This is a genomic window from Streptomyces sp. NPDC053560 (genome assembly GCF_044544605.1).
Classification (GTDB): domain Bacteria; phylum Actinomycetota; class Actinomycetes; order Streptomycetales; family Streptomycetaceae; genus Streptomyces.
The window spans coordinates 1-223,455 of the sequence record NZ_JBITXI010000005.1 but is presented as its reverse complement, the minus strand read 5'-3'; the positions used below and the strand labels follow the sequence as shown (position 1 = coordinate 223,455).

The 223,455-nt window shown below is 71.9% G+C and carries 227 protein-coding genes, 3 tRNA genes and 1 riboswitch (1 of these 231 only partly in view); of the genes, 176 read left to right on the top strand and 54 right to left on the bottom strand.

The genetic code is table 11. From position 1 onward, the window contains the following. Together ACIGQF_RS13615 and ACIGQF_RS13610 are read right to left on the bottom strand one after the other, a co-directional pair. A protein-coding gene (locus tag ACIGQF_RS13615; protein WP_399710136.1) for an MFS transporter crosses the window boundary here: on the bottom strand, positions 1–1,211 show its 5' portion. The gene continues 10 nt to the left of window position 1, outside the view; 1,211 of the gene's 1,221 nt are visible here — the first part of the coding sequence; the start codon lies at positions 1,209–1,211; the stop codon falls past the left edge of the window. A gap of 438 nt (positions 1,212–1,649) precedes the next feature. Then, positions 1,650–3,155, bottom strand: coding sequence for a potassium/proton antiporter (locus tag ACIGQF_RS13610; protein WP_399710134.1), 1,506 nt, complete (start codon positions 3,153–3,155; stop codon positions 1,650–1,652). A gap of 197 nt (positions 3,156–3,352) precedes the next feature. Between ACIGQF_RS13610 and ACIGQF_RS13605 the strand changes: the two genes are divergently transcribed. Beyond that, positions 3,353–6,061, top strand: coding sequence for a penicillin acylase family protein (locus ACIGQF_RS13605; protein WP_399709311.1), 2,709 nt, complete (start codon positions 3,353–3,355; stop codon positions 6,059–6,061). Between the two features lie 109 nt (positions 6,062–6,170). Here the strand turns inward: ACIGQF_RS13605 and ACIGQF_RS13600 are convergent, their stop codons facing one another. Further along, the gene (locus ACIGQF_RS13600; protein ID WP_361558627.1) at positions 6,171–6,803 is read right to left on the bottom strand and encodes a 5-formyltetrahydrofolate cyclo-ligase; all 633 of its coding nucleotides are present in this window, start codon (positions 6,801–6,803) and stop codon (positions 6,171–6,173) included. A gap of 56 nt (positions 6,804–6,859) precedes the next feature. Between ACIGQF_RS13600 and galU the strand changes: the two genes are divergently transcribed. The 7 genes from galU (at position 6,860) to ACIGQF_RS13565 (ending at position 12,308) form a co-directional block, all read left to right on the top strand. After that, positions 6,860–7,762 (top strand): UTP--glucose-1-phosphate uridylyltransferase GalU, encoded by a 903-nt coding sequence (galU, locus tag ACIGQF_RS13595; RefSeq protein WP_399709307.1) that lies wholly within the window; start codon positions 6,860–6,862, stop codon positions 7,760–7,762. 4 nt (positions 7,763–7,766) lie between these two features. Further along, entirely contained in the window at positions 7,767–9,089 is a 1,323-nt protein-coding gene (glp, locus tag ACIGQF_RS13590) for a gephyrin-like molybdotransferase Glp (protein ID WP_399709304.1), read from the top strand. 114 nt (positions 9,090–9,203) lie between these two features. Beyond that, a complete protein-coding gene (gene moaC / locus ACIGQF_RS13585; protein ID WP_399709301.1) occupies positions 9,204–9,716 on the top strand; it encodes a cyclic pyranopterin monophosphate synthase MoaC in 513 nt (170 codons plus the stop codon). A gap of 44 nt (positions 9,717–9,760) precedes the next feature. Continuing rightward, on the top strand, positions 9,761–10,243 hold the full coding sequence (locus ACIGQF_RS13580) for a molybdenum cofactor biosynthesis protein B (RefSeq protein WP_399710132.1): 483 nt from the start codon (positions 9,761–9,763) through the stop codon (positions 10,241–10,243). Then, positions 10,240–10,872 carry a GNAT family protein gene (locus tag ACIGQF_RS13575; RefSeq protein WP_361558848.1) on the top strand — a complete coding sequence of 211 codons (633 nt, stop codon included), beginning with the start codon at positions 10,240–10,242 and terminating at the stop codon, positions 10,870–10,872. The genes ACIGQF_RS13580 and ACIGQF_RS13575 overlap by 4 nt, the downstream gene beginning before the upstream one ends. 151 nt (positions 10,873–11,023) lie before the next feature. Next, positions 11,024–12,160: a gephyrin-like molybdotransferase receptor GlpR gene (gene glpR / locus ACIGQF_RS13570; protein ID WP_399709298.1), complete on the top strand. Its 1,137-nt coding sequence runs from the start codon at positions 11,024–11,026 to the stop codon at positions 12,158–12,160. A gap of 75 nt (positions 12,161–12,235) precedes the next feature. Further along, positions 12,236–12,308: transfer RNA gene (locus ACIGQF_RS13565), tRNA-Ala, on the top strand. A gap of 261 nt (positions 12,309–12,569) precedes the next feature. On the opposite strand, the gene ACIGQF_RS13560 is transcribed toward ACIGQF_RS13565, so the two are convergent. The 3 genes from ACIGQF_RS13560 to ACIGQF_RS13550 form a co-directional block, all read right to left on the bottom strand. Next, complete coding sequence (locus ACIGQF_RS13560) at positions 12,570–13,463, bottom strand: DUF2637 domain-containing protein (RefSeq protein ID WP_399709295.1); 894 nt, start codon at positions 13,461–13,463, stop codon at positions 12,570–12,572. Positions 13,464–13,547: 84 nt separating this feature from the next. Further along, the gene (locus ACIGQF_RS13555; RefSeq protein WP_399709293.1) at positions 13,548–13,757 is read right to left on the bottom strand and encodes a hypothetical protein; all 210 of its coding nucleotides are present in this window, start codon (positions 13,755–13,757) and stop codon (positions 13,548–13,550) included. Between the two features lie 567 nt (positions 13,758–14,324). After that, on the bottom strand, positions 14,325–14,840 hold the full coding sequence (locus ACIGQF_RS13550; protein WP_361558651.1) for a M23 family metallopeptidase: 516 nt from the start codon (positions 14,838–14,840) through the stop codon (positions 14,325–14,327). Positions 14,841–15,050: 210 nt separating this feature from the next. Between ACIGQF_RS13550 and ACIGQF_RS13545 the strand changes: the two genes are divergently transcribed. Then, a complete protein-coding gene (locus tag ACIGQF_RS13545; RefSeq protein ID WP_399709289.1) occupies positions 15,051–18,104 on the top strand; it encodes an alpha-mannosidase in 3,054 nt (1,017 codons plus the stop codon). On the opposite strand, the gene ACIGQF_RS13540 is transcribed toward ACIGQF_RS13545, so the two are convergent. After that, a complete protein-coding gene (locus ACIGQF_RS13540) occupies positions 18,101–18,565 on the bottom strand; it encodes a hypothetical protein (RefSeq protein WP_399709286.1) in 465 nt (154 codons plus the stop codon). The two genes, ACIGQF_RS13545 and ACIGQF_RS13540, sit on opposite strands and share 4 nt — an antisense overlap. Before the next feature lie 131 nt (positions 18,566–18,696). Here ACIGQF_RS13540 and ACIGQF_RS13535 point away from each other — a divergent pair, with 131 nt between their 5' ends. Next, positions 18,697–19,557, top strand: coding sequence for a helix-turn-helix domain-containing protein (locus tag ACIGQF_RS13535; protein ID WP_399709284.1), 861 nt, complete (start codon positions 18,697–18,699; stop codon positions 19,555–19,557). On the opposite strand, the gene ACIGQF_RS13530 is transcribed toward ACIGQF_RS13535, so the two are convergent. The 6 genes from ACIGQF_RS13530 to ACIGQF_RS13505 all read right to left on the bottom strand — a co-directional run bounded on the left by ACIGQF_RS13530 (position 19,554) and on the right by ACIGQF_RS13505 (position 24,674). After that, complete coding sequence (locus ACIGQF_RS13530; protein ID WP_399709281.1) at positions 19,554–20,837, bottom strand: glycosyltransferase; 1,284 nt, start codon at positions 20,835–20,837, stop codon at positions 19,554–19,556. The genes ACIGQF_RS13535 and ACIGQF_RS13530 overlap by 4 nt on opposite strands. Continuing rightward, positions 20,837–21,646, bottom strand: coding sequence for a MerR family transcriptional regulator (locus ACIGQF_RS13525; protein WP_399709278.1), 810 nt, complete (start codon positions 21,644–21,646; stop codon positions 20,837–20,839). Before ACIGQF_RS13525 ends, ACIGQF_RS13530 begins: the two co-directional genes overlap by 1 nt. An 86-nt stretch (positions 21,647–21,732) precedes the next feature. Continuing rightward, a complete protein-coding gene (locus ACIGQF_RS13520; protein ID WP_399709275.1) occupies positions 21,733–22,119 on the bottom strand; it encodes a GntR family transcriptional regulator in 387 nt (128 codons plus the stop codon). Between the two features lie 37 nt (positions 22,120–22,156). Then, positions 22,157–23,137: an ABC transporter permease gene (locus ACIGQF_RS13515; protein ID WP_399709272.1), complete on the bottom strand. Its 981-nt coding sequence runs from the start codon at positions 23,135–23,137 to the stop codon at positions 22,157–22,159. Continuing rightward, entirely contained in the window at positions 23,134–24,090 is a 957-nt protein-coding gene (locus ACIGQF_RS13510; protein ID WP_399709269.1) for an ABC transporter ATP-binding protein, read from the bottom strand. Before ACIGQF_RS13510 ends, ACIGQF_RS13515 begins: the two co-directional genes overlap by 4 nt. 107 nt (positions 24,091–24,197) lie before the next feature. After that, positions 24,198–24,674 carry a GNAT family N-acetyltransferase gene (locus ACIGQF_RS13505; RefSeq protein WP_399709266.1) on the bottom strand — a complete coding sequence of 159 codons (477 nt, stop codon included), beginning with the start codon at positions 24,672–24,674 and terminating at the stop codon, positions 24,198–24,200. Between the two features lie 67 nt (positions 24,675–24,741). Between ACIGQF_RS13505 and ACIGQF_RS13500 the strand changes: the two genes are divergently transcribed. Both ACIGQF_RS13500 and ACIGQF_RS13495 read left to right on the top strand, forming a co-directional pair. Next, positions 24,742–25,539 (top strand): exodeoxyribonuclease III, encoded by a 798-nt coding sequence (locus ACIGQF_RS13500; protein ID WP_399709263.1) that lies wholly within the window; start codon positions 24,742–24,744, stop codon positions 25,537–25,539. 210 nt (positions 25,540–25,749) lie between these two features. Beyond that, a complete protein-coding gene (locus ACIGQF_RS13495; protein ID WP_399709258.1) occupies positions 25,750–26,694 on the top strand; it encodes a hypothetical protein in 945 nt (314 codons plus the stop codon). A 55-nt stretch (positions 26,695–26,749) separates the two neighbouring features. Here the strand turns inward: ACIGQF_RS13495 and ACIGQF_RS13490 are convergent, their stop codons facing one another. Next, a complete protein-coding gene (locus tag ACIGQF_RS13490) occupies positions 26,750–27,505 on the bottom strand; it encodes a MerR family transcriptional regulator (protein ID WP_399710130.1) in 756 nt (251 codons plus the stop codon). 219 nt (positions 27,506–27,724) lie between these two features. On the opposite strand from ACIGQF_RS13490, the gene ACIGQF_RS13485 reads away from it, so the two are divergent. The 4 genes from ACIGQF_RS13485 (at position 27,725) to ACIGQF_RS13470 (ending at position 31,375) form a co-directional block, all read left to right on the top strand. Continuing rightward, positions 27,725–29,248, top strand: coding sequence for a flavin-containing monooxygenase (locus ACIGQF_RS13485; protein WP_399709255.1), 1,524 nt, complete (start codon positions 27,725–27,727; stop codon positions 29,246–29,248). After that, positions 29,245–30,237: an alpha/beta fold hydrolase gene (locus ACIGQF_RS13480; protein ID WP_399709252.1), complete on the top strand. Its 993-nt coding sequence runs from the start codon at positions 29,245–29,247 to the stop codon at positions 30,235–30,237. Before ACIGQF_RS13485 ends, ACIGQF_RS13480 begins: the two co-directional genes overlap by 4 nt. Next, the gene (locus ACIGQF_RS13475; RefSeq protein WP_399709250.1) at positions 30,234–31,115 is read left to right on the top strand and encodes an SDR family oxidoreductase; all 882 of its coding nucleotides are present in this window, start codon (positions 30,234–30,236) and stop codon (positions 31,113–31,115) included. Before ACIGQF_RS13480 ends, ACIGQF_RS13475 begins: the two co-directional genes overlap by 4 nt. Before the next feature lie 74 nt (positions 31,116–31,189). Further along, positions 31,190–31,375 (top strand): hypothetical protein, encoded by a 186-nt coding sequence (locus ACIGQF_RS13470; RefSeq protein ID WP_399709246.1) that lies wholly within the window; start codon positions 31,190–31,192, stop codon positions 31,373–31,375. 66 nt (positions 31,376–31,441) lie between these two features. Here ACIGQF_RS13470 and ACIGQF_RS13465 read toward each other — a convergent pair whose 3' ends face one another. After that, positions 31,442–34,714, bottom strand: coding sequence for a S41 family peptidase (locus ACIGQF_RS13465; protein WP_399710128.1), 3,273 nt, complete (start codon positions 34,712–34,714; stop codon positions 31,442–31,444). 503 nt (positions 34,715–35,217) lie between these two features. On the opposite strand from ACIGQF_RS13465, the gene ACIGQF_RS13460 reads away from it, so the two are divergent. The 4 genes from ACIGQF_RS13460 (at position 35,218) to ACIGQF_RS13445 (ending at position 39,307) form a co-directional block, all read left to right on the top strand. Continuing rightward, positions 35,218–36,396 (top strand): energy-coupling factor ABC transporter permease, encoded by a 1,179-nt coding sequence (locus tag ACIGQF_RS13460; RefSeq protein ID WP_399709243.1) that lies wholly within the window; start codon positions 35,218–35,220, stop codon positions 36,394–36,396. A gap of 1 nt (position 36,397) precedes the next feature. Continuing rightward, positions 36,398–37,198, top strand: a complete 801-nt coding sequence (gene cbiQ, locus ACIGQF_RS13455) for a cobalt ECF transporter T component CbiQ (RefSeq protein ID WP_399709240.1) — start codon at positions 36,398–36,400, stop codon at positions 37,196–37,198. Beyond that, the gene (locus tag ACIGQF_RS13450) at positions 37,195–37,971 is read left to right on the top strand and encodes an energy-coupling factor ABC transporter ATP-binding protein (protein WP_399709237.1); all 777 of its coding nucleotides are present in this window, start codon (positions 37,195–37,197) and stop codon (positions 37,969–37,971) included. Before cbiQ ends, ACIGQF_RS13450 begins: the two co-directional genes overlap by 4 nt. Before the next feature lie 121 nt (positions 37,972–38,092). Continuing rightward, the gene (locus tag ACIGQF_RS13445) at positions 38,093–39,307 is read left to right on the top strand and encodes a serine hydrolase domain-containing protein (RefSeq protein ID WP_399709234.1); all 1,215 of its coding nucleotides are present in this window, start codon (positions 38,093–38,095) and stop codon (positions 39,305–39,307) included. Positions 39,308–39,383: 76 nt separating this feature from the next. On the opposite strand, the gene ACIGQF_RS13440 is transcribed toward ACIGQF_RS13445, so the two are convergent. From ACIGQF_RS13440 to ACIGQF_RS13420, 5 genes are all read right to left on the bottom strand, one after another. After that, complete coding sequence (locus ACIGQF_RS13440) at positions 39,384–40,235, bottom strand: EamA family transporter (RefSeq protein ID WP_399709231.1); 852 nt, start codon at positions 40,233–40,235, stop codon at positions 39,384–39,386. Next, positions 40,232–40,747 (bottom strand): YbaK/EbsC family protein, encoded by a 516-nt coding sequence (locus ACIGQF_RS13435; protein WP_399709228.1) that lies wholly within the window; start codon positions 40,745–40,747, stop codon positions 40,232–40,234. The genes ACIGQF_RS13440 and ACIGQF_RS13435 overlap by 4 nt, the downstream gene beginning before the upstream one ends. Before the next feature lie 136 nt (positions 40,748–40,883). After that, positions 40,884–42,542: a penicillin-binding transpeptidase domain-containing protein gene (locus ACIGQF_RS13430; RefSeq protein ID WP_399709225.1), complete on the bottom strand. Its 1,659-nt coding sequence runs from the start codon at positions 42,540–42,542 to the stop codon at positions 40,884–40,886. A 315-nt stretch (positions 42,543–42,857) separates the two neighbouring features. Continuing rightward, positions 42,858–43,883 carry a hypothetical protein gene (locus ACIGQF_RS13425; RefSeq protein ID WP_399709222.1) on the bottom strand — a complete coding sequence of 342 codons (1,026 nt, stop codon included), beginning with the start codon at positions 43,881–43,883 and terminating at the stop codon, positions 42,858–42,860. A 609-nt stretch (positions 43,884–44,492) separates the two neighbouring features. Further along, entirely contained in the window at positions 44,493–46,250 is a 1,758-nt protein-coding gene (locus ACIGQF_RS13420; RefSeq protein ID WP_399709219.1) for a dolichyl-phosphate-mannose--protein mannosyltransferase, read from the bottom strand. Between the two features lie 85 nt (positions 46,251–46,335). On the opposite strand from ACIGQF_RS13420, the gene rsmI reads away from it, so the two are divergent. The 6 genes from rsmI to ACIGQF_RS13390 all read left to right on the top strand — a co-directional run bounded on the left by rsmI (position 46,336) and on the right by ACIGQF_RS13390 (position 52,200). After that, a complete protein-coding gene (gene rsmI / locus ACIGQF_RS13415) occupies positions 46,336–47,205 on the top strand; it encodes a 16S rRNA (cytidine(1402)-2'-O)-methyltransferase (RefSeq protein WP_399709216.1) in 870 nt (289 codons plus the stop codon). A 174-nt stretch (positions 47,206–47,379) separates the two neighbouring features. Then, positions 47,380–47,808 (top strand): hypothetical protein, encoded by a 429-nt coding sequence (locus ACIGQF_RS13410; protein WP_399709213.1) that lies wholly within the window; start codon positions 47,380–47,382, stop codon positions 47,806–47,808. A gap of 46 nt (positions 47,809–47,854) precedes the next feature. Further along, positions 47,855–48,724, top strand: coding sequence for a TatD family hydrolase (locus ACIGQF_RS13405; RefSeq protein ID WP_399709210.1), 870 nt, complete (start codon positions 47,855–47,857; stop codon positions 48,722–48,724). 103 nt (positions 48,725–48,827) lie between these two features. Further along, a complete protein-coding gene (locus ACIGQF_RS13400) occupies positions 48,828–50,393 on the top strand; it encodes a ubiquitin-like domain-containing protein (protein ID WP_399709207.1) in 1,566 nt (521 codons plus the stop codon). Continuing rightward, the gene (gene rsmA / locus ACIGQF_RS13395) at positions 50,390–51,271 is read left to right on the top strand and encodes a 16S rRNA (adenine(1518)-N(6)/adenine(1519)-N(6))-dimethyltransferase RsmA (RefSeq protein WP_361558731.1); all 882 of its coding nucleotides are present in this window, start codon (positions 50,390–50,392) and stop codon (positions 51,269–51,271) included. The genes ACIGQF_RS13400 and rsmA overlap by 4 nt, the downstream gene beginning before the upstream one ends. Further along, complete coding sequence (locus tag ACIGQF_RS13390; protein ID WP_399709203.1) at positions 51,268–52,200, top strand: 4-(cytidine 5'-diphospho)-2-C-methyl-D-erythritol kinase; 933 nt, start codon at positions 51,268–51,270, stop codon at positions 52,198–52,200. The genes rsmA and ACIGQF_RS13390 overlap by 4 nt, the downstream gene beginning before the upstream one ends. Positions 52,201–52,233: 33 nt before the next feature. Here the strand turns inward: ACIGQF_RS13390 and ACIGQF_RS13385 are convergent, their stop codons facing one another. Continuing rightward, positions 52,234–52,965, bottom strand: coding sequence for an alpha/beta hydrolase (locus tag ACIGQF_RS13385; RefSeq protein WP_399709202.1), 732 nt, complete (start codon positions 52,963–52,965; stop codon positions 52,234–52,236). Positions 52,966–53,135: 170 nt separating this feature from the next. Here ACIGQF_RS13385 and ACIGQF_RS13380 point away from each other — a divergent pair, with 170 nt between their 5' ends. The 3 genes from ACIGQF_RS13380 (at position 53,136) to ACIGQF_RS13370 (ending at position 58,091) form a co-directional block, all read left to right on the top strand. Then, positions 53,136–54,932, top strand: a complete 1,797-nt coding sequence (locus ACIGQF_RS13380) for an ABC-F family ATP-binding cassette domain-containing protein (RefSeq protein WP_399709199.1) — start codon at positions 53,136–53,138, stop codon at positions 54,930–54,932. Positions 54,933–55,187: 255 nt separating this feature from the next. Continuing rightward, positions 55,188–57,059, top strand: a complete 1,872-nt coding sequence (locus ACIGQF_RS13375) for a PQQ-binding-like beta-propeller repeat protein (RefSeq protein WP_399709196.1) — start codon at positions 55,188–55,190, stop codon at positions 57,057–57,059. A gap of 324 nt (positions 57,060–57,383) precedes the next feature. After that, complete coding sequence (locus ACIGQF_RS13370) at positions 57,384–58,091, top strand: response regulator transcription factor (protein WP_346098096.1); 708 nt, start codon at positions 57,384–57,386, stop codon at positions 58,089–58,091. A 12-nt stretch (positions 58,092–58,103) separates the two neighbouring features. Here ACIGQF_RS13370 and ACIGQF_RS13365 read toward each other — a convergent pair whose 3' ends face one another. Next, positions 58,104–58,415 (bottom strand): hypothetical protein, encoded by a 312-nt coding sequence (locus ACIGQF_RS13365; RefSeq protein WP_399709192.1) that lies wholly within the window; start codon positions 58,413–58,415, stop codon positions 58,104–58,106. Positions 58,416–58,435: 20 nt separating this feature from the next. Then, positions 58,436–60,106, bottom strand: a complete 1,671-nt coding sequence (locus ACIGQF_RS13360; RefSeq protein WP_399709189.1) for a sodium:solute symporter family protein — start codon at positions 60,104–60,106, stop codon at positions 58,436–58,438. Between the two features lie 266 nt (positions 60,107–60,372). Between ACIGQF_RS13360 and galT the strand changes: the two genes are divergently transcribed. The 4 genes from galT to ACIGQF_RS13340 all read left to right on the top strand — a co-directional run bounded on the left by galT (position 60,373) and on the right by ACIGQF_RS13340 (position 64,805). Then, a complete protein-coding gene (galT, locus tag ACIGQF_RS13355; RefSeq protein ID WP_399709186.1) occupies positions 60,373–61,419 on the top strand; it encodes a galactose-1-phosphate uridylyltransferase in 1,047 nt (348 codons plus the stop codon). Next, a complete protein-coding gene (gene galE / locus ACIGQF_RS13350; RefSeq protein ID WP_399709183.1) occupies positions 61,416–62,381 on the top strand; it encodes a UDP-glucose 4-epimerase GalE in 966 nt (321 codons plus the stop codon). The genes galT and galE overlap by 4 nt, the downstream gene beginning before the upstream one ends. 21 nt (positions 62,382–62,402) lie before the next feature. Continuing rightward, entirely contained in the window at positions 62,403–63,575 is a 1,173-nt protein-coding gene (galK, locus tag ACIGQF_RS13345; protein WP_399709180.1) for a galactokinase, read from the top strand. Positions 63,576–63,998: 423 nt separating this feature from the next. Continuing rightward, positions 63,999–64,805 carry a response regulator transcription factor gene (locus ACIGQF_RS13340; RefSeq protein ID WP_361558762.1) on the top strand — a complete coding sequence of 269 codons (807 nt, stop codon included), beginning with the start codon at positions 63,999–64,001 and terminating at the stop codon, positions 64,803–64,805. 129 nt (positions 64,806–64,934) lie between these two features. Here ACIGQF_RS13340 and ACIGQF_RS13335 read toward each other — a convergent pair whose 3' ends face one another. From ACIGQF_RS13335 to tamR, 3 genes are all read right to left on the bottom strand, one after another. After that, positions 64,935–66,944, bottom strand: a complete 2,010-nt coding sequence (locus ACIGQF_RS13335; RefSeq protein WP_399709175.1) for a beta-galactosidase — start codon at positions 66,942–66,944, stop codon at positions 64,935–64,937. Positions 66,945–67,030: 86 nt separating this feature from the next. Continuing rightward, complete coding sequence (locus ACIGQF_RS13330) at positions 67,031–67,813, bottom strand: SDR family NAD(P)-dependent oxidoreductase (protein WP_399709172.1); 783 nt, start codon at positions 67,811–67,813, stop codon at positions 67,031–67,033. Between the two features lie 138 nt (positions 67,814–67,951). Next, a complete protein-coding gene (tamR, locus tag ACIGQF_RS13325) occupies positions 67,952–68,449 on the bottom strand; it encodes a MarR family transcriptional regulator TamR (RefSeq protein WP_351597033.1) in 498 nt (165 codons plus the stop codon). Between the two features lie 131 nt (positions 68,450–68,580). Here tamR and ACIGQF_RS13320 point away from each other — a divergent pair, with 131 nt between their 5' ends. Further along, positions 68,581–69,405, top strand: a complete 825-nt coding sequence (locus ACIGQF_RS13320; protein WP_399709168.1) for a trans-aconitate 2-methyltransferase — start codon at positions 68,581–68,583, stop codon at positions 69,403–69,405. A 3-nt stretch (positions 69,406–69,408) separates the two neighbouring features. Beyond that, complete coding sequence (locus ACIGQF_RS13315) at positions 69,409–69,771, top strand: VOC family protein (RefSeq protein WP_399709165.1); 363 nt, start codon at positions 69,409–69,411, stop codon at positions 69,769–69,771. Between the two features lie 70 nt (positions 69,772–69,841). Here ACIGQF_RS13315 and ACIGQF_RS13310 read toward each other — a convergent pair whose 3' ends face one another. Then, the gene (locus ACIGQF_RS13310; RefSeq protein WP_399709162.1) at positions 69,842–70,528 is read right to left on the bottom strand and encodes a TetR family transcriptional regulator; all 687 of its coding nucleotides are present in this window, start codon (positions 70,526–70,528) and stop codon (positions 69,842–69,844) included. A gap of 22 nt (positions 70,529–70,550) precedes the next feature. Next, positions 70,551–71,543 (bottom strand): acyl-CoA desaturase, encoded by a 993-nt coding sequence (locus ACIGQF_RS13305; protein WP_399709160.1) that lies wholly within the window; start codon positions 71,541–71,543, stop codon positions 70,551–70,553. 343 nt (positions 71,544–71,886) lie between these two features. Here ACIGQF_RS13305 and ppc point away from each other — a divergent pair, with 343 nt between their 5' ends. Then, positions 71,887–74,574 (top strand): phosphoenolpyruvate carboxylase, encoded by a 2,688-nt coding sequence (gene ppc, locus ACIGQF_RS13300; protein ID WP_399710126.1) that lies wholly within the window; start codon positions 71,887–71,889, stop codon positions 74,572–74,574. A gap of 63 nt (positions 74,575–74,637) precedes the next feature. Here the strand turns inward: ppc and ACIGQF_RS13295 are convergent, their stop codons facing one another. From ACIGQF_RS13295 to ACIGQF_RS13265, 7 genes are all read right to left on the bottom strand, one after another. Continuing rightward, positions 74,638–75,159, bottom strand: coding sequence for a hypothetical protein (locus ACIGQF_RS13295; RefSeq protein WP_399709157.1), 522 nt, complete (start codon positions 75,157–75,159; stop codon positions 74,638–74,640). Between the two features lie 81 nt (positions 75,160–75,240). Continuing rightward, positions 75,241–75,834, bottom strand: a complete 594-nt coding sequence (gene pth, locus ACIGQF_RS13290) for an aminoacyl-tRNA hydrolase (protein ID WP_399709154.1) — start codon at positions 75,832–75,834, stop codon at positions 75,241–75,243. Between the two features lie 117 nt (positions 75,835–75,951). Beyond that, a complete protein-coding gene (locus tag ACIGQF_RS13285; RefSeq protein WP_399709150.1) occupies positions 75,952–76,545 on the bottom strand; it encodes a 50S ribosomal protein L25/general stress protein Ctc in 594 nt (197 codons plus the stop codon). A gap of 214 nt (positions 76,546–76,759) precedes the next feature. Beyond that, positions 76,760–77,734, bottom strand: a complete 975-nt coding sequence (locus ACIGQF_RS13280; RefSeq protein WP_361567829.1) for a ribose-phosphate diphosphokinase — start codon at positions 77,732–77,734, stop codon at positions 76,760–76,762. A 106-nt stretch (positions 77,735–77,840) separates the two neighbouring features. Continuing rightward, positions 77,841–79,322, bottom strand: coding sequence for a bifunctional UDP-N-acetylglucosamine diphosphorylase/glucosamine-1-phosphate N-acetyltransferase GlmU (gene glmU, locus ACIGQF_RS13275; RefSeq protein WP_399709147.1), 1,482 nt, complete (start codon positions 79,320–79,322; stop codon positions 77,841–77,843). Between the two features lie 170 nt (positions 79,323–79,492). Next, a tRNA-Gln gene (locus ACIGQF_RS13270) sits at positions 79,493–79,564 on the bottom strand. A 12-nt stretch (positions 79,565–79,576) separates the two neighbouring features. Continuing rightward, the gene (locus ACIGQF_RS13265; RefSeq protein WP_399709144.1) at positions 79,577–80,443 is read right to left on the bottom strand and encodes a hypothetical protein; all 867 of its coding nucleotides are present in this window, start codon (positions 80,441–80,443) and stop codon (positions 79,577–79,579) included. Positions 80,444–80,600: 157 nt separating this feature from the next. On the opposite strand from ACIGQF_RS13265, the gene ACIGQF_RS13260 reads away from it, so the two are divergent. Further along, positions 80,601–82,052, top strand: a complete 1,452-nt coding sequence (locus ACIGQF_RS13260) for a sensor histidine kinase (RefSeq protein ID WP_399709142.1) — start codon at positions 80,601–80,603, stop codon at positions 82,050–82,052. An 86-nt stretch (positions 82,053–82,138) separates the two neighbouring features. Here ACIGQF_RS13260 and ACIGQF_RS13255 read toward each other — a convergent pair whose 3' ends face one another. Together ACIGQF_RS13255 and ACIGQF_RS13250 are read right to left on the bottom strand one after the other, a co-directional pair. After that, a complete protein-coding gene (locus ACIGQF_RS13255; RefSeq protein ID WP_399709139.1) occupies positions 82,139–82,660 on the bottom strand; it encodes an SUKH-3 domain-containing protein in 522 nt (173 codons plus the stop codon). Positions 82,661–82,668: 8 nt separating this feature from the next. Continuing rightward, positions 82,669–83,232, bottom strand: coding sequence for a YwqJ-related putative deaminase (locus tag ACIGQF_RS13250; RefSeq protein WP_399709136.1), 564 nt, complete (start codon positions 83,230–83,232; stop codon positions 82,669–82,671). A gap of 294 nt (positions 83,233–83,526) precedes the next feature. Between ACIGQF_RS13250 and ACIGQF_RS13245 the strand changes: the two genes are divergently transcribed. From ACIGQF_RS13245 to ACIGQF_RS13230, 4 genes are all read left to right on the top strand, one after another. Beyond that, positions 83,527–84,537 carry an SMI1/KNR4 family protein gene (locus ACIGQF_RS13245; RefSeq protein WP_399709133.1) on the top strand — a complete coding sequence of 337 codons (1,011 nt, stop codon included), beginning with the start codon at positions 83,527–83,529 and terminating at the stop codon, positions 84,535–84,537. Between the two features lie 6 nt (positions 84,538–84,543). Continuing rightward, positions 84,544–87,483 carry an SUKH-4 family immunity protein gene (locus ACIGQF_RS13240; RefSeq protein WP_399709130.1) on the top strand — a complete coding sequence of 980 codons (2,940 nt, stop codon included), beginning with the start codon at positions 84,544–84,546 and terminating at the stop codon, positions 87,481–87,483. Between the two features lie 209 nt (positions 87,484–87,692). Then, positions 87,693–88,628, top strand: coding sequence for an LCP family protein (locus ACIGQF_RS13235; protein ID WP_399710124.1), 936 nt, complete (start codon positions 87,693–87,695; stop codon positions 88,626–88,628). Positions 88,629–88,802: 174 nt separating this feature from the next. Next, positions 88,803–90,080, top strand: coding sequence for a cellulose-binding protein (locus ACIGQF_RS13230; protein ID WP_399709127.1), 1,278 nt, complete (start codon positions 88,803–88,805; stop codon positions 90,078–90,080). Between the two features lie 28 nt (positions 90,081–90,108). On the opposite strand, the gene ACIGQF_RS13225 is transcribed toward ACIGQF_RS13230, so the two are convergent. Next, entirely contained in the window at positions 90,109–91,707 is a 1,599-nt protein-coding gene (locus ACIGQF_RS13225; RefSeq protein ID WP_399710122.1) for an MFS transporter, read from the bottom strand. Positions 91,708–92,262: 555 nt separating this feature from the next. Between ACIGQF_RS13225 and mfd the strand changes: the two genes are divergently transcribed. After that, a complete protein-coding gene (mfd, locus tag ACIGQF_RS13220) occupies positions 92,263–95,799 on the top strand; it encodes a transcription-repair coupling factor (RefSeq protein WP_399709124.1) in 3,537 nt (1,178 codons plus the stop codon). Between the two features lie 84 nt (positions 95,800–95,883). Here the strand turns inward: mfd and ACIGQF_RS13215 are convergent, their stop codons facing one another. Further along, positions 95,884–97,350 carry a DUF2079 domain-containing protein gene (locus ACIGQF_RS13215; RefSeq protein ID WP_399709120.1) on the bottom strand — a complete coding sequence of 489 codons (1,467 nt, stop codon included), beginning with the start codon at positions 97,348–97,350 and terminating at the stop codon, positions 95,884–95,886. A gap of 187 nt (positions 97,351–97,537) precedes the next feature. On the opposite strand from ACIGQF_RS13215, the gene ACIGQF_RS13210 reads away from it, so the two are divergent. Beyond that, the gene (locus ACIGQF_RS13210; RefSeq protein ID WP_399709118.1) at positions 97,538–98,293 is read left to right on the top strand and encodes an HNH endonuclease family protein; all 756 of its coding nucleotides are present in this window, start codon (positions 97,538–97,540) and stop codon (positions 98,291–98,293) included. 217 nt (positions 98,294–98,510) lie between these two features. Here the strand turns inward: ACIGQF_RS13210 and ACIGQF_RS13205 are convergent, their stop codons facing one another. Continuing rightward, positions 98,511–99,332 carry a DUF4190 domain-containing protein gene (locus ACIGQF_RS13205; protein WP_399709114.1) on the bottom strand — a complete coding sequence of 274 codons (822 nt, stop codon included), beginning with the start codon at positions 99,330–99,332 and terminating at the stop codon, positions 98,511–98,513. Between the two features lie 270 nt (positions 99,333–99,602). Between ACIGQF_RS13205 and ACIGQF_RS13200 the strand changes: the two genes are divergently transcribed. The 14 genes from ACIGQF_RS13200 to ACIGQF_RS13135 all read left to right on the top strand — a co-directional run bounded on the left by ACIGQF_RS13200 (position 99,603) and on the right by ACIGQF_RS13135 (position 117,365). Continuing rightward, positions 99,603–101,813, top strand: a complete 2,211-nt coding sequence (locus tag ACIGQF_RS13200) for an N-6 DNA methylase (RefSeq protein WP_399709111.1) — start codon at positions 99,603–99,605, stop codon at positions 101,811–101,813. A 176-nt stretch (positions 101,814–101,989) separates the two neighbouring features. Then, positions 101,990–102,697: a hypothetical protein gene (locus tag ACIGQF_RS13195; protein WP_399709107.1), complete on the top strand. Its 708-nt coding sequence runs from the start codon at positions 101,990–101,992 to the stop codon at positions 102,695–102,697. Beyond that, the gene (locus ACIGQF_RS13190) at positions 102,694–104,520 is read left to right on the top strand and encodes a protein kinase (protein ID WP_399709103.1); all 1,827 of its coding nucleotides are present in this window, start codon (positions 102,694–102,696) and stop codon (positions 104,518–104,520) included. The genes ACIGQF_RS13195 and ACIGQF_RS13190 overlap by 4 nt, the downstream gene beginning before the upstream one ends. 242 nt (positions 104,521–104,762) lie before the next feature. Next, positions 104,763–105,392 (top strand): SurA N-terminal domain-containing protein, encoded by a 630-nt coding sequence (locus ACIGQF_RS13185; RefSeq protein WP_399709100.1) that lies wholly within the window; start codon positions 104,763–104,765, stop codon positions 105,390–105,392. A 62-nt stretch (positions 105,393–105,454) separates the two neighbouring features. Next, complete coding sequence (locus ACIGQF_RS13180) at positions 105,455–106,417, top strand: nucleoside triphosphate pyrophosphohydrolase (RefSeq protein ID WP_399709097.1); 963 nt, start codon at positions 105,455–105,457, stop codon at positions 106,415–106,417. Positions 106,418–106,463: 46 nt separating this feature from the next. Then, complete coding sequence (locus ACIGQF_RS13175; protein WP_399709094.1) at positions 106,464–107,810, top strand: cytochrome P450; 1,347 nt, start codon at positions 106,464–106,466, stop codon at positions 107,808–107,810. 168 nt (positions 107,811–107,978) lie between these two features. Beyond that, complete coding sequence (locus tag ACIGQF_RS13170) at positions 107,979–108,959, top strand: transglycosylase family protein (protein ID WP_399709091.1); 981 nt, start codon at positions 107,979–107,981, stop codon at positions 108,957–108,959. Between the two features lie 234 nt (positions 108,960–109,193). Next, positions 109,194–109,407: riboswitch (cyclic di-AMP (ydaO/yuaA leader) on the top strand. 4 nt (positions 109,408–109,411) lie between these two features. Next, positions 109,412–110,089: a transglycosylase family protein gene (locus ACIGQF_RS13165; RefSeq protein ID WP_399709087.1), complete on the top strand. Its 678-nt coding sequence runs from the start codon at positions 109,412–109,414 to the stop codon at positions 110,087–110,089. A gap of 361 nt (positions 110,090–110,450) precedes the next feature. Next, positions 110,451–111,740 carry a phosphopyruvate hydratase gene (eno, locus tag ACIGQF_RS13160; protein WP_399709084.1) on the top strand — a complete coding sequence of 430 codons (1,290 nt, stop codon included), beginning with the start codon at positions 110,451–110,453 and terminating at the stop codon, positions 111,738–111,740. 150 nt (positions 111,741–111,890) lie between these two features. Beyond that, positions 111,891–112,361, top strand: coding sequence for a septum formation initiator family protein (locus ACIGQF_RS13155; protein ID WP_399709080.1), 471 nt, complete (start codon positions 111,891–111,893; stop codon positions 112,359–112,361). A gap of 43 nt (positions 112,362–112,404) precedes the next feature. Then, the gene (locus ACIGQF_RS13150; RefSeq protein ID WP_399709077.1) at positions 112,405–112,956 is read left to right on the top strand and encodes a DUF501 domain-containing protein; all 552 of its coding nucleotides are present in this window, start codon (positions 112,405–112,407) and stop codon (positions 112,954–112,956) included. Next, on the top strand, positions 112,953–113,906 hold the full coding sequence (locus ACIGQF_RS13145; protein WP_399709074.1) for an exopolyphosphatase: 954 nt from the start codon (positions 112,953–112,955) through the stop codon (positions 113,904–113,906). The genes ACIGQF_RS13150 and ACIGQF_RS13145 overlap by 4 nt, the downstream gene beginning before the upstream one ends. A 467-nt stretch (positions 113,907–114,373) precedes the next feature. After that, the gene (locus ACIGQF_RS13140) at positions 114,374–115,771 is read left to right on the top strand and encodes an NAD(P)/FAD-dependent oxidoreductase (protein WP_399709071.1); all 1,398 of its coding nucleotides are present in this window, start codon (positions 114,374–114,376) and stop codon (positions 115,769–115,771) included. A 280-nt stretch (positions 115,772–116,051) separates the two neighbouring features. Next, positions 116,052–117,365 carry a class I SAM-dependent methyltransferase gene (locus tag ACIGQF_RS13135; RefSeq protein ID WP_399709067.1) on the top strand — a complete coding sequence of 438 codons (1,314 nt, stop codon included), beginning with the start codon at positions 116,052–116,054 and terminating at the stop codon, positions 117,363–117,365. A gap of 72 nt (positions 117,366–117,437) precedes the next feature. On the opposite strand, the gene ACIGQF_RS13130 is transcribed toward ACIGQF_RS13135, so the two are convergent. Continuing rightward, positions 117,438–119,975 carry an ABC transporter permease gene (locus ACIGQF_RS13130; RefSeq protein ID WP_399709064.1) on the bottom strand — a complete coding sequence of 846 codons (2,538 nt, stop codon included), beginning with the start codon at positions 119,973–119,975 and terminating at the stop codon, positions 117,438–117,440. Positions 119,976–120,041: 66 nt separating this feature from the next. After that, a complete protein-coding gene (locus ACIGQF_RS13125) occupies positions 120,042–120,824 on the bottom strand; it encodes an ABC transporter ATP-binding protein (RefSeq protein ID WP_399709061.1) in 783 nt (260 codons plus the stop codon). A gap of 428 nt (positions 120,825–121,252) precedes the next feature. Here ACIGQF_RS13125 and ACIGQF_RS13120 point away from each other — a divergent pair. Further along, positions 121,253–121,337 (top strand) — tRNA-Leu (locus tag ACIGQF_RS13120). A 101-nt stretch (positions 121,338–121,438) separates the two neighbouring features. Next, positions 121,439–123,223, top strand: a complete 1,785-nt coding sequence (locus ACIGQF_RS13115; protein WP_399709058.1) for a tyrosine-type recombinase/integrase — start codon at positions 121,439–121,441, stop codon at positions 123,221–123,223. A 6-nt stretch (positions 123,224–123,229) separates the two neighbouring features. Here the strand turns inward: ACIGQF_RS13115 and ACIGQF_RS13110 are convergent, their stop codons facing one another. Beyond that, positions 123,230–123,811, bottom strand: a complete 582-nt coding sequence (locus tag ACIGQF_RS13110; protein ID WP_399709055.1) for a hypothetical protein — start codon at positions 123,809–123,811, stop codon at positions 123,230–123,232. A 7-nt stretch (positions 123,812–123,818) separates the two neighbouring features. Continuing rightward, entirely contained in the window at positions 123,819–124,301 is a 483-nt protein-coding gene (locus ACIGQF_RS13105) for a helix-turn-helix domain-containing protein (protein WP_399710120.1), read from the bottom strand. Between the two features lie 251 nt (positions 124,302–124,552). Here ACIGQF_RS13105 and ACIGQF_RS13100 point away from each other — a divergent pair, with 251 nt between their 5' ends. The 31 genes from ACIGQF_RS13100 to ACIGQF_RS12950 all read left to right on the top strand — a co-directional run bounded on the left by ACIGQF_RS13100 (position 124,553) and on the right by ACIGQF_RS12950 (position 139,343). Next, positions 124,553–124,825 carry a helix-turn-helix domain-containing protein gene (locus ACIGQF_RS13100; protein ID WP_399709053.1) on the top strand — a complete coding sequence of 91 codons (273 nt, stop codon included), beginning with the start codon at positions 124,553–124,555 and terminating at the stop codon, positions 124,823–124,825. Next, complete coding sequence (locus tag ACIGQF_RS13095; RefSeq protein ID WP_399709050.1) at positions 124,822–125,148, top strand: hypothetical protein; 327 nt, start codon at positions 124,822–124,824, stop codon at positions 125,146–125,148. The genes ACIGQF_RS13100 and ACIGQF_RS13095 overlap by 4 nt, the downstream gene beginning before the upstream one ends. Before the next feature lie 88 nt (positions 125,149–125,236). After that, complete coding sequence (locus ACIGQF_RS13090) at positions 125,237–125,383, top strand: hypothetical protein (protein WP_399709047.1); 147 nt, start codon at positions 125,237–125,239, stop codon at positions 125,381–125,383. Further along, positions 125,380–126,261, top strand: coding sequence for a hypothetical protein (locus ACIGQF_RS13085; RefSeq protein ID WP_399709044.1), 882 nt, complete (start codon positions 125,380–125,382; stop codon positions 126,259–126,261). The genes ACIGQF_RS13090 and ACIGQF_RS13085 overlap by 4 nt, the downstream gene beginning before the upstream one ends. Continuing rightward, entirely contained in the window at positions 126,254–126,493 is a 240-nt protein-coding gene (locus ACIGQF_RS13080; protein ID WP_399709041.1) for a hypothetical protein, read from the top strand. The genes ACIGQF_RS13085 and ACIGQF_RS13080 overlap by 8 nt, the downstream gene beginning before the upstream one ends. Further along, positions 126,490–127,533, top strand: coding sequence for a YqaJ viral recombinase family protein (locus ACIGQF_RS13075; RefSeq protein ID WP_399709038.1), 1,044 nt, complete (start codon positions 126,490–126,492; stop codon positions 127,531–127,533). Before ACIGQF_RS13080 ends, ACIGQF_RS13075 begins: the two co-directional genes overlap by 4 nt. 4 nt (positions 127,534–127,537) lie before the next feature. After that, on the top strand, positions 127,538–128,530 hold the full coding sequence (locus ACIGQF_RS13070) for a recombinase RecT (RefSeq protein WP_399709035.1): 993 nt from the start codon (positions 127,538–127,540) through the stop codon (positions 128,528–128,530). Between the two features lie 121 nt (positions 128,531–128,651). Next, positions 128,652–129,515, top strand: coding sequence for a hypothetical protein (locus tag ACIGQF_RS13065; RefSeq protein ID WP_399709032.1), 864 nt, complete (start codon positions 128,652–128,654; stop codon positions 129,513–129,515). Continuing rightward, entirely contained in the window at positions 129,512–129,733 is a 222-nt protein-coding gene (locus tag ACIGQF_RS13060; RefSeq protein WP_399709029.1) for a hypothetical protein, read from the top strand. Before ACIGQF_RS13065 ends, ACIGQF_RS13060 begins: the two co-directional genes overlap by 4 nt. A gap of 8 nt (positions 129,734–129,741) precedes the next feature. Continuing rightward, positions 129,742–130,245, top strand: coding sequence for a RusA family crossover junction endodeoxyribonuclease (locus tag ACIGQF_RS13055; protein WP_399709026.1), 504 nt, complete (start codon positions 129,742–129,744; stop codon positions 130,243–130,245). After that, a complete protein-coding gene (locus ACIGQF_RS13050; protein WP_399709023.1) occupies positions 130,242–130,589 on the top strand; it encodes a hypothetical protein in 348 nt (115 codons plus the stop codon). Before ACIGQF_RS13055 ends, ACIGQF_RS13050 begins: the two co-directional genes overlap by 4 nt. Further along, positions 130,589–130,810 carry a helix-turn-helix domain-containing protein gene (locus tag ACIGQF_RS13045; protein ID WP_399709020.1) on the top strand — a complete coding sequence of 74 codons (222 nt, stop codon included), beginning with the start codon at positions 130,589–130,591 and terminating at the stop codon, positions 130,808–130,810. The genes ACIGQF_RS13050 and ACIGQF_RS13045 overlap by 1 nt, the downstream gene beginning before the upstream one ends. 299 nt (positions 130,811–131,109) lie before the next feature. After that, complete coding sequence (locus ACIGQF_RS13040) at positions 131,110–131,448, top strand: WhiB family transcriptional regulator (protein WP_399709017.1); 339 nt, start codon at positions 131,110–131,112, stop codon at positions 131,446–131,448. A 34-nt stretch (positions 131,449–131,482) separates the two neighbouring features. Beyond that, positions 131,483–131,650 carry a hypothetical protein gene (locus ACIGQF_RS13035; RefSeq protein ID WP_399709014.1) on the top strand — a complete coding sequence of 56 codons (168 nt, stop codon included), beginning with the start codon at positions 131,483–131,485 and terminating at the stop codon, positions 131,648–131,650. Between the two features lie 19 nt (positions 131,651–131,669). Then, a complete protein-coding gene (locus tag ACIGQF_RS13030; RefSeq protein WP_399709012.1) occupies positions 131,670–132,113 on the top strand; it encodes a hypothetical protein in 444 nt (147 codons plus the stop codon). Next, positions 132,100–132,381: a helix-turn-helix domain-containing protein gene (locus tag ACIGQF_RS13025; protein WP_399709009.1), complete on the top strand. Its 282-nt coding sequence runs from the start codon at positions 132,100–132,102 to the stop codon at positions 132,379–132,381. Before ACIGQF_RS13030 ends, ACIGQF_RS13025 begins: the two co-directional genes overlap by 14 nt. After that, positions 132,378–132,704, top strand: a complete 327-nt coding sequence (locus ACIGQF_RS13020; RefSeq protein WP_399709006.1) for a hypothetical protein — start codon at positions 132,378–132,380, stop codon at positions 132,702–132,704. The genes ACIGQF_RS13025 and ACIGQF_RS13020 overlap by 4 nt, the downstream gene beginning before the upstream one ends. Before the next feature lie 72 nt (positions 132,705–132,776). Beyond that, positions 132,777–133,082 (top strand): hypothetical protein, encoded by a 306-nt coding sequence (locus tag ACIGQF_RS13015; RefSeq protein ID WP_399709003.1) that lies wholly within the window; start codon positions 132,777–132,779, stop codon positions 133,080–133,082. Between the two features lie 63 nt (positions 133,083–133,145). Then, entirely contained in the window at positions 133,146–134,201 is a 1,056-nt protein-coding gene (locus tag ACIGQF_RS13010; protein ID WP_399709000.1) for a hypothetical protein, read from the top strand. 11 nt (positions 134,202–134,212) lie between these two features. Continuing rightward, positions 134,213–134,638, top strand: coding sequence for a hypothetical protein (locus tag ACIGQF_RS13005; RefSeq protein WP_399708997.1), 426 nt, complete (start codon positions 134,213–134,215; stop codon positions 134,636–134,638). A 217-nt stretch (positions 134,639–134,855) separates the two neighbouring features. Beyond that, positions 134,856–135,167, top strand: coding sequence for a hypothetical protein (locus tag ACIGQF_RS13000; RefSeq protein WP_399708994.1), 312 nt, complete (start codon positions 134,856–134,858; stop codon positions 135,165–135,167). Positions 135,168–135,172: 5 nt separating this feature from the next. Then, complete coding sequence (locus ACIGQF_RS12995; protein WP_399708991.1) at positions 135,173–135,538, top strand: hypothetical protein; 366 nt, start codon at positions 135,173–135,175, stop codon at positions 135,536–135,538. Then, positions 135,535–135,702 (top strand): hypothetical protein, encoded by a 168-nt coding sequence (locus ACIGQF_RS12990; protein WP_399708988.1) that lies wholly within the window; start codon positions 135,535–135,537, stop codon positions 135,700–135,702. Before ACIGQF_RS12995 ends, ACIGQF_RS12990 begins: the two co-directional genes overlap by 4 nt. Then, entirely contained in the window at positions 135,699–136,049 is a 351-nt protein-coding gene (locus tag ACIGQF_RS12985) for a hypothetical protein (protein WP_399708985.1), read from the top strand. The genes ACIGQF_RS12990 and ACIGQF_RS12985 overlap by 4 nt, the downstream gene beginning before the upstream one ends. A 10-nt stretch (positions 136,050–136,059) precedes the next feature. After that, a complete protein-coding gene (locus tag ACIGQF_RS12980; RefSeq protein ID WP_399708982.1) occupies positions 136,060–136,683 on the top strand; it encodes a hypothetical protein in 624 nt (207 codons plus the stop codon). After that, complete coding sequence (locus ACIGQF_RS12975; protein ID WP_399708979.1) at positions 136,680–137,036, top strand: hypothetical protein; 357 nt, start codon at positions 136,680–136,682, stop codon at positions 137,034–137,036. The genes ACIGQF_RS12980 and ACIGQF_RS12975 overlap by 4 nt, the downstream gene beginning before the upstream one ends. Further along, complete coding sequence (locus tag ACIGQF_RS12970) at positions 137,033–137,635, top strand: hypothetical protein (RefSeq protein ID WP_399708976.1); 603 nt, start codon at positions 137,033–137,035, stop codon at positions 137,633–137,635. Before ACIGQF_RS12975 ends, ACIGQF_RS12970 begins: the two co-directional genes overlap by 4 nt. Before the next feature lie 56 nt (positions 137,636–137,691). Further along, positions 137,692–137,883, top strand: coding sequence for a hypothetical protein (locus tag ACIGQF_RS12965; protein ID WP_399708973.1), 192 nt, complete (start codon positions 137,692–137,694; stop codon positions 137,881–137,883). Further along, positions 137,880–138,329: a hypothetical protein gene (locus tag ACIGQF_RS12960; protein WP_399708970.1), complete on the top strand. Its 450-nt coding sequence runs from the start codon at positions 137,880–137,882 to the stop codon at positions 138,327–138,329. Before ACIGQF_RS12965 ends, ACIGQF_RS12960 begins: the two co-directional genes overlap by 4 nt. Then, positions 138,319–138,918 (top strand): hypothetical protein, encoded by a 600-nt coding sequence (locus tag ACIGQF_RS12955; protein ID WP_399708967.1) that lies wholly within the window; start codon positions 138,319–138,321, stop codon positions 138,916–138,918. Before ACIGQF_RS12960 ends, ACIGQF_RS12955 begins: the two co-directional genes overlap by 11 nt. Continuing rightward, the gene (locus ACIGQF_RS12950; RefSeq protein ID WP_399708965.1) at positions 138,915–139,343 is read left to right on the top strand and encodes a hypothetical protein; all 429 of its coding nucleotides are present in this window, start codon (positions 138,915–138,917) and stop codon (positions 139,341–139,343) included. The genes ACIGQF_RS12955 and ACIGQF_RS12950 overlap by 4 nt, the downstream gene beginning before the upstream one ends. 71 nt (positions 139,344–139,414) lie before the next feature. Here ACIGQF_RS12950 and ACIGQF_RS12945 read toward each other — a convergent pair whose 3' ends face one another. Together ACIGQF_RS12945 and ACIGQF_RS12940 are read right to left on the bottom strand one after the other, a co-directional pair. After that, positions 139,415–140,140: a GntR family transcriptional regulator gene (locus ACIGQF_RS12945; protein WP_399708963.1), complete on the bottom strand. Its 726-nt coding sequence runs from the start codon at positions 140,138–140,140 to the stop codon at positions 139,415–139,417. Between the two features lie 466 nt (positions 140,141–140,606). Continuing rightward, complete coding sequence (locus tag ACIGQF_RS12940) at positions 140,607–140,918, bottom strand: hypothetical protein (protein ID WP_399708960.1); 312 nt, start codon at positions 140,916–140,918, stop codon at positions 140,607–140,609. A gap of 216 nt (positions 140,919–141,134) precedes the next feature. On the opposite strand from ACIGQF_RS12940, the gene ACIGQF_RS12935 reads away from it, so the two are divergent. The 9 genes from ACIGQF_RS12935 (at position 141,135) to ACIGQF_RS12895 (ending at position 146,244) form a co-directional block, all read left to right on the top strand. Then, positions 141,135–141,485 carry a hypothetical protein gene (locus tag ACIGQF_RS12935; RefSeq protein ID WP_399708957.1) on the top strand — a complete coding sequence of 117 codons (351 nt, stop codon included), beginning with the start codon at positions 141,135–141,137 and terminating at the stop codon, positions 141,483–141,485. Beyond that, a complete protein-coding gene (locus tag ACIGQF_RS12930) occupies positions 141,485–141,655 on the top strand; it encodes a hypothetical protein (RefSeq protein ID WP_399708954.1) in 171 nt (56 codons plus the stop codon). The genes ACIGQF_RS12935 and ACIGQF_RS12930 overlap by 1 nt, the downstream gene beginning before the upstream one ends. Further along, positions 141,652–141,801 carry a hypothetical protein gene (locus tag ACIGQF_RS12925; RefSeq protein WP_399708951.1) on the top strand — a complete coding sequence of 50 codons (150 nt, stop codon included), beginning with the start codon at positions 141,652–141,654 and terminating at the stop codon, positions 141,799–141,801. The genes ACIGQF_RS12930 and ACIGQF_RS12925 overlap by 4 nt, the downstream gene beginning before the upstream one ends. A 147-nt stretch (positions 141,802–141,948) precedes the next feature. Continuing rightward, a complete protein-coding gene (locus ACIGQF_RS12920) occupies positions 141,949–142,995 on the top strand; it encodes a hypothetical protein (RefSeq protein ID WP_399708948.1) in 1,047 nt (348 codons plus the stop codon). Continuing rightward, complete coding sequence (locus ACIGQF_RS12915) at positions 142,992–143,651, top strand: nuclease-related domain-containing protein (RefSeq protein ID WP_399708945.1); 660 nt, start codon at positions 142,992–142,994, stop codon at positions 143,649–143,651. Before ACIGQF_RS12920 ends, ACIGQF_RS12915 begins: the two co-directional genes overlap by 4 nt. A 1-nt stretch (position 143,652) precedes the next feature. Further along, positions 143,653–144,357: a hypothetical protein gene (locus ACIGQF_RS12910; RefSeq protein WP_399708942.1), complete on the top strand. Its 705-nt coding sequence runs from the start codon at positions 143,653–143,655 to the stop codon at positions 144,355–144,357. 42 nt (positions 144,358–144,399) lie between these two features. Next, positions 144,400–144,807: a hypothetical protein gene (locus tag ACIGQF_RS12905; protein ID WP_399708939.1), complete on the top strand. Its 408-nt coding sequence runs from the start codon at positions 144,400–144,402 to the stop codon at positions 144,805–144,807. Then, on the top strand, positions 144,804–145,991 hold the full coding sequence (locus ACIGQF_RS12900) for a hypothetical protein (protein ID WP_399708936.1): 1,188 nt from the start codon (positions 144,804–144,806) through the stop codon (positions 145,989–145,991). The genes ACIGQF_RS12905 and ACIGQF_RS12900 overlap by 4 nt, the downstream gene beginning before the upstream one ends. A gap of 10 nt (positions 145,992–146,001) precedes the next feature. Continuing rightward, a complete protein-coding gene (locus ACIGQF_RS12895; RefSeq protein WP_399708933.1) occupies positions 146,002–146,244 on the top strand; it encodes a hypothetical protein in 243 nt (80 codons plus the stop codon). An 83-nt stretch (positions 146,245–146,327) separates the two neighbouring features. Here ACIGQF_RS12895 and ACIGQF_RS12890 read toward each other — a convergent pair whose 3' ends face one another. After that, complete coding sequence (locus tag ACIGQF_RS12890) at positions 146,328–146,594, bottom strand: hypothetical protein (RefSeq protein ID WP_399708930.1); 267 nt, start codon at positions 146,592–146,594, stop codon at positions 146,328–146,330. 140 nt (positions 146,595–146,734) lie between these two features. On the opposite strand from ACIGQF_RS12890, the gene ACIGQF_RS12885 reads away from it, so the two are divergent. The 9 genes from ACIGQF_RS12885 (at position 146,735) to ACIGQF_RS12845 (ending at position 152,911) form a co-directional block, all read left to right on the top strand. Then, on the top strand, positions 146,735–147,637 hold the full coding sequence (locus tag ACIGQF_RS12885) for a hypothetical protein (RefSeq protein ID WP_399708927.1): 903 nt from the start codon (positions 146,735–146,737) through the stop codon (positions 147,635–147,637). Positions 147,638–147,673: 36 nt separating this feature from the next. Further along, a complete protein-coding gene (locus ACIGQF_RS12880; RefSeq protein WP_399708924.1) occupies positions 147,674–148,168 on the top strand; it encodes a hypothetical protein in 495 nt (164 codons plus the stop codon). A gap of 215 nt (positions 148,169–148,383) precedes the next feature. Further along, positions 148,384–148,731 (top strand): hypothetical protein, encoded by a 348-nt coding sequence (locus tag ACIGQF_RS12875; RefSeq protein WP_399708921.1) that lies wholly within the window; start codon positions 148,384–148,386, stop codon positions 148,729–148,731. A 22-nt stretch (positions 148,732–148,753) separates the two neighbouring features. Next, on the top strand, positions 148,754–149,404 hold the full coding sequence (locus tag ACIGQF_RS12870) for a hypothetical protein (RefSeq protein WP_399708918.1): 651 nt from the start codon (positions 148,754–148,756) through the stop codon (positions 149,402–149,404). A 34-nt stretch (positions 149,405–149,438) separates the two neighbouring features. Then, on the top strand, positions 149,439–149,783 hold the full coding sequence (locus ACIGQF_RS12865; RefSeq protein WP_399708915.1) for a hypothetical protein: 345 nt from the start codon (positions 149,439–149,441) through the stop codon (positions 149,781–149,783). Positions 149,784–149,864: 81 nt separating this feature from the next. Continuing rightward, a complete protein-coding gene (locus ACIGQF_RS12860; protein ID WP_399708912.1) occupies positions 149,865–150,563 on the top strand; it encodes a hypothetical protein in 699 nt (232 codons plus the stop codon). A 129-nt stretch (positions 150,564–150,692) separates the two neighbouring features. Then, on the top strand, positions 150,693–151,232 hold the full coding sequence (locus ACIGQF_RS12855; RefSeq protein ID WP_399708909.1) for a hypothetical protein: 540 nt from the start codon (positions 150,693–150,695) through the stop codon (positions 151,230–151,232). 32 nt (positions 151,233–151,264) lie between these two features. Continuing rightward, complete coding sequence (locus ACIGQF_RS12850; RefSeq protein WP_399708906.1) at positions 151,265–152,404, top strand: hypothetical protein; 1,140 nt, start codon at positions 151,265–151,267, stop codon at positions 152,402–152,404. Positions 152,405–152,464: 60 nt separating this feature from the next. Then, positions 152,465–152,911: a hypothetical protein gene (locus ACIGQF_RS12845; protein WP_399708903.1), complete on the top strand. Its 447-nt coding sequence runs from the start codon at positions 152,465–152,467 to the stop codon at positions 152,909–152,911. A 71-nt stretch (positions 152,912–152,982) separates the two neighbouring features. On the opposite strand, the gene ACIGQF_RS12840 is transcribed toward ACIGQF_RS12845, so the two are convergent. Then, positions 152,983–153,270: a sigma-70 family RNA polymerase sigma factor gene (locus ACIGQF_RS12840; RefSeq protein ID WP_399708900.1), complete on the bottom strand. Its 288-nt coding sequence runs from the start codon at positions 153,268–153,270 to the stop codon at positions 152,983–152,985. A 172-nt stretch (positions 153,271–153,442) separates the two neighbouring features. Here ACIGQF_RS12840 and ACIGQF_RS12835 point away from each other — a divergent pair, with 172 nt between their 5' ends. The 24 genes from ACIGQF_RS12835 to ACIGQF_RS12720 all read left to right on the top strand — a co-directional run bounded on the left by ACIGQF_RS12835 (position 153,443) and on the right by ACIGQF_RS12720 (position 174,901). Beyond that, positions 153,443–154,129 (top strand): hypothetical protein, encoded by a 687-nt coding sequence (locus ACIGQF_RS12835; RefSeq protein WP_399708897.1) that lies wholly within the window; start codon positions 153,443–153,445, stop codon positions 154,127–154,129. Positions 154,130–154,195: 66 nt separating this feature from the next. Next, entirely contained in the window at positions 154,196–154,384 is a 189-nt protein-coding gene (locus tag ACIGQF_RS12830) for a hypothetical protein (RefSeq protein ID WP_399708894.1), read from the top strand. 69 nt (positions 154,385–154,453) lie between these two features. After that, entirely contained in the window at positions 154,454–155,866 is a 1,413-nt protein-coding gene (locus ACIGQF_RS12825; protein WP_399708891.1) for a DUF3560 domain-containing protein, read from the top strand. Between the two features lie 102 nt (positions 155,867–155,968). Then, positions 155,969–156,283: a hypothetical protein gene (locus tag ACIGQF_RS12820; protein ID WP_399708888.1), complete on the top strand. Its 315-nt coding sequence runs from the start codon at positions 155,969–155,971 to the stop codon at positions 156,281–156,283. Between the two features lie 97 nt (positions 156,284–156,380). Further along, positions 156,381–157,565, top strand: coding sequence for a ParB/RepB/Spo0J family partition protein (locus ACIGQF_RS12815; protein ID WP_399708885.1), 1,185 nt, complete (start codon positions 156,381–156,383; stop codon positions 157,563–157,565). An 82-nt stretch (positions 157,566–157,647) separates the two neighbouring features. Continuing rightward, positions 157,648–158,478 (top strand): class I SAM-dependent methyltransferase, encoded by an 831-nt coding sequence (locus tag ACIGQF_RS12810; RefSeq protein ID WP_399708882.1) that lies wholly within the window; start codon positions 157,648–157,650, stop codon positions 158,476–158,478. A gap of 128 nt (positions 158,479–158,606) precedes the next feature. Further along, positions 158,607–159,059 (top strand): hypothetical protein, encoded by a 453-nt coding sequence (locus ACIGQF_RS12805; protein WP_399708879.1) that lies wholly within the window; start codon positions 158,607–158,609, stop codon positions 159,057–159,059. Positions 159,060–159,137: 78 nt separating this feature from the next. Next, positions 159,138–159,575, top strand: a complete 438-nt coding sequence (locus ACIGQF_RS12800; protein ID WP_399708876.1) for a hypothetical protein — start codon at positions 159,138–159,140, stop codon at positions 159,573–159,575. 83 nt (positions 159,576–159,658) lie between these two features. Continuing rightward, positions 159,659–160,744, top strand: a complete 1,086-nt coding sequence (locus ACIGQF_RS12795; protein WP_399708873.1) for a hypothetical protein — start codon at positions 159,659–159,661, stop codon at positions 160,742–160,744. 75 nt (positions 160,745–160,819) lie between these two features. Continuing rightward, positions 160,820–161,776 (top strand): hypothetical protein, encoded by a 957-nt coding sequence (locus tag ACIGQF_RS12790; RefSeq protein ID WP_399708870.1) that lies wholly within the window; start codon positions 160,820–160,822, stop codon positions 161,774–161,776. A 173-nt stretch (positions 161,777–161,949) separates the two neighbouring features. Beyond that, positions 161,950–163,866 (top strand): DNA cytosine methyltransferase, encoded by a 1,917-nt coding sequence (locus ACIGQF_RS12785; RefSeq protein WP_399708867.1) that lies wholly within the window; start codon positions 161,950–161,952, stop codon positions 163,864–163,866. A 109-nt stretch (positions 163,867–163,975) separates the two neighbouring features. Beyond that, a complete protein-coding gene (locus ACIGQF_RS12780) occupies positions 163,976–164,290 on the top strand; it encodes a hypothetical protein (protein ID WP_399708863.1) in 315 nt (104 codons plus the stop codon). Positions 164,291–164,430: 140 nt separating this feature from the next. Next, complete coding sequence (locus tag ACIGQF_RS12775) at positions 164,431–165,333, top strand: hypothetical protein (RefSeq protein ID WP_399708860.1); 903 nt, start codon at positions 164,431–164,433, stop codon at positions 165,331–165,333. A 20-nt stretch (positions 165,334–165,353) separates the two neighbouring features. Continuing rightward, positions 165,354–166,280, top strand: a complete 927-nt coding sequence (locus ACIGQF_RS12770; RefSeq protein ID WP_399708857.1) for a magnesium chelatase domain-containing protein — start codon at positions 165,354–165,356, stop codon at positions 166,278–166,280. Positions 166,281–166,368: 88 nt separating this feature from the next. Next, positions 166,369–167,043: a hypothetical protein gene (locus ACIGQF_RS12765; RefSeq protein ID WP_399708854.1), complete on the top strand. Its 675-nt coding sequence runs from the start codon at positions 166,369–166,371 to the stop codon at positions 167,041–167,043. A gap of 34 nt (positions 167,044–167,077) precedes the next feature. Then, positions 167,078–167,755: a hypothetical protein gene (locus ACIGQF_RS12760; RefSeq protein ID WP_399708851.1), complete on the top strand. Its 678-nt coding sequence runs from the start codon at positions 167,078–167,080 to the stop codon at positions 167,753–167,755. Positions 167,756–168,021: 266 nt separating this feature from the next. Next, positions 168,022–169,281: a helix-turn-helix domain-containing protein gene (locus ACIGQF_RS12755; protein ID WP_399708848.1), complete on the top strand. Its 1,260-nt coding sequence runs from the start codon at positions 168,022–168,024 to the stop codon at positions 169,279–169,281. A 236-nt stretch (positions 169,282–169,517) separates the two neighbouring features. Beyond that, a complete protein-coding gene (locus ACIGQF_RS12750; protein WP_399708845.1) occupies positions 169,518–170,882 on the top strand; it encodes a hypothetical protein in 1,365 nt (454 codons plus the stop codon). Then, positions 170,879–171,064 carry a hypothetical protein gene (locus tag ACIGQF_RS12745; protein ID WP_399708842.1) on the top strand — a complete coding sequence of 62 codons (186 nt, stop codon included), beginning with the start codon at positions 170,879–170,881 and terminating at the stop codon, positions 171,062–171,064. The genes ACIGQF_RS12750 and ACIGQF_RS12745 overlap by 4 nt, the downstream gene beginning before the upstream one ends. After that, positions 171,061–172,011: a ParB N-terminal domain-containing protein gene (locus ACIGQF_RS12740; protein ID WP_399708839.1), complete on the top strand. Its 951-nt coding sequence runs from the start codon at positions 171,061–171,063 to the stop codon at positions 172,009–172,011. The genes ACIGQF_RS12745 and ACIGQF_RS12740 overlap by 4 nt, the downstream gene beginning before the upstream one ends. A 161-nt stretch (positions 172,012–172,172) precedes the next feature. Further along, positions 172,173–172,634: a hypothetical protein gene (locus ACIGQF_RS12735; RefSeq protein WP_399708836.1), complete on the top strand. Its 462-nt coding sequence runs from the start codon at positions 172,173–172,175 to the stop codon at positions 172,632–172,634. Continuing rightward, a complete protein-coding gene (locus tag ACIGQF_RS12730; RefSeq protein WP_399708833.1) occupies positions 172,631–174,190 on the top strand; it encodes a hypothetical protein in 1,560 nt (519 codons plus the stop codon). Before ACIGQF_RS12735 ends, ACIGQF_RS12730 begins: the two co-directional genes overlap by 4 nt. Before the next feature lie 18 nt (positions 174,191–174,208). Beyond that, positions 174,209–174,586: a hypothetical protein gene (locus ACIGQF_RS12725; RefSeq protein ID WP_399708830.1), complete on the top strand. Its 378-nt coding sequence runs from the start codon at positions 174,209–174,211 to the stop codon at positions 174,584–174,586. A gap of 54 nt (positions 174,587–174,640) precedes the next feature. Continuing rightward, positions 174,641–174,901 (top strand): hypothetical protein, encoded by a 261-nt coding sequence (locus ACIGQF_RS12720; protein ID WP_399708827.1) that lies wholly within the window; start codon positions 174,641–174,643, stop codon positions 174,899–174,901. Positions 174,902–174,913: 12 nt separating this feature from the next. On the opposite strand, the gene ACIGQF_RS12715 is transcribed toward ACIGQF_RS12720, so the two are convergent. Beyond that, positions 174,914–175,228 (bottom strand): hypothetical protein, encoded by a 315-nt coding sequence (locus ACIGQF_RS12715; protein WP_399708824.1) that lies wholly within the window; start codon positions 175,226–175,228, stop codon positions 174,914–174,916. A gap of 176 nt (positions 175,229–175,404) precedes the next feature. On the opposite strand from ACIGQF_RS12715, the gene ACIGQF_RS12710 reads away from it, so the two are divergent. From ACIGQF_RS12710 to ACIGQF_RS12575, 28 genes are all read left to right on the top strand, one after another. Next, positions 175,405–175,743: a DUF1360 domain-containing protein gene (locus tag ACIGQF_RS12710; protein ID WP_399708821.1), complete on the top strand. Its 339-nt coding sequence runs from the start codon at positions 175,405–175,407 to the stop codon at positions 175,741–175,743. After that, the gene (locus ACIGQF_RS12705; protein ID WP_399708818.1) at positions 175,743–177,479 is read left to right on the top strand and encodes a hypothetical protein; all 1,737 of its coding nucleotides are present in this window, start codon (positions 175,743–175,745) and stop codon (positions 177,477–177,479) included. Before ACIGQF_RS12710 ends, ACIGQF_RS12705 begins: the two co-directional genes overlap by 1 nt. 225 nt (positions 177,480–177,704) lie before the next feature. Then, positions 177,705–177,914 carry a hypothetical protein gene (locus tag ACIGQF_RS12700; protein ID WP_399708816.1) on the top strand — a complete coding sequence of 70 codons (210 nt, stop codon included), beginning with the start codon at positions 177,705–177,707 and terminating at the stop codon, positions 177,912–177,914. After that, a complete protein-coding gene (locus ACIGQF_RS12695; protein WP_399708813.1) occupies positions 177,901–182,466 on the top strand; it encodes a phage minor head protein in 4,566 nt (1,521 codons plus the stop codon). The genes ACIGQF_RS12700 and ACIGQF_RS12695 overlap by 14 nt, the downstream gene beginning before the upstream one ends. Continuing rightward, positions 182,466–182,639, top strand: a complete 174-nt coding sequence (locus ACIGQF_RS12690) for a hypothetical protein (protein WP_399708810.1) — start codon at positions 182,466–182,468, stop codon at positions 182,637–182,639. The genes ACIGQF_RS12695 and ACIGQF_RS12690 overlap by 1 nt, the downstream gene beginning before the upstream one ends. Positions 182,640–182,787: 148 nt before the next feature. Beyond that, complete coding sequence (locus ACIGQF_RS12685) at positions 182,788–184,434, top strand: major capsid protein (RefSeq protein WP_399708807.1); 1,647 nt, start codon at positions 182,788–182,790, stop codon at positions 184,432–184,434. A 78-nt stretch (positions 184,435–184,512) separates the two neighbouring features. Beyond that, a complete protein-coding gene (locus ACIGQF_RS12680) occupies positions 184,513–185,355 on the top strand; it encodes a cupin (RefSeq protein ID WP_399708805.1) in 843 nt (280 codons plus the stop codon). Positions 185,356–185,377: 22 nt separating this feature from the next. Beyond that, a complete protein-coding gene (locus tag ACIGQF_RS12675; protein WP_399710118.1) occupies positions 185,378–185,869 on the top strand; it encodes a C2H2-type zinc finger protein in 492 nt (163 codons plus the stop codon). Positions 185,870–185,899: 30 nt separating this feature from the next. Then, positions 185,900–187,870: a glycosyltransferase gene (locus tag ACIGQF_RS12670; RefSeq protein WP_399708802.1), complete on the top strand. Its 1,971-nt coding sequence runs from the start codon at positions 185,900–185,902 to the stop codon at positions 187,868–187,870. Between the two features lie 107 nt (positions 187,871–187,977). After that, the gene (locus ACIGQF_RS12665) at positions 187,978–188,670 is read left to right on the top strand and encodes a hypothetical protein (protein WP_399708800.1); all 693 of its coding nucleotides are present in this window, start codon (positions 187,978–187,980) and stop codon (positions 188,668–188,670) included. 12 nt (positions 188,671–188,682) lie between these two features. Next, entirely contained in the window at positions 188,683–189,390 is a 708-nt protein-coding gene (locus ACIGQF_RS12660; RefSeq protein WP_399708797.1) for a hypothetical protein, read from the top strand. After that, a complete protein-coding gene (locus ACIGQF_RS12655) occupies positions 189,390–190,217 on the top strand; it encodes a hypothetical protein (protein WP_399708794.1) in 828 nt (275 codons plus the stop codon). The genes ACIGQF_RS12660 and ACIGQF_RS12655 overlap by 1 nt, the downstream gene beginning before the upstream one ends. Positions 190,218–190,229: 12 nt before the next feature. Continuing rightward, positions 190,230–190,820, top strand: a complete 591-nt coding sequence (locus ACIGQF_RS12650) for a hypothetical protein (protein ID WP_399708791.1) — start codon at positions 190,230–190,232, stop codon at positions 190,818–190,820. Then, positions 190,817–191,194 (top strand): hypothetical protein, encoded by a 378-nt coding sequence (locus ACIGQF_RS12645; protein ID WP_399708788.1) that lies wholly within the window; start codon positions 190,817–190,819, stop codon positions 191,192–191,194. Before ACIGQF_RS12650 ends, ACIGQF_RS12645 begins: the two co-directional genes overlap by 4 nt. Before the next feature lie 82 nt (positions 191,195–191,276). Next, positions 191,277–191,819, top strand: a complete 543-nt coding sequence (locus ACIGQF_RS12640) for a hypothetical protein (protein WP_399708785.1) — start codon at positions 191,277–191,279, stop codon at positions 191,817–191,819. A gap of 5 nt (positions 191,820–191,824) precedes the next feature. After that, complete coding sequence (locus ACIGQF_RS12635; RefSeq protein WP_399708782.1) at positions 191,825–192,037, top strand: hypothetical protein; 213 nt, start codon at positions 191,825–191,827, stop codon at positions 192,035–192,037. A 101-nt stretch (positions 192,038–192,138) separates the two neighbouring features. Then, positions 192,139–195,378, top strand: a complete 3,240-nt coding sequence (locus ACIGQF_RS12630) for a hypothetical protein (RefSeq protein WP_399708780.1) — start codon at positions 192,139–192,141, stop codon at positions 195,376–195,378. A gap of 2 nt (positions 195,379–195,380) precedes the next feature. Further along, positions 195,381–196,814, top strand: a complete 1,434-nt coding sequence (locus ACIGQF_RS12625; protein WP_399708778.1) for a hypothetical protein — start codon at positions 195,381–195,383, stop codon at positions 196,812–196,814. 71 nt (positions 196,815–196,885) lie between these two features. Further along, positions 196,886–197,956, top strand: a complete 1,071-nt coding sequence (locus ACIGQF_RS12620; RefSeq protein ID WP_399708775.1) for a hypothetical protein — start codon at positions 196,886–196,888, stop codon at positions 197,954–197,956. After that, a complete protein-coding gene (locus tag ACIGQF_RS12615) occupies positions 197,956–198,411 on the top strand; it encodes a hypothetical protein (RefSeq protein WP_399708772.1) in 456 nt (151 codons plus the stop codon). Before ACIGQF_RS12620 ends, ACIGQF_RS12615 begins: the two co-directional genes overlap by 1 nt. A gap of 70 nt (positions 198,412–198,481) precedes the next feature. Continuing rightward, positions 198,482–199,201, top strand: coding sequence for a hypothetical protein (locus ACIGQF_RS12610; RefSeq protein WP_399708769.1), 720 nt, complete (start codon positions 198,482–198,484; stop codon positions 199,199–199,201). A gap of 33 nt (positions 199,202–199,234) precedes the next feature. After that, a complete protein-coding gene (locus tag ACIGQF_RS12605; protein ID WP_399708766.1) occupies positions 199,235–201,517 on the top strand; it encodes a right-handed parallel beta-helix repeat-containing protein in 2,283 nt (760 codons plus the stop codon). 27 nt (positions 201,518–201,544) lie between these two features. Further along, positions 201,545–202,045: a hypothetical protein gene (locus ACIGQF_RS12600; protein ID WP_399708764.1), complete on the top strand. Its 501-nt coding sequence runs from the start codon at positions 201,545–201,547 to the stop codon at positions 202,043–202,045. Positions 202,046–202,074: 29 nt separating this feature from the next. Then, a complete protein-coding gene (locus ACIGQF_RS12595) occupies positions 202,075–202,344 on the top strand; it encodes a hypothetical protein (protein ID WP_399708761.1) in 270 nt (89 codons plus the stop codon). Continuing rightward, complete coding sequence (locus ACIGQF_RS12590) at positions 202,341–203,279, top strand: peptidoglycan-binding protein (RefSeq protein ID WP_399708758.1); 939 nt, start codon at positions 202,341–202,343, stop codon at positions 203,277–203,279. The genes ACIGQF_RS12595 and ACIGQF_RS12590 overlap by 4 nt, the downstream gene beginning before the upstream one ends. A 35-nt stretch (positions 203,280–203,314) precedes the next feature. Then, positions 203,315–203,575, top strand: coding sequence for a holin (locus tag ACIGQF_RS12585; RefSeq protein ID WP_399708756.1), 261 nt, complete (start codon positions 203,315–203,317; stop codon positions 203,573–203,575). Next, entirely contained in the window at positions 203,575–203,979 is a 405-nt protein-coding gene (locus ACIGQF_RS12580; protein WP_399708753.1) for a hypothetical protein, read from the top strand. Before ACIGQF_RS12585 ends, ACIGQF_RS12580 begins: the two co-directional genes overlap by 1 nt. After that, the gene (locus tag ACIGQF_RS12575; RefSeq protein WP_399708750.1) at positions 203,970–204,233 is read left to right on the top strand and encodes a hypothetical protein; all 264 of its coding nucleotides are present in this window, start codon (positions 203,970–203,972) and stop codon (positions 204,231–204,233) included. The genes ACIGQF_RS12580 and ACIGQF_RS12575 overlap by 10 nt, the downstream gene beginning before the upstream one ends. Before the next feature lie 241 nt (positions 204,234–204,474). Here the strand turns inward: ACIGQF_RS12575 and ACIGQF_RS12570 are convergent, their stop codons facing one another. The 3 genes from ACIGQF_RS12570 to ACIGQF_RS12560 are packed head-to-tail and all read right to left on the bottom strand — an operon-like array spanning position 204,475 to position 206,634. Next, positions 204,475–204,741 carry a hypothetical protein gene (locus tag ACIGQF_RS12570; RefSeq protein ID WP_399708747.1) on the bottom strand — a complete coding sequence of 89 codons (267 nt, stop codon included), beginning with the start codon at positions 204,739–204,741 and terminating at the stop codon, positions 204,475–204,477. Positions 204,742–204,800: 59 nt separating this feature from the next. After that, complete coding sequence (locus ACIGQF_RS12565) at positions 204,801–205,361, bottom strand: GNAT family N-acetyltransferase (protein ID WP_399708744.1); 561 nt, start codon at positions 205,359–205,361, stop codon at positions 204,801–204,803. Positions 205,362–205,377: 16 nt separating this feature from the next. Beyond that, complete coding sequence (locus ACIGQF_RS12560; protein ID WP_399708741.1) at positions 205,378–206,634, bottom strand: Tat pathway signal protein; 1,257 nt, start codon at positions 206,632–206,634, stop codon at positions 205,378–205,380. Between the two features lie 164 nt (positions 206,635–206,798). Here ACIGQF_RS12560 and ACIGQF_RS12555 point away from each other — a divergent pair, with 164 nt between their 5' ends. From ACIGQF_RS12555 to ACIGQF_RS12545, 3 genes are all read left to right on the top strand, one after another. Continuing rightward, on the top strand, positions 206,799–207,212 hold the full coding sequence (locus tag ACIGQF_RS12555) for an ATP-binding protein (protein WP_399708738.1): 414 nt from the start codon (positions 206,799–206,801) through the stop codon (positions 207,210–207,212). Between the two features lie 198 nt (positions 207,213–207,410). Beyond that, the gene (locus tag ACIGQF_RS12550) at positions 207,411–207,605 is read left to right on the top strand and encodes a hypothetical protein (protein WP_399708734.1); all 195 of its coding nucleotides are present in this window, start codon (positions 207,411–207,413) and stop codon (positions 207,603–207,605) included. Between the two features lie 85 nt (positions 207,606–207,690). Next, positions 207,691–208,332 carry a hypothetical protein gene (locus tag ACIGQF_RS12545; protein WP_399708732.1) on the top strand — a complete coding sequence of 214 codons (642 nt, stop codon included), beginning with the start codon at positions 207,691–207,693 and terminating at the stop codon, positions 208,330–208,332. Positions 208,333–208,354: 22 nt separating this feature from the next. On the opposite strand, the gene ACIGQF_RS12540 is transcribed toward ACIGQF_RS12545, so the two are convergent. Continuing rightward, a complete protein-coding gene (locus tag ACIGQF_RS12540) occupies positions 208,355–208,495 on the bottom strand; it encodes a hypothetical protein (RefSeq protein ID WP_399708729.1) in 141 nt (46 codons plus the stop codon). A gap of 39 nt (positions 208,496–208,534) precedes the next feature. Between ACIGQF_RS12540 and ACIGQF_RS12535 the strand changes: the two genes are divergently transcribed. From ACIGQF_RS12535 to ACIGQF_RS12500, 8 genes are all read left to right on the top strand, one after another. Next, a complete protein-coding gene (locus ACIGQF_RS12535; protein ID WP_399708726.1) occupies positions 208,535–209,653 on the top strand; it encodes a radical SAM/SPASM domain-containing protein in 1,119 nt (372 codons plus the stop codon). Next, a complete protein-coding gene (gene tmk / locus ACIGQF_RS12530; RefSeq protein ID WP_399708723.1) occupies positions 209,650–210,252 on the top strand; it encodes a dTMP kinase in 603 nt (200 codons plus the stop codon). Before ACIGQF_RS12535 ends, tmk begins: the two co-directional genes overlap by 4 nt. A 14-nt stretch (positions 210,253–210,266) precedes the next feature. After that, positions 210,267–211,088 (top strand): endonuclease/exonuclease/phosphatase family protein, encoded by an 822-nt coding sequence (locus ACIGQF_RS12525; protein WP_399708720.1) that lies wholly within the window; start codon positions 210,267–210,269, stop codon positions 211,086–211,088. 29 nt (positions 211,089–211,117) lie between these two features. Then, positions 211,118–211,468 carry a MazG-like family protein gene (locus ACIGQF_RS12520; protein WP_399708717.1) on the top strand — a complete coding sequence of 117 codons (351 nt, stop codon included), beginning with the start codon at positions 211,118–211,120 and terminating at the stop codon, positions 211,466–211,468. Between the two features lie 783 nt (positions 211,469–212,251). Then, a complete protein-coding gene (locus tag ACIGQF_RS12515) occupies positions 212,252–212,809 on the top strand; it encodes a MarR family winged helix-turn-helix transcriptional regulator (RefSeq protein WP_399708714.1) in 558 nt (185 codons plus the stop codon). Further along, the gene (locus ACIGQF_RS12510) at positions 212,806–215,406 is read left to right on the top strand and encodes an MFS transporter (RefSeq protein ID WP_399708711.1); all 2,601 of its coding nucleotides are present in this window, start codon (positions 212,806–212,808) and stop codon (positions 215,404–215,406) included. The genes ACIGQF_RS12515 and ACIGQF_RS12510 overlap by 4 nt, the downstream gene beginning before the upstream one ends. A gap of 200 nt (positions 215,407–215,606) precedes the next feature. Further along, the gene (locus ACIGQF_RS12505; RefSeq protein ID WP_399708708.1) at positions 215,607–216,227 is read left to right on the top strand and encodes a ScbR family autoregulator-binding transcription factor; all 621 of its coding nucleotides are present in this window, start codon (positions 215,607–215,609) and stop codon (positions 216,225–216,227) included. Beyond that, positions 216,224–217,165, top strand: coding sequence for an NAD-dependent epimerase/dehydratase family protein (locus ACIGQF_RS12500; RefSeq protein WP_399708705.1), 942 nt, complete (start codon positions 216,224–216,226; stop codon positions 217,163–217,165). The genes ACIGQF_RS12505 and ACIGQF_RS12500 overlap by 4 nt, the downstream gene beginning before the upstream one ends. A 64-nt stretch (positions 217,166–217,229) precedes the next feature. Here ACIGQF_RS12500 and ACIGQF_RS12495 read toward each other — a convergent pair whose 3' ends face one another. Further along, positions 217,230–218,366, bottom strand: a complete 1,137-nt coding sequence (locus ACIGQF_RS12495) for an IS701 family transposase (protein WP_399708702.1) — start codon at positions 218,364–218,366, stop codon at positions 217,230–217,232. 350 nt (positions 218,367–218,716) lie between these two features. Here ACIGQF_RS12495 and ACIGQF_RS12490 point away from each other — a divergent pair, with 350 nt between their 5' ends. The 5 genes from ACIGQF_RS12490 to ACIGQF_RS12470 form a co-directional block, all read left to right on the top strand. Continuing rightward, on the top strand, positions 218,717–219,286 hold the full coding sequence (locus ACIGQF_RS12490; RefSeq protein WP_399708699.1) for a TetR family transcriptional regulator: 570 nt from the start codon (positions 218,717–218,719) through the stop codon (positions 219,284–219,286). Positions 219,287–219,563: 277 nt separating this feature from the next. Next, positions 219,564–220,547 carry a ScbA/BarX family gamma-butyrolactone biosynthesis protein gene (locus tag ACIGQF_RS12485; protein ID WP_399708696.1) on the top strand — a complete coding sequence of 328 codons (984 nt, stop codon included), beginning with the start codon at positions 219,564–219,566 and terminating at the stop codon, positions 220,545–220,547. A gap of 371 nt (positions 220,548–220,918) precedes the next feature. Further along, positions 220,919–222,046 (top strand): sensor histidine kinase, encoded by a 1,128-nt coding sequence (locus ACIGQF_RS12480; RefSeq protein WP_399708693.1) that lies wholly within the window; start codon positions 220,919–220,921, stop codon positions 222,044–222,046. Positions 222,047–222,072: 26 nt separating this feature from the next. Continuing rightward, on the top strand, positions 222,073–222,771 hold the full coding sequence (locus ACIGQF_RS12475) for a response regulator transcription factor (RefSeq protein ID WP_399708690.1): 699 nt from the start codon (positions 222,073–222,075) through the stop codon (positions 222,769–222,771). Positions 222,772–222,976: 205 nt separating this feature from the next. Beyond that, the coding region (locus tag ACIGQF_RS12470) for a biotin carboxylase N-terminal domain-containing protein (protein ID WP_399710116.1) at positions 222,977–223,455 on the top strand (479 nt) is incomplete at its 3' end.

The window sequence follows — 223,455 nt, the reverse complement described above, 5'->3', positions numbered from 1 at the left end:
GTGACCGGCACACGGTGACCGACTCCACGTGCCGCGACCCGTCCCTTACCGGGCGGAACCAGGCGTCCGCGCAGCCCCGCGAGCACCAGAAAGGCCAGCGCCGTACCGGCCAGCGGCACGAAGAAACCGGCGCTGGGCCCGAAGCGGTCCGCGAGCTGCCCCGCGGTCGTGGCGGCCGCCGCCTGTCCCAGCGCCACGGCGCCGGTCAGCCAGGTGAACGCCTCCGTACGGGCCGAGGCCGGCACCAGCGACTCGACCAGCGTGTAGCCGGTGATCAGGGCCGGCGCGATGCACAGGCCGACCACCAGGCCGGTCGCGCCCAGCAGCGGTACCGCGGAGAGCGCCCACAGCGGAGTGGTGGCCAGCGCCAGCAGCCCGTAGGCGACCAGCAGCCGGCGGCGCGGGCCGGTCTTCCAGGCGATCGCGCCGCAGGCGATGCCCGCGGTCATGTTGCCCGCCGCGAAGATGCCGTACAGCACGCCGTTGATGCCCGGCTGCCCGATGGACTCCGTGAAGGCCGTCAGCGAGACCTGCATGCCGCCGAAGACCGAGCCGATGCCGAGGAAGACGGCGATGAGTACCCGCACGCCGGGCACGGAGAGCGCCGAGGCGCGCGTCTCGCCGGGCTGCCTCGTGCGGTGCGCGGCCGGCTGGCTGCGGTGCTGCGACGCGAAGAGCAGGCCGCCGGCCAGCGACAGGACGGCCTCGGCGATCAGGCCGGCCGCCGGGTGGACGCTCGTGCACAGGGCGGTGGCCAGCACCGGGCCCACCACGAAGGTGAACTCGTCGGTCACGGACTCGAAGGCCGCAGCGGTCGGCATCAGCGGACTGTTGCTCAGCCGCGCCGCCCATCGTGCGCGCACCATCGGCCCCACCTGAGGCGTCGAAGCGCCCGTGGGCACCGCGACGACCAACAGCGCCCACAGGGGCGCGTGCAGCAGGGCCAGGGTGATCAGGGCCGCCACGGAGACCGAGTGCACGGCGACTCCGGGGAGCAGGACGGCGCGCTGCCCGAAGCGGTCGGCGAGCTTGCCGCTCTGCGGGGCGAACAGCGCCATGGAGATACCGGTCGCGGCGGAGACCGCGCCCGCGGTGCCGAAGGAGCCGGTGGTGTGCTGGACCAGCAGGACGATGCCGATGGTGAGCATCGCGAAGGGCTGCCGGGCCAGGAAGCCGGGCAGGACGAACGCCCAGGCTCCCGGGGTGCGCAGGAGCTGTCCGTATCCGGGGCGCTTGCCCGAGGGATCCCCCGCAGGAGCACCGCCGGTGGTCGCCGGCTCGTCCTGGACGGTTGCTGCGTTCTGGACCGTGGATGCCACGGCCGGGCCTTTCCGCCGCCTGGTGACGCGCTCGTGAGGTCATCACGGGGAACGCGCCGAGAGCTGTCCTCTCGCGCTGGACCGAGTGATACCGGGTCCGCACCTGAGAGGTGGCTGCGTCACGCAGGGGACCGCGGCCGCCGAGCGGTCGCGCCAGCTCTGCATCAGGCAGAGTGGGTGTCGTGCATTGCCCTCACATACTACAGGCGAGAGAGTGCCGCAGCCTGCGATCCCATTGGTGAGATGTGTCCCACACCTGGGAACGTCCGGGCGGTGTTCAGTCCTTGAGGGCGAGGGCTTTGGCCGCCTCGGGAGGGGCGGGGCCGCCCCTCATCTCCGGGGTGCGGACGCCCCGCTCGTCCCGAGCCAGCCCGCCAGCTTGCCGCCCTGGGAGACCGCCTGGAGGCGCCGCTCGGCGGCGTCCCGAACCGGGTCGGTGGCGACGACCAGGAGCTCGTCGCCGCGCCGCAGGACGGTCGTGGGGGACGGTACGAAGCTCGTGCCGTCCCGGACCACCAGGGTGACCGCGGAGCCGGCCGGCAGCCGCAGCTCGGCGATCTCCACGCCGTGCATCCGCGACTTGGGACCGATCGCGGTCGACAGGAGATGGCCGCGCAGCCGCTCCAGGGGCGCGGACTCGATACCGAGGTCGGCGGCCTCCTCCTTGTCGCCGATCCGCAGCCGCCGGGCCAGCCAGGGCAGCGTCGGTCCCTGCACGAGGGTGTAGACGACCACGAGGACGAACACGATGTTGAAGACACGTTCACTCTCGGGGACCTTGCCGACCATCGGGATCGTCGCCAGCACGATGGGTACGGCGCCGCGCAGCCCCGCCCACGAGAGCAGCGTCTGCTCGCGCCACGCCATGTGGAAGGGCCGCAGGGTGAGCACTACGGAGAGCGGGCGGGCGACCAGCGTCAGTATCAGTCCGATGACGATCGCGGGCAGGATGTCGTCGCCCAGGTTGTGCGGCGTGACGAGCAGGCCGAGCAGGATGAACATGCCGATCTGGCCGAGCCAGCCCAGCCCCTCCGCGAAGCCCCGAGTGGCAGCGGAGTGCGGCAGCTTGGAGTTCCCGAGCACCATCGACGCCAGGTAGACCGCGAGGAAGCCGGAGCCGTGCGCGAGGGCGCCCGCGGCGTACGCGGAGACGGCGATGGCCATGACGGCGATCGGGTACAGGCCGGAGGCCGGCAGCGCCACGCGCCGCATGCCGAACGCGCCGAGCCAGCCGATCGCCAGGCCGATCGCGGCGCCGATGGCCAGCTCCAGGGCGATCTCGCCGATGAGGACGTACCAGTGCTCCACCGGGCCCGCGGTGGAGAACGCGACGACCAGGATGACCACGGGGGCGTCGTTGAAGCCCGATTCGGCCTCCAGGACGCCCGTGAGGCGGGCCGGCAGCGGCACGCTGCGCAGCACCGAGAAGACCGCAGCGGCGTCGGTGGAGGAGACCACCGCGCCGATGAGGAGCGCCTGCCGCCACTCCAGCCCGACCAGATAGTGCGCACCGGCCGCGGTGACCCCCACGCTCACCGCGACACCGAGGGTGGAGAGCAGCGCGGCCTGGGGCAGGGCCGGTCTGATCTCTTTCCACTTCGTGCCGAGACCGCCTTCGGCCAGGATCACCACAAGGGCGGCATAGCCGAGGATCTGGGTCAGTTCGGCATTGCTGAAGCGGACTCCGATGCCGTCCGCCCCTATGGCGACGCCGATCCCCAAGTAGATGAGCAGGCTGGGGAGCCCGCTGCGCGAGGAGATCCGTACGGCCGCCACGGCGATGAGCAGCACGAAGGAGCAGACCAGCAGGAGTTCGTTGAGGCGGTCGACAGTCAGGGGCCGGGTCCTTCCAGGTTGCTGTCCGGGCGGATGTGGTCCTCCCGGGATTTTACTTACTATATCTAGTTACTGACCCTAACAATTTACCATTGCTTGAACATCGGGGCCGTTGGTGGTGACTCCGCGTAGGGGTCGCCGATCCGGTGCGCCTATGGTTGCTCCAGCACTCCCACCCTGCCCCTCGAAGGACAGAGATGCCCGCCAACAAGTCCGGCCCCGCTCCGAAGAAAAAGGGGCGGCGCGCCCGCCTCGTCGTCATCTTGGTCGTGCTTCTGCTCGTGGCGGGCGTCGGCTACGGGACGTTCTGGGGCGTGAGCACCGTCCGCGCCTCCTATCCGGAGACCACCGGGTCCCTGAAGATGCCGGGTCTTTCCAGCCCGGTGGACGTCATGCGGGACGGCAACGGCATCCCGCAGATCTACGCCGACACCGATGAGGACCTCTTCCGCGCCCAGGGCTACGTCCAGGCCCAGGACCGCTTCTGGGAGATGGACGTCCGGCGCCACATGACGTCCGGCCGCCTCTCCGAGATGTTCGGCAAGAGCCAGGTGAAGACCGACTCGTTCCTGCGCACCCTCGGCTGGCACGAGACCGCGCAGAAGGAGTACGACACCAAGCTGTCGGCGAGCACGAAGAAGTACCTTGACGCCTACTCCGCAGGGGTCAACGCCTACCTGGAGGACCACGAAGGCTCGGCGCTGTCCCTCGAATACGCGGCGCTCGGCCTGCAGAACGACTACAAGCCCGGCAAGTGGAAGCCGGCCGACTCCGTGGCCTGGCTCAAGGCCATGGCCTGGGACCTGCGCGGCAACATGCAGGAAGAGATCGACCGGTCCCTGATGACGAGCCGCTTCTCGCAGAAGCAGATCGCCGAGCTCTACCCGTCGTACCCGTACGACCGCAACAAGCCGATCGTCCAGGGCGGCGCCGTCGACCCGGCGACCAAGGAGTTCGACCCCGAGGCCACCGCGAGCGGCACCCAGTCCGCGGCCGGCGCCGCCGGGGCCCTTCAGAGCCAGCTCTCCTCGCTCTCGAAGACGCTCGACGACGTACCCGCGCTGCTCGGCCCGAACGGCAACGGCATCGGGTCCAACTCCTGGGTGGTCTCCGGCAAGCACACCACCACCGGCAAGCCGCTGCTGGCCAACGACCCGCACCTGGCGCCCCAGATGCCCTCGCTCTGGTACCAGATGGGCCTGCACTGCCGATCACAGAGTCCGAACTGCAACTACAACGTCTCCGGCTTCACGTTCTCCGGCATGCCGGGCGTCGTCATCGGCCACAACCAGGACATCTCCTGGGGCATGACCAACCTCGGGGCCGACGTCTCCGACCTGTACCTGGAGAAGGTCAGCGAGAACGGCTACCTCTACGACGACCGTGAGGTGCCCTTCACGACCCGCAAGGAGACCATCAAGGTCGCCGGCGGCTCCGACCGGACGATCACCGTGCGGTCGACCAACAACGGGCCCGTGGTCTCCGACCGCGACGACGAGCTGGCCAAGGTCGGCAAGGACGCCCCCGTGGGCAACGCCGCGCCCGACCGCGGCGACGGCTACGCCATCTCCCTGAAGTGGACCGCGCTCAGTCCCGGCCGCTCCATGGACGCCGTGTTCGAGATGAACCGGGCGTCGGACTGGAACGGGTTCCGCAAGGCGGCGCGCAACTTCGAGGTGCCGTCGCAGAACCTGATCTACGCCGACACCAAGGGCAACATCGGCTACCAGGCGCCGGGCCGCATCCCCGTACGCGGCAAGGGCGACGGCTCGCTGCCCGCGCCCGGCTGGGACCCCGCCTACAAGTGGGACGGCTACATCCCGCAGTCCGCGCTGCCCTGGGAGCTCAACCCCAAGAGCGGCTACATCGTCACCGCCAACCAGGCCGTGATCGACCAGGACAAGTACCCGTACCTGCTCACCCGGGACTGGGGCTACGGGGCGCGCAGCCAGCGGATCGACGACCTGATCAAGTCGAAGATCAAGGACGGCGGCAAGATCTCCACGCACGACATGCAGACCATGCAGCTGGACAACAGCAGCGAGATCGCCGAACTGCTCACGCCGTACCTGCTGAAGCTCGACGTCAAGGACAAGTACGTCCGCGAGGCGCAGCAGCTCCTGGAGGGCTGGAACTACACCCAGGAGTCCGACTCGGCGGCGGCCGCGTACTTCAACGCGGTCTGGCGCAACACCCTCAAGCTGGCCTTCGGCGACAAGATGCCCAAGGAGCTGCGCGTCGAGGGGCAGTGCCTGACGGTCCACCCGGCGAACTCCACCGGCCCGGCCGACGACCTGCAGAAGTGGGTCCGCGAGTGCGGTGAGCGCGCCAAGGACTCAGCCCAGCCCGACGGCGGCGACCGCTGGTTCGAGGTCGTACGGAAGATCCTCGACGACCCGGACAACGACTGGTGGAAGACCGAGGACCGACCCGGCCGCCCCGGTGACAAGAACCGCGACCAGCTCCTCGCGCACGCCATGCAGGACGCGCGCTACGAGCTGACCGCGAAGCTCGGCAAGAACATCAACACCTGGAGCTGGGGCCGCCTGCACCAGCTGACGCTGAAGAACCAGACCCTCGGTACGGACGGCCCCGGCATGCTGCAGGGCCTGTTCAACCGCGGCCCCTGGAACCTCGGCGGCGGCGAGGCGGCCGTGGACGCCACCGGCTGGAACGCGGCCGGCGGCTACCAGGTCGTCTGGGTGCCCTCGATGCGGATGGTCGTCAACCTCGCCGACCTCGACAAGTCGCGGTGGATCAACCTCACCGGCGCCTCGGGGCACGCGTACAACGCCCACTACGACGACCAGACCGGCAAGTGGGTCAAGGGCGAACTGCTGCCCTGGGCCTTCTCCGAGAAGGCCGTCAAGGCAGCGGCGAAGGACACGCTGACGCTGTCCCCGTGACGTCGCCGCCGGCGCGCTGCGCCGGCCGCACGAGACCGGCCGCCGGGCCGTCCCGAGAAGATCGGGGCGGCCCGGCGGCCGTCGTTCCGGCCCTGCGCGGCCGTCGTGCTCAGGCCCCCTCGGGCGCCACCGTGAAGCGGTGCACCCCCGACGGCGTCACCGCCGCCTGCACCGGCCGGTCGTGCGCCTCGGCCGGCACCTCCGCCAGCACCTCGCCGTCGTACAGCAGCACCACCAGCGCGGGCGTGGCGCCGGCGCGTTCCAGCCGCGCCAGGACCCGGTCGTAACTGCCGCCCCCGCGGCCGAGACGCAGCCCCCGCCGGTCCACCGCGAGACCCGGCAGAAGCACCGCTTCCGCCTCCGTGACGGCCTCCGGGCCGAGTCGGGGCCCCGCCGGCTCCAGCAGTCCCCGTCCGGCCTTCACGAGCCGCTCAGGGCCCTCGTACGCCGCCCAGTCCAGGTCGTTGTCGGGCAGCAGGACCGGTAGCAGCACGCGCACGCCGGTCTCCCGCAGCCGGTCGAGCAGCGCGCGGGTGGACGGCTCCCGGCCGACGGACACGTACGCCGCGACCGTCCGGGCCTCCGCCAACTCCTCGAGCTGCAGTGCCCGCTCGGACAGAACCGATCCGGTCGCCGACACGTCATCCCTAGGAAACGAGTTCCTCACCTCGATGAGGTCTTGTCGCAACGCGCGCTTTCTAGCGTCATTCGTGGTCACTGTGCGCCCTTGCTCCACTCTCATGCGCCTTTTACCGGACCATCATGAAGCGTCACATAGCTCCGGTTATCGTGTGGCACATGACTGAATCGCGTACTCGGATCCGTAAGGCTGTCATCCCGGCGGCCGGTCTCGGCACCCGCTTCCTGCCCGCCACCAAGGCGACCCCGAAGGAAATGCTGCCGGTCGTCGACAAGCCAGCCATCCAGTACGTGGTGGAGGAAGCCGTCACCGCGGGGCTCTCCGACGTCCTGATGGTCACCGGCCGCAACAAGCGCCCGCTGGAGGACCACTTCGACCGCAACTACGAGCTCGAAGAGGCGCTGAGCCGCAAGGGCGACCAGTCGCGGCTCGCCCGCGTACAGGAGTCCAGCGACCTGGCGACGATGCACTACGTGCGCCAGGGCGACCCGCGCGGTCTGGGCCACGCGGTGCTGTGCGCCGCGCCGCACGTGGGCGACCAGCCCTTCGCCGTCCTCCTGGGCGACGACCTGATCGACCCCCGGGACCCGCTGCTGCGGCGCATGGTCGAGGTCCAGGAGGAGCACGGCGGTTCCGTCATCGCCCTCATGGAGGTCGACCCCGCCCAGATCGGCCTCTACGGATGCGCGGCCGCGACGCCCACCGGTGACGACGACGTCGTCACCGTCTCCGACCTGGTCGAGAAGCCGGACCCGGCCGACGCGCCCAGCAACCTCGCCATCATCGGCCGCTACGTGCTCGACCCCGCCGTCTTCGAGGTGCTGCGCAAGACCGAGCCGGGCCGCGGCGGAGAGATCCAGCTGACCGACGCCCTTCAGGCGCTCGCCGCCGACCCCTCGATCGGCGGCCCCGTGCACGGCGTCGTCTTCAAGGGCCGCCGCTATGACACCGGTGACCGTGGCGACTACCTGCGTGCCATTGTCAGACTGGCATGCGAACGTGAGGACCTGGGCCCGGACTTCAAGGCCTGGCTGCGCAGTTACGTCACCGAGGAGATGTAGGGCTTTGAGCGGGAGCGGCACCACCGACCGGACCAGCCACCACGACCGCGTCTGGTCGGTGGCCGACCACATGGACGACGTCCTCTCCAAGATCCGTCCGCTGGAGCCGATCGAGCTCCAGCTGCTGGACGCCCAGGGCTGCGTCCTGGTCGAGGACGTCACCGTGCCCGTCGCGCTGCCGCCCTTCGACAACAGCTCCATGGACGGCTACGCGGTACGCGTCGCCGACGTCGCGGGGGCGACCGAGGAGTTCCCCGCCGCGCTCACCGTCGTCGGTGACGTCGCGGCCGGCAGCGGCGACCTGCCCACCGTCGGACCCGGCGAGGCCGCCCGCATCATGACCGGCGCCCCGCTGCCCCCGGGGGCCGAGGCCGTCGTCCCCGTGGAGTGGACCGACGGCGGCACGGGCGGCGGCCCCGCCGCCACGATGCGCGCCCACAGCGCCGACCCCGCGGGCGCGAGCGGCGAGGTCCGGGTGCACCGCCCCGTGGAGGCGCGCGCCCACGTGCGCGCCCGGGGCAGCGACGTCACCGCGGGCGAGCCGGCGCTCGCCGCCGGCACGGTCCTCGGGCCGCCGCAGATCGCCCTGCTCGCCGCCATCGGCCGCGGCACGGTCAAGGTACGGCCGCGCCCCCGCGTCGTGGTCATGGGCACCGGCAGCGAGCTGGTCCAGCCCGGCGAGCCGCTCGGTCCCGGCCAGATCCACGATTCGAACAGCTTCGCGCTGACCGCGGCCGCCCGGGACGCCGGTGCCATCGCGTACCGGGTCGGCGCGGTCGCCGACGACGCCGAGACGCTGCGCGCCGCCATCGAGGACCAGCTCATCCGCGCCGACATCGTCGTCACCAGCGGCGGCGTCAGCGTCGGCGCCTACGACGTGGTCAAGGAGACGCTGGCGGACCTCTCCGGAGAGGAGGGCAGCGTGGAGTTCCGGAAGCTCGCCATGCAGCCGGGCAAGCCGCAGGGCTTCGGGCTCATCGGGCCCGACCGCACCCCGCTGCTCGCGCTCCCCGGCAATCCGGTCAGCTCCTACGTGTCCTTCGAACTGTTCGTGCGCCCCGCCATCCGCACCCTGATGGGCCTGCAGGACGTGCACCGCTTCACCGAGCGGGTCCGGTGCACCGAGGACATCACCTCCTCCCCGAAGGGCAAGCGGCAGTTCCTGCGCGGCCGACACGACCCGGTGTCCGGCACGGTCACCCCGGTCGGCGGCGCCAGCTCGCACCTCATCAAGGCGCTCGCGCACGCCAACTGCCTGATCGCGGTCCCCGAGGACGTCACGGAGGTGGCAGCGGGCGACGAGGTGGACGTGCTCCTGCTCGGCTAGCGCGCCGGTCCGGATCGGCCGTGTTCCCGTAGCGCCCGGCTGCCGGGGTGACGGCCGCCCCCTGCGGGTACGGTGTCGTCGCACAGGCGCGGCACGGTCCGGACCGGGAGAACGATGAGCAGCGGTCAGCAACACCTCACCCACATCGACGCGGCGGGCGCGGCCCGCATGGTCGACGTATCCGAGAAGGACGTCACGGCGCGCGTCGCCCGCGCCAGCGGACGGGTCCTCGTCGCGCCGCGCGTCGTCGAACTGCTGCGCGGTGAGGGTGTCCCGAAGGGTGACGCCCTCGCCACGGCACGCATCGCGGGCATCATGGGCGCCAAGCGCACCCCCGACCTGATCCCGCTCTGCCACCCGCTCGCCGTCTCCGGCGTGAAGGTAGACCTCGCGGTGGCCGACGACGCGGTGGAGATCCTGGCCACGGTGAAGACCACCGACCGCACCGGCGTGGAGATGGAGGCGCTGACCGCCGTCACGGTCGCCGCGCTGACGGTGATCGACATGGTCAAGGCCGTCGACAAGGGCGCCGTCATCACCGACGTACGGGTGGAGGAGAAGAGCGGCGGCAAGTCGGGCGTCTGGACGCGCGAGGGCGCGGCCGACCGTACGGAGGCGGGCGCGTGAGCGCCCACACGGACCCGGCCGGCCCGTCGCGCTCCTACCGGGCGATGGTCGTGACGGCCTCCAACCGCGCAGCCGCCGGGGTCTACGCCGACAAGGGCGGCCCGCTGATCGCCGAAGCGCTCACCGCGCTGGGCTTCGAGGTCGAGGGGCCCCGGGTGGTCCCGGACGGCGACCCCGTGGAGGACGCGCTGCGCGAGGCGGTGGCCGGCGGCCACGACGTGGTGGTCACCACCGGCGGTACCGGCATCTCGCCGACCGACGCGACACCGGAGGCCACCCGCCGGGTGCTCGACCACGAGGTCCCCGGCATCGCCGAGGCGATCCGCGCAGAGGGACTGGCCAAGGTGCCCACCGCGGCCCTCTCCCGGGGCCTGGCGGGCGTCGCGGGCCGCACCCTGATCGTGAACCTGCCCGGCTCCACCGGCGGCGTCCGGGACGGCCTCGCCGTACTGGAACGGCTCCTCGTGCACGCCGTCGAACAGCTCCGCGGGGGCGACCATCCGAGACCGGCCGGGAGCACGCACTGAACGCGCCCTGGCCGGTGGAGCTGGCGGACGGCGACACGGCCCTCCGCCCGATAAGGCTGCGCGACCAGCGGGCCTGGCGCGAGGTCAACCGGCGCAACCGCGACTGGCTGCGTCCGTGGGAGGCCACCATCCCGCCCGCGCCGCCCGGGGCGCCGCCGGTCCAGCGGCCGACCTACCGTCAGATGGTGCGGCACCTGCGCGCCGAGGCGCACGCGGGCCGCATGCTGCCGTTCGTCGTGGAGTACCGGGGCCGGCTCGCCGGACAGCTGACGGTCGCCGGGATCACATGGGGATCGATGTGTTCGGGCCATATCGGGTACTGGGTCGACGAAGGCGTCGCGGGGCGCGGCGTCATGCCCACCGCGGTCGCGCTCGCCGTCGACCACTGCTTCCGGACGGTCGGTCTGCACCGCATCGAGGTGTGCATTCGCCCCGAGAACGTGCCCAGTCGCCGGGTGGTGGAAAAGCTCGGCTTTCGCGAGGAGGGCCTGCGCCCCCGCTATCTGCACATCGACGGCGCCTGGCGCGACCACCTGGTTTTCGCGCTCACGGCCGAGGAAGTACCGGGCGGGCTGCTCGCGCGGTGGCACCGGGAGAAGCCCGGCACCTCAGGGACATCCCACAAATAAAATATGTGTTCGAATTAATCCATCAATTCGACACATTCACAGTGCGTTGATCGCAACAATCACAAAAAAAGTTCGAGATATCAGCCAGATCGTGCGACACACCGGCTCAATTGGCGGATGGCCCCGCTCAAACCCCTCTACCGTGTGAGGCGTGAGCAGCAGCGGCCTCATCTACGCAGTCATCGTCGGGGCCTGGGCCGCCTACTTGGTGCCGATGTGGCTCCGTAGGCAGGACGAGCTCAATGAGGCCCGTCCCACGGAGCGCTTCAGCACCGCCATCCGGCTCCTGTCCGGGCGGGCGGCGATGGAACGCCGGTACGCCAAGGGGCAGGAAGGGCGCTCGGCCGACGATGCGAGCGGGGAACGGGACCCGGACGGCCAGGCCGAAGAGGCCGGCGTCCGGTCCGCAAGCGCGCCCGTGGACGAGGACCGCCCGCCCGGCGGGCACCCCGCGGACGCCCGCGCCCCCGAAGAGCGCGAGGCGCCCACGACCGTCCAGCCCCAGGTGCCGGCGCAGCACCGCCCCTCGTCCGCCGAGCGCACGAAGCGGGCCCGGGTGCTCGCGCGCCGCCGCCGCACGATCACGGTGCTCTTCCTCGTCTTCACCGTCGGTGCGGTCGTCGCCGGCGTGGGCGGCATCACGTACCTGTGGGCGCCCGCCGTCCCGGCCGTCCTGCTGAGCGCGTACATCGTGTACCTCCGCGTACAGGAGCGCCGCCGGTTCGCCTTCACGATGGACCAGCGGCAGGCCGAGGTCGCCGCGCAACGGCTCCGGGAGGGCCGTGCCCGCCCTCCTCGGGCGGGGCTCCGTCCGGCCGGCGAGGAGAGCCCCGCCGCACCGGCCGCCCCCGTGCCTGAGCCGGTGGGCCCCGAGTCGGCGCCGAGCGTGAGCCGCCGCGCCCCCGCCGAGCGGCCCGAGCAGCAGCACCGCTCGACGGGCGCCGGCGACGGCGCGGGCTGGGACCCGGTCCCGGTACCGCTGCCCACGTACGTCACCGCTCCCGTGGCGCCGCGCTCCGGCGGCCCCGTCGACTTCGGCGCCGACGACGCCTGGAGCTCCGCCCGCTCAGGCATCGCGGGCGGCGCGGGACCCGCGGGTGCCGGCGCCCCGGCCGGACCGGCGCCCGGTGCCGGCGCGCCGGGTGCGGGCGGCGCCGGTGCCGATCAGCGTTCCGCCCCCGGCCGGGAGCGCCCGGCCGGCGGCCGTCGCGGCCGTACTCCGCTCTTCGACCAGTACGCCGCTCCGGCCGACGAGGGGCTGGACCGCCCCCGGGCGGCGAACGAGTGAGCCGCCATCCCTGACCAGCGCGGGAAGCGATTTCCGAGCACGGCAGGATGGATGCTAGAGTTTCACTCGTCGCAAGGGCCTGTGGCGCAGCTGGTAGCGCACCTCGTTCGCAACGAGGGGGTCAGGGGTTCGAATCCCCTCAGGTCCACCGACATCAGAGCCCCCGCCGGGAACACCGGCGGGGGCTCTGGTCGTTCTCGCTCGGGGCAATCGGCCTTGCGACGGGCAATCGGCCTTGCGACGGGTGATCGGTCTTGTGACGGGCGGTCGGCTGACGACGGAGCGGTCGTCGGCGGGGCGACGGGTGGTCCGTCCTGAGGCCGGATGCGCCGATGCGCGGGCCGGAGGGGGCCGGCCCGGCGCGGCCGGCCGGGATCTCGCGTGTGGTCGGGGTCCCGTGTGCGGTCGGTCAGGACCCCGTGCGCTGGCGGTGGTTGCCCTTGGCGTTCTGGGCGTGCCGGGCGACGACCGAGGGCGCGGGGGAGAGGTCCAGCTGGCGGACGAGCTGGTGGAAGCAGAGCAGGACCGTCACCGGCGGCAGCCCGGCCACGGTGATGCCGGCCGGCGTCGTCGGGGTGTGGGCGATGCACAGCAGCATGGCGACGGCCGCGAAGAAGATGACGACGAGCCAGGACTGCGCGGTACGACGGCGGTAGGCGCGGGCCCGCAGGATGGAGAGGGTGGCCGCGATCCAGGGGCCGTAGATGAGCAGCGGCCACAGGTCGGCGATGTGACGCGGGGCGACGCCGCCGGCCAGGGCGCGGAGCGAGGGGTAGGACGCCAGCGCGCCCAGGATGCTCACCGCGATGACGATCAGGGCGGTCAGCGTCACGGACGCCATGCTCAGCGCCCGCCGCCAGGACCAGTTGCGGGCGCACTTGCGGAGCAGCGACGTCTTGCGGTGCCGGGTGGGCGGCACGGCCGGGGTGGGCTGTGGGGCCGGCACGGGCTGCGGCGCCACCACGGGCTGTTCGGCCGTCTCCAGGAGCTGCGCGAGCTCGCCCTCCAGCTCCTCCACCACGGCGGCGTCCCAGCCGTCGGCCGTGTTGCCGAGCACCACGTCGTCCCGGAAGAGGGGCATGCCGGCGAACCCGGGAGCGAAGCCGGGGGCGGAGCCGAGTTCGTCGGCGGCCTGGCGCGGCAGCCGGTGCCGTCCGGAGCCGTCCTGGTATCCGGTGCCTTCCGGAAAGACGGGGCCGTCGCGGAAACCGGCGCCGTCGGGGAAACCGGGGCCGTCGGGGTGTCCGGGGCCGTCCGGGTAGCCGGAACCGCTCGGGTAGGGGACCTGCGGAGTGTCGTACACGTCGGCTCTCGTGGGGTTCGATGGGGACCGGGACCGGGGCGGGGCGGCCCGGACCGCAGGACGGCCGGGACCGGCGGGAGGCCCCTACCGTCTGATGCCTGGCGGGCGTTCCGCGCGGTCCCGCGGTCCCAGGGCGGACTCGATCCCGTCGAGGGCCGACAGCAGCACCTCCAGCAGGTCGCCGGTGTGCTCCAGCCGCACGCACTGCCCGGCACGCTCCAGGTGCACGTCCTGACCGGCGCCGGCCGGTCCGGCGACCGCTGAACTCAGCTGCCAGGCACCGAGTCGCCGCATTCGCGGAATGCTTGTCTCAGGCATACTCCGTCAACGAAGGAATCGGCGCGGAGAAACGTGGCATCCGGGTAATTCGAGTTTGATTTTACAGCTGTCGGGAATGCCTACCGGCTGATGTTTTTCTGCAATAGAAAGCCCTTGGGTAAATATGCTGAGCGGGCTCGTTCGGGAGTGGCGGGACCTCGCCCGCAGGCGAGGGGGCCCGACTCTGCCCGGTCCCGCCCGGCCCGTCGCCCCGGCCGGACCGCCGGCCGGCCGAGCGTCACGGCGATCACCGGGCGCGCCGGGCCGCCCCCGGAAATACCCCATTCGGCCGCCCGGCCGCGCAGATGAACGTGACATGTATTTGAGTGCAGAGGGGTGAGCGGGGCCCTGCTCGATATACCGATTTTCGGGTGGCGGCCCGAAAATGTCGGCGGCGCGCAGCACGTTGTGCGATTCGGCGCCGACGACCGGCGGCGGGGCCCTCCGACGGGGATCGGCCAATCCGGTGGTCCCGGACGGCACGCGGTCACCACCCGTCCCGGGGCCGGGGCCGGTCCGCGTCGGAGAGCGGCCCGCCCGGGCCTACTTCATGTGTACGCCGCGCCGGGAGAGGTACCGGAGCGGGTTGACGTCGTTTCCGTAGCCGCGCGCGTTGCGCACCTCGAAGTGCAGGTGCGGGCCGCTGGCCCGGCCGGTCGCACCGCTGGAGCCCAGCCGCGAACCGGCGCCCACCGAGCGGCCCGGGCGGACCGAGATCTTGGAGAGGTGGCCGTACACGATGTAGTGACCGTCGCGCATGCGAACGGTGACCGCCTTGCCGTAGGCACCGGAGCGCCGTGCCAGGACCACGGTGCCGGGCCCGACCGAGCGGACCCGGGAGCCGGTCGGTACGGCGAAGTCCACGCCCGTGTGGTGGCCGGCTGCCCAGTCGCCGCGCACGCCGTACGAGGAGGAGATGTAGTACGGCGCGGTGATCGGCCGGGCCCAGCCGCCTGCGGCCTTGGCCGCCGCGGGGCCTTGAGGGACCGTCAGCACCAGCGCGGAGGCGATCGCGGTGGGCACCGTGCCGAGCAGTGTCAGTTCCTTGAGCGCTGTCATAGGGGCGACCCCACCGTTTCCCGCGGCCCGTTGCAATGTGGAAACCCGCCGCACGGGTCAATGGCGTGGACCGATCGGTACGGCCGGACGCCGGGCGTGTCGCGGGCCCGGGAGGCGCGGGCCGTGCATAACGGGGCTCGCGCACCGGGCAGGGTGGAGGGAGGGCCGTACGCCCCGGGCCCGCCCCACGCCTCCCACCGGAGCCGCCGCATGCACGACGACCGCAGCATCGTGGAACACCGCCTCCGCCGCGTACTGGACGAACGCGTCAGGCCCGCCCTCCACAGCGCCTCCGTGCCGCTGGACGTGGGCCGCTGGGACGCGCCGGGCGAGCCGGTGCCGGTCGCGGAGGGGCTGGCGGCGCCGTACGCGCCGGCCGCGGCCGGTGACGCGTGGGGACCGGCCTGGGGCACCAGCTGGCTCCGGCTCACCGGGCGGGTGCCCGAGGAGTGGGCGGGGCGCGCGGTGGAGGCCGTACTGGACCTCGGCTTCGACCTGAACATGCCCGGCTTCCAGAGCGAGGGCCTGGTGTACCGCGCGAACGGCGAGGCGGTGAAGGCGCTCAACCCGCGCAACGCCTGGGTGCGGATCGGTGACCGGGTGGCGGGCGGCGAGGAGGTCGAGCTGTACGTCGAGGCCGCGGCCAATCCGGTGCTCAACGTTCAGCGGCCCACGTACGAAGGCGACCGGCTCACCTCCGGTGACGCCCCGCTCTACCGGCTGAACCGCCTGGACCTGGCCGTCTTCGAGCCCGTCGTCTGGGAGCTGATCCAGGACCTTGAGGTGCTGGGCGGGCTGATGGAGCAGCTTCCGGAGGACGACGCGCGCCGTCACGAGATCCTGCGCTCCCTCGAACGTGCCCTGGACACCCTCGACACCGACGACGTACCGGGCACCGCCGGGCGGGCCCGCGCCGAGCTGGCCGCCGCGCTCGACGCACCGGCCCGTGCGTCGGCGCACCGCCTCAGCGCCGTCGGGCACGCCCACATCGACTCGGCCTGGCTGTGGCCGCTGCGTGAGACCGTCCGCAAGGTCGCCCGGACCTGCGCCAACATGACGGCCCTCATGGACGACCACCCGGACTTCGTGTTCGCCATGTCCCAGGCCCAGCAGCTCGCCTGGATCAAGGAACACCGGCCCGAGGTCTTCGCCCGGGTGAAGAAGAAGATCGCGTCCGGGCAGTTCGTGCCGGTCGGCGGGATGTGGGTCGAGTCGGACACCAACATGGTCGGCGGGGAGGCCATGGCCCGGCAGTTCCTGTACGGGAAGCGGTTCTTCCTGGAGGAGTTCGGGATCGAGACCGAGGAGGTCTGGCTGCCGGACTCCTTCGGGTACACCGCCGCCATGCCCCAGCTCGTGAAGCTGGCCGGGGCCAAGTGGTTCCTCACCCAGAAGATCTCCTGGAGCCAGACCAACACCTTCCCGCACCACACGTTCTGGTGGGAGGGCATCGACGGCACCCGCGTCTTCACCCACTTCCCGCCCGTGGACACGTACAACAGCGAGCTGAGCGGTGGCGAGTTGGCGCACGCGGCGCGCAACTACCGCGAGAAGGGCCGCGGCACCCGCTCCCTCGTCCCCTTCGGGCACGGCGACGGCGGGGGCGGCGCCACCCGCGAGATGCTGGCGCGCGCCGAGCGCTTCCGTGACCTGGAGGGCGCACCCCGCGTCGAGATCGAGCGCCCCGCCGCCTTCTTCGAGAAGGCGCACGAGGAGTACGCGGAAGCGGCCCCCGTGTGGGTCGGCGAGCTGTACCTGGAGCTGCACCGCGGCACGTACACCTCGCAGGCGAAGACCAAGCAGGGCAACCGCTTCAGCGAGTCGCTGCTGCGCGAGGCGGAACTGTGGGCGGCGACCGCCGCGGTACGCGTGCCGGGGTACGCCTACCCGTACGACGCGCTGGAGCGGCTGTGGAAGACGGTGCTGCTCCACCAGTTCCACGACATCCTGCCCGGCTCGTCCATCGCCTGGGTGCACCGCGAGGCCCGGGAGACCTACGCCCGGGTCCACGCCGAGCTGCGGGACATCGCCGACGCCGCGCAGCGGGCGCTCGCGGGCTCCGGTGACGAGGAGATCGTGTTCAACGCGGCGCCGCACGCCCGGCGCGGCGTACCGGCCGGCGGCGCGGCCCGCGCGGTCACGGACCGGGACGCGCGGGTCACCGTGGCGGAGCGGCCGGGCGGCGGCTGGGTCCTCGCCAACGGTCTGCTGCGTGCCGAGATCGACGGCAGCGGGCTGCTGGTCTCCGCGTACGACCTGCGGGCCCGCCGCGAGACCCTGGCGCCCGGCCGGCCCGCGAACCTCCTCCAGCTCCACCCCGACCTGCCCAACTTCTGGGACGCCTGGGACCTCGACGCCTTCTACCGGCACCGGGTCACCGACCTGACGGACGCCGAGGAACTGCGGCTGGCCGCCGACGGGCCGGACGCGGCGACCGTCGAGGTGCGGCGCGTCTTCGGGAAGTCCACGGTCACCCAGACCCTCACCCTGCGGGCCGGCGCCGCGGTCCTGGACCTGACCGCCGATGTCGACTGGCACGAGCGGGAGAAGATCCTCAAGGCCGCCTTCCCGCTGGACGTGAAGGCCGACCGGTCCGCCGCCGAGACCCAGTTCGGCCATGTCCACCGGCCCACCCACACCAACACCTCGTGGGAGGCGGCCAAGTTCGAGATCTGCGCGCACCGCTGGATCCAGGTCGAGGAGCCCGGCTGGGGCGCGGCACTGGTCAACGACTCCACGTACGGGCACGACGTCACGCGTGACGTGCGCCGCGACGGTGGCCAGACCACCACCGTCCGGCTGTCCCTGCTGCGCGCCCCGCGCTACCCGGACCCGGAGACCGACCAGGGCCGGCACCGGCTGCGGTACGCGCTGGCGCCCGGCGCCGGGGCGCTGGACGCGGTGCGCGAGGGGCACCGGATCAACCTGCCGGAGCGCGCGGTGCGGGGCGCGCGGCCGGTCGAGCCGCTGGTGGGCGTGGACAACGACGCGGTGGTCGTGGAGGCGGTCAAGCTCGCCGAGGACCGCGGCGGCGACCTCGTCGTGCGGCTCTACGAAGCGGCCGGCGGCCGGGCCGGAGCCACGCTCACGGCTGGCTTCCCCGTCACCGCCGCGTACGCCACCGACCTGCTGGAACGGCCGCTCGCCGACACGCCCCCGTACGCCGTGGCGGACGGCGGGCGGGTGACCCTGGCACTGCGGCCGTTCCAGATCCTCACGCTGCGGCTCTCCCGGAACGGGCAGGGGGCTTCCGAGATCTCCTAGGCGGTGCGGACCCGGGCCTGCGCCGACCGGCGGATGCGGCGCAGGCCCAGGTACTCCAGGTCGGCGAAGACCGCGACGATCAGCGCGCCCGCGCCGAGGAACACCCGGCCGAAGCCGGTCAGCGGGACCAGGCCGGTGCAGGCAAGGACGGCGAACGCGACCCCGCACACGGCGTTCAGCGCGATCGCGGCGGCCACGAGGCGGGGCGGCAGCACCGGCATCCGGGCGAGCAGCCAGAAGGCCACGGCGCCGCAGACCATGCCGCACCCGGAAACCACCGCCAGCGCGCGCGGCATCCCCAGCGGGGTGGCGGTCAGCGCGCTCTCCACCAGCATCAATACCGCGAAGGCGGCCGTGCTGAGGCTGTCGGTCCGCAGCACCGTCCGCAGCAGCCAGGACGCGTCGCGGGCGGGGCTCTTCGGGGTGCCCGGAGCGGTGCGGGGCGAGGTCGAGGTGGTCATGCGGGCCTCCTTGGCCTACGGCGGTGCGTACGGGCCGTCCGTACGCACCGAACGGTGGCAAGGGGCGGGTGGGGCGGGCAATGACCTCCGAGGTCATGGACGCCGCGACCCGTCCCGCTAGGCTCACCGGCATGACCGCCCAACTCACCGACGCGGCAGGCGTGTCCGGCCGGGCCGCCGGTTCAGCGGACCGGCCGCGGGTCGGCACGATGCTGCGCGACTGGCGGCGCCGCCGCCGGCTCAGCCAGCTCGAACTTGCCCTGCTCGCCGGGAGTTCCGCCCGCCATCTGTCCTGCGTGGAGACCGGCCGGTCCCGCCCCAGCCGCGCCATGGTGCTGCGACTCGCCGACCACCTCGACGTACCGCTGCGGGAGCGCAACGGGCTGCTGCTCGCGGCCGGTTACGCGCCCGCCTACCGGGAGCGGTCGCTGGACGACGAGGGCCTGCGTTCCGTGCGCGGCGCCCTGGACATGATGCTGGCCGCCCACCGCCCGTACCCGGCCGTGGTCGTCGACCGCGGCTGGAACGTCGTCACCGGAAATCCCGCCATGGGCGTCCTCCTCGACGGCGTGCCCCCGGAGCTGCTCGCGCCCCCGGCCAACGTGGCCCGCCTGGCGCTGCACCCCGAAGGCCTCGCCGCCCGCTGCACCAACCTGCCCGAGGTGCGTGACCACTTCCTGGAGCGGCTGCACCGCCAGGCCGAGGCCACCGGCGACCCCGGACTGCGTGCGCTGTACGAGGAGGTGCGCGGCTACGCCCCCGAGGAGGCGACAGCCGCGCCCTCCGAGAGCGGCGCGGCCCCGCACACCCCGGAGGCCGTCGTCCCGCTGCGCTTCCGTACCCCGCACGGCGAACTGGCCCTGTTCAGCACCATGGCCGTCATCGGAGCCCCCAACGACGTCACCCTCTCCGAGCTGGCCATCGAACTCTTCTTCCCCCTCGACGACCACACGGCGCAGGTACTCCGCACCCTCGACGAGGCGGTCGGCTAGCCGGTCACCGGCCGCGCCGGGCCGCCCTCGGCGATCCGCTCGACCGCTCGCGCCACCCGCCCGGCGCCGTCCTCCGCGGCCATCCGGACCGCCGCCGCGCGGGCCCGCTCGCGCATCCCCGTGTCGTGTACCGCCGTCCTGATGGCGGCTGCCAGCCGGTCCACGGCGGACGGGCCGGTCAGGGAGGCGAGGGGGAGGGGTGCCGTGGCCGCGCCCAGCGCGGTCAGCCGGGCCGCCCAGAAGGGCTGGTCGGCGGTCACCGGTACAGGGACGGTGGGCACGCCCGCACGGAGGCCGGCCGCCGTGGTGCCGGCGCCGCAGTGGTGGACCACCGCTGCCGTGCCGGGGAAGAGGAGGGTGTGCGGCGCGTCGCCGATGGCCAGGATCCCGTCCGCCTGCTCGCCGGGGGCCAGCCCCGCCCAGCCCGCCTGCAGGATGCCGCGCACGCCGGCCCGGCGCAGGGCCCGCACGGTCAGCTCGCCCAGCCGCTCGCCCTCCCCGGCGGCCATGCTGCCGAAGCCGATGAAGACCGGCGGCGGTCCCGCCGCGAGAAAGTCCGCCAGGGCGGGGGACAGGCGGTCGTCCGGCGCCGCGTACGGCCACCAGTTGCCGGTCACCTCCAGGCCGGGGCGCCAGTCGCCCGGCCGGGGCACCAGCACCGGGCTGAAGCCGTGCAGCACCGGCCGGTCCGCCGCCTCCTCGCGGGCGCGCAGCGCGGAGAGTGCGGCGGGCGGCAGGCCGAGCCGGGTGCGCAGGGCGCGTACGGGGCCCGCGTACAGGCGGTCGACGACCTTCAGGGAGACCGCGCCCGCGAGGCGGTTGCCCCATCGGCCGAGCGCCCGCGCACCGCCCATGACCGGCGGGAACTCCCGGGTGGGATGGGTCGGCTGGAGGTAGGCGCCGAGGCTCGGGACGCCGGTGGCCTCGGAGAGCTGCCATCCGAGGGGGGCGGTAGTCGTGGAGAGCAGCAGCAGGTCGGCGCCGGGCGCCACGGCGTCGGCGAGGCCGCCCCCCAGCTCTTCGAGGAAGGCCGCGGCGCGGGCCATCAGGGCGTGCTGTCCGCGGGCCTTCTCAGGGCCCGCGCCCGTCGGCACGGGCGCGGCCCTCCGCGGGTCGGCGGGCAGGGCGCGGTGCTCCAGCCCGGCCGCCCGTACGGCGTCCGCGTACGCGTCGTGCGTGGCGAGCGCCACCTCGTGGCCCGCGGCCAGCAGCCGGACGCCGAGCCCGGTGTACGGGACCACGTCCCCGCGCGAACCGGCCGCCGTGATCAGGATCCGCATCACGCGTCCCCCTCGCCCACGGGAGCCGTGCCCGGCTCCGTACCGCGCCGCTCCGCGTTGGCGCGTACGGCGGTCAGCAGGTACGCGGCGAGGCCGGGCCGCTGTTCGGTGGGCGGGACGGTGAGCGCGAAGGCGCGCGGATCGGCGGCGAAGTCCTCGGCGATCCGGCAGTGCATGTCGGTGGGGCAGGGCGTGAACCAGCGGACGAGGTGCTGCCGGTGCTCCTCGGCGAGCGCCGCCGCGCGCTCTCCGTCGGCCGGTTCGCCCGCGTCGAACGCCGCGGTGAGCCGCTGCCGCCAGGCCGCCGACTCGGCCATGAGGCGCGCCCAGTCCTCCTTGGTGTGCGCGGCGGCCCGCGCCATCGAGCGCTGGTGTCCCTCGCTGTGCTGCCACTTCAGATGCGCCTCGGTGGCGTACGTGAGGTCGAACGAGACCTCACCGAAGACCGCGAACCGCTCCTCGGGGGTGAGCGCGACCCCGGTCTGCTGGACCTCCATGGCCCGCTCGGCGACCTCCGCCAGGCGTTGCAGCTTCGCCATCTGCTCGGTGAGCAGGCGGTGCCGGGCGCGCAGCCGCGCCAGCACGTTCGCCTCCGGGTCGGCGAGGACCGTCTTGATCTCCTCCAGGGAGAAGCCCAGTTCGCGGTAGAAGAGGATCTGCTGGAGCCGGGCCAGGTCGGCGTCGCCGTACTGGCGGTAGCCGGCCGGGCTGCGCTCGCTGGGCGAGAGCAGCCCGGTCCGGTCGTAGTGGTGCAGGGCGCGTACGGTCACGCCCGCGAAGCCGGAGACCTGCCCGACCGTGTAGCTCATGGAAGCCGCCTTCCGTCCCGGTGCGTCGCGCCCAGCGTGGTGCCTGACGTGACGTGAGGGTCAAGCGGTGCCCGGTACGGCAGCGCTCAACTCCGGGGGAAGCGCTCCTCCAGGACGGCGGCGAACAGCGCCTCCACGTCCTCGCGGTCCAGCTCCGCCGCGCGGGCCCGGTCCAGCCAGTCCGCCAGTTCGGCCCGGAGCGCCGCGTCGCCTTCGGACCCCGGCCGGGCGAGGGTGCGGCTCACGAAGGTGCCCAGGCCCGGACGTGGCTCCACCAGGCCCTCGCGCTCCAGCTCCCGGTACGCCTTGAGCGTGGTGTTCGGATTGACCTTCGTGGTGGCGGCGACCTGTGCTGCCGTCGGCAGCCGGTCGCCCTCCACGAGGGTGCCCAACCGCAGCGCCTGCCGGACCTGCTGGACGATCTGCTGGTACGTGGCCACGCCACTGCGCCGGTCGATGCGGAATTCGACCATGGTCAGCGCCTTTCCGCGCGGTGTGCGCCGTACGTGTTCAGAGCGGCCGCCGTCGGGTCCACTGGACGATGAACGCCACGATCAGCACGGTCGCCGACAGGAGGACAGCCGCGCCCCTCCACTGCATTATCGGCATCTGATCAAAGGTGAAGTACTCGATGATCTTGTGCACGATGCCGTTGTCGGCCATGCACGCGGCCTCGCTCTTGGCGTCGACGCAGGTGCCGAAGCCCAGCAGGCGGCCGTCGGAGGTGCCCAGCCACTGATCGTAGTTGAGCGCGGAGTCCGGGATCGCCGGGAAGTCGCCGGTCGCCGGACCGGTCCGCGTGCGGGGGGTGGTGAGGCGGACGCGGAGCCAGTCCCAGACGACCGAGGTGCCGAACGAGACGACGACCATCACCACCATCGCGGGGACCACGCGGCGGATGACCATGCCGACGGCGAAGCCGCAGGCGGTGATGAACAGGGCCATGGCGACGGGCACCGGGCCCGTGATGTCGAAGATGGTCCCGCCGAGCCAGTCGCCGTAGTTCACCAGCCGGCTCGCCGGCGACCACAGGCTGGTGAAGGCGACGGAGAGCAGAGTGGTGCAGACGAGGACGACCAGCAGGGGCAGCAGTACCGTCGCGGTGATCCAGCGGGTCCGCGGGACCGACTGCGTGGTGACCAGCCGCACGGTGCCGTGCTCCTGCTCGCCCGCGATGAGCGGGGCGGCGAGGAAGATGCCGAGGAGTGCGGGCAGGGAGGACAGCGCGTAGAGGCGGTCGAACACCGGCTTGAACGCCTCGTCGAACTTCTCGGCGTAGCGCGCGTCGTTGCCGTACCGCGAGACAAAGTCCACCACCTCGGCGCGCTGGTAGAGGCAGTACGCGCAGGCCACTACGGTGACGGCGGCCAGCAGCAGGAACGCCGTGCGGTTGCGGCGCCAGACCAGCCAGGTCAGGCCGTGCAGCGGGCCGCCGGTACCGGCCGGTGCGGCGTTGTCCGCGGTCTTCTTCGGACGGGTCAGCGTGGTCATGCCGCCTCCTGGCGGGTCTCGGGCCGGGCGGCGGTGGTGATCAGCGGCGGGGCGTCGGGCGCGCGGAGGTAGCCGAGCAGGACCTCCTCCAGGCCGGGCAGTGCGGTCTCCCACGGGCCGTCGGACACCTCGGCGCCCGGCGCGTCACCACGTACGAGAGCGGTGAACTGGCGGCCTGTGACGCGGCTCTCCACCACCGTGCAGGCCGCGGCCAGCTTCCGGGGCAGCGCGCCGTCCTCCGTCGCTCCCGTGACCACGGTGTGCGCGGGCAGCAGGTCGTCGGTGTCACCGGCCATCCGGAGCCGGCCGCCGGTCAGCACCAGCAGGAAGTCGCACATGTCCTCCAGCTCGGGGAGTACGTGGGAGGCCATGATCACGGTCGTGCCGTGCTCCGCGGCCTCGGCCATCAGCAGGCCGGACAGCTCGTGCCGGGCGAGCGGGTCGAGGTCGGCCATCGGCTCGTCGAGCAGCAGCAGCTTCGGGCGCTTGCCGAAGGCCAGCGCGAACGCGACCCGGGTGCGCTGGCCGCCGGACAGCGTGCCGATCTTCGCGGTCAGCGGGATGTCGCCCGAGCGCACGATCCGCTCGGCCGCCGCCCGGTCCCAGCCGGGATTCAGCTCGCGGCCCATCCGCAGGGTCTCGGCGACCGTGAACCGCTTGTACAGCGGCTTGTCCTGGGCCAGGAAGGCGAACCGGGTCAGCACGGCCGGGTCGGTGACCGGCACGCCGAACAGCTCCAGCGTGCCGGCGGTCGGCTGCACCAGACGGGTGGCCGCGCCGAGGAACGTGCTCTTGCCCGCGCCGTTCGGCCCGACCAGCGCGCAGATCCGGCCGGCCGGGACCCGGAAGGAGACGTCCTGCAGCGCCCATCCCCGCCGGTACTTCTTGCCCAGCCCGTGTGCCTCCACCGCCCAGCCACCGGACCCGTCGCCCCGCTCTGTCGGGTCGTGCATGCGCCGGCCCCCCTTCCTTGCTTCCACTAGTTCATTAGTGGAATGAGTATGGGAAGCGGCCCGGGCCGCTGTCAAACAAGATCTCGGGGAGGCCGGGCCGCCGCAGATCAGGGCTGCAGAGGTTTCCCCAGGTGGCGGCTGTCGTCGTAGTACCGGTAGTGCCCGAATTTCTCCACCGGGAGGTAGCCGCTGGACGCGTACAGCTCCAGCGCCTCCGGCTGCTTGATGCCCGTCTCCAGCACCATGCGGGTGCGCCCGGCCGCCCGCGCGTCGTCCTCCAGCGCGGCCAGGATGCGCCGCGCCAGCCCGCGGCCGCGCGCCTCGGCCGTCACGAACATCCGCTTGATCTCGGCGTCGCCGTCCGCGTACCCCTCGTCGCTGTCGTCCTGGGTGCGCCAGCCCCCGGTGGCCAGCGGCCGGCCGTCCTCGTATGCAAGGAGGTAGACGCCGTTCGGCGGTACGAACATCTCCGGATCGAGCGGTGTGATGTCGGGGTCGCCGTAGCGCAGCACGTATTCCTGCTGGACGAGCTCGTCGAGCTTCACGGCGTCGGGGTGGTCATAACGAACCGGACGAATCTCCATTCCGGAAATCGTACGGACGTCCGATGGGCGGGGCGAGCGTGATACCTGGGTCGGTTATCGTGCCCGGATGCTCACCGTCACCTCAGTAAACGTGAATGGCCTGCGAGCCGCCTCGAAGAAGGGCTTCGTGCCGTGGCTGGCGGAGACCCCCGCCGACGTCGTCTGCCTGCAGGAAGTGCGTGCCGAACTCGGACAGCTGCCGGCCGAGGTGCAGGCCCCGGAGGGCTGGCACGCCACGTACTGCCCGGCCGCGGCCAAGGGGCGCGCCGGTGTCGCGCTGCTGACCCGGCGGGAGCCGGACCGGGTGCGGGTGGGCTTCGGCTCGGCCGAGTTCGACACCAGCGGCCGCTACGTCGAGGCCGACCTGCCGGGCGTCACGGTCGCCAGCCTCTACCTGCCCTCCGGTGAGGTCGGCACCGAGCGGCAGGACGAGAAGGAACGCTTCATGGCGGAGTTCCTGCCGTACCTGGCGGAGCTGAAGGCCAAGGCGGCGGCGGACGGCCGCGAGGTCGTGGTCTGCGGCGACTGGAACATCGCCCACCAGGAGGCCGACCTGAAGAACTGGAAGGCCAACCAGAAGAAGGCCGGGTTCCTCCCCGAGGAGCGCGCCTGGCTCACCCGCGTCCTGGACGAGGCCGGCTACCGGGACGTCGTCCGCGCCCTCCACCCGGACGTCGCGGGCCCGTACTCCTGGTGGTCCTACCGCGGGAAGGCCTTCGACAACGACGCGGGCTGGCGCATCGACTACCAGATGGCCACCCCGGGCCTCGCGGACCGCGCCCGCAAGGCGTACGTCGAACGCGCCGCCTCCTACGACCAGCGCTGGTCCGACCACGCCCCGGTCACGGTGGTCTACGAGGTCTGAGACGGTGCGGAGCCGCCCGGGGCGAGGAGCCCCGGGCGGCTCGCGTGCGTTCACCCGCGTGTCCGAGTGCGGCACTCCAGCGCGCCGTTTCTTTCACCCACTCATGCGTGTTAGTCGGCATCTCTCCTGTTTTCATGCTTTGTTGCGTTTTGTCGACATTGATGCCGTGAGCCGGTTCCGGTCGCGGCGACCCAGGAGAGGAAACGCACCATGCCCTACAGGATCAAGGCCGTCTCCGGCGCGCTGGCCGGAGCGGCGCTGCTGCTGGCTCAGGCGGGGACCGCTTCGGCCGTCTCCGCCGAACGGCCCGCGGCCCCGGCGAAGGGAGACTTCCGCATCGCCAGTGCCGTCGACGGCCGCTGCCTCGCCCCGCGCGCGGTCAAGGGGATGCTCGACCTGTCGCTCATCACCTGCGGCAGCCAGGGCCCGACCGACGTGTTCGGCCTGAAGCCGCACGCGGACCGGTTCCAGCTGCGGAACGAGTCGAAGAAGGGCTGTCTCGGCACGAGCCCCGCGCGCAAGCTGATGTTCCCGTCCTGCTCGGCGAAGCACATGACGGACTGGACGTTCACCCGGCACGGCGACGGCTACCAGATCCGGAGAACCGGCACGGACCCCAGCCGCAGCCAGTTGCGCGCGCCCGTCCGGACGTACTGCCTCACCGAGGTCATCGACCGCGCGAAGGGTGACCGGGTCGCCCTGCAGCCCTGCTCGGACCGGAGCCGGCGGCAGATCTGGAAGCTGAAGCCGGTGCAGCAGGCGGCAGCGTCGAAGCCGAAGCCGGACCCGGTGCAGCAGCCGGCCGGCAAGCCCGAGCCCGGCAAGCCGGAGGCAGGGAAGCCGGAGCCGACGAAGCCCGAGGCCACCAAGCCGGAGACCACCAAGCCCGAGGCCACGAAGCCGCAGAGCACGAAGCCGCAGGCCGCCAAGCCGGAGGCCGCGAAGCCCCAGGCCGCGAAGCCGCAGGCGGGGCAGCACCAGGCCGCCGCCAGGCCGGAGGCGGCCAGGCCCGCGGCCGGCCAGCACCAGAGCGATCAGCACCAGGGCGGCCACGATCAGAGTGGTCAGCACCAGGGTGGCCAGCACCAGGGCGGCCACCACGAGAGCGGTCAGCACCCGGCCTCCGTGCCCGCGGGGCACCCGGCAGGCGCGTAGCCGACGGCACCATCAAGGGCTGAGCCCGTTTCCGGCGCAGGTGCCGGAGGCGGGCTCAGTCGTCGTCCGGGGACCCGCCCGCCGGGGGTGCCGGACTGTCCGACCAGGAGGCCAGCTCGGCGCCGATGGCGCGGTCCATGGCCATGGACAGCTCGGCGTCCACGATGCCCTTGGAGAGCGGGCGGAGCTTGTCGATGGTCTGCGCGAGCCGGGTCAGCTCGTCGGGGCCGAGGCCGGAACCGGACTCCACGCGGGCCAGCACGTCCTGCAGGACGTGGGTACGGATGACCTTGATGAACAGCTCGGCGAGCGCGTCGGCGTGCGCGCGCACCTGACGCCCGGCGTCCAGGACGGCGGCGAGCGGTACGCCTTCGGAGACCAGGTCCGTGGAGGCGTCCAGCAGCCGCCGGCTGATGTGCACGAACTCGTCGCCGTCGACGGCGAGGTAGCCGATGTCCAGGGACGTGGCGAGGTTGTCGGCCGTCACGTCGTCCTTGAAGTGGTCGGCCAGCTCCTCGGGGGTGAGGCGGACCGGGGTCTCCTCGGAGAACGGCGCCACCAGGGAGCTGCTGTCCAGGCCGAGCAGTTCGCCGGGGTCGCGGCCGCTCTCGAAGGCGGTGAGCAGCTGCGCGATGCCGCCGAGGTTGTGGCCGCGCTCCAGCAGCGCCGCGATCGTCCGCAGCCGGGCCAGGTGGTGTTCGTTGTACCAGGCGATCCGGCCCTCGCGGCGGGGCGGCGGGATGAGCTTGCGCTCGCGGTAGAAGCGCAGCGTACGGACCGTGATGCCGGCTTCCGCGGCCAGCTCGGACATGCGGAACTCGCGTTCCTTCGGGCCGTCCTCCGTGCCTGTGTTCGCTTCCACGGCTTCACCCTATGCCGGGTGCCCGGCGCCGCCGGCAGGTGCAACCGCCGGTAACTTCCTTTCGCTCAACCCCTACCGCTCAGTACGGAGCTGTCCTACTCTCCGACTGTGCCAGTGATTACTGGCGCGGTTCGGAGCGGTCGACGGTACGGACACAGGAGGCGCGGCATGGCCGAGCGCGAGCACGAGCACGTACGGGTGGTGGTGATCGGATCGGGATTCGGCGGCCTGGGGGCCGCCGTCCGGCTGCGCCGCCAGGGGATCACCGACTTCGTCGTCCTGGAACGCGCCGACTCGGTCGGCGGCACCTGGCGCGACAACAGCTACCCGGGATGCGCCTGCGACGTGCCCTCGCATCTGTACTCGTTCTCCTTCGCGCCCAACCCGGAGTGGCCCCGGAACTTCTCCGGACAGCCGCACATACGGGCGTACCTGGAGCGGATCACCGACACCTTCGGGCTGCGTCCGCACCTCCGCTTCAACGCGGAGGTCAAGAGCGCGCGGTGGAACACCGAGCGGCTGTACTGGGAGGTCGAGACGGCGCAGGGCACGCTCACCGCCGACATGGTGGTGTCGGCCACCGGGCCGCTCTCCGACCCGCAGATCCCCGACGTCCCCGGGCTCGGCTCCTTCGAGGGCAAGGTCTTCCACTCGGCGCGCTGGGACCACGACTACGACCTGCGCGGCAAGCGCGTCGCGATGATCGGTACGGGCGCCTCGGCGATCCAGATCGTGCCCGCGATCCAGCCGACCGTGGACCGGCTGACCGTCTTCCAGCGGACGCCCCCGTGGGTCATGCCGCGCGCCGACCGGAAGATCACGCGGGCCGAGCACTGGCTGCACACCAAGGTGCCCGCCACCCGCGCGCTCCGCCGCCAGTTGCTGTGGGGCATCCGCGAGCTCCAGGTCTCCGCGTTCACCAAGCGGCCCAAGGAACTGGGCATGGTCCAGGCGCTGGCCAAGGCGCACATGCACCGGGCGGTCAAGGACCCCGCGCTGCGCGCGAAGCTGACTCCCGACTACACCATCGGCTGCAAGCGCATCCTGCTGTCCAACAGCTACTACCCGGCGCTCGCGAAGCCCAATGTGGACGTCGTAGCCGCCGGCCTGAAGGAGGTGCGCGGCACCACCCTGGTCGCCGCCGACGGCACCGAGACCGAGGTGGACGCGATCATCTTCGGCACCGGCTTCCACGTCACCGACATGCCCATCGCCGCGCGGGTGACCGGCGCCCACGGCACGACGCTGGCCGAGGAGTGGAAGGACGGCATGGAGGCGCTGCGCGGCAGCAGCGCGGCCGGCTTCCCCAACTTCCTGACCATCATCGGGCCCAACACCGGCCTCGGGAACAGCTCGATGATCCTCATGATCGAGTCGCAGCTGAACTACATGATCGACTACCTGCGCCAGCTCGACCTGCTCGGCGACCGCATCGCCCTGGACGCCCGCCCCTCCGCGGTGCACGCCTGGTCCGCCGCCGTACAGAAGCGCATGGAGCGCACCGTCTGGAGCACCGGCGGCTGCGACAGCTGGTACCTGGACAAGAACGGCCGCAACACCACCGTCTGGCCGGGCACCACCGCCGAGTTCCGCAAGGTCACCCGCCAGGTCGACCTCGCCGAGTACGAAGTGCTGCGCGCGCCGGCGCAGCGGGACAAGTCCGCCGAGCAGACCATGGAGGCCGTCGCGTGAGCCGCCCGCCGTACGTCACCACCGGGCGCTACGCGCCGCCCGCACCCCGCCGCGAGCTGACCGTCACCTCCGCCGACGGCTCCCGGCTGCACGCCGAGGTGCACGGCCCCGAGGACGCGCCGGCCGTGGTCCTGGCCCACGGCTGGACCTGCTCCACCGCCTTCTGGGCCCCGGTCGTCCGCGAACTGGCCGCCGAGCACAAGGTCGTCGTCTACGACCAGCGCGGGCACGGCCGCAGCCCGGCGGCGGGCCCCGGCGGCTACAGCACCGACGCGCTCGCCGACGACCTCGAAGCCGTACTGGCCGCCGCGCTGGAGCCCGGCGAGAGAGCCGTACTGGCCGGGCACTCCATGGGCGGCATGACCGCGATGGCCGCGGCCCGCCGCACCGGCATGCGCGAGCGCGCCGCCGCCGTCCTGCTGTGCAGCACCGGCGCCGCCGACCTCGCGGCCGAGGCCATGGTCATCCCGCTGCGCTCGCCCGGCGCGCGCCGCTTCGCCCACCGCGCGGTCCTCGGCTCGCGCGCTCCGCTGGGTCCCGTCACGCCGCCCGCCAAGCGCGTCCTGAAGTACGCCACGATGGGCCCGGCCGCCACGCCCGAGCAGATCGAGGCGTGCGCCCGCATCGTGCACGCCTGCCCTTCCGGGGTACGCGCCCAGTGGGGAAAGGTGCTCGCGGGCCTGGAGCTGACCGGCGAGGTGGCCCGGCTGGAGGTGCCCACCGCGATCGTGGCGGGCACCGCCGACCGGCTCACCCCGATCGTCCTCGCCCGCCGGCTGGCGTCCGTACTGCCCCACTGCCTGGGCCTGACCGAGCTGCCGGGCCTGGGCCACATGACGCCCATCGAAGCGCCGGACGCGGTCGCGGACCGGATCCGCGAGCTCGTCCGGGACCACCTGACCGCGGCCGCCCCCGAGTCGGCCGCGGTCGCCCCGAAGCAGAAGACGAAGGCGCGGCGCGCCAGGGAAGCGAAGGAGAAGTCGGCATGAGCGGACGCAGGACCCTGGAGGGGCAGGTCGTCGTCGTCACCGGTGCGGCGCGCGGCGTCGGCGAGCTGCTGGCCCGCAAGCTGTCGGCGCGCGGCGCCAAGCTCGCGCTGGTCGGCCTGGAGCCGGACGAGCTGAAGAAGGTCGCGGCCTCCCTGCACGGCGAGGCGGCCCACTGGCACGCCGACGTCACCGACCACGAGGCGCTCGCCCGGATCGCGCAGGAGGTGAAGGCGCACTTCGGCAAGGTCGACGTGGTCGTGGCCAACGCGGGCGTCGCCACCGGCGGCCCGTTCGTCGACTCCGACCCGGCCGCCTGGCGGCGGGTGATCGAGGTGAACCTCATCGGCGGCGCCGTCACGGGCCGGGCCTTCCTGCCCGTCCTGATGGAGTCCCGCGGCTACTTCCTCCAGGTCGCCTCGCTCGCCGCGATCACTCCGGCGCCGATGATGACCGCGTACTGCGCGTCGAAGTCGGGCGTCGAGGCATTCGCGCACAGCCTGCGCGCCGAGGTCGGCCACAAGGGCGTCAAGGTCGGCGTCGGCTACCTGAGCTGGACCGACACCGACATGGTGCGCGGTGCCGACCAGGACGACGTGATGCGCGAGCTGCGCCAGCGGCTGCCCTGGCCGTCGAACAAGACGTACCCGCTCGGCCCGGCCGTCGACCGGATCGTGGCGGGCATCGAGCGCCGCTCCGCGCATGTCTACGGCCAGTGGTGGCTGCGCGGGATGCAGTCGATACGCGGCTACCTGCCCGGGATCATCGGCTCGGTCGGGCAGCGCGAGATGAAGCGCTTCGGTGACCGGCTGGAGGGCATGAAGATCGGGCTGGTGGGCGCGGGCGGCGCGGCGGACGAGGAGACGCGGACACGTCATTAGTGTCCGAAATGCACGCTACGTCCATTTGTGCGAGGCTGGTGGGCATTCCGACACCACCCCATTGGAGTGTGCACATGGGCCTCATAGACCAGTTCCACGCCAAGCAGCGGGAACTCGACGAGCGCGCACGCAATGCGCTCGCCGACCAGGGCGCGCAGCCGGCCGAGCGGGCAGCCGGCCAGGTGAAGAGGATGGACCGCGCCGGCGCGGAATCCCGGTCGGCGGCGAAGGGCACCCTGGGGGACGGCCGCGAGGCTTGAGGCCACGGCAGTTGCTGTGAACGTGAGGGGCGCACCCGCATCGGGTGCGCCCCTCAGTGCGTGGCGTCAGCCGCTCCGCGGCGGCAGCGCCGGCCGCCGGTTGTCGGGCACGTCGGCCAGCCCCGGCGGGTCCGTCGCCGGGTGCCGTTCCAGCAGCTCCAGCGCCGTACGGACGGCGACACCCAGCTGCGGGTTGCGGCCCTCGGCCCACTGGAGCGGCGAGCGCAGCGCCTGGATGTCCGCCTCCACGCCGTGGTTCTCCACGTCCCAGCCGTACGCGTCGAACCACGCGGCGTTCATCGGGACGGTGATGGACGTGCCGTCGCCGAGGCGGTGCCGGCCGGTCATCCCGACCACCCCGCCCCAGGTGCGCAGGCCCACCACGGGGCCGATGCCCTGCAGCTTGAAGGCCGCGATGATCATGTCGCCGTCGGAGGAGGTCATCTCGTCGGCGACCGCCACGACCGGGCCGCGCGGCGCGTTCGACACGTACGTCACCGGCTGCGCGTCCCGGGTCAGGTCCCAGCCCACGATCGTGCGGGTCAGCTTCTCGATGACCAGCTCGGAGATGTTGCCGCCCGCGTTGCCCCGTACGTCCACGATCAGCGCGGGCCGGGAGACCTCCATCCGCAGGTCGCGGTTGAACTGCGCCCAGCCGGACCCGCCCATGTCGGGGATGTGCAGATAGCCGCACCGGCCGCCGCTCAACTCACGGACCACCTCGCGGCGCTTGGCCACCCAGTCCTGGTACCGCAGCGGCCGCTCGTCGATCAGCGGCACCACGGCCACCCGGCGGGCCGGGCCGTCGCCCTCGGCGGGCGAGAAGGTCAGCTCGACGGTGGTGCCGCCGGCCGCGGACAGCAGCGGGAACGGGCCGGCCACCGGGTCGACCGGGCGGCCGTCGATGTGGGTGAGCGCCGAGCCCTCGCGGATGCCCGTACCGGCCAGCGGGGAGCGGGCCTTGGAGTCGGAGGAGTCGCCGGGCAGGATGCGCTTGAGGACCCAGCGGCCGTCCCGGCACACGAAGTTGGCGCCGAGCAGGCCGATCGCGCGCTGGTAGTGCGGCGGGCCTTCGTTGCGCCGGGCGCCGGTGACGTACGCGTGCGAGGTGCCCAGCTCGCCCAGCACCTCGCGGAGCAGGTCGGCGAACTCGTCGGGGGAGGCGACCCGTTCGACCATCGGGCGGTACTGGTCCAGGACGCCGGCCCAGTCGATGCCGCACATGCCGGGGTCCCAGAAGTAGGCGCGGACGATCCGGCCCGCCTCGTCGAACGCCTGCCGCCACTCCGCCGCCGGGTCCACGTCGTGCAGGATGCGCCGCAGGTCCAGGAAGACCGTGGAGTCGGCGTCCGGGGTCTCGATCGCGGGCACCGACCGCAGGTCGCCCTCGTCGTTGAGCACCAGGCGGGTGCCGTCGCCGCTGAGCGCGTAGGAGTCCAGCGAGCTGGTCAGCTCCGTACGCTTGGCCTTGACCAGGTCGAAGTGTTCCAGCGTCGGCTGCCCCGAGGTGTTGTCGGGGTTGGCGAAGGTCTCGCCCAGCGCCCCGGAGATCGGCCAGCGCAGCCAGACCAGCCCGCCGCCCGCCACCGGCGCGAGCGCGGAGTACTTCGAGGCGGCGACCGGGAACGGCGTCACCCGGCTGGCCAGCCCCTCGACCTCCACCAGCACCATGCCCTCGGCCGCCGTGTCCACCGGGTCCAGGCCGCCCGCCGCCGGCCGGCCCTCGGGGGAGAGCGCGAAGGGCGAGGGCGTGGCGGAGTTCAGCGGGACCAGGTACGGGCGGCAGCCCAGCGGGAAGGACAGGTCGCCGGTGTGCACGTCGTAGACCGGGTCGAAGCCGCGCCAGGACAGGAAGGCGAGGTACCGGCCGTCGCGGGTGAAGACCGGCTGCTCGTCCTCGAAGCGCCCGTTGGTGACGTCCACGACCGTGCCGTCGCCCAGCTTGGCGATCTTGATCTTCCGCAGCGACCGGCCGATGCCCGGATGCGACCAGGTCAGCCACTTCGAATCGGGCGCGAACGCCAGGTCGCGCACCGGACCGTTCTCCGAGCGCACCAGCTCGGTGACCTCGCCGTCGCCCTCCTCGGAGGCGTCCACCAGGAGCAGCCGCCCGTCGTTGGCGGCCACCGCCAGCCGCTCGCCGTCCGGGGACGAGACCAGTTCGTGCACGCGGCCGAGCCGGCCGGCGGCGAGCCGGCGCGGCTCGCCCGGCCCTGATGCCTTCGGCAGGTCGGCGATCTCGATGGCGTCCTCGCCCACCACGTCCGTGACGTACGCGATGCGGCCGGTGTCGCCCAGCATCTCCGGCAGCCGGACCCGCACGCCCGGGGTGTCGTGGATGGTGCGCGCCGGTCCGTCGCGGTGCGTGAGCCAGTACAGGCTGCCGCGCACCCCGACCGCGCTGGCCCGGCCGGTGGGGTCCACCGCGAGGGAGGTGACGTTGGCGGCCGCCGGCACCTGGTGCGTACGGCGGCCCGTGCGCGGCCCGCCGAGCCGGACCGGCAGCCTGCGCGGCACGGCCCCCGGGCTCAGGTCCTCCACCAGCCACAGCTCGCCCGCGCACTGGTAGACGATCCGCTCGCCGTCACTGGCGGCGTGCCGGGCGTAGAAGTCGGCGTGATCGGTGTGGCGGCGCAGGTCCGTGCCGTCGGGGAGGCAGGAGTAGACGTTGCCGACGCCCTCGTGGTCGGAGAGGAAGGCGATGCGGCCGCCCACGAACATCGGCGAGTCCAGATGGCCGTCGACCTCCGGGACGAGCTGCGTGCCGTGCAGCCACAGCCGACCCGTCGCGCCGCCTCTGTACCGCTTCCACGACGCGGGCTCGTGCGGCGGCGTGCCGCTGAGCAGCAGCGTCTGCCGCTCGCCCGCGAGGTCGGCGACCGCGATGTTCGACACCGGGCCCCACGGCAGCCGGCCGCCCGGACTGCCGTCCGTGGGCAGGCTGTACGCCCAGGAGTAGTACGAGAACGGCTGGCCGTGCGAGGACACCGCGAGGATGTCGCCGTCCGGCGTCCAGCCGCACACCCGGGCGTCCACGCTGCCCCAGAAGGAGAGCCGGCGGGCCGGGCCGCCCTCGGCCGGGACCACGTGCACCTCCGGGTCCAGGCTGCGCCACGTCGTGAAGGCGATCTTGCCGCCGTCGGGGGAGAAGCGCGGATGGCTCACGCGGGTGCGGTCCACCGTCAGCCGCCAGGCGCGGGGCGGCTCGGCGTCCTCGGCCACCACCGGGGCCACCCACAGGTCGTCCTCGGCCGCGAAGCACACCGTGTCCCCGTGGATATGGGGGAAGCGGAGGTAGGAACCGCCGGTGGAACCTCCGTCCGGCTTGACGGGCCGCAGGCGGCCACGGGCCGGTGCGGTGGCGGACTGCGTCTCCGAGGGCGGCTCGACGGCCTCCTGTGCGTCGCTCACCCGTCCATCGTTTCGGCCCGGACAGGCCGCGGCAACTCGACTTGCGTATCTCATCCCCAGGGATGACAGCGAGTGGAGTCCTGCCCCACGGTTCCTTCCGGTCGCACGCCGGCGCTCATACGACGGTGCGCTCCTCCGTGCACTCGCCGACGGCCGATCGCGGGCGGGGCGTCGTCGCGCCCGGCGGTCCTGGTGGCCGATGTCATACCGCGGCACCTCCGGCGTCCGGCTGACGGTTTCGGACCACCTCGGCTTAGCGGAATCTGCCGTAGTTGCCACGTTTTGCCCGCGTACGGGGGAGGCGCGCGGGAGTGCGGGGAGGGGTAGCGACCACTCCGGACGGGCAGTTCCGCGGTAAGAGCGCTCTTGCACATGATTTGCAGTACGACCACCATGAGTGGGTTACCGGCCACGAGCGGAGATTCCCAGCCATGCATGTCCCCGACGGATTCATCGACGCACCGGTCTCGGTGGCCACCGGCGTGGTCGCCGCTGCCGCCGTCGCGGTCAGTCTGCGCGGCGCCCGCCGCGAGCTGGGCGGCGACGGCCTCGGCGGCGAGCGCACCGCGCCGCTCGCGGGCCTGGTCGCCGCCTTCATCTTCGCCGTACAGATGCTGAACTTCCCCGTGGCCGCCGGCACCAGCGGCCACCTCCTCGGCGGGGCACTGGCGGCGATACTCGTCGGCCCCTTCACAGGGGTCCTCTGCGTCTCCGTCGTCCTCCTCATGCAGGGCGTCCTCTTCGCCGACGGCGGCCTCACCGCGCTCGGCGTCAACATCACCGACATGGCCATCGTCACCACGGTCGTCGCGTACGCCGTCTTCCGCGGCCTGGTGAAGGTCCTGCCGCGCAAGCGCCGCTCGATCACCGTCGCGAGCTTCGTCGCGGCCCTGCTCTCCGTCCCGGCGGCGGCCCTCGCCTTCACCCTGATCTACGCGCTCGGCGGCACCGCCGACGTCTCCACGGGCAAGGTGCTGACCGCCATGGTCGGCGTGCACGTCCTCATCGGCATCGGCGAGGCCGCCATCACCGCCCTCACCGTCGGCGCGGTCATCGCCGTACGCCCCGACCTCGTGTACGGCGCCCGCGGCCTCAGCAAGCCGCTCGAACTGAAGGTGGCCCCCGTCGCCGCCCCCGCGGCCCCGGGCGCGCCCCGCACCGAGCCCGCAGCGACCGCCCCCGCCGCGGAGCCCGCCCCCGTCGCCGCGTCCGAGGCCGCCCCCGCGGACCCGGCCGAGCCGCAGGCGGCCACGCCGGTGCCCGCGCGCCGCTCCACCAAGCGCGTCTGGCTCGCGGGCGTCGCCGCCGCCCTGGTCTGCGCCGGCGGCATCAGCTACTACGCCTCCGCCAGCCCCGACGGCCTGGAGAAGGTCGCTCAGGACCAGGGCATCGACAAGCAGGCGAAGGACCACGCCGCCAAGGACTCCCCGCTCGCCGACTACAGCGTCAAGGACATCACCGACGCCCGGCTCTCCGGTGGCCTGGCCGGCGTGATCGGCGTCGGCGCGACCCTGGCCGTCGGCAGCGGCGTCTTCTTCGTCGTACGCCGCCGCCGGGACACCGCGGACGTGGCCTCCCGTACCGACGAGCGCACGCCCGAGCAGGTCTGACATGGGCGCAGATGGGGGTACCTCCCCGCTCGAGCGAAGCCGAGAGCTTGGGGGAGCACATAAGCTCTACCGGGCCGGGCACTCGCCCGTGCACGCGCTCCCCGCGCACTGCAAGATCGCGGCGGTCTTCGCCTTCGTCCTGATCGTCGTCTCCACCCCGCGCGAGGCGGTCTGGGCCTTCGGCCTGTACGCGGTGCTCCTCGCTGCGGTCACGGTGGTGGCCCGCGTCCCGGCCGGCTTCGTCCTCAAGCGGCTGCTCATCGAGGTCCCGTTCGTGGCCTTCGCGCTCCTGATGCCCTTCGTGGCCGAGGGCCCGCGCGTGCACGCGCTCGGCATGTCGCTCAGCGAGTCCGGCCTGTGGGGCGCCTGGAACATCCTCGCCAAGGGCACCCTCGGCGTCGCCGCCTCCGTCCTCCTGGCGTCCACCACCGAGCTCCGCGCGCTCCTCCTCGGCCTCCAGCGCCTGAAGATGCCGCCGCTGCTGGTCCAGATCGCGTCGTTCATGATCCGGTACGGCGACGTGATCACCGACGAGATGCGCCGGATGCGCATCGCCCGCCTCTCGCGCGGCTTCGAAGCGCGCGGCGTCCGCCACTGGGGCGTCCTCGCCAAGTCCGCCGGCGCCCTCTTCATCCGCTCCTACGAGCGCGGCGAGCGGGTCCACCTCGCGATGGTCAGCCGCGGCTACACCGGCACCATGCCGGTCACCGGCGAGGTGACCGCCGGCCGTGCCCAGTGGACCTCCGCCGCCGTGCTCCCGCTCGCCGCACTCGCCGTCTGCCTGCTGGGATGGACGCTATGACCTCGCACCACCACACCCCCGACGCCGCCCCCTCCCTGGAGGTCTCCGGCCTCGCGTACGCCTACCCCGACGGCCACCAGGCCCTCTTCGGCGTCGACCTGACCGTGGCCCGCGGGGAGCGGGTGGCCCTGCTCGGCCCGAACGGCGCCGGCAAGACCACCCTCGTCCTCCACCTCAACGGCATCCTCGAAGCGGGCGCGGGCTCCGTCGCCGTCGCCGGCCTCCCTGTGGCCAAGCGCCACCTCGCCGAGATCCGCCGCCGCGTCGGCATCGTCTTCCAGGACCCCGACGACCAGCTGTTCATGCCCACCGTCCGCGAGGACGTGGCGTTCGGCCCGGCCGCCGCCGGGCTGCGCGGCGCGGAACTGGACGAGCGGGTCACCGAGGCGCTCGACCGCGTCGGCATGGCCGGCTTCGCCGACCGCCCGCCGCACCACCTCTCCTTCGGGCAGCGCCGCCGGGTCGCGGTCGCCACGGTCCTCGCCATGCGCCCCGAGATCCTCGTACTGGACGAGCCCTCGTCCAACCTGGACCCGGCCTCCCGCCGCGAACTCGCCGACGTGCTGCGGTCCCTGGACGTCACCGTCCTGATGGTCACGCACGACCTCCCGTACGCGCTGGAGCTGTGCCCCCGCTCGGTGGTCCTCTCCGGTGGCGTCATCGCGGCGGACGGCCGCACCCAGGACCTGCTCTGCGACGCCGACCTGATGGCCACGCACCGGCTCGAACTGCCCTTCGGTTTCGATCCCCGTTCGGTGACCGCGCCCGTGTGACGGTTCCCGTTTCCCCCTGTGACCCTCCCCACGGCCAGTGGGTTCCTGGTCATCAGCACTGATCGGCGCGTTGCACCATGGATGGGTCACAAACGCGACGGATGAGTGGGAAGCGGGAACAGTGGTGGACGTCCACGGCACGGTCGAGGCCGGCTACGAGCCGGTCCGCGATGCCTTCGCGGCGAACTTCGCGCGGCGCGGCGAGCGGGGGGCGGCCGTCGCCGCCTACCGGCACGGGCGCAAGGTCGTGGATCTGTGGGCGGGCGACCGCGACGGCACCGCCGCTCCCGAGGGTGCCGCGGACGCCGAGGGTACCGAGGGTTCCGGGACGCCCTGGGAAGAGGGCACCGCGCAGGTCGTCCGGTCCGCGACCAAGGGCGTCGCCGCCGTCGTACCGCTCCTCCTCCACCAGCGCGGCCAGCTGGACCTGGACGCGCCGGTCGGCACGTACTGGCCGGAGTACAAGGCCGCGGGCAAGGAGCGCACGCTCGTCCGCCACCTGCTCTCGCACCGGGCCGGGGTGCCCGTCCTGGACACCCCGCTCACCCCCGCCGAGGCCGTCGACGGCGTCAGCGGCCCGGCCGCGGTCGCCGCGCAGGCGCCCGCGTGGGAACCGGGCACGGACCACGGCTACCACGCCCAGACGTTCAGCTGGCTCCTCGCCGAGTTGGTGCTGCGGGTCACCGGCCGTTCGATCGGCACGTTCGTGGCCGAGGAGATAGCCGGGCCGCTCGGCCTGGACCTGTGGATCGGCCTCCCCGAAGCGGAGGCGGCACACGGCCGGGCCGGCCGGCTCGCCGAGATCGCCCCGCCGCCGGCCCCCGAGGGGGCGGGCCTGAAGGTACGGCCCAAGCGAGCCGTGGCCGAGGCGTACGAGGACCCCACGTCGCCGACCCGCCGGGCCTTCGCGGCGATCACGCCGCACGCCGACGAGAACGCCCCGGCCTTCCGGGCGGCCGAGCTGCCCGGCTCCAACGGCATCGCGACGGCCCGCTCGCTGGCCCGCCTGTACGCGGCGCTCATCGGTCCCGTCGACGGTCATCCGCGCCTCTTCGCCCCCGCGACGCTGACGCTGGCCCGCACGGAGGAGTCAGCGGGCCCGGACCGTACGCTCGTCGCCCCCTCCCGCTTCGGCCTCGGCTACATGCTGCACGGCCCCGCTGCCCCGCTGCTGGCCCCCGGCTCCTTCGGCCACCCCGGCCGCGGCGGCGCGCTCGCCTTCGCGGACCCGGAATCCGGTACGTCCTTCGGCTACATCACCAACGGCATGCAGAAGAACGTCACGGCCGACCCGCGGGCCCAGGCGCTGGTACGCGCACTCCGCACGGCCGTCTGAGAACGGCCACGGGCCCGCCCCGAAGCGGCGGTCCACCGACGCCGGCGCCGCCCCCACCGGCGTACTCGTGGCCCGGCTAGCTCGTGTGAAGCATCAGGCCGATGCCGACCACCATCAGGCCCGCCGCGGCGATGCGGGGCGCGCCGAACCGTTCCTTCAGGAAGATGGCGCCGATCGCGGCGCCGACGATGATCGAGGACTCGCGGAGCGCCGCGATGGGCGCGAGCGGTGCGCGGGTCTGGGCCCACAGCACCAGGCCGTACGCGAACACGGACAGCACACCGCCGAGCAGCCCGCGGACCGCGAACGGACGCAGCTCGGTGAAGAGCGCGCGGCGCCGCGTCGCCAGCGCGTACACCGGGATCGCGATGCCCTCCAGGAGCATCAGCCAGCCGATGTAGCCCAGCGACGTGCCGGACTCGCGGACGCCGACCCCGTCGACCGTCGTGTACGAGGCGATGGCCAGGCCCGTGGCGACGGAGGCGATGATCGCGGGCCAGTGCGGCCGCGCACCGGAGCCGCGGATGCCCCACAGCGCGACGCCGAGGAGACCGGCGGATGCCACGGCGACGCCGGTCAGCGCCCAGGCGTCGGGCAGCTCGCCGACGAAGACGGCGGCGAGGACGGTGACCACGAGGGGCGCGGTGCCGCGCGCGATCGGGTACATCTGCCCGAAGTCGCCGAGGCGGAAGGACCGCATGAGCAGCGCCTGGTAGACGACGTGCAGCAGCGCGGAGGCGAGGAGGAGCGGCCAGGAGCCGGCGGCGGGCAGCGGGGAGACCGCGGCGAGCACCACACCGCACACGGCGCCGCCGGTGCCGACGAGGGTGAAGGCGAGGAGCTGGTCCCGTATCCCGTGGGCGATCGCGTTCCAGCCGGCGTGGGTGACCGCCGCGGTCAGGACGGCGGCGACGACGAGCGGGGTCACGGGGTGTGCTCGCGGACGTCCACGACGCGGCCGCCCGCGTGCTCGATCAGCGACTCGGGGTCGAGCGGGAAGACGGTGTGCGGGGTGCCGGCCGCGGCCCAGACCGTGCCGTGCGCCAGCAGCCCCCGGTCGGCGAGGACGGTGGTGCGGGTGCGGTGCCCGAAGGGCGGTACGCCGCCGATGGCGTACCCGGTGGTCTCGCGGACGACCGCGGCGTCCGCGCGGCCCACATGGTCGGCGCCCAGCTCGGCGCGGACCTTCTCCAGGTCCACCCGCGAGGTCCCGTCCACCAGGACGAGCACCGGCACTCCTTCCCCACTGCCGGACGCGTGGGGGGACCCCCATGCCGCGAAGACGAGCGACTTGACGATCTCGGCGGGCTCGCAGCCGACGGCGGCCGCGGCCTGTGCCGCCGTGCGGGTCGCCTCGGGGAAGCGGCGTACCGCGACTTCCAGGCCCAGCTCGCGCAGCGCCTCGGCGAACAGGGGATGAGCGTCGGCTGAAGTACTCATGCCCCGCACGCTAGCGAAAGCTGTACGGGCCATGCGACCGGGAAAGGGGGCGGTCCGACATGTGGACCGCCCCCTTCCGGAGAGCCGGGTGCCGCGCGGGCGCCGCGTCGTCAGCCCTGGTTCCAGAGCCCTGGTTTCAGCCCTGGTTGAGGATGGCGCGGACGACCGGTCCTGCGTTGTCGCCGCCGTGACCGCTGGCGGGGACGACGGCGGAGGCCGCGAGGTCGCCGTTGTACGCGGTGAACCAGGCGTTCGGCTTCTTCTGGTTGTCGACCTCGGCCGACCCCGTCTTGGCGCCGATGTCACCGCTGAGGCCGGACATCGCCTTGGCGCCGGTGCCGGACGTGGCGGTCAGCTTCATCAGGTACTTCATCGCGGACGCCGTCTCCGGCTTCATGTTCCGGGAAGCCTTGGCCAGCGACCGGTCGTCGAGGTCCGGGGAGACGATGTACGGCTGGTGGAAGCTGCCGGACTGGACGGTGGCCGCGATGGAGGCGACGTTCAGCGGGTTCATGCGGACCCCGCCCTGGCCGATGAGCGAGGCGGCCATCTGCGCGTCGCTCTGCACCGGGACGTTGCCGTCGAAGCTGGGGATGCCGGTGTTCCAGGTCTGGCCGAGGCCGAAGACGTCCCGGGCCTGCTTGGTCAGGTCGTCGTCGCTGAGCTTCTTGGCCTGCGAGATGAAGGCGTTGTTGCAGGAGGCGGCGAAGCTCTGCGCGAAGGTGCCGTTCTTGATCTCGGTCTTGTTGAGGTTCTGGAACTTCCAGCCGCCGTACGTCACGTACTTCGGGCACGGATGCGTCTTGTTCGGCGAGGTCATGCCCTTGTCGATGAGCATCGACGAGGTGACGACCTTCATCGTGGAGCCCGGCGCGAGCGACCCCTGCGTGGCGACGTTGAAGCCCTTGGTGGGCGAGTTGGCGATGGCCAGGATCTCGCCGGTGCTGGGCTTGACCGCGACCGCCGAGGCCTTGCTCTTCCCGGCGACGGCCTTCTGCGCGGCGGCCTGCACCTTGGCGTCCAGCGTGGTCTTCAGCGTGCCGGGGGTGCCCTTGGAGAGGACCTTCAGGGTCTGGTCCGGCTTCTGCGTGGCCTTGTCGCTGCTCTTGGCGCGCTGGATGAAGAACTCCACGCCCGGGGTGCCGCCGGCCTTGTCGCCGTACTTGGTGCGCAGGCTGTCCAGGACGCCGGCCAGCTCCGGGTTGGTCTCCTTGGAGATCTCCTTGCCGTTGCGGTCCACGGCCTTGATGGGCGGCGCCTCGCCCGCGCCCGTACGCAGCGTGTCGCCCTCGGACAGGCCGGGGTGTACGAGCGTGGGCTGCCAGCCGACCACCGGCTTGCCGGTGGACTTGTCCCGCTCGACGGTCAGCGAGGTGTGGTAGGAGACGGCGGCCCGCTGACCCTTGTACGCGATCTGGCCGGCCACCTCGTACGGCACGGTGTCACCCTTACGAGCGCCCGGCGTGAGCGTCACCTTGGCGAAGTGGGCCTGCTCGCTGACGCCCTTGAGCGCGGTGGCGGCCGCCTCGGCGTCGTCGGTGTACTTGGCGGCCTTCGCCGCGTCGCCCGACTGCCAGGCGTCCAGGAAGCCGCTCGCGGCGGTCTTCACCTCCTGCGCGGACAGCGGCCCGGTCTTCACCGACTGCTCGCCGTCCCCCGACTTGCCGTCCGCCGACATGACTTCCTGCAGCGGGGCCTCGTCACCGGAACTTCCCATCAGGGTGTACCCGCCGACGCCTCCCGCGACGAGGGCGATCGCCCCGCCGATCAGCCCGTACCTCACCTCGCGGCGCATGACTTACGTTCCCCTCCCGAAGAAGCCTGGTCGTCCTTGGGACACGCACACAAGAACGTGCAGCGCACTCTATGGGACACGCGGTATTGGAGTGACCCTCGCGCATCTCGTTCCGGCATCGGTCCGGTGACACTCGGTCGATGCCGCGGTCACGGAAAAGTCACATCCGGCACCTCTGAATCCGCCCCACAACCGCCGCGGCCAGCACCGTCTCCACAACGCCCCCGCCGCGCGCCCCCCAAGCCCGGTAGCCCTGCGTATCCGACCGCAGGCGAATGAACTCCCTCACACGTGGCCGGACACCCGCCAGGCCTGTTAGCGTGCTCTGCCTTCCGTGACGCCGGGGTGCAGTTCGATGCGGACGGAGTCGTCGTCCTTGATCACGTACGTCGGATCGGTGTCGCGGTCGAAGCCCATCGGGATCAGGTAGTACCGGTCGTGACGTTCCACGAGGAGGCGCAGCCCCGTGTAGCGGTACCGGAAGTGCTTGCTCTCCCCGAGGTCCACGGGCGCGGCCAGCCCGGGCGGCCCGGCCATGCTCAGCAACTCGGTACTGAACACCACGACGGGCACACGCCGCGCCACCCCGGCAGCGTCGGCCTCCGCGTCCGCCTGCCCCATGCGCCCGGCCGCCAGAGCGATCAGCCACATCCCGAAGATCCCCGCGACCGCGAGCGGAATCGCCCGGTGCCGGACGGGCTTCGCCGCGCCCGGCCCCGGCGTGGCGGCCGCGGTCTGCCCCAACAGCAGGCCGCACGTCACCAACAGCGGGGCCACCCAGGTGTGCGGTTGCAGGTGACGCCAGAAGAACAGCAGGGTGATTCCGAAGGCGACGAGGACGAGATGCCCCCTCGCGAGGACGGCCCCGTGCTGCCGCATCGTGCGGAGGACGGCAGCGGGCATGCCCAATGCGGCCAGGAATTCCGGGAGTCGGGGGAGAAAGGCGACAAGCGCCAGCGTCGTCAGCACGGGCAGCGTCATCAGGCGCAGGCTCGTCACGGCCAATTCCAGCGCGTCGAATCCGACGGCGAACGTGTCGATGTGGAAGTAGCCGTAGTACGAGGCGTTGTGCATGAGCCCCGCGTAGAGCATCAGCGCGAGGAAGAGCGAACTGGCGCCCAGCGCCGTATTCGCGAACTCGATGCCGCGGCCGGCGGGGGCGGGGGCAATGGCAGCGGGAGAAGCGGTGTCGTCCGGCTCCGGCTCTGGTTCCGGCTCTGAGTCCGGCTCCGGGTCGGGAACCGGGTCCGACTCCGGGGCCGCGTCGTCGGTCATCGCGCTGTTCAGGGCCGCGTGGGCCCCGGAGCCGGTGTGGCCGTGTCCGGCGTGACCGTCGGGCACTGTGTCGCCGGTGTGGAGCCCTGCTCGCAGCGGCCCGGGGCCGGGCTGGAAGGCACGGGCGGAACGATGCCGAGGGAGGGGTTCTGGCCCTCTGGGACGGGAGGGGATTCATGCGCCGTGGAAGGGCGAACCCCCGGATCGGCCGTCTCTCCCGGCTTTCGCGTCTTTCCCGACTTTCCCGGCGTCCGGTCCGCGTTCCCCGGATCGTGGTCCGCGCCGTGGCCGGGCCGCGACACCGGTGGGATGTCCGTCTCCCCACCCCCGCGCGGCGTACCTGTCGGCGCCTCGGCGTCCCCGCCGCTCTGTGAGTGACCGGGCGGAACGGGCGGCGTCTCCACGTCTCCGCCCGGCTGACTCCCGCAGCCCGCGACACAGATCACCAATGCGGCCGCGGAGGATGTGAGCATCCTCCTGAGGGCCTTCCGTCGCGGTGCGCGCACGACATTCCCCGTCCCCTTGTCCTGCGACTGCGTCCCAGCAAGGCACGGTGATCAGAGCGCGGCAACCTCCTCCGGAGAATGCCGCACCACAAGGCCACCGCTGACGTACCCATGGCTCACGGACGTGCCCGCCCCCGGTACGACAGGTGCCCCGCACCCGGCTGGACGGTTAGACCCAGGTGTCGAACCACATCCGCCCCTGCCAGGCGCTCTTGGGGATCGGGAGGCCGGTGTACACCGGGTAGAAGTAGATGAAGTTCCAGACGATGAGCAGGACCAGGATGCCGGCGGCGACGATGCCTACTGCTCGGCGGCGTTCGCCGGTGAGGAGGATGCCGGGTTCCGTGGTGGGTTCGGTGGGGCGGCCGATGACGGCGCCGAGCGTCATGGCCAGGGCCAGGCAGAGGAACGGGACGAAGACGACGGCGTAGAAGAGGAAGATCGTGCGTTCCTGGTAGAGGAACCACGGGAGGTAGCCCGCCGCGATGCCGCAGGCGATGGCGCCGGCCCGCCAGTCGCGCTTGAACAGCCAGCGGTAGAGGACGTACAGCAGCGCGAAGCAGCCGGCCCACCACAGGAGCGGGGTGCCGAGCGCGAGGACCTCGCGGGCGCAGCCCTCGGCGGCCGTGCAGCCGTCCTGGCCGGCCTTGGGGTCCTCGTAGAAGTAGGACACCGGGCGGCCCAGGACCAGCCAGCTCCAGGGGTTGGACTGGTAGGTGTGGGTCGAGGTCAGGTGGGTGTGGAACTCGTAGACCTCGTGCTGGTAGTGCCACAGGCTGCGCAGCCAGTCGGGCAGCCAGGTCCAGCCGCCGGCGCGGCCCTCGGGGCTGGTGGCCCAGTCGCGGTAGTAGCCGCCCTTGGTGGCGATCCAGCCGGTCCAGGAGGCGAGGTAGGTGGCCGCCGCGAGAACCACGGTGGAGAGGAAGGCGGGGACGACGTCGCGGCGGAGGGCCGAGCGGTACGGGTGGCGGGCGCCGGCCGTGCGGCGGGCGCCGGCGTCCCAGAGGACCGACATCAGGGCGAAGGCGGCGAGGAAGTACAGGCCGTTCCACTTGGTGGCGGCGGAGAGGCCGAGGCAGAGGCCGGCCAGCAGCCGCCAGGGGCGCCACCCGAGGCCCAGCCGGTCGCCCACCTCCTCGTCGGGGCGGGCGAGCCCGTCCTCGCCGGTCGGCAGCGCGGCGGCGAGCCGGGCGCGGGTGCGGTCCCGGTCGACCAGGAGGCAGCCGAACGCGGCCACGACCCAGAACATGACGATCAGGTCGAGGAGCGCGGTACGGCTCATGACGAAGTGCAGGCCGTCCACGGCGAGCAGCAGGCCCGCCAGGCAGCCCAGGGCGGTGGAGCGCAGCAGGCGGCGGCCGATGCGGCAGATCATCAGCACCGAGAGGGTGCCGAGCAGGGCCGTCATGAAGCGCCAGCCGAACGGGTTCATGCCGAAGGCCCACTCGCCCAGCGCGATCAGCCACTTCCCGAGCGGCGGATGGACCACGTAGGAGTGCTCCGGGCTCAGCAGGAGGCGTGACGGGTCGCCGACCAGCGCGTCGTTGGCGCTCTTGGCCCAGGTTCCCTCGTAGCCGTACTGGAGCAGTGACCAGGCGTCCTTGGGGTAGTACGTCTCGTCGAATATCACCTTGTCCGGGCTGCCCAGGCGCCAGAAGCGCAGGATGCCGGCGAGGAGGGCGACGAGCAGGGGCAGTCCCCAGGCGGCGAGGCGGGCCGCGCGGGGGGACACCTCCGGGGTGGGGAAGGGTGCGAGCAGCCGGGTGCGTACGTCCCGCTCCGCGCGTGCGGTGTAGCCGAAGCGGCGCAGCCGCCGCAGCCAGGCGGTCGGCGCCAGGACGCCGCCGTGGGGCGCCCGCGCGGCGGCCGCCGGGGGCCGGCCGCGGTCGTCGGCGCGCCGGTCGTTGGTCGCGGTGTCACTCGTCACCGGGCCATCGTAGGGAAGCGGCCTGTGAGAGGCCCGTCTCTCCGCGCGGCGGGAAGGATGCCGGCGGGCCTGAAAGGATGGGGCCGTGACTGGAACGCTCGTACTCGCAGGGACCCCCATCGGCGACACCGAGGACGCTCCGCCGCGGCTGGCCGCCGAGCTGCTGGCCGCCGACGTGATCGCGGCCGAGGACACCCGCAGGCTGCGCCGGCTGACGACCGCGCTCGGCGTGCACACCACGGGCCGGGTGGTGTCGTACTTCGAGGGGAACGAGTCGGCGCGCACCCCGGAGCTGGCCGAGGCGCTCGAAGGCGGTGCGCGGGTGCTGCTGGTCACCGACGCGGGCATGCCCTCCGTCTCCGACCCCGGCTACCGGCTGGTGGCCGCGGCCGTCGACCGCGGCGTGAAGGTGACGGCCGTACCGGGCCCGTCGGCCGTGCTCACCGCGCTGGCGGTCTCCGGACTTCCGGTGGACCGTTTCTGCTTCGAGGGCTTCCTGCCGCGGAAGGCGGGGGAGCGGACCGGGCGGCTGAAGGAGGTCGCCGCCGAGCGCCGCACGCTCGTGTACTTCGAGGCGCCGCACCGGCTGGCCGACGCGCTCGCCGCCATGGCGGAGGTCTTCGGCGCGGACCGGCGCGGCGCCGTCTGCCGCGAGCTGACGAAGACGTACGAGGAGGTGCGCCGCGGGCCGCTCGGCGAGCTGGCGGAGTGGGCGGCCGAGGGCGTGCGCGGAGAGATCACGATCGTGGTGGAGGGTGCGCCCGAGCCGAGCCCGGGGGACGTGGGGCCGGAGGAGCTGGTGCGCCGGGTGCGGGTCCGTGAGGAGGCCGGCGAGCGGCGCAAGGAGGCCATCGCGGGGGTCGCGGCCGAGGCGGGGGTACCCAAGCGGGAGGTCTTCGACGCGGTCGTGGCGGCAAAGAACGCGGAGCGTGGTGACTCTCGCGCGGGTAAATGACGGGTCTGGAAGGTAAAGCGGAGGTCGGCCCGGCGAGGAGTTTTACCTCGGCCCGCCCAAATCTGGGCCAACAGGGAGAACCTTTGCTGCATCGCAGCTCGGAAAGGCGTCCACTGGAGGTGGGACGTTCCGTCCCGAGAGCGAGAGCTTGTCCGGCGGACAAGAGGAGCTGCGATGACTGAACCTGTGGGAACCACGAGCGGGACACGGCACACGACCCGCACCGAACCCTCCGCGCACGAGGCCTACTCCTTCGCCTGCATGAAATGCGGGCACGGCTGGGAGCAGGCCTACGACATCGAGCACCACGTGGACGTGTCCGGTGAGCCGCGCGTCGTCTACTACGCCGACGGCGAGCGGGTCCCTTCGCCGCTGACCAGGCCCACCTGCCGCCAGTGCGGCGGGCACATAGTCCGGATCATGCGGGCCGGTCAGGTTTCCATGGTCTCGGCGGCCGCCGAGCGGCTCTACGCGCCGCGCAAGCCGCAGCCCACGACCGGCCCGGCCGGCGACCCCGGCGACTCCGGGGACGGCGCGCGGGAGCGCCGCGGCCACCACTGGCACCTGTCCGACCTGCTGCACCCGTTTCAGCACCGCAGGTGAGGGCCTGAGCCGCGGCGGGGTTCCGCACCCCTCGTAGGATCGCGGCATGAGCTCCAAGGACGCACCGCCGCCGCTGCCCGAACCGCTCGGGGTCTCCGTGGCGGACTCGCACACCCACCTGGACATGCAGAACGGCACGGTCGAGGAGGCCCTCACCAAGGCCGCGGCCGTCGGCGTGACGACGGTGGTGCAGGTGGGCTGCGACGTGGCCGGCTCGCGCTGGGCCGCGGAGACCGCCGCCGCGTACGATGCGGTGCACGCGGCGGTGGCGCTGCATCCGAACGAGGCGCCGCGGATCGTGCTCGGCGACCCTGACGGCTGGTCGCGTCAGGGGGCGCGGGAGCCGGGCGGTGACGCGGCGCTGGATGAAGCGCTCGCGGAGATCGACCGGCTCGCCGCGCTGCCGCACGTCCTCGGCGTCGGCGAGACCGGCCTGGACCACTTCCGCACCGGCCCGGAGGGCATGGCCGCGCAGGAGCGTTCCTTCCGTGCGCACATCGAGATCGCCAAGCGGCACGGCAAGGCGCTGGTCATCCACGACCGCGAGGCCCACGACGACGTGCTGCGGGTGCTGCGGGAGGAGGGCGCGCCCGAGCGGACCGTCTTCCACTGCTACTCCGGCGACGCCGAGATGGCGAAGGTGTGCGCCGAGGCCGGCTACTTCATGTCCTTCGCCGGCAACGTGACCTTCAAGAACGCGCAGCCGCTGCGGGACGCGCTGGCCGTGGCCCCGCCGGAGCTGGTGCTCGTCGAGACCGACGCCCCGTTCCTGACGCCCGCGCCCTACCGCGGTCGGCCTAACGCGCCGTACCTCATTCCGGTCACGCTCCGGGCCATGGCCGAGGTGACGGGCATGGGCGAGGACGCGCTGGCCACAGCCATCGCCGCCAACACCGCCCGGGCTTTCGGGTACTGAGGCGGCGTCGGGAGCCACGTTCCGTAGTCGCGCGACTTTGGGGAGTGATCCCCCTCTCCGCTACATTCCGGCCCGTCAACCGGTCCCGGGCACGTGGAGCGTCGTGAGTCATTCGCAGCGATACGGATACGCCCCGTCGTACGAGCCGCCGCAGGCGTACCTGCCGGGGGACCACGAGACCCAGGGGTACGGGCCGTACGGGCCGCCCGACGAGGCGCAGGTGTACGACACCTACGCGGCGGTGCGCGCGGCCCGGTCGTACGACGCGTACGAGAGCCACGCACCGTACGAGGTCCACGAGCCGTGCGGGGTCCATGAGCGGTACGACGTGCACGAGCCGTACGCGGCCTACCCGGAGCCGTCGTACGCGGCCCGGTCGTACGCACCCACGACGCAGATCCAGTCGTACGCACCCACGACCCACATCCAGTCGTACGCACCCGAGCAGCCGGACCCGGTGGCGGCCGAGCCGCCGTCGTACGACCCGGGGACGGACACCGGCGACCGGGCCGGCAGCCGGACGGCGGGACGTGCCGCCGCCCGGCGCGCGGCCCGCAGGAAGCGGTTCGCCGACCGCCCCGACGGGCTGCTCAGGCTGGTCCCGCAGGCGCTGGTCGTGGCGTGCCTCGCGGGCGGCACCACCGCCTTCGTCGCGCACGACAAGGCGGTCCGGCTCAGCGTCGACGGCGACCCGCGGCGGCTGCACACCTTCGCCGGGGACGTCGGCGAGCTGCTGGCCGCCGAAGGCGTGCCGGTCGGCCCGCACGACATCGTCGCGCCCGGTGCCGACGCCCCGCTGACCAGCGGCGACGAGGTGGCGGTGCGCTACGGCCGGCCCGTCGTGCTCACCCTGGACGGCCACCGCCGCCGGGTGTGGACCACGGCCCGCACCGTCGAGGGCGCGCTGCGCCAGCTCGGCGTGCGCGCCGAGGGGGCCTACCTCTCCGCCTCGCGCTCGCGGCCCATCGCCCGGCACGGCATGGAGCTGGCCGTCCGCACCGAGCGCACGGTGACCTTCATGGCCGACGGCCGCGCCCGGTCGGTGCGGACCAACGCCGCCACGGTGCGAGCCGCGCTGGACCAGGCCGGTATCCGGCTGCGCGGCGAGGACACCGCCTCCGTGCCGCTCGACAGCTTCCCCCGCGAGGGCCAGACGATCTCGGTGCTGCGCGTGACCGGCTCCCGGGAGGTCCGGGACGAGGCGATCGACTTCCAGACGCAGCGCGTCGACGACCCCACGCTCTTCAAGGGCACCGAGTCGGTGGTCCAGCCCGGCCGGCCCGGGGTGCGCCGGGTCACGTACCAGCTGCGCACCGTCAACGGGGTCCGGCAGCGGCCGCGGCTGCTGCGCCAGGAGGTGCTGCGCCCGTCCCGCCCCGAGGTCGTGCACGTGGGCACCAAGGCCGTGCCCGCCGGTGTGGCCGGGGCCGACCACCTGAACTGGCAGGGGCTCGCCCAGTGCGAGACGGGCGGCAGGGCCGACGCGGTCGACGCCTCGGGCACGTACGGCGGGCTGTACCAGTTCGACCGGCCCACCTGGCACTCGCTCGGCGGGAGCGGCGCCCCGCAGGACGCGCCTCCCGAGGAGCAGACGTACCGGGCCAAGAAGCTGTACGTCAGCCGGGGGGCGAGCCCGTGGCCGGTGTGCGGCCGTAAGCTTCACGAGTGACCAACAGCAGCACCGATGAGCCCGGCCCGCTCCTGGGCCCCGCCGACATCCGCGAACTGGCCGCGACGCTCGGCGTGCGCCCCACCAAGCAGAAGGGCCAGAACTTCGTCATCGACGCCAACACCGTCCGCCGGATCGTGCGGACGGCCGACGTGCGCCCCGACGACGTGGTCGTCGAGGTCGGTCCGGGCCTCGGCTCGCTGACCCTGGCGCTGCTGGAGGCCGCGGACCGGGTCACGGCAGTGGAGATCGACGACGTGCTGGCGGCCGCGCTGCCCGCGACGGTCGAGGCGCGGCTGCCGGAGCGCGCCGACCGTTTCGCGCTCGTCCACTCCGACGCGATGAAGGTCACCGAGCTGCCGGGCCCGCCGCCCACCGCGCTCGTCGCCAACCTCCCGTACAACGTCGCGGTCCCCGTCCTCCTGCACATGATGGCGACCTTCCCGACCATCGAGCGCACCCTCGTGATGGTCCAGTCCGAGGTCGCCGACCGGCTGGCGGCCCGCCCCGGCAACAAGGTCTACGGCGTCCCGTCGGTCAAGGCGAACTGGTACGCCGAGGTCAAGCGGGCCGGCGCCATCGGCCGCAACGTCTTCTGGCCCGCACCCAACGTCGACTCCGGGCTGGTCTCCCTCGTCCGCCGCGACAAGCCGCTGGAGACCACCGCGAGCCGGGACCAGGTCTTCGCCGCGGTGGACGCCGCCTTCGCCCAGCGCCGCAAGACGCTGCGCTCCGCGCTCGCCGGCTGGGCGGGCTCGGCCGCCGCCGCCGAGGCCGCGCTGGTCGCGGCGGGCGTCTCGCCGCAGGCCCGCGGGGAGGCGCTGACCGTCGAAGAGTTCGCCCGCATCGCCGAGCACAAGGAAGCCGCAGCCCAGTGACCGCGTCCCGTCCCGCCACCGACTTCGATTCCGCCGCCGTGACCGTCCGTGTCCCCGCGAAGGTGAATGTCCAGCTGGCCGTCGGCGCGGCGCGTGCCGACGGCTTCCACGACCTCGCCAACGTCTTCCTCGCCGTCGGCCTGTACGACGAGGTCACCGCGGCGCCCGCCGAGACCCTCACGGTCACCTGCGAGGGGCCGGACGCGGACCAGGTCCCGCTGGACCGCACGAACCTCGCCGCGCGCGCCGCCGAGCTGCTGGCAGCCCGGCACGGCATCGAGCCCCGCGTCCACCTGCACATCGCCAAGGACATCCCGGTCGCGGGCGGCATGGCCGGCGGCAGCGCGGACGGCGCGGGCGCGCTGCTCGCCTGCGACGCCCTGTGGAGGACCGGCGCGAGCCGCGCCGAACTGCTCGACATCTGTGCCGAGCTGGGCAGCGACGTGCCGTTCAGCCTGGTCGGCGGGGCGGCGCTGGGCACGGGGCGCGGCGAGAAGCTGGCGCCGCTGGAGGTGGGCGGCGCCTTCCACTGGGTGTTCGCTGCCGCGGACGGCGGGCTGTCCACGCCCGCGGTCTACCGCGAGTTCGACCGGCTGACCGAGGGCAGCGACGTACCGGTGCCCGAGGCGTCCCCGGCCCTGCTGGAGGCGCTGCGCACGGGCGACACCGCGGCGCTGGCCAAGTCGCTCGCCAACGACCTCCAGCCCGCAGCGCTGTCGCTCTTTCCCCCGCTCGCCGCGACGCTGGAAGCCGGCACCGAGGCGGGCGCCCTGGCGGCCCTGGTCTCCGGCTCGGGCCCGACCACGGCCTTCCTCACCGCCGACCGCGCGACCGCGGAGCGGGTCGCCGAGGCGCTCCTGGCCTCCGGCACCTGCCGGTCGGCGCGCGTCGCCGACAGCCCGGCCCCGGGCGCGACGGTCATCGGCTGACCGCCGCGCCGGGAGCCGGCCGGCCGCGCGTCCTCAGCCCGCGGCGCCGACGATGATCTCGGCGGCGCGGCGGCCGGCCCGGAGCACGTCCTCGTCGGTCGCCGCGACGCAGCGGTTCACGGCCGGGTCGTACGCGGTCATGATCACCCCGGCGTGGTCCGCCGGGCACTCGTCGAGCGTGCCCGGCAGCTCCCGCGCGCGCAGCGCCTCCGCCAGGTCGCGGGAGTGCTGCGCGGGCACCACGGGGTCCGTGCTGCCGTGCACCAGGTGGACGGGGACGGCCGGGACCGCGCCCGCGGCGATCCGCTCCAGCGCGGCAGCGCCGCCGAACCGGTCCGGTATGTCGAACCGGCCCGCCACGCCGACCACCGCGGAGGGCCGCCAGCCGCCGACGGCGTCCGGGTCCAGCGCGGCACCGACCGCGGAGGTGGCGCCGGTCGACCAACCGGCCAGCACGGTCCGCTCCGGGTCCGCGCCGTGCAGGGCCGCCCGCTCGCGCACGTACGCCAGCGACTCCAGCAGGTGCGTACGGCCCCGGTCCTCGGCGTCCGGGCGCCAGTCCGGGACGAACACGACCGCGCCCAGGGCCGCGGCCGTACGGGCCAGCGGCGCCAGGACGTCCCGCTCGTCCGGGCCGATACCGTGCCACAGCAGGACGGCGGGGGGCGGCACCGCGGCCCCGGCCGGCCGGTACACGTCCAGGAGCTTGCCGCTCGGCCCGTAGGCAAGCCCGTGTTCGACGTCCACTTCGAGATCGACTGTCATGGCGCGACGCTAGCAAGGCGCAGGTCGCGGGCGGCGGGCGGTCGGGAGCCGACGAGGGCGGACCCGGACCGCCGGGTGCCGCCGTGCGCTGCCGCCACGGACGTGATGCGGGTGTGCACCGCGGGCCGGACTAGGCTGGAAGGCCGACCGATGCGAAGCGCAGGAGTGAGATGGCCGCGAACCTCGTCAATCTGGAAGCCGTCAGCAAGGCGTACGCACTGCGCTCGCTGCTCGACGGCGTTTCCCTCGGCGTCAACGAGGGAGACCGGATCGGCGTCGTCGGCCGCAACGGTGACGGCAAGACGACCCTGATCCGCATCCTCGCCCAGCTGGAGTCCCCGGACAACGGGCGCGTCACGCACGTGAACGGGCTGCGCCTGGGCGTGCTGACCCAGCACGACTCGCTCGACCCGGAGGCCACCGTCCGGCACGAGGTGATCGGCGACCTCGCCGACCACGAGTGGGCGGGCAACGCCAAGATCCGCGACGTGCTGACCGGGCTCTTCGGCGGCCTGGACCTGCCGGGCTTCCCGCAGGGCCTGGACACCGTCATCGGCCCGCTCTCCGGCGGCGAGCGGCGCCGCATCGCGCTCGCCAAGCTGCTGATCGCCGAGCAGGACCTGATCGTCCTCGACGAGCCGACCAACCACCTGGACGTCGAGGGCATCTCCTGGCTCGCGCGGCACCTCCGGGCCCGGCGCTCCGCGCTCGTCGTCGTCACCCACGACCGCTGGTTCCTGGACCAGGTCTGTACGCGCATGTGGGACGTGCAGCGCGGTGACGTGCACGAGTACGAGGGCGGCTACAGCGACTACGTGTTCGCCCGCGCCGAGCGAGAGCGGATCGCCGCCTCCGAGGAGGCCAAGCGGCAGAACCTCATGCGCAAGGAGCTGGCCTGGCTGCGGCGCGGCGCCCCGGCGCGCACGAGCAAGCCGCGCTTCCGCATCGAGGCCGCCAACGAGCTGATCGCGGACGTGCCGCCGCCGCGGGACAACGCCGAGCTGATGAAGTTCGCCAGCTCCCGGCTGGGCAAGACGGTCTTCGACCTGGAGGACGTGACCGTACAGGCCGGGCCCAAGGTGCTGCTCAAGCACCTCACCTGGCAGCTCGGTCCCGGCGACCGGGTCGGCCTGGTGGGCGTCAACGGGGCGGGCAAGACCTCACTGCTGCGGGCGCTGGCCGACGCGGCGCGCACCGAGGGCGAGGCGCAGCCCGCCGGCGGGAAGATCATCGTCGGCAAGACGGTGAAGCTGGCCTACCTCTCGCAGGAGGTCGGCGAGCTGAGTCCCGCGCTGCGGGTCCTGGAGGCCGTGCAGCAGGTACGGGAGCGGGTGGACCTCGGCAAGGGCCGGGAGATGACCGCCGGGCAGCTGTGCGAGAAGTTCGGCTTCACGAAGGAGAAGCAGTGGACGCCGGTCGGCGACCTCTCCGGCGGTGAGCGGCGCCGGCTCCAGATCCTGCGGTTGCTGATGGACGAGCCGAACGTGCTCTTCCTCGACGAGCCGACCAACGACCTCGACATCGAGACGCTCACGCAGCTGGAGGACCTGCTCGACGGCTGGCCGGGCTCGCTCGTCGTCATCAGCCACGACCGGTACTTCGTCGAGCGCACCACGGACCGGGTGTTCGCGCTGCTGGGCGACGCGACACTGCGGATGCTGCCGCGCGGCCTGGACGAGTACATCGAGCGCCGGGAGCGGATGGCGCAGGCCGCGGCCCCGGCGCCGGCGGCCGCCGCGCCCAAGCAGAAGTCCGCTGCGGTGGACCGCGCGACGCAGAAGGAGCTCCAGAAGATCGAGCGGCAGCTGGACAAGATCGGTACGAAGGAGGCGAAGCTGCACACGCAGATCGCCGAGAACGCCACCGACTTCGCCAAGGTCGCCGAACTGGACGCGCAGCTGCGGGAGCTGTCGGACGAGAAGGACGAGCTGGAGATGCGCTGGCTGGAGCTGGCGGAGGACGCGTAGCGGCCCGTGCGGCCCGGGACGGCGGCGCGCGTAACGGGTGCGTCGCGGGAGTGTCCCGGGCCGGTCTCGCCCCTTTGATGGCGGCGTACCGCACCGGTGCGGCGTCGGTGCCGAGTGGTACAAAGAACTCCCGCTCAACTGCCGTTAATTGCCGCGCCTTATGTCTGATTCACTCCATCCTGGGGGCTTTGCCGCTCGGGATTGCGGGGGAGGCCGATTCGGAGCCATGGGCCGGTGTGAAGAGGTAACGACCCCATGACCCAGCCGCCGCAGCCGCCACCACCGCCCGGTCAGCCGCCGTCCGGCGGCTTCGGCGCGCCCCAGGAACCGTCGTACGGCTACCCCCAGCAGCCCGGCCAGCAGCCGCCGAACCAGCCGCCCCAGGCTCCGCCGCAACCGCCGCAGGCCCCCGCTCAGCCGCCGCAGGCTCCTCCGCCGCCTCCGGGGCAGCCCCCGCAGGGGCCGGCCGGGGGCGCGTACGGCTACCCCCAGGCGCCGCAGGGCCCCGGTCAGCCGCCGCAGGGCCCGCCGCCCGGCCCGTACGGCGCGCAGCCCGGGTACGGTTACCCGGCCCCGGGCCAGCCCGGCCAGCCCGGTCCGTACGGCAGCGCCTACGCGCCCACCTACCCGGGCGGCCCCGTGCCCCCGCGGAGCGGCGGCGACCCGAAGCGCACCCGCATCATGATCGTCGTCGCGGCGGTGGTCGCGGTCGCGCTGATCGTGGGTGGCGGCGTGTGGTTCGCCAACAGCAAGGGCGGTGACGAGCCGGGGCCGGACGCCAAGGGCTCCAGCCAGGGCGCCGACGGCGGCGCGGAGGGCGGGGACGGCCCGGCGGCCCTCAAGGGCGGCAAGGTCGCGCTGAACCCGGAGACCAAGCCCGCGGGATCCACCGGCAAGCTGCTGTTCAACGTCCCGGTGCCCCCGCCGGAGAAGTCCGTGGTGCAGCTGAACGGCGCCTGGGCGACGGAGAAGACCTACGCCAAGGTCGGCAAGGCCGAGATCATCGGCTACGACCTGGACGCGAAGAAGCCGAAGTACAAGCTCCCCATGGACGGCATCATCTGCGGCTCCTCGCCGTACGCCACCGAGGAGGGCAAGGCCGCTGTCGTCTTCGAGGCCGGTCCGCGCAAGGGCGAGACCTCGCGGGAGCCCTGCAGCCAGCTGGCGCTGCTGGACATCGACACCGGCAAGTTCGACTGGCAGAAGACGATGCCGGGCGGCCGGCAGGCCTCCAGCATCGGCATGGGCGTCACCTTCAGCGAGGGCGCGGTCGTCGCCTCCTGGCCGGGCAACGGCGAGGTCGCGTACGACATCTCCGGCAAGGAACTGTGGCACCAGCGGGACAACGGCAACGACGCCTCGATGCAGTGCCTGGACCGGGGTATCGGCGGCGGCAAGAAGCTGGTCGCGATCGTGCGCTGCGGTGAGTACGGCTCCCAGACCACCCAGGTCCAGCAGATCGACCCGGCCACCGGCAAGCCCAAGTGGACGTACGACGCACCCAAGGGCGTGAAGAGCGCCGAGGTGGTGTCCACCAACGGCCCGGTCGTGGTCGGCATCTCCGCGGGCGAGTCCGGTATCACGGACATGGTCGTCATCGACGACTCCGGCAAGCAGCAGGCACAGATCTCCCTGCAGGACGACAAGTACAAGCCCAACTGCGGCATCACCGGCGGCGTGGAGCGGTGCGTCACCGCTACCGCGGACGACAAGTACCTCTACCTGCCGTCCAAGTCGCACGACGCGGTGGGCGGCCGCTCCTTCTCCCAGCAGAACGAGATCGTCGCCTTCGACCTGAAGACCGGCTCCGCGACCTGGAAGGTTCCCTCCGAGGTCGACCAGGAGATCGTTCCGATCCGGATGGCCGGCGACAAGCTCATCGCCTACCAGGACGGTTACAGCGACAAGGGCGGCCAGGTCGTCAGCATCGACCCGGCGGACGAGGGCAAGAAGACGGTCTTCCTCAACCTCCCGAAGGAGACCGCCGACGCGGCCCGCAGCCTGCGCCCGGGCATGACCCGCGCGGTGTACGAGCACGGCCGGCTGTTCCTGAACCAGGACATCATGTCCGGCACGAAGTACGGCCTGGGCGACGACAAGTACCTGGGCCTGGCCTTCGGCAGCTGAGCGACCCCGCAGGCCCACGGCCTGTCCCGGCGGCCCCGCCCTACGAACCGTAGGGCGGGGCCGCCGTCGTACCGGGGGTAGCGGGGGCGCCGGCGCCGGGCGGAGCGCGATCCGGCGGGTGGCCGTATCGACCTTGGACTCCTCCGGACGGAAATGATCGGCGCTGGACGGCAAGTGGCCCAGAATGGCCGGGATTTCAGCATTCCGACGGGCTTCTGCCCGGTAGGGGGCGCACGATGTCGAACAAGCGTGTAGCTTCCGGATGCAAAGGGGCCCGGCGAAGGGCCGGGGGGCTGGGATCGCCGGGGAATGGGGGGTTGCTGAATGGGCGTGCGGCTCATGGTGGTCGACGACCACCGCCTGCTCGCCGAGGCACTCGCCTCGGCACTGAAGTTGCGCGGGCACAGGGTGCTCGCGGCGGCCGCGCCGAGTGCCGGGGCGGCGGATCTGGTGGTGAGCAGAGCGCCGGAAGTGTGCCTCATGGGGACGGCAGCGCCCGCCGAGCCCGGGGTGTTCGACCCGGTGGTACGCATCAAGAAGGAGCGGCCCCAGGTGGCCGTCGTGGTGCTCGGCCCGGTGCCGAACCCGCGCGGCATCGCCGCGGCGTTCGCCGCCGGCGCCTCCGGATACGTCCGCCACGACGAGCGGATCGAGGGCGTGGAGCGGGCGATGATGAAGGCCAGGGCGGGGGAGGCGGCGATCGCCCCGGCCCTGCTCCAGCAGGCCTTCGAGGAGCTGCTGCACCCGGCTGCCCAGCCCGACGACGAGGGCGCCCGGCTGCTGCAGATGCTGACCCCGCGCGAGGTGGAGGTGCTGGTCAGGGTCGCGGAGGGCGAGGACACCCGGCTCATCGCGGCCGGCATGGGCATCGCGCCGAGCACCGCCCGTACGCACGTGCAGCGGGTGCTGATGAAGCTGGGCGTGGGCTCGCGGCTGGAGGCGGCGGCGCTGGCGGCCCGTACGGGGCTGCTGGACCGGGCCGCGGTCAGCAACGCGAACGCGGCGGGGCCGCAGCAGGCCCCGCCGCAGTGATCGCGCGTCGGGTCAGTCCGTCGTACCGCTCGCGGCGCCGTCCGTGGCGCCGGTCTCCTCGACGGCCGGTGCCTCGGCGGGACGCAGCTTCATCCACAGCAGGAAGAGCAGGCCGAGGACCAGCATGCCGAGGCCGGTCCAGAGGTTGATGTTGATGTCCTGGGCCTTCTTCAGGTCCGCGTCGGACGCGGTGAGGCCGGCGATCGTGACGATCACGCCGTAGAGGACGAAGAGTCCGCCGATGATGCGGCGTACGTCGAAGAGCCGGGCCGCCGTGGCGGACTTGCGCTCCAGCTCCTCGACCTCGTGCTGGTAGTCACTCATGGTGTGTGCTCCTGTGGGCCTCAGAAGGAGAAGGGGATGTAGCAGAGGGCGGCGAGGACGACCGCGCCCCAGCCCAGCAGGGCCGGCTTGCGGTACCAGGCGTCGTCACCCTCGGCGGGCAGCTCCTCCATGCCGGGCGACCGGGTGCCGTAGACCAGGCCGGCCAGCGACTCCGCGGACTTGGGCTTGGTCACCAGGGTGATCACGAACATCACGACCGCGCCGACGACGAACGCCACGATCGAGGAGACGAAGTTGGCGCCCTGGTCGGAGGGGATCGCGATGATGCCCTGCTTGTAGAACCAGAAGTAGTTGACCATCGCGGCCACGGTGCCGGAGAGCAGTCCCCAGAAGCCGGCGGCGGCGCTGGTGCGCTTCCAGAACATGCCGATGATGAACACCACGAACAGCGGGACGTTGAAGAACGAGAACAGCGTCTGCAGGTAGTTCATGATGTTGCTGAAGCTGGAGGCGATGAACGCCGTGCCCATGCCGATCAGCACGCCGACCGCGGTGACCACCCGGCCGGTCTTCAGGTAGTACGCGTCCTCGCGGCCCTTCTTCAGGTACGCCGCCCAGATGTCGTTGGTGAAGACCGTGTTGAACGAGGAGACGTTGGCGGCCATACCGGCCATGAACGCGGCGAGCAGACCGGTCACCGCGATGCCCAGCACGCCGTTCGGCAGCAGGTCGCGCATCAGGACCGGGATGGCGTCGTTGTACTGCAGGCCGTCCTTGGTCTTGCCCAGCGAGGGCTCCATGACCAGCGCGATCAGGCCGGGCACGACCACGACCAGCGGGATGAAGATCTTGGGGAAGGCGGCGATCAGCGGGGTGCGCTTGGCGGCGGAGAGGTTCTTCGCGGACAGCGCGCGCTGCACCTCCGCGAAGTTGGTGGTCCAGTAGCCGAAGCTCATCACGAAGCCGAGGCCGAGCACGATGGTCAGCCAGTTGGCGCCGAGCGGGTTGGACTCGCCGATGCCGGTACCGCCCCAGGCGGTGAGGAAGTCACCGCCGTGGCTGTCGGTGAGGCTGCCGGTCAGGCCGTCCCAGCCGCCGACGCGCTTGAGGCCGACGATGGTCAGCGGGATCAGCGCGGCGAGGATGACGAAGAACTGCAGGACCTCGTTGTAGATCGCGGAGGACAGGCCGCCGATGGTGATGTACGCGAGGACGAAGAAGCCGGCGACGACGATCGCCACCCACTCCGGCCAGCCCAGCAGCGCCTCCAGCACGATCGCCATCGCGTAGAGGTTCACGCCCGCGATCAGCACGGACGAGACCGCGAAGATGATCGAGGACAGCAGGTGGGAGGACGGCCCGAAGCGGTGCAGCAGGAACTCCGGCACGGAGCGGACCTTGGAGCCGTAGTAGAAGGGCATCATCACCAGGCCGAGGAAGACCATGGCGGGGATGGCGCCGATCCAGTACCAGTGCACGGTGTACGCGCCGTACTGCGCGCCGTTGGCGGCCATGCCGAGGATCTCGGTGGCGCCGAGGTTGGCGGCGACGAACGCGAGGCCGGTGACCCAGGCGGGCAGTGACCGGCCGGACAGGAAGAAGTCCAGGCTGGTCTTCACGCTGCGTTTGGCGGCGAAGCCGATGCCCAGGACGACGGCGAAGTAGATCGCCAGGATGGTGTAGTCGAGCCCGTTCGTCGGGAGGCGTAGCCCTTCGGCCAACGTGATCATGGGTGCTCCGGGGGTCTGGGGGCAGCGCCCCCAGAAACTGCCGTTGGTGCGGGGCGCCCTTGCCGTGAACGCTCAGAAAGCTACGCTCGGCTCCTCGGAAACTGAACACTTTTGTTTGTTTTGTTTGTTGGATCGTGATCGAGTCATCCGATCAAGTGACGCTGTGTGCCTGGCATGCGGCGTACGGTCGATGCGTTGACGGATCTGTTGGCTCGTGGTTCATTATGTTTGTTTGTGTTTGGTCGTCGGCTCGGCGAGGAGCATCAGTGAAGAAGACGTCCACGCGGCTCGCGGACGGCCGGGAACTCATCTACTACGACTCCCGGGACGACGCCGTGCGCGACGCCGTCGACCAGCGCCCCCTGCCGCGGGTCACCACCGCCTCCGAGATCCGCCACGACCGCCTCCTCGGCGACTCGGTGGCCGTCGCCTCGCACCGCCAGGGCCGTACCTACCACCCGCCGGCCGACGAGTGCCCGCTCTGCCCCTCGCAGGCCGGCCGGCTCTCGGAGATCCCCGCCGCCGACTACGACGTCGCCGTCTTCGAGAACCGCTTCCCCTCGCTCGCCGGCGGCACAGGGCGGTGCGAGGTCGTCTGCTTCACCTCCGACCACCACGCCTCCTTCGCCGACCTCACCGAGGAGCAGGCGGCGCTGGTCCTGGAGGCCTGGACGGACCGGACCGCCGAGCTCACCCAGCTGCCGGACGTCGAGCAGGTCTTCTGCTTCGAGAACCGCGGCGCCGAGATCGGCGTCACCCTCGGCCACCCGCACGGGCAGATCTACGCGTACCCCTTCGTGACCCCCCGCACCGAGCGGATGCTCGCCTCGGCCGAGGCGCACCGGGAGCGCACCGGCGGCCGCAACCTCTTCGACGACGTCGTCGCCGACGAACTCGCCGACGGCAGCCGCGTGGTCCTGGAGGGCGAGCACTGGGTCGCCTTCGTGCCGTACGCGGCGCACTGGCCGTACGAGGTGCACCTCTACCCCCGCCGCCGCGTCCCCGACCTGCTCGCCCTCGGCGAGGACGCGCGCACAGAGTTCCCACAGCTGTACCTGGAAGTCTTGCGACGGTTCGACCGGATCTTCGGAGCGGGGGAGCCGCCGACGCCGTACATCGCCGCGTGGCACCAGGCGCCGGTGCGCGCCCCGCACCGTGCGGACTTCGCTCTCCATCTGGAGCTCTTCACCATCCGACGCACTCCCGGCAAGCTGAAGTTTCTCGCGGGTTCCGAATCCGGCATGAATGTGTTCATCAACGATGTGCCGCCGGAAGCCGCGGCGCAGCGACTGCGAGAGGTAGCGAGCGCGTGAGCAAGAAGTACCTGGTGACCGGCGGAGCGGGATACGTCGGCAGCGTCGTGGCGGCCCACCTGCTGGAGGCCGGCCACGAGGTCGTGGTCCTGGACGATCTGTCCACCGGCCACCGCGAGGGCGTCCCCGCGGGCGCCGAGTTCATCGAGGGCCGGATCCAGGACGCCGGCAAGTGGCTGGACCGGTCCTTCGACGCCGTCCTGCACTTCGCCGCGTTCTCGCAGGTCGGCGAGTCCGTCGTGGACCCGGAGAAGTACTGGCGCAACAACGTCGGCGGCACCATGGACCTGCTCGCCGCGATGCGCGTCGCGGGCGTGCGCACCCTGGTCTTCTCCTCCACCGCCGCGACCTACGGCGAGCCCGTGAACACCCCCATCACGGAGACCGACCCCACGGCCCCCACCTCCCCGTACGGCGCCTCGAAGCTCGCCGTCGACCACATGATCAGCGGGGAGTGCGCGGCCCACGGCCTGGCCGCGGTCTCGCTGCGGTACTTCAACGTGGCCGGCGCGTACGGCGACTGCGGCGAGCGGCACGACCCCGAGTCGCACCTCATCCCGCTCGTCCTCCAGGTCGCCCAGGGCCGCCGGGAGCACATCTCCGTCTTCGGCGACGACTACCCGACGCCGGACGGCACCTGCGTCCGCGACTACATCCACGTCGCCGACCTCGCCGACGCGCACCTCCTCGCGCTGGACGCGGCGACGGCGGGCGAGCACCTGATCTGCAACCTCGGCAACGGCAACGGCTTCTCCGTGCGTGAGGTCATCGAGACCGTCCGCAAGGTCACCGGCCACCCCGTCCCCGAGGTCGTGGCCCCGCGCCGCGGCGGCGACCCGGCGGTCCTGGTCGCCTCCGCGCAGACGGCGACCGACCGGCTGGGGTGGCAGCCGCGCCGCGCCGACCTGTCGGGCATCGTCGCCGACGCCTGGGCGTTCGCCCAGAAGATCCAGCAGCCATGAGTTGAGGACGAAGGAGTCCGGGTGACAGACCAGGAGCACGGCGCAGCCCGTACCGAGGCCGCCTTCCGTGAGGTGTACGGGACCGACCCGCACGGCGTGTGGGCCGCCCCCGGGCGGGTCAACCTCATCGGTGAGCACACCGATTACAACGACGGCTTCGTGATGCCGCTGGCCCTGCCGCACACCACGACCGCCGCGGCGGCGCCCCGTACGGACGGCGTGCTGCGCCTGCACTCGGGCAACGTCCGGGGCGGCATCGTGGAGCTGCGCACGGGTGCCCTCAAGCCCGCCTCCGACGGCGGCTGGGCGGCGTACCCGGCCGGTGTCCTGTGGGCGATGCGGGAGGCCGGGCTGCCCGTCGGCGGCGGCGCCGACCTGCACTTCGACTCCGTCGTGCCCACCGGCGCAGGGCTCTCCTCCTCCGCGGCCCTGGAGGTCGCCACAGCCCTGGCGCTCAACGACCTGTACGGCCTTGACCTGGACGGACAGCAGCTCGCCCGGCTCGCGCAGCGGGCCGAGAACGCCTTCGTCGGCGTGCCCTGCGGGATCATGGACCAGACCGCCTCGGCGTGCTGCACCGAGGGCCACGCCCTCCTGCTGGACACCCGCGACCTCACCCGCCGCCAGGTGGCCTTCGACCTCGCGGCGGCCGGACTGCGTCTGCTGGTCGTCGACACCCGCGTCCAGCACGAACTGGGGGACGGGGCCTACGCCGAACGCCGCGCCGGCTGTGAGCGGGCCGCGCGCACCCTCGGCGTACGCGCCCTGCGTGATGTGGCGTACGAAGATCTCGCGCAGACGCTGGAGTCGCTGGCGGACGAGGCGGCCGTGCGGCCCCTGGTACGGCACATCGTGACCGAGAACCGGCGGGTGGAGGACGTCATGGCGCGCCTCGACGCGGGCGATCCGCACGGCATCGGCCCGCTGCTGACCGCCGGGCACGCCTCGCTCCGCGACGACTTCGCCGTCTCCTGCGCCGAGCTGGACCTCGTGGTCGACGCCGCGAACCGGGCCGGGGCGCTGGGCGCGCGGATGACCGGCGGCGGCTTCGGCGGGTCCGCGATCGTGCTGGTGGAAGAGGTGACGGCGGACGACGTCGGCAAGGCCGTCACGGAGGCGTTCGCGGCGGCCGGGTACGCGGCGCCGCGGATCTTCCCCGCCGTGCCGAGCGCGGGGGCCCGGCGGCTGGCGTGACGGACGCGGCGGCGGGGGTACGGGCGCCCGCCACCGCACACCCGTGATCCCCTGTCAGCCGGTATCCGGGACTGGCCGAGAGCCCCGCCGACATCCGCCGGTAACCGGTCGGAATGAGCCGATCACCGGGTACTGGCGCCCCGTGGTGAGCCGACTGCCCCACCCTGAACACATGGGTCGGGCAGTTTTGCCAATCGGCTTCCGTTGCCGGACCCCGTACGTACGCTGAACAGAGCACCGGTGGGGGCCGGTGCCGATCAGGGGGCGAGCTGGACCCTCCCCGCCGAACGCGGCGCGGGGAGGAGGGTACGGCGCCCGGGGTGGGACAAGCGGTGCAGCACGGCGGCGGCCGTGCCGGTGCGGCGTCCCCGCCGCGGGCGCGCGTACCCATTCCTGCCCGTTCCCCGAGACAGGGGGTCCTCAGTGCAACGCATCCGGGTCTTGGTGGTCGACGACCACCGCATCTTTGCCGAGTCCCTGGCGGCCGCCCTCGCGGCCGAACAGGACGTGGACGTGGCGGCGGCCGGGAGCGGACCGGCGGCCCTGCGCAGTCTGGAGCGAGCGGCCTCCGAGGGCCGGCGCTTCGACGTCATGCTCGTCGACGCCGACCTCGGCGCGGCCGTCGCACCGCTCGCGGCGGTCCCCATGCGGCCCCAGGTGCCGCGGGACGGCGCGTCCGACGGCGCGCCCGTGGACGGCATCTCGCTGGTCACTTCGGTCCGTACCACCCATCCGATGGTCCGTGCCGTGGTGCTCGCGGAGAAGGACGACCCGCGCAGGGCCGCGGCCGCGCTCCAGGCGGGGGCCGGCGGCTGGGTCGCCAAGGACTGCTCGCTCTCCCGCCTGCTGGCCGTGATCCGCGGCGTGCTGCGGGACGAGACACATCTCCCGCCCGCGCTCCTGACGGGCGTGCTGCGGGAGCTGACGGCGGCGCGCAAGCACCGCACCGAGAGCGAGCGGCTGGTGGAGTCGCTGACGCCGCGCGAGCGCGAGGTGCTGCGCTGCATGGTCGCGGGGCTCGGCCGCAAGGCGGTCGCGGAGCGGCTGTTCCTCTCCCCGCACACGGTCCGTACGCACATGCAGAACGTGCTGGGCAAGCTCGGCGTGCACTCCACGCTCGCGGCGGTGGCGCTGGCGCGCCGAGCCGGGGTGGGGCCGGTCGAGCTGGAGCCGCCCCCGTCGTCCCCGGCGGCGCAGCCGGTGCCGACGGCGTCGGTGTCGGTGCCGTGACGGGCCCGGGGGCCGCCGGCCGCCGCGCCCGGGCCGGTACGGCCGCCGGCGGCCGGTGCGGTGGCCCGGCCGCCGGCAGACCCTGATCGTCCCGCCGCCCGGGCCCTTGCCCCCGGGCGCGGGCGCCGCTCAGGAGCCGGCCTGCGGGCCGGGCTCCGTCAGGACGGCCACGCCGCGGGCCGGCAGGGTGAGGTGATGCACGGTCGCCGCCCGCGGCGCGGCCTGCTCCAGCGCGTCGGTCATCGGCCCCGGCAGCGGCACGTCGGCCGGCTCCTGCCCGTGGTTGAGCAGGAAGAGGTACCGCGCGCGGTCCCCGGAGCGCACGGCCGCCTGCACGCCGGTCGGCAGCCCCGGCAGGACGGGCGTGACGCCCGCCGCCTCCCGTACGTCGTCCATCAGGGAGCGCATCAGGCCCGGGTCGGGGCGGGTCGCCACGTACCAGGCGGTGCCCCGGCCGTAGGAGTGGCGGGTGATCGCGGGCCGCAGCGCCGAGTCCTCGCCGACGAAGTCGACGACGGAGCCGGCGCCTTCGAGGACGATGTCCTCGGCCCAGAGGTCGGCGCGGCCCGAGTACCGCCCGCGCAGCAGCAGCCGGGCGCCCTCGTCCAGCGGCCGGAACTCCTCCACCCACAGCCCCAGCAGCTCGCGGAGCGGCGCCGGATACCCGCCGGGGTGCACCCGGTCGTGCGCGTCGACGATGCCGGAGAAGAACGACACCAGTACGTGCCCGCCGCCGTGCACGTACGCGGTCAGCCGCTCGGCGTCCTCGGCGCGCAGCAGGTAGAGGTTGGGGACGACGACCAGGCGGTAGCCGGTCAGGTCCCGGCCGGGCGGGACGATGTCGCAGGCGACGCCCGCCTCGAACAGCGGGCGGTAGTGGGCCAGCGCCCGCTCGGGGGCCTCCAGCGCCGTGGAGGGCCGGGAGTCCAGCTCCAGGGCGCGCCGGCTGTCCCAGTCGGCGAGCAGCGCCACCTGCGCCTCGGAGCGGGTGCCCTCGATGCCCGGTACGGCGGCCAGCTCCCGCCCCAGCTCGGTGACCTCGCGGAAGACTCGGGTGTCGGTGCCGCCGTGCGGGACCATCGCGGAGTGGTACTTCTCGGCGCCGCCGAGCGACTGCCGCCACTGGAAGAACAGCACCGCGTCGGCGCCCTGCGCGACGGCCTGCCAGCTCCACAGTCGCATCGCGCCGGGCGGCTTGGGGCCGTTGCGGGGGCGCCAGTTGACGGCGCTCGGGGCCTGTTCGAGGAGCAGCCAGGGTTGGCCTTCACGGGCGGAGCGCATCAGGTCGAAGTTGTAGCCGGCGCGGATGTGGTCGTCGAGGACGTAGGGGTCCTGGTAGAAGTCCAGCGCCATGACGTCCATGTCGCGGGCCCAGGCGAACGCGTCGACGGGTTTGTGGTCCGGCATCAGGTTGGTGGTGACCGGCACGCCCGGGGCGACCCTGTCCAGCACCTCCTTCTCGGCGAGGTAGCAGGCGCGCAGCGCGTCGTCGCTGAAGCGGAGGTAGTCCAGCTGCTGCGCCGGGTTGGCGGAGGTGGGCGCGGCGCGCGGCGGCAGGACCTCCTCGAAGTCGCCGTAGCCCTGTGACCAGAAGGCGGTGGACCAGGCGTCGTTGAGCGCCTCGACGGTGCCGTACCGCTCGCGCAGCCAGCGGCGGAAGTCGCGGGCCGAGACGTCGCAGTAGCACTGCCGGGTGTGGCATCCGTACTCGTTGCCGATGTGCCACAGGGCGAGCGCGGGGTGCCCGGCGTAGCGGTGGGCGAGGCGTTCGACGAGGCGGACGGCGTGTTCGCGGTAGACCGGGCTGGAGGGGCAGTAGTGCTGGCGGGCGCCCGGCCAGCGCCGGGTGCCGTCGGCGTCCTCGGGGAGGATCTCGGGGTACCGGTGGGCGAGCCAGGGCGGTGGGGAGGCGGTCATGGTGGCCAGGCAGACCGCGATGCCGGCCTGGTCCAGGCCGTCCATGACGCGGTCGAACCAGCCGAAGTCGTAGGTGCCCGGACGGGGTTCGACCCGAGCCCAGGAGAAGATCCCGGCGGTCACCATCGTGACGTGCGCCTGTTTCATGAGGACCAGGTCCTCGGCCCGTACGTCCTCGGGCCACTGCTCGGGGTTGTAGTCCCCGCCGTACCGGATTCCCATCGCGCGGTCCCCCCTGGGGGCTTGTCGGGTCGCGTGGTCGCTGCGGTGCTGCCGGCCGCGTGTTCGCCGTGGCCGGCGGTGGCTGGTCAGGAGGAGTTCTTCAGGACGCTCCAGCCGCCGTCGACGACGAGGCTCGCGCCGGTGACGAAGGAGGCGTCCGGGGAGAGCAGGAAGGCGATCGTGGCGGCGATCTCCTCGGGCCGGCCGAGCCGCGCGGCCGCGGTCTCGGCCGCGGTGGCCCGCCGGTCCTCCTCGGCGATGCCTTCCCAGGCCGGGGTGAGGACGGGGCCGGGCAGCACGGAGTTCACCCGTACGTCGGGGCCGTACTCGACGGCCAGCTGGCGGGCGAGGCCGGTCAGGCCCGCCTTGGAGGCGGCGTACGCGGGCCGGCCCGGCAGCCCGACCAGGGCGTGCACGGAGGAGGTCAGCACCACGGCGCCCTGCCGTTCCCGCAGGTCGTCCAGGGCGGCCCGGACGCCGAGGAAGGCGCCGGTGAGGTTGACGGCGAGCTGGTGGTCCCAGTCGGCGCGCGGGGTGCGGTCGGCGGGTGCCGCGTAGTGGGTGAAGGCGTTGGAGACCAGGCCGTCGACCGGCCCGTAGCGGCCCCGGGCCGCGGCCACGGCGCGCTGCCAGGCGGCCTCGTCGGTGACGTCGCAGCGCTCGTAGGAGGCGGTGCCGCCGGCGGCGCGGATGCGGCGCGCGGTGCGCTCGCCGCGCTCGCCGTCGATGTCGAGGAGGAGGACGCGGGCGCCCTCGGCGGCCAGCCGGTCGGCGGTGGCCGCACCGATCCCGGAGGCGGCGCCGGTGACGAGGTACGTACGGCCGTGGAACCGGTGCCCTGCGGGCGGCGCATCGCGCTCGTGGCTCATGGCCGCGATCCAAGTGGACGCGTGCCGCGTCGGGCAAGAGGGCGCCCCGTAAGGGGCGCGGGGAACCGCGCGACCGGCCACAGCGGTGGCGCACTCGGCAGCGGCGCTGCGCTCCCACCCCCGGTGGCCGGGTGTCGGCTAGCCCGGAATGTTGTCGAACGGGGCCGTCAACTGCCGCAGCAGGCCCGCCAGTTCGCCGCGCTCCGCGCGGGAGAGCTCGGCGAGGATCGCTCGCTCCTGGGTGAGCAGCCCGGCCAGCGACTGATCGGCGCGGTCGCGCCCTTCCGCGGTGAGCCGGACGAGGACGCCGCGCCGGTCGCTCGGGTCCGGCAGCCGTTCGACGAGACCCTTCTTGGCGAGCCGGTCGATACGATTGGTCATGGTGCCGGAAGTGACCAGGGTCTGCGTGAGGAGCTGGCCGGGGGAGAGCTGGTACGGCGAGCCGGCCCGGCGCAGCGCGGTGAGGACGTCGAACTCCCAGGGTTCGAGGCCCACCTCGGAGAAGGCCAGCCGCCGCGCGCGGTCGAGATGCCGGGCGAGCCGGCTGACGCGGCTGAGCACCTCGAGTGGTTCCACATCGAGGTCGGGGCGCTCGCGGCGCCATGCAGCGACCAGTCGGTCGACCTCGTCCTCCATGTCGATCAGTGTAGTGGTTGTGTCGACGTGAAGTCTCTTGACGTCAAGATATATTTTCCTGGACGATTGGGCAGCGTCGGCAGCAGTTCCTGCTCCACCGGCACTGGCCCGATCAGCAGAGGGGTTCGACCATGCACGACACGCACGTTGCGCCGACCTGGGACCCACAGCAGTATCTCCGCCACGCGACCCACCGCACCCGCCCGTTCCTGGACCTGCTCGCCCGCATCCCCGAGCTGCCCGCCGCGCGTCGCCCGCGCATCGCCGACCTGGGCTGCGGCCCCGGCAACGTCACGGCCCTGATAGCCGACCGCTGGCCCGACGCGCACATCACCGGCTTCGACAGCTCCGCCGACATGCTGGCCAGGGCCCGGTCCTACGAGGGCCCCACGGCGGGCGGCGGGCTGCTGGACTTCGCCCCCGCCGACGCCGCCACCTGGATCCCCGACGAACCCTTCGACCTCATCGTCTCCAACGCGGCGCTGCAGTGGGTCCCCGGCCACGCCGACTCCTTCGGTCCCTGGATCGACACCCTCGCCCCCGGCGGCACCCTCGCCTTCCAGGTCCCCGGCAACTTCACCTCGCCCAGCCACGCCCTCCTCGGGGAGCTGTGCGACACCCCTCGGTGGCGGGCCCGCCTGGGAGATCAGGGGCGACGCTTCGTGCACGTACTGGAGCCGGAGGAGTACCTGAAGCGGCTGATCGACCTGGGCTGCGCGGCGGACACCTGGGAGACCACTTACGTGCAGGTCCTGCGGGGCGAGGACCCGGTGCTGGACTGGGTGAAGGGGACCGCCCTGCGTCCCGTCCTCACGGCGCTGGAGCACGACCCCGAGGCCCGCGAGGAATTCCTCGACCAGTACCGCGACCTGCTGCGCAAGGCTTATCCGGCGGGGCCGCACGGCACCGTCTTCCCCTTCCGGCGGATCTTCGCCGTGGCACGCAAGGAGATATAGCGGATGATCACCGGCCTCGACCACGTCCAGCTCGCGGCGCCGCCCGGCTCGGAGGACGCGTTGTCCGCGTACTACGAGGGCGTGCTGGGGATGACCCGGGTATCCAAGCCGCCCGGGCTCGCCGCGCGGGGCGGCGCGTGGTTCGAGGCCGGTACGGTCCGTCTGCATCTCGGCATCGAAGAGGGCTTCCGGCCGGCCGCCAAGGTCCACCCCGGCGTCCTCGTCACGGGCATCGACGCCTTCGCCGCCCGGCTCGCCGCGCACGGCGCGGACGTCACCTGGGGCGACGCCCTCCCGGGCCACCGCCGCTTCTACTCCCACGACCCGGTCGGCAACCGACTGGAATTCCTCGAACCCCTGTGCTGATGCGGCGCTTCTGAAGCCCTCTGCGCCGCTCACTCTTTCGGGTGAACTTTGGGGCGGGAGTGGCCCTCGGTCACGCCTTGCGGTGGCCTATCAGCCGCGGCTTCGGCTCCAGCCCGTCCAGGCCGTGCCAGGCGAGGTTCACCAGATGCGCCGCCACTTCCGCCTTCTTCGGCCTGCGGACGTCCAGCCACCACTGGCCGGTCAGCGCGACCATTCCGACCAGTGCCTGCGCGTACAGCGGCGCCAGCTTCGGGTCGAATCCCCGCGCCTTGAACTCCAGGCCCAGGATGTCCTCTACCTGCGTCGCGATGTCACTGATCAGCGAGGCGAACGTGCCCGTCGACTGGGCCACGGGGGAGTCCCGGACCAGGATGCGGAAGCCGTCGGTGTAGGACTCGATGTAGTCCAGCAGCGCGAACGCCGCCTGCTCCAGCAGCTCGCGCGGGTGCCCCGCGGTCAGGGCACCCGTCACCATGTCCAGCAGCCGCCGCATCTCCCGGTCCACGACGACCGCGTACAGCCCTTCCTTGCCGCCGAAGTGCTCGTAGACCACCGGCTTGGACACCCCGGCCTTCGCCGCGATCTCCTCCACCGAGGTGCCCTCGAAGCCGCGCTCGGCGAACACCGTGCGCCCGATGTCCAGCAGCTGCTCACGGCGCTCCTTGCCCGTCATGCGGACCCGCCGCGCGCGCCGTGCGCCCGCACCGGAAGACGCCTTGTCCTTGCTGCCACTCACGCTGCTGCCATCGATCGCCACCCGACAATCATGCCTTCCCCGGCTACGACCGGGCTGCGCCCCCCGGCGCGGTCTTCTCCTGGCGGCGGGAGTCGAGCCGGGAAGCGTTCGGCCAGCGCACGTCGTACGCCCAGCCCAGCTTCTCGAACCAGCTGATCAGCCGCGCGCTGGAGTCCAGCTGCCCCTTCAGTACGCCGTGCCGCGCACAGGTCGGGTCCGCGTGGTGCAGGTTGTGCCAGGACTCGCCGCAGGACAGGATCGCCAGCCACCAGACGTTGCCCGAGCGGTCCCGCGACTTGAAGGGCCGCTTGCCCACCGCGTGGCAGATGGAGTTGATCGACCACGTGACGTGGTGCAGCAGCGCCACCCGCACCAGCGAGCCCCAGAAGAACGCGGTGAACGCGCCCCACCACGACATCGTCACCAGCCCGCCGACCAGCGGCGGGATCAGCAGCGAGACGGACGTCCACAGGACGAACTGGCGGGAGATCGCGCGGATCGCCGGGTCCTTGATCAGGTCCGGCGCGTACTTGTGCTGCGGCGTCTGCTCCTCGTCGAACATCCACGCCATGTGCGCCCACCACAGGCCCTTCAGCAGGGCCGGCACGGTCTCGCCGTACCGCCACGGCGAGTGCGGGTCACCCTCGGCGTCGGAGAACTTGTGGTGCCTGCGGTGGTCCGCGACCCACCGCACCAGCGGGCCCTCCACCGCGAGCGAGCCCATGATCGCCAGTGCGATGCGCAGCGGCCGCTTCGCCTTGAACGACCCGTGGGTGAAGTAGCGATGGAAACCGATCGTGATGCCGTGGCAGCCGATGAAGTACATCGCCACCAGCAGCCCCAGATCGAGCCAGCTCACGCCCCAGCCCCAGGCCAGCGGAACCGCGGCCACCAGGGCCAGGAACGGCACGGTGATGAACAGCAGCAGCGTCATCTGTTCGACGGAGCGTTTGCTGTCGCTACCCAGCGTCGCGGAGGGCAGTGGGGTATCGGCGGACTTGACGGTTTTCTCGACGACTTCGGGGCCAGCGGTCATGTGTGTCCCTCGCTGGGGTCGGAGGCAGGGCTACGGTTCCGTAACCTACGGTCTCGTAAGTATGGCAGTGCCGCCACACCGTACAAGGGTGTGACCGGCCCGACAGCCCCTCTCACAGAGCGGACGGTGTGACCGCCCGAAAAGCGGAGATCTATTCTTGAGGCGTCGGACAGCGCGGTCCGCAACCCGCCACCAGGGAGTGTCCCTACGACACTCACCAGCCCAGACGTGCTCAACACTGCAAGGAGCCGCACCTGTGAGCAGTGCCGACATCTCTCCCGACGCCGCCCAGCAGGCCCCCCACTCCGGGGCCCCCGACACGGCGGAAGCCGGCAACGGCGCCCTGCGCGCCGACATCCGCCGCCTCGGCGATCTGCTCGGCGAGACCCTCGTACGCCAGGAAGGGCCCGAGCTCCTCGATCTGGTGGAGCGGGTACGCGCGTTGACGCGGACCGACGGCGAGGCCGCCGCCGAGCTCCTCGGTGACACCGATCTGATCACCGCCACCAAGCTCGTACGGGCCTTCTCCACGTATTTCCACCTCGCGAACGTCACCGAGCAGGTGCACCGCGGACGCGAGCTGCGCGCCAAGCGCGCCGCCGAGGGCGGCATCCTCGCCCGCACCGCCGACATGCTCAAGGACGCCGATCCCGAGCACCTCCGCGAGACCGCGGCCCACCTTGCCGTGCGGCCCGTCTTCACGGCCCACCCCACCGAGGCCGCCCGGCGCTCCGTCCTCACCAAGCTCCGCAAGGTCGCCGAGCTGCTGGAGACCACCGACGCCGGCGACCGCCGCCGCGCCGACCTCCGCCTCGCCGAGAACATCGACCTGATCTGGCAGACCGACGAGCTGCGCGTGGCCCGCCCGGAACCCACCGACGAGGCCCGCAACGCCATCTACTACCTCGACGAGCTAGGCCGCGGCGCCGTCGGCGACGTCCTCGAAGACCTCGCCGCCGAACTGGAGCGGGCCGGCGTCCAGCTCCCCGCCGGCACCCGCCCACTCACCTTCGGCACCTGGATCGGCGGCGACCGCGACGGCAACCCCAACGTCACCCCCCAGGTGACCTGGGACGTCCTCATCCTCCAGCACGAGCACGGCATCACCGACGCGCTGGAGCACATCGACGAGCTGCGCGGCGCCCTGTCGAACTCCATCCGCAACTGCGGCGCCACCGACGAGCTGCTCGCCTCCCTCCAGCAGGACCTGGACCTCCTCCCCGAGATCAGCCCCCGCTACAAGCGGCTGAACAGCGAGGAGCCCTACCGCCTCAAGGCGACCTGCATCCGGCAGAAGCTCGTCAACACCCGCGAGCGCCTGGCCAACGACACCCCGCACGTCGCCGGCCGCGACTACCTCGGCACCCGCGAGCTGATCGACGACCTCGTCCTCCTCCAGACCTCGCTGCGCGAGCACCGCGGCGGCCTCGTCGCCGACGGCCGCCTGGAGCGCACGATCCGGACGATCGCCGCGTTCGGCCTCCAGCTCGCCACCATGGACGTCCGCGAGCACGCCGACGCCCACCACCACGCCCTCGGCCAGCTCTTCGACCGGCTCGGCGAGGAGTCCTGGCGCTACGTGGACATGCCGCGCGACTACCGCCGCAAGCTGCTGGCCAAGGAGCTGCGCTCGCGCCGCCCGCTGGCCCCCAGCCCCGCCCCGCTGGACGCGGCCGGCGCCAAGACCCTCGGCGTCTTCGAGACCGTCCGCGAGGCCAAGGAGACCTTCGGCCCCGAGGTCATCGAGTCCTACATCATCTCCATGTGCGCCGGCTCCGACGACGTCTTCGCCGCCGCCGTCCTCGCCCGCGAAGCCGGCCTGATCGACCTGCACGCCGGCTGGGCCAAGGTCGGCATCGTGCCGCTCCTGGAGACCACCGACGAGCTGAAGATCGCGGACAAGCTCCTCGACGAGATGCTGTCCGACCCCTCCTACCGCCGCCTCGTCGCCCTCCGCGACGATGTCCAGGAGGTCATGCTCGGCTACTCCGACTCCTCCAAGTTCGGCGGCATCACCACCTCCCAGTGGGAGATCCACCGCGCCCAGCGCCTGCTCCGCGACGTCGCCCACCGGCACGGCGTACGGCTGCGCCTCTTCCACGGCCGCGGCGGCACCGTCGGCCGCGGCGGCGGCCCCTCCCACGACGCGATCCTCGCCCAGCCCTACGGCACCCTCGAAGGCGAGATCAAGGTCACCGAGCAGGGCGAGGTCATCTCCGACAAGTACCTCGTGCCGTCCCTGGCCCGCGAAAACCTGGAACTGACCGTCGCGGCCACCCTGCAGGCCTCCGCCCTGCACACCGCGCCGCGCCAGTCCGACGAGGCGCTGGCCCGCTGGGACGCCACGATGGAGACCGTCTCCGAGGCCGCCCACGGCGCCTACCGCCGCCTGGTCGAGGACCCGGACCTCCCGGCGTACTTCCTCGCGTCGACCCCGGTCGATCAGCTCGCCGAACTCCACCTCGGCTCCCGGCCCTCCCGCCGCCCCGGCTCGGGCGTCTCGCTCGACGGCCTCCGCGCCATCCCGTGGGTCTTCGGCTGGACCCAGTCCCGCCAGATCGTCCCCGGCTGGTTCGGCGTCGGCACCGGCCTGAAGGCAGCGCGCGAGGCTGGCCTGGACTCCGTGCTCGACGAGATGCACGAGCACTGGCACTTCTTCCGCAACTTCCTGTCCAACGTCGAGATGACGCTGGCCAAGACCGACCTGCGGATCGCCCAGCACTACGTCGACACCCTCGTCCCCGACGAGCTGAAGCACGTCTTCGACGTCATCAAGGCCGAGCACGAGCTCACCGTCCAGGAAGTCCTGCGCGTCACCAAGGAAACGGAACTGCTGGAGTCCAACCCGGTCCTCAAGCAGACCTTCCGCATCCGCGACGCCTACCTGGACCCGATCTCCTACCTCCAGGTCTCCCTCCTCGCCCGCCAGCGCGAGGCCGCCGCGCGCGGCGAGGAAGCCGACCCGGTGCTGGGGCGTGCGCTGCTCCTCACCGTGAACGGCGTGGCAGCGGGGCTGCGCAACACGGGCTGATCCGGCCCGCCCGACGACAGAGGCGGCCGGTCACGGAAACGTGACCGGCCGCCTCGACGTCCGTCAGAGCGTGAAGAACGCCGCCACCAGCAGCGCAACCCCGGAAAGGCCGACGCCCCACGCCGTCCGCCGCATGCGCAGGCCTCCCGCCACTACGAGGGAAGCCAGCAGCAGCGCGCCGCCCAGGGGAACCCACGCGTACAGAATGCCGCCGGGACCCGTGCGCACCGCGCGGTCCGTGTCCGGCTCGACCGTGACCTCGACCCGCCGGCCCTTCTCCGGCGCCGCCGTCTCCGCGAGCACGACCTTCGCCCGGCGCTGCCCGTCCCCGCCCGTCGGCACGTAAGGGCCCCAGCAGCGGTCGTCGTCGCACCCCGCGACCGTCAACGTGCCGCGCTCCTTGGCCTGCACGAGCATCGCGTACTGCGCCGTGTTCCACGACGTCCACGCACCGGCCACCAGCAGCAGCAGCGCGAGCAGAGCCATCAGCGTGTTCTTCAGCACGAGCAGCAACCCGAAGGCGCTCTCGCCCGCCCGCCGGGTACGGCTGCGCTTCTTGGTCCCTGTCGTACCTGTCCTGGACATGGCGGTGATCCTTGGCCATGCGAGTACGCGCGGTCAACTCGATCAGAACGGTTCGTCAGACGTCGTCCCGCGCTGTCCCGCTCAGGAGTTGTAGGCGGATTGCGCCCGTTCCAACCCCTCTGTGACCAGCGCTTCCACCGCATCCGCCGCGCGGTCCACGAAGTAGTCCAGCTCCTTGCGCTCCGCCGACGAGAAGTCCTTCAGGACAAAGTCCGCGACCTGCATCCGCCCCGGCGGCCGCCCGATGCCGAACCGCACGCGGTGGTACTCCGCACCCATCGACTTCGTCATCGACTTCAGGCCGTTGTGCCCGTTGTCGCCGCCACCCAGCTTCAGCCGCAGCGCCCCGTAGTCGATGTCCAGCTCGTCATGGACCGCCACGATCCGCTCCACCGGGACCTTGTAGAAGTCCCGCAGCGCCGTGACCGGGCCGCCCGACAGATTCATGTACGACGACGGCTTCGCCACCACGACCCGACGACTCAACGGCCCCGGCGGACCGATCCGGCCCTCGACCACCTGCGCCCGCGCCTTGTGCGCCTTGAACCGGCCACCCATCCGCTCCGCCAGCAGATCGGCCACCATGAATCCCACGTTGTGCCGGTTGCCGGCGTACTCGGGCCCCGGATTCCCCAGACCCACCACCAGCCACGGCCCCGCCGCAACCTCACTCACAGCTGCACTCCTGTACGTAAGAAAAACCGCCGCCCCGCTCGCAACGAACGGGACGGCGGCGGAAGAACCGGTGACGGCGACCGTCGGAACGGACGGCCGTCAGAGGCGGTCCGAGGCTCAGGCCTCGGCGCCCTCCTCGGCCTCGCCCTCGCCCTCGGCGGGGGCCTCGGCCTGCGCGGCCACGACCTGCAGCACGATGGCGTCGTCCTCGACGTCCAGGGAGACACCCTTGGGCAGCTTGATGTCCTTCGCCAGGACCGACTGGCCGGCGTCCAGGCCCGCGATGTCGGCGGTGACCGACTCGGGGATGTGGGTCGCCTCGGCCTGGACCGGCAGGGTGTTCAGGACGTGCTCGAGCAGGTTGCCGCCCGGGGCCAGCTCGCCCTCGGTGTGGATCGCCAGCTCGACGTTGACCTTCTCGCCACGGCGGACCAGCAGCAGGTCGACGTGGTTGATGATGCCCATGCGGAGCGTGGCGCGCTGCACGTCCTTGGGGATCACCAGCTCCTGCTTGCCGTCGATGTCCAGGCTGATCAGGACGTTCGAGTTCTTCAGCGCCATCAGCGTGTCGTGGTGCGGCAGGGCCACGTGGCGCGGCTCGGAACCGTGACCGTAAACAACGGCGGGAACCTTGTCCTCACGACGCAGACGACGGGCGCTGCCCTTGCCGAACTCGGTACGCAGCTCGGCGGAAATCTTCACCTCGGCCATGGTGCACTCCTCGTAGTACTTTTCTCGGATCTGACGACCGTCACCCGGCCCACGACAGACCTGCTACGAAGAGCGCGTCGATAACGGAGCCCCGTACGTATGAGTACGGCCTCCCTCGCCGAGCAACTCGATGAGTCTACCCGGCGGGGAGGCCGCCCAGAAAATTGATCTACGTAAGCTCCGCGCGGAAGCCCCGCTTAAGCCGGAAATCAGCTCACTGCTCCTCGAAGAGGCTGGTCACCGAGCCGTCCTCGAAGACCTCCTGGATCGCCCGCGCGATCGTCGGCGCCATCGAGAGCACCGTGATCTTGTCGAGCTCCAGCTCACCCGGCGTCGGCAGCGTGTTGGTGAACACGAACTCGCTCACCTTGGAGTTCTTCAGGCGGTCGGCGGCCGGGCCGGACAGGATGCCGTGCGTCGCCGTGACGATGACATCGGCCGCGCCGTTCGCGAACAGCGCGTCGGCGGCCGCGCAGATCGTGCCGCCGGTGTCCACCATGTCGTCGACCAGGACGCACACGCGGTCCTTCACGTCACCCACGACCTCGTGGACGGTGACCTGGTTCGCCACGTCCTTGTCGCGCCGCTTGTGGACGATCGCCAGCGGGGCGTCCAGCCGGTCGCACCAGCGGTCGGCCACCCGCACGCGGCCGGCGTCGGGGGAGACCACCGTCAGCTTGTTCCGGTCGACCTTCGCGCCCACGTAGTCCGCCAGCACCGGCAGCGCGAACAGGTGGTCCACCGGGCCGTCGAAGAAGCCCTGGATCTGGTCGGTGTGCAGGTCCACCGTGACGATGCGGTCCGCACCCGCCGTCTTCAGCAGATCCGCCACCAGGCGGGCCGAGATGGGCTCGCGGCCGCGGTGCTTCTTGTCCTGACGGGCGTAACCGTACGACGGGATGACCACCGTGATGCTCCGCGCGGAAGCGCGCTTCAGAGCATCGATCATGATCAGCTGTTCCATGATCCACTTATTGATCGGAGCCGTGTGGCTCTGAATCAAAAAGCAGTCCGCGCCACGCGCCGACTCCTGGTAGCGGACGTAGATCTCACCGTTCGCGAAGTCGAACGCCTTCGTCGGGACCAGGCCGACACCCAGCTGGTGAGCAACCTCCTCCGCCAGCTCGGGGTGGGCGCGGCCGGAGAAGAGCATCAGCTTCTTCTCGCCGGTCGTCTTGATCCCGGTCACAGCAAATCTCCTTGCCAAGCTGTCAAACATGAGGGCGCTGGGGGTGCGCCGTCCACGTTGCGTGCGCTTATCACGGTACGCCCCGCACGGCGCACCCGTTGCCCGGTCACTGCTCGTCCTTGCTCTCCTGACGAGCAGCCGAAGCGGCCTGCGCGGCGGCGCTTCCCGGTCGCTTGCGAGCGACCCAGCCCTCGATATTCCGCTGCTGTCCACGCGCGACAGCCAGCGAACCCGGGGGCACATCCTTGGTGATCACGGAGCCCGCCGCGGTGTACGCACCGTCCCCGATCGTGACAGGAGCCACAAACATGTTGTCCGACCCCGTCTTGCAGTGAGACCCCACTGTCGTGTGATGCTTCGCCTCACCGTCGTAGTTCACGAAGACGCTCGCCGCACCGATGTTGGTGTACTCACCAATGGTCGCATCCCCCACATAGGACAGATGCGGCACCTTCGTGCCCTCACCGATCTTCGAGTTCTTCATCTCCACGTACGTGCCGGCCTTCGCCTTCGGCCCCAGCTCCGTACCCGGCCGCAGATACGCGTACGGACCCACGCTCGCCCCCGGGCCGACCTTCACCCCGTCCGCCACCGTGAACGACACCACCGCGCCCTCGCCGACCGTCGTGTCCGTCAGCCGCGACTGCGGACCCACCTCGGCGAACGCGCCGACATGCGTCGCACCCAGCAACTGCGTACCGGGGTGCACCACCGCGTCCGGCTCGAACGTCACCGCAGCGTCCAGCCACGTCGTCGCCGGGTCCACGACCGTCACGCCGCTGAGCATCGCCGCTTCCAGCAGCCGGTCGTTCAGCAGCCGGCGCGCCTCCGCCAGCTGCACGCGGTTGTTGATGCCCAGGATCTCCCGGTGATCGTCCGCGACTGCCGCACCCACCCGGTGCCCGGCCTCCCGCACGATCCCCAGCACGTCGGTGAGGTACTCCTCGCCCTGGCTGTTGTCCGTCCGCACCTTGCCCAACGCGTCGACCAGCAGCCGCGCGTCGAACGCGAACACACCGGAGTTGATCTCCCGGATCGCGCGCTGCGCGTCGGTGGCGTCCTTGTGCTCCACGATCGCGGTGACCGCGCCGGTGGCCTCGTCCCGCACGATCCGTCCGTACCCGGTCGCGTCCGGCACCTCGGCGGACAGCACGGTGACGGCGTTGCCGTCGGCGGCGTGCGTCTCGGACAGTGCCTTGAGGGTCGCGCCGGTGAGCAGCGGGGTGTCCCCGCACACGACGACCACCGTGCCGTCCAGCTCCACGCCCGGTGCGCCGGCCTCGCCGGAACCGCCGGAGGTCAGCTCCTCCAGCCCCATCCGGACGGCGTGCCCGGTGCCGTTCTGCTCGTGCTGCACCGCCGTGCGGACGCCCGCGTCGATCTCGGCGAGATGCGCGGTGACCTGTTCGCGGGCGTGGCCCACGACCACGACGAGGTGCTCAGGGTCGAGCTCACGGGAGGCGGAGACGACGTGGCCGACGAGAGAGCGGCCGCAGATCGCGTGCAGGACCTTCGGAGTCGCCGACTTCATGCGGGTGCCCTCACCCGCTGCGAGAACGACGACGGCTGCCAGTGGGGTCTCCCCCACTCGAGCGGAGCCGAGAACTTGGGGAAGGTTGGCGCTCACGGGGATGCCCTTCGGCTTCTTGGCTACTTCGGGTGGTGGACACCCGAAGGATACCGGTGCGTATTGCAGCCGAAACGCGGACGGGTCCCGACGTGTCCGCCGGGACCCGAACTGAGCAGTTGTGTTTCCTGCTCCCCTGCCAGGACTCGAACCCGGACATAGGGCACCAAAAGCCCCAGTGCTGCCAATTACACCACAGGGGATAGCGAACAGGGTTAAACCGGACATTCCCCCGGCTGATCCCGTTCAGCACCCAACACTATGCCGTACCACCAGCCTTCAATGCGACGGTATAGGTCGGCGCCCTGCTTGACGCGGATCACCAGGCAGCCGCGGTACCCCTCGCCGACGTTCTTCCGCACCGTCTTCGGGTTGTGCTTCTTGAGGGTGGTCTTGCCGAAGGAGGCGGCGTCCATGCCGGTCAGGTCGGCCCAGTAGCGCTCCGCCCCCGCAACGTCCGCCGACTCGTGGATCATCACGTGAAGGTGGAGCCGGTCGCGGTCGATGCCGAGCAGGTCCAGCCAGCGGAGGTGCACGCGGATCATGTCGGGGTCGCTGTTGATGAAGGCTACGACCTCGGTTCGGCGATACGGCTTGTCCTTTGAGCCCTCGGCCCAGTAGAGGCCCGCACCGATGAGAAGCAGTTCGCGATCGCTCAGCCTGCCGACCTCGTCCCGCGCGGCGGCCTTCGTCTTCTGTCGCTCCACGTCGCGCACGGCGAGCTCGTGCTCCCAGCGCTTCTGCGAGGCGAGCTTGGCCTGCTCGCCGGGTGCGCGCCGCTCCGGTTTCGGCAGGTCCCGTACCCAGAGCGAGATCGAGCTCTTGGAGCAGCCCAGCTCCAGTTGGATCTGGTCGTACGTCATGCCCTGCGTGCGGAGCTCGCGGGCTCTGGCGCGGAGGTCGTCCTTCGCGTTGGGGCGCTTGGTCCACTCCGGGACCGGTACGCCGTCCAGGAGGCGGTTGAGGAGGTCGTTGTTGTGGATGTGGAGGCGGTCGCGGATCTGGCGGCGGCTGAGGCCCGCGCGGCGGAGGGTGACCGCCTCGTCGCGCAGGGACTCGAATCCCGTGTGGGTGTTTGTCACAGTGCAAAGCGTCGGTAGTCGGAGGGGCGGACGCGCCGGAAATGCCGGGTGATTCGTCGCTTCGGGGGAAAGTCGCAGGTACTGGCCCGTAACGGGCGCGCTGCATGGTGGTGGCCGTGGCCGGAAAACGGTGGCGGGCGCCCGTAGGGTGGGCGGTATGACCACGACGGGGGTAAGGGACGCCGGGGGCGTCAGGGGCGCGCCGCACAGCGGGCCGTGGTGGTGGGAGCGCCGCCGTGGCGCCGTGCTGGACGTGTTCCTGGCGGTCGCCTCGACGGTGGAGTGCGTCTTCGAGGGGGTGCAGTTCGCCGAGGAGTCCCGGCTGCCGATGGTGGCGGGAATCGTGCTCGGACTGCTGGTCGGCCCGGTGCTGCTGGTGCGCCGCAAGTGGCCGATTGTCGTCGTACTGGTCTCGATCGCGGTGTCCCCGGCGGAGCTGGGCGGGCTGCTGACGGTCGTGGGCCTGTACACGCTGGCGGCGTCGGACGTGCCGCGGCGGTTCACGGTGCTGCTGGCGGGGATGTCCGTCGTCGGCACGCTCATCATCACGAGCCTGAACATGGCGCAGGACGTGGCGTCGCAGGAGGACTTCGACCCGCCGTGGTGGTTCGTTCCGCTGTCGTCGGTGGCGCTGGGCCTGGTCCTGACGGCACCGCCGGTGCTGCTGGGGCTGTACGTGGGGGCGCGGCGCCGGCTGGTGGAGAGCCTGCGGGAGCGCGCGGACGGCCTGGAGCGGGAGCTGATGCTGCTCGCGGAGCGCGCCGAGGAGCGCGCGGAGTGGGCGCGGAACGAGGAGCGGACGCGGATCGCGCGCGAGATGCACGACGTGGTGGCGCACCGGGTGAGCCTGATGGTGGTGCACGCGGCGGCGTTGCAGGCGGTGGCGCTGAAGGACCCCGAGAAGGCGTCGCGGAATGCGGGCCTGGTGGGGGACATGGGTCGGCAGGCGCTGACGGAACTGCGGGAAATGCTGGGGGTGCTGCGTACGGGGGAGGGCGCGGCGGCGTCGGTGCGGGTGTCGGACGAGCCGGAGCGTCTGGTGGCGGTGGCGTCCAAGGTGTCGCGGGTGCCGCGGATGCCGGAGTCCGCGGGGCCGGCGGGCGCCGGGGCCGGCGGGGTGGCCGCGGGTGGTGCGCCGGGTGCGGTGCGGGCGCGCGTCGAGGCGGGCGGCGGGGTGTCGGGGCCGGTGGAGAGCGAAGGGGAGGGGCCGTCGCTGGCGGAGGTGGCGGCGTTGGTGGACCAGTCGCGCGCCGCGGGCACGGTGGTGGAGCTGTCGGTGGACGGGGAGCCGGGGGCGTACGGGCCGGGGGTGGAGCAGACCGCGTTCCGTGTGGTGCAGGAGGCGCTGACGAACGTGCACAAGCACGCGCCGGGGGCGGCGGTGCGGGTGCGGCTGGCGCACCGCGAGGGGGAGGTCGCGGTGCAGGTGGAGAACGGTCCGTCGGCGCGCGGTGCGGCGGACGCGGGCCTGCCGAGCGGGGGCAATGGCCTGGTGGGGATGCGTGAGCGGGTGACCGGCCTGGGCGGGGTGTTCGTCTCGGGCCCGACGGACGCGGGCGGTTTCCGGGTGTCGGCGGTGCTCCCCGCGGGCGAGGCGCCGCAGCCGTAACGGGGGGGGGAGGGGCCGCCCTGCGGCGGCCGGTCGTACGGCGTGGCGCGGGCCCCTGTCCCGGGGCCGGTCCAGGTGTCGCGGGGTCAGTCCGTGGCGACCGTCAGGCGGGTGGGGCGGCTGCCGAGGACGAGGGTGCCGAGGGCCTGGTCGAGGTCGTGGCCGAGGTACCAGTCGCCGGTGTGGTCGAGGCTGTAGACCCGGCCCTGTGCGTCGATGGCGAGGGTGGCCTGGCTGTCGGCCTCGCGGCCGAGGGGAGCGACCTGGGTGTCCAGCGCGCGGCCGAGGTCGCCCAGCGTGCGGGCGAGGTGGATGCCGTACAGCGGGTCGATCTCGAAGGGTGTGGGCGCGATGTGCCGGCCGGGGCCGGGCGCGCTGATGCGCAGGGTGCCGAATTCGGCCCAGGCCTCGACGGCGGCGGGGAAGACGGTGTGCCGGTGGCCGCCGGGCGAGGTGTGCTCGCGGAGGGCGTCGGCCCAGCGTTCGGCCTGCTTGATGTCCCAGCGGCCGGGCTGCCAGCCGGCTTCGTGCAGGGCGGCGTCGACGGCGACGGGGAAGCGGGTGGTGTCGCCGGCGGCGCGGTCGTACGCGGTGGTGGAGGGGGTCATGGTGCGGTTCAGCTCCCTGCCGAGGCGAAGCCGACGGGCATGACGCCGAAGAAGGCGAGGAGCGCGTCGCAGGAGCGGCAGGGTGCCGCGTAGTGGCCGTGCTGGGGGTCGCCGTCCTCGCGGATGTGGCGGGCGGTGAGTTTGGAGTGCTTCAGGGAGCGGCGGGCCTCGCCGTTGGTGAGGGGCTTTTTGGACTGCCGTTTGGAGCGGTTGGCCTCGACGGCGGTGAGGTGCCGGGAGAGCAGGACGGCTTCGGGACAGCGGCCGGTGAAGCGCTCGCGCTGTGCGGTGCTGAGGGTGTCGAGGAAGTCCTGGACGAGCGGGTGGAGCGTGGGCGGCTGCTCGGACTTGCTCGCGGTGCAGGTGAGGGTCTCGCCGCGGACGGACAGGGCGGCGGCGACGGTGGGGAGGATGCCGTCGCGGCGGTGCCGGAGTACGGGCGGTCCGTCGTGGTCGGCGGTGCTGCTCCAGCCGATCCGGGGATCGCCGGCGGAGTGCGCCGGCGTCGGTGCGGTGTGCTCTTCCGCGGTCCGTTCTTTGGACTGTGCGGTGGACTGTGCGGTTGTGCTCATGCGGTGCTTTCCCTCCCTGCATCCCCCCGTCTGCGGGGGTCAGCCTGCCAAACTCGCTGGGTGTTGCGGAAGTCGGGCTTGCCGTGCGGGTGTCACTGGTCGGTGACAGTCCTTGTCACCGGTCCGTGGCAGTCGGCCGGTCGGGGGTGTGCCAGTACGGGTGTGCGGGCCTGCCGCGGGCGGCCGACGGGTGTCCGGTGGCCGGTCGCCGCGGGTGGCCGGGGGCGGGGGCGGGGGTTGCCGGACCGCTTAGGCTGTGCGGCAGTAGCCAGTTCCAGCCAGGGGGCATCCGCCATGACGACAGGTCCATTCAGTGGGCTGGGGGTACCGCCCAGCCGCCAGGCTGGGGGACATGCCGCGCCACCGAACACGGCCTACGCCGGGCAGGTCGTGCACTTCCCGGACCCGGTGCGGGCGGCGCGCTTCCCGAGGGGGGTGCGGATGGACGGGAACGGGTTCCCGGACTTCTCGCCGTACGCGCGCGCCGCGGCGGAGATCGCCGAGCCGCCGGACGGTTTCGGGGTCGACGAGCTCCGGCTGACGGACTTCGTGTCGGCCAATGCCGCGCTGCACGCGGAGGGCCACGAGCTGTGGGAGGACGTGCCGTCGGTGGCGACGCCGCACGGCTGGACCTGGCACCACGTGGCGGGTACCCGGCGGCTGCAGCTGGTGCCGGTCGAGGTGAAGGCGCTGCTGCGGCACCACGCCGGGCTGGCGACGGCGGCGGTGGACCACGAGAAGCGCGGCACGCGGCCCCTTCAGGAGACGCGGCCCGCGCATTTCGGGCTGCCGTACCGCGACGTGTCGGTGACCGAGGACGCGGTATTGCAGGCCGAGGAGGCTCTGGGGTACCGCCTGCCGGGCGCGTACCGGGCGTTTCTGAAGGCGGCGGGCGGGTGCGCGCCCGTGGGTGCCGCGCTCGACCCGGAGCTGGGGCTGCTGGTGGATCAGCCGTTCTTCACCGTGCGGGACGACGCGGCCGTGAACGATCTGGTCTATGTGAACAAGTGTCTGCGGGACCACTTCACGAAGGACTATCTGGGCGTCGGGTTCGTCCAGGGCGGCGTGATCGCCGTGAAGGTGAAGGGGGACGCGGTCGGGTCGGTGTGGTTCTGCGCGTACGACGACGCGCGGGACCGGGACGGCTGGACGGTCCAGGAGCGGGTGGAGCGGCTGCTGTTGCCGTGCGGTGCGGACTTCGACGAGTTCCTGGAGCGCCTCGCGGGCAATCCGCCGGAGCTGGAGACCGTGGCGAACCTGATGGTGGACGGCGGCTTCGCGCACGCCGTTCCGGTGGAGGGGTGAGGCGCGATGGTGACGTTCGCGCAGGCGCAGGAGCGCGCGGAGCGCTGGGTCAACGGCGAGGTGCCGGCGTACCAGCAGCGTGAGGTGCGGGTACGGGAGTTCGACCTGGGCTTTGTGGCCTGGGCGGAGGACCGCGAGGGCGGCCCGGTCGGGGACGGCGGCCGGCAGCGGCTGGTGATCGCCCGGGACAGCGGTGAGACGACGCTGTGGCCGGGGCTGCCGGTGGGTGAGGTGATTCGCCGGTACGAGGAGGAGTACGGCGCGGTGCCGGACGCCGCGCCGGCGCCCGAGGTGCCGCCGCAGCGCATCGATCTGGAGCAGACGTCGTTCCTGCTGACGCCGCCGGAGTGGCTGCAGGAGGCGGCGGACGCGATCGGCATCCCGGACCGGCGGTCGGGCGCGGAGCCGGCGGCAACACAGCCGTCGGGGGCCGAGCCTGCCGCCGAGCGGGTTGGTGAGCCGGGTGCCGCTGAGTCGTCGGCTGCTGAGTCCTCTGCCGCTGAGCCTTCGGGCGGGTCGGCTGCCGTCGAACCGTCGGCCGTGGTGCCGCCTGTTGAGCCGTCTGCCGCCGAGGCGCCGTCTGCTGTGACGCCGCAAGCCGAGCCGCCTGTTGCGCCTGTCGCGCCTCCCGCGCCTCCCGTCGCGCCGGAGCCGCAGCCGGTGACGGCGGCGGAGCGGGGCCCGGAGGAGTCCGTCGCGCCGGCCTCCGGTACGTCTGCGCCCGCCGCGCCTTCCTGGGAGGGCACGGACATCACCGCGGACGACGAGGCCGACGACCGGTCGGTGGGGCTGCCCGCGACCGTGTTCGCGCCGCAGCTGGACATGGAGGAGGACGCGGCCGCGAAGCCGGACCGGCCCTCGGTGCGCCCGGACGCCAAGACCGAACTGCTGCCGGGCGGCAGCAACCTGCCGCCCACCGCGGTCGCGCCCGCCGTCGAGGACCCGCACGCCGCGGCTCCCGGAGCCGGCCCGGTGCTCTCGGAGCTGCCGCCGCCGTCCGGCCCGCCTGTGACGCACCTGCCGCCGCCTCCCGGGGCGGCCCCGGCGCCGGGCCCGAGTGCGCCGCCGCCCGCTGCCCCCGATATGCCGCCGCCTGCGGCTCCTGGTGTGCAGCCGTCCGCTGCACCTGGTGTGCAGCATCCCGCCGGTCCCGGTACGCCGCCGACCGCTGCTCCTGGTACGCCGTCACCTGCGGCTCCCGGTATGCCGCAGTCCGCTGCGCCCGGTACGCCGCCGCCTCCCGGTGTCCCCGGGGCCGGCCGGCCGTCGCCCGCCGAGATCGCGGACGAGGCGACCGACAAGGCCGAGATCACCCCGCAGGGACCCGGTACGCCGCCGCCCGCTGCCCCCGAAACGCAGCCTCCCGCGGCCCCCGGTACGCCGCCCGCTGCCCCCGGTGGTCCGGCGGGCGGGTATGTGCCGACGCAGCTGGTGTCCCAGCTGGACCCGGATGCGGCCGGGCCCGCCGGCCCCCCGGACGCGGCGGACGGCGCGCAGACGCCGCCTCCGGGCGCGCCCGGCACGCCCGGTACCCCCGCAGCGCCCGGTGCCCCCGCTGTGCCTGCGGCCCCCGGCGCTCCGGGTGGGGGCGTGCACGCCGCCGCCACGATGCTGGCCGACGGCGCGTCGCTGGGCGGCAACCCCGCGGCCGGCCGGACCGGTGGCGGTACGCCGCCGCCTCCCTCGCCGCCCGGTACGCCCGGCGCCGCGGGCCCCGGTACGCCTCCGCCGCCGCCCCCGGCTCCCCACACGCCGCCGGCCGTTCCGGCCAATCCCGGCGCGCCCGGCGGGGGTGTGCACGCGGCGGCCACCATGCTGGCGAGCCCCGGTACGCCGCCGCCCGGTCCCGGTGCGCCGCCCGCAGGGCCCGGTGCGCCGCCGCCCGCGCCGCCCATGGGACAGCACCCCGGTGCGCCCGCCGGGCCGGGCGCGTACGGATATCCGCAGGCGCCGACCGGTCAGCCGACCGTCGGCCCCGGCTACATGGCCGTGCTGCGGTACCGCGCGCCCGACGGCTCCGAGCAGCAGATCATCCGGCGTTCGGCGCCCGGTACGCCGCACCCGGAGTGGCAGATCCTGCACGAGCTGCGCGGCCTGAACGTGCCGCCGCAGCAGGTGCTGGAGCTCCACACCGAGCTGGAGTCCTGCGACCTGCCGGGCGGTTACTGCGCCCGGATGATCCGCGAGACCTGGCCGCAGGTGCGGATCAGCCATACCGCCGCGTACGGCCACGACCATGCCTCGCGGCAGCAGGGCGTACGGCATCTGGTCGAGCACCAGGGCGAGCTGCACCAGGTGGCGGACGGTCCGGCGCGCCCGGCTCCGGTGCGGGTGCCGCTGCCGCACCCGTCGCAGATCCAGATGGCGCCGCCGGCGCCGCCGCAGGCGATCGGCCAGGAGCTTGAGCAGGCGTTCGGGCCGCAGGGGGTGTTCCGCTTCGACCAGCGGGCGGTCTCCCGGCAGGGTGTGCCCGACGTCGTGGCGCAGACCCTGATGTGGGCCGGTGTGCCGGTCGATTTCGGCCCGTTCTTCTGGGGGCAGGCGCAGCCGGGCCGTCCGGTGCCGACGCTGGCCGAGCTGGCTCAGGAGCGGGGCGTGCAGCCGGCTCCGGACGCGGGCTCGTACCTGGTGATGGGCACGGACTTCGGCCGTCAGCTGTGCGTCCAGTACGGCACGGCGCACATCGTGGCGGTGCCGCTGGAGGCCGGCCCCGGCGGTCAGGCGGCGACGCCGCAGTTCGTGAACACCGGGCTGCCCGAGTTCGTGCGCTGCCTGGCGATGCTGGGCCGGATGTGGCGGCTGCGGTACGGGCTGAACCCGGAGCAGGCGGGCCGCTGGACCACGGACTTCCAGGTGCAGCTGGCGGCGCTGGACCCGGCGGCGCTCGGTTCGCCCGAGACCTGGTGGTCGGTCCTGCTGGAGCAGATGTGGGACGGCCTGCTGTAGGCGGTACGGCCCGGTCCCGCCGCGGGGGAGTGTCCCCCGTACGGCGGTGACGACGTGTCATACGTGGCGCTCGACCTGCGAGGCGGGTCGGGCGCCACGATCATGCCGGTATGGCCCCTCCGTCGCTGCCGCAGCCGAGCTCGTCGACGCTGTACCGCGGCGGGCGTGCGCGGCGCCGCCGTAGGCGGTCCTGGCCGCGGCGGATCGCGCTGCTGGTGACGGTGGTGGTGCTGCTGGCCGTCGCGCTGGCGGTCGCGCTGTTCTTCTGGGCGGGCGGACAGCTGCGCCAGATGGACGCAGTGAGCGGCTACTCGGGGCGGCCGCCCTCCGGCAAGGGCACGAACTGGCTGCTGGTCGGTTCCGACACCCGGCGCGATCTGTCCCCCCGGCAGCAGCAGAAGCTGCACGTGGGCCATGACGCGGGCCGCAACACCGATACGGTGATGCTGCTGCACTACGGGGACAGCGGGCCGTATCTGGTGAGCCTGCCGCGGGACAGCTATGTCACGGTCCCGGGGCACGGCAAGAACAAGATCAACGCGGCGTACGGGATCGGCGGCGCGAAGCTGCTCTCGCGCACCGTCGAACAGGCCACGGGCCTGCGCGTCGACCACTACGCCGAGGTCGACTTCCTCGGCCTGGTCCGGGTCGTGGACGCGCTCGGCGGGGTCCGGCTGTGCCTGGACGCGCCGTTGCAGGACGAGAAGTCGGGCGCGGACTTCCCGGCGGGCTGCTCGCACATGAACGGCGTGCGGGCGCTGGCGTACGTACGGGCCCGTTACAGCGATCCACGGGGCGATCTGGGACGCGTGCAGCGGCAGCGGGCACTGATCAGCGCGGTGTCGGCGCGGATGCTCGGCCCCGGAGTGCTGCTGAACCCCTTCCGGGTGGTGCCGGCGCTCGACGCGGCACTGGCGGCACTGCGGGTGGACGACCGTACGGGCGTGGTGGACCTGACGCAGATGGGACTGTCGATGAAACAGGTGGCGGACGGCTCGGGGAAGGCCGTGACGGTGCCGGTGACCGGCCCGGGCGAGCAGATCGCGGGCGCGGGGGACGTGCTCGTGTGGGACGAGGAGAGGGCCCGGCGGCTCTTCCGTGCCGTGCGCGCCGACGAGCCGATTCCGACTTCTGCCGAAAAGTGACGCATCCTTGGGCAGGGATAGGTGCGGAGTGTCGCGTTATGGGTGCTTCGGACGGATCAACAAAGATGTGCGCCGGACCACGTCACTGTCGGAGAGGGGCTTTGAGGGATGAGTGCATCGGTGTCGCCTCACGGGTTCGAGGTCGTACGAGGGCGTGGCTACCGTCCGGAGGACGTGGACCGGAGGGTCGAAGGGCTCTCGGTGGACCGCGACTCCTGCTGGGAGCGGGCGGCCCGCCTCACCGTGCTGGCCAACGAGATGACCGCGGAGCTGGAGCGGCTGCGCGAGTACCTCGCCCAGATGCCGCCCCAGACCTACGAGTCCCTGAGTGAGCAGGCGCGGCTGATCCTGACCACCACGGAGTCCGAGGCGGAGCGGCTGCGCACCGAGGCGGCGTCGACCGCCGAGCGGCTGCGGGACGAGGCGGCGGAGTACGCGCGGGAGCAGGGCGACGCCGCCGACACCTACGCGCTCGAACTGCACCGGGACACCGAGGACGCCGCGGTGCGCGCCGTGGAGGCGGCCGAGGCCGAGGCCGCTGCGGCGGTCGCGGCGGCCACCGACGAGGCCGAGGAGCTGCGCCAGGAGGCCCAGGAGGCGCTGCGCGAGATGCGCCGGCGCACCGCCGAGGTGCTGGAGGACCAGGAGAAGAGCCTGGCCGACAAGTGGGCGGCGGCCGAGCAGCAGCTGGCCGAGCAGGACGCGGCCATGGATCAGCGGGTCGCGGTCCTGGAGGAGCGCGGCGAGGCGCGCATCGTGGAGGTGCAGCGCTACTACGCCAAGATGGAGGAGACCGCGCGCGAGATCGACGAGGAGGCCGCGGCCCGCAGCGCCGATCTGATCGCGCGGGCCGAGGCCGAGGCCGCCCGCGTCGAACGCGCCACGGAGCGGACGCTGCGCGAGCACGAGGAGCGCCGTGAGGAGCTGCGCTCCCACATGGCACACGTACGCAGCAGCCTGGCCACCCTCATGGGCAAGGACCCGGACGCGGCCGAGCCGGAGCCGGACGCCGGCAGCACGGCGGACGCACAGGATTCCGGCCATGTGTACGACGTGACGGCGGACAGCACCGAGGCCGTGCGCGAGCACACCGAAGAGGCCCCGGCCGCGCAGCACGACACGGCCGAGGACGCCGGCCAAGAGGCGGCGCGAGAAGCCTCGTACGACGCGGAGACCACGTACGGCACAGAGACCGCTCACGGCGCGGAGACCTCGTACGGCGCTGCGTCGTACGAAGAGGGGGCCTCGCACGAGGAGGCGCACACGTACCGAGCGGAGCCCGTGTACGAAGCGGCCCCCGTGTACGAGGAGGCGCCCGCGTACGAGGGCAGCGCGGAGGCCGCCCCCGAGGCGGCCGCTGTCTCCGCCCCCGAGGAGGCGCCCGCCAAGCGTGGTGTGGACCCGGACGAGGAGGACACGCTCGAAACCGAGCTGCCGCGCACGGAGGGCTGAGGCCGCAGTCCCCGGAGCCGGTGGCCCGTCAGCTCTTCTCGGCGGGCGCGGCCTCCGTGCCGTCCCGTACGTCGCAGCCCTGCACGTCGCCGTCCCGTACGTCCCCGTCCCGCGCGTCCGCGTGCACGGGGAAGCGGCGCGGTGCGAAGAGCAGCGCGACCAGCGCCAGGAGTCCGGCGGCCGCCGCGCCGTAGTAGACGTGCTCGACGGTGACGTCCACGGCGCGGCGCAGGTAGTCGGCGGCGCGGTCGGTGAGCGCGCCGGCGTGTTCCAGGGCGCGGGACACCGCGTCCAGGCCGTCCGGCAGCCCGGCGCGGAGGTCGGCGGGCGCGTCCGCGAGCCGCCCGGCGAGGGTGGCGTTGGCGACGGCCCCGAAGAGCGCGGCCCCGACGGACTGGCCGACCTGGCGGCAGAAGAGGATCGAGGCAGTGGCCGTGCCCCGTTCGGCGTACCCGACGGAGGACTGCACGCCGATGATCAGCGGCAGCTGGAAGAGGCCGAGGGTGGCGCCCAGCGCGAGCGAGAGCAGCGCGGGCTGCCAGGCCGCGCCCGGGTAGGGCAGCTGCGGGAAGGCCAGCAGGACCAGCGTGCTCGCGGCCATGCCGATGAGCGCGCAGGTGCGGATGCCGAGGCGGTTGTAGACGTGGCTGCTGAGCGCGGCGGCTATCGGCCAGCTCATGGTCATGGTGGACAGCACGAAGCCGGCCGCGATCGGGCCGAGGCCCAGCACCGCCTGCGCGTAGGTGGGCAGGAAGACGGTCGGGGCGACCATCAGCAGGCCGAGGGCGCCGAGCGCGAGGTTGACGGTGGAGATGGTGCGGCGGCGCCAGACCCAGCCGGGGATGATCGGCTCGGCGGCGCGGCGTTCGATGAGCACCGTGGCGGCCGCGCACAGGGCGCTGCCGCCCAGCAGGAGCAGCGAGGGCGTGGAGAGCCAGGGCCAGGCGACGCCGCCCTGGACGAGCGCGGTCAGCAGCAGCCCGCCGCAGGCGAAGATGGCCAGCGCGCCGGGCCAGTCGATGACCGGCCGGGAGGACCGGGAGCGGTCCGAGGCGCCCCCGAGCCCCCTCCTGTTGCCCCCGAGCCCCCTCCTGTCCTCAAAGCCCCTCCTGTCTTCAAAGAAGTGGCGCAGCACGAGCCAGAGGGCGACCGCGCCGACCGGCAGGTTGACGAGGAAGATCCAGCGCCAGTCCGCGTACGCCGCGAGGAGGCCGCCGAGCGCGGGCCCTGCCACGGAGGAGGTGGCCCAGACGGTGGAGAGCCTGGCCTGGATGCGGGGCCGCTCCTTCATCGGGTACAGGTCGGCGGCGATGGTCTGCACGGTGCCCTGGAGCGCGCCGCCGCCGAGGCCCTGCAGGACGCGGAAGGCGATCAGGGAGGCCATGTTCCAGGCACCCGCGCACAGCAGCGATCCGGCGAGGAAGATCACGATGCCGGTGACGAGGACGGGCTTGCGGCCGAAGGTGTCCGAGAGCTTGCCGTAGACGGGCAGGGTGACGGTGACGGCCAGCAGGTAGCCGGAGAAGAGCCAGGAGAAGACCGAGAAGCCGCCGAGGTCCCCGACGATCTGCGGGACGGCGGTGGCGATGATGGTGGAGTCCAGCGCGGCCAGCGCCATGCCGAGCATGAGGGCCGCGACCACGGGGCCGCGCCGGGTGGTGGCGCCCCCGGGCCTGCCGGCCGACCGCGCCGTGCCGGCCGCCTCCGGTGCCGCGTCGGCCGCCTCCGGTGCCGCGTCGGCCGTCCCGGCGGATCTCGGGGCCGGGCGGTCCGCCCCCGACGTCTCCGGCGCTGCCGCCGCGGTCCGCTCCGGGCCCGTACGTCCGCCGGCCCCGCTCACCGTGCCGCCTCCACCGGTCCCGCCCACCGTGCCCCCTCCGCCGTATCCGTGTACGGGACACCATTCCATGCGGGCCCGGATTGCGGAACGGCGCTTCTCGTGCAACGAGACGGCCCGCGCACCGGAGCGGACGACGGCGGAAAGAGGCGGGCCGGGGCGGACGGGTGTCGGCGGCCGGTACGACCGGTGGCTGTCGGCGGGCGGGCGTACCCTGGGAAACCCCGGCCCGCTCACCGCGCACCGGCTGCCGGCGTCACGTACGCCCCGTGCGTCGCGCCCAGCCCGCGGTAGGAAGCGGCCGGTCGTTCGCGTTGTCCGACTCCCTGGGACGGAAGCCTTTTCATGAGCCTGACAGGACTGCTCGACGCCGTCGTACGGGACCCGGCGCTGGCCGAAGCGGTCGAGGCGGCCGTCGACGGGCACCGCCGCCATGTGGACCTGGTCGGCCCGCCGGCCGCCCGCCCGTTCGCCGTCGCCGCGCTGGCCCGCGATGCGCAGCGCCCGGTGCTCGCGGTCACCGCGACCGGCCGGGAGGCCGAGGACCTGGCGGCCGCGCTGCGCTCCGTGCTGCCCGCGGACGGCGTCGTGGAGTACCCGTCCTGGGAGACCCTGCCGCACGAACGCCTCTCGCCCCGCTCGGACACCGTCGGCCGCCGCCTCGCCGTGCTGCGCCGGCTGACCCACCCGAGCAAGGACGACCCGGCCGCCGGCCCCGTCTCCGTCGTCGTCGCGCCCGTCCGATCCGTACTGCAGCCGCAGGTCAAGGGGCTGGGCGAGCTGGAGCCCGTCGCACTGCGCACGGGCCAGACCGCCGACCTCGGCGAGGTCGTCGACGGGCTCGCGGCCGCCGCGTACGCCCGCGTCGAACTGGTCGAGAAGCGCGGCGAGTTCGCGGTCCGCGGCGGCATCCTGGACGTCTTCCCGCCCACCGAGGAGCACCCCCTGCGGGTCGAGTTCTGGGGCGACGACGTCGAGGAGATCCGTTACTTCAAGGTCGCCGACCAGCGCTCCCTGGAGATCGCCGAGCACGGCCTGTGGGCGCCGCCCTGCCGCGAGCTGCTGCTCACCGACTCCGTACGGGAGCGCGCGGCGGCCCTCGCCGAGGACCACCCCGAGCTGGGCGAGCTGCTCGGCAAGATCGCCGAGGGCATCGCGGTCGAGGGCATGGAGTCCCTCGCCCCGGTCCTCGTGGACGACATGGAGCTGCTGCTCGACGTCCTCCCGGCCGGCGCCATGACCGTGGTCTGCGACCCCGAGCGGGTCCGTACGCGCGCCGCCGACCTGGTCGCCACGAGCCAGGAGTTCCTGCAGGCCTCCTGGGCAGCGACGGCCGGCGGGGGAGAGGCGCCGATCGACGTGGACGCGGCCTCCCTGTGGGGCATCGCCGACGTCCGCGACCGCGCCCGCGAGCTGGGCATGATGTGGTGGTCGGTCTCCCAGTTCGCCGCCGACGAGGCGGGGGCCGACGACGGTGACACCCTCAAGCTCGGCATGCACGCCCCCGAGACGTACAGAGGCGACACCCAGCGCGCGCTGGCCGACACCAAGCAGTGGCTGGCCGACGGCTGGCGCACGGTCTACCTCACCGAGGGCCACGGCCCCGCGGCCCGTACGGTCGAGGTGCTCGGCGGCGAGGGCATCGCCGCCCGGCTGGACCCGGAACTGGCGGAGATCTCCCCGTCCGTCGTGCACGTCTCCTGCGGCTCGATCGACAACGGCTTCGTCGATCCGCAGCTGAAGCTCGCGGTGCTCACCGAGACCGACCTCTCGGGCCAGAAGGCGGCCGGCAAGGACGCCACGCGGATGCCGGCCCGGCGCCGCAAGACCATCGACCCGCTCACCCTCGAAGCGGGCGACTACATCGTCCACGAACAGCACGGCGTGGGCCGGTACATCGAGATGATCCAGCGCACGGTCCAGGGCGCCACCCGCGAGTACCTCCTCGTGGAGTACGCGCCCGCCAAGCGCGGCCAGCCCGGCGACCGCCTCTACATCCCCACCGACCAGCTGGAGCAGGTCACCAAGTACGTCGGCGGCGAGGCCCCGACGCTGCACCGCCTCGGCGGCGCCGACTGGACCAAGACCAAGGCGCGCGCGAAGAAGGCCGTCAAGGAGATCGCCGCCGACCTGATCAAGCTCTACTCGGCGCGGATGGCGGCGCCCGGCCACGCCTTCGGCCCGGACACCCCCTGGCAGCGCGAGCTGGAGGACGCGTTCCCGTACGCGGAGACGCCCGACCAGCTCACCACCATCGCCGAGGTCAAGGAGGACATGGAGAAGACGGTCCCGATGGACCGGCTGATCTGCGGCGACGTCGGCTACGGCAAGACCGAGATCGCGGTCCGCGCGGCCTTCAAGGCGGTCCAGGACGGCAAGCAGGTCGCCGTGCTCGTGCCGACCACGCTGCTCGTGCAGCAGCACTTCGGGACCTTCACCGAGCGCTACGGCCAGTTCCCCGTGAACGTCCGCGCGCTCTCCCGCTTCCAGACCGAAACCGAGTCCAAGGCCACCCTCGAAGGGCTCAAGGACGGCTCCGTCGACATCGTCATCGGGACCCACCGCCTGTTCTCCTCCGAGACCAAGTTCAAGGACCTGGGCCTGGTCATCGTCGACGAGGAGCAGCGCTTCGGCGTCGAGCACAAGGAGCAGCTGAAGAAGCTCCGCGCCAACGTGGACGTGCTGACCATGTCCGCGACGCCCATCCCCCGTACGCTCGAAATGGCGGTGACGGGCATCCGCGAGATGTCCACCATCACCACCCCGCCCGAGGAGCGGCACCCCGTCCTCACCTTCGTCGGGCCGTACGAGGAGAAGCAGATCGGCGCCGCCATCCGCCGCGAACTGCTCCGCGAGGGCCAGGTCTTCTACATCCACAACCGTGTGGAGTCCATCGACCGCGCGGCCGCCCGGCTGCGCGAGATCGTCCCCGAGGCGCGCATCGCCACGGCCCACGGCCAGATGTCGGAATCCGCCCTCGAACAGGTCGTGGTCGACTTCTGGGAGAAGAAGTCCGACGTACTGGTCGCCACGACCATCGTCGAGTCCGGCATCGACATCTCCAACGCCAACACCCTGATCGTCGAACGCGGCGACAACTTCGGCCTCTCCCAGCTGCACCAGCTGCGCGGCCGGGTCGGCCGTGGCCGCGAGCGCGGCTACGCCTACTTCCTCTACCCGCCGGAGAAGCCGCTCACCGAGACCGCGCACGAACGCCTGGCGACCATCGCCCAGCACACGGAGATGGGCGCCGGCATGTACGTCGCGATGAAGGACCTGGAGATCCGCGGCGCGGGCAACCTCCTCGGCGGCGAGCAGTCGGGCCACATCGCGGGCGTCGGCTTCGACCTGTACGTCCGCATGGTCGGCGAGGCCGTCGCGGACTACCGCGCCTCCCTGGAGGGCGGCGTGGAGGAGGAGCCGCCGCTGGAGGTCAAGATCGAGCTGCCGGTCGACGCGCACGTCCCGCACGACTACGCGCCCGGCGAGCGGCTGCGCCTCCAGGCGTACCGCGCGATCGCCTCCGCCGGCACCGAGGAGGACATCAAGGCCGTCCGCGAGGAGCTGACCGACCGTTACGGCAAGCTGCCCGAACCGGTGGAGAACCTCCTGCTCGTCGCGGGCCTGCGGATGCTCGCCCGGGCCTGCGGCGTCACCGACATCACCCTCCAGGGCTCCAACGTCCGCTTCGGCCCGGTCGAGCTGCGCGAGTCCCAGGAGCTGCGGCTGAAGCGGCTGTACCCGCGTACGGTCATCAAGCCGGCCACCCACCAGGTCCTGGTGCCCCGCCCGACCACCGGCAAGATCGGCGGCAAGCCCGTCGTCGGCCGCGAACTGCTGTCGTGGGTCGGGGAGTTCCTGACGTCGATCCTGGGGTCGTGACGGGGGCCGGGGCGTTCGTGGGCGGCCCTGGGGGCGTGACCAGGACCACCGGCGGCGCGTGGCGGGACTGCGGTCCCGCCGCCGTCAGTCCTTCCCGGCTCGCTTGAGGAGGGTCAGGCCGCCCGCCTCGCCGTCCGGTACGTAGACCGTGCCCGGGTGGCGGTCGGCGGCCTCCGCGGCGGCCTGTGGCGTGGTCCGTCCGTCGCGGAGCTGGACCGCGACGTAGTCCGGGGCTATGCCGCGGGTGTCACCTATCCAGTACACCGTCGTCCGGCCGGTGAGGCGGCTGATGGGCCGCACGTCGGCCTCGACGGTCGCGCCGTCGGGGACGCGGGCGAGCAGCGCCTCGGCCCGGGCGACGGAGGCCGGCACGCGGTACGTGGTTGCTTCGGTGAGCCGGGCCAGCGGGAGCGACGTGGTCAGCGCGAGCGCGGCGGCCGCCGCCGCGGCCGGCAGGTGCGCGGCGTAACCGCGCAGCCAGGGACGGCCGCTCGTACGGAACCGGGGCAGCGCGTCGATCAGCGCCAGGAAGACCACCGGCATCAGGACGGCGCTGTAGTGCCAGTCGGTGCCCCAGTAGTGGTCGTCGTGCGAGACGAACCGCCAGCCGATCGTCGGTACGGCGGCGAGCAGCAGCGGTGAACGCAGCGCCAGCAGGCCGGTCGTGGGCAGCAGGGTCCACAGCAGCGTGCGGACGGCCGTGTCCAGGGGGATGACGGGGGCCGGGCCGCCGTCGCCGCTGAGCTTGGTCCAGTAGTCGTACGAGCCGGCGCCGTTGAACGCCGGGATGATCACGCCGAGGGTGAGGGCGGTGGCGGCGAGCCCGAAGACGGCCAGCGCGATGCCCGCGGGCACCGCCCGCCGCGCCCGGATCACGATGATCACGCCGATGGCCGCAGCGGTCACCCCCAGGTCCTCCTTGACCAGGACCAGCGGTGCCGCCCAGCAGGCCGCCGCGGTCCACCGCCCGCGCACCACCGCCTCCAGCGCGAAGGCGATCATCGGCAGCGCGAACGCGATCTCGTGGAAGTCGAAGTCGACGGCGCGCTGCAGTCCCCAGGACAGTCCGTACGCCGCGCCGATCGCGAGCCCGGCGCGGCGGCCGAGCAGCCGGGCCGCGCACCGGGTGACGGGCACGGCGGACAGCGCGAAGAGCGCGGCCTGCGCCGTGAGCAGCGTGACGGGGGAGGGGAGCAGCCGGTAGAGCGGGGCGAGCAGGACGAGGACCGGGCTGAAGTGGTCCCCGAGGATGTTCGCGCCCGGTCCCTTGAGGTCCGCGACCGGCGCCTGGAGATGCGCGTAGGACCGTATGACCTGCTCGAATATCCCGAGGTCCCAGGAGATCGTGCCCAGGGTGCGATAGCGCTGCACCGACAGCGTGGTGAACAGGGCGAAGAGGACGACGGCCGTCCAGTACGGGTCCAGGCGCGGGGCGCGGAGCGCGGCGGCAGCGCCGCGAAGGCGGCCCGGTCCGGTCTCAGGGCGGTCGTCGGCCGCGGCCGGGGTCCGGGCTCCGGCGTCGCCCGCCGCGGTGGCTGCGGCCGTTTCCATGCGGATCCTTACTCTGTCGACTTCCGAAAAGGTACTCGAAACCTTCGAATCGGACGGCTCGTCCTACACGTCGGACGGCCCGTCCTGTACGTCGGACGGCCCGTCGTACGGGGTGGCCGACGTACGGTCGCCCGGTGACGGCATGCGCCGCCGCCCGCCCTGCCTCAACCGAAGATTGGATGCCCCCTTGATACGGTCCGCGCTTCCCCTGCGCCGCGCCGCGCTCCCCGCTGCCGCCCTGGCCGCGACGCTCGCCCTGGCCGGCTGCACCCCGTCGGGCGGCTCTCCCCAAGGAGACGGACGGGGAAGCCCGGACGTTCCCTCGGCGACCGGCGAACCGGGCAGCGCGCTGTCGGGGCTCGGCTCGCTGACGGTCAAGGGCCGCGCCCCGAAGACCGGCTACGAGCGGGAGCGGTTCGGTACCGCCTGGGCCGACACCGACAGCAACGGCTGCCCGACGCGCGAGGACATCCTCAAGCGCGACCTGACGCGGGTGCGCTTCCAGGACGGGCACTGCAAGGTGGCCTCGGGCGAGCTGACCAAGGATCCGTACACGGGGCAGCGGGTGTTCTTCCGGCGCGGCGACAGCCTGGTCGACATCGACCATGTGGTGGCGCTGTCGGACGCGTGGCAGAAGGGCGCCGGTCAGTGGCCGGCCGCCAAGCGGATCGCGCTGGCCAACGATCCGCTGAACCTCATCGCGGTCGGTGCCTCCGCCAACCGGCAGAAGAGCGACGGCGACGCGGCCACCTGGCTGCCGGCCGCCAAGAGCTACCGCTGCGACTACGTCGCCCACCAGGTCGCGGTGAAGAAGAAGTACGGCCTGTGGGTCACCCGGGCGGAGAAGGCGGCGATGGGCAAGGTCCTGCGCACCTGCCCGGCCGAGCGGCTGCCCACCGGCGGCAACCCCACCGCGGCCCCACCCCGCTTCCACGCGAAGTAACGTCCCCTTTCCGCGCGAAGGAGCGTCCCCCTCCGCGCGAAGGAGCGGCGCCAAGTAGCGGCCCCGGCCCGCAGCCGCGCGGCGGGCGGGTGCCGGCGTGCGGCCTCGCCCCGCGTCCCTGCGCAAGAGGGGCCTCACCCCGCTTCCCCATGAAGTGGGGGAACGCACCGGGGCCCGGCCGTGGCGGCCGGGCCCCGTCGCGGAACTGCTCCGGGGGTTACAGCTTCAGCTCCCACTGGGCCGCGTCGAGCTCCAGGCCCGGCGCCACCTCGACGTCGAGGTTCTTCGCGGTGGCCGGGGTGTCGAAGGCGAACTCCACGGATGCCGACTTGCCCGGCAGGATCTTGCCGGTGAAGCCCTTGCCGACCGAGCCGTCGAATATCTGCTCGGCGTCCTTGCCGTCCTCGCCGGCCCGCGCCTCGACCAGGGTCAGCGTGCTGTCGAACTTCTCCTTGCCCTTGTTCTCCAGCTGCACGGTGATCTTGTAGGCCTTGTTGCTGCCCTTGTGGCCGACGGCGAAGTCGTCGGGGCTGTACGACGTGGCCTTGGAGACCGTGACGCTCAGGCCGCTGTCGTACTCGGCGGTGTCACCGGCGTGCAGCGCCTCGCCGTCCGAGCCGCTCGCACCGCCCTCGGTGTCGGCAGCGTCCTCCCCCTTCGTGCCGGTCTTCGGCTGCGCCGTGGACGTCTCCAGCGACTTGTTGATCTCGTCCACCGCGCCCTTGACCGCGGTGAAGGTGATCACGGCGCCGATCACCGCCACCACCATCGCGGCGATGCCCAGCAGCAGGCCCGCGAGCGCGACCCCCTTATTGGTGGCCTGACCGCGCTTGACGCGGCCGCGGCCGACCAGGCCGAAGATCAGGGCCAGCAGACCGAGCGTGCCGGCGAGCCAGAACAGCAGCGGTATCAGGCCGGAGAGCACGCCGATCACGCCGAGCACGAGGGCCGCGACGCCCAGACCGTTGCGCGCGGTCTGCGGCGCCGGGGCGCCCATCGGAGCCGGCGGACCGGGCGGGAACTGCATCTGCTGGGACATGGCTGTGGGTCCCTTCCGGGAGTCTCGATCGGTTCTGGCGAAGCGACCTGAAGGAGAAAGAGGAGAAAAACGCAGAGAGCGGAGAAAGCCGAGAAAGGTGGAGCAGGTACCGCGATGACTCAATAACACCAGAGGCTGTGAATCGAGTCAACACGATTCACGGGAAAGTGTGTATTCACGCCGTGAAGGGGTTGGCGGTGGCGTCATGGGTATGCTCGCTGACACAGGCGTCACAGCGCGCGACGGAGCGACGGGACGGGAGCCAGTCAGGTGCCGGACAACGCAACACCGGAGACCCCGGCGGGGACCCCGCTGGAAGCCGCGGTCGCGGCGGAGGTGACCGCTGCGGGCATCGCGCGCCTGGCCGGCGTGGGACGGGCCGCGGTCAGCAACTGGCGCCGCCGCCACGCCGACTTCCCCAAACCGGTCGGCGGGACGGAGGCCAGCCCCGCCTTCGCGCTGACCGCCGTCGAGCAGTGGCTGCGCGATCAGGGCAAGCTCGCCGAAGTCCCGCTGCGCGAGCGGGTGTGGCAGCAGGTCGCGGGCCACCCGGCCGGTGCCGCCGTCGCGCTGCGGCACGTCGGCGCCGTCCTCCTCCTCGTACGCGACCGCCCCGCCGTCTGGCGCGGGCTGGCCAAGGCCGGAGACGACGCCGAGCTGACCGGCCTGCTGCCGCCGGCCCTGGACGCCGTCCTGACCGCCCGGCTGGGCCCCGCGCACCCCGTCACCGGCCTCACCCGCGAGGCCCTCGCCCCCTCCAGCGCCCTGGTGCGGGCGGCTGCGGAGCTGGCCGAGGAGGCCGAAGGCGCGCCGCACGCCTACGAGTTCCTGCTCGGCCGCCACCTGGACGCCAACCCCCGGCAGTACACCCTCACCCCGCCGGGCCTCGCCGCCCTCATGGCCGAGCTGGCCGGTCCCGCCGCGGCCGTCCTCGACCCGGCGGCGGGCACCGGCACGCTGCTGTACCCCTTGCGGGAGCCCGCCGCCGGGGGCGGCCCGGACGACGCGGCGCCCCTCGGCGAGGGACACACCCCACCCGGTACGGGCGGAGCGGACCGCGGCGGAGTCGGGGTGCCGCGGGGACCCGCCGCGCTGTACGGGCAGGAGTCCGACGCCGATCTCGCCGCCCTCACCGCCCTCCGCCTGGCCCTGCAAGCACCGGAGACCCAGGTCCGGGTGCAGGCCGCCGACACCCTGCGCGCCGACGCCTTCCCCGACCTGGCGGTCGACGCCGTCCTCAGCCACCCGCCCTTCAATGAGCGCAACTGGGGACACGACACCCTCGCCTACGACCCCCGCTGGGAGTACGGCTTCCCCGCCCGTACGGAATCGGAGCTCGCCTGGGTCCAGCACGCCCTGGCCCGTCTCCGGGACGGCGGTACGGCCGTCCTGCTCATGCCGCCCGCCGCCGCCTCCCGCCGCTCCGGCCGCCGTATCCGCGCCGACCTCCTGCGCCGCGGCGCGCTGCGGGCGGTCATCGCCCTGCCCGCCGGCGCGGCCCCGCCGTACGGCATCCCGCTGCACCTCTGGGTGCTGCACCGGCCGGGCAGCGCGCCGCCGCCCGCCCCGCACCTCCTCGTCGTCGACACCGCCGAACTGGCCCCGGGCGGCCGCGACAAGCTCGACTGGCAGACGGTGCGCGGCACGATCCTGGACGCCTGGCGGGCCTTCGATCACGAGGGCGGCATCGAGGAACGGCCGGGCGTACGGCGCTCGCTGGCCGCCATCGACCTGCTCGACGACGACGTCGACCTCGCCCCCGCCCGGCACCTCCCGCCGCCCGCCGCGGCCGGCGGCCCCGCCGAACTGGCCCGCGCGCACGAGGAGCTGACCGCGGCCCTCGCCCGTACGGCCGACCTCGCCCCGGCCCCCGCCCCCGCCGGCCGGGCGGCGCCCGCGCGCTGGCCGCTGACCACCGTCGGCGAGCTGGCCCGGGCCGGCGCGCTGCTGCTGCGGGCCGGCGGGCCCGGCACCGCGGCGCCGGGCGAGGGCCCCGTCCAGCTCACCGAGCACGACGTCATCGGCGGCACGCCGCCCTCCGGCACCCTCCCAGAACCGGGCACCGGCGACGCCCCCGAGGAGCCCGTCCTCCTCCGCGCGGGCGACGTCGTCGTGCCCGTGCTGGGCGGCGGGGCCATCGCCCGGGTCGTCGACGCCGCCACCGAAGGCGCGGCGCTCGGCCGGAACCTCTTCCTGCTGCGGCCCGACCCGGCCGCGCTGGACCCGTGGTTCCTGTCCGGGTTCCTGCGCGGCACCGCCAACAACCGCCAGGCCAGCAGCTACGCCTCCACCGCCACCCGGCTCGACGTCCGCCGCCTCCAACTGCCCCGGCTGCCCCCGGCCGAGCAGCGCGCGTACGGCGAACGCTTCCGGGCGCTCGCCGCCTTCGAGGAAGCGCTGCGGGACTCGGCCCGCCTGGGCGAGCGGCTGACACAGGGCCTGTACGACGGCCTCACGGACGGTTCCCTGCCCCCGGGGTGAGGCCGCGGCGGGTTTCGGGGCAGGGCGCTCCGGGCACTCGGCGGCTCCGTCCGGCGGCCGGGCGGCGGTTGTGACCGGACCGCGATGCGGATCCGTACAACCCCGGCGGCACTGTCGGTGTCGGTATATACGCTCGAAAACAACCGCCACGACGGCCATACCGACCAGGAGCAGCAATGCACGGCCCAGCCCCGGCTCCGCCGCCGCCCCGCCCCCTCCGGCTCGGTACGGCCGTGCTGCTCCGGGTGGTCCTCGTGGGCGTCGCCGTGCTCAGCCTCGGCATGCTCGCCTGGGTGGCGCTGCTGCGCGCCGCGCTGGTGTACCGGCGGCCGGTCGCCTGGTGGCTCTTCGGCGTGGACGCGGGCCTGGTCATGCCCCTGTTTGCCGTGCTCGGTTCGGTGCCCGAGAGCGACTGGCGCGGGGACGCCGCGATGGCGGTGATCCTCGTTCAGATGGCCGCCGCCGTCGCGTACTACCTCGTCGTCGACATCCGCGCCCGCGCCCGCTCCCTCGCGGCGTACCCGCCCGACCACAGCCGGACCACGCAGGCGCACGGAGCGCCTCCGTACGGCGCGCCCGCGTACGGCATCCCCGCCCACGGCGCCCCGGCGTACGGGACACCGGCGTACGGAGCCCCGGCGTACGGCACAGCTCCGTACGGAGCACCCGGCGGCCCGGGCGCAACGGCAGCCCCGAACACACCGGCCGGATACGCCGCTCCGGCGGCCGCCCCGGCAACCGGGTACGCCGCTCCGGCCCGGCCGCAGCGCATCGAGCAGGTGCGGGCCGAACTGGACGAGCTGAGCGACTACCTCCGGCGGAGCGACGGCTCCCCGGGTGACGGCCGTAGGGGGCAGGGGCCGTACGAGGAGGGGAGGCCGTGAACGGCAGAGTCATCGCCGGGCGGTACGAACTCTCCGCACTGCTCGGCCAGGGCGGCATGGGCCAGGTCTGGATCGCCTACGACCGCCGTCTGGACCGCCGCGTCGGCGTCAAACTGCTTCGCCCCGACCGGCTGGCCGGTGCCCCGGACGCCGAGGAGCTGCGCCACCGCTTCGCGCGCGAGTGCCGGGTGACCGCGCAGGTCGACCACCCGGGCCTGGTCACCGTGCACGACGCGGGCAGCGACGGCGACGACCTGTACCTGGTCATGCAGTACGTGGAGGGGGCCGACCTGGCGGACCACCTCGCCGAGCACGACCCGTACCCCTGGACCTGGGCGGTGTGCGTGGCCGCCCAGCTCTGCGCGGTGCTGGCGTCCGTGCACGCGGTACCGATCGTGCACCGCGACCTCAAGCCCCGGAATGTCATGGTCAAGGCGGACGGCACGGTCACCGTCCTGGATCTCGGCATCGCCTCGGCGCTGGACACCGACACCACCCGCCTCACCCACACCGGCTCGCCCATCGGCAGCCCCGCCTACATGGCGCCCGAACAGGCCATGGGCGGCACGGTCGGCCCGTACACCGACCTGTACGCGCTCGGGGTGCTGCTGCACGAACTGCTCAGCGGTTCCGTGCCGTTCGCCGGTTCCACGGCGCTCGGCGTGCTGCACCGGCATCTGTACGAGCAGCCGGTTCCGGTGCGGCAACTGCGGGCCGACGTCCCGGCGGAGCTGGAGGCGCTCGTGCTGCGACTGCTGGCCAAGGACCCCGAGCACCGCCCGGCCGACGCGCAGGAGGTGTACCGAACGCTGGCTCCTCTCCTGCCCCGCGCGGGCGCGGGAGCCGGGGCCGGAGGGGGTGAGAGGGCCGGCGGGCTGCCGCTGCCCGTCGCGCCCATGGACCCGACCCGGCCCTTCCTGCTGCCGCACGCACCATGGCCGGGACGGGCGGGCCGCCCGCCGGGCGCGCCCCGGGCGGCGGACACGGCCGTGGCGACGGCGGTCCCGCCCGTACCGGCGCCGAGCGCAGCCGTACCGGCACCGCGCACGGCAGCGGACGAGGCCCCGGCCGAGGCGTACCCACTCGCCCCGCCCGCGCCGCCGGCCACCGCCGTCCCCGTGCCGTTCGCCCCGGTCGTCGCTGCCGCCGCCGTCCCGCCCCCGATGGCCGTGGACACGGACCCGCGCACCTCCGGACCGGCGCCCGCTCCTGTCCCCGTCCCTGCCCCCGCCCCCGCGGCCGTGTCCGGCGGGCCGGGCGCCGCCACCGTGGACGTCGCCGCCGCCGTCGAGGAGGTCAAGCGGCTGCTCGACCACGGGCGGATCACCCAGGCCGTGGACATCCTCGGCGGCATCCTGCCGGCCGCGGCCGCACGGCACGGCGCGCACTCACCGGTCGTCCGTACCCTGCGCAAGCAGTACGCCGCCACGCTCATGGACGACGGGCAGTACCGCCGCGCGCTGCCGGAACTACGGCTGCTGGCGGAGGAGTTCGTGCGCGACTCCGGTCCGCGCGCGGGCCGCCAGGCGCTGCAGTTCCGCTTCGAGGCCGCCCAGTGCCTGGAGCAGCTGGGCGAGGCCGCGGCCGCCCTGGAGGAGTACCGCACACTGCTGCCGCACTTCGAAGCGGCGCCCGAGGACCCCGTACGCCCACTGGAGATACGCCGTTCCATCGGCCATCTGCTGCTGGCGCTCGGCGAGCGCGGCGCGGCGCAGGAGACACTCGCCCGGCTGCTGTACGACGCGGAGCGGGTGCACGGCGCGCACCACGCGTTCCCGGCCGAGGTGCGCCGCACCCTGGAGTGGCTGGCTCGCGTCCGCTGAACGGGGCGGTGACGCCGGACGCGGCGCCCTCCGGAGACGGGGACACCTGTCGGCCGCGGTGCCCCTCGTACACGCGGACACCTGCCGGACGCGGGGTACGAAACACAAAAGTGCCGCAATCGTTGGTCGAATTGCTGGTCCGCACCGCGCGGACTCCATACCATCGATCAACGCCAGGACTGATACGCCCGCGAGGTGCTGAAGGCCCCCCGCTGCGTTCATGATCTTCGCCGGGAGGCCGAATGCTCCGCCGTAGGACTGCGCTCGCCGTTTCCGCCGCCGCGCTCGTGGCGGCCCCGCTCCTGTCCGCCTGCGGCAGCGACGCGCACCCCGGTGCCGCGGCCGTCGTAGGGGGCGAGCGGATCACCGTGGCGCAGCTCCAGGCGCGGGTGAAGAACGTCCGTACCGCCCAGGAGGGCGCCCCGCAGGGCGCGCAGATGATCCAGAACACCGGACGGCTCAGTGTGACCATGCTCAACAGCATGATCTTCGACCGGGTGCTGGCACGCGGCGCGAAGGACGCCGGCGTCGAGGCCAGCCGGTCCGACGTGCAGAAGTGGCGGAACACCGCCGAGCGGCGGGCCGGCGGCGCCGAGCGGCTGAAGGCGATGTCGCTCCAGCAGGCCATCGCGCCGGGCGAGATCGACGGCATGGCCCGCAACCAGATCCTGATGGACGGGATCGCGAAGAAGCTCGGCGTGAACCGCCAGACGCCGCAGGGGCAGCAGAAGCTCGCCGAGGCACTGGCCAAGAGCTCGCGCGACCTCGGCATCGACGTGAACCCGCGCTTCGGCAAGTGGAACGACCGCCAGGTCATGCTCGGCGAGGCGAAGACCCCGTGGGTGCGTACGGAGCAGAAGCAGCAGGTCTGAGACCGGGGCGGCAGGCCCGGCCTGCCGCCGCCTCCGGTCCGGCGGTGCGTTACGTTCGACGGGTGAACGCTTCCGCCACCGGCCGCCTGGTCCTGCTCACCACCAGCCACCGGGTCGCACCCGGCCTGCTGTCCTGGCCCGCGTGGCAGACGCTGCGCGCCGCCGACCGCGTGCTGTGCGGCGACCCCGACCACCCGCAGCTGCCCTACCTCGCCGAGGCGGGCATCGCGGCCGAGACCGCCGAACCCACCGCCCGCGAGCTGGTCGACTACTGCGTGGCCGGCGGGCGCACGGCCGTCGTGCTGACCTCGGCCGCCGGGGAGAGCGCGCTGACCGACGGGCTCGCCCGCCTCGCCGGTTCGGGGCGCGAGGCGATGCCCGACCTGGAGCTGCTGCCCGGTTCGTACGACCTGCCCGGCGCCCGGCTGCTGGACCTCGTACAGGTCATGGACCGGATCCGGGTCGCCTGCCCGTGGAGCGGTGTCCGGACCCACGAGGACCTGGCGAAGTACGGCCTGGAGGAGATGTACGAGCTGGTCGAGGCGATCGAGGAGGGCGACCGGGAGGCGCTGGCCGAGGAGCTGGGCGATGTGCTGCTCCAGGTCGTCTTCCACTCCCGGATCGCGCAGGACGACCCCGACGAGCCGTTCTCCGTCGACGACGTCGCGGGCCTCATCGTCGACAAGCTGATCAACCGGCACCCGCATGTCTTCGGCGACGAGGAGGCCGCGACGCCGGAGGACGTCCGGGCCCACTGGCTGCGGACCAAGGCAGAGGAGAAGCAGCGGGAGTCCGTGACGGAGGGCGTGCCGCTGGGGCAGCCGGCCCTGGCGCTGGCCGCGAAGCTGGCCTCCCGGGCCCGTACCGCCGGCCTCGACGTGCCGGTCACGGGCGAGGGCATCGGCTACGAACTGCTGGCGCTGGCAGCGCGGGCCCAGGAAGAGGGCACCGACCCGGAAACCGCCTTGCGGGCGGCGGCGCGTACGTACCGGGACGCGATCGTGGCGGCGGAGCGGGCGGGCTAGGAGCCGAGGCCGGTCCGGACAACGGTCGACCGGATACGGTCGACGGGTGCACGACTCCTCCGCCTCCGCCTGTCCCGAACTCTTCACCTGGGAGTTCGCCGCCGATCCGTATCCCGCGTACGCCTGGCTCCGGGAGCACGCGCCGGTGCGCAGGACCACGCTGCCCAGCGGCGTCGAGGCGTGGCTGGTCACCCGCTACGCCGACGCGCGCGAGGCGCTGGCCGACCCCCGGCTGTCGAAGAACCCGCAGCACCACAGCGAGGCCGCGCACGGCAAGGGCAAGGTCGGCATCCCCGGCGAGCGCAGCGCCAACCTGATGACGCACCTGCTCAACATCGACCCGCCGGACCACACCCGGCTGCGCCGCCTCGTCGCCAAGGCGTTCACCCCGCGCACGGTGGCCCGGTTCGCGCCGCGCGTGCAGGAGCTGACCGACCAGCTGATCGACGGCTTCGCGGCGCGCGGCGAGGCCGACCTCATCCATGAGTTCGCCTTCCCGCTCCCCATCTACGCGATCTGCGACCTGCTGGGCGTGCCGCGCGAGGACCAGGACGACTTCCGGGACTGGGCCGGGATGATGATCCGGCACGGCGGGGGGCCGCGCGGCGGGGTCGCCCGGTCCGTGAAGAAGATGCGTGCGTATCTGGCCGACTTGATCCACCGCAAGCGGGAGTCGCTCACGGCCGAGGAGACCGGGGACGAGGATCTGATCTCGGCCCTCATCCGGGCCTCCGACCACGGCGAGCACCTCACCGAGAACGAGGCGGCGGCGATGGCGTTCATCCTGCTCTTCGCCGGGTTCGAGACGACGGTCAACCTGATCGGGAACGGCACGTACGCGCTGCTGCGCAACCCCGAGCAGCGGGCGCGGCTGCAGGCCGCGCTGGCCGCGGGCGACGAGGAACTGCTCGCGACCGGCGTCGAGGAACTGCTGCGCTACGACGGGCCGGTGGAGCTGGCGACCTGGCGGTTCGCGACGGAGGAGCTGACCATCGGCGGGCAGACGGTGGCCGCGGGCGACCCCGTACTGGTCGTGCTGGCGGCCGCGGACCGGGACCCGGAGCGCTTCGAGGAGCCGGACACGCTGGACCTCGGGCGCCGCGACAACCAGCACCTCGGGTACGGGCACGGCATCCACTACTGCCTGGGCGCGCCGCTGGCCCGCCTCGAAGGCCGTACGGCGCTGGCGACCCTGCTGACCCGGCTGCCCGATCTGGAGGCGGCTGCGGATCCGGACGATTTGCGGTGGCGTGGCGGCCTGATCATGCGGGGCCTCCGGGCGCTGCCGGTGCGGTTCACGCCGGAAGGGGCGGGTGCTTCGGACGGGGCGTCAGAACGGGCATTCCCGCAGGTACCGGAACGAGACAAGGGTGCGGAACGGAGCCTGAGCTGACGTGGCGTCAGCGGCGTGATCTACGCGTGATCTCCGCTACACCGGCTTGAGACCGGACCGGGCCCCCGCTACCTTGCGTGCGACAACTCAAGCCGCCGCTCGAAAGGCACTCGCATGCGCTCCGGCACCGGTAGACACCGCCGCCCCCGCCAGGCCCCCGCCCTCCTGGTGGCGGCCTCCGTCACGGGTGCAGGCCTGGCCCTGCCGCTGCTGACGGCGGGCGGCGCGCAGGCCGCCGACACCGCCACCTGGGACCGCGTCGCGATGTGCGAGAGCGGCGGCATGTGGAGCGCGAACGCCGGCAACGGCTTCTACGGCGGGCTCCAGCTGACCCTCCAGATGTGGCGGGACTACGGCGGCGAGTCCTACGCCGAGCGCCCGGACCTCGCCAGCCGCTCCCAGCAGATCGCGGTCGCCGAGTCGATCCTGAACGACCGCGGCCCGGACGCCTGGCCCAGCTGTGCCGTCAACGCCCGGCTGGACTTGGACGGCCTGATACCCGACGTGGACCCGGGCGGGTCGGAGACGCCCGACCCGCAGCCCTCGGAGTCCGGCGACGACGCCTCCGGCGGCCCGTCCGCCGGTGCGGGCGACGAGGACGGTGACGACACGGCGCAGCCGTCCGGCGACGCCTCCTCCGAGCCGTCCGACGGCGCCACGGCCGAGCCGTCCGGCAAGGCCACGACTCCGCCTGCGGACGAGCCCGACGCCGAGCCGTCCGGCGACGCCACCTCGAAGCCGTCCGGCGACGCCACGGACAAGGGCGCCGGGGACGCCGATGAGGGTTCCGGTGCGGACTCCGCCGGCCGGCCCTCCGGTGACGCGTCCACGCCCTCCGGCGACTCCTCGGCGCCCGGTACCGGCCGCCACCGCGGTTCGGCGGGCGACGGTGCGGGCGAGAAGGCGGACGGCAAGGGGAAGGACGGCCGTTCCGCGGGGCGGCACGCCTCGCGCGGCGGTGACGCGCACCGCGGTACCTCGGGTGGTGACGACACGTACACGGTGCGGCCCGGCGACAGCCTGTCCGCGATCGCCGAGGAGCGCGGGCTGACCGGGGGCTGGACCGGCCTGTACGACGCCAACGAGGGCGTCATCGGGACCGATCCGGACCTTATCCACCCTGGTCAGCGGCTCGATCTGGGGAAGTGACGCAGGGGGCGGGCGGCATAAGTGCGGCCGGGTTGTACCCAATTGGGGAAAGTGAGACATGGGTCTCGTCCCGGAGCGTTTCCGTCCGCCGTGTCCGTTGTTTCCATACCGTGTTCGACCTGCGCAAACGGATGGTTTCGATGATCGAAAACGGTCAACTGTCCTACGAAAGGGTGGTTTGAACCGGCGAGGGGTGTGTGTTTACGTTCTTCACCGCTCGCACCAAGCGAGCCCGCCGATCATTCGCCGAATCCTGCCGGTGATCGGTCGGACAACCGTCGCGCAAGCGCCGTAGGCAGGAGCGGGGGACCCAAGGTAAGTGCCGTCACCGCAGCGGAAACGCAGCGGGCGGCTTGGGGTGAAGCCGGGTGTGCGGAGAGCGCATCCGGCCGGGCCACTCACAGCCCGAACCCGACAGCTCACCTCGCAGGCGTCGGTGAGGAAGAACAACCATGCTCAAGGGCAAGCACCGCCGCCCCTCGAAGGCCGTCCGCGTCGTCACGCTCGCCGGTGTCGCCGGCGCCGCCGTGGCCGTCCCGCTGATGACCGCCGGTTCCGCCAACGCCGCCTCGGTCGCCACCTGGGACAAGGTCGCCCAGTGCGAGTCCGGCGGCAACTGGTCGATCAACACCGGTAACGGCTACTACGGTGGCCTGCAGTTCAACAACCAGTCCTGGGCCGCCGCGGGCGGTACCAAGTACGCGCCGCGTGCCGACCTGGCCACCAAGGACCAGCAGATCGCCACCGCCGAGAAGCTGCTCGCCATGCAGGGCCCGGGTGCCTGGGGCTGCGCCGGTGCCGGCGGCCTGACCTCCGGTGGCCCGGCCGCGCAGGTGGACACCGGCTCCGGCCAGGCCCAGCAGCAGGCCCCGAAGCAGGAGGCCCCCAAGCAGCAGGCCGCCCCCAAGCAGGAGGCGCCGAAGCAGCAGGCCGCCCCGAAGCCGCAGCCGGTGCAGCCCAAGGCCGCCCCGAAGCAGGGCCACGGCAACTACACCGTGAAGTCCGGCGACACCCTGGGCAAGATCGCCAAGGCGCACGGCAAGAACTGGAAGACGGTCTACGAGAACAACAAGTCGACCGTCGGTGACAACGCCGACCTGATCTTCCCGGGCCAGAAGCTCGAGGTCTGATCCGCCTCTGACGGGTCCCGACAGGCCCCCGGCCGGGGCCGCCGTCCGATCGGTGCACGATCGGCGCGCGGCCCGGCCCGTGTGACCGCCCCGCCGCGACGCGAAGCCCCCGAGCGCGTCACGGCGGGGCTTCACGTTTGCGGGGCGGCTTCGGCGTGCAGGCATCCGGGCGGGCCGCCGCTCAGATGCGTAGTGCCTGTTATGGCGGAGATGTCCGCCATGAAAACCGGTTCTTACCTCCCGTATTGAGGGCCTTTGGGTCCTTTTTCGTCTCACGGAAGGGGCTAGGGGCAGGCGGACGGTCCCCGGGCCGTTAGGCTCGTGTTGCAGAACTCCAGATGACACCCATGAAGGAGACAACGTGCCGTCGATCGACGTCGTCGTAGCTCGCGAGATCCTCGACTCGCGAGGCAACCCCACGGTCGAGGTCGAGGTCGGCCTCGACGATGGCAGCACCGGCCGCGCTGCCGTGCCGTCCGGCGCCTCCACCGGCGCCTTCGAGGCCATCGAGCTGCGTGACGGCGACCCGAACCGTTACCTCGGCAAGGGCGTCGAGAAGGCCGTCCTCGCCGTGATCGAGCAGATCGGCCCCGAGCTGGTCGGCTACGACGCCACCGAGCAGCGCCTCATCGACCAGGCGATGTTCGACCTGGACGCCACCGACAACAAGGGCTCCCTGGGCGCCAACGCGATCCTGGGCGTCTCCCTGGCCGTCGCGCACGCCGCGTCCGAGGCCAGCGACCTGCCGCTGTTCCGCTACCTCGGCGGCCCGAACGCGCACGTGCTGCCCGTTCCGATGATGAACATCCTCAACGGTGGGTCGCACGCCGACTCCAACGTGGACATCCAGGAGTTCATGATCGCCCCGATCGGCGCGGAGTCCTTCTCCGAGGCGCTGCGCTGGGGTGCCGAGGTCTACCACACCCTCAAGAAGGTCCTGAAGGCCAAGGGCCTGGCCACCGGCCTGGGCGACGAGGGCGGCTTCGCCCCGAACCTGGGCTCCAACCGTGAGGCCCTCGACCTCATCCTGGAGGCCATCAAGGAGGCCGGCTACGCCCCCGGCCAGGACATCGCGCTCGCGCTGGACGTCGCCGCCTCCGAGTTCTACAAGGACGGCAAGTACCAGTTCGAGGGCAAGGAGCGCTCGGCCGCCGAGATGACCGAGTACTACGAGGAGCTCGTCTCCGCGTACCCGCTCGTGTCCATCGAGGACCCGCTGTTCGAGGACGACTGGGCCGGCTGGAACGTCATCACCGAGAAGCTCGGCTCCAAGGTGCAGCTCGTGGGCGACGACCTGTTCGTCACCAACCCCGAGCGCCTGGCCCGTGGCATCGAGGAGAACTCCGCCAACGCCCTGCTGGTCAAGGTCAACCAGATCGGTTCGCTGACCGAGACCCTGGACGCCGTCGAGCTGGCCCAGCGCAACGGCTTCAAGTGCATGATGTCGCACCGCTCCGGCGAGACCGAGGACGTCACCATCGCCGACCTGGCCGTCGCCACCAACTGCGGCCAGATCAAGACCGGCGCCCCGGCCCGCTCCGAGCGCGTCGCCAAGTACAACCAGCTGCTGCGCATCGAGGAGATCCTCGACGACGCCGCGGTGTACGCCGGCCGTAGCGCGTTCCCGCGGTTTCGCACTGCGAACCAGTAAGCACAGCAAGGGCTGACGACGCCCTGCGGCTCAAGGGCTGAGTGCTGACGGCCCCGGCGGCCGGAAAGCCCCGGCTTCCGTACGTCCCCGGCAGCGGTCCCGTACCGTTGCCGGGGACGTATGTACGAGGCGAGGCAGGGGAGGCGGCAGGTGTCCGCGGAACGCTTCTCGACCGCGACCCGGCTCAAGGCGCTCGGCGAGCAGGCCGCGGCCCGGGTCTACCGCGCGCGCTCCCCGCGCCGCAGCCGGCTCACCGGCCGCGCCGCGCTGCTCGCGCTCGTCCTGTGCTCGCTGGTCGTGGCCCTCGCGTACCCGATAAGGGCCTACGTCTCCCAGCGCTCGGACATCGACGACCAGCGCCGCCAGGCCGAGACCACGCAGGACGCCGTGCAGCGGCTGCGCCAGGAGAAGGCCCGCTGGCAGGATCCCGCGTACGTGCGCCAGCAGGCCCGCCGCCACCTGCACTACGTACTGCCCGGCGAGACGGGCTACACCGTCGTGGACGGGACCGGCGCGAGCCGGCCGCGCGCCGGTCAGGGCGCCGTGCAGCGCCCGTGGTACGAAGCGATCTGGTCCGGCCTGGACTCCGCCGACGCGCGAGGGCGCGCCGCCGGGGGATGATGGGGCGGCCGACCGTACAACCCTGACGACAAGAGAAGCCTGCATGGACACGCCGCCTCCCCAGACCGAGCCCACCGAGCCCACCGACGCGGACGTCGCGGCGTTCCGGGAGCAGCTGGGCCGCCCGCCCCGCGGCCTGCGCGCCATCGCGCACCGCTGCCCCTGCGGCAACCCGGACGTCGTCGAGACGGCCCCGCGCCTGGAGGACGGCACGCCCTTCCCCACGCTGTACTACCTCACCTGCCCGCGCGCGGCCTCCGCGATCGGCACGCTGGAGGCGAACGGCGTGATGAAGGAGATGACCGACCGGCTGGCCACGGACCCGGAGCTGGCCGACGCCTACCGCGCGGCCCACGACGACTACATCCGGCGCCGCGACGCCATCGAGGAGCTGACGGGCTTCCCGAGCGCGGGCGGCATGCCGGACCGGGTGAAGTGCCTGCACGTCCTGGTCGGCCATTCGCTGGCGGCGGGGCCCGGCGTGAACCCGCTGGGCGACGAGGCCATCGCCATGCTGCCGGAGTGGTGGCGGAAGGGCCCCTGTGTGAGCCCGTGCGGGAACGAGGGAAACCAGGAAGAGGGAGCCTCCGAGTGAAGCGCGTCGCCGCCATCGACTGCGGTACCAACTCCATCCGTCTGCTCGTCGCGGACCTGGACCCGGAGACCGGCGAGCTGAAGGACCTGGACCGCCGGATGAAGATCGTCCGGCTCGGCCAGGGCGTGGACCGTACGGGCCGGCTGGCGCCGGAGGCGCTGGAGCGGACCTTCGCGGCCTGCCGGGAGTACGCCGCCGTGATCGAGGAGCTGGGCGCGGAGCGGCTGCGCTTCGTGGCGACCTCGGCCTCGCGCGACGCGGAGAACCGGGACGACTTCGTACGCGGCGTGGTGGACATCCTGGGCGTCGAGCCCGAGGTGATCACCGGTGACCAGGAGGCGGAGTTCTCCTTCACGGGCGCGACCAAGGAGCTGACCGGGCGCGACGACTTGGAGAAGCCTTACCTGGTCGTGGACATCGGCGGCGGTTCGACGGAGTTCGTGCTCGGCTCGGACTCCGTCCGCGCCGCGCGCTCGGTGGACGTCGGCTGTGTCCGGATGACCGAGCGGCACCTCGTCCGGGACGGCGAGGTCATCGACCCGCCGGGGACCGAGCAGATCGCCGCCATAAAGGCGGACATCGCGGCGGCGCTGGACAAGGCCGCGGAGGCCGTGCCGCTGGACGGCGCGCACACCCTGGTGGGGCTGGCGGGATCGGTGACGACGATCGCCGGGATCGCCCTGGGGCTGCCGGAGTACGACTCGGCCGCCATCCACCACTCCCGGATCCCGCTGACGAAGGTCCGGGAGATCACCGAGCGGCTGCTGCGCTCCACGCACGACGAGCGCGCGGCGATCCCGGTGATGCACGCGGGCCGGGTGGACGTGATCGCCGCGGGTGCCCTCGTACTGCTTTCGATCATGGAGCGTACGGGCGCTGAGGAGGTCGTCGTCTCCGAACACGACATCCTTGACGGGATCGCCTGGAAAGTGGCAGACGAGCTCGATTAGAGCTTCGTAGGCACTGCCCGACGGGATCGGTTGGAGCCTGGTCCGAGCGGCCCTCTGAGGGCTTCTGGAAGGTGCTGAGAGGGGCTTCGGAGCGCGTGAGTGACGCGTTCCGGGGCCCCTTCGCGCCGTGTCGGAGAAAATGTTCGTGAAACTCTTCACATGAAAAAAGCGCCCGATGGGGCAACAAGTCGACCCGCACTCGCCCCTTCGGGGCTCACCTGTGAGCGCGCACCGGGGAATGTGCGGTTTCGGCGGGCTTAAAGACACGCTTATGCGGCGCGTGGTCCAGCCTCACAAAGGGCCGCAAGCCCTGATGAGGAGGGGTGTGCAACGCTCGGCGAGACCCTGTGGTTCCCCCGCGTGACTATGGCGTCGATCACGAAGGCGCGGAGTGTAGCAGACCCCTCTTCCCTGCTTGTGAAGGCCCTCACGAGCGACCCCCCAAGTGGGGGTGGATACTCGATGACATGAGCACCACGGAGCGTCCCAGGATCCTCGTAGTAGGCGGTGGGTACGTAGGCCTGTACGCGGCACGCCGCATCCTCAAGAAGATGCGGTACGGCGAGGCGACCGTCACGGTCGTCGACCCGCGCTCGTACATGACGTACCAGCCCTTCCTCCCCGAGACTGCCGCCGGCAGCATCTCGCCGCGCAACGTCGTCGTCCCGCTGCGACGCGCTGTGCCGGGTGCCGAGATTCTCACCGGCCGCGTCACCACCATCGACCAGGACCGCAAGGTCGCCACGATCGCCCCGCTCGTGGGCGAGGCGTACGAGCTGCCCTTCGACTACCTGGTCATCGCCATGGGCGCGGTCTCCCGCACCTTCCCGACCCCCGGCCTGGCCGAGCAGGGCATCGGCATGAAGGGTGTCGAGGAAGGCATCGGCCTGCGCAACCACGTGCTCGAGCAGCTCGACAAGGCCGAGTCGACGACCGACGAGGAGATCCGCCGCAAGGCGCTCACCTTCGTCTTCATCGGCGGTGGCTTCGCGGGCGCCGAGACCATCGGCGAGGTCGAGGACCTGGCGCGCGACGCTGCCAAGTTCTACAACAACGTGAAGCGCGAGGACATGCGCTTCGTGCTCGTCGACGCCGCCGACAAGGTGCTGCCGGAGGTCGGGCCCGAGCTCGGCCAGTACGGCAAGGAGCACCTGGAGTCCCGCGGTATCGAGGTCTACCTGAAGACCACCATGCCGTCCTGCGTCGACGGTCACGTGGTGCTCAGCAACGGCCTTGAGGTCGACGCCAACACCATCGTGTGGACGGCAGGCGTCAAGCCGAACCCGGCGCTCGCGCGCTTCGGTCTCCCGCTCGGCCCGCGGGGCCACGTCGACGCGGCCGCCACCCTTCAGGTGCAGGGCACCGACTACATCTGGGCCGCGGGCGACAACGCCCAGGTCCCGGACCTGGTCGGCCGCGCCAACGGCAACGAGAACGCCTGGTGCCCGCCGAACGCCCAGCACGCGATGCGCCAGGCCAAGGTGCTCGGCGACAACGTGGTCTCCGGTATGCGGGGCTTCCCGCAGAAGGAGTACAAGCACGCCAACAAGGGTGCGGTGGCCGGTCTCGGCCTCCACAAGGGCGTCGCGATGATCGTCATGGGCAAGATGAAGATCAAGCTCAAGGGCCGCCTCGCCTGGTACATGCACCGCGGCTACCACGGTCTGGCCATGCCGACCTGGAACCGCAAGGTCCGGGTGATCGCCGAGTGGACGCTCAACGTGTTCCAGAAGCGCGACATCACCTCGCTCGGCGCCATGGAGAACCCCCGCGAGGAGTTCTACGAGGCCGCCAAGCCCGCTCCGAAGCCGGCTGCCGCCGCCGAGGAGAAGAAGGGCGACAAGACGACCGCCAAGGCCTCTTGAGTTCTGGCTTCCCGGCCCCGCCGGGAAGCCGGCCGCACACATCCGCCGAAGGGCGTCTGCCATCCGTGGGGCAGGCGCCCTTCGGCGTGTTCGTGGCAAGGGGCCGCACGCCGGTGCGCATACCGGCCGCGCGCGCCGCCCCTTCGGCGTATTCACAATGGCGCCGGTGCCGGGCTTTGCTGTTCCCTTACGAACGAACGGGACTACCCGGGCCCCGCCAGGCGTTTACGTGGTGGGTGAAACTATCTCGCCCCGACTCGTCAATACGGAGGTGTGCGACATGGCCGACGCCGCTGGACGGCTCACCAAGCTCGCCGAGGAGGTACTGGGCGCCCCGCTCCCCGTACGCATCCGGGCCTGGGACCACAGCGAGTCAGGTCCCCCGGGAGCCCCGGCCCTCGTCTTCCGGAACCGGCGCGCCCTGCGCCGCCTGCTCTTCAAGCCCGGCGAACTGGGCCTGGCCCGCGCCTGGGTGGCCGGTGACCTCGATGTCGACGGTGACCTCTACGCCGCCCTGGACGGTCTCGCGGAGATGATCTGGGAGCGCGACCCCGACGAGGACGCCAAGCCGCAGCGGGCCGCCGTCCTCCGCGCCCTGGCCCGCCCCGAGATCCGCAGTGCGGCCCGCGAACTCCTCTCGCTCGCCGGCGCCCCGATCCCGCCCCGGCCGCCCGCCGAGGAGGCCCCCAAGAGCCACGGCCCGCTGCACACGCTGCGCCGCGACAAGCAGGCCATCAGCCACCACTACGACGTCGGCAACGACTTCTACGAGCTGGTCCTCGGCCCGTCCATGGTCTACTCCTGCGCCTACTGGGAGAGTCCGGACGCGACCCTGGAAGAGGCCCAGCGCGACAAACTCGACCTCATCTGCCGCAAGCTGAACCTCCAGGAGGGCGAGCGGCTGCTGGACGTGGGCTGCGGCTGGGGCTCGATGGTGCTGCACGCCGCCCAGCACTACGGCGTGAGCGCGGTCGGCGTCACCCTCTCCGAGGAGCAGGCCGCGTACGCGCGCAAGCGCGTCGCCGAGGCCGGGCTCACCGACCGCATCGAGATCCGTGTGCAGGACTACCGCCTGGTCAAGGACGGCCCGTACGACGCGATCTCCTCCATCGGGATGGCCGAGCACGTGGGCCGGGCCCGGTACGCCGAGTACGCCGCCGACCTCTACGGCCTGCTCAAGCCCGGCGGCCGGCTGCTCAACCACCAGATCGGCCGCCGCCCGATGGCCGACGAGGACAGCTACCACGTCGACGAGTTCATCGACCGGTACGTCTTCCCCGACGGCGAACTGGCCCCCGTCGGCCGGACCGTGACGCAACTGGAGGACGCCGGCTTCGAGGTGCGCGACGTGGAGGCGATCCGCGAGCACTACGCGCTGACGCTGCGTCAGTGGGTGGCCAACCTGGAGCGCCACTGGGACCGCGCCGTACACCTGACCACGCCGGGCCGGGCCCGGGTCTGGCGGCTGTACATGGCCGCCTCGGCGCTCTCCTTCGAGCGCAACCGCATCGGCGTGAACCAGGTCCTCGCGGTCCGCACGCCCGAGAGCGGGACCTCCGGCGTGCCCCTGCGGGCACGGGAGTGGCGGGGCTGAACGCCCGGCCGTGACACGACGGGAGCCCCGGTCCGATGAGGACCGGGGCTCCCGTCGTGTGCGGCGGTGCGGCTACTCCGCCTTGATCGCGGCCAGCATGTTCAGCCGGGCCGCGCGGCGGGCCGGCCAGAGCGCCGCCAGCACGCCGACCACCGCGGCGAGCGCCAGGAAGAGCGCCATCCGACCCCAGGGCAGCACCATTTCGTACGTGGCCAGGTCGCCCTCGATGAGCTTGCCGCCGGCCCAGCCGAAGAAGACGCCGAGGCCGATGCCGAGCACCCCGCCGAAGAGCGAGATCACCAGGGACTCCAGGCGGACCATCCGCTTGATGCCGCGCCGGTCCAGGCCGATCGCCCGCAGCATGCCGATCTCCTGCGAGCGCTCGAAGACCGACATCGCGAGGGTGTTGACCACGCCGAGCACCGCGACGATCACCGCCATGGCCAGCAGCCCGTACAGGATGTTCAGCATCAGGGTGATCATCTGCGCGATGCCCTCGGAGACGTCCTTCTTGTCCTGGACCGCGATGGCCGGATTGTCGCCGAGCGCCTTGGCCAGCGCGGCCTGAGTGGCCTCCGACGGACCGCCCGCGGTCTTGACCATGACCTGCATGTCGGACGCGTTCTTCTGGTGCGGGTCCAGGGTGGCGGTGTCCAGCAGGATGCCGCTGATCAGCTCGTTGCCCTCGTAGATCCCGCCGACGGTGAGCCTGCCGTGCTTGCCGTCCTCGTACGTCGTGGTGAACGTCGAGCCGACGTGCCAGCCGTGCCGCTCGGCCGTGTCGCTGTCCACGACGGGCCTGTCCGAGGCGAGGCCGTCGAGGGAGCCGGACTTGAGGTCCAGCCGGGTCAGCTCGCCGAGGTCCTTGCCGTTGACGCCGGTGAGGTACTCGATCTCGCCATTGACGCGGGCCGGGGCGTTGCGCATCGGGCTGGACGCGGTGACCTTCGGGTTGTCGGCCAGCTCGGCGGCGACGTCCGCGGAGAGCGGCCCCTTGTTGACCATGCTGACGACGTAGTCCGCCTTCATGGAGTCGGTGGCCATCTTGTCGACGGCCTTCTGCGCGCTGCCCGCGATCACGGTCAGGCCGGTGATCAGAGTGAGGCCGATCATCAGCGCGGAGGCCGTGGCGGCGGTGCGGCGCGGGTTGCGTACCGCGTTCTGCCGGGCCAGCTTGCCGGAGATGCCGAAGACGCGCAGGACCGGGGCGGCCGCCGCGATCAGCGGCCGGGACAGCAGCGGGGTCAGGATGAAGACGCCGACCAGCAGCAGCGCAGCGCCGCCGCCCATGGGGGCCTTGCCGCCGTCGCCCATGCCGGTGGCCAGCAGGACCAGGGCCGCGCCGGCGGCCGAGACGACCGCGCCGAGGGTGTTCCGGACGACCAGCGACTTGGTGGAGGCGGTGGCGTGCACGCTGTTCATGGCGGCCACCGGCGGGATCTTCGCGGCCCGGCGGCCGGGCAGCCACGCGGCCAGCATGGTCACCACGATGCCGACGGCGAGCGAGGCCAGGACCGTGCCGGGGGAGACGACCAGTGGGCCGTCGGGCAGGGTCTGGCCGGTGGCGCCCATCAGGGAGCGCATCCCGGCGCCGATGCCGATACCGGCCGCGAGTCCGGCGACCCCGGCGACCGCGCCCACGACGAACGCCTCGATGAGGACCGAGCGGGTCACCTGGCGGCGGCTGGCGCCGACCGCGCGCAGCAGCGCCAGTTCCTTGGTGCGCTGGGCGACCAGCATGGTGAAGGTGTTGGCGATGATGAAGATGCCGACGAAGAGCGCGATCCCGGCGAACACCAGCAGGCTGGTCCGCATGGAGCTCATGCTCTCGGCGATGGACTTCGCCTGGTCGTCGGCCAGCTTCCGGCCGGTGGTCGTCTCGGCCCGGTCCTTCGGCAGGATCGCGTCGATACGGTCCTTCAGCTGCGCCTGGGAGGTGCCGGCCGCGGCCTTGACCTGGATCTGGTCGAACCCGCCCGGCGCGTCATAGAGCTTCTGCGCGGTGGCGGTGTCGAAGAGGGCGATGCTGCCGCCGGCCGCGGCGTTGCCGTCGTCGGTGGTGAAGATGCCGGTGAGCTTCTCCTTGCGGACCGGGCCGTCGACGGAGAGCCGTACGGTGTCGCCGACGTGGAAGCCGGCGCGGTCGGCGGTCTTCGCGTCGAGCGCGATCTCGCCCGGGTTCGCCGGCGCCTGGCCGTCCCGCATCGGGTAGCGGTGGTCCTGGCCGTCCTTGCCCGGGTAGTAGTTGTGGCCCTGGCTGCTGAAGCCGTCGCCGAGGAGCTTGCCGTCCTTGCCGGCGACGGCGGCGAAGCCGGAGACATCGCCGGTGACGCGGGCGGCGCCGGGGACGCCGGCCGCCTTGTCCAGGAGGCCCTGGCTCAGCCGGGGGGACTGGCCGGGGCTCGCGGAGGGGCTGTCGGACCAGGCGGGCGTGATGGCGACGTCGACGTCGTCGAAGCCCTTCTGGGAGGAGCGCTGGAAGGCGTCGGAGACGGTCGAGGTGAAGACCAGGGTGCCGGAGACGAAGGCGACGCCGAGCAGCACGGCGAGCACGGTCATCAGCAACCGGGCCTTGTGCGCGAAGACGTTGCGCAAGGCGGTACGGAACATGAGTGGGTCAGTCCTGAAGGTGAGGTCCGGAGGACGGGGCGGCGGAGCGGGGCGGGTACGGGCCGGTCAGCTCGTACGGCCCTTGGCGTCGAAGCCCTTCATGCGCTCCAGTACCTTGTCGGCGGTAGGGGCGGCCATGTCGTCGACGATCCGGCCGTCGGCCAGGAAGACCACGCGGTCCGCGTAGGCGGCGGCCACCGGGTCGTGGGTGACCATCACCACGGTCTGGCCGAGCTCGCGCACGGAGTTGCGGAGGAAGCCCAGGACCTCGGCGCCGGAGCGGGAGTCGAGGTTGCCGGTGGGCTCGTCCGCGAAGATGATCTCGGGCTTGGAGGCCAGCGCGCGGGCCACCGCGACGCGCTGCTGCTGGCCGCCGGAGAGCTCGCTCGGGCGGTGCTTGAGCCGCCCGGAGAGGCCGACGGTCTCCACGACCCGGTCCAGCCACTGCTTGTCGGGCTTGCGGCCCGCGATGTCCATCGGCAGCGTGATGTTCTCCAGCGCGCTGAGCGTGGGCAGCAGGTTGAACGCCTGGAAGATGAAGCCGATCTTGTCCCGGCGGAGCTGGGTGAGCTTCTTGTCCTTCAGGCCGGTCAGCTCGGTCTCGCCTATGCGGGCCGATCCGCGGGAGATGGTGTCCAGGCCGGCCATGCAGTGCATCAGCGTGGACTTGCCGGAGCCGGAGGGGCCCATGATCGCGGTGAACTCGGCCTGCCGGAACTCGACGCTCACGCCGTCCAGGGCGACCACCTGGGTCTCGCCCTGTCCGTAGACCTTGGTGAGATCCGTGGCGCGGGCGGCCACCGCGGTGGCGCGGGTGGCGGTGGGGACGCCGGAGTGGGTGGTGGTCACGGGATGGTGCTCCTGTCGGGACGTAGGGGCCGTGTAAACGGTCGGATTCCATCGTCCGGGAGCGGATCGGGCCGGGCGTCAGCCCCTGCGCCGGTCTCTCGGGGGGTCTGCGGTCGGACCCGTGAGCCCCTGGGTCCTCCTTGGGGATGAGGGCGACCCTGAGGCGCTGACGGGACGGCGGGGGCCCGGGGAGACTGGGGAGCAGGGGGCGGAGGACAGCGAGTTTCCGTCAATCCGGGGGCGACGGCACCGTTGACGCGTGAGCGGGGCGGTTCGGCCCTGGGCATGTGCCGAAGGCGAGTACCACGTGCTGATGCACCCTCAGTTGCCAATAAAATAAGACAACCTCAGGGCCTCCCGCCGCTGTTCGAGTGGTGTCGCGGGCTAGGCTCGTGGTGCCGTCTTCGTGACGGCGTGGGGGGATTCGGGCCCGGATGGTGGAATGCAGACACGGCGAGCTTAAACCTCGCTGGCCTTCGGGCCGTGCCGGTTCAAGTCCGGCTCCGGGCACCACCCGTGTTACACGGCTTGACCTGCGAGAATGGCTGATTCTCGCAGTGGTCTGTTCTGTCTTTGGGAGCACCGTGGGAGCACGGGACGCTTAGCATGCCCTCATGGCGTACATCGCAACGCGCAAGAACAAGGCTGGCGAGGTCACCAGCTACCAGGTGAAGTGGCGGCTGAACGGGAGCCGATCCGCGCCGCAGCAGTCGGAGCGTTTCGACGACGAGGACTCGGCCAAGGTGTTCCGGGCCGCTGTCGACGACAACGGCCAGCAGTGGCCCCCGGGCTGGGTCAAGGGCAAGGGATTCATCGACGGGTCGGCCGGCGAGGCCGACGACGCGAAGTACCGCTTCGACCACTTCGCGCGGGAGTCCATCAAGAACCGGACTGGCATCGAGGACCGCTATCGCGACGCGATCCTCAAGGAGCTGGAGACGTACATCCTGCCGACGTTCGGGAACTGCGACGTCCGCAGCACTGACCACTTCTCGAAGGCCACGGTCGGCGCGTGGATCAACCAGATGGCCAAGACGAAGGTGTGGCGCGGCTCCAAGCACAAGCCGATGTCGGCGAAGACGCTCAAGAACCTCCATGGTTTGCTGTCGTCGATTCTTCGGGAGGCCGTGCAGGCCGAGCCGCCGTTGCGGGCGCGGAACCCCTGTGAGCTGACTCGCCTGCCCCGGATGGATGAGGACGGCATAGACGAGGACGACGACGGCGGGGAACACATGGAGTTCCTGACGCCGGATGAAGTGGAAGGCGTCGTCTCGTGCCTGACGCGGCCGGAGGACCGGCGCCTGGTGCGTGTGAAGTACGCGACGGGTATGCGCTGGGGCGAGATCACCGCGCTTGCGAAGCGCCACGTCCTCGAGGACGAGCCGGGCAAGCCGAAGCTGCGGGTCGCGAGGGCCTGGAAGCGGTCGAAGGAACGCGGCTACTACCTCGGCAAGCCGAAGAGCAAGCGGTCGCGCCGCACGCTGCGGGTGAGCACCGCGGCGTTCGCGGAGCTGGTCGAGCACGGCCTGTACGAGCTGACGCCCAGTGACCTGATCTTCTGCGGGGCGGACGGCGGCCGGCTCGCGTACTCCACGTTCTACGACCGGTGGCAGATCGCTGTGGCGCTGGCGAAGGAACGCGGCCTGCTCCCGTCGTTCAAGCAGCCGACGTTGCACGACCTCCGGCACAGCCACGCATCCGCGCTCCTGTCCGCTGGCCACTCTCTGACGTACGTCCAGCGGCGACTCGGCCACGAGTCCATCACCACCACCTCGGACCGCTACGGCCACCTGCTGCCGGAGGCCGACGACGCGGCCATGGCGACCATCGACAGGTCCCTCGGTGGCGACCAGACGCCCGAGCTGGTCGACGCCGAACCGGTCGCGCCGATGCCGACCAACCCGGTCTTCGCGGTGCACCTGGGCGCGATGCTGCTGGGCTTCTGGAAGCGGGAGCACGCCGAGACCACCGCGGCCGGCTGGGCGCAGGACGCGGGCGGGCCGGTGCGTGTCGAGACGTGGTCGCTGGAGTGGTGGCAGCGGCAGGTTCTCCGGGGCGTGCACGAGGTGCGCAGCGGCGTACCGGAACGCGTGTGGCTGTGGGAAGTCGGACCTGCCCGGTATGGCGCCGACGGCGCGGAGTACGCGGCCGGCGCCGGAGTTCACGAGCTGTCAGGCCGGTGGGTGTGGGACTGGGAGAGCGGCTACACCGAGGAGCCTGCCGAGGCCCGCGCCGAGTGGGTCAAGGGCGAGCCGGTGACGGAGGCCGCCGCGTGGGGACTGGACCGCGATGCAGTGGAGGCCGCGTACGCTCAGGCGCGTACGGACGCGCTGCGTGTGTGCGGGCTGAACCCGGCCGCAGTGGGGACCGGCCGGGAGGATGCAGTGTCCGACGCCTGACTCACGTCACTTGGGGTCGGCGGTACCCCAAGCCTGTGTGGGCAGAGCCTCGTTGTCCTTCCCCGCGCTTCCAGGCAGCCGGGTGCACGGGGCGACAGCGTCGCTGGAGTTTCCGCCTGTGCGGGAAGCGAAGAGCATCGCTCTCTGCTGGAGCGTGTCGGTGACGACGCGGTTGTAGTCGGTGGCGAGTTCGTCGTATTCGATCTGTAGCCGGGCCTCTTTGAGATGCGACTGGGCGAGTTGGTAACTCAGGTGCACCGTGGATACCGCAGTGGAACGGTTCACCGCTTCTTCTCTGAGGGTGAGTTCGTTGAGACGTCGATCCATCTCCGCGTTGAACCGCTGGTGTTGATCGGCCTGTACGGCAGTCTCGCGGCGCATCGCCTCCAGGAAGGACAGCATCCAAGGGCGGAGGAGAGCCGCCGTGAGGATCAGACCGCAGGCCACGACGAAAAAGACGCGAGCTCCGACGAAGAGGGAGAAGTCCGCTGCTGAGCGCTTTGCGATTCCTTCCGCGAAAGTGACGGCACCAGAGGCGCCGAGGGCGAATCCAGCCAGCGAAGTAGCTGCGGCGATCCGATGAGGCATCCGGGGCTTACTCCCTTGCGACTGCCCCCGTGCGCTCGCCTGCCGGGCTCGCGTCCGCCTCCCGCTGTAGACGGATGGCGTGTTGGATGCTGCCGAGGAGCATGGCTCGGATGCCTGGTTCCGTGACGCCCCAGGCATCCGCCGCGGCGTCGGGGGAGAGCGATTGTGGACGTGGGGTGACCGAGAGTACAGCCGATTCAGCGTCTTGTGGCCATGCTCCGTCTGAGATCACCCCTGCGGTGACCAGCAGAGTTCGCACGTCCGTTTGAACGGCGCGTGCGATGGCTTCGAGCTGCTGAGGCATCGGCAGCGTTTTCCCGGTCACCATTCGCCCGACGGCAGACGGGCTCATTCCGGTGTCGCGGGCGAGCGCTCCGCGCCCGCCCCCTCCGGGGGATAGGTCATATCCGGCGTCAGTGGCGAGTTTCTTCACCAATGCGCCGAATCGCTGGGCCGGGGTGTCCCCGCCCGGTTGGTGGTCAGATTCCATGCTCCGCATACGTCGGAGAGTAGCGCGCGGGCGTGCTACTGGGAACGGCTTGCATGCGTGCGTCATTGCAGGTCGGAACGCATCTTCGGGCTTATTGCAGGCGGAGCGCGGTGTGCGCCGGGGAGTGCATTACGGAAAGTTTGCTGCCGCTGGGCTCGTGGCTTGCTTGCATGCGTGCAAATCACTGATCTAGTCTGTGCATGCATGCATGCCGTGCATGCGTGCAAGACACCGGATCACGAGGGGGCCACATGGAAAGGACGCCGGAGTTCGCCGCCGTCCTCAGTAAAAGAGCGCTGGCAGCGGGCGACACCACGCACTACGCCATCGCTGAACGCGCCGGAGTCCGCGAGTCCACGATTTCCCGCCTGCTGGCCGGCCGCACCGCGCCGTCCCTGTCGACGCTGATCGCCGTGGCGGACGCCTACGGCATGACGCTGGACGAGCTTGTCGGCCGCACCACCCACGCCCCAGGCGTCCCGCAGCAAGGCGCACAGCCGGCGCGTGCCGAGGCAGCGGCATGACGCGCCGCACCTGGAACCGCCGCGACTACTGCCGCTGCACCGCGGTGCAGAACTGGGACTACGACGAAGCGGCGAAGAAGCTCCGCTGCTTCCGGCGGTGGCTGGAGGACAACATCTCCCGCCTGCCGCACCAGAAGATCGGCGGTTCCGTCGCGTTCTGCGACTGCGAACTCGCCCTCATCCAGGCCATTTGCAGCGTGATGCCTCCCGGCGTGCTGCCCATGTCCGACGACAGCGGCCAGGAGCAGCAGGAAGAAAGCCCCGTCTCCGAACTCGCGCACATCCGCCCCGCTGGGGCGCGTAAGCGGCGGTCCGTCGGATGACGGCGGTCCGGAACGGCACGGCCGGCCAGGGCTACGTGCCGCCCGGGACCACCCAGCACCTCAACCCCAACGACGAAGTGAGGCACTGATGACCCAGCACTGTAGCGCGCACGACGCGCGCACCTGCCGGTGGTGCGCGCCGCTGCGGCACCCCTCGCAGGTCCGCGTCCGCCGTGCGCTGGCCGCGATCCCGCGCCAGACCCGCTCGGCCGCTTCGACTGGCGGTGTCCAGTGACGGGCCGCTCCGGGCGCCGGTCGTCCATCGACCACAAGGCGGTCGCCGCGAAGGCCCGCGCCGAGCGCGGCGTGTGGCAGCTCGCCGGTCTGTACCCGTCAGCCGAGACCGGGCAGAGCGCCGCGCGCCGCATTCCCCGCGCCGAGCGGATGCGCGCGTATCACCCGCCCGGCACGTTCGAGGCGTACTCGGCTCCGCACGAGAAAGACGGCGCCACCGCTGTGTGGGTGCGCTACGTGGCGGGGCTGCCGATGCCGGAGCCGCGGCCTTCGACGATGTCCTACCGCGTGATCGACCGAGGGGACGGACCGGGCTACACCGGCGTTCGCATTGTCACCGTTCTCGTCGAGCCCGAGTGCCCGCGCTGCGGCGGCCCCCGAGGCAAGCCCAGGAATCACCGCTTCTGCGAAGACGGAGCCTGGTACGACGTCGACAAGTGGGAAAACCCGTGCGGCCACGTCGACATGTACGCCGCCGTCTTGGCCGAGCACCGCAAGCGGCTGGAGACGATCGAGCGGGCGGAGCAGCAGGCCGCCGCACACGCCGCCGCAGCGCCCAACGACGCCGGCGAGTACACCGACGCCGTCGCGCTGCTGAACGCCGCCGCCGCCGAAGTGTCGGGACTGCGCGCCAAGCAGGCCGCCGCGTTCCTCGACACCCGCGGCCACCACGAGGCGGCCCGCCGCATCCAGGAAGAGGTGGCTAGCCACCCGCGCATGTCCGCCCGGCAGGCCGCCGTCTTCCTCGTCGAGCTGGCCGCCGCCCGAGCCGCCTGCACCCAATGCAAAGACGGGCGGATCAACTACAAGGCCCGCGACGGCGAGTTCGTCAGCCTCCCTTGCCCCACCTGCCGCAGGGAGGTCGTCCCCGTTGCGTGACCTTCCGCGCGATGTGCGCTCCGTCCCCGACGTGGCCAAGGCCCGCATCGCACTCAGCGAAGACCCGGAGGCGTTCCAGCGCCTCATGCGCCGCAGCATGACCGCCCTGAACCGGGGCGCGGATCTGGCCACCGCCGCGTGGACCGCCGCCGACCCCGTCGCTCTCGCCGCCGAGATCGAAGCCCTCGCGGGCCTCCGCCGCCTCAACACCTGCCGGGAGGACGCCCCGTGACGACAACCACGATCAGCACCGAGACGGGGGCGCCGACCGCGCGTCTGCTGCTGCCCGCCGACGCGCCCCGCGAAGAGTGGGAAGCGGTACGCCGTGCCGGGATCGGCGGCAGCGACGTCGCCGGCATCCTCGGCCTCGCCGGGAAGCACACCGGGCCGCGGCACGTCTACGAGGAAAAGCACGGCCGCCCCACCTTCACGGGCAACGAAGCCGCCGAGATCGGCACGGAGATCGAGGACTTTATCGCCCGCATGTTCACGAAGCGGTCCGGCGTGAAGACCACGAAACCCCCCGGCACGCTCGTGCACGTCGACCGGCCGTGGATGCGCGTCAACGTCGACCGCTACACCTACGACCCGCCGGGACCGGTCTCCGGCCTCCTGGAGTGCAAGAACCGCAGCGAGTACCAGGCCGACCAGTGGGAGGACGGCGCAGTCCCCGACGCCCCCGCGATCCAGTGCCACTGGGGCATGGCCGTAGGCGGATGGGATCACGGCTACGTGGCCGCGCTCGTCGGCGGCAACAAGCTCCGCTGGGTCCGGCTGGAGCGCGACGAGGAGATGTGCGAATGGCTCGTCGACTACTGCGGCCAGTGGTTCGAGCGGCACGTCGTCGAGGGCCTGCCGCCGGAGGCTGACGGACTGGAGGCCACCACCGACCTGCTGGGAAAGCTGTGGTCGGTCAAGCCCGAGGCCATCGCCGAAGTCGACCTGGCGAAGGCGAAGGAACTGCGCGCCCGCCGCGCCGACTTGAAGGCCCGCGAGACGGCCCTCGACGAAGAGCTGCGCACCGTCGAGAACGAGATGCGTCTCCTGACCGGAGAGAACGAGATCGCCAAGGCCGACGGGCGGCCGGCCTGGTCCTGGAAGCAGAACGGCGCCTTCGCGTCGAAGCGGTTCCGCCAGGAGCAGCCGGAACTGGCCGCGCAGTACACGCACATGGTCCCCGCGATCGACACCGACCGCCTCAAGGCGGACCACCCCAAGACCTACGCCGACTACCGCGCCCGCGTCCTGCGCGTGCCCGAGAAGGGGGTGTGACCCCATGGCCACGAACACACTCAAGGACCGCGTCCGCGCGGCCACCAGCGACAAGCCCGAGCCGGTCGCGGCCGTAGAGGGCGCGTCAGCCGACGAACTGCACGCCGCTGAGCGGTCGGAGGGCGGCGAGACCACCGACACGGTCATGACCTGGCTGGAGCGGTACGACGCCCACTTCACCAAGGCCCTGCCGTCCCACGTGGACAGCCGCGTGTTCCTCGCGGCCGTACGGGACGCCCTCCCCGGCCTGGCCCGCTGCACCCCGGCGAGCCTGCTGCAAGCACTGCTGACCTGCGCCCGGTTCGGCCTCGTCCCGGACGGCAAGCACGCCGTCATCAAACGCGAGGGCAAGCTGGCCGTCTTCGTGCCGATGTACCAGGGCTACGTCGAGCTGATGTACCGCTCCGGCCGGGTCGGCAGCGTGCACGTCGGGATGATCCACGCCGGGGACGAGTGGAACTACGAGCCGACCGCTCCGGCGCCGCTCGACTTCACGCACAAGCCGGCACTCGACGTGAGCCGCGAGGACCGAGGCAAGCCGATCCTCGCCTACGCCTTCTGCTGGCTGGCCGGTGGCGCCCGCTCCCAAGTCGTCATCCTCACGCGGGAGGACGCCGAGGAGATCCGCGACGAGTACAGCGAGGCGTACCAGCGGGCGCGCGACGCGGGCCGCACGGATTCGTTCTGGCACACCGACTTCGACTCCATGTGGAAGAAGTCGGCGCTGCGCAGGCTGCACAAGGTTGTGCCGATGTCGGCGGAGCTCGTGCAGCTCACTCGGGCTGACGACGCCGGCGACGCCGGTCAGGTGCAGCTCTTCCACGCCCCGGACGAGGACGCGCAGCTCCTCGCCGACGCCAAGGCCGCACACAGGGCGGCTGAGGGCTCGCAGGAGCCGCGGGTGCCGGTGCCGCTGCCCCGGAAGAAGAGCAGCGGCCGTTCGCAGCCCCGCCGGACGACCCGCAGGCAGCGCACTACCCGGAGACGCCGCCGGTGACGTGGCTGACGAAGCCCTGGTGCCCGGTCGCCGTCGCCGAGTGCGACGGCGGCCGGCCCAGCCGGGGATACGCGCGGTGACCGGCGCCTCGTGGGCCAGCGCCTTGTCAGCCAGTGCCGGGATGAGCCTCCTCGCCACCGTCGTACGCACCTGGCCCGGGCGCAGAGCCGACCACCGCGGCTTCCACCGCGGCTCCCCGTGGGTGTGGTGCCCCGCCGAGGAGACCGAGACGCCGCACCAGCTCGATGCCGGAGTGCGGCACTGCCTGTCCTGCAAGACCTCAACGACGAAGGGACCGACGATGGATGAGCCGTTCGGGCCGGAGTACGTGAAGCCGAAGGGTAAGGACTGCCCCAACTGCCTGTGCTGCACGCAGGCGTTGTGCGAGCGCGGCCGGAACAGCGTCCTGGAGTGCGCCGGGCACACCACGGCCGAGCTCCGGGAAGTCGTGTTCGGCTGCCCCTGCTCGGCAGCGAGGACGCCCAAGACGGCGTCCTGGCGTGCCTCGCAGGTGCGGGCAACCCGCATGGCGCGGGAGGTGCCGCTGGGGCAAGAGGCGGAACTGCTGCTGCGGGCCCTGGCCGACGGGCGTGACGTCGACGAAGACGGTGAGCACTTCCCCCAGTTGAAGGTGCGCGGCCTCGCCGACCTCGAGGAGCTGCGGCCGGTGGTCACCGAATTGGGCCGCACGTACCTGGCGGCGCGGGACGACGTCCGCGCGGACACCCCAGTGCGGGTTGTCGACGTCGACGTGCCGTCGCGTACGGCCCGGGTGGAGGTCGCCGCCTGGCAGCCAGACAAGCCGGTGACGGTGCTGCTGGACCAGGTGCTCAGTGACAGCGGCCTGGACGTCGACTCGCTCCCCGGCCGGTGGTTGACGGCCGAAGCGAACTGCCACGCCGACGAACATCGCCTGGTCCTCACCGGGTTCCGCAAGTCCGAGGAGCTGCCCGCCGGGTGGATGTCGGTGGGTGAGGACGCGTGACTGTGCTCGCTGTCGTCATTGCCTGCGTGTGGATGGCCGGTATCCCCGCGGTCGCCGCCGGACTGTGGCACCTGTCCAAGGACGACCCGTGGATGAACGCGGCGTTCACCGTGAACACCGAGGCCGCGTGCCTCATCACGGCCATCGCGGCCGTGTGCTGGCCTGTGGCGCTGCCGCTGGCGGCCCTGCTCTCGCTGGTGCAGCGGGGTGCGAAGTGAACGCGGCCATGGACACGGACGCCGCGCTGACCGTGACGGTGTACGGGCTTCCGGCGCCGCAGGGCAGCAAGAGGTCCCTCGGCAACAGCGTGATGGTGGAGTCCTCCATCCACGTGGGGCCGTGGCGCGAGGCCGTGGTGTGGGCGATGAGGCAGGAGATCATCCGGAACCGCGGCTGGAGCGCACTCGACGAAGCGCTGGAAGCCAGCATGGTGTTCTCCTTCGCCCGGCCCAAGTCGCACTACGGCACCGGGCGGAACAAGGGAGAGCTCAAGCCGTCGGCCCCGGCCCGGCCGGCCACGGTCCCCGACCTGAGCAAGCTGGCCCGCTCGACGGAGGACGCGGTCACCACCGCGGGCGGCTACCGGGACGACGCGCTGATCGTGGGCTACCGCCGCCTGGAGAAGCGGTACACCACGGACCACGGCCAGGTGCCGGATGTGCTGGACGTGCAGGGCGCCGTGATCCGTCTGTACCGGTGCGAGGCACCGCCGGGCGGTGACCACCGATGACCAGTGACGAGATCGCGGACGCGCTGGACTCTGCTGACGGCGGCCCGCCGAAGCCTGCAACCCGGCCCAGGCAGCGCACGGTACCGGCAGCGTCGTGGCGGGAGGCGTTCCAGGCACGGACCGTCGAGATGGAGGACGGTCACGTGCACTGGACCGGCGCGACCGGCAAGCGCGGCACTCCGGTCCTGAGCTTCCGTGGGCAGGTCGAGACCGCGTACCGGCTGGCGTTCCGCTGGCACTACCGGCGGGAGCCCGAGGGCAACGTGCGGCCGACGTGCGACTACCCGTGCTGTGTGGCCGGTGGGCATCTCGCTGACCGGCTCATGCGGGGAGGTGGCGCGTGATGTTCCCCGGCGCGACGTGGGACCACGGCATCGACCTGATCGCGGTCGAGCGTGCCGCGTCGGGTCTGGGGCCGTGCCCGGAGCTCACCGAGGAAGAGCAGCGCCGGGCAGTCCAGGTGATGCAGGAAGCCGGGTGGGGCGCGGTAGCGACCGGCAAGCGGCTCGGCATCTCCGAGCGGACGGTGGGTCGCTGGCTCGACGTCGACGGGGAGTCGTCGTGATCTGGGTCGAGCTGTTCCTGGCGTACGGCGCGGCCGTCGACGCCGTGTTGGCTGCCGCTCCCATCTGGGTGCCGCTGCTGCTCTCGCTGCTGTCGATAGCGCGCGGGGCGCGGCGGTCTCCGCCACCGCGACACAGGCGCGTCCGGACACGGGCCGGACACCGTCCGGACAACGTCCCGGACGCGCCTGCACGGGGGGATTCGACGAAGGGGCTGACCTGCACGGACACGCATCCGGACGTGTCCGCAGGAGCCGGTCCGGACACGTCCGGACAGCACAACGACGCAAGGAGCTGACCCATGGCACGACGCAGCCGCCCCGCCCCGGACAACCTGCCTCGCCCCTACCACTGGTCGGACGACGCGGCGTGCCGGGGCATTCCCACGGCGGTCTTCTTCCCGGCGGGCAAGGGCGGCGTCCCGATGAAGATCGAATCGGCGTACGCCAAGAGCTTCTGCACCGGATGCCCGGTCATCGCCTCTTGCCTCACCCATGCACTGACGAACCGCGAGGACTTCGGCGTATGGGGCGGGCTGGACGAGGACGAGCGGGCCGAGATGGTCCGCCAGGCCCGGCTGGAGGCCGAGAGGCGCCGCCGACGAGAACGGGAGCAGGCCCGTGGCAAAGCGGTCGCGTAGAGCCCAGCCGCCTGCGAGCGGCTTGCTGAACTGGATGAGCAGCACCCACTGGTCGGAACAGGCCCTGCCGTGCCGGTACTGCGGGAGGCCGACGCATCTGCGGGACTCTCGTGGCTCTCCGGCGCACAAGGTCCACGCCGAGGACGCGCTGGCCCGCCAGCAGGCCGAGGCGGCCGAAGCGTACGGGCAGGGCGCGCTGTGACCGCCCGGGAGTGGACGTCATGAGCCCCGGCCTGCTCACGCACCTGGTGCGGGAGGCGCGGGAGGCGGCCTGCGGCGGGGATCACCGCTGGGCGGCCGACATCGTCCAGCGAATCGCCGACGAGGGCGACGCTCTGGATGTGGTGGCCGCCTGCCGCGTCTTCGCCGACACCGCAGTGCGGGCGCTGCACGTCCTGTACGAGCCGCCCGATGCAGCGCAGGACGAGATGTGGGCGCTCACCGACCTCGGCTGCGCGGACGGCTGCCCCCACCGCATGTTCGCCGCCCGCCTGGTGACCGCGCACGCCAACCAGGACTCCGAAACCGTGATCGCTCTCGCCGCCGCTGCGGCCGACGCCTGCCCGGCTGACCGGGCCGCGTCGCTCCGGGAGCTGGTCACCTACGCGGCCGGGCTGGAGGCCCGTGCCGCCGGACAGAAAGAAGGAACCGATGGACAGCACTGACCCGACGGTGCAGGACTCGAAGCCCCTGCGGCGGGGAGTCCGGAACGGGAAGAGGTACCGGCCGCGACTGCGCGGAGAGGAGCGAGCCAGCCTGCGCAGAACCCTGGCGTCGGCCTACGACGGCGGCGATTCGATCCGCAAGCTCCTCACCGAGCACGAGCTGTCGTACGGACTGACGCGCACGCTGCTGATCGAAGCGGGCGTGACGCTGCGCTCCAAGCGCGGCTCCCGCGGCGAGCGCAACAGTAGGACGGCGGCCACGTCATGAACCGCCGTCAGCATGCCGTCGCCGTCACGGCCGCCGCCGTCGTCGTCCTGATCCTCGCTCTGCTCTTCGCGCTGCTCCTCGCCCTGGCCGGCTCCGGTGAGGGGGAGGAGAGCGGGGTGTGCGGCTGGGTCGCCGCCGAACCGGCCGCAGCCGCCGCACCTGCGACGAAGCGGCCGAACCCTGCCCCGCCAGTCCAGACGCGCGCCCCGGCACGGCCGAAAGCCACGACGCAGCAGCCGGCGCCGACGTCCCCGCGCACCGCCCGGCCCACCAGCAAGAGCCGTCACGACGGCAGCGGTTTCGGCATCGACCTGTGCGACTGACCCGGCGCCGCCCGGACCCGAGACGCCGACGCGCCCCCGGGTCCGGGCACGCCCGCAGGAGAGGAGATCCCGATGCGAAGGACCAGCCCGTGCCGTAACTGCGGCTGCCCGGTGCTGTGGACCATCACCGCGGACGGGAAACGCATGGCTGTCGACCCGGAGCCGCACGTCGACGGCAACACCGCGGTGTACCGCGACGCGAACGACACCTGGCATTCCCGCCGCCCCACCCGCCAGCGCCCGGTCATGGGCTGGGAGCGGATGCACAAGCCGCACGTCGCCACCTGCACCGGTAGGCGTCGCCAGGCCCGGCGGAAGCCGCTGCCGCCCGGAGTGGCGGACTTGTCGGCGTACCGGCGCCGCCCGGACCGCCGGTGACGGCCGGCTTGCCGCACCGCACTTCGACCGTCACCCCCTACAGCACGACCGAGAAGAGACGCCGTGAGCAACGAGCCGGAGGACTCCGAGCGCAAGTCGGGCTGCCCGCCGCACGAGTTCGGCAACGCCCTGGCGTGGCGCTGGACCCGGGAGATGCCGCCCGTCCTCAAGGGCGGGTTCCTGACGCTGCTTTATGCGATGCGCGCCATGGCCGCGGTCAGCGGAGAGCTCCGGTTCACAGGAGACGGGCGGCCCATCCGTATCCAGGACATCGCGAGGGCCGCCGGGTGCCGCGAGAAGGACTGTAGGCGCTACCTGGATGCCGCGATCGCCGCCGGTGTCGTGGCCGCCCGGGGGCAGCGGCGCCGGGGCACGCCGACGCTGTACGCGCTGGTGCTGTGCCCCTGGCCGGCGTGGCAGGCAGCCGCCGACCACATCAAGGCGACCGCACGCGCCCGCAAGTCGGAGGAAACCGAGAGAAGTTCGGGCCACAGCGGCCCGAACTCAAGCGAGGAGGGTTCGGGCCACAGCGGCCCGAACTCGGATGAAGAAGTTCGGGCCACAGCGGCCCGAACTGGGCCGGAAGAGGTTCGGGCCACAGCGGCCCCTACGGGTTCGGGCCACAGCGGCCCGACCGGTTCGGGCCACAGCGGCCCGAATAACCCAGGGAGTACCCATGAAGACACCCAAGAGAGGGCTGAGGTAGTACCTCAACCACAGGAGTCCTCGAGCGCGGCCGACACAGACGATTACCCGCCGATCCCGAACGAGGCCCGGCGCTGCCCGTGCGGCAAAGGGCGCATCCTCCGCGCGGACCGCGACCACTGCGGAGGCTGCCTCCGCGAGCAGGACCAGGCCGCAGCCGAGGCCCGCAAGGCACGCGAGAAGGCCGCCCCGCCCGTGCAGGGCGCGTTCCTGCTGCCGCTGGCCGGTGGAGGCCAGGGGAGCCCGCACAAGCGCCGTGAGCCCGTCCCGTGGCCCACAGAGGACCCGACGGCGCCGCTGCGGACCTGCGAGTGCGGACGCACCTACCGGCTCGCCGACCAAGACCGGTGCCCCGTGTGCGTCGTCGCCGCCGAAGAGGCACGGCGTGACCTGGATGCGGTGAGCAACGGGTGAACCCAGACTTCTTGCCGCCGCTTGCCCGGTCCCTGCGGACCCTCGGCGACTTCGCCGCCCGTCACGAGGTCAACGACGCGACGCTGGCGGAGATCGCCGAGGAGCTGGACCGGGCGCGGGTGCTCGTCGCGTCGGCCAGGGGAGCGCGGCGGGCGAACGCCTGCACACGGCACCCCGGCGGCCCCGTCGACCCGACCGCCGAGAACGGATGCCTGCTGTGCGGCACCACGGCACGCCGACCGGCGCGGCCGATACCCGAGGACTTCGTGCCCGGCGAGGTGCTGCGGTTCCTGACAGCTCACGGACACGAAGCGGCGGCCGACCAGTTCGGAGCCCGGGCGGTCGCCCGGGCGCTGGCGACCGGCGGACGACACCCCAGCCAAGGCAGGCCCACCGCGGCCGAACCGCCCGAGAGCGAAGGAGAACCGGCGCAGTGACCCAACCGCCGCGCGGCCCCTACACGGGCCCCCCGTGCCCTGCCTGCCACGCCCCGAAGCCCAGCCGCCTCTACCTGTGCGGCGGCTGCTGGGACCAGCTCCCAACCCCCGCGCGCCGCGCCCTGAACCGGCGCGACCGTGCGGCCCTCGCCCGGCTCCGGGCACTGCACGCACACATCGACAGCGGGCGCCCGCTCGCGGAACTGGAGATCGCATCATGACCGACACCGTTGCTTGGAACTCCCGCCTCGGCGTCACCGAAGCCCTGGAAGACGCGGGCTGGACCGGCGACGTCGACGACCCGCTGAGCATCCTGCGGCACCCCTCCGGCGCCGTGTGGGCCGTCGTCAACGACGCCGGCGACTGCGGCGTCCACACGCCGGCCGGAGGCAACGCGGACTTCCCCGGCGACGTGGAGGACGCGGTCGTGATAGCTGCCGCGCTCACGGCGGCCGGGCAGCTCACCCCCTCAGTGACCGTGCCGCTGCCGCAGCCTGCTGCCGCCAACTCACAGCACCCGGCCCGGTGATGCGGATGCGGACCCTGTGCCTGGCCGTCTACGCCAGTGGTTACCTCCTGGCCGTGTGGAACGGGGCCACAGCCATCGACGCGGGGCGGGATGACACCGCGGTGGCGCTGTTCCTCCTCGCCGCTGCGCTGCTGCTGGCCATGCGCCGCGAGTACCGGCACGCCGCCCAGCAGGCCAGCACCGCGAGCCCCTACCGAGCCCTCGGGTTTCCCGCCCCTGCCGACGCGGCTGCCCGCGACGAGCTCGCCGCCGTCGAGAAGGCCGTGGCCGACGCCGTGCCGCCCGGCTGCACGTGCAGCGTGTGGTGGTCCACCCTCGGCGCACGCCACGGCCCGCGGTGCCTTGCCCGCGCCGGCAAGGACTCGCCGTGAACCGGCCCGACACCGATGGGCCGGACGAGGACCGTGCCGCCCCGGCGACCGAGCAGCACTTCGCGCGGCTCCTGGCCGTCGTCGTCGACGAGGACAGGGGAGAGTCCCCGTTCGGCTGGAGCCCGCTGCCCCCGAGTAACACCGCTACGAGGAGGACACGTTGACCGGCACGTACGGAGACCCGACCCGCTGGGACGAGGTGCCGCCGGACCTGTTCGCCGCCATCACCGCGCATCTGGCCCGCGCCGGCTGGGCCGACACGGGCACCAGCGAACACACCGTCACCGTGCCGTGCGACGAGCGCGCCACCGGCCTGCCCGAGGCGAGCGGGCGCGGCGAGCACTTGTACGCGGTGTGGGGCGGGACGCACCCCGAATGGCTGTGGGGCACCGCCCACCCCGACGCCGAAGGCGGCGGGCACCTCGTGCCGCTCCTCGCCCGACCCGACGACGCCGCCGAGATCGCCGCCCAGATCGTCCGAGTCCTTCGCACCGGCCGAGCCCTTCCCTGAACGGAGACCCGTGACCATCAACCTCGCACCGTCCGTCGGCCTTGACGCCGCCGCCCGGCTCCACTTCACCGACCCCCGCATCACGGCCCTGTCCCAGACGATGCACGCCGCTTCCGACGTCGCCGGGAAACGGCCCTGGCACATGCTCGACTGGCACGAGCAGCACGTATGGCGCACCGCTGCCCGTGACTGGCTCCGCGCCGCCGTCGCGGTCGGCATGCTGCCCCTCGTCGACCCCACGACCGGCGACGCCCTGGCCGCCGTCCAGCTCGACGTCCGCCCCGACAACGGCCTGCCTCGCCCCGGCAACCGCGGCCGTGCCGCGACCTACCGCGAGGCCGCGTCGCTCATCGCTCCCGAAGCGTTCGGCTACGGCGGCCCCGACCACCACGAGGCGTGGACGGCGGCCGTGGAGAAGCTGCGACGCGTGGCCGACGAGGTCGACGACGACACCGCCGGCCCCGGCGACACACCAGACCATCTCGCCGCCGCCCTCGCCCGGTTCGCGATCTGGGCGGGGCAGCTCGACGCCGCCGCGCAGGACGCCGCAGGCGACCGCACGGTCACCGATCCGACGGCCGACGTCGTCCGCAGCATCCTCGACGACACCCGGCACGGCCAGGTGCCGCTGTGACCCCGCTCCAGACCGCCGCAGCCCTGACCGTGTCGGCCGGCGTCGTCTACGCGGCCGGACACGCCCGTCTGCTCTCGCGCCTCCTGGGCTGGGCCGACGCGCAGACAACGCGGCCAGCGTGGCATCCGCTGTTCCTCCTCGGAGCGCCCATCGTGGTGGCCGCCCTCGCCCTCGCATGGCTCATCAACCCCGGCCGTGCAGCGGACGACCGGCGCCAACGGCGCGCGGAAACCACCCTCACCACCCCGCTGCCCGGCTACGACCTGCAACGGAACCGGCGCCGGATCGGGGGTCCGCGATTGCCCTACCATCCCCGTCCACCGCAGAGCACCCGAACCGAAGGAACAACGTGACCGAGCCCCACAGCACCAACGGCGCAGCCCTGGCCCTCGCGCAGCGCGACAGCGCCGCGCCCCCGCCGCTGCCTCCCTACTCCGGCGCGCTGACCCGCTGCGTGAAGTGCTCCCACCACGAGGCGCTGACGGTCTACCGGCCCGCCACCCCGCGCTGTCTCCACGACTTCAACGGCCGCACCGAGCCGCGCGGCCCACTGCCCGAGCGGCTGGAACGCTCGTGCATGCGCTGTGACTTCCAGTGGGACGAGGCCCTGTCGCCCGCACCTGGTGCCAGGCCGGCCACCGTCGACGAGGTCGCCTACGCGCTCAAGCAGTGCGCCCCGTACTCGGTGAGCGGGCAAGCAGCCGCCTACACCGCCGCTCGGCTGCTGGAGGTCTGCCACGTCGTCCTGCGAACCGAGCATCCGATCTGGGCGCACGTCGCCGCCGCCGAATCCGACGCGGCCCCGCCGCAGCCGCAGCCGCAGCCGGAGCCGCAGCCGGAGCCGCAGCCGGAGCCGGAGCCGCAAGCCGGACCTCAGCTTGCGCAGACGCCCGTGACGCTGGCGGAGATGCCGAACGGGGCGAGGACGTACCAGCGCAGCAGCGAGGGGTGACCGTGTCCGGACAGCGTCCGGACAGCCCGGACACCCCTGGCGAGGACAGCCCGGACATGCCAGCTCCGCGCATGTGGGTGGCTGCCCGGGCCAGCGCGGACAGCGTCACGGACACGTCCACGGCCGGTGTCCGCACGCTGTCCGCGCGCAGGGTGCGGCGCGACCAGGTCGCCGCGGCCATCGCCGCCGCGTTCGACCTCCCGCCGCGCCTGATCGCCCCCGACTGCCGGGAGGCGTGGCCCTCATGACGTCGGATCAGGACCGTGCCCGCGCTGTGGTCTTCCTCACGGTCCGGCTCGTGCGCCGCCACGACCTGACCGCTGAGGAAGCTGTCACCGCCATCGCCCAGGTGCGGGCCGGGCAGGACGGGCCGCACACGCAGCTCGTCCGTGAAGAGGCGACCGCCGTGATGCGGGAAGCGGCAATCCCGATCCGCAGGCTGCTCGACGCGCTACGGCCCGTCGCCGTCGCCGCTGCCCGCGCATTCGCCGACATCGCCCGGGCGCTCCGGCCGATACAGGCCGCCGCCGCGCGCACAGCCCGCGCCGCCCGGCGAGACCGGCCGGACTGGGCATCCCCGTACGGCCCGCCTCCCCGCCGCGGCGGCCGGGGCAACGCCCGGACGGCCACACGTGCCCGCACCAGCCGGCGCCGACCGCAGCACCATCGGAGGGAGCCACGACGTGACTCATGACCAGGCGAGAAGCGCCCCGTGCGACGTCGTCCGCGTCACCCCGTCCGACACGGACGGCAACCCCCAGCACGACGAGGCGAGCGTGCACCACTTCTCGAAACCGGTGTCTCTCCTCTACGCCACGCGCCGAAGCGAGACGCTGAGCGGCGACCGGCGCTGCACGGCCGACCGGCCCCGGCTTCCCGGCCTCGTCGCGCTCACGGCACTCCCAGACCATGCGGAGCCCGCCGCCGTCGACGCGCTCGCCCGCGTCCTCGAGGAGCGGCGGGGCCGCATCACCTCGGTCGACGCCTGGTCGCAGTCCACCGATGGCTTCTGGGTCTACACGCTGGTCCTGCGGTGGCAAGACCTTCCGCCCGAGGACTGGCCACACGACCTGGCGCCGGATGCGCGGACCCTCGCGGTCGCCGTGTCCCGTCCCGCGCACGAGCCGTACCCGTGGCCTGACCCCGCGCCGTTCCTCGGCCACCCGGATACCTCCATCGGCACCGAAGTGTTCCTGTCGACGGATTGCGAACCGCCCCCGCCCGCCACCCAGGTTCGCGGCCCCGCCCTGGCGGCCGGTGCGGTAGGGGACGGTGCCCAGTGACGATCGCAGTCGACTTCGACGGAGTCGTGCACCGCTACTCGCGCGGCTGGCAGAACGGCTCGATCTACGATCCGCCGGTCCCGGGCGCCGTGAACGGCCTCCGCATGCTGATGGAACGCGACGCCGTATTCATCCACACCAGCCGCGAGCCGGAGCAGGTCATGCCGTGGCTGGAGGAGCAGGGCTTCGACGTCACGATCGACGACCGGTGCGGCGTGTGCGAGCGGACCCGCCCCGACCCGGCTTGCGAGGACTGCGCCGGATCGGGCGTGCTGCGATTCTGGCGCATCCGCGGCCAGCTCCTCGTCACGGGCCGCAAGCTGCCTGCGGTGGTCTACCTCGACGACCGCGCCGTGCGGTTCACCGACTGGGCGCAGGCTCTCGACGACATTGCCCGCTACGCCGGGCGGACCGGCCGGCCGTAAGGCCGGAAACACGACGTCGGCCCTCCCCGGCTACCGCCGTGGGAGAGCCGACGCGCGCTGAACCGCTGCGGCTACTCGACGTCGACGTCCGCCGACAGCGAGCGCCCTGGCCCGACGAAGTCGACCGCGTACTCGGTCGGGTCGCCGTTCTGGTCCCAGTAGATGTTCACCGCCGCCAGGTGCATGTCGCCCTCGGCGACGTCCTCACCGAGCAGCGGCGCCAGCTCCCCGGGCACCGGCCGCAGCTCGTAGGTGTCGCGGCGCTTGGCCACCCGCCTGCCGGTGCGCTCCTCGATGAGCCCGAACGTCAGCTTCGGCAGCGGCTCCGGTTCAAGGAACTCCGGCGCGGCATCCGCGGTGGCCCCGGTGATCCACGTCCGCGACACGGTGACCACACCACCGGCGTCCAGGTAGCGGCGGCAGCGCTCCGCGACCTCGTCCCCCTCGTCGACGCCGAGCGCGTCGGCGACCTCGCCAGTCGCCGGGAGCCGCCGCAGGTGGAGGATTTCGACGCGCTCCCCGGGGCCGGCCGTCGGCTGCGCCGCCCTCAACGCACCGATCGGTGCGGGCTTCGGCGGGATCACGACGGTGCCGACGCCGGGCTTGGACTCGGCGAACCCGCGTGCCCGCACTTCGCTCAGCACCCGCGCGGCGGTGGCCGAGCTGATCCCCTTGGTCCGTACGAGCTCCCGGGCGGACGGCACCATGTCGCCGGGGCGGAATCCCGGGTCCTTCGCCTTGATGCGGGTGATGATCTCCTCTGCCAGCACTCGGAACTTGTCGGGTCGCGGCACCATCGCAGCCCTCCTGTCTTGGTGTTCGGGCGTCACGGGGGTGAAGCGGTGTTGACACCCCCAGGTGTCTTAAGACACCTTAGAGCGTGTTCGGCCTGGACGACAGGCCGGAATCCAGCCCGCGAGGGTCGCCGGCACCGGGTGGCCACTAACGCCCGGTGCCGTGCCTCACCTCCCAGGGCGCGCGAAAGGCCCCCAGCAGGCGCTACCGACGCCGAGTGCTGAGGGCCTTCCAGTCCCCTGACGCCTGACAACCCAGACCAGGAGTGGGAACGCGTGGAAGGTATCAACGCCCTCGCTGTACTGAACAGCGGCGACATGTCCAAGAGTGACGACCGCAAGGCCCTGTCCAAGAAGGTCGACGACGCCAACAAGCGCAGCCAGAGCGGCAAGTAGCCCCCCGGATACGACACGGCCCCCCGCACCGACGATCCAGTGCGGGGGCCGTGTCACGTGGTGAACTGCCGGGCTACTCCCCGCCCTTCTCCGCCTGCTGGGCGGCCTCCGCCTGGCGCTTCTCTTCGAGATCGGTCCGGTAGCCCGGTCGCAGCTTCCGCTGTCGGAAGTACCGCAGCACCGCGTTCCACAGCCACAGCCGCACACGGCCGCGCACGTAGATCGGCTTCGGGAAATCCGGGTCAGCGGCCACGAGTTGCCGGACCCGTGCCGCACTGACGCGTGGCAGGTTCTCAGCCGTCAAGCGGTCCGGAATCTCCGGAATCGAAACGATCACGATGTCCTGCTCACGTACGGTCGGCGCCCCCTTCGGGGAGTCGGGCATGCCGCCATCCTCTCACGAACCTGCTTGCGCAACCTGTGCAAGCAGGTAGGCTCTGATCAAACAACACAAGCCCCGGCCCTGGTGGTCGCACACGAGAGCCGGGGCCGATTACAGCGGCGGCCCGGTAGTCGCATACCGGGCCGCCTAGACCCCGGCCTCGCGGTCGCACGCGAGGGCCGGGAACCGCCAGACACCTGCCACTACAGGAGCTGACGCATGGCTCACTCTACTGATCTGAAATCGCCTCCGGCAGCGGCCGGCGACGACCCGGACTTCACCGAAACCGTCGCCCGCGTACTCGCGGCGGTCGCCGACCACTTCACGACCGCCCGACCCGGCGACCGGCTCGAAGAGAACGCGCTGCTGATCAACGTCCAGACGCAGGCGTACGACATCTGCGGCCGGAGCATCGGCAGCCGCGCCGCGCACATCGCCCGTACGGCGATGGCCGCAGCGCCGGAGCAGCCCGCCGACATCACCCGCGGTGAGTACGCGCTGCGCCTGCGCCGCGTCATCAACCGCGCCCCGGCCGGCGACCTGGTCGGCGCGACGGGCGGTGCCCTCTGATGAGCAACGGCAGCAGTGAAGGAGCCAAGAAGCTCCTCGCCGAAGCGGCCGAGGACTACGGCACCCCGAAGGAACGCGAGGAGCGGGCGGGGCAGGCGCGGCTGCAATCGGGCATGGCCCGGTCGCGCGCCTCGCACACTGCCTCGTCCAACGGGCGGAGGCGGTCATGACTCACCGCCGCACGATGTCGACCCGCCAGCCCGAGCGGCCCGGGAACGAACGCCACCGCACCGAATACGACCCGGCGCGCGGCGGCTACTACCCGCCCGAGAAGAAGCAGTCCGAGCCGGAGAAGCCCAAGGACGCACCGAAGTAGCGGACTTGGCCTCACCGGCGAGGGACGAAGCCGACCGGTGACGGTGACGTACCGTCTCCGGTCCTTCGGGCCGGGCCGCCCTCCGACTTCCCCCCAGGGGAGCGGCCCGGCCACCCCCTTGTATCGCCACACCCGAGAGGCAGACCCATGCACGAGGGCACCGACAGGCCACGCATCCCCGGCGTGCGCTACGAGAAGGTCACCCGGACCAGGCCGGAGACGACGGTCATCGACGGCCAGGCCGAGACCCGCGAGGTCGAGTTCGACGAGTGGGTGCCGGTGCCGCCCCGCGACTGGGACCTGATCGTCCTGCGGGCGGTGACCGCCGTCGCCGTCGTCGTGACCCTCCTCGCGGTCTCCGGCACCACCGCCAGCATCGGCGGACTCCTGGACACCATCGTGCCCGCACTGATCGCCTACAGCATCGCCGCGATCTTCGACGTGTCGTGGCTCGTGTGCATCGCCGTCGAGTGGCTGGAGCGGTTCGACCCGGACCGTGCCCGGATCGCCCGAAACTGCGGCTGGGTCGCCCTCGGCATCTCCATGGGCACGGTCATCGCCTTCGGGCACCACCACGAGGAGACCGTCGCCGGTATCGCGGGGGCCGCGGTCTCCCTGCTCGCCAAGGGCCTGTGCGCTCTGGTCCTGCGCTACTACGCCGTGCCCCTCTCGCCTGGCGTGGCGTTCTGGCTGCGCCGCCGCCGCGAGAAGATCGCCGCGCGGATGGCCGTCTCGGCGCAGCTCCGACGCCTCAACACCTTCGAGGCGTACGCGCAGGCGGCGTTCGGGCCGGAAGCCAACCGCGCGGAGGCGATCACCACCGGCCAGGCCGGCTCACTGCCGTCCGGACAGCGTCCGGACAACGCGGACACACCTGTCCCGCCAGTGTCCGGACAGGTGCCCGCGCAGCCCGCGCCGGGGCAGCGTCCGGACACGCAGGACACCGCCGGCACGGACACCTCCGGACAGGGACAGGACAGCAGCGCGCCGCCCGTGCCTCCCGTCTCGCCGATCGCCGGCGGCTCCATCGCCGCGACGATCCGCAGCGAGCTCACCAAAAACCCGCAGATCAGCGACGACAGCCTCACCGCCCGCGTCGCAGCCGTGCACGGCGAGCGGAAGAACCTCGCCGAGACCGTGCGCCGCACCCGCGGCCGGATCGAGACGCACAAGAAGAAGAGGACAGCATCGTGACGCCCACCCTGGTGCTCGCCGCAGCCGCCGTCGTCCGGTGGCTGCGGCGACGTCGACGCCCCGGCCTGGCCGGGACGTCGGCCGCCGCCCGCGCCCGCCAGCTCCGCACCCCGCTGGTGATGCTCGCCGAGCTCGTCGGCGTGCGGACCGTTGCCGGACGGCAGGCCGCCCGCTATGACGCCGGCGCGGCGGGGGAGAGGCGCATCGGTGCGCTCCTCGACCAACTCCGCAACGAGGGCTGGACCATCCTGCACGACCTGGGCCTGCCCACCGGCAACGCGAACGTCGACCATCTGGCGATCAGCCCGCGCGGCGTCGTCGTGCTCGTCGACACGAAACGCTGGGATGCCCGCTACCGGGTCCGCGTCGACGGGAACCGGCTGCTGCATGGCACGCGGGACGTCACCGACCGGGTCAGCGGCACACGCCACGAAGCCCTCACGGTGGCCCGCGTTCTCGGCGGTCCGGTCATCCCCGTCGCCGTCATCGACGGAGCGCCCGTCGACGAGGGAGAGACCCGCCTCGGTCCCATCCGCATCGTTCCCGCCAGCAGCGCACTGGCGGTCCTGCGGCAGTGCGCTCGCAGCCACAGCGGGCACGGCCCCGGCACCGGGGCGCGAGCCGCCCGCCTCCTCAAGCCGCACGGAAGGAACTGACGTGGACCTACGCCTGCGCTCCCTGCTCCACCGGGTCACCACCGATCCGGACACCCCGGACATGGCCCCGGACAGCGTCTCGGACGGTCCGGACACCGCACCGCGTCAGCCCTCCGCCGGTCCGCCCCGCCTGCCCGAGTGGTGGCGGAAGGACAAGCCCAGCCTCGACGACCTCGAGGACGACGAGGCACAGAAGCCGGCACTGCTCACCAAGGACGACCTCGACGACGACCAAGAGCACGGCGCGGCCGACGACTTCGACGATGTCGACGAGGGCACGGACGACGACGAGGACGGGGGAGAGAAGAGCCGCAGGTGGCGGCCCCGCGGCGGCTCCGCCGGCCGCGTCTACCGGCGCCCCACGTACTACGACCGCAAGCCGGCCCCGAAGCAGGCACTCATCGAGTGGTGGCTGCACCTGCCCGGCCGCCATCGCTGGCTCCTCTACAACGGCGTCGCCCTGGGGGCCGGATTCGCCCTGGGCGTCCCGCAGTTCTTCACCGCCGAGACCGCGTTCCTCGTGGACACCTACGACTCGTGGACCGCCCCGTACGTCCTGCTCTGGTACGGCATCGCGCTCGGCATCTGGGCCTGGGACAGCCGCACCCGCGGCTGGTTCCCCCTCTTCGCCATCACCGCCCGCATACCGCTGATCTCGATGGTCATCGGCGTGCTGCTGTACGGAACTCCCGACCTGCCCGCTTGACCCCGCCCGCCACGCGGCGGCCACCCGAAACGGACACCACGCATGAACAGCATCCTCGGCGCCCTCGGCACCGTCGGACTCGCCGTTGCTCTCACCTTCCTGCTGATCCTCGGCACCAAGGGCGGCGGCAAGATCAAGCCGCTCGGCTGGGGAGCCACCCTCGTCCTTTCGATGATCGCCGGAGCCGCGTACAAGGCAGCGGGCACACCGTTCGACCTGGTATCCAGCCTCGTCAACGACGCGATCAGCCTGACCGGGGACGTCCTGCCCCGCTACAGCATGCCGGGCATGGCCCTGACGCTGCTCGTCGTCATCCTGTGGGCGAAGCTGTCCACCCGGCAGGTCGCCGTGATCGGCATCTGCTTCTGGTACGTCGCCTCCGGCGCTGACGGGGCCTGGGGCATCGTCGCGGACAAGATCCAGCTCATCGCGGTGAGTCTCGCGTCATGAGCGCCGCCCACCTGCACGCCGTCCCCGACCCCGACGAGGACGGGGCGCCCGACGAGGTGCCCGTGCCCGCTCCGGTCGCCCCCGTGCCGGTCGTCGACGACGAGGACCAGGTGCCGGAGGACGAGTACGACCAGGAGGAGGCGGACGGGGAGGAGCTTCACCCCGCGAGGGCTCTCGCGATGCCCAACCTCCGCCCGTACGTCGACCTGCGCCCGCTCGCCGAGCTCGGTCCGCTCGCCGTCGAAGCCGGGCGCCGCAACGGCCCTGCGCTGCTGCGCGGCCTGGTCGAGTTCCTGTGCGTTCTCGGCCGCGGCCTGGCCGTGCTCGTGGCCCTGGCAGTGGGATGGCTGTCCGGCAGCATCGGCAAATCCGGCAGCATCGCCGCCCGCTTCGCCGGCGCCGGGTTCACCGTCTACGGCGTGGTGCGCCTGTCCATGAAGTATCCCGACTACGCGCCGTGGGCCATCGGCGGGCCGCTGTTCCTCGCCATGATGCTGGCGGGGGAGGGCCGCATCACCGCCCCCGGCAGCACGCCCAGGAAAGCAGGGAAGCAGCAGAAGGAGGGGGAGGAACAGCAGGAGGGGGAGGAGCCGCAGGAGCAGCCGTGCGAGGAGCAGCCGCAGAAGACGCGGGGCGGGTTGTTCGGACGCTTCCGCAAAGCCGCCAAGTACCCTGCCGTCGACCTCTCCAAGCAGCCCGCCACCGCGGCCGACACGGCAGGGGGAGAGGTGGCTCCTGCCGTCCCCGACGAGCCCCCGCTGACCAATCTCCTGCGGAAGGAGATCGGGGAGGAGAACGGGGTGCACCTGGTCGACCTGCGGCCGGCCATGCGGGAGCACCTGCCGGGCCTCTCCTCGGCCACTGATGAGGAGCTGCGCCAGGCCCTCATCGCGGGTGGCTTCGACCCCTCCCGGAAGTTCCGCGCGAGGGGGGTCGCTGGGCGGGCCGGAGTGCACCGCACGCAGCTTCCGCCGCTGCCCTCCCCCGGGAGTGGCCCAGGGGCGTTCTCCGCGCCGCTCTCCGCCCCCGGAGAGCTGCCGCGACCTGCGGACTCTCCGGAAGCGGAGAGCGGCGGAGAGTCGGGCGGAGAGCCAAATGGGAGGGGATACAGCATCGTTCGTGACCCCGAGAGGGGTCCATCCGCGTGGAGAATCCAGCATCATGGGGGTGATCGGAATGGCTAAGGGGGCGGCGATGCGAAAGAGGTACCGGTGCGAGCAGTGCCGGACGACGTCACCCCCGGTGCTGACCCGTAGCGCGCTCGCCATCGAGCGGCACGAGCATCGCCGGCAGTTCCACGGCGGGCACGTCCCGGACGGTGAGCGTGTGGTCGAACCGGGGCGGTCCAGCTTCTTCGCTCTGCCGCGCGAGCAGCAGATCGTAGGAACGGTCATGATCGTCGGCCTCGTGGTCGCGTTGCTGGTCCGCTTCACGTAGGAGTGCCGGTCTGGTTCCCCGTCGGGCCGGGACGGCGCCGAGGGCCGCGTACCTGTGGTGCGCGGCCCTCTGTGTGTGCGGCCTCAGTCCTTCTTCGAGCGCACCTGGCGCTTCGGCGTGACGTTGTACTCGATCGCGATGCTTCGCACCGTCGGCTCGGTGTACGGGGTGTGCTCGGCCATCTTCCCCTGTGAGAGCCCCGACGCCCGCAGCTCGTCGGCGATGGCCTTGCGGTACGCGTGCCGCTTGGCCTCGTACTCCGTCCATGCGTCGTCCATGGCTTTCTGGGCGGCGAGCAGTTTTGCGCTCGGCTCGTACGGCGGTGATGCCTTTTTCGGGTGGGCGCTCATGCAGAGAAGTATTTCACAAGTCAGCTTTGGAAAACGAGTGTGGCGTGCCTGACCTGCGCAAACGATCCGAAACTCGGTTTTCCAAAGGCGGCTTTGGGTAGAATGGGAGTGAATCACTCACTCACCCGAGAAGGCAGAAGATGTCCGATCCTCAGAGCTATGTCCGGCACCTTGCGGGCCAGTCCCAACTGGCCGCCGCCGCGTTCCAGGTCGGCGAGATCGTCGCCGAGACCGATGCCCGCCGCGAGGCCCGCGCCGAGCTGAAAATCCACCACTTCACCAGCACCGCTGATGCCCGCACCGCGTGCGACCGCGACGACGTCACCGACGGTGACGTGCTCGTGGTCGGCCCCGAAGGGGTAGTCGGGTTCCTCGTCGTCGCCCTCCCCGCCGCCATCACCGAGGAGCGCGGCGAGTTCGGCCGACTGCCCACCCCTGCACACGAATACATGGCCGGCGAGTACGCGGACAGCGCTCACCTCGCCGAGTGCGCCGCCCGGGCGCTGGGCGTACCGGTGCGTGCCGAGCACGCCTCGCCGGTGACCCTCGCGCTCCGCGCGGACAACCTGCCGGGTGCGTCCGGACAGTCTGCGCCCGCGTCCGGACAGCCCATAGAGGGCGTCATCGTCGAGCACAACGGCACCTCACGCGGCTGCGCCCCGCGCCACTGCACCGACCCCGACGTGATCGCTGCCCGTGAGGCCCTGGACGGCCTGCTGCCCGCGACCCTCACCGACCGCCACGACATCAGCGAGCCTGCTGACGACGAGCGGGACGTACGCGGATGGGTCGCCGACCCCCGCGGGGCCGGGCGGGTCGCCTTCTACTGGCTCGAAGGCGGACGAGTCAGGCGCCGTGACGACGAGTGGCACGGGCTGTGCCTCAAGATCCTCGCGGACCGACTCGCTGAACGCGGCTGGCGTACCGAGCCGATGCTCAGGTGCTCCCAGTGCGTGTTCGCGCACCGCCCCGGCAGCCCGGGCGGCGTCGCAGTGAACCATGCGGCCCTGGCCGTCCGCTCGCACGGCCCGGCCGGCGAGTAGCCACCCCTGCGCCCCTACATCCGAGACGAGGAATCCATGTACGAAGTGACGATCCAACACCCGGCCATCGACGAGCGGCAGTTCACCTGCGAGGGGAACGGTGACCTGCTGGCCCTCGTGTACGGCGTGCACGTGGCGCAGGGCGAACCCGTGGCCGACGACAAGCAGACCATGGCGGCCGTGGACGTCGTGCGCCTCCAGGCCGACGCGGGGGAGACCGCCACCCTGAACGCGCACAAGGCGACGATCACCGTCGACGCCTACGACGACCTCGACTACGCCTGCGAGGGCCACGAGGGCGAGGACGCCGTCCTGCTGGGTGGGCCGTCGACCTGTGACGGCTCGTGCAAGCCCCGGAAGCGTTTCGACCGGGCCGCACTCGTCGACCTGGCCTCGGCGCTCGACGACGCCGAACTGGACGCCACCGGCGGCTGCGGCGCCTGCGGGCTGGAGGCCGGGCAGATGTGCGCGGCCTGCGGCCGGTGCAACTGCGAGCGGCACGACAGGTGCAAGCGCCCCGCGGACAGCTAGCCGGACAGTGTCCGGACAGCCCAGGCGCCCTGCCCTCCCCCGCGGAGGGCAGGGCGCCTTGCCGTTTCGCTGACCTGCACGGACGCCTGTCCGGACACATCCCCGCTTTGCCGATACTTTGCTGAACCCAGTTTCCAAACTGGATTTTCCAAAGTTGCCTTTGGGTAGGATTTGAATGTCACACCAACCCACCCAGCCAGGCGAAAGGGCAGGTCATGAGCGCATCGGCCACCCACACCGAACCGGTCCGCTGCCACAAGTGCCGCCGCCCGCTGCGCCGCCCCACCCCCGACGGCTACGGCCCGAAGTGCAGGCGCAAGGTCCGCCGCACCGGGCGCTGCGCCGCCACGCCCTACCCCCAGTGGCAGATCACGAAGGCGATCGAGCTGCTGGAGATGGGCGCCCTCATCCCGCTCCGCGCGAACCGCGTGTTCCTCGCCGTGTCCGACGACGGCAGCGAGGTCTACCGGACAGCCGCCTCCGGACAGTGCAACTGCCCCGCCGGCCTGCGCTCGATCGCCTGCTACCACGCCGCCGCGGCCCACCTGGTCGCCGCCGCCTGACCGTCCGACGGAGGACACCACCATGAACAGCTACGTGAAGGCCGCCACCCGCGCCCGACTGCTCGGCAACATCGTCCGAGGCCGCGCGGCCGACCACCCCCGACGCCGCGCCGTGCTGGCCGTCGCCCGCCACCTGCACGACGCCTCGCTCGCGTTCCTCGACGAGGCAGACAAGCCCGCCGCACACGTACCCGAAGCGGCAGGCGCCGCCCTGCTGGCCGCACGCGACGCGGCCCGGGCCGCCGGCACCGGCGTCTCGCCCGTGGTCGTCGACCACGTCGCCGAGATCGTCACCGGCGAACGCGTGCGGCACTACGACCTGCACCCGCTCCACTTCGAGCACCTGGACGCCGAGCGCACCATCCGTGCCCGGCTGCTGGCCGTGCACGAGAGCGGCCACCTCGACAGCCGAGACGAGGACGTGGCGCTCGCTGCGCTCTCCTCGCTCGTCGACCTGCACGCCGATCACGACGAGCTCGCCGCCACCGTCCGGACGTACGGGCGCTGGAACCGCGACCTGCCGGTCACCTACCGCACGGCCGACGGCCGACGCACCGCCGAGCTGCGCTCCGGCCACCTGACCGTTCACGAGGGCTCGCGCCTGCTCGCCGAGATCGACGTGCCAGAAGAGATGACCCCGGCCGGGGCCTGGGACCTCATCGCCGCCGCCTGACCCACCCACCCGCACACCACAACGAGGAGACGCCATGTTCACCGCAGCCATCACCTACCGGGGCGCCCGCACCACCGAGCAGGCCAGTGAGGCCGACGTCCGCGCCTACCTGCGCTTCGCCAGCGCCAGCGACTACCGGATGGACGTGACCAGCAACGGCGGAATCACGGTCGCCGCGAACAGCGACAACTCGGTGACGTTCACGCCCGCCGCACCCGCGGCCGACGTCGCCGCGCCGCTGGCCCTCGCCGCCCGCCTCGCCCGCCTCGCCCGTGAGCACCGCACCAGCAGCGACGGCGAGCGGCAGGACGCCGCGAAGAGCCTCGCGGACGAGCTGCGGGCGGAGCACAAGGCCGCGCGTCAGGCCGTCCCCGCCTGACCGGTGTCCGGACTGTCCGGACACCGCACAGGGGGCCGCCGCCCGGCAGCCCCCGCCCACCAACCAACGGGAGGACCCGACATGTTCCGCGAGACGATCACCCACCAGGGCGGCACCACCAACGGCAACGCCAGCGAGGCGCACGCCATGCTGATCCTGCGCCGCGCGGTGACCCGCGGCTACACCATCGACGCGAGCACCGACGGAGGCGCGACGGTCTCGTGGACGGCCAGGCGGTTCGGCGTCGGTACCCAGGTCATCGAGGCGCCCCGCTCGATCGAGCTCGTCCCTCACCTGCCGGTCGGCAATGCGCTGACCGTCCGCACGTGTGAGGACCTGCTGCTCATCGACTCTGAGCGCCACCCGGCGACGTACGACCCGGAGGCGCGCGTCATCACGGGCGGCATCTGGCGCATCCCGCCCGCAGCCAGCGCGAGACTGCGGGCGCGCGGCCTAGTCCACGCTGGCGACGACAACAGCGTCCGGCTGACTCTCGTCACCCGGCTCGCGCTGATCGCCCGCGATCACCGCACCCGCACCACCGAGCCCGAGGGTTGGCACCGGCCCGGCCCCAACGACCCGCCCAGCGCCGGACTGAACAAGCCGGGCCGACGCGCCGGGATGCTCCACTCCTCGGCCTCTGTCGCCATCTGCGAGTGCGGCGAATTCTCCCGCCACTGCGGCGACCGCGAAGAGGCCCGGCGCGCCGCCACGGCGCACCGCCGTGACGAGTTCACGACGTACCTCAAGCTCCTGACCGCCGCGCCGACCCCGGTCTGACGCCGAGCACGGACACCCCCGGACACGTCCCCGGACGTGTCCGGGCGCTGTGCGGACAGTCGGCCGGACACTCCGCGCCACCTGCCCGGACAGCGTCCGGACACCACCCGAACTCTGAGAGGACACGCCATGACCGCCACACCCGCATCCGCCCGCCCGGGGCAGACCAAGCCGGCTCAGCCGGTGCAGGAACTCGCTGAGCGCGGCCCGCTCTACGAGCTGCCCTACGACTACAAGCAGCGCGAGCGGACGTTCACCGTCTCGGTCGCCGGCCCCGAACGCCACGAAGGTGCGAAGCCGCACGCGTACCTGGTCGCGGCGCACACCACGTCGGCCGCCTGGGCGAAGGTGCTCGCCTGGTTCATGACCGAGCACGACACACCCGACGCGTACGTGGTGGCCGACGCGAGCTTCGAGGGCAAGCCCGACCCCGGCAGCCCGCACCTCTGGACCGATCTGCGCCCGGAGTTCGCGCGGCAGGAAGCGCTCGACGACCTCGCGGACCAGGCGGCCGAAGTCATCACCGAGTTCGAGGCCGCGACGTACGGCATCACGGTCGACGGTGACGTGCGCCCCGACCGGCTGGCCGAGTACGGCCAGGCCCGCAGCCACGCGCAAGAGGCCGGGTGGCCGCTGGTTCAGCTCATGGCCGACAACGACGGCCGCTGACCCGGACGGACGGACACAAGGAGCCCTCAGCCATGACGACGAGCACGCCACCCAGCACCCCGACCGTGGCCATCGCGCGCATCCTGCGGGACCTCGGCCTGGTCCAGGGCCGGGGCTGCGACTTCCGCGTGGTCGGCGACTACCGCAACGGCGAACGGATCGGGACGTACGTCCTCCCGCTGAGCCGACGCGCGGACGCGACGATCGCCGACCGCGCCGACGACATCGAGCGCCTGGCGGCCGAAGGCCCCTACCCGTTCCGGGTGTCGGTGCGCTACACGGACGGCGACCGCCCCATGGCGAGCGTCGCGAACTACGGCTCCCGCGTACGCGAGACCCCGAGCGGCGGCGAGCCGTCGACGACGCCGGAACCCGAGCCGGCCCCGGTCGAGCCCGCTCCGGACTCGCCCGGGGCGGGATTCTTCCGGGGCGCGCGTGAACGGGCCTGGCAGTCCCAGCAGGTGCGCGCCCTCGGCTGGTCCGCCCGGCAAGCCGAGCTCGTCGCCGCCGCCGGGTCGATCGGGCTCCAGTACCGCGCGGACGGTGTCCTGCGGCACTACCCGGTGCCCGGCCGCGCCGGTACGCCAGTCGACGAGCAGCGTCTCGCCCCGCTGGTGAAGGCCGGATTCATCGTCGTCGACGAGCCGCACGGCCCCGGAAGCAAGCGCGTGAGCCTGACCCGCGACGGTGCAACGGCACTGCTGCTGTGGCGGCGATGGAGACCGACACCGGCCGTGAAGGACCGCAAGGAGGAGCGCGAACCGCTGCGGCCCCTCCTCGGCGGCGAGTACGCCAACCGGCAGGCCATCGCGGAGACCGAGGCGGACCGGCAGCGCCAGGCCGAGACCGAAGCGCTGCACGCGGCACTCGAGGAGCTGCGCGAGTGGGAGGAGCGGGACGAGCGGCTGTGGGGGGTGTGGGCGAAGGTCCAGGGCATCACGCACCGGCTGGGCCGCAAGCGGCCGACCGACTGGGTGCCCACCGAAGAGGAGATCGCCGAGCACCGCATCGCGCCCGAGCTGGTCGCCGAACTTTACGCCGCTGTCGGGCGTCCGGCCCCGCGGCCCGAACTGCCCAAGACGTCCACGAGCCGCCCTATGGAAGTGCGCCCGTTGGAAGCCGTGCCGGACGAGCAGGAGCAGTTGAGCCTGTTCGACGCCAACGCTGCCTGATTTGCACCCTGCTGGGGGCCGACCGGCCTCCGGCTCACCCGAAACCGAAGGAGGCCCACCATGGGCGCCATTCTCGAACCCTCCCCGGCGATGAGCCCCTGGTACTCGGTGGAGATCCGCCGCGAGTCCGCGTACGTCGGCGCCAGCGTCTACGAGAACGCGGCCGTGCGGATGGTCGGTGGCGAGCGTGACGTCACCGACGAAGAGCTGGCCGCCGCGTGGCGCGTCGTCGACGAGGACACGACCCTCGCGCCGAGCCCGCCCGCCGCGCTGGCCGCCGCCTTGACTCAGATCGTCAGCACCGACACCTACCGGCGGTGGCCCCCGGGAGCCGGCCACTCAGGCGGCGCGGGCGCCGTCCAGGTCGACGGCCGCCTGCTGGTGACCGCACCGAACTCGTACCGGTACGGGCCGACGGACGAGTCGGGCATCGTCTCCACGGTGGAGTTCGCGTACGCCGACATCGCCCCGATCCTCGCTGACCTGGAGCGGATGATGCGCGCCTGACGGGACCGGCCGCGCACATGCAAGGCGCCCCACACCTGGTGGTGTGGGGCGCCTCGTGCTGCCCTGGCCGGTCAGGCGTCCGGCTTCACCGTGCGGCGCGGGCCGGGCTGCCGCCTGTGCCCGGCCGCGATGTCGGAGACCCGCTGCGGCTTGCAGCCGATGCGTGCGCCGATCTCCTCGCGGCTGTGAGTGGCCATCAAGTCGGAGACGACGCGGGCCTTCTGTGCTTTCAGCCAGCGCTGGAGATCGGGGGCGTTGTTCAGTGCCCGCGTCAGCGCCTCGGCTTGGGCCAGGGTCGGTTCGCCGTCGGCGAGCCGGGCCAGGTGGGCGTACGGCTCAGGTGGGTGGCTGTGATCCATAGGCACAGGATAGTGGGTACCCAATAGCTTGAATGACCAAGACTCAGGGGGCCGTGTTTTCGCAGGTCAAACCCCTGAAACTCCGTCGCGATACAGGCCAAAAACGGGTTTTCCAAAGCGCATTTATGGAATGATGTATGTAGATCAACAAACCACCCCGAAAGGACACGAGATGGACGCCAGCACCGCCCTTCGCACCCTGACCCACCGAGCCGAGATGGCATACACGGACGATGAGAAGGCCCGCACCCTGCTGGCCGAACGGCTCGGCCAGGGCGCGGCGACCGACCTCAGCCAGACCATCGACGCTGCGCTGGTCGCCTCCGCGAACGCGAAGCCCTGGCGCCAGCTCATGAAGCGCGTCGAGGCGCACGGCGTCCGCGAGGGCCTGGCCAAGCAGAAGGCCGAGGTGATGGAAGTCCTCCTCTCCTACGGGATGGGCATGAGCACCAGCCTGGTCGCCAACGCGGCGCGGCTGGCCGAGCAGGACGGGCAGCGCCGCTTCCTCAACGCGGTCGACACGATCGAGGTCGACGAGGTCGACGAGGCGGCCGACGCCGAGCCGGCCAAGGTCGCCGAGGCCCCGGTGAACGTCGCGGCGGCCGTGGAGGTCCCGAAGGTGACGCCCGCGCAGAAGCGGACGCTCCAGGCCATCAAGACGGCCGGCGTCAGGCTCCAGCAGTTCCGCACCAGTGGCAGCGTGTGCGTCGAGACCGCCCCGGGCCACGACCGGCCACGTCGCGACATGGTCGAGCACGCCATCGACCAGAAGTGGGCGCAGCGCGACACCTCGACCTCCCTCTACCGCGGCCAGGCCGTGACCCTCACTCCGCTCGGCGAAGCGATCCTCGCCCGCTGACCACCAGCCGCCGGGCGGGGCCAGCCGGCCCCGCCCTCACCACTCTGCCCGAGAGGACCCAACGTCATGACCGAGTTTGCGATCACTGTTTGGCAGATGGACAAGCGCGACGGTCGGCGAGTGAAGACGGAGATCGCGTTCATGACGAAGGCCCGCACGGCGCCGGAGATGGAGGACGAGGTGACGCGACTCCACGAGGAGTACCCGGCCCCCGGCTGGATGACGGAGGTGGACACCGTTCCCCTCTACGCCTGACCCCCACCAATACCCACCTGCCCGGAGCGCACGGCTCCGGGCGGACCCATATCCGAAGGAGGTTGCCCCATGGCGACCGTGACCATCACCCACAGCAGGCTGGAAGGCACGCTCATCGAGGGCAGCGTGAAGGGAGACGGTGTCTGGGAGGTCGTCAAGACCCGCGGGTTCCGCTCCTCGCGCTCGGTCGGGCTGTACGTGCCCCGCTCCCGCGACCGCGAGGCCGACATGTGGCGCATCAACGGCGCCAAGGCGGCGCTGGAGGCCGACGGGCACACCGTCACCGTCGAGATCGACGAGGAGGCGCGGCGCACATTCGCCGAGGCCGAGGACGACCGCGTGCAGCAGGCCGAGGACCGCGCCGAGCGGTACTCCGGCTATGCCGACAATGCGGCCCGCTCCTCGGACGCGCGCCACGAGCGGGCGAACCAGATTGCCCGACGTTTCGAGGGCGGCCAGCCGATCCTCGTCGGGCACCACAGCGAGGGCCGTGCCCGGCGGGACCAAGAGCGCATCCACACGAACATGCGCGCCTCCATCGCCGACGGTAAGCGCGCGGACCACTGGCAGAACCGGGTGGGCGCGGCCGAGAACTACGAGAAGCACCGGAAGGACCCGTACCGCACGCTGCGGCGGCTGGAGAAGTTGCGCGCCGACCTGCGCGCCCAGTTGCGGGTTCACGGTGAGCCGGACGAGGTGGGCTCCCCGTCGGACCGGCACGGAAGGCTGGTCCGGGACCTGCGAGAGGAGATCGCGTACTGGGAGGACATCGTCGCCAAGGCCGAGGCCGCCGGCGTGAAGATTTGGCGGCCGGACGACTTCGCACCCGGCGACTACGCGCTGTACCACGGCTCCTGGTTCCAGGTCGCACGGGTCAACCCGAAGACGCTGTCGATTGCGTGGAACCTGCGGTTGCACCCGAAGCAGGTGATGACGCTGGAGGACGCCACGGAGAACGGGGAGACCTGGACGCACACGGCCGACTACACCAACGTGCGCGCCCGCTGCCCGGAGAAGGCGATGCACGCCTTCCTAGCGGACGAGAAGGTCCCCGGCACGAAGGCAGCGCGCGAGGCATCCGCGGCGGCCCCGGCCGAGGAGGTCCGGGCTGCGCAGGCCGAGGCGAAGAAGAAGAAGCCGAAGCAGCGCACCGACCCGAAGATCCCGAAGAAGATCCGCGTGGACTGCGGTTGGGACGCCACCGAGGCGACGCTGACGTGGCTGAACGGGGCGGGCAGGCCGCACCCCGACCACCCGGCGGAGACGATCCACGCGCCGGAGGGCGCCAAGTTCGGCGAGGCGGCGAACTCGCGGACGCTGCTCTCACAGGTGACCGCGAAGGTGAAGGAGCGCGGCCTGATGTACCGGGGGCGCTGGAACGGTGGACCGCGCAGCCTGGTGCACGCCGTCGTGCCTGATCCGGAGGCGGAGGCGAAGGAGCCGACGACGGAGGACCCGGACGCTCTGTTCGCCATCGACTAGGCCCCTGACCTGCGAAAATAGTGCGCCGATCCGCTGGACGGGGTATTGGGTACCCAATAGAATTGATCTTGTTAACCCCTCCCCTCATCGAAGGAGCCCGAAATGACCGCCGCCAACTTCACCGCCAGCCAGGTCCGACAGCTCGAAGCATTCTCGAGCGCGCTGGGCGCCGAACTCGCGCGCTATGCGGCGCTGACGCCCGAGGAGCGGCGAGCCGAGAACCACGCGAACTGGGTCGCTGAGCAGCGGTACCAGGAGCGGTATGCGGCGTGGGCGGAAAAGTACAACGCGCAGGTGGACCGCGTGAACGCTGAGCGAGGCCGGCGGGCGAACGAGCGGCGGGCGGAGAAGGTCCGCGCGCAGACCTGCATGAAGTGCTTCCAGATCCCCGCCGCGAACGGGGAGTGCGGCTGCTGAACGAGCCCTGCCCGTAACCCTGCCCGCCGCATATTGGGTACCCAATATGCGGCGGGTGCCCCACCACCCGACCACCCCTCACCCGAGAGGACAGGCGATGACCGCCACCAACACCCGCACGAAGGCCACCGACTGCAAGGCGCCCGCGAAGGCGACCGCCAAGAAGGCCGTCGAACCGGCGAAGCGCAGCAAGAAGAGGGCCGTTGAGCCGACGAAGGTCGCCAAGCGCCGCGAGGTGGTTGCCGAGCAGGCCGAGCAGACGGCCGCGCAGGTGCGGACCGCGCTCAAGCGCATCCCGGTCGACCGGATCGACCGCGACCCGAACCAGCCGCGCGAGCACTTCGACCAGGCCAAGCTGAACGAGCTGGCCGGCTCGCTGCGGACGATCGGGCAGCAGCAGCCGATCAGTGTCCGGTACAACCCGGGCACGCGCCGGTACACGCTCATCATGGGCGAGCGCCGCTGGCGGGCCGCGCAGATCGCGAACCTGACCGAGCTGGACGCGCTCGTGCAGCACGGCATCAAGGACGGCGACCGCACGATTCTGATGAAGGCCGTCGCGGAGAACGTCGGCCGCGCGGACATGACCGAGCTGGAAGAAGCCAAGGCGTTCCACCGGCTCGTGGAGGACGACGGTTACACCATCGACGAGGTCGCCGAGGGTGTCGGCCGCTCCGCCGCGTACGTCGGCTGGCGGATGGACCTGCTCAAGCTGTGCGGCACGGCGCAGGAAGCCATGGCCAAGGGGCACTTGCCGCCCGCACTGGCCTGGTACGTGTCCAAGCTGAGCACGGACAACCAGGCGCGGTTCATCGCGAAGTACCTGCGCGGTCAGTTCGCGAGCACGCGGGACGCCGAGGCGTTCGTCAACGCCTGCCGGGCAGAGGAGGAGCGCCGCGCCTCGCAGGGCAGCTTCTTCGTCCTGGCCGACGAGACGACCGCTTCACCCACGCGAGACGCACAGGCCGCGTTGCCCGGTGCGCACGACGTGTCGGACGACGAGCGCGAGCGGATCATCGCCGACCGTACCCGGCTGACCAAGCGCGTCGACAAGCTCAGCACCGCCGGGGAAATCCTCTCCGAGCTCGTCGCTGCCGACCCCGACGAGCTGGCCGCGCTCCTGGCCGGAGTCGGCGGAGGCGTCGCCGGATACCGGCAGCGCATCGAGCACCTGCGGGACCTGACGACCAAGGCGATCAAGAACCTGCGGGACGCGCAGGCCATCGCCGCTGTCCGTGCGGGCGCCATCGAGATCAACCCGGACGCCGCGGCTGCGGCCTGACCCCAACTCCCCCGAGCAGCCGGGTCGCGGCGGTCACAGCCGCGTCCCCGGCGCTCCTCGCCCTGCCTCCGAGGAGGTTCCCATGCAGTTCCCGCCCGAAGTGCTGCGCGTCCTCACCGACCCGCGCACGATCATCCGAGACGACAAGGTCGCGGTGCCGTTCGAGATCGACCGGCCCGTGTACGAGCAGATGAACAAGGTGCTCAAGGAGATGAGCGGCCGGTGGGACGGCCGCAAGGCGGTCCGTGCGCACGTCTTCCCGTACCGCATCGAGGAGCACATGCGGCAGTGCCTCGCGGCCGGTGAGTACCCGAGCCGGTACGAGCAGGGCTGGTTCCCGACCCCGCCGAACCTGGTCATGCAAATCTGCGACCTGGCGGGCATCAATGCCGGGACGACCGTGCTGGAGCCCTCGGCCGGGTCGGGGGCGATGACGAGCGAGATCGCGCGGCGCGGCGGAATCGTGGACGGTGTCGAGCTGGACGCCCGGCGGGCCGAGATCCTGCGCGAGCAGGGCGACTGCCGCCGCGTGGTGCACGGGGACTTCCTCGGCCTGGACCCGCTGGACTACGCGGAGGAGGGCTTCGACCGGATCGTGATGAACCCCCCGTTCGCGGGCGGGCTCGACCACATCCAGCACGCTCTCGGGTTCATGGGCGACGACGGGATTCTCGTCTCGGTCATGTCCAACGGGCTGATGTGGTGGAGCGACAAGGCGGCGGTCGAGTTCCGCGAGCTGGTCGAAGAGGTCGGCGGCGAGATCGAGGCCCTGCCCGAGGATGCGTTCGCAGTGTGCGGGACGAACGTCCGCACGTGCCTGCTGTTCCTGCCGGGCTACGCGGGGAGCCGGCTCCGGACGTACGACTGGCTGATGCGGCAGCCGAGACAGCTCGACCTGTTCCCGGCGGCGTGAGATTTCCCGGTTTTCCGGGGTCGTTCCACTGGTCGAGATATTGGGTACCCAATAGAATTGATCATGGAACACTGCTGCACCCCCGGGCCGACGGCGGCCCGGGCAAGCGAAGAGAAAGCGAGCACAGCGTGAGCGAACCCATCCGACTGGCGACCTGCACGTACCAGGAGTTCGCGCCCACCATGGGCACTCCGGTCCGCACCACGGTCGGTCACCCGCGCTTCAAACTCAGCTACCCGCTGGCCGGCCACGCACGGTCCATCACGCCCACACGGGACCTGCTCAAGCTCAACGCCCGCGACGCGTACGAGTTCAGCTACCGGCGACTGCTGGAGTCGCGCGGCATCGACGTCGTCCGCGACGAGCTGACGCGCATCGCGGGCGCCAACGATCTCGACAGCCCGGTAGTGCTGCTCTGCTTCGACCGGCTGGCCAAGCTGCCTCCGGCCGACGCGTGGTGCCACCGGCTCATGTTCGGCGCCTGGTGGAAGGAGAAGACCGGCGACGACGTGCCCGAGCTGGGCGCCCAGCCGCCGGCCTCACCGACGCCGCCGCCGGCGCTGTTCGAGTTCGGCCAGTAGACCACCACCCACCACGGGGCGGACGGGCGCAGGGAATGCCCGTCCGCCCCGGCCCATGACCGAAGGGACACACGCACCATGCTTGAAGTCACCGTCTGCGCCAACGACCGGGACCGGTACCCGGCCTGGGTCGACCCCGACGAAACCCACGAAGAGGGATGGGTGAAGCCGTACTTCACCCTGGAGACCGCCCAGCGCATCGCCGAGCAGACACAGGCCGACGTCGCCGAACACGGCCACGGCGCGCACGACAGCGTGCACGTCTTCGACGGAGGCACCGAGAACGGCCAGCCCCGCGCCGTGGTCACCGTCATCTGCTGGATGAACATCGCCAAGCACGGCACCGCAGCGGCCACCGACATCGTCCTGCCCCGCCGCCTCGTCGACGAGCACCCCGACGCCGACCCCGGCGACCCGGGCACACCGGTCTGGCCCATCGGCGGCTTCGACTGGTGCTGGTACGCCATCGGCCCCGACGGCATTCACCCGCAGATCCCCTTTCAGCCCGGCACCTGACCGCGGCCCCCGGAGCGGGCGGAGGGCGGGAATCCCCGCCCGCTCCGGCAACCGAACCCACCTCACACCGCAGGAGCACCGCAATGCGCGAATTCACCGACACATGGGTCAGCGTCGACGACACCCACATCTACCCGGCCCGCGTCGACCTCTCGAACAGATGGAACGGCTGGCTCTCACCCGGCTTCACTCTCGACGCCGTCCGCCAGCTCGCCGCCCACACGCAGCAGACGGCCGACGAGCTGGGCTACGACTGCACGGACCAGATCGTCGTCATCGACGGCGAGCCGGCCCCCGTCGTCCTGCACATCCGCTGGCAGTGGGTCACCGACGACCAAGAGGGCACGGTGAACGTCGTCCAGCCCGACGCCGACGGCCGGTACTGGATCGGCGGCTGGGAATGGACCTGGTACCAGGTCGCCGACGGGCCGCTGTTCTACACGAAGAACGCCGCCTTCGACGCGTGGCGGGCGACGCTCACCGAGTCCGCCCGCCTCATGGGCGAGATCCTGCGCACCCTCAAGCCCGACGCCATCTCGGCCCTCGTCGACCTGACGGGCCTGGGACGCATCGTCAGCGTTCAAGGCACAGACGTGGACTGGCCGATCAGCAGCGAAGCCGACCCCGGCGCCGACGGTGAGGACGGGTACGGACCGTTCGACACCGAGACGCTGGGCGAGGCCGACGAAGTGCTACGCAAGGCCCTGGACCACGGCCACGACCCGCTCAGTCTGGAGCTCGCCGGGTGGCGGCCGGCCCGCGACATCGGCGAACCCGACCTGGTGCGGATCGTGTTCGGTCCACGCAGCGCCGACCCGGCCGGCGAGGGGCCGCTTGAAGAGGCCCGCGCCAAGGCGACGGAGGCCCGCCGCAAGCTGCTGACCGACTACGTGCCGTACCTCGTGCGCGAGTGCCGCGAGGCATGCCCGGGGGCGACCGGCGTCGTCGTCGACCCGGCGGCGGACGACCCGTTCGTCACGTTCCTCGTCGAGGACCCGGAAGGCCAGACCGTCGACGTGCCCGGTGACCTCGCGCAGCAGGTCGATGACCGGCTCGCCGGGATGTTCACGTACAGGCCGACCAGTGAGGACCTGGCCGCGTGCGGTTGGACGCCGGTCCCCGCGCCGCACCTGGACGGCGCGTTCGGCCTGACCTTCCCCGCCGAGTAGCCGCCCCCGACTCACGCCCGAACGGGCCGACACCGACGGGACCAACCCATGACAACGACACAGGGAACGACAGCCATGACTGTGCGTCCGATCACCGGCAGCGATATCACCACGTTCCACGCAGGCCGTAGCGACCTGCTGGTCCTCACCGCCGACGGCCGCTTCCAGCACCTCGACTACAGCGACGTCCGCCCCGCCACGGGCAAACAGCCGACGCCGTATGAACACGCCGCGGCCCGCGACGGGGCCGAGGTCCTGGTCCTCGTCACGCGCGCAGTCATCGACGCCGAGGACTGGCTGCCCGACTCGCTTGACGACGACGGCCGCCTGCTTCCCGCATACGCGGACACGATGGCCGAACTGATCCTTGCGGACGGCATCTTGCCCAGCCGCGTGCGGAAGGCCGCCGCAGCGACCGGCGGAGCCCGAGCACGCGCGGTCGCCGAAGTCATTGCCTACTGCGGCGGCGACAGCGACAGGGCCGGCCGTCTCCTCGGCGAACCCGCGCAGGGGGAGCGCCCCGGCCGCCGCTGCACCCAACACCCCACCGACACCAATCGAGGACGCCTCACGGCCACCCACGGCCCCCAGAAGCCCGCCTACCCCCTGCCCCCCGGCGACCGGATCGCCACGGCAGTCGATGAATCGCTCGCAGCGCTCGGCGGCGCGCAGAAGCGCGTCGGCCGCGTCATGGCCGTCGTCACCGCCGCAGCGGTCCGCGACGTCCTCACCGGCCACGACGCCGACACCCCGTTCGACGCGGGCAGCGTCGAGCTGACCGAAGGCGCGGACGGCTCACTGTTCGCCACCGGCCGGTACTGGACGGCCGCCGGCGAGGAGCGGCGGCTGACCGATGGACTCGACGACCTGGACGGTCAGTTCGCCATCGGCGAGATGGGTGAGTGGACGCCGTACCTGGACGACACCAACCGCGACGTGTGGCGCCCGCTGTGCGAGGAGCTGCCCGAACGGGACGGCCGCAAGTTCTACCGCATGGACCTGATCAAGGCGGCAGCCCTGCCCCTCGACTAGCGGTCTGACCTGCGGTTTCTTTCCAGATCCTTTGCCGACCCAGGCCAGAAAAACGGGCTTTCCAAAGCTGTCTTTGGAAAGAATGGATCTTGCACCACCACCCGACCGCGCGAGCGGGGGCGGGAATCCCCGCTCGCGCGGCCAGCACCGACCGACCTCACAGGAGATGCCGCATGGCCTACCAAGACTCCAGCCTGCCCGCAGGAGGTGCAGCCTCCGCCGTCGCCAAGCCCCGCACGAGACGGGCCCGCGCCTACAAGCACGACGGCAGCGACCTGACCATCCAGGACTGGTTCTGCGGGGCGGGAGGCTCAAGCCAGGCCGCTGAGCAAGTGCCCGGCCTGCGGGTGTCGTTCGCGACGAACCACTGGAAGCAGGCCCTCAAGTCGCACATGTTCAACTTCCCCGGCGTCGCCCACTACATCGGGAACATCCGCAAGGCGCCCGTCTGGTCGTGGCCGGTCGCTGACATCCACTGGGGCTCGCCGGAGTGCACGAACTGGTCCATCGCGAAGGGCATGAAGCGGAGCTTCCAGAAGGCCGTGCAAGGCGACCTGTTGGAGCTGTACGCGGCGGAGGAGGCGGAGAAGTTCCGCACAGCCGGCGACGAGGGTCCGGACGGGCCGACGCAGGAAGAGGAAGAGTCGCGCGCCCTGATGGAGGAGGTGCCGCTCTACCTGCGCGGCGTCCAGGAGCGCGGCCAACTGGTCAAGGCCGGTGTGGTGGAGAACGTCTGCGACGTCCGCAAGTGGGCGGAGTGGGACCGGTGGATCGGCGAGTTCCACAAGCTCGGCTATCACACGCGGCTGATCGCGCTGAACAGCATGCACGCCGACCCGCGGTCGGTGCACCGGGCGCCGCAGTCCCGTGACCGGCTGTACCTCGCGTACTGGCACAAGAGCCTGGGCCGCCACCCGAACTGGGACAAGTGGCTGAGGCCGCGCGCCATGTGCGTCCGCTGCGACGAGGTCGTGGCGGCCGTGCAGGTCTTCCGCAAGCCCGGCCGGGACATGGGCCGCTACAAGCAGGCGTACGACTACCGCTGCCCCAAGTCGGACTGCCGCTCGCTCGTCGAGCCCGAGACGCTGCCCGCGTCGGTGGCGATCGACTGGTCCATCAAGGGCACGCCGATCGGGTCGCGGCCCAAGAGCAAGGACGCGCCGGAGGGCCTTGCCCCGGCGACGATGGCCCGCATCCGTGCGGGGATCGCCCGGTACTGGCCGCACTTCGACGGGGTCGACGAGTTCGACGGGCAGGGCTCGCTGTTCGGCGAGGACCCTGTCGAAGCGGCCGGCCCTGGTGTGTCGCCTCTGCTCGTGCCGACCGGCGGCACCTGGCGCAACGGCGCGGCGAGCGTGGACGTGCCGATGGCGACGCGCACCACGAGGGAAGGGGACGGGCTGCTCGTCCCGCCGCCGTTGCTGATCCCGTGCGAGGGCCGGGACGGGAAGAAGGCCATGCGGGTGGATCAGCCGCTTCGCACGCAGACCGCGCGGGCTGAGACGGCCATCGCCTACCCGCCGCCGTTCGTGATCCCGATGCGCGGCGGGGGCGACAAGGAGAAGGCCCGGCCCATCGAGTCCCCGCTGCACACGGTGACGGCGGGCGGCCTGCACCACGGGCTCGTGACACCGGTGATGATCATGCGGAACAACGGGTCGCGCGGCTCCGGGGTTGAGCACTGCACGCCGATCGGTGAGCCGATGCGCACCATGACGACCACGGGGCACCAGTCGCTCGTCACCGCAGACCCGCTGCTCATGCCGTACTACGGCAACGGGCAGGTGCGCAGCGTCAACGATCCGATGGGCACGGTGCCCACGCGGGACCGGTGGGCGCTCCTGGAGAACGGCGAGTGGGACGTCTCCAAGATCCTGTTCCGGATGCTGGAGCCGAAGGAGATCGGCCGGGCGATGGCGTTCGCCGACAGCTACCGGGTGCTTGGCAGTAAGCGCGACCAGATCAAGCAGTACGGCAACGCGGTCACCCCGCCTGCGGCGGAGGTTCTGCTGTGCGCGCTGGTCGAGTGCGTCACCGGCGAGGAAATCGACCGGTACGCCGACCCGAGCCGCCTGGCACTGGCTGTGTGACCTGCGAAATCACAGCAGAAAATCCACCCAAACACGGATATCCAAAACCGATTTTGGAAAGAATGGTTTGTGGCACCACCAACCAACCCCACCCACACCGGGAGACGCCATGCGCGCAACGATCCGCCTCACCAACAGCGACATCCGCGCAGAGGACGCCACCGCCGCCGTCAAGCTCCTCGACATCGACGAAACGGCCAACTACCGCATGGACTGGACGTTCTGGACTCCGGGCCAGGCCACCGAGCACGGCACCGCATACGAAGCCGGCGACGGGCTCCGCGAGATCACACGCATCCTGCTCATGCTCCCCATGCACGAGGTCGAGCAGAACGAAGCCGACACCATCACCCTGCGCTGGACCCGCAAGACCAAGCGCAACAACTACCGCACCCACCAGTGCGTGATCAGCAAAGTCGCCTGAGCCACAGACAGGGCGCGGCCGACGGGGCGCAAAAGCGTGGGAATCCCGTCGGCCGCAGCGCCCAGCACCGAAGGGCCTCACAACCCGACCGAGCGCGTGAGGCCCACCGTACCCGCAATTCAGATCACCAAGGAGTACGCGTGAGCAGCAACGAGACAAGCCAGACCGGCCAGTTGGCCGCCGAGCTCGACGACGCCTGCGTGGCCACCGCGCAGGCCCGCGACCTCGTGTTCAAGGCGGCCGCCGAAGTCCTCGCCGGCATCACCCGCAAGCACTTCCCGACCGCGACGATGGTGACCGTTGAGCCGTCGGACGGCGCCCTCGTCGGCATCCACACAGATGCCGGCCGTGCGTGGTCGGCGTACGACCACGCGCCGAACAGTGTTCTGCCCCTACCCGCCCTCGACGAGGCGCACCGCGTCCTCGCTGCCGTGCTGGCCTTCGGCCGCGACCACGCCACGGTGACCGCCGCCGGATGGGAGCCGATTCCGAGCGGCGCGGGCCTGTACCACGTGACGCTGCCCGGCGACCCGGCCGAGAGGCCCGCTGCCGAGCAGCGGCCGACGTGGTCGGTCGAGACGATCCGCGCGGTCGACGTCGTCGACAACGACGAGGTCATGATCGACGGCCGGTGGCGGGAAGTCCTAGACGTCTGGGACGACGAGTCCGACCCGGCCGCCCAGTTCGGTGAGGACCACGAGTTCACGCAGCAGATCCGCGCCAAGGTCAACTGGCTCTCCCCAACGTACATCGCGCTCCGCCTCGCCGACGACGAGAAGTCGCGGTTCGACGAGGTCGTGAGCGAGATCCGCGTCATCCGCTGCCGTGATCTGATCCAGGTCCAGCGGATGAACGCCCCCGCCCCGGCCGATGTGCTCGCCGACGTCCTCGCCGTGGTCGAGCCGCTCGACGTGCGCGGAGCGCTGCGAGCCGGCACCGAGCTGTGGGCCGAGACCGGCGATCCGCAAGACGTCCTGAGCGAGTCGCAGCGCGAAACGCTCAGCACGCTGCGCGCCCACTTCACCAGCATCGACGACCAGTGACCGGCCGGAGGACCAGCATCATGAGCACTCAGGAACGCGAGTTCATCATCGTCGGCCAGGGCCAGGGCACGAGCTACACCCTGTGGGGCGTGGCCCCCGCCCCGGCCGACCCCGAGAAGCGGGCCGTCGCGCTCGAAGAGATCGCCGTCGACGCCATGGACGCACTGGGCGAGGTCACGACCGTGTTCGCGGCGACAGGCCGGGAAGCCGTCGACAAGCACGTGGCCAACATGCGGGAGCTCTCCGGCCTCGCCGACTACGGGCTGAGCCCCGACAGCAGGTGGGAGGCATACGGCCCGGCCGGCGACGTCGCCCCGGACAGCTCGACCTACGGCAACGCCGAGGCCGCCGCCGTGGCCGGGACGACCACCTACACGGTGACCGCCAGCAGCGCCCCCGGCGTTGCCGCCTTCGCCGTGGAGGAGTTGCCCACGCGGTACGTCACCGAGACCCGCGACCGCGTACGGGCGGGTGTGCTGAACAGCGGCTTGACCTGGCCCGAGTCGAACGTCCTCGTGAGGCTCGCGGCGGATGGCGAGCACACCACCCGCGGCACGAGCAGCCTGGACTTGGCCATCGCGTGCACGGTCCTCGCTGCGTCCGGCCGGATCGAGTCCGTGTCGCTGGAGGGCGTGACGCTCATCGGCGAGCTCGGTCTCGACGGCCGGGTCCGCGACCCGAGCGGCGTGCGCGACCTGGTGCAGGCCGCAGCCGCCGCAGGGCACCGGGCGGCGATCGTCCCGGACGCGGCGCTCGACGAGGCGCGCACCGTGCCCGGCATCCGCCTGCTCGGCGTCGCCAGCCTCAACGAGGTCCGCTCGCTGATCGGCGACCACTTCCACCACCCGGCCGGATGCGTGCACTGCACCGGCGACGCAGCGCACCGCGCATGCGCCGTCGACGAGCCGTGCGCCGACTGCCGCGCCACGTCCGCGACCGTCGCCTGACCTTCGCTCACCCCGCACGGGGCCGCCCGCGGCACCTCGCGGGCGGCCCCGCCCCGTTTCATGCCAGCCAGACCCGAAAGGACCCACTGTGAGCGTCGACCTCAGCGCCGTGGACTTCACCCCGTACGGCCCCGACCGTTTCGCCGAGCACCTGCCGTTCGGCCGCAGCGGCTACCTGTTCACCGTCCTGGGCAGCTTCCCGGACGACACCCCCAGACACACCAACGTGACCGACTGGGAGATGGCGGTGTACCGCACCGGCGCTTCCGGCAAGCAGCGGTGGGAGGTCCGCGACATCAACGGACGCCGCCGCGTGTGGGGCGAGGACGGCACCCGCAGGGGCGCCGTCGGCCTCGCCTTCGCCGAGATCGCCCGGAAGCGCCGCGCCCGCGCGGCCGACATCCGCGACCGGCGCGTGAACCTCCTCGGCCTCCAGCCCGACCCGCCCTACATCGTGGAGGTCACTGCGGCGGTTCACCTGGTCCTCACGCCGCAGGGCATCGGGCGCCTCACGCGCATCCAGCCCGACTCCGAGCCCGGCCAAGCGGCGAGCTGGCGTGTGGCCGACGTCCTGACCGGAGAGGAACGCACCGTCGATGCGTACGGCCGGCTCGACCTCCCGGAGGTGCGGACGGGCGTGCTGCACGCCGAGTGCGGGTGCGACCCGGACGGCGACGTGGCCCGTTTCGAGAACGCCGAGGACGCCACCGCGCACGCCCAGGAGCACCTGACCGCCTACTGGGACTGTCCGCGCACGGCCTGACCGGGAGAGGGGTATCGCCATGGAGGGATGGAGCATGCGCCCGATCCGGATGCCGGACGCGCACCTGCCGAACAGCGCGACCGAGCCGTGGACGTGCCGCACGTGCGCGAGCGTCTGGCCGTGCGAGAGGGCACGGGAATACCTCGACTCGGGCCGCTGCCAGTGCGGTGCCCCGTCGTGGTGGGAGCAGCGCGGGCCGCGCAGTTGGCACGTCGGCCCGCGCTGCTACACGCCCCGGGACCGGCTGCTCGCTCTCGCGGAGGATGCGCGGCAGGCTCGGGCCGCCCATCCGCACTACCCGCCGAGCCACTACTACCCGGCCAAGCCCCGGCGGGCCGTGCGGCAGCGACCTCCGTTCGAGCACACTCCCGCGGCTGCCGGCGACGTGAAGCCCGGCACGTGGCTGTGGGTCAAGCCGGGCGGGCTGCACCCCGGTTGGGGCGACATCCACCGGTTCGCGATGCTCACCGCGGCCGGGACGCCGAAGTGCGAGGTATGGCTTCACTGCGACGGAACTGTGCACCAGGTGCGGGCCGAGCTGCTGATCCTCGACCTGAGCGGGTGGCGCACGAGACTGGATGCGATCCGGGGTCGGCGGATGCCCGACGAGTGGGGATGGCTGCGGTGGACGGTCGCCCGGCACCTGGACCATGCTCGGCCGGCCCCGGCCGAGGCCGAGCCGGAGCCGGAACAGGAGGCCCTGTTCGCCTGACCCGCACCACCCCGAGGGGGCCTGACGGCACACGCCCGTCAGGCCCCCTCACCGCGTTCCACAGCCCTCCAGGGCCGCAGCCTTCCCCCACTCCACGTGGGCGCCGTTCGGCGGTCACAGGCCGAACCAGGCCCGCCCAGTGCCCAGTTCGCCCGCAGCCATCCCCCTACGGCTCAACTCATGCAGGAGCGACGCCGTTTGCTCAGTATTGTGATCTGAAAGCTCGCCAGATCCAGGTGCAGCGCGAAGAGTTGCGAGGAGAGCCCGTGACGCCCATATACCTGTCTCCCGACACGCCGAACTGGCGGCCCAAGTCCGAGGAGGACATCCGGTCCGTCGTCGACGGCGGAATGCTGAGCGAGTCCAACCGGCTCGACGCGAAGAAGGAACTCAAGACGAAGGGCGACAACAAGGAGCTGGCCCGGGATCTCGCGAGCTTCGCCATCGACGGCGGCACGCTGATCATTGGCGTCGACGAGGACAAGGAGCAGCGCCGCTTCGTCTGCACGCCGCAGCCGCTCAAGGGCCTGGCGGAGAAGATCGACGACGTCGCCCGCACAGTCCCGGACCCGCCGCTGAACGTCATCACCGACGAGATCCCGAGCGTGGACGACCCCACCACCGGATACGTCCTGGTGCACGTGCCGCCGAACCCGCAGGCCCCGCACATGGTCGACGGCCGCTACTTCGGGCGCAACGACAAGCAGAAGCACGTCCTGACCGACGCGGACGTGTTCCGGCTGCATGCACGTCGGCGTTCCGGTGAGCAGGACGCGTTGACGCTCCTCGCCCGCGAGATGAGCGACGACCCCATGAGGGACGTGGGCAAGGCGCATCTGTTCCTCGTCGCGCAGCCGATGGCGGGACGGGACGACATGCTGCTGGACCTCACCAGCGGCCAGGACTGGAACTACAAGCTGGCGCAGTTCCTCCCACGTGTGTCCACCCCCGAGCTGGACGAGTTGCTGGCCGAGGCACGCGTGTATCCCGAAATCGGCGATGCCACCAACGGCTCCCGCAGGGCAGGCGGGGCAGCCAAGAGCAGCCCTTGCCTCGCCGACGGGCGTGTGTACCAGCCGGGAGGCCGCATCGACCCCGACGCCATTGAGATCCAGTTCTTCGAGGACGGGGGATTGCGCCTGTTCCAGAGCCGGTTGTCGGACGAGCTCCGCCCCGGCCTGGAAGTGATCATCGACGCGGCCCCCGTGAGCCTGCTCCGGAGGTTCCTCGCTTTGGTCACGGCGGTCGCCGGGGACACCGGATACCTCGGAAGCTGGGCGCTCGCGGCCGGGGCGACCAGTCTTCGCGGCAAGGTCGCGCATTCCACCACCGACTACGTACGGTACTTCGGCCAGAGCCCCACCTACGACCAGGACGACTACCAGCGGGCGACCGCCGCGAGTTGGGCGGAACTGACGGCCAGCCCCGGCGCCGTCACCCGGAGACTGATCGGGCCGCTCCTGCGCACCCTCGGATGCGAAGAGCGCTGGATGAACGCCCTCACCGACTCCGCGCCGCCCACGTAGACGACGGCGCCCCGGCTGCCGCGTGGGACATCGCCCGAGGTCACGGCTCTGGCCGCACGCCCGGGGCGGTCACTGCGAGTGTGTGTATCATCCCTCTCCGCAGTCGGCCGTCCTGTGCAGCGGCGCGGCCGACCGCAGGCGCCGGTGGTCGCAAGTAGCACGCTCGCCGTCCTGGTGAGAGGTCCAGGTTCAAGCCCTGGCCGGCGCTCTCCCCGACACCCGTTCCAGGGGGCGCCATGTTCCACGGATCGATCCCGGCTCCCCTCCGCTCGATCATCTACGAGCACGCCGGGGCCTGGCCGGAGACCGGCATCTACGTCGGCTGTAGCGGCAACTTCACCATCGAGCGGGTACTGCACAGCCGGTTCGGGAAAACGCGGCCGGTCCACGGCAACGACATCACCGCGTACTCGTGCGCGCTCGGCTGGTTCCTCGCGGGCGACGAGCTGCCGTACGAGCTGCGCCCCGAGTACGAGGACGAACTGGGCTGGGTGCGGCCGTACTGCGAGGACCGCACCGACCGGCTGGCGACGCTGATGCTCGGCACACGCTTCCTCCAGTACGTCGGCAAGGAAGGCACGTACTACCGGCGGATGCTCGACGCCACGCGCGCTCAGTGGCCGCGCATGCACGAGAGGACCGTCACCAAGCTCCGCGCCCTGGAGACGTCGCTCGGCTCGTTCTATGCCGGCGACGTGCGGGCCTACCTGCACGACGAAGTGCCCGACGAGGCGCCCGTCGTGATGTTCCCGCCGTTCTACAGCGGCGACTACACCAGCCAGTTCGCCAGCATCGACGCCGCTTTCGACTGGCCGGAGCCGGAGTTCGGCGAGCTCACCGAGGACGGAAAAGAGGAGATCATCGGGCAGGTGCAGGACCGCCCGAACTGGGTCCTGGGCCTGCACATCGAACGGCCGGATCTGCGGCACCGACTCGCCGGTGTCGTGCAGACCGCGAACCGCGGCCTGCCGATCTACGTGTACGCCGCCGGAGGGCCGAAGCGCATCGTGCGCCCACGGCAGCCCGTCGAGGCGATCCCCATGCCGAAGATCGGCGTCGACGACGACCTCGGGGACCGCATGACCCTGCACATCCTGACGGGCGGCCAGTTCGCCGGCATCCGCAGCCAGTTCATGTCCAAGACGATCAAGCCCGGGTCGCCGCTCCTCGCCTGCGGCGTCGCCGTCGACGGCAAGCTCATCGGCGCCTTCGCGTACTTGCCGCCCAAGTTCGACCCGGCGACCGCGTACCTGATGAGCGACTTCCCCGTGAGCTGGACGAAGTACCGGCGCCTGGCCAAGCTGATCGTGATGGCGGCCTCCACGAAGGAGGCGCAACTGCTGCTCCAGCGCAGCCTGTCCAAGCGGCTCACCGGCTGGTCGACGACGGCGTTCACCGACCGGCCGAACAGCGCGAAGTACGGCCGCGGCATCCCCGGCGTGAAGCTCCACAAGCGCAGCGAGCCCGGCGACAAGGGCGACGGCATCCACCGCTACCAGCTCCAGTACGACGGCCCGCTCGGCCGCTACGACCTGGCGGAAGCGCTCGCCCTGTGGAAGCGCAAGCACGGCAGCGACATCAAGAAGGACAGCGCCCGATGAGCACACCCCACGAGGACGCCGGTCCTGCCGCGCCCATCCACCGCGCCGACCTGACCTTCCACGAGATCCGCGACGGTCGGCGCGTGAAGGAAATGGCCGTCGACGCACGCGGCTCCGCGGCCTTCGTCACCCGCATGGCCGAAGCCGCTGCCCGCGCATTCGAGGAGGAGACGACCCGATGAGCGACACGATCCCGCCCGAGCCGAAGATCCGGCCGCGCCTCGTCCGCCGCGATCCCCGCCAGCTCACCCCGCTCGCCATGAACGCGCGGTTCATGCGCAAGGAGGAGTGGGACCGCCTGGTCGCCAACGTGCGCGAAGACGGCTGCCTCACCTCCGTGCCGCTCATCTACGGCGCCGGCGAGTACGCAGAGGGCCGCGAGCTGATCCTGTCCGGCAACCACCGCACCGCGGCGGCCCGGGAAGTCGGCCTGCCCGAGATCGACTGCATGCTGATCGACGACCCCCAGCAGAAAGACGAGCTGCTGGCCCGTCAGCTCTCGCACAACAGCATCAACGGCCAGGACGACCCGGCCACCCTCCGCGAGCTGTACGACCAGATCGAAGACGTCGACTGGCGCGCCTACTCCGGCCTGGACGACGACAGCCTGAACCTCCTCGCCGAGGTCAGCCCCGAAGGCTTGTCGGAAGCGAACTTGGACTTCGCCAACGTGAGCCTCGTCTTCCTCCCCAACGAGCTGGAGGCCGCGCGCCAGGCGTTCAACGACGCCCGCATGGGCCAGAACGAAAGCTGGCTAGCCGCCCGCGCCGACTACGACCAGACACTCGACACGCTCGCCTCCGCGCACGCCGCGCACAAGGTCGGCAACGTCGCGACCGCCCTCCACGCCATCCTCTGCATCGCCGAGCGCCACCTGACCGACCTCCAGGCCGGCTACACCTCACCCGAGGGCGACGCCCTGCACACCGGCCGCGTCGGCCTGGAGACCGTCCTCGGCGCCCGCACGCTGCCGGCCCCCGCCGCCGTCGCGCTCAACAAGGCCATCGCCGCGGCAGAGGGCAGGGGCGAGATCGAGCAGGGCCAGGGCTGGCGCCTCCTCGAGCGCTTGGCGGGGGAGTACCTGTCCGGCCTCAACCGCACCCCCGCTGAACCCGCGCAGACGACATGAGCACCGCCACGCCCATCACCCTCGACCCGGCACTACCGCCCTGGGAACAGCAGCCCGGCGAGACCCCGAAACGGCACGGGCAGTTCGTCACATATCGGGATCTAGGCCGCGCCCGGACGCTACCGAGGACTGCGGAACTGCTACAGCGGCACCCCGTCACCGTGCGGAAGGCGAGCGCCGAGTTCCGGTGGCTGGAGCGGGCCGAGGCGTACGACCGGCACCTGGACAAGCTGTACGAGGCGACGTGGCTGGAAGAGCGCCGCAAGGCGGCCGAGGCGGACGCCCGCATTCTGGGCGCGGCCATCGGGAAGATCGCTCAACGCCTGCCGCAGCTCAACGCGCAGGAGATGACGGTCGGCGACCTGATCCGGCTCATGGACGTCGCGATGAGGCACCGCCGCGCCCTGTTCGGCGATCCCACGGACACGGTCGTCGTCACCGACCAGTCGACGAGCCCGCTCGCCGGGCGGCTGGCCGAGTTCGCAGACCTGCCCGCCGACCAGCGGCGTGCTCGCCTCGCGGAGATGGCTGCCGCCGTCACCCGCCGCGTGCAGGCCGTGGAGGGCAGAGACGATGACGACGAGGAGGCGTACCCGGCCGGCGGGCAAGGGGGCGCGGCGTGAGCGTCGCCTACGCCGAGGAACTGCCATACCTTGACGACCTGACGGTGTACCAGCAGCTCACCGCCGCCGAGCAGTCCGTCAGCCGGGAACTGCTGCGCGACCCGGTGACGCTCGCGCGTGGCCTGGACCCGACGTTCCGGATGCGTCCGCACCTGCGGGTCATTGGGAATGCCCTGGCAGAGGTGGAACGCGGTGAGTACGACCGCTTGCTGGTGCTGACCCCGCCGCAGGTCGGCAAGTCCACCAGCGTGGCGGAGTGGTTCCCGTTCTGGTGGTTGGCCGTGCACGGCGGCGACCGGGTCGCGGTGACCTCCTACTCCGACGACCTGGCGCTGAGGCGCGGCAAGGCGATCCGCGGTTACGTCGACGAGTACGGCGCCGAGTACGGCTTGAAGATGAAGGCCGGCTCCGGCGCCATGCAGGACTGGGAGGTCACCAGCGGCGGCGGTGTGCGCTCGGTGTCCGTCGGCAAGGGCCTCACCGGCCACAGCGTGAACCTGCTCATCGTGGACGACCCGCACAAGGACAGGTCGGATGCCGAGAGCGAGGCATCCCGGCGGGCGCTGCACGACTGGTACAGCTCCACCGCGCTCAAGAGGTTGCAGCCCGACCGGAACGCGGTGGTGGCGATTCAGACCCGTTGGCACGTGGACGACTTCGCCGGGCGCCGTCTAGCCGAAGAGGGCCGGCTGGAGGACGGCGGCCGGTGGCGCGTCATCCACCTCCCCGCGGTCGCCGACCCGAAGTTCGGCCCCGACCCGCTCGGCCGCGCCCCCGGCGACCCGCTGCCGCACCCGAAGATCCCCACCCGCGACCGGGTAGCGCTCGTCGCGTGGTGGCGGGACATGAAAAGCACGTCGATCGTCCGCGACTGGCACGCCCTCGCTCAGGGCGACCCACAACCGGCGGAAGGGGCCTTGGTGTCTGAGGAGTTGATGCGCCTGATCCGCGACAGCGATGCGGGCGTGGAGCCGCAGAAGATCGCCGTGGCGGTCGACCCGTCCGGTGGCGGCCGGGACGTCGCGGGTGTCATCGGCGGCTACCTCGGAGACGACAGCCGCGTGTGGATCACGCACGACCGGTCTGGCGTCATGTCGTCGGCGGACTGGTCCACCGCGGCGTGCCGCCTCGCGCACGAGACGGACGCGGCGATCATCTACGTGGAGGTCAACTACGGCGGGGACATGTGCTCGCTGGCGATCCGTACCTCGTGGGAGACGCTGCAAGCCTCCGGGGAGATCCCCGCGAAGGTGCTGCCCCCGGCCGTGCAGACCGTACGCGCGAAGCAAGGCAAGCTGCTGAGGGCCGAGCCCGTCGCGCAGCAGATGGTGCAGGACAAGGTGCGGCTGCGCGGCGTGTTCACCGACCTTGAGCGCGAGTGGGCGACGTGGATGCCCACCGACCCGGAAAGCCCGGGCCGGATCGACGCCTCAACGGTTCTCGTGTACGGCCTGATCCCGGAGGCCAACCAGGGCGCCATCGTTCACGCCCCGCTGCCGCAGGCACCGACCGGACGGCAGACGGCCGGCCCGTACGAGCGCCGCATCTCCCGCTGACGGTGGGACACTCGGCGTATGGACGGCAGCGAAATCGACAGCATCACGCGGAGCCTGGACGACCGGAAGGCCATGGCCGAGGTGATCGAAGCACGGCGCGACGCCGAAGAGCAGGAGCCTCCGGAGCTGAGCATCATCCCCACGCCGGAGTTCCTGCCGGGCGGCATCGTCCGCTGCCGCTGCCCCCGCGGCTGCGGATTCCACTACGACGTGAACCCGGGCCTGGACGCCGCCCGCGAGCGGTTCCGGGTGGTACTCCCCGCCGACCCGGCGTCGACGGATGTCAGCGACGCACTCACCGCGCGTGCCGCTGCGCGCGGTGATGCGCAGCGGGCGCGTATCGAGTCGGCCATCGCCGAGCACTACGAGGAGCAGCACGGCGCGGAGCCCCGCTGACGGCTGCGCGGAACGCTGCTGCGCGGTGTCGGCCCGCACGGGCACACTGACGTCATGAAGCTGCCGAAAGCTCATTGCCCGCGCTGCTCCCGGCCGATCGCCGCCCGGCCGGTTCCCGGGCGCATCAGCAAGGGCCGCTTGTGGCGGCACGACGACACCGGAGTGCTGCGGATACCGGGTGAGCCGCTGGTGTCGTGCCCTGGCTCCCTGGAGATGATCGAAATGCCGCTGCCTGCGCGGCAGCTTGAACTCGACGTCTCCGAACTCCCGTGCGCCGACGTCGTCGACGACGAGATGACGGCCGCCCTGTTCTAGGGCCTGCGCCGGTCACGGCAGGTGCGGCTTGCAGGAGTCGCACGGCTCGATGCGCCGGCCTTCCTGGCGGCGGGCCTCGAAGACGGCGCGGGCGTCCAGCAGTTCGCGCGGGGCCATCCAGCAGTCCGCGCGGTGCAGGATGCCGACCCGTGTCTGCCCGACAGGTGCCCGCTTCCAGGCGATGCCCCAGCGCGGCGGGGAGCTGTCGGGTTTCGTGGTGATGCTGTTCTCGGCCTCCTGGAGCGCCCGCTGTACGGCGGCGAGTTGGACCAGCAGGTACCGCTCGATACTGCGTAGGCGAGGCACATCGCGCGGCAATTCGGTCATGCGTTCGACTCTACTGGGGGCGGGAACGAAGCGCGCGTCCTCCCCCGGCACGCGCACCATGTTTTTGATCGGAATCCGTGGGTTGACCTGCGGAATTACCGCCGGAGTGCGCCCCTCGCGTTGGCCTATCATGCACCGCTGACGTTGGCCGGATGATCTCCGCATAGGGGGCGGCAGTGCTCCACCTTCCAGAAGTCGCGCTCCTGGCCCTGGCCGGGTATCGGGGCACGCAACTCGTCGTGCACGACTCGATCCTTGACCCGGCCCGGGACCGCGTCGACGTCTGGCACCAGAAGCGCCCCGAGTCGACGGTCCGCACTTGGGCGGTGACGCTGATCTCCTGCGTGTACTGCACCGGCTGGTGGGTCGCCGGGGCGCTGCTCTTGACGTGGCTCCTGGCCACCGGCACCTGGCACGAGGCGCCGCTGCTCGTCCACGGCATCGAGTGGCTGGCCGTCGCCGGCGCCGCTGTACTCCTCAACCGCTGGGACGACACACGCAAGGACGACGCCTGATGGCCCGCCGCGAGCTCGCCGCAGCCGCCTCCCGGTACACCGCGCGGAAGATCCGGGGCCGGGGAGCGGGGGATCAGTCGTGGCAGCAGCGCGCCTACGACATGTACCACCAGGTGCCCGAAGTGCGTTTCGCTGCCTCGTGGATCGGTAACGCCATGTCCGGCGCCCGCCTGTACGCCGGCCGCCGCGCCGATGACGGCACGATCGAGCCGGCCCCCGACGACCACCTGGCCGCCGAGATCGTCGCCCAGATCGCCGGCGGCCCCGACGGGCAAGCGAAGATGCTCGGCTCCTTCGGTAAACACCTGACCGTGCCGGGTGAGGGCTGGATCGTCGTCCGCCCCAACAGTGAGGTACTGAGCCCGTACAGCCCGGAGGACGGCCACGACTGGCGTGTGCTGTCGGTGCGGGAAGTACGCCAGCAGCAGGGCAAGCTCATCGCCGAGATCGAAGGCGACGAGGTCCCCATCCCCGAGGGCGACCCGGAAACGATGGACCCCGACGGGCCGGTAGCGATCCGCGTGTGGGACTCCGACCCGGAGCGCGCCATCGAAGCGGACAGCCCGGTGAGGTCGAGCCTCGAACTCCTCGAGGAGCTGCTGCTGCTGAACGCCGCCGTGAAGGCCATTGCCCGCTCGCGGATCACCGGCCGTGGCCTGCTCCTCGTTCCCAAGGGCACGCGCTTCCCGTCCAGCCAGCAAGGCGACGCCGAAGACGATCTGATCGAGGTGTTCATGACGATCGCCGAGACGGCGATCCGTGACCCGGAGTCGGCCGCCGCGACGGTGCCGATCCTGTTGGAGCTGCCCGCCGACACCATCAGCGACTTCAAGCACGTCACCTTCGAGTCCGAATTCGACGAACTCGCCCTCAAGCTGCGGGAGGAAGCTGTACGCAGGTTCGCCACCGGCTTGGAGATCCCCGCCGAGATCCTGCTCGGCCTCGGCGACGTCAACCACTGGGGCGCCTGGGCGCTGACCAGCGAGGCAATCCGCCTCGGCATCGAACCAAAGCTCGGCACGGTCGCGTACGCCCTCACGCAGCAATGGCTCCGGCCCATCCTCGAATCCGAAGGCGATCCGGACTGGCACCGCTGGCTCGTCTGGTACGACACCAGCCCGCTGCGGGTCCGCACGAACCGCTCGGAGACGGCGTTGCAGGCATTCGACCGGGGCGTCATCTCCGCCGAAGCGCTCCGCCGCGAGACCGGTTTCGACGACGCCGACGCCCCCGGCGCAGAAGAGCAGCAGCCCGACGACGAGGAGAATGAGGACCAGGCCGACGAGGGCGAAGAGACGCCGCCCCCGAAGCCGGACCTGCCTGTCGACGAATCTGAGGCCGAGCCGGACACCCTGCCCTCGTCGGCTGCCGCAGCCGCCGGCCCGGGACTCCTCGCCGCTGCTGACGGCCTAATCTGGACCGCGTTGACCACCTCCGGCGAGAAGCTGCGCAAGACCCCGGCCTGCCCCCGGTCCGAACGCGCCCGCGCCCGCGACGTGGAAGCCGCCCGGCTACACACCCTGCTGTCGGTACAGCCCGAGCAGGTCGAGCAATGGCGCCTCCTCGATGGGGCGTGGGCACGCGTCCCCGAGATCGCCACCCGCTACGGCCTGAACGCTGACTGCCTGACCGCGTCCCTCGACCACTACACGCGGGAGCTGATCGCCGCCGGAGTCGAGCACGAATACCGCCTAGTCCCCACGGTCCTCACCGCATGCGTGGGAGAGGAGCCGTGACCGGCCCCCGGCGCCGCCCGGCGGCCACACAGCTACCGCGCGGTGACCTGTCCCTCCACGCGGGGCGTTTGCGCTCCGCCTGGTGCCCCACGTGCAAGGCGTGGACCCACGTCACCGCGGACCTGCTGCTCCTCGCCCCCGAGGGCGTGTCCACGGTCGGCACCTGGTCGTGGTGCGAAGTCTGCGACGACCCCGAAGGCCCTCTACCGGCAAGGAGGATCGACCGTGCCTGACGAGCAGGACGTCGCCATCGACAACGTCTACCTACAGTCCGACACACGGCAGTGCGCCGCCTGCGAGCAGGACGCCCTCACCGTCATCACCGCGACGGCGGTCATCGACGGCGAACCGCGAGCAGCGGGCGGTTGGGCCATTTGCTTCAAGTGCGGAGCCACGCCCCATCCCACGATGGGAGCGACAGATGCCGGAGCGTGACACGCAGCTCGAACAGGCCGAACGCGATTTCGCCGACGCTGTCGCTGACGCCCTCACTGCCACCGCCGACGAGTTCACCGACGCCGTACGCGACGCCACCGAACTGGTCGCCGCTCGTTTCTCCGTCGGCCGCATCGCCCGCATGTGGCGCGGCAGGGTCGACGGCCTGATCCGCCGGCTCCTCGGCATCGCCGAGACCGCCGCCACCGCGGCAGCCGAAGACGCCGGCGGTGAACTCCCCGACGGCTGGGACGACCTTCCCGGCCGGTACGACGACCGCCGCGCCCTGCCTCACGGCATCAGCCAGTACGTCGAGACGACCGAGCACTTGCTGCGCGCTGTCGGTGACCGGCTCGCCGAAGCGGCCCGCCGCGAGCTCGCGGCAGGCGTCGACGCCGGGGAGGACACCGAGCAGCTACGGGCCCGCCTCCGCGCCGCGTTCGACCGCGAAGGCTCCCACCTTGGCCCCATGCGGGAAGAGCGCGTTGCCCGAACCGAAGCCACCCGAGCCTGGAACACGTCGACGCTCGCCGCCGCCCGGGCCGCGACCGGCCCCGACCGGCCCGTGGTCAAGCAGTGGATCACCCGCCACGACGACCGCGTGCGGCACGCGCACGATGAGGTCGACGGGCAAGTCCAACTCCTCGCCGACCCGTTCACGGTCGCCGGGGTGTCGATGCAGGCCCCCGGCGACCCCACCGCCCCACCGTCGCTGGTCGTCAACTGCCGCTGCCGCCTCGCAGTAGAGCCCCAACTGAGGGCCGACGCCTCGACGGCCTTTCACGGCACCCGCGGCCGGCCCAGCTATCGCAAGTACCACCCCAGTGGGCGCAACAAGAAGAAGCGGGGCCTGACCCGGGTAGCCGGTGGGTGGCTCGGCTCCGACCGGTTCACCGAAGAGGAGCACCTGAACGTGCTCGGCGCCTACAACGGCCTGAGCTTCCGTGGCATGAACGGTGTGCTGCGGCACGGCGAGGACTCCAAAGAGGTGACCGGCCCCCGGCACCTGGAAGAGGTACGGCATCAGATTTCCGCCCTGACCGACCTGATCGACGCACAGGAGCCCACGACGGCCGCCCGCACCCTCTACCGGGGGATGCGGGCGCCGCGCCGCCCGCCGTTCACGCTGAACGAAGGCGACGAATTCCACGACCGGGGATTCGTCTCCACCACCTCGGAGCAGCGCACCGCGCAGTCCCTCGCGGGCAATGACGAGCGCTCCATCATGTTCACGATCATTGCGCCCGCCGGAAGCCAGATGGCCGACATGAACGGCCTGCGGGATCTGCGCAGCACCGAGGAGGAGTTCATCCTTCCGCCCGGCAGCAAGTTCCGGGTACGCCGAGTCCTGAGCAGGGACTTGGAAGACGAAGACGACTCGGGGCCGGCGCACTACGAGCTGGAGGTCATCAACGCGATGAGTGCCGCAGTGAACGAGGGGCCGCAAGAGCCGGGCAGTCTCCGGTACGAGCCCACGCGCCGAACCGCTGCCAGCGTGCGCGCGGCCACGGGCGGCAACGCCTTCGAGGAACGGCTTACCTGGATGCGCGAGCACTTGACGGTCGACAAGCGGGCCAAGGCCGCTGGCCGCCCGGATGTGACCGCCGCAGCCGACCCGTACACGGGCGCGATGATCGCCCTCATGCCGTGCGCTGAGGACGCGCTGCGCCTGGCCCTCGACGTCGAAGGCGCCGAACCCGCCCACGAGCTGCACTTGACGCTGTTCTACCTCGGCGAAGGCGCCGACTGGTCCGAGGACCAGCGTGCCGACCTGATCGGCCAGCTCCAGCACCACGCCGGGCACCTCGACGACGGCCCTGTGCACGGCAGGGCGTTCGGGGCGAACCAGTGGAACGCCGACGGCGACAACCCGTGCTGGGTGTGGTCGGTCGGCGACGACCCCCACGCCGACGAGGGGCCGATGCTCGACCATGCGCGGAACATCGCCGTCGACGCCCTGGCCGACACGCACCGGCAGCCGGAGCTTCCCGTCCAGCACTCCCCATGGCAGCCCCACGTGTGCGCCGCGTACAGCGACAGCTCGGACCTGCTCCCGTACCTGAACGAACGCCTCGGCCCCATCCGTTTCGACCGACTCCGGGTCGCCTTCGCGGGGGAGCACACCGACATCCCCCTCGGCCCGGAAGAGGAGGCACCACCGATGGAAGACGAAGAGACACAGAGCAACGGCCGTCTGTCGGCCCGCCCGTGGTCCACACCGGGTGATACCGCGCTCGCCTTCGAGAACACCGAGACCGGCGACGGCCGCGTGTTCAAGGCGGGCGCCCTGTACTGGGAAGGCGGCGGCCCGTGGCCGCTCCAGCACGCCGACGAAATGCTGATGGGCCACGAGGGCGCCGAGCTCGCCGGCGCCATCCAGAGCATCGCCCGCGACGGCGACCGCATCACCGGCAGCGGCGTGCTCTACCCGGGACGCCCCGCCGGGGCTGACGCGGTGATGCTCCTCGAAGAGGAGGCGCCGCTCGGCGTGTCCGTCGACCTGGACGACGTCAGCATGGAGTTCGTCGACCGGACCCTCACCGACGAGGACGACGAAGAGGGCGAGGTCGTGCTCCTCGCATCGCTGCCGTCCGCGTCGCTGCTGCGCCTCGATGACGGCTCCTGGTCGCTGACGGCCACGACCACCGCCGAGTGGACCGCCTCCGGCGCTGCGCTCTCCCGCACCGCGACCGGCACACATCTCCTCACCGGCAAGGACGGCCGAGTGCCGGCCGCCGCCGTACGGGCCGCGCTCGGACCGACCGGGCTGCTCACCGCGTCTGCCGGCGACCGCGACAGCGACGAGGGCACCGTCGTGCACTCCGAGAGAGCCGGGGACCTGCTGATGCGCGTCACCCGGGCACGGCTGCGCGGCGCCACGTTGGTAGCGATGCCTGCCTACGACCGGGCGCGGATCGTCCTCGACGACCCGCCGGAGCAGCCACCCGAGGACGTCCAGGAGCCGGACGAGCTGTCCGCCGCGATGAGCGAGGCGCACCGCCGCGTCATCGACTACGTGCAGGCCGCCCCGGTCCCCGTCGGCGCCCGCGATGTCGCCCGCGCGCTCGGCATGCGGATGGAGACGGCGCGAGGTCACCTCGGCCGCGCCGCGAAGAACGGCCACGTCGTACGCCTCTCCCGCGGCCTCTACATCGGCCCCGCCACGCAGAACGACGAGTTGGCCGCATCTGCCTCCGGTGACCTGGACTTGCCGGTGCACAAGAACCCAGACCGCACATGGGACGGCGACGCCGCCCGCCCCCGCGTCCTGGCGTGGGCCACCGGCGAGGACGACGAGGTCGATGCCGCCAAGCTCAGCTCGGCGTTCCTCTACCGCGACGACGACGCCGACCCGGCGACCGTCGGCGCGTACAAGCTGCCCTTCGCCGACGTCGTCGACGGCCGGCTGGAGATCATCGCCGCAGCCGTCTACACCATCGCGGCCGTGTTGCAGGGCGGCCGTGGCGGCGCCGACATTCCCGCAGACGAGGAGGACACCATCCGGGGCCGCGTGGAGACCCTGTACCGGCGTATCGCCGACGCCTACGACGACGACTCGATCGTGCCGCCGTGGAAGAAGGACGAGGACAGCGACGCCACCGCGGCTGGCATGCGGGAGCTGGAAGCCTCCGCCTGGTCGGCGATGGCCGACACGGACCCGCTGCCCGCCGCCTGGTTCCGTGAACCGACCGAGGAGGAGCTGCCGCCCGGATCGGGCGGAGTGCACTACGCCGCCGGCCGGATCTACGGATGGGTCGCTCAGGCTGGCGAGCCGCACGCCGGTTTCCCCGGCCGGCACTTGACAATCGACTCGTTGGGCGACATCGACTTGTCGCACTTCCTTCGCGCCCGCTTCAAGCTCGACGACGGGACGCTGGTCAAGGCCGGGGCGTTCACGATGAATGTTCCCCACCACCGCGACGGCGCCGAATGCGAGTCGGCTGCCTGCCAGTTCGACGACTCTCGCACCGTCGCCGGGATCGTCACCGTCGGCATGAACAAGCGCGGCCTGTGGTTCTCCGGCGCTGCCGCGCCCTGGCTCAGCGAGTGGGACCGGCATGTGTTCGCCGCGTGCCAGCCGAGCTACCACATGAAGCAGAGCGCGGGCGGCCGTTGGCAGCTCCGCGCTGTGCTGTCCGTGCCCGTACCGGGGCACTCCTCGCCGCTCCTGGCCACCGCGGTGGCCGAGCGCGCGAACCTTGCCCTGGCAGCCTCGGCAGCCAGCGCCACCCTCGACCAGGCCGACGTGTCCGGACACGGCTCCAACACCGGGCACCCCACTGCCGCTGACCTGCCCGGACAGCGTCCGGACACGTCCGGACAACCCTCGTCGGGCAGCGGCGACGTCGACACGGTCGCCGCTGCGCTGCTCACCAGCGACTCGCTGCTGGATGTGCTGCTGGAGGCCCTGGACCGCCGTCAGGAGCAGCGGGAAGAGGCCGCCCGCGCCGAGGCCGCCGAGCTCGCCTCGTCCGTCATCGACCCGGCACGAGCGGAGATCACCGCGAGCGCAGCCGGTGACGCCGCTACCGCAACGGAAGGAGAAGCCTGATGGGCTGCGCCTGCAAGGACAAGCGCCAGAAGTACGAAGTCGTCGGCACCACCGGGAAAGTGCTGTTCCGGTCCGGGTCGAAGGCCACCGCACAGGCCGTGTCCCGCCGCTACCCGGGAAGCACCGTGGAGGAGAAGGACAAGGAGACGGTGACGGCCGACGGATCGCAGTAGCGAGGCGCACTGCTTGACACCAGCCCGAACTGCCTGCGCATATCGGGCTAGACTGTGCCGGGGCGGTCGCTGGCCACGGGCCGGACCGCCCCGCGCGCCGCTGGTTCTGGGCCGGGCACTCACGATCGCAACACGGAGAGTGCCGCTCATGGCCGATTTCGAGATCCCCGAGGACGTCACAGCACTCAACGACGACGAGCTGGCAGAAGCGCTTGAGGGAGCCGTCGCCGAATTCGACTCCCGGTCGCAGTCCACCACCGTCACCGCCAAGGACATCGAGTCGCTTCGGTCGCTGGCGACCGCCGTCGAGTCCATCCGCGCCGAGCAGGCAGCCCGCCGCGAAGCCGCCGAGCAGGCTGCGGCAGAGATCGACGCACTGGCCGCGCAGGTACGCGGAGGACAGGACGAGCCCGAGCCTGCCGGCGACGCCGACAGCGGCGAGGGCGAGCCCGCCGCCGTGGCCGAGCCGGAGCCCGCACCCGAGCCGGCGCCGGAGCCAGCCCCGGCCGTGAGCGCGGCCGTTGCGCAGCGGCCCGCCCTCGACCTGTCCCACGTGCGGCGCCGTCAGCCGCGTGTCCTGCCGGAACCGCCGTCGCCGGGCACAAGCATCACCGCGGCCGTCGACGTCCCCGGATACACGCCCGGCGCACCGCTCGATTTCGACCAGGTGACCGCCGGCCTCATCTCCCGCGCCAACGCCTTGAAAACCGCGGGCGGTGGCGTGGGTCAAGTCATCTCCTACCGGCACCCCTACAGCGGCGACTTGATCGTCACCGACTCCTCGAGCGCACCGGAGGGCACGACGGTGTCGCTCGCCGCCTCGAACCAGGCGCGGCTGCCGGAGAAGGACCTCATCGCGTCCGGCGGATGGTGCGCGCCCTCGGAGACGGTGTACGACATCCTCGACGTGGCGTGCCCCGACATGCTGTGGGACGCCCCGGAGATTCAACTCGCCCGTGGCGGGCTGCGCTACTACAAGACGCCGAGCTTGGATGTGTCGGCGATGACGTGGGTCCACACCGAGGCCGACGACATTTCCGGCGCGACCAAGCCGTGCTTCTCGATCCCGTGCCCGGACCCGATCGAGAAGCGCTGCGACGCGGTCGGTGTGTGCCTGGAAGCGGGCATCCTGACGCAGCGCCACTTCCCGGAGCTCGTCGCCTGGTACCTGCGGAACGCGATGGTCGCGCACGAGATCCGCATTCGGCAGGCCCTGTTCCAGCAGGCGCTCGCACTCGGTACCCCGGTGGTCATGCCCGAGTCGATGGGTGCCCTGTCCGCCGTCTATGAGGCGGTCGCGCTCCAGGCCGCCGACATGATCGAGCGTCACAGCCTGTGCGAGACCACGGCCATCGAGGTCGTGTTCCCGTGGTGGTCGCGGAACCTCTTCCTCACCGACCTCGCCCGCCGCAACGGCGTGTCCGTCGACGACGTCAACCCGGGCATGGTTCAGGAGATGTTCACGCCCCTCGGTGTCAGCATCCAGTGGGCGCGAGGCCTCACCCCGGCCGTGCCGGGCGCTATCGGCGGAGCCACCCCGGCGACGGACTGGCCGGGAAGCGTCAACTTCCTGATGTACCCGGCCGGCATGCTCCAGATCGGGCGCGGCGAAGAGGTGAATTTGGGTGTGATTCATGATTCAACCAAGTTCTCGACGAACGACTACACGGCGCTGTTCGCCGAGGAGTGCATCGCGCTGGTGGACCGCAGTGTCGACACCCGCGCGGTGACGGTGCCTGTCTGCCCGAGCGGTGAGACCGGCGCACAGACCCTCGTGCCCTGCGGCGTGTCCTGACCCTCACCAAACCGCGGTGGACTCGACGCTTCGGGTGGTGTCGAGTCCACCGCCCCACCGACAGAGAGGTGAGGAGCGATGGCCGCAGGCATGCGGGCATACGTGGAGGCGATCGGCGGCAGGCCACTGCCGCACGGCATCCTCGGCGCGCCCTGCACGGACGTGCGGGACGTCTCCGACGAACACGAGCTGCTGGGCGTGGAATGGCTGGCGCTCGGCTGCTGCCCCGTCGAATCGTGGACAGACCCTTGCGTCGACGACGAGTCGCCCGGAGACGAGTCGCCCGGTCCTCCGCCCGAGAAGGAGTTCTGCCGCCCCCAGACCGAGCACGCCTCACCGATCACCCTTTATGCCGGGACCGAATGCTCCACGATCGGCTGGTCCTACGACGAGGCCCGGCGCCACGCTGAGGCCACTCTCGCGCTGGGTGAACAGCGCGGCTTGGAGTCCGCGTTCTGGCGGACCACACTGACCGCCGACGCCGTCGACGTCACTCCGCAGGCTGGGCCGGTGAGCCTTGGGGAAGGGGTCGCCGCACTTGAGGGCTGTCTCGCGGAGACGTACGGCGGCGTCGGCACCCTGCACGTCCCGACGGGTGCGGCGGCACTGCTGGGCTGCTGCTCCATCGCGGCCGAGGACCCGAGCGGCGCCCTGCGGACCCTCGCCGGGAACTGCGTCGTTATCGGCGCCGGATACAGCGCGGAGAACACCGGCCCCGGCGGAACACCCGCCGACCCGGGCACGGCCTGGCTTTACATCACCGGCCCGCTCACCATCCGCCGCGGCCCCGCCACCACCATTCCCGACCGGGCCGGCCCCTCCGTCAACACCCGAACCAACGACCGCAGAGTGCTGGTCGAGCGCACGTACGTCGTCGGCACCACATGCACCGTGTGCGCCGTCAACGTTGCGCTGAGCTGAGGAGCCTGAACCCGTGACCGACATGATCCACGTAGAGCCCGCCCGAGAGTCGCGTATCGCGCTGGCTCGGTGGGCAGTCGCCCAGACGCCGAAAGTCGGCACCGCCGGCCCCAACACGTTCGCCGTCCCTGCCGACTTGTTCACGCACATGCCGGAGGCGCTGCTGATCGGCGCGCGGGTCGACGGCCACCGCTACGTGTCGCCCGACGAGGACGCATCGGCCTCGGCCGGTGAGGGGGCGGCCGAGGCCGAGCTGACGGGCGTTGCCCGCCCCGAAGGGCTTGTCGCCTCCACCCCCGGAGAGGCGACGTCCGATGCCCCGGAGGGGCCGGACGGCCCGGAGACCACGCCGCCCGCAGCAGTCGACAGCGGGCAAGAGACCCCGGCCTTGGAGTCCGGCTCGGCGCCCGACGACGACGGGGAGTACCGGTGCGACATCTGCGGCCGGCCCTTCGCCAGCGAGCGGGGCCGCACCACCCACATCCGGCGAGCCCACCCGGACGGTGAGCGGTGAGACCGGACCGGTTGCTTGAGTAGGCCCGGGATGCGAGTCCTGGCCTTCGTGCCCCTGTACGAGCAGGTGGCCACGGCCGGGGCCTACATCACCACCCGCGAGTACGTTCGGGGCCTGGCTGCGGCCGGTCACACCGTCACCGTGGTGACTACCGTCCGCCGGCCCGGGGAGCCCCACGTCGAGGACGGCGTGCAGGTGTGGCCGCTGCGAGACTGGCGGCGTGCCGTGCAGGTGGCGCGGCCCGAGCTGGTCATCTCCCATCACGCCGACCGGAACGCCGCGCGGATCGTGCCGCAGGTGAGATGCCCGCACCTGCTGATGGTGCACGGCATGTCGCCGAACCGGGCTCTGGCCGCCCCGCAGTTGGCGTGGTTCCCCTCCCAGGCGTGCCGCCGCCACTACGCGGGCTACCACGGCCGGGCGCTGATCCTCCCGCCGCCCATCGACCCCCGCCGCTACCGCACCACCCCAGGGGATTTGGTGACGCTCAGCGGCGCCACGGCGGCCAAGGGCGCAGACGTACTCGCCGAGGTCGCCGCCCGGATGCCTGACACCCGATTCCAGATGGTGAAAGTCCTCGACCGCGGCCAGGTGGCGCAGCCGTCGAACGTGGAGGTCGTCGACCGGTGCGAGCCCCGGACCATCTACGCGCGCACCCGCATTCTGCTGATGCCGTCGCAGGGGGAGTCCTACGGGCGGGTCGGCATCGAGGCCATGCTGTCGGGAATCCCGGTGATTGCCGCGCCTCTGCCCGGGATGCGGGAGGCGTTCGGGGACGCGGCCACCTACGTCCCCCGCAACGATCCCGCCCGCTGGGTGCAGGAGATCGAGCGCCTGTCTGATCCGGTGGTTTACGAGGCGGCGTCGGCTGCCGCCCGCACCCACGCGGACGGCCTGGACTTCGAGGGAAACCAGCGTGCGTTCGAGAACGTCTGCCTGGAACTCGTGCGCAACGGGCCCGCCCAAGCCCCGGTCCGCCGCCGACCGGCCGCCAGCCCGATGCGAAGCAGGAGGGCGCAGGTCGTGGCGTGGGTGCATTTCGGGGTGCCCTACCGCTGCGCCGGGTCGGAGACGATGCTGCACGCCATGATGCGGGCCGTGAAGGACACCGGCCTGGATGTGTTGGTGATCTGCTCTGCCATGCCCGAAGCGCCGGTGTCCTGGACCGTGGACGGCGTCCCGTACGAGTCGCTGGAGCCCCGCGCCGCACGGGCCCTGATCCGCTCGATCCGGCCGCGGGCCATCGTCACGCACCACGACTTCGCAGCCCGCGCTATCGACCTGTCCAAGGCGCTGCGGTGCAAGTCGGTGCTGCTGGTCCACTCCGATCTCGACGTCGCCGGCCGTACCCTCGCCCGCCAGCCGGACATGGCCGTCTACAACAGCCACTGGGTCCGCGACTCGCTGACGTCCCGCTACCCGGTGGCGCGCCGTATCCGGTCGCTGGTCGTCCACCCGCCGGTGGCCCCCGAAGACCACCGGACGCCGGGCGAAGGCAGGCACGTGACGCTGGTGAACCTCAACCGAGACAAGGGCGTCGAGACCTGGCACGCCGCCGCATCACGCCTGCCCGGCCTGCCGTTCCTCGGAGTGACGGGCGCCCACGGCCCGCAGATCCTCGACGCGGCACCGCAGAACGCGCAGATCATCCCGCAGACGTCCGACATGCGGGCCGATGTGTGGGCGCGGACGCGACTGCTGATGGTGCCCAGCGTCTACGAGTCGTACGGCATGGCCGCTGTGGAGGCACTGGCGTCGGGCATCCCCGTCCTGGCCCACCCCACGCCCGGCCTGAAAGAAGCCCTCGGCGACGCCGGAACGTTCATCGACCGTGCCGACGTCCCCGCCTGGGTGGCAGCGATCCGCCGCCTGTACCCCCGCGGCGGCCGGCGCGAGGCCGCATCAGCGGCGGCCCTGGCGCGCAGCGCGATCCTCGCCGACCAGGCCACCACAGAGACGAAAGAGTGGACGGAGGCCGTGCGAATCCTGGCGCGGGCCTGAGCGGCGCCCCGCGCCGCCCGGCGGCAGGCCCCGGGGCGCAGCTAGACTCCTGGTAGCCGCTGGTTATGGGCCGGGCCGACACCACCTCGTGTGTTGGAGGCCCCGGGATGTCCTGCCCCCTCATTGCCAACGCTGACGTCATCCGCGTCACCCGCCTCGATACCTGTGGCCGGCCCGTCGCAGGAGAAGACAACGGATTCGTCTTCGACTGCTTCGCCACGCTCGCCATGAACCCGAACGTGGAGGAAGGCGAGGACGTCACCTACACCGCCGCGAACGGCCGCCAGTGCGGCTTCAAGCGGGGCTGCCCGCAGTTCAACGGCTACGACGTGGAGCTGAACTTCTTCTCCGTCAGCCCCGAGTTCATCGAGATCGCCACTGGCAACCCCGTCGTCTACGACTACGCGGGCACCCCGGTCGGGCATGACGACTGCTCGCTCAAGTGCAACTCCGGGTTCGCCATCGAGATGTGGGCCGAGGTGCTGGGGGAGGACGTGTGCGACCCGGATGGCGGCGACGGCGCGTGGATCTACTTCCTGATGCCGTGGGTGACGAACGGCCTGCTCGGAGACATGGAGATCGGCGCTGAGGCGGTCTCCCTCGTCCTCAACGGCGCGACCCGCGCCGGCGGCGGCTGGGGCACCGGCCCGTACAACGTCGTCGCGACCGACGCGGCGGGCACGCCCGGGCCGCTCCTCACACCGCTCGGCCCGACCTGCCACCGCCGCACGCTGGTCACCACCGTCGCGCCGCCCGAGCCGGTGTGCGAGTACACCCCGGTCCTGGCCATGGCCTCTTGACGGGCCACAGGCATGGACGCGCCCGACCTGGTCGTGCCCGTACGGACGGGACGGGCCAACGCCCAGCTCCGATACGCGTTGCGGAGCTGGGCGGCCAACCTCCCGCACCGGAACGTGTGGATCGTGGGCTACCGGCCGCCGTGGCTTCGGGACGTGCAGCACATCGAGACCAGCCAGCACGGCACGAAGTACCAGAACACCACCGCGGCGGTGAAGGCAGCCTGCCAACACCCGGCCGTCTCGCGGACGTTCGTGCTCTGCAACGACGACATGTTCGTTATGGCGCCGCAGCCCGACGGCATGCCCGTGCGGCACCGTGGCCCGATCTCCGATGTCGAGACGTACTACGTGGCCCGCGCCTCGGGCCGGTACCTGGACGGCATGCGCGCAACACGTGACCTGCTCGTCTCCCTCGGACACGAGAGGCCGCTGTCGTACGAGCTGCACGTGCCGATGCCTGTCGAGAAGGACGGAATGCTCAAGGCGCTCGATGTCGGCCGGCACCTGGACGTCGTCCATAAGCGCTCCCTGTACGGCAATCTCGCAGGCATCGGAGGGGAGGAGATGCGCGACGTGAAGATCCTCAAGCGGTCCCCGCAATTCGACCGGGCGTCGCCGTTCCTGTCGACGATGCCCGACTCCTTCGCCAACGGGCACGTCGGCGCTCACATCCGCCGCGCGTTCCCCGACGCGTGCCGCTACGAGGCAGGAGGACACTGATGCAGCCCAGCCCGTGCGACCCGTGGGAAGTCGACCTGTCCTGCTGCGACCTGCCCGAAGGCACCGGGCAAGACGTCATCGACCGGTGGGCGCACGTCGCGACGATCATCCTGTGGGGGCTGTCCGGACGCCGGTGGGGGCCGTCGTGCCCGGTGATCGTACGGCCCTGCCTCCGCTCCTGCCTCGACCCGTACCCGTACACCGTCCGCTGGGGCACCGCCGGCCCGTGGGTGCCGTACATCGGCCTGGACGGGGCCTGGCGCAACGCGGCGGTATGCGGCTGCCGAACGGACTGCTCGTGCACCGAGCTGTGCGAAGTGGCCTTGCCCGGCCCCGTCTACGACATCCAGTCCGTCGACGTCGACGGCGAGACGCTGCCCGCCCCTGACCCGGAGAACGACGTGATCGGCGCGTACCGCGTCGACGCCCCGAACCGGCTGGTGCGCACCGACGGCAACTGCTGGCCCGACTGCCAGGACATGGCCGCCCCGCCCGGCACCCCGGGCACCTTCACCGTCACATACCGGACTGGGCTCCAGCTCGACAAGGCCGCGGTCGCCGCCGTCTCCGAGCTGACGTGCCACTACATCAAGGGATGCGGACCCGGCACCTCGTGCGGCTGCAAGACCAACCGGAACGTGTCCAGGGTCAGCCGACAAGGCTTCGACGTGGAGCTGTCCGACCCGACCGTCATCTACAGCGAAGGCCGCACCGGGCTGCCGCTCGCGGACGCCTGGCTCGCCACCGTGAATCCGCACCGTCTCGCCTCGGCGAGCAGGGTCTACAGCCCGGACTACCGGCGCCCGCGCGTGACGACCTGGCCGTAAGGAGACCCGGAGATGCCGCTGAGGGCGCTGGACCTGCACGACCTGACTGAATCGGTGCTGGGCTGTGTGTGCGCCGCACTCCAGGACACCGCCCGCCAGGTCGACGGGCAGCCGGGATGCCCGTGCCGTACGTGCGTCGTACCCGGAGCCGTCGCGTGGGACTGGTGCGACGACCCGTGCAGCGGCGACGGCAGCGGCGGGCAGCTCTCCGTCAACGTCCTGCGCATGTGGCCATCGAACCCGTTCCCCAACGAGGACCGCACGGTCATGGGTACCCGGAACTGCATGCCGGCCCCGGTGACCGCCGCAGAGCTCGCCGTGACCCTGCTGCGCTGTGCCCCCACCCCCGACGACCAGGGATGCCCCCCGTCGTGCGATGAGCTGGACACCGCGGCCCGCATCACGCACGTCGACGCGGTGACGGTCTACAACGCGCTGTACTGCTGCCTGCCGGGCACCTCAACCCGTCGGAGGGGCCGGCAGTTCGTCATCGGCCAACAGCGCCTCGTCGGCCCCCAAGGTGGCTGCGTCGGCGTCGAGCAGCGCGTCACCGTCGCACTGCCCGGCTGCGCGCCGTGCCCGACTGAGGAGACGTCACTGTGAGCGTGGAAGTACGTCTCGACCAGGGCCGTTTGGCGCGGATGCTGCGCGCTCGTGGCGGACTCGCCGAACGCGCCCTGGCCCGGCGCACCGGCCGCGTCGCGGACATCGCCCGCCGCGAGGCGCCCGGCAGCATGGGCGCCTACATCGACTGGAAAGTGGTGTCCGAGCCCACGGGACTGCGGGGCGTCATCACCTGCGACCACCCCGCGGTGAACTACGTCCTCGAGGGCACCCGGCCGCACATCATCCGGCCACGACGCAAGAAGGCACTGCGGTTCGACGTCGGCGGCCAGACGGTGTTCGCGAAGGTCGTCCACCACCCCGGGACGAAGCCGAACAACTTCCTCGGACGGGCACTTCGCGCGGGCCGCTGACTGGTCCCGGCGACCGCGTACCCTGCCGGTGCGCCGCTGGTTGTGGGCCGGGCGCCCGCTTGAGCACGTCAGGAGCCACGTCGTGAGCCAGAGCCGCACCTTCACGCTGAACACCGAGCCGCACGTCGCCACGGTGGGGGAGACGCAACTCCTCTTCCAGCCCGAGGTGATGGGTGATGAATTCCTCGACGCCTACGAGGCGTTGCAGGAGTCGCAGAAGCGTCTCGGCGTCGACGTGAACAACCTCGCCGCCGCCGACCCCGAGGCGCTGCGGGCAGTCGTGCGGGCGCTGCGGCTGTTCCTCGCGCGGCTGATGCTGCCGGAGTCCGCCGAGACCTTCGCCCGGTGGGAAGTCCGCAAGGACGGCGAGACCGTCAGCGCCCACGGCACCCCGGAGAAGGCGGAGGAGGCTGCCGCGAAGGTGGAAGGCACGGTGAAGGACGTCGGTATGCGCCTCCCGGACCGGGTCCTCGTCGAACTGCTGGAGTGGGCCGTCGAGCTGTATGGGGGCGGGCAGCGCCCTACTGGGTTGTCCAACGCCTCTGCGCCAGCGTCGCCGCCTCCTGGGACTCGTGGGAGGGCGGTCTCGCCCTCCAAGGCGTCGACCCGCGCACGTGGACGCTGAGGACGATGCTCAACGCCGCTGAGGCGTCGATGGACGCCGCAGCGGAGGACGACGCGGAACGCCGCCGCAACAAGGCCAAGCTGTATGCCCCGCCGAAGGGGGAGAGGAGCCGCGACCGGCGCGGCCGGCCTCCCGGCATGCGCATGGACCGGGCTTCGGCGCAGGCCCTCGCCGCGCAGTTCGCGGCCGAGGACGCGCGGCTCGGTGCAGGTTCGTAGCGGCTAACCTGTGGCGTACGCGCCTTCGTGCCAGCACGAGGCCGGGGGCGTAGCCGCTGGTTTTGGGCCGGGCAACAACCACACCCTGTGGGGGTTGCCCGGTGGCCGGCGAAGACGTCGATTACGGGTCGGCGCGCATCACGATCGACCTCGATGACCGTGACGCGGCATCCGACTCCCGGCAGGTCGCCACCCGTATCCAGAACACCCTGGACCGGGGCACGCGGAACGTCGGCGTGCAGATCCGGCGGAACATCCAGCGCGGCCTGAACGCCGCGGCCGTCACCGTCCGCGTCACCCCCAACTTGCGCCGGTTCGACGCCGCGCTGCTGAACGGGCTGCGGAGCCTGACCAGCATCAATATCCCCGTCGCCCCGGACCTGACGGGCTTCGTCGAGCGGGTGCGGGCAGTCTTGGCGGGAGTCGAGATCCCGGTCCGGGTGATTCCGGACCTTGATGGTCTGGATGCCCGTATCCGGGCGCACCGGCTCCCGCCGGTCCGGCTCGACATCGACACGCACCGGCTGTCCCGCTCTCTGCGCCGCCTCGGCAACATCGTCGGCAACATCACCGGGGCGCTGTCGGGCCTGCTCGCTTTCGGCGCTGTGGGTATCGCCGCCGCCGGTGCTGCATCGTCGGTCGGCGCTCTCGTGGCGGCGCTGGCACCGGCGGCCGGGATCATCGCCGCAGTCCCCGCAGCCGCCGGCGCCGCTGCCGTCGGGCTCGGCACGCTGCGCCTGGCCGTGTTCGGCGTCGGCGACGCCCTCACCGCCGCATTCGGCGACGACGCCGCCAAGTTCCAGGAAGCGTTGGAGAAGCTGGCCCCGGCCGCGCAGAAGGCCGTCACGGCGGTACGGGCACTCGCCCCCCAGCTCAAGGAAGTTCAGCAGGGCGTACAGCAGGCGTTCTTCGCGCAGTTCGCCACCGAAGTCAGCGGGGCGATCAAAAACCTGCTGCCGCTGCAATCCGGCCTGGAACGTGTCGCGACCGGCTTCGGCAAGGCGGCGGCCGAGGGGCTGCGGTTCCTCCAGACCCGCGAGGCGCTGGCCTCTATGCGCACGATCATTGGCGGCACGTCGTCCGCCGTGGCAGGACTGGCGCAGGGTGTACGGCCGCTCGCGGCGGGCTTCCTCAGCGTCGCCGCCGCCGTGTCGCAGGCGTTCGGCGCACAGGTCGGGCAGTCCATCGGCCAGGCCGCCGCCCAGCTCGGCGCGTTCCTCACCCGCATCGCGGAGAGTGGGCAGGCCGTGGCGTGGGTGCGTACCGCGGTGGGCGTCTTCCAGCAACTCGGCGCGATCGCCGCCAACGTCGGCAGCATCATCGCCGGGGTGTTCCGCGCCGCGAACGGCGCCGGGGGCGGGCTGCTCGGCAATCTCCAGCAGATCACCGCCAGCTTCCGGGAGTTCGTCAACAGCGCGGCGGGCCAGGAGGCCATCGGGAACATCTTCCGCACCATCGGCACAATCGCTGCCCAGCTCGGCCCGATCCTCGCCGCGATCGTCACCCAGGTCGGTGCCATCGCCCCGGCACTGATGCCCGTCTTCACGGCGCTCGGCCCCGCCATCACCGGCCTGATCAATGCGCTCGGCCCAGCCCTCGCAGCGCTCGCCCCGAGCCTCGCCACCGTCGCCCAGGCCCTCGCGCAAGCCTTCGCCGCGATTGGCCCCGCCCTCGGCCCGCTCGGCGCCGCGATCGGCTCCGTCATCTCCGCTCTGGCCCCGATCCTGCCGCTCGTCGGGCAGCTCGTCGCCACCGTCGCGACGATGCTCGCGCCGGTCCTACAGAACCTGGCGTTGCTCTTCGCCCCGATCATCAGCGCGTTGGCCGGCGCCCTGATGCCGGTCCTGCCGCTGATCGCGAAGGCGTTCACGATGCTCGTCGCGGCCATGGCGCCACTCGCAGCCGGCGTCGGCCAGGCCGTCGGACAGCTCATCGCCGCACTCGCGCCGGTCCTGGCGACCCTCGCCGGGGTCCTGGTGCGCGTCGCCGCGGCCCTGGTGCCCGTCGTGACGACCCTCGTCAACGCGCTGCTGCCGGTGCTGCCTCCGATCGTCCAGGCGTTTAGCGCGATCGTGCAGGCGCTCGTGCCGCTGCTGCCTCCGATCGCGCAGTTGATCGCGGCGGTAGCGCCGCTGGTGGCGTTGGTGATTCAGCTCGTCGCGCCGGTCATCCAGATCGCTGCCGCGTTCGCGTCCTGGCTGACCATCAACGCGATCGTGCCGGTCATCACGGCGATCGTCTCCGTGTTGACGACGCTGGTGTCCGGCCTGGCGTCGGCGATCACGTTCATCACGCAGCTCCCGAGCATGATCATGACAGGTTTGTCGACGCTCGGAACGATGATCGCGACGTTCTTCACGAACCTCGTGACGACCATCGGCACGTGGATCACCACCGCGTTCACCGCCGTCGTGGGCTTCTTCACCGCGTTGCCAGGGCAGATCATGTCGGCGCTGGCCGCGATTCCCGGGCTCCTCGTCGACCTGTTCGTCAACGCCATGGCGGCCCTGGGCATCGTGCTGCTCACCGCCCTGGCCGGGATCATCGCCCTGTTCACGGTGCTGCCCGGCAAGATTTGGGCCGCGTTGTCCTCGCTGGGCTCGACCATCGCGAACGCGTTCTCGAGCGCCGCCGCGTGGGCCCGCGGCGTGATCGCCTCGTTCATCGCCTCGGCGTACACGTTCTTCGCGACGCTGCCCGGGCGCATCGGGGCGGCCCTGTCCGCGCTGCCCGGACGCATCAGCGCCTTGTTCCGGTCGGCCGGCTCGACTGCCATGGCCGCAGCCCGCTCGTTCGGGTCGTCGGTGGCGAACTTCTTCTCCAGCCTCCCGGGCCGCATCGCGTCCGGCCTCTCCTCTATCGGCTCGAAAATCGCGGGTGTCTTCAAGAGCGCGTACGGGTCGGCGAGGTCGGCGGTCTCCTCGCTCATCTCGTCGATCGTGAGCCTGTTCTCCAGCCTCCCCGGGAAGATCGTCTCCTCGCTGGGGAACATCGGTAGCCGCATCGTCTCCAAGATCAAGAGCGGGTTGCCGGGGTCGGTGCGCAGCGTGCTGCCGTTCGCCGAGGGCGGGATCGTGCGCGCTCCGGTGATGGGACTGGTCGGCGAGGCCGGACCGGAGGTCATCATCCCGCTGACGAAGCCGGCCCGCGCCCGCCAACTCGCGGAGCAGTCGGGCCTCGTCGACATGCTCGCCGCCGCCGGAAGCGGCGGCAGCGGCGGCGAGAGAGCCGCCGCATCGGCCGTCCCGGCGCCGGTGTTCCACATTTACGAGGCGGGCGACGCATTGATGACCGCGCACCGCGTCGCGTCCCGGCTCGCCACCGCGGCAGGAGTGATCTGAGCATGGCCATGGACGGCTACCTGGCTCTCGGCGGCGTCGAGATCACCAACGAGGCCAGGATCGCGACCTACTTGGAGACGGTCGGCTCACCGCTCACCGAGCCCGGCAACTGCCACTGCCCGACGTTCACGGCCGAGACAGTCGGCGACGAGCCGTACAGCACCCCGGAGGAGGACAACGCCCCCTGGTACGACCCCGACGTCCCCGAGAGCGCGGACTTCGCGGGCTTCCGCGTCCTGTCGGTCGAGGGCCTAGACGACTACCCGGTACGGCGCACCACGACGAACGCGGTGACGGGCGGGGCCGCCCTCGGCCCGGCCAGCGTCATGCCGCGCACCATCACCATCACCGGCATCCTGCTCGGTGCGACGTGCTGCGCCGTGGAGTACGGGCTGCACTGGCTGTCGGAGGCGATGACCGGCTGCACCGGTACCGCTTGTGAGGGCGACTGCCTGACCCTGTTCAACTGCTGCCCGAGCGAGGAGCAGACACCGGAGGCGTTCCGGGCGCGGCACCTGCGCACCGTCCGCCGCGTCGCCCTCACCCAGGGGCCGACCGTGACGGCCCGTCGCGGCAACGGCTGCTCCTCCGGGGCCTGTTCATCGGGCGCGGACGTCCTCACCGTCGAGATCGTGCTCACGGCGGGCACGCCGTGGCTGTGGACCGACCCGACACCGATCCTCGAAGTGCCCCTGCCGGACGACGACAGCGACACGTGCGTGACGTGGTGCGTGCACGGCCAGCCGCCGCTGCTGCGCTGCGTCGACGTCGCCGAAACCTGCACTGCGGCGGCCGTCTCCGCCCCGGTCGTCGACGACGCCGCCGCGTGCACCGGCCTGCTCTGGCCCGTGGTGGAGATGCCGCCGGAGTCCTGCGACGGAACCTGCCGGTTCGCGCCGTGCGAGGACCCCATGGCCCGCTGTACCGATCCCCTGTGCGCCCCACCCGTGCCGCCCACCCCGGCCACGCTGGACACCTGCTACTGCCTGCCTCTGGCCGTCGAACGGGTCTGCTACGACATGGACCTGTCCGACCGGCCGGGCTGGTCCGTCGACGTGCCGATGATCACCCTCCGGGCCGGACGTGAAGACCTGCGGAACGTGACGATCACGTTCTACGAGCGGCCGATCGGCGGTGACGCTCTCACCTGCGAAGAAGTCGCTGATTTCGCCCGCTGCTACCCGCACTCGCAGTACCACGTGGCCTATGTCCCGGCCAGCGGCGTCGTCACCCTCGACGGGCAGACCGGCCAATCCGTCGTCCAGTGCGGCGCCGACTGCGAGACGTCCCGCGACGTGTACGGGCTCGACGGCGCCCCCGCGACGTACGAGCCGTTCAACTGCGCGGACTACTGCGTGTGCATCGAGACCGACGTGATGAACCCCCCGGCGCCGAATGCGCTGCTGAGCCTGGGCGTCTCCGGCCGGGGCTACTGACCGGGCTGCGGCTACGCTGAGCGTCCGCTGCTGGTTGTGGGCCGGGCGCCTGTTGCTGCATGAGGAGCCTCATGGCCGTCGCGGGCTGCGGCACCCACACCGCGCTGATCACCGACCGAGACGGTGCGTCCGTCTCCCCGGTGCAGACCCTCACCGACGTCGAGTGGACACGCGTCCTGGACGACACCAGCACGGCGAGAATCGTCGTCAACCCCGACGGCGACTGCTGCGAACGGCTCGGCCAGGTCCGCGCCTGGCGGCACTTCCTGAACATCTGGCGCGGCCGAGACCCGGTCTGGTCCGGACCGATCCTCCAAGCCGAATGGTCGCGCGGGCAGATGGAAGTGTGGGCGGCCGACGTCCTCGCGGTCCTGGACCGCCGCGTCCCGCACGCCGACATCGCCTTCGGCGACACCGACCTGGTGAACGTCGCCAAGTGGCTGATCACCGACGGGTTCGCGCCCGACGACCCGGGCCACAGCATCGAGATCATCGCCAAGACCGGTGTGCGCGGCGGACGGGAGTACCGGCGCAACATCGGGCAGACCGGAGACCACCTGCGGGACCTGGCGGAAAATGGGCTCGACTACACCGCGGTGGGCTCCCGCATCCTGCTGCTCCCCGAGACGCACCCCGTGACCGTAGGCCGCCTCACGGACGCCGACCTGCCGGAAGGGATGACCGTCGCCGAGGACGGCACGGCGTTGGCTACAAGGTGGATCGTCGCCGGGAAGGAAGACGCCGACGAGGGCGACGTCGTCGGCGACGCCGGCGGGCCGGACCCGTACTACGGGCTCGTCGAAAGGTATGTGGAGCAGACCACCATCACGACCAGCCTGGCGGCCCGGTCGGCCGCCGCGTCCCGGCTGCGGGCCTCCCTGCCGGTGCCCGTCGTCGTCGACACCCAGCAGGTTGCCATCTCACCCGAAGCGGCTGTGCAGATCCCCACCCTGGTGCCCGGCTGGTGCCTGGACGTCACCACGCGGGCCACCTGCCGCCCCCTCTCCCAACGCCTCAAGATCACAGGAGTGAAGGTGTCGGAGACCGCCGGCACCGACGCGACTCCGGGCAGCGAAAGCGTGCAGGTGCAAGTGGCCGCGACCGGAGCGGAGTCCGCAACCAACACGCTGGGGGTGGCGTGATGGCACTGCGCGGATCAGCGACACGGCGGTCACTCGGCTCGCCGATGGTGAGCCTCCTGCGCGACATCGACCGCCGGACACGCACGACGACCAGGCGAGCACGACCGGCCGCCCAGCCGAAACCTCCGAGCGGCGGCGACACCGAAGCAGAGACGCCGCCCCCGGCACCCGCACCGCCCACCCCGGCCGCGGCCGTCCTGGAGACCGGCAACGACGGCCGTGCCCGCTGGCACTTCCCGACGCCGTTCACTCGGCCGCCCGCCATTACCGCGCTGCCCGTCGACCCCCATCCGGAAGACGACACCAGCACGGTCGTGGCGACGCTGGAGACCGTCAGCGACACGTACGCGGAGCTGCGGGTGTGGCGCACCCGCCCGCTGCCCCATGGCGGCGCTGTCGAGCCCGCAGGGCCAGGCGTCTGCTTGCACGTCACGGCGACGTCGACGACGGCCTGACCGGCTACCCTGCGGGTGTGCCGCTGGTTGTGGGCCGGGCCGCGCCAACCTCACCGTGTAGGGGATCGCCGTGGCCAGCGTGTGCGTGTGCTCGGACTACTTCCAGGTCAACGACGACGGAGAACTGTGCCTCAAGCCAGGCACGATGGGCCTGCGGCAAGTCCTGTTCTACAAGGACCCAGGGACCTTCCAGTTCGAGAAGGCCGACTATCCGTGGCTGGCGCGGGTGCAGGTCCAGGTTCAAGGCGGCGGCGGAGGCTCAGCCGGGGCAGACGCGGCATCGAACGAGTGCATCGTGCGGCCCGGCGCCGCCGGCGGCGGCTGGTCGCAGGCGCTGATTGAAGTGGCGGCCTTGGGCACAGTCGAGACCATCGTCGTCGGCGCGGGGGGAACCGGCGGATCGGGTAACGGCGGCGGAGGCACCGGCGGCATGTCGTCATTCGGAGGGTTCGCGACGGCGTCCGGAGGTGAAGGCTCGACGGCCGCGCAAAGTTCCGGAACGCTCCCCGACGCCGTGCAGGGCACCACCGGCCCGCTCGCCGGGACCGGCGCGTACGCGAGCGGCGGCGGCGCCGGAGGGGGCGGCATTCGCCTCTCCGGCACGAACGGGCTCTCTGGAGCTGGAGGCGAGTCCCGTCTCGGGCACGGCGGAGTGCCCCGCTCCACCGAAGGCGTCGGAACGACGCCGCGCGGATACGGCGGCGGAGCGGCAGGCGCCCTGTCGTACGGCGGCGGATTCGACGGCCAGACGGGCGGCTCCGGCATCGTCGTCATCGAGCTGTACGGCTGAGGTGTCCGGACGCCCTGCTCTCGTGTCCGGACAGTGTCCGCGCAGGCCGGACACGGCGCGGCCGGTGCGCCCGCTGCCGTGTCCGGACACCTCGCGCCCTGTCCGGACAGCCGCCTGGTGCCGCCTGGCGGCCACCGCCCCGGCGTAGACTCGTGGGCGCTGCTGGTTGTGGGCCGGGCCGAGAACACCCCGCGAGAGGTGGACATGGCCCGCTGCGGATGCACCGGCGACACCGCGACGACCATCGTCGTCACCGAAGACTCGGAGTGCATTGCCCATTCCGGGAACGGCACCGTCACCAGTCCGCTGTCGTCCATCCCGATCATCGAGCCGAGCACGGACAACCTGATCGAGTGCCTGGAGACAGGGCTGTTCGTGCCCAACCGCGGCGTGTGGACACCGCAGGACTTCGGGCCGACCGGCACCACCGATGACGCCCCGGTCATCCAGGCCGCGCTGACCGCCGCGAGGGATGCCGGCGGCGGCACCGTCTACATTCCGCCGGGCATCTACCGTCTGGCGACGCTGCCGCTGCGCATCTACGGGCGGACCCGCCTGACCCTCGCGCAGGGCGCCATCATCCGCCGCGCCGCCGACGGCACGATGCTCCTCAACGGCGACAGTGGCCAGGTCATGCCGGGCTACAGCGGCCACGGCGACATCCTCATCGAGGGTGGGCAGTGGGACAGCAACGCCAGCTCCTACCCGACCTCGGCGATGTGCATGTCCTTTGGGCACGCCACCAACCTCGTCATCCGCGACACCACCATCCGGGACGTCGCGGGCTACCACGGGATCGAGATCAACGCCATCAAGACGTGCGTGATCAGCAACGTCCACGGGCGCGGATACCGCGACCCGGGAGACCGCCCGTTCTCCGAGTTCATCCAGCCTGACCTGGCGAAAGGTGTCGCATATTTCGGTGGCTTCGGCCCGTATGACGACACCCCGGTGCTGGACCTGCTGGTGACGGGCTGCTCCACCGGCCCAAGCGGCACCCCGGGCACGACGGCCTGGCCGCGCGGTATCGGCTCGCACTCCGCGTCGCCGAACCGGCCCCACCGCGACATCCGCGTCCTGGGCTGCCGCTTCGACGGCTGCGCACAGTGGGCCATCGGCGCCTACACCTGGGAGTCCGTGATCCTCTCGGACATCCAGATGCGTTCGTGCGGCGGCGGCATCTGGGTGCGGACACTCAACTCGGCGACGGCCAGCCACCGCACACCGGCAGGCGGCACCGATCCGACCATCACCGGCAGCCAGCCCCTCGCGGGCATCGTCGTCGACGACGTCACCATGGACGGCGGAGGCTCGTACGGGGCCGCGCTGGAACTCGAAGGGGAGGACACCGGCTTCCTCCAGGATGTCGCCGTGGGTCGCATCGTCACCCGCGGCACGGCGGGAAACGCGGTGCGCATGGTGTCCGTTGAGGACTACCGGCTGCACAGCGTCATCGCGCACACGACCGGCGCCACAGCCATCAGCACCCTCGGCACGCGGCGCGGCCACATCGACGACTGCCACGTCAACGGCACCGCGGGCGCCGGCATCACGCTGGACTCCCGCAGCACCGCGGCAGCCTCCGCGACCGACGTCACCGTGGGCCGCTGCTCGGTAACCGGCGCAGCAGCCAACGGCATCCACGTGTGGGCGGGCGTCGACATCACGATCGACGCGTGCGAGCTGTACGCCGTCACCGGCTACGGCGTGCAGGTCTCCACCAACACAGACCGGATCACCGTGCGGGACACCCGCACCCGGGCCACGACGCTCACCCCGATCAACTTCACGTCGACAGTCACCAACGCCGCCCGCTCCGGCAACTCCAGCGACGCGCCCGGCGCCACGACGACCGGCACCGCCGCCAACACCACCACCGAAACGGTCGTCGCGAGCTGGCTGATCCCGGCCGGTGACGCCCTTCCCGGCACCGGCTACCGATTCTCCGCGCACGGCCAGGCGTCGACGACCGGCACTCCGACGCTGACGCTCCGCGTCCGCCTCGGCGGCGCAGGCGGCACGGTCGTTGCCGCGTTCGCGGCCGTCACGACGTCCTCCGCGATCAGCAACCGCGGCTGGCAGGTGACCGGCGTACTCCACGCCATCGCGCCCGGCTCGTCCGGCACTTGGTCCGGCGGGGCGGAGCTGTGGCACCACCTGGCCAGCACCACCGGCGCCACGGCGCAGGACGTAACCGACGGGTCGATCACGCGGGACAGCACCGCGGACCAGGCGCTCGTCGTCACCGCCCAGTGGTCGGCCGCCTCCGCCTCCAACACGACGCAGGCTCTCGCCGCCAGCCTGCTCCGCACCTGACCCGGTCACCGCAGAAAGGACGCCCACGTGACTACCCCGACGCCCACCACCAAGGCACAGGTGTGTTCGCTCAAGCGCGACACCCCGCAGCTCATCGAGCCGGGCCCCTACCAGATCGTCAGGTTCCCGTTCGGAACGCTGGAGTCGTCGGACGCCTACGAGATGCACCAGGTGCAGCAGCAGGACGGCTACACGATCGCCTCGTGGGACGGCGATGACCGCTCCGGTCTGATCTGGCCGAGCCGCGCGGGCTGGGGCCACCTCTACGCCATGATCCAGTGGGAGAGCGGGGACTACACCGAGCTGCGTGACCAGTTCGTGCGTGACCCGCTCCATTTCGGCTCCGACCCGGAGAACACCACGGCCACGGACCACCGGCCCGCATCCGTCGGGATGCAGTGCTTCACCAAGAGCCACGGCATCTTCGTCGACCCGGCCGTGCCCCTCGCGCTGCGCGTGACGCACAACGACACCGTCGCGCGGAACCTCGTCCTCGCCGAGCTCAAGCTCGTCATCTACGACGCCTAGGAGGCGTGATGGTCCCTCAACCACCGAGCGTGGGACGCATCGTGCACTACGTCTCGCACGGCACCCCGCCGCGCGAGGACGGAAGCCAGGCGTACCAGTCGCAGGACCGTGCCGCCATCATCACCACGGTGCACGGCACCGTCGAGCCAGGCCCCGACGACCCCGCCGGCACACCCATGTGGGAAGTCGGTCTCGCTGTGCTCAACCCCGAAGGTCTCTTCTTCAACCAGCGGGTAGTGCAGGACGAGACTGGCACCGGGCCCGGCACCTGGCACTGGCCGGTGCGGGTGATGTCGTGAGGCTCGTCGACCGCCGCGCCTGGGGCGCGTCCGCCACCTCCCCCGCCGCATACCTCCCGTCCGCGCGGGGGGTGAAGGTGCACTACTTGGGCAGCGCTTACCCCTCCCGGAAGCATTCGCTGTGTGACGACTATGTGCGTTCCATCCAGGCGGCGCACCTGGCCAACACCCGCGAGGGATACGTCGACATCGCGTACAACGCCGTGGTGTGCGAACACGGCTACGTGTACGAAGGGCGGGGCCTGCACAAGCGGACCGGCGCGAACGGCAACGCCGAGTTGAACGGGCGGGACTACGCGGTGTGCGCCCTCCTCGGATCGAGCGGCCTCACCGAACCGCCGGACGCCATGCTCAACGGCCTGCTGGACGCGATCGAATGGCTCCGCGCGAACGGCGCTGCCGGCGACTGGATCGGCGGCCACAAGGACGGCTACGCGACGGCATGCCCGGGAGCTGTGCTGTACGCGTGGGTGCAGGCGGGGGCGCCCCGCCCCGGGGGGGCCAGCGGCGACGGCGAGGACACCCACACGGTGCGCGCCGGCGACACCCTGTCCGGCATCGCCCGCCGCCTCGATCTCGACTGGCGGGAGCTCGCGAAGGTCAACGGGCTCACCGAGCCGTACACGATCTACGTCGGGCAGGTGCTCGACCTGCCCGAACTCGGCGGCGGCAGGCCCGCCCCGCCGTACCCGGGCCGGTCCGCGTTCGTCCTCGGCCGCCGCCACCAGGCGGTGACCGAGCTGGACCGGCAACTCGTCCGTCTCGGCTTCACCCGCCACCACGACGGCAACGGCTACCAGCCGGGGCCGCTGTTCACGGCCTACACCCGGCGGAACATCAGCGACTTCCAGCGCTCCCGGCCGGAGCTGTCCAACGACCCCGACGGATACCCCGGGCCGGTCACGTGGGAGTTGGCCCACATGCTGTCGGGCTGACCGGCCGGCCAAGCCCCCGACGTAGAGGAGTTGCCATGCCCGTGAACACCGACGAGATCGAGGTGAAGGTGCAGGCGGCGACCGGCGTCGCCGCCCTCCTGGCGGTCATCGTGACCGTGCTCAACGCGGTCGCCGAGTCGCCCTTGCTCGGCTCCCTGCCCGGCTGGCTGCAAGGAATCATCCTGCTCCTCGGCCCGCCCGTGGCGACGTTCTACGCAGGCTGGAAGGCCCGCCACACCCCCCGCGGATCGGAGCCGGCGCCGCCGCCCACCACCGGCCCGGACGGGCTCCTGTAGTGCCCAGGCTGGGGCGCCGTGGCGCGTTCCTGCTCACCCTCGGCGCCGCGTGGGTGGGCTACGGCTACGGCATCGCGTCCGACCCCCGGTACGGCACGGCGCGGGGCCTGTCGCACATCACGAAGTACGTGCCGCTGGAAAACCTCGGCTGGGGCTGGGTCGCCTGCGGCGTCCTGGCCGTCGCCAGCGCCCTGGCCGGCCTGCGATGGCAACCGCTCGGCTTCGCCGCGATCGGCCTCCCGGCGGGGCTGTGGGGCGCGGCGTTCACCGTGACGTGGGCCAGCGGCGGCTACCCGTCCGCGTGGGGCTCAGCCGCCGCCTGGTGCGGCTTCGCCCTCAGCATCGTGTGGGTTTCGGGCATGCAAGAACGCCCCCGGACCAATGAGGTGACGAGATGGACGTAGGGGCGCTCGCAGCGGCCGGAGTGGCCCTGTTCGTCGGGCTGCTGTCCTTCTCGCAGAACCGGGCCAGCAACAGGCGGGACGACTTCACCGTCATCGCCGCGAGGCTTGACCGGGAGCTGGCCACCGAACGGTTGCAGCGGCGGCTGCTCAGCAGTTACGTGATGGACCTGCTGCGCTGGGGCCGCCGGATCGCGCCGCCCGACGACCCGGTTCCGGACCCGCCCGACGACCTGGACCTCAGCCCGTGGGCGTGACCGCGCCTGTGCGGCCTGCGCCGCCCTGATCCGGGTGTCCCGCTCCACGGCTCCGGGAGCGGGACACCCAGTCACCCGTTCGGGGGGTCTGGCTGGAGTGCATGCGTGCAAGCCGCGCGCCGATGCACACTGAGATTACGGCCTGCACCAGTGGCTAGAGAAGGACAGGCTGCCGCATCCCCCACGCGGCCCGCAGCGTGCCCGACCGCGCGTCCCCCTGCGCGGTCGGGCACGGCATTGTTCAGGCGACGACGTCGAAGGGGGCCGTAGAGTGGCTGGCATCCATGCAAGTCGCTGTTGCTTGTGCGCTCTGGCATGGCGCCCCATCCTCGGCCTCGGAACCCGGGTGGGGCGCCGCTGCTGGGGGAGCGGCGTTCCACAGGACGAGGAGCCGCGCGTATTCCTCGGCGCGGGCCTGGTCTTCGGGCCGGGTCATGAGGTCGCGGATGCGGGCGTTGATGGTGTCGCGGGCAGCCGTCACCGGCACATCAGGCTCGGGCGAGGTCACCCCAGAACAGTACGGCCGACCGCCGACACCGGTATGCGGCCGTAGGGATCTGCTGTGGTTCAGGCGGCGTTCGCGGTCAGGGGGCGGACCATCGTGGCGTAGACCGGCGAGTCGGCGAACGGACGCTGATCGCCGATGTTCTCGTAGCCCCAGCTCTCGTAGAGCCGTTGCACCTTCGGGTGGGTGGGCTCGACGAGCAGCGTGACGCGCTCCTCGGTGCGGGTTCTCAGCAGCTCCTCGTGGATGCGCTCGGCAAGGCCGGTGCCCCTCCACGGCCTGCGCACCATCAGCTCGAACAGCGCCAGCGTCCGCTTCCCGTCCTCCCGTGCTTCCTCCTCCGGCAGAGGGTCGAGCATGCCGCGCCACCAGCCCGATCCTTCCGGCAGGGTCGCCGCGTACGCGTACCCGGCGGCCTGGCCGCCGTCGTAGGCGACGACTGCTTCCCACCCGGACCGTGAGGCGTGCGAGTTGAGGCGCTGGGTGAAGCGGTCGATGCTGAAAAACGGGTCGGAGAGCTGGTCCTCGTAGACCTCGCCGTACAGGGCTACGAGCGTCGGGCGGATCGCGTCGAGCTGGTCTTCGCCGTAGCGGATCAGCTCTGGCGCAGTCTGGGCAGGCAAGTTGGGCTCCTCGGGGTCAGACGGCTCGGGACCGTAGGTTCCATTCGCGGGTGATAGCGGCTCCGGGGGCGCGCATGTTCAGCGCGGAGGAGAAGTTGCCGAGCAGTTTGGGCACGCGGCCGGTTGCTCCGGCGCCTGGCGGGGGCATGACGCTGGTCGCCGTGTGGCACGCCTGCTCCATGTCGCCCTGGTTGAGCTGTGCGATGGCGAGTTGCGCCGTGTAGTACGCCCGGTTGCGGTGCTGGTCGGGGCGCAGAGCCGATAGGCAGCGGTGCGCGTAGGACTCGGCCTTGTCGGCGTCGCCGAGGCGGGAGTGCGCGATGCCAGTGAGGCCGGCGAGCTCTCCGCCGGTGTAGAACGCCATGCTCGGGGGGCGGGTCCGGTCATCAGCACGGTCGAAGGAGTCGGCGGCACGGTCCAGGGCTTGCAGAGTGCGACGGCGGTCGCCTGCGTTGGACGCGGCGAGGGCGATATGGGCGTGACTGAGTGAGGCGTACATGGGGTCGCTGCGGTGCGCCCACGTAGCTGCTGCGGCCTCGGCGGCGGCCATCTGGTCGACGTGACGGCCGCGCTGCCCCGCCACCATCGCGGCGTAGCGCCACGTCTGGTGCTGGACCTGTCCGTCACCGGACAGGCCGGCCAGAGTGACGGCCTGCTCCAGGTAGCGCTGTGCGTCGGCGAGTCGGCCGGTATCCACGGCGCACCACATGGCCATGGCGGTAGCGGATGCGGCGAGGCCGTACAGACGGCCGCGGATGCGCTGGGTCGCGGACCCGTTCTGCTGGAGACCCAGCGTGTGCTGGACGAGTCTGTTCGCCCGCTCCTCCAGGCTGCGGTCTCCGCCTTGCTGGTCGTCGAGCAGCCAAAGCTTCCTCAACTCGGCGCGGACACGGTTCACGTCGCCGGTGCCGACCGTGGGGCGGGCACCTGCGCTGGTGGCAGCGACGGCCGCCCCAGTGGCGGCGACGTTGAGAAAGCGACGACGAAGCACAGGGTCCTCCTGCTGGGTGGCTGTTCCGGTGTTGCGCCCCCGCGGTGCGAAGCCGAGTTCTTCCGGGCGGCGTCCCGTGACGGAATGTAGCGCTTGGCGCGTAGCAGCTTGGGGCCACTTGATCTCGCACGCCAGCCACCGGAACACCGTCCGCTCGCAGGTCTTGCCAGGTCTTCCCGTGAGCTCAAGTAACGCCTTGTTGACCAGGTCGGAAAGGCCCTGCGCTGTGACTTCGTGCTCATCCATCCAGTCCTGGAGAGCCTGGTTCTTCGCATCGGCCATGCCGTCACGGTAAAGCGATCACAGCTACACGGAAAGTAAAGCACGGGTCAATTCGCCAGGGTCCACGCAAGCAGAGTGCGGGCACTTCGTCATACCGAAGCAGCGGTACCGCCCAGTTAGGTAAGGCACACAGCAAGTGCTGGCCCGCCTCGGAGGCACCCGTCATGTCCACACGAACTGAGCCCTCAGCGACCGGAAGTCCTGCGTACAGCGAGATGCTGCCCCGCGTCCCCGAGTCGGCCGCGGAGGCACGGCGCCTTGTGACCTCGGCGCTGCGTGTGTGGCACCTGGAAGCCGCAGAGTTCCCGGCGCAGATCGTGATAAGCGAGCTGTTCAACAACACCGTGCAGCACGCCCGACTCGACCGTGTGCGGGTGACCATCTCCCGCGTGGACACGCACCTGGTGCGCCTCGCGGTCATCGACCGCTCCCACGCCATGCCCGAGGCCCGAGAAGCGGGCCTCGACGAGGAGAACGGGCGCGGCCTGGAACTCGTGGCAGCGCTGACAAAGGAGTGGGGTACCGACCTGCTGCGCTGGGGGAAACGCGTGTGGGCAGACCTGGAGTGCGAGCCGTGACGCGGGATCAGCGCAACCAGGTCCTCTACGTCCTGACGTTGCTGACGCTGCTGGGCAGCCTCATCTACGGCGTCGGCGGCGAGCCGTGAAAACTCCCGTCGCCGAGCGGGTCGGGCGTCAAGCCGGCGACGGGCGTCAGGGCTCCGGCCGTGCCTCCTTCCCCCGGGGAGGGCGGCCGGAGCTCCCGACGGGGACACGATGCCCGAGGTGAAAACCCGGTGGGTGGACGGCGAGTGCTGGCTGTGCGACCAGGACGGGCCAGTCGTCTGGATCGGCCCCGTGACGACGATATTCGGCACCTGCCCGATGTTCGCCTGCCAGCTCTGCATCGAGCGCCTGGAGGCGCGAGTGCGCCGACACAACAGAGAGCAGGACAACGCGCCTCCCACCTGAACCCCGCGTCCCGGCCGTGCAGCGCAAGGGCGCACCGCCGGGACGCGGCTCCACCCCCAACACGACGCCAGAGGAGTCAGACACCATGCCTGCCGAAACGGCACCCAGCCCGCGCACGTGGGGACCGAACGACATACCCGTCCCGTATGTCGCAGCGTGGACTGGCGAGTCCGTCATGCACATGGGCCTGTCTGTCCAACCAGACGGCAAGGGGCTGTGTTTCGCCAACGAGGAGCCAGCCGATCGCGACCATCAAGGCGTGCTGTGGGCCCGGCTCACCGACGCCCCGGGCACAGGTACGCCCAGGTTTCCGGTGATGCACTCGGCCCGCCAACGCCGCGCGATGCGGGAGATGTTGTGCCAGGTGTGCGCCGGCCCTGCGAGCCGGACGTCCCGCGGCTGGCTTTTCCTCCTCACCCACGAGCCGGCCGATGGTGCCGTGACGAACAAGCCGCCGCTCTGCGAGCCGTGCGTCGGCGTCGCTCTGGGCCACTGCCCACGCCTGACGGACCCGTTTGCCGTCCGGGTTCGCCGGCCCCGTGTCTGGGGCGTCTTCGGCGACCAGTGGGCGCGCGGGTCTGGAGGCATCCTCGCCCCGCTGCCCACCGACGGCTACATGCCGTACGGGCATCCGTCCGCGCGGTGGTTCCTCGCGACGCACCTCGTGTTGGAGCTGGACCGCATGACCCGTGTCCCCCTCCCAGCCGGTGAACGGAGCACCCCGTGAGACAGCGCATCGCCCAAGTTCTCTACTGCTCGTTCCTCGTCGCGCTCGCGGTCTGGTACGCCACGACGCGGCCCGACATCTGACCGGGTGCCACCACATTGAGCCCCGCGTCCTGGTCGAGCTGGTAAGGGCGCACGGCCGGGACGCGGTTCCACGTCGCCACTCAGGCGGCTATCCATCACCAGTCACGCCAGGAGGCGAGATGACGGCACGTGCGATCGACCGATCCGGGCAGGCCACGTCGTGCTACTTCCGCACGACGGTCGACCACCCCAACCGCAAGGCGTTAGTGCAGATTTGCGAGCCGTGCAACGAGACGTGCGCGCACTGCTTCGTGTCCGCGACGAAACGCGGCGAGTACATGGCCCTGGACGTCATCCGGGACCGGCTCATTCCGCAGCTCGCCAAGGCCCGAGTAACGCGCGTGACGTTGACCGGCGGTGAGCCGTTCATGCACGCCGACCTCATCCAGATCGTCGCCGAGTTCCGCGCGGCCGGGATGAGCGTCGGCGTGTGCACGAACGCCACGATGGCGACCGCCCATCAGATCGCGCGGCTCGCCGAGCTCGACGCCCACATGAACGTCAGCCTCGACGGCTTCTCTGCGGACTCGCATGGAGTCTTCCGGGGACGTCGGGAGGGCTTCGACGAGACGATCAGCAACACCAAGCGGTTCGCGGAGGCCGGCATCCTGCAAGGGCTGCTGTGCACGCCGAACACGCTCGCCGAGGACCACGAATACGGCCAGCTCTGCGAGTTCGCGAAGGAGCAGGGCGCCAAGTATGTGCTGATGAACCCGCTGGGCTCGATGGGGCGCGGCGCCTCGCGCAGCGCGCAGAACAAGCTCCGCCGCCGCGACGAGCACATGAACCGCATCCGGGATCTGGCGATGCCGTTCGCGGACGACGAACTTGACCTTGCGCTGATCCGCTTCCCCAACACCGAGAAGCAGCCCCTCGGCGGATGCGAGGCGGGCACGATCATCTACGTGTTCACCAAAGGCGAGGTCGCGATCTGCCCGTACCTCGTGTTCGCCGCACGGACCCGCGTCAGTCAGCACCCCGACACGGACTTCCTCGCCGGGAACGTGTGGACCGACGACGATGTCGCCGAACAGCTCGACGCCTACGGCAAGTTCAGCGACCGGTGGGACCTGGGCGCCAACCCGACGTGCGGCGGCTGCTCCATGAACTCGGCCTGCGGGAAGGGCTGCCCCGCGGCCGTCGTGGCGGCCGGTGAGCGCATCGGCGCCGTGGACACCGAGCAGTGTCCCGTCGTGCCCGAGCAGTCCCGCGGGCTGCCCGTGGTGGGTGTGTCGTGACCGGCACCGGCAGGTTCGTGACGATCGACGGCCCGGGCGCCGTCGGTAAGTCCACGGTGTGCGCGGCCGTCGTCGACGAGCTCCACGCTGCCGGCGTCGACGTGCACAAGACGAGGGAGCCGAGCGACACTGTCCTCGGCAAACTGGCGCGGCACGGAACGGACACCTTCCGGGGCATGACGTTCGCTTGCCTGATCGCGGCCGACCGGTATCACCACGTCGAGACGGAAGTCCGGCCCGCTGTGGCGCGCGGCGCAACGGTGGTGTGTGACCGTTACGTTGCCTCGTCGCTGGTGCTCCAGGTCATCGACGGAGTTGCGCGTGATGCCGTGTGGGAGCTGAACCGTCACGCCGACATGCCCGATCTGGCAGTCATTCTCAACGCCCGCGCAGACGTGATCGAGAAGCGCCTGACCTCGCGGGGGTCGCACAGCCGCTACGAGCGGGAGCCCGGCGGTACGGAGCGGGAGTGCGGGCACTTCCGTGAGGCCGCTAGGTTCCTCATGGCCACCGGCGTCCGCGTCCTCCAGGTCGACGCGGGCACCGCCGGCCCGGAAGAGATCGCCCGTGACATCGTCGCGGCGATCAACGAGCTGTGAAGGAAGGGCAGCGCATGACCCGGTGCGACGTGCTGACGTTCAACCTCAACAACCCGAGCCGGGAGCGGGCGGAGCGTCAGCTCGCCTACCTCGCGGCCCGGCCGGAACCCGTCCTGGTGCTCACCGAGACAGCGGACAGCGCGGGCTGCACGCTCCTCGAGGAGCGGTTCACCGCGGCCGGGTACAGCGTGACGTTCCCCCGGCCGGAGCAGCGTGGGGAGCGGGGCGTAATGGTCGTCAGCCGTCTCGCCACGCGGCCCGGGCCGGTCTCCGTCGGCTACCTGCCGCACCGCGCGGTGTCGGTGACGGTCGACACCGACACCGGGCCGTTGGACGTCGTCGGCCTGTACGTGCCGTCCCGCGACGCGACGGAGGCCAAGACGGCACGCAAGCGGACGTGGCTGGAGGAGTGCGTCACGGCCCTCCCGAAGGGTGGTGAGGCCGCCCGCATCGTGCTGGGTGACTTCAACGTGCTGGAGCCCGGGCACCGGCCGCACTACAAGTTCTTCCGGCCGTTCGAGTACCGGTTCTACGAGCACTTCGCCGCATCCGGTTACGTGGACGCCTTCCGGGCGCTGCACCCGGACGTGGACGACTACTCGTGGGTCGGGAGGACCGGCGACGGCTACCGCTACGACCACGCGCACGTCTCGACCGCGCTCGCCGGCCAGCTCGTCGGCTGCGCCTACGTCCACGAGCCGCGGACCATGCCGGACCGCCTGACGGACCATTCGGCGCTGGCCGTGCAGCTCGCCGTCACGGTGCCCGGCCTGCTGCCGGTGACCGACCCGACTCAGCCTGAAACGGTCGCAATGGCCGAAATGGCGCTGTTCTAACCGCAAGCGAAATCGAGTGAAAGGCCACGATGGACGCCGCCACCTGGGACAACATCAACAAGCTGCGGGCTTGGCTCGATAGTGAGGCCAGCCTTCCCCCTGGCACGGACCCCCGGATTATGCGGGTGCTCAAGATTGGTGAAGAGTTTGGCGAAGTCGTGGAGGCTGTGCACGGCGCGCTCGGCGCGAACCCGCGCAAGGGCCAGTCGGAGAACGGGTGGGACGACGTCCGCGAGGAGCTGTGCGATACCGCCGTGACGACTCTGCTGGCGCTGGCAACGGTGACTGCCGAACCGGGGAAGGCCCTCGATGAGCGACTGCGATTCCTTGTCGAGAGAAACACCCAATCCGTCAACGCTGCGGCTACGAAGGTCAGTTGAGGGACTGGCGCCTCGTCGAGCGAGCCCGCCGATGTGCGCCTCCCTTGACTTGATGTTTCCGTGAAGATGCGTCAGGTCACGGAATGTTGCCGCACGACAGCGGTAAGAGTAGACGTGTCACATTCCAGCCATACCGGTTGTAGTGTGACCGTCCGTCGCCCCCGCGGGGAGGTCACGGCGGACGTGCGAGTCTGGCCATGCTCCGCAAAGCTGCCAGACACGCGAGGGGCCCGACGTCGGTGACGTCGGGCCCCTCTTCCCGTACTGGACGCGTGCTCCCGATGCGCTCCCACGGGAGCACGGCGCCGGGTGGGTTCGGGCTGAGACGGCCTGATGCGGGCTGAAACGGGGACTGTTCCCGCTGGTGAGGGAGTCGTCGCAGGTCAGGCGGGATTCCGGTAGCGGTTCAAGTCCGGCTCCGGGCACGCCTCTCCCGAGTGCGCGAGCGCCGCTGCCGCCGTGGCGGCGACGCGGGGCGGGCGCGCGGCGCATCCGTCGGCGCCGGGTCCGTGCGACGACGAGCGGATCGCAAGAGTAAAGACTCGCCAAGTCGCCACAAGGTCTGTGTGGTCGACAATCTCGGCGTTTGCTGCCGGTTTCAGATGTCCTTTTGTTTCTTGTTTGCCTTTTCCTGACTCCCTACTGAGGCCTTTCCGTCCACCCCTTTACGGAGGCGAGGCGGTGCCCGTCCCGGCGCCGCGGTCCCGGCTTGCTGAATACAAGCAACATCGGGGAGACTCCATTGGTAGCTACAAGCAACCATGAATGCAAGGGGGAGGGGCGATGGATGACGCCGTCCGCGCCCGGGAGGAAGAGGGGGCCGGCGCCGCGGTGACCGCGGCGCGCCTGGAGCGGGCGGCCGCCGGGCTGGGCTCGGAGATCGTACGGTTCGGACGGCTGGTGACCGCCTGGCGGCGGAGCGCCAAGACGGACGCCGGCGCCGCCGACCGCGTTCTGCTGGCCAAGCTGGTCAACAACGGGGACCGGCGCGCCACCGACCTGGCGGCCGACGCCCTGCTCGACCTCTCGACCGTGAGCCGCCAGGTGCGCTCGCTGGTGGACCGGGGACTCGTCGAGCGCTACCCGGACCCGGAGGACCGCAGGGGAACGCTCCTGCGCGCCACCGACGCCGGGCACGCGGCCTTCGGCGAGTACCGGCGGCAGCGCGACAGCAAGCTGGCCGCGGTACTGGAGCCCTGGCCCGAGGAGGACCGGGAACAGCTGGTCCGGCTCATGGGCCGCCTCAATGACGATCTGGAGGAGGCGCGGCACGTCCGCCCCTCGTCCGAACCCGCGGAATGCCGGGACACCGCCGTGAAGGAGAAAGACGCAGCAGCGTGAGCACCACGAAATCCCCCCACATATCCGGGGCGGCGCCGAAGGCCGGGGCCGGGGCCCTCAGTCACCGGCAGATTCTGACCATCCTCAGCGGCCTGATGCTGGGCATGTTCCTGGCCGCTCTCGACCAGACCATCGTCTCCACGTCCATCCGGACGATCGCCGACGATCTGCACGGCCTCAGCCAGCAGGCCTGGGCGACCACCGCCTACCTGATCACCTCGACGATCGCCACGCCGCTGTACGGCAAGCTCTCCGACCTGCACGGGCGGAAGCCGTACTACCTCGCGGCGATCACCATCTTCGTCGTGGGCTCGGTGCTGTGCACCTTCTCCACCTCGATGACCGAACTGGCCGTCTTCCGGGCGATCCAGGGCCTCGGCGCCGGCGGCCTGATGTCGCTGGCCCTGGCGATCATCGGTGACATCGTCCCGCCGCGGGAACGCGCCCGGTACCAGGGCTACATGCTCGGTACGTTCGCCACGTCCAGCGTGGCCGGGCCGCTCATCGGCGGCGCGCTGGCCGGCCAGGCCACCCTGCTGGGCATCACCGGCTGGCGCTGGGTCTTCCTGGTCAACGTGCCGGTGGGCATCGTCGCGCTCTTCGTGGTCGCCAAGGTGCTCAACATCCCGCACACCCGCCGCGACCGGCGGATCGACTGGTGGGGCGCGCTCACCATCGCCATCGGCGTGGTGCCGCTGCTGCTCGTCGCCGAACAGGGCCGCGAGTGGGGCTGGGACTCGACGCGGTCCATCAGCTGCTACGTCATCGGCGTGCTGGGCATCATCGCCTGGATCTTCGTCGAGCGGCGGATCGGTGACGACGCGCTCATCCCGATGCGGCTGTTCCGCAACGGCACCTTCAGCAAGACCAGCCTGCTGTCCGTGTTCATCGGCATGGGCATGTTCGGCGGGATGATGATGATCCCGCAGTACCTCCAGATCGTGAAGGGCTCCAGCCCCACCAAGTCCGGCCTGGAGATGCTGCCGCTGATGGCGGGCATGATGATCGCCTCGATCGTCACCGGCCAGATCACCTCGAAGACCGGCCGCTACAAGATCTTCCCGGTCATCGGCACGCTGCTGATGGTGGCGGCCCTGCTGCTCTTCCACTTCCGGGTCCAGTGGGACACCCCGCTGTGGCAGACCATGGTCTACATGGTCGTCTTCGGCCTGGGCCTGGGCTCCTGCATGCAGACGCTGGTGCTCGCGGTGCAGAACGCCGTGCCGCCGGGCGACATGGGCGTGGCGACCGCCTCGTCCACGTTCTTCCGTCAGATGGGCGCCACCGCCGGTACCGCGATCTTCCTGTCCCTGCTGTTCAGCACGGTCGGCGACAAGATCTCCTCGGCCTTCAGGGCGGCGGTCTCCACCGACAGCTTCCAGGCGGCGCTGCACGACCCGGCGGTCCTGCGGGACCCGGCCAACAAGCCGGTGCTGGAGATGTTCCAGGGCTCGGGCGGCGGCGGTTCGCCGTCCGTCCTGAACGACTCCTCGTTCATCCAGCACCTCGACCCGCGGCTGGCCGAGCCGTTCAAGCGCGGCTTCACCGACTCGATGCACGGCGTGTTCCTGCTGGGCGCGATCATCATCGCGGTGGCGTTCGTGCTGGTGCTCTTCGTCAAGGAGGTGCCGCTGCGGCAGGTCTCCGGCCTCCAGGCGCGCGCCTCCGAGGAAGCGGGCGAGGCGGCCGGCGCCGACGCGGCCCGTACCGGGACGGCTGTTGCCGCGGACGCGGTGGCCCCCGCCGCCGGTACGGAAACCGTGGCCGACGCCGCGCCCGACCCTGTGCCCGCGCCGGCCGGCGCGCTTCCGGCCAGTGCCGGTCCGCTCACGGGCCCCGGCATCGCCGGCCAGGTGCGCGACGGCCAGGGCGACCCGCTGGCCGGCGCAGCGGTGACGCTGATCGACATCGGCGGCCGCCAGCTCGGCCACGCCCGTACCGCGCAGGACGGCAGCTACGGCCTGTCCGCTCCGGGGGCCGGGACGTACGTCCTGATCGCGTCGGCCGGCACGCGCCAGCCGCAGGCGGCGACCGTGGTGGTCGGGGACGAGCCGGTCCAGTACGACCTGGCGCTGAAGGGCGCGGCCGGGCTGACCGGCCAGGTGCGCGACAGCCGGGGCGCGGCTCCGGTGCCGGGCGCACTGGTCGTGGCCACGGACCTGCGGGGCGACGTGGTCGCCACGGCCGTGGCCGGCGAGGACGGCGCCTTCGTCTTCGCCGACCTGGTCCCGGGCAGCTACACGCTGGCCGTCAGCGCGGCGGGTCACCGCCCCGCGGCGCTCCAGGCCGAGGTCGGTTCCGGCGAGGCCAACTGGTACGAGGCGCGGCTCGCGCCCTGTGCCCGGGTCACCGGCACCGTGCGGTCGCCGAAGGGCGGGCCGCTCGCCGAGGCGCGGGTGACCCTGCTGGACCCGGCGGGCAACACGGTGGGCTCCGTCATCACCGGTGAGGACGGCGCGTACGCCTTCACCGACCTGGACGGCGGCCAGTACACGGTCATCGCCAGCGGATACGCGCCGGCCGTGGCGTCGCTGCGGCTGGAGGACGGCGGCCGTACCGGGTTCGACATCGATCTGGCCCACGACACGGTGGCCTGATGGACGGGCCGGGCACGCCACCCGCGAGGGGGTGTGCCCGGCCCGTTCCGTTCTCCGGAACCGCCCCGGCGCGGGCGCCGGGAAATGTGGGGATGCCGTGTGGGCGTGCTCCGCGGCCATTTCGGTGAAGTGGACGGGCGGTAACATAGAGGTCAGTCGTTTTCTTTACTGAGTGGGCTGGAGTACCGGTGGCGCGAGCAATGCAGGACCGAGCGATCCGTACGCGAGGTGTCATCTTGCGCGCCGCCGCCCAGGTCTTCGACGAGTACGGTCTCGCCGGCTCCAGCATCAGCAAGATCATGACCGCGGCGGGCACGACCCAGGGCGCGATGTACTTCCACTTCAAGTCCAAGGAGAACCTCGCCCGCGCGGTCATCAACGAGCAGGCAGCCGATCTGGCGCTGCCGAAGCAGCCCGAGGGGCTGGCGCAGCTGATCGAGCTGACGTTCTTCCTGGCCCGCCAGATGCAGAGCAACGTCCTCTTCCGCGCGGGCGTGACGCTGGCCGTCGAGCAGGGCCAGGTCGGACTGCGGGACTTCAGTCCGTACGACATGTGGGCCGACCTGTTCCGCGGGGAGCTGGAGGCGGCCCGCGGCAAGGGCGATCTGCGGGACGAGGTGGAGGTCGCCGACGTGGCGCAGCTCCTCGTCGCCGCGTATACGGGTTCGCAGGTGATGTCGAACCTGCTCACCGGCCCCGACCGGGCCGACCTGCCGGAGCGGATCGGCCGGATGTGGCGCTACATCCTCCCGGGCATCGCCGAGCCCGACAGCCTGCCGGAGCTGATGGAGGTCGCGCGGCGTTCGGGCGCCGCGGCGTGACGCGCACCGTACTGCTGAGCGGGGCCAGTGGTTTCATCGGCTCCGCCGTGCGCGCGGCGCTGCGCGAGCGCGGCGAGGACATCACCGTACGGGCGCTCTCCCGGACGGGCGGCCCCGGCGCGGTGCGCGCCGACCTGACCGCGCCGGACTCCCTGCGCGGCGCCGCCGAGGGGGCCGACGTCCTCGTGCACCTGGCCTCCCGGGTGTCGGGCGAGGAGGCGGCGTGCCGGGCGGTGAACATCGTCGGCACCGGAGCGCTGCTGCGGGAGGCGGAGCGGGCCGGGGTGCGGCGGATCGTCCATCTCTCGACGGCCGCGGTGTACGGGCCGGGGCCGCACCGCGGGATCGCCGTGGACGAGATCGCGCCGGCCCCGGTGTCCGCCGCGAGCCGTACCCGGCTGGCCGGCGAGCGGGCGGCGCTGGACGCGGGCGCCGTGGTGCTGCGGCCTTATCTGATCACGGGCGCGGGGGACCGGTGGGTCGTGCCCGCGCTGGCCGAACTGGTCCGCCGGGTCCCGGCGCGGTGGGACGGCGGCGACGCCCGGCTGTCGCTGGTCGACGTGCGGGACCTCGCGGCGCTCATCGCCGGACTGGCCTGCGGTGACGCGGAGGTGGCGAGCGGCGTGCACCACGCGGCCCACCCCGAGCCGGTGCGCCTCGGTGCCGTACTGGACGCCCTCGCCGGCCTCGGCGTGCTCCCCGCCGTGCCGCGGGAGAGCTGGGACTGGGAGCGCTGTACGCAACAACTGCGCGAGCGCCCAGGCACCATGAGCGAGCGTCAGCTGGAGCTGTTCGCGCGCGAACACTGGTACCGCAGCGAGGAGATCTGGCGGCTGGCGGGCGTGCCGGCCGGCCCCGGCCCGCTGCACCGCCTCGCCGAGGCGGCCCCCTGGTACGTGGCACACCTGGCCGGAGCGGCGGCCGGCGCCGGCGCCTGAGCCGCGCGGCGGGGGGCAGCGGACGGCCGGTGCGGCGGTCAGCGGAGCCCGGTACCGGAGCTGCTCAGGCCGCCTGCTGCCAGGCGGCGGCGGCCGTCCGGACGTGGTGCGCGTGGGCGGCGGAGACGAGCGTCATGTGGCGGTGCCAGCCGGGGTAGGACCGGCCCTCGAAATCGTGCAGTCCGTGGTCCACGAGCGAGTCGGCCGCGGGGGCGAAGGGGACGGTCAGCAGGTCGGCGAGGGCGGCGAGCCGCGCGGCCGGCAGGTCGGTGAGCCAGATGTGGCGCGGCCCGCCGTCGGGCGGCCAGGTCGCGACGGGCTGGAGGGGGCGCGGGCTGCCCGGGACGTGCACCATCGCGGGCGCGAGGCGCAGGTGTGAGGTGGCCGGGCCCAGCGGAGCGGTGGCGGCGCGGCCCAGGCGCTGCAGGAACTGGCGTGCCGGCAGCGCGCCGGTCGGCTGCGGCCCGCGCACGTGCCGGGTGGGCCGCAGCAGCCCGATGGTGACCGGCGTGGTGGCCGGGACGCGCAGCGCGAAGCCGTGGCCGCGCGCGGTGAGCGCCGCCAACAGGGGTTGTACGCCCGTGTGATGGGCGGCGGTCGCCAGGACCGGTACCTCGAGCGCCGCGGGGTGGTCCAGCAGGTCCAGCGTGAGGTCGTGCGGCGCCCGCGAGCGCTCGGACTCGGGTACGCAGACCCGGGTGCGCAGCCGTGCGTCCTCGCTCCAGCGGCCCGGCAGGTGCAGCCGCCAGTCGAGGGGCGTGGTGCCGTACTCGGTGGCCAGGAACAGCCCGAAGGCCCACTGGCAGCCCAGGGTCCGGCCGCTGGCGGGGTCGAAGCGCCGGTGCACGCCGACGGAGTGCTGCCCGCGCTTCGGGATCAGCACGGGCGCCGGAACCAGCGCGCGCGGCGGGAGTTGGCGTACGCACCAGTCGGCGAGACGCCGGCGGACCGGCTCCCAGCGCCAGGTGCTGGCGTTGACGATCTGGTGCAGCGACTGCCACGCGGTGTCCGAAGTGCTCACCGTCCAGGCCATGTTGCGTACGGACTTCTTCCCCGGAGTGGAGCACAGGCCCCGGAGATAGGCGGTGGCCCACCGGCGCTGGTCGGCGCGCGGAAGGTCCTGGAACAGGTGCCGAGCCAGGTCGTCGGCCGGGTGGTGCGGCACGGGCCGTACCGGGCCGCTCCCGTGATGCTCGGTCATGGCGGCTCCCTTCGAACATGCGGGCAGAGTCGTCCGGGCCAAAAGAATAGCGAACAACCTCTATTTTTTTGAAGGGGGTGTGCACGGGTCGCGTGACAGCGCCGCTCCACGGCCGTTGACCTGCCAAAGCCGTCGCGGCGCGGCGTCGCGGGGTGTTTCGTGGCATGTACAGCGGGTTAACGTCTCTTTCCACGGGGATTGCGGTGAGGACGTGCGGCCGAGGGGTCGGCGCTGTGTTCGCGGTGTCTCCGTCCGAAAGCCCCCGATCCCCTTCAGGCCCGGCCGCCCGGACGGCGGCTGCCGGGTGAGGTCTGTCGAATTGGTGGCATCAGATGAAGCAGGAACGCGCAGTGGTCACTCGTGAACGCCTGACGCGTGCGGCAGCAGGGGAGTTCGCCCGCCATGGATACGCGGGTACGTCGCTGCAGGGCGTGTGCAAGGAGGCGGACGTCTCCATGGGTGCGCTGACCTTCCACTTCCGGGCCAAGAGCGAGCTGGCCGAGGCGGTCGCTGAGGAGGGGGCCGCCGAGACCGGGGCCGTGGTGGCCCAGGCGGGGGAGCGGGGCGACGATCCGCTGGCCGCCATGACCGGCCTGGCCTGCGACCTGGCCGACCTGCTGACCCGCAGCGCCACGGTCCGCGCGACGGTGCGGCTGGAGGAGGAGCGGGTCGTGGCCGCCGGCGGGTGGCAGGCGGTGTGGGAGCCCGCGGTCCGCGCCATGCTGGAGGCCGCGCGGCAGCGCCGGGACCTGACCGCCGAGGTCGAGGTGGAGACCGTGGTGCAGCTCGCCGCGCACCTGCTGAACGGCGCCGCCGTCGCCCTGCACGCCCGGCCCGACTCCGACGAGTCGGCGGCCCTCGCGCACATCTGGGCCGCGGTCATGCGCGGCATCCGCGCGTCGGCGGCGGTGGTGCGCTGACGGCGTGCCCCGCCGGTCGTGGCGGCTCGCGGCGGGGCTCCGGCGCGCACAGTTCGGCGTGATTTACCTGCTGTACGGGCGGAATGACTCGTTCCTGAAATGCGTGGGCGAAAGACTTCGGACAGCAGGCTGGCTGGTCACTGCTGGTGCGGGTGGGGTTGAAGCGATTCAGCGGGCCGGCCGATGGTCGACAAAAAAAAGAATGCCCTCTATGTTATGGCGTGCCACGACCCAGCTGCCTTGTGCGTCCAAGCACAACGAGGGAAAGGATGCTGACGTGCCCCGGATCGCCACCGTCACACACGCCGCGACTCGCTACGAGGCCATTCCGCAGCAGTTCGTCCACAAGCTCGACGCGGACGAAGTACTGCTCACGGGATGGCGCAAGACCGGCCCCGACATCTACGAAGTGCTCGCCCGCCGGCCCCACACGCACAGCTTCTACCTGAGCGGCAACGGGAGTTACGACCCCCTGCTGTTCGCCGAGACCGTCCGCCAGCTGCTCCCCCTGCTCTCCCACGCCGCCTACGGCGTGCCGCTGGGACACCAGCTGATCTGGGACGACTTCACCTACAGCATGGACGCCGCCGCCATGGAGGCCGCGGATTCCGAGATACCGGTGCGGCTGGTCGTCCGCTGCACCGCCGTCACCCGCCGCAGCGGTCACGCGTCGGCCATCGTCCTGCACGCCGAGGCGTACCAGGGCGGCCGCCGGCTCGGCGAGGCCCGTACCCGCTTCACCGTGCACAGCGCCGCCGTCTACCGGCGGCTGCGCGGCTCCTACGCCGACGCGCACCGGGCCATGGCCGACGCCGTCCTCCCCGGTCTGCCGCTGCCGGCCCGGCGGGTGGGCCGCGTCTCCCCCTACGACGTCGTGCTCTCCCCGGACGCCGTGACCGGCCGGTGGCAGCTGTGTGTCGACACCGGCCACCCGGTCCTGTTCGACCACCCGGTCGACCACGTGCCCGGCATGCTGCTGCTGGAGGCCGCCCGTCAGGCGACGCAGGCCATGGCCGATCCGCTGCCGGTCGTCCCGGTGACGATGCACACCGAGTTCCACCGCTACGTCGAGCTGGACGCCCCCTGCTGGGTCGAGGTGGAGGCGCTGCCCGCCGACCCGTCGGGCCGCTGCCGGGTGCGGGTGAACATGCGTCAGCACGGCGTCGTCTGCTTCGCCGCCGACATCAGCGTGGAGCGGGCGCCGGGCTCCTTCCCGCTGCCCGTGCTCGCCCCGCGCGAGGCCGCCCCCGCCCTCGTCTGAACCGGCCGGCCCGCGGCGCAGCCGCCGCCCGCCCGCCGCGACGTCCCGCGCCTCTCACCCGTGCACCCCCTTTCCCCTGCGCCTTTCCCGTGGTGAGGGGTGCGCGGAAGCCCGCACCAGGACGCCGTCACCGCTGCCCGGACCGCACCGCGCCCCTGCCGGGGCGTGTGCCCGCGCGTTCCGCGGCCGTGGTGACGCCCTGGGCGTTTTTCTCTCCTAAAAACATAGAGGTTGTTCGCATTGTTTAACTGGCGTTCAGCCCGTCGTGCACGAGGAGCAGCAATGACCGCACGTCCACACCGTGCGCCGGCGCAGACCACCCAGTGGTGCGCCGACCGGTCCGGCCCGTCCGCACCGGAGGAGAACCACTGATGGACCCGGCATCCACCCTGCTGGCGGACGTCTTCACCAGCGCCCTCAACGAAGGACTCAGCCGCGCGACCGCCACGCGCGGCCGCCCGCTCGGCGCCGTGCCCGACGATGCGGCCGCGCCGCGCCGGGAGTACCGGAGCGGCGGCCCGGCGGCGGACCCGGCCGACGCCGCACTGCACCGCTTCGCCGTCCTGCTGCGCTCCCGGCCCGGCCGGCTGCCGGGCGCGCCGCCCGAAGACGGCGAGATCCGGGCCCTGTTGGCGCTCGCCCGGCAGGCGCTCGACAGGGGCGCCGGCCGTCCCGCGCGGCAGCGGCCCGTGCTCTCCGCCGTCCCGGACGCGGGCGCCCCGGAGCCTTCCGCGGCCCCGGCCGCCACCGACCTCCCACCGGATCAACTGCTCGCTGCGGCAACGCTGTTGACCGAGTGCCTGCTCACGCAGGGCATGAGCCCCGAGGCGACGGCTCCGCTCCTGCGGGCCGTCCGGGAGACCTTCGCCGACGCCACGGGCCCCTGCCCCCGGGCGGTCGACGCCTGGCAGGGCCGCCGGGAACTCGCCCGGGACGTCCACGACCGCCTCGTCACCCCGCTGGCCACGGCGCTGGACCACCTGCGCGCCCGGACCGGCACCGCACCCGACTCCGAGCGCCTGCCCGCCGCGTACCGCCTGATCGCGCAGGCCGCCGAGAACGGCCGCGACCTCGTGGCCGGACTGCACGCGCGCACCCCCGTACCCCGCCTGCGCGAAGCCCTGGAGGACTTCCTGCGCGGGCTGCCCGACGGCCCGGAGGTGCGCTGGCACCTGTCCGGGGACGAGACCACCCTGCCCGAACTCTTCCGGCGCGAACTGCTGCTCGTGCTGCGGGAGGCGCTGCTCAACGCCCGCACCCACGCCGCGGCGGCGAGCGTGACCGTCACCGTCCGTACGACCCGCAGGTGGGCGCATGCCCAGGTCTGCGACGACGGACGGGGGTTCGACGTCGCCCACACGCTCTCCGCGCGTCCCGCGCATGGACTGCGGGCCATGTCCGAGCGCATCGAATCGGTGGGCGGACGGCTGGCGGTCACCAGCCGCGCCGGCGACGGCACCCGTGTCGACGTCCACCTGCCCCGCTACCAGGCCGGCTGACCGCCGAAAGAGAAGGGGAACCGACCATGCCACGCATCACCGCCGTCATCGCCAGCGAGAACGCCCTGCTGCGGGACGCCCTCACGGTCCTGCTCCACGCCCAGCCCGGCCTCCGCCTCCTCGGCCACGCCACCGGCGAGCACGAAGCCCTGCGCAAGGCCGTCGCCCTGCGCCCCCAAGTGATCCTCCTGGAGCCCTGGTCGGCGCCGGGAAGCGCCGTGCGCACCGTACGCTCGCTGCGCCGCCTGGTGCCCGACACCGTCGTACTGGCGCTGCCGGGCGGCGGCACCCGGACCGATCACCACGCCCTGCGCGCCGCCGGCGTGCACGGCTACCTGCCGCGGGACGCGGGGCGGGAGGCGCTGCTCGACGTGCTCGGGGCGCTGTTCCCCGCCGCGGTGTCCGGCGCCGGAAGCGCCCCGCACACCGCACTGTCCCGGCGCGAGCGGGAGGTGCTCAGCGGCGCGGCGGCCGCCATGACCAATCAGCAGATAGCCCGCGGGCTGGGCATCACCACCGGCACCGTCAAGCGTCATCTGCACACCACCTTCCGCAAGCTCGACGCCGTGTCCCGGCTCGACGCGGTGGCCAAGGCGCTCGCCGCCGGACTGATCAGCGCGCCGGGCGCCGCCCGGCCGCCGGCGCCGGAGCGCCCGCCCGGCCCCGCGCCGCTGCCGGACCCGCCCGGCGGTGCCGGCCGCCCGTGGGCGGTCCGGGCGGCATGACGGCTTCCGGTACCGCACTTGTCATTCCGTTGACATTCTCCGCGCTTTCTTGAGATCCCTGACCGAGTTCTTGAAAAGGAAACCTTGTGCGGCGTCATTCCCGTGAAGAAAAGTGGGTGGCACGTCCGGTGCATTGATCTGGAACCGCTGGCCCCGAAGGCGCGGAACACCGGGTATGACAATTCCCGTTGAGGAGGGAATCATCGTGCGCAAGGTGCTCATCGCCAATCGTGGCGAAATCGCTGTCCGCGTTGCCCGTGCATGCCGGGACGCCGGGATCGGAAGCGTAGCGGTCTACGCCGAGCCGGACCGGGATGCCCTGCACGTCCGTGCGGCGGATGAGGCATACGCCCTGGGCGGTGACACTCCTGCCACCAGCTACCTGGACGTCGCCAAGGTCCTGGCCGCCGCGGCCGATTCCGGCGCGGACGCCATCCACCCCGGCTACGGCTTCCTCTCCGAGAACGCCGAATTCGCCCAGGCCGTCCTGGACGCCGGCCTGATCTGGATCGGCCCGCCGCCGCACGCCATCCGCGACCTGGGCGACAAGGTCGCAGCGCGCCACATCGCCCAGCGTGCCGGCGCCCCGCTGGTCGCCGGCACCAAGGACCCCGTCTCCGGCGCGGCGGAGGTCGTCGCCTTCGCCGAGGAGCACGGCCTGCCCATCGCCATCAAGGCCGCCTT

What these genes read in the sequence shown, in the direction of transcription:
- ACIGQF_RS13605 (WP_399709311.1), top strand. Translation starts at nt 3,353, where the DNA reads ATGCCCGCCAACAAGTCCGGCCCCGCTCCGAAGAAAAAGGGGCGGCGC.
- ACIGQF_RS13600 (WP_361558627.1), bottom strand. Translation starts at nt 6,803, where the DNA reads ATGAGAGTGGAGCAAGGGCGCACAGTGACCACGAATGACGCTAGAAAG.
- galU (WP_399709307.1), top strand. Translation starts at nt 6,860, where the DNA reads ATGACTGAATCGCGTACTCGGATCCGTAAGGCTGTCATCCCGGCGGCC.
- moaC (WP_399709301.1), top strand. Translation starts at nt 9,204, where the DNA reads ATGAGCAGCGGTCAGCAACACCTCACCCACATCGACGCGGCGGGCGCG.
- ACIGQF_RS13580 (WP_399710132.1), top strand. Translation starts at nt 9,761, where the DNA reads ATGGTCGTGACGGCCTCCAACCGCGCAGCCGCCGGGGTCTACGCCGAC.
- ACIGQF_RS13555 (WP_399709293.1), bottom strand. Translation starts at nt 13,757, where the DNA reads ATGCGGCGACTCGGTGCCTGGCAGCTGAGTTCAGCGGTCGCCGGACCG.
- ACIGQF_RS13550 (WP_361558651.1), bottom strand. Translation starts at nt 14,840, where the DNA reads ATGACAGCGCTCAAGGAACTGACACTGCTCGGCACGGTGCCCACCGCG.
- ACIGQF_RS13545 (WP_399709289.1), top strand. Translation starts at nt 15,051, where the DNA reads ATGCACGACGACCGCAGCATCGTGGAACACCGCCTCCGCCGCGTACTG.
- ACIGQF_RS13540 (WP_399709286.1), bottom strand. Translation starts at nt 18,565, where the DNA reads ATGACCACCTCGACCTCGCCCCGCACCGCTCCGGGCACCCCGAAGAGC.
- ACIGQF_RS13535 (WP_399709284.1), top strand. Translation starts at nt 18,697, where the DNA reads ATGACCGCCCAACTCACCGACGCGGCAGGCGTGTCCGGCCGGGCCGCC.
- ACIGQF_RS13530 (WP_399709281.1), bottom strand. Translation starts at nt 20,837, where the DNA reads ATGCGGATCCTGATCACGGCGGCCGGTTCGCGCGGGGACGTGGTCCCG.
- ACIGQF_RS13525 (WP_399709278.1), bottom strand. Translation starts at nt 21,646, where the DNA reads ATGAGCTACACGGTCGGGCAGGTCTCCGGCTTCGCGGGCGTGACCGTA.
- ACIGQF_RS13520 (WP_399709275.1), bottom strand. Translation starts at nt 22,119, where the DNA reads ATGGTCGAATTCCGCATCGACCGGCGCAGTGGCGTGGCCACGTACCAG.
- ACIGQF_RS13515 (WP_399709272.1), bottom strand. Translation starts at nt 23,137, where the DNA reads ATGACCACGCTGACCCGTCCGAAGAAGACCGCGGACAACGCCGCACCG.
- ACIGQF_RS13510 (WP_399709269.1), bottom strand. Translation starts at nt 24,090, where the DNA reads ATGCACGACCCGACAGAGCGGGGCGACGGGTCCGGTGGCTGGGCGGTG.
- ACIGQF_RS13505 (WP_399709266.1), bottom strand. Translation starts at nt 24,674, where the DNA reads ATGGAGATTCGTCCGGTTCGTTATGACCACCCCGACGCCGTGAAGCTC.
- ACIGQF_RS13500 (WP_399709263.1), top strand. Translation starts at nt 24,742, where the DNA reads ATGCTCACCGTCACCTCAGTAAACGTGAATGGCCTGCGAGCCGCCTCG.
- ACIGQF_RS13495 (WP_399709258.1), top strand. Translation starts at nt 25,750, where the DNA reads ATGCCCTACAGGATCAAGGCCGTCTCCGGCGCGCTGGCCGGAGCGGCG.
- ACIGQF_RS13490 (WP_399710130.1), bottom strand. Translation starts at nt 27,505, where the DNA reads ATGTCCGAGCTGGCCGCGGAAGCCGGCATCACGGTCCGTACGCTGCGC.
- ACIGQF_RS13485 (WP_399709255.1), top strand. Translation starts at nt 27,725, where the DNA reads ATGGCCGAGCGCGAGCACGAGCACGTACGGGTGGTGGTGATCGGATCG.
- ACIGQF_RS13475 (WP_399709250.1), top strand. Translation starts at nt 30,234, where the DNA reads ATGAGCGGACGCAGGACCCTGGAGGGGCAGGTCGTCGTCGTCACCGGT.
- ACIGQF_RS13470 (WP_399709246.1), top strand. Translation starts at nt 31,190, where the DNA reads ATGGGCCTCATAGACCAGTTCCACGCCAAGCAGCGGGAACTCGACGAG.
- ACIGQF_RS13460 (WP_399709243.1), top strand. Translation starts at nt 35,218, where the DNA reads ATGCATGTCCCCGACGGATTCATCGACGCACCGGTCTCGGTGGCCACC.
- cbiQ (WP_399709240.1), top strand. Translation starts at nt 36,398, where the DNA reads ATGGGCGCAGATGGGGGTACCTCCCCGCTCGAGCGAAGCCGAGAGCTT.
- ACIGQF_RS13450 (WP_399709237.1), top strand. Translation starts at nt 37,195, where the DNA reads ATGACCTCGCACCACCACACCCCCGACGCCGCCCCCTCCCTGGAGGTC.
- ACIGQF_RS13435 (WP_399709228.1), bottom strand. Translation starts at nt 40,747, where the DNA reads ATGAGTACTTCAGCCGACGCTCATCCCCTGTTCGCCGAGGCGCTGCGC.
- ACIGQF_RS13430 (WP_399709225.1), bottom strand. Translation starts at nt 42,542, where the DNA reads ATGCGCCGCGAGGTGAGGTACGGGCTGATCGGCGGGGCGATCGCCCTC.
- ACIGQF_RS13410 (WP_399709213.1), top strand. Translation starts at nt 47,380, where the DNA reads ATGACTGAACCTGTGGGAACCACGAGCGGGACACGGCACACGACCCGC.
- ACIGQF_RS13405 (WP_399709210.1), top strand. Translation starts at nt 47,855, where the DNA reads ATGAGCTCCAAGGACGCACCGCCGCCGCTGCCCGAACCGCTCGGGGTC.
- ACIGQF_RS13385 (WP_399709202.1), bottom strand. Translation starts at nt 52,965, where the DNA reads ATGACAGTCGATCTCGAAGTGGACGTCGAACACGGGCTTGCCTACGGG.
- ACIGQF_RS13380 (WP_399709199.1), top strand. Translation starts at nt 53,136, where the DNA reads ATGGCCGCGAACCTCGTCAATCTGGAAGCCGTCAGCAAGGCGTACGCA.
- ACIGQF_RS13375 (WP_399709196.1), top strand. Translation starts at nt 55,188, where the DNA reads ATGACCCAGCCGCCGCAGCCGCCACCACCGCCCGGTCAGCCGCCGTCC.
- ACIGQF_RS13370 (WP_346098096.1), top strand. Translation starts at nt 57,384, where the DNA reads ATGGGCGTGCGGCTCATGGTGGTCGACGACCACCGCCTGCTCGCCGAG.
- ACIGQF_RS13365 (WP_399709192.1), bottom strand. Translation starts at nt 58,415, where the DNA reads ATGAGTGACTACCAGCACGAGGTCGAGGAGCTGGAGCGCAAGTCCGCC.
- ACIGQF_RS13360 (WP_399709189.1), bottom strand. Translation starts at nt 60,106, where the DNA reads ATGATCACGTTGGCCGAAGGGCTACGCCTCCCGACGAACGGGCTCGAC.
- ACIGQF_RS13335 (WP_399709175.1), bottom strand. Translation starts at nt 66,944, where the DNA reads ATGGGAATCCGGTACGGCGGGGACTACAACCCCGAGCAGTGGCCCGAG.
- ACIGQF_RS13330 (WP_399709172.1), bottom strand. Translation starts at nt 67,813, where the DNA reads ATGAGCCACGAGCGCGATGCGCCGCCCGCAGGGCACCGGTTCCACGGC.
- tamR (WP_351597033.1), bottom strand. Translation starts at nt 68,449, where the DNA reads ATGGAGGACGAGGTCGACCGACTGGTCGCTGCATGGCGCCGCGAGCGC.
- ACIGQF_RS13320 (WP_399709168.1), top strand. Translation starts at nt 68,581, where the DNA reads ATGCACGACACGCACGTTGCGCCGACCTGGGACCCACAGCAGTATCTC.
- ACIGQF_RS13315 (WP_399709165.1), top strand. Translation starts at nt 69,409, where the DNA reads ATGATCACCGGCCTCGACCACGTCCAGCTCGCGGCGCCGCCCGGCTCG.
- ACIGQF_RS13305 (WP_399709160.1), bottom strand. Translation starts at nt 71,543, where the DNA reads ATGACCGCTGGCCCCGAAGTCGTCGAGAAAACCGTCAAGTCCGCCGAT.
- ACIGQF_RS13295 (WP_399709157.1), bottom strand. Translation starts at nt 75,159, where the DNA reads ATGTCCAGGACAGGTACGACAGGGACCAAGAAGCGCAGCCGTACCCGG.
- ACIGQF_RS13285 (WP_399709150.1), bottom strand. Translation starts at nt 76,545, where the DNA reads ATGGCCGAGGTGAAGATTTCCGCCGAGCTGCGTACCGAGTTCGGCAAG.
- ACIGQF_RS13260 (WP_399709142.1), top strand. Translation starts at nt 80,601, where the DNA reads ATGACCACGACGGGGGTAAGGGACGCCGGGGGCGTCAGGGGCGCGCCG.
- ACIGQF_RS13255 (WP_399709139.1), bottom strand. Translation starts at nt 82,660, where the DNA reads ATGACCCCCTCCACCACCGCGTACGACCGCGCCGCCGGCGACACCACC.
- ACIGQF_RS13250 (WP_399709136.1), bottom strand. Translation starts at nt 83,232, where the DNA reads ATGAGCACAACCGCACAGTCCACCGCACAGTCCAAAGAACGGACCGCG.
- ACIGQF_RS13245 (WP_399709133.1), top strand. Translation starts at nt 83,527, where the DNA reads ATGACGACAGGTCCATTCAGTGGGCTGGGGGTACCGCCCAGCCGCCAG.
- ACIGQF_RS13240 (WP_399709130.1), top strand. Translation starts at nt 84,544, where the DNA reads ATGGTGACGTTCGCGCAGGCGCAGGAGCGCGCGGAGCGCTGGGTCAAC.
- ACIGQF_RS13225 (WP_399710122.1), bottom strand. Translation starts at nt 91,707, where the DNA reads ATGCTCGGCATGGCGCTGGCCGCGCTGGACTCCACCATCATCGCCACC.
- mfd (WP_399709124.1), top strand. Translation starts at nt 92,263, where the DNA reads ATGAGCCTGACAGGACTGCTCGACGCCGTCGTACGGGACCCGGCGCTG.
- ACIGQF_RS13215 (WP_399709120.1), bottom strand. Translation starts at nt 97,350, where the DNA reads ATGGAAACGGCCGCAGCCACCGCGGCGGGCGACGCCGGAGCCCGGACC.
- ACIGQF_RS13205 (WP_399709114.1), bottom strand. Translation starts at nt 99,332, where the DNA reads ATGTCCCAGCAGATGCAGTTCCCGCCCGGTCCGCCGGCTCCGATGGGC.
- ACIGQF_RS13195 (WP_399709107.1), top strand. Translation starts at nt 101,990, where the DNA reads ATGCACGGCCCAGCCCCGGCTCCGCCGCCGCCCCGCCCCCTCCGGCTC.
- ACIGQF_RS13185 (WP_399709100.1), top strand. Translation starts at nt 104,763, where the DNA reads ATGCTCCGCCGTAGGACTGCGCTCGCCGTTTCCGCCGCCGCGCTCGTG.
- ACIGQF_RS13165 (WP_399709087.1), top strand. Translation starts at nt 109,412, where the DNA reads ATGCTCAAGGGCAAGCACCGCCGCCCCTCGAAGGCCGTCCGCGTCGTC.
- ACIGQF_RS13150 (WP_399709077.1), top strand. Translation starts at nt 112,405, where the DNA reads ATGGACACGCCGCCTCCCCAGACCGAGCCCACCGAGCCCACCGACGCG.
- ACIGQF_RS13140 (WP_399709071.1), top strand. Translation starts at nt 114,374, where the DNA reads ATGAGCACCACGGAGCGTCCCAGGATCCTCGTAGTAGGCGGTGGGTAC.
- ACIGQF_RS13135 (WP_399709067.1), top strand. Translation starts at nt 116,052, where the DNA reads ATGGCCGACGCCGCTGGACGGCTCACCAAGCTCGCCGAGGAGGTACTG.
- ACIGQF_RS13130 (WP_399709064.1), bottom strand. Translation starts at nt 119,975, where the DNA reads ATGTTCCGTACCGCCTTGCGCAACGTCTTCGCGCACAAGGCCCGGTTG.
- ACIGQF_RS13115 (WP_399709058.1), top strand. Translation starts at nt 121,439, where the DNA reads ATGGCGTACATCGCAACGCGCAAGAACAAGGCTGGCGAGGTCACCAGC.
- ACIGQF_RS13110 (WP_399709055.1), bottom strand. Translation starts at nt 123,811, where the DNA reads ATGCCTCATCGGATCGCCGCAGCTACTTCGCTGGCTGGATTCGCCCTC.
- ACIGQF_RS13105 (WP_399710120.1), bottom strand. Translation starts at nt 124,301, where the DNA reads ATGGAATCTGACCACCAACCGGGCGGGGACACCCCGGCCCAGCGATTC.
- ACIGQF_RS13100 (WP_399709053.1), top strand. Translation starts at nt 124,553, where the DNA reads ATGGAAAGGACGCCGGAGTTCGCCGCCGTCCTCAGTAAAAGAGCGCTG.
- ACIGQF_RS13095 (WP_399709050.1), top strand. Translation starts at nt 124,822, where the DNA reads ATGACGCGCCGCACCTGGAACCGCCGCGACTACTGCCGCTGCACCGCG.
- ACIGQF_RS13090 (WP_399709047.1), top strand. Translation starts at nt 125,237, where the DNA reads ATGACCCAGCACTGTAGCGCGCACGACGCGCGCACCTGCCGGTGGTGC.
- ACIGQF_RS13070 (WP_399709035.1), top strand. Translation starts at nt 127,538, where the DNA reads ATGGCCACGAACACACTCAAGGACCGCGTCCGCGCGGCCACCAGCGAC.
- ACIGQF_RS13065 (WP_399709032.1), top strand. Translation starts at nt 128,652, where the DNA reads ATGAGCCTCCTCGCCACCGTCGTACGCACCTGGCCCGGGCGCAGAGCC.
- ACIGQF_RS13055 (WP_399709026.1), top strand. Translation starts at nt 129,742, where the DNA reads ATGGACACGGACGCCGCGCTGACCGTGACGGTGTACGGGCTTCCGGCG.
- ACIGQF_RS13050 (WP_399709023.1), top strand. Translation starts at nt 130,242, where the DNA reads ATGACCAGTGACGAGATCGCGGACGCGCTGGACTCTGCTGACGGCGGC.
- ACIGQF_RS13045 (WP_399709020.1), top strand. Translation starts at nt 130,589, where the DNA reads ATGTTCCCCGGCGCGACGTGGGACCACGGCATCGACCTGATCGCGGTC.
- ACIGQF_RS13040 (WP_399709017.1), top strand. Translation starts at nt 131,110, where the DNA reads ATGGCACGACGCAGCCGCCCCGCCCCGGACAACCTGCCTCGCCCCTAC.
- ACIGQF_RS13035 (WP_399709014.1), top strand. Translation starts at nt 131,483, where the DNA reads ATGAGCAGCACCCACTGGTCGGAACAGGCCCTGCCGTGCCGGTACTGC.
- ACIGQF_RS13030 (WP_399709012.1), top strand. Translation starts at nt 131,670, where the DNA reads ATGAGCCCCGGCCTGCTCACGCACCTGGTGCGGGAGGCGCGGGAGGCG.
- ACIGQF_RS13025 (WP_399709009.1), top strand. Translation starts at nt 132,100, where the DNA reads ATGGACAGCACTGACCCGACGGTGCAGGACTCGAAGCCCCTGCGGCGG.
- ACIGQF_RS13020 (WP_399709006.1), top strand. Translation starts at nt 132,378, where the DNA reads ATGAACCGCCGTCAGCATGCCGTCGCCGTCACGGCCGCCGCCGTCGTC.
- ACIGQF_RS13015 (WP_399709003.1), top strand. Translation starts at nt 132,777, where the DNA reads ATGCGAAGGACCAGCCCGTGCCGTAACTGCGGCTGCCCGGTGCTGTGG.
- ACIGQF_RS13000 (WP_399708994.1), top strand. Translation starts at nt 134,856, where the DNA reads ATGACCGACACCGTTGCTTGGAACTCCCGCCTCGGCGTCACCGAAGCC.
- ACIGQF_RS12995 (WP_399708991.1), top strand. Translation starts at nt 135,173, where the DNA reads ATGCGGACCCTGTGCCTGGCCGTCTACGCCAGTGGTTACCTCCTGGCC.
- ACIGQF_RS12965 (WP_399708973.1), top strand. Translation starts at nt 137,692, where the DNA reads ATGCCAGCTCCGCGCATGTGGGTGGCTGCCCGGGCCAGCGCGGACAGC.
- ACIGQF_RS12960 (WP_399708970.1), top strand. Translation starts at nt 137,880, where the DNA reads ATGACGTCGGATCAGGACCGTGCCCGCGCTGTGGTCTTCCTCACGGTC.
- ACIGQF_RS12945 (WP_399708963.1), bottom strand. Translation starts at nt 140,140, where the DNA reads ATGGTGCCGCGACCCGACAAGTTCCGAGTGCTGGCAGAGGAGATCATC.
- ACIGQF_RS12940 (WP_399708960.1), bottom strand. Translation starts at nt 140,918, where the DNA reads ATGCCCGACTCCCCGAAGGGGGCGCCGACCGTACGTGAGCAGGACATC.
- ACIGQF_RS12935 (WP_399708957.1), top strand. Translation starts at nt 141,135, where the DNA reads ATGGCTCACTCTACTGATCTGAAATCGCCTCCGGCAGCGGCCGGCGAC.
- ACIGQF_RS12930 (WP_399708954.1), top strand. Translation starts at nt 141,485, where the DNA reads ATGAGCAACGGCAGCAGTGAAGGAGCCAAGAAGCTCCTCGCCGAAGCG.
- ACIGQF_RS12925 (WP_399708951.1), top strand. Translation starts at nt 141,652, where the DNA reads ATGACTCACCGCCGCACGATGTCGACCCGCCAGCCCGAGCGGCCCGGG.
- ACIGQF_RS12920 (WP_399708948.1), top strand. Translation starts at nt 141,949, where the DNA reads ATGCACGAGGGCACCGACAGGCCACGCATCCCCGGCGTGCGCTACGAG.
- ACIGQF_RS12905 (WP_399708939.1), top strand. Translation starts at nt 144,400, where the DNA reads ATGAACAGCATCCTCGGCGCCCTCGGCACCGTCGGACTCGCCGTTGCT.
- ACIGQF_RS12900 (WP_399708936.1), top strand. Translation starts at nt 144,804, where the DNA reads ATGAGCGCCGCCCACCTGCACGCCGTCCCCGACCCCGACGAGGACGGG.
- ACIGQF_RS12895 (WP_399708933.1), top strand. Translation starts at nt 146,002, where the DNA reads ATGCGAAAGAGGTACCGGTGCGAGCAGTGCCGGACGACGTCACCCCCG.
- ACIGQF_RS12890 (WP_399708930.1), bottom strand. Translation starts at nt 146,594, where the DNA reads ATGAGCGCCCACCCGAAAAAGGCATCACCGCCGTACGAGCCGAGCGCA.
- ACIGQF_RS12885 (WP_399708927.1), top strand. Translation starts at nt 146,735, where the DNA reads ATGTCCGATCCTCAGAGCTATGTCCGGCACCTTGCGGGCCAGTCCCAA.
- ACIGQF_RS12880 (WP_399708924.1), top strand. Translation starts at nt 147,674, where the DNA reads ATGTACGAAGTGACGATCCAACACCCGGCCATCGACGAGCGGCAGTTC.
- ACIGQF_RS12875 (WP_399708921.1), top strand. Translation starts at nt 148,384, where the DNA reads ATGAGCGCATCGGCCACCCACACCGAACCGGTCCGCTGCCACAAGTGC.
- ACIGQF_RS12870 (WP_399708918.1), top strand. Translation starts at nt 148,754, where the DNA reads ATGAACAGCTACGTGAAGGCCGCCACCCGCGCCCGACTGCTCGGCAAC.
- ACIGQF_RS12865 (WP_399708915.1), top strand. Translation starts at nt 149,439, where the DNA reads ATGTTCACCGCAGCCATCACCTACCGGGGCGCCCGCACCACCGAGCAG.
- ACIGQF_RS12860 (WP_399708912.1), top strand. Translation starts at nt 149,865, where the DNA reads ATGTTCCGCGAGACGATCACCCACCAGGGCGGCACCACCAACGGCAAC.
- ACIGQF_RS12855 (WP_399708909.1), top strand. Translation starts at nt 150,693, where the DNA reads ATGACCGCCACACCCGCATCCGCCCGCCCGGGGCAGACCAAGCCGGCT.
- ACIGQF_RS12850 (WP_399708906.1), top strand. Translation starts at nt 151,265, where the DNA reads ATGACGACGAGCACGCCACCCAGCACCCCGACCGTGGCCATCGCGCGC.
- ACIGQF_RS12845 (WP_399708903.1), top strand. Translation starts at nt 152,465, where the DNA reads ATGGGCGCCATTCTCGAACCCTCCCCGGCGATGAGCCCCTGGTACTCG.
- ACIGQF_RS12840 (WP_399708900.1), bottom strand. Translation starts at nt 153,270, where the DNA reads ATGGATCACAGCCACCCACCTGAGCCGTACGCCCACCTGGCCCGGCTC.
- ACIGQF_RS12835 (WP_399708897.1), top strand. Translation starts at nt 153,443, where the DNA reads ATGGACGCCAGCACCGCCCTTCGCACCCTGACCCACCGAGCCGAGATG.
- ACIGQF_RS12830 (WP_399708894.1), top strand. Translation starts at nt 154,196, where the DNA reads ATGACCGAGTTTGCGATCACTGTTTGGCAGATGGACAAGCGCGACGGT.
- ACIGQF_RS12825 (WP_399708891.1), top strand. Translation starts at nt 154,454, where the DNA reads ATGGCGACCGTGACCATCACCCACAGCAGGCTGGAAGGCACGCTCATC.
- ACIGQF_RS12820 (WP_399708888.1), top strand. Translation starts at nt 155,969, where the DNA reads ATGACCGCCGCCAACTTCACCGCCAGCCAGGTCCGACAGCTCGAAGCA.
- ACIGQF_RS12815 (WP_399708885.1), top strand. Translation starts at nt 156,381, where the DNA reads ATGACCGCCACCAACACCCGCACGAAGGCCACCGACTGCAAGGCGCCC.
- ACIGQF_RS12810 (WP_399708882.1), top strand. Translation starts at nt 157,648, where the DNA reads ATGCAGTTCCCGCCCGAAGTGCTGCGCGTCCTCACCGACCCGCGCACG.
- ACIGQF_RS12800 (WP_399708876.1), top strand. Translation starts at nt 159,138, where the DNA reads ATGCTTGAAGTCACCGTCTGCGCCAACGACCGGGACCGGTACCCGGCC.
- ACIGQF_RS12795 (WP_399708873.1), top strand. Translation starts at nt 159,659, where the DNA reads ATGCGCGAATTCACCGACACATGGGTCAGCGTCGACGACACCCACATC.
- ACIGQF_RS12790 (WP_399708870.1), top strand. Translation starts at nt 160,820, where the DNA reads ATGACTGTGCGTCCGATCACCGGCAGCGATATCACCACGTTCCACGCA.
- ACIGQF_RS12785 (WP_399708867.1), top strand. Translation starts at nt 161,950, where the DNA reads ATGGCCTACCAAGACTCCAGCCTGCCCGCAGGAGGTGCAGCCTCCGCC.
- ACIGQF_RS12780 (WP_399708863.1), top strand. Translation starts at nt 163,976, where the DNA reads ATGCGCGCAACGATCCGCCTCACCAACAGCGACATCCGCGCAGAGGAC.
- ACIGQF_RS12770 (WP_399708857.1), top strand. Translation starts at nt 165,354, where the DNA reads ATGAGCACTCAGGAACGCGAGTTCATCATCGTCGGCCAGGGCCAGGGC.
- ACIGQF_RS12760 (WP_399708851.1), top strand. Translation starts at nt 167,078, where the DNA reads ATGCGCCCGATCCGGATGCCGGACGCGCACCTGCCGAACAGCGCGACC.
- ACIGQF_RS12750 (WP_399708845.1), top strand. Translation starts at nt 169,518, where the DNA reads ATGTTCCACGGATCGATCCCGGCTCCCCTCCGCTCGATCATCTACGAG.
- ACIGQF_RS12745 (WP_399708842.1), top strand. Translation starts at nt 170,879, where the DNA reads ATGAGCACACCCCACGAGGACGCCGGTCCTGCCGCGCCCATCCACCGC.
- ACIGQF_RS12740 (WP_399708839.1), top strand. Translation starts at nt 171,061, where the DNA reads ATGAGCGACACGATCCCGCCCGAGCCGAAGATCCGGCCGCGCCTCGTC.
- ACIGQF_RS12725 (WP_399708830.1), top strand. Translation starts at nt 174,209, where the DNA reads ATGGACGGCAGCGAAATCGACAGCATCACGCGGAGCCTGGACGACCGG.
- ACIGQF_RS12720 (WP_399708827.1), top strand. Translation starts at nt 174,641, where the DNA reads ATGAAGCTGCCGAAAGCTCATTGCCCGCGCTGCTCCCGGCCGATCGCC.
- ACIGQF_RS12715 (WP_399708824.1), bottom strand. Translation starts at nt 175,228, where the DNA reads ATGACCGAATTGCCGCGCGATGTGCCTCGCCTACGCAGTATCGAGCGG.
- ACIGQF_RS12705 (WP_399708818.1), top strand. Translation starts at nt 175,743, where the DNA reads ATGGCCCGCCGCGAGCTCGCCGCAGCCGCCTCCCGGTACACCGCGCGG.
- ACIGQF_RS12695 (WP_399708813.1), top strand. Translation starts at nt 177,901, where the DNA reads ATGCCGGAGCGTGACACGCAGCTCGAACAGGCCGAACGCGATTTCGCC.
- ACIGQF_RS12690 (WP_399708810.1), top strand. Translation starts at nt 182,466, where the DNA reads ATGGGCTGCGCCTGCAAGGACAAGCGCCAGAAGTACGAAGTCGTCGGC.
- ACIGQF_RS12685 (WP_399708807.1), top strand. Translation starts at nt 182,788, where the DNA reads ATGGCCGATTTCGAGATCCCCGAGGACGTCACAGCACTCAACGACGAC.
- ACIGQF_RS12680 (WP_399708805.1), top strand. Translation starts at nt 184,513, where the DNA reads ATGGCCGCAGGCATGCGGGCATACGTGGAGGCGATCGGCGGCAGGCCA.
- ACIGQF_RS12675 (WP_399710118.1), top strand. Translation starts at nt 185,378, where the DNA reads ATGATCCACGTAGAGCCCGCCCGAGAGTCGCGTATCGCGCTGGCTCGG.
- ACIGQF_RS12670 (WP_399708802.1), top strand. Translation starts at nt 185,900, where the DNA reads ATGCGAGTCCTGGCCTTCGTGCCCCTGTACGAGCAGGTGGCCACGGCC.
- ACIGQF_RS12665 (WP_399708800.1), top strand. Translation starts at nt 187,978, where the DNA reads ATGTCCTGCCCCCTCATTGCCAACGCTGACGTCATCCGCGTCACCCGC.
- ACIGQF_RS12660 (WP_399708797.1), top strand. Translation starts at nt 188,683, where the DNA reads ATGGACGCGCCCGACCTGGTCGTGCCCGTACGGACGGGACGGGCCAAC.
- ACIGQF_RS12655 (WP_399708794.1), top strand. Translation starts at nt 189,390, where the DNA reads ATGCAGCCCAGCCCGTGCGACCCGTGGGAAGTCGACCTGTCCTGCTGC.
- ACIGQF_RS12650 (WP_399708791.1), top strand. Translation starts at nt 190,230, where the DNA reads ATGCCGCTGAGGGCGCTGGACCTGCACGACCTGACTGAATCGGTGCTG.
- ACIGQF_RS12635 (WP_399708782.1), top strand. Translation starts at nt 191,825, where the DNA reads ATGCTCAACGCCGCTGAGGCGTCGATGGACGCCGCAGCGGAGGACGAC.
- ACIGQF_RS12625 (WP_399708778.1), top strand. Translation starts at nt 195,381, where the DNA reads ATGGCCATGGACGGCTACCTGGCTCTCGGCGGCGTCGAGATCACCAAC.
- ACIGQF_RS12620 (WP_399708775.1), top strand. Translation starts at nt 196,886, where the DNA reads ATGGCCGTCGCGGGCTGCGGCACCCACACCGCGCTGATCACCGACCGA.
- ACIGQF_RS12615 (WP_399708772.1), top strand. Translation starts at nt 197,956, where the DNA reads ATGGCACTGCGCGGATCAGCGACACGGCGGTCACTCGGCTCGCCGATG.
- ACIGQF_RS12585 (WP_399708756.1), top strand. Translation starts at nt 203,315, where the DNA reads ATGCCCGTGAACACCGACGAGATCGAGGTGAAGGTGCAGGCGGCGACC.
- ACIGQF_RS12575 (WP_399708750.1), top strand. Translation starts at nt 203,970, where the DNA reads ATGGACGTAGGGGCGCTCGCAGCGGCCGGAGTGGCCCTGTTCGTCGGG.
- ACIGQF_RS12560 (WP_399708741.1), bottom strand. Translation starts at nt 206,634, where the DNA reads ATGGCCGATGCGAAGAACCAGGCTCTCCAGGACTGGATGGATGAGCAC.
- ACIGQF_RS12555 (WP_399708738.1), top strand. Translation starts at nt 206,799, where the DNA reads ATGTCCACACGAACTGAGCCCTCAGCGACCGGAAGTCCTGCGTACAGC.
- ACIGQF_RS12550 (WP_399708734.1), top strand. Translation starts at nt 207,411, where the DNA reads ATGCCCGAGGTGAAAACCCGGTGGGTGGACGGCGAGTGCTGGCTGTGC.
- ACIGQF_RS12545 (WP_399708732.1), top strand. Translation starts at nt 207,691, where the DNA reads ATGCCTGCCGAAACGGCACCCAGCCCGCGCACGTGGGGACCGAACGAC.
- ACIGQF_RS12535 (WP_399708726.1), top strand. Translation starts at nt 208,535, where the DNA reads ATGACGGCACGTGCGATCGACCGATCCGGGCAGGCCACGTCGTGCTAC.
- ACIGQF_RS12525 (WP_399708720.1), top strand. Translation starts at nt 210,267, where the DNA reads ATGACCCGGTGCGACGTGCTGACGTTCAACCTCAACAACCCGAGCCGG.
- ACIGQF_RS12520 (WP_399708717.1), top strand. Translation starts at nt 211,118, where the DNA reads ATGGACGCCGCCACCTGGGACAACATCAACAAGCTGCGGGCTTGGCTC.
- ACIGQF_RS12515 (WP_399708714.1), top strand. Translation starts at nt 212,252, where the DNA reads ATGGATGACGCCGTCCGCGCCCGGGAGGAAGAGGGGGCCGGCGCCGCG.
- ACIGQF_RS12505 (WP_399708708.1), top strand. Translation starts at nt 215,607, where the DNA reads ATGCAGGACCGAGCGATCCGTACGCGAGGTGTCATCTTGCGCGCCGCC.
- ACIGQF_RS12495 (WP_399708702.1), bottom strand. Translation starts at nt 218,366, where the DNA reads ATGACCGAGCATCACGGGAGCGGCCCGGTACGGCCCGTGCCGCACCAC.
- ACIGQF_RS12480 (WP_399708693.1), top strand. Translation starts at nt 220,919, where the DNA reads ATGGACCCGGCATCCACCCTGCTGGCGGACGTCTTCACCAGCGCCCTC.
- ACIGQF_RS12475 (WP_399708690.1), top strand. Translation starts at nt 222,073, where the DNA reads ATGCCACGCATCACCGCCGTCATCGCCAGCGAGAACGCCCTGCTGCGG.